Below are 227,110 nucleotides of genomic sequence, written 5' to 3' on the forward strand. Positions count from 1 at the left end.
GGTCGACGCCGTGGTCAGCCCCACGCCGTAGCTGATCGCATGCCCGCGTCGTCTCCGCCCCGGCTGCCCCCGGCCGGGCGGCGGCGCACCGAGCGCGACACCAGCCCGAGAGAAACGGCCGGCACGGGGTAGGGAACCCCGTTGTGGCTGGGGCGGTCGGCTCCACGGCTTTAGCCACCTCCCCGGTTCGGGTCCCGCGTCGAGCAAGACCAGGGGGCCACTCGTTCAAATTCCGGGCAGGATCACAGCCTGCCCGAGTTGCCAGCCAGCGTACGGCCCCCTGATCATGCTCGACCCCAAACCGGGCAGGACACCGGCCAAACCCGTTCCACCGACCTAACGTTGCCGCTCTTACTTTCCTCGTAGCCACCAGAAAAAGCGAGCACAACGACCGCGCCGCAAACGCGTGATTTCCGCTGATTCAAATTGCTTAAGGCGTGTTACAAGTTCAGAACAACCGTGTACAGATTGAAATTCGTTACGCCCTATGAGTCCAACCCAGGCGGGGCGCGTCAGAAGAGAGTGCTTGAGTCCTAGCTGTGCGATCACCTGGATTGCCGCATCCATATCCGCCTTGCCGATCCCCACGGTTCGAAGAGTTGCTACATCGAGCGCGCGGTCGGCCCGGGCCTCGGCTGCGTACTCGCTCTGGCCAGTCACTATTCGAGTCAGGGACTTTTGGACCTCCTCAAGTAGCTCGCCCTCGAAAAGGATCGGCAATGCCGCCTCGCTAAGATGAGTCTCGCCTCGCCCGTGAGCCTTTCCCATCAAAGTTGCAAAGGCGTCAGCTATTCGAGTGTCAGCTTCAATTTGGGCCAGGCGGGCTAGGCGTTTCTCTTCTCTAACTTTGCTCGCATACTGAAAACTGGCAGCGATGGCAGCCCCGGCGATCGACGCACTACCGGCCACCAAAGCCACGGTGACAACTGGTTCCATCATTGGATAATACGGTGCCCGAAGGCTGCACCGAGGGGGATCCCTGACATCCACAGCTGACATCAACGATGGCGCACCACGGCGGCACCGGGCGGACGCCAGCAGCGGCGAAGCCCATGGCGCGAGCAGGATGAACGGCTGCCCGGTCGAACTCCTAGAGAGGCTGTCGAGCAGCCCGGGCCGACACGTGCTGGATGGACTTCATGATTGCGGTCCAGGGGAGGTGTCGATCTGCTGGCCCCTCGCGAGGTTCATGGAGAGCCCAGACGCCAGAACCGTGGATGAGCTCTACGTTTGCGGTCCGTAGGGCCGCGACATGCCCGCCCCATGCGGGGTGCCGAACGTGCGCTGTGTTGACCCGCGGGAACAGCACGACCGGAAGGCCGATGGTGCCCAGTGCCTCGCTCACTTGCGTCAGCGCTTGGTTGTCAGCGATGCCCATCGCAAGCTTGGCCACATAGTTCGCGCTCGCCGGGGCGACGACATAGCAGTCGGCAACAGGGTGTGGGCGAGGCTCAGTCGGCAGGCGAGGCGTATCCCGCACAGGAAGGCCGGTCAGTGTCTCCAGGCGTTCCAGCTCGCCGTTCGCCCTCAGCCATCGGCCGGCATTGGGAGTCAGGGTCACGGCTACCTGCCAGCCGAGGGCGATGGCTGGCTCCACTAGGCCGGTGCGTAGCTGCTCGACTCCATCGGCTGCCGTGCCCACAACTCCCAGCACTCCGCGGCTGCCTGCACTCACGGTTCCACCACCCCGTATTGGTCCATCCCCACGGCCAGCAGTACAGCAGAGAAGTACCGCAACCACAGCGCCTATCAGTAACCGCTGCCAGCCCCCAGCCCCCGCGTGGACAGGCTCACAGCCCTCAGCGACCGTCACGCCGGTAGTTCGCATCGAGAGGGTCAGCTCGTGCCATAACCGTGCCAGAACGAGCGGTCAGCCCACGGTCGGTCGAGGGTCATGCGGGGGCATGCGCCCGTCGGCAGGGGCAGCACCGCCACAGGCATGCTGACCTGGAACGACAAATCGGGGATCGGCGCCAGGCTTACACAGCAGATGTCGGCGGTTCGAAACCGTCCGCGCCCAAAGGCCCCCAACCGATCATGGTTGGGGGCCTTTGACATCCATCCAGTTTTGACATCAACGGGCGCGGTCACCCACGGTCTGTGGCCGCCGCTTCAACATGCGGTCGAGGTGACTCACAGCCTCGCGCTGGGTGTCATGGACGACGTGGGCATAGATGTTCATCGTGACCGCGATCTGACTGTGCCCAAGGAGCTCCATCACGACGCGGGGGGCGACGCCGTCTTCCTCGATGAGGAGCAGGAAGCGGTGGCCGCGCTAGTGGATGATGCGGGACCGCTCGACGCGGGCGCGCGCCGCTTCCGCGCTGTCGTCGACGGGGAGTTCGCGGAAGCGGGCGCTCATGCCGAGTACGGCGGCCGTGTACCCCTCGGTCTGCAGCAGGCCGCGGACGAGGGACGAGGAGTACACGTCACGGTCGTGGAGCTGGCCGGCGGTTGCGGGTGGCACCACGGGAGGACCTCCCGCATCGAGATCGCCCGTGAGTCCTGCCCCCTTCCGCAGGCCCCGCAGCCGTTGGGCAACGACTTCGCGGGCGGCCTGCGCTGATGAGGACGGAGAGATGGTCATGGGCCGGCCGGTGCTTCCTGCTAGCGGATCTTGTACTGGTCGTGCGGTATTGCCCGCTCCCACACTGCTTCGAAGGCGTCCGCGCACAGCTTCACGGCGGCCGTGCTGTCAGTGAGTTCCGGGCCCCGCGATGAGCCGTCGCCGGCGAAGTGGTTCCACTGGACCAACTGCCCGTCGAACAGCCAGTAGTCGTTGCCGGGCAGGGAAAGTTCCGAAGCCTGGCGCCGCGGCAGCCACCGGACCTGTTCCCCGGCGGCGACGTTGGTGAAGGTTCCGGAGTGCTCGTAACGGATGTATTCGCTGACCGGCTCGGACACGATCCGGGCCCGGCGCATTTTTACGCCGCGGCCCACGGTCTCGGTGACGAGGTCGAGCCACGGCCGCCACCAGGACGCCCGGCCTGCTGGGTCGTGGCGGAAGCCGGCGCGCCAGTCGGCGAACGGGCCGGCCTCGTAGTCGACGGCGTAGGCGTCCCGCATCTCCAGGTGAACGGCGCTCCGGGTGCAGTGGGCGAGCAGCTCAGGGAAGCTCGGCACGTTCGACGGCATCGCATGCCTCCCTGATCATGTGCACCATCCTGGCGGGGATACGGATTATGGCCTCGTTCTCCGGGATGCAGCGCCGGTACATCGTCGAGTACCAGCCGACCGCCACGACGCAGGTATCGGACTGCGGACGCACCGCCTCATCGCTCGCGCACAGGGTGCGGTCGCCAGCGGTCCGGGCAATCGTCTTCGACCAGCCTGCGGGCACGTGGCGGCCCTGTATACCTGTGCCCCGTTCCCTGTCTGGCGTCGTCGGAGTGCTCATCGGGCCTCATCTGCCCGGTGCGCGGCGAGTTCCCGGGCGAGGTGGCGCAGCGTCTCCGCGTAGTCGACGAGGACCGCGGCCAAGTCGCTCAGCTCGGCCGGACCGAGGCGGTGGGACATATTCCCCATCTCCACGAAGACTCCGACGTTGCGGTCGTGGCGTTCCGCGAACGGGTCCTGCACGAGCGCGGCGTGCGCGAGCTCGTGTCCTTGATACATCAGGTTGTGCGCGGCCCCGACGTGCCCGGTGTCGCATCGCATTTCTGTCCGGTCGCCGTCGTGGCCGGCACACCATGCCGGTTCGGGCATGACGACCGTGCCGTGGTCGAGGGTCTGCACCGTCACGGTGCGTTCAGTACTCACCAGTGGAGTGAAGCCGATACGTCCTGCAACCACACCGACTATCGGCAATCCGGGCCGATTCCTATAGCCAACATGTAGAGGCCGACGGGCTCAGGCGTTCTACGTGTACTCGGCGAGGAAGCGCGGCTGGTACTGCTGCTGATACCGGTCGAGCGTCTGTCGGAGCATGGCGGCCCCGCGCGGGACGTGGTTGTTCAGGTGGTCCCAGCCCACGATGCGCAGATGCTTCGGGATCTGGACCAGGCCGGTGATCGCATCCCAGAAGGCGGCCCAGTTCATGCCGTAGAAGCCAGGGAAGCGCAGCGCCTGCGCGAGTGCTGCATGTAGTCCGCGCTCGTCGGTCACAGAGCTGACGTCGATGGTGAGCATGCTTACGATCCTTGCATGTGCCAGTCGAGGCCTCAGTGTCGCGGCTCGTGCGCCTCTTGACCCGCTCGAACGAGTGCCTGACTGGCCTTCCAGCGTTTCTCGGGATGCCCGAGCAGCTGCCACTTGCTGCATGTAGCCGCCGATAGAATTCGTAGATCCGTCAGGCTCAAGGAGATCAACGAGTGTCCGATCTGGACTTCTACGCACACGTCGCCACGCGCTGTGACGTCCTCGGAACCGGCATCGGAGCCAGTTCCGACGCATGGGAAGCCGCAGTGGGGCAGGACTACATCGACGATCGGGGCAAGGGAGTGCTACGCCGGGACTACGGGCTGGTGGAGCTCTCATTTTCGGATGTCAAAGGGCCTATGACGTGTTTCGGGATCAGTGTGCAGGTCCACCGATTGATTCACGGCCTCTCCGTGCCAACCACGCTGACAGCGAAGTACGGGGAGTTCGCGCCCCGCGCCCGGTTCGCTGAACTGCAAGCCGCGATTGCGTCTCTGGACTGCACCGTCGAGCCCGACGACCTCTCGGGGTACGTCCATCGCTATCGCGTGGCCGAGTCCGATGTTCGCATCTTCGTCATCAACGATCCTGACCCTTATGGAGATGGTGACCATGATGTCGATGATCAGAAGGTGCACCAAGCGGGCGATGTGTGGGCCATGCACGTGTCTCCGGCCTGGTGAGGGCCGCAGTGGGCAGGGCGAACTGAGCACGTTTCGATCTGGAGTCGACCCCGGCGACCAGGTGAACGAGCGATCCAGGTCGCGCGGCTCCGTCGGTTGGTCGGTGCGGGTGTTGAAGACGCGACCGACGTCCTCGCGCTTGTCGCCGGCGGCTCCCCGAAGAGCATCCGACGACGAGTCAGGAGGACGCTCGAACCGCATGGTTTGCCGTCGTCACTTGATCCAACGGGCAGCGGCCTCGTAGGTAGTGGCTGGGGTGCTGTTGAACGCAATGGCCGCAACCGGGGCGTGTCGCCGGATCAGGTTGACCACCCGTTCAAGGAGTTCGGCTTGATCGTCCGAGTGCCGCAGGCCACCGCCGACGGTGACGCACTCCCACGGATGGGCACGCAGCGCAGTCCCGATGACCGCTTCCACGTCATCACTTCCGTCAAGGCCGATGAGGCAGGTCTCGACGCCCACGCCGTGTTCGGCGAACTCGGCCAGTCCCGCCTCGATCGCCTTGGCTACAGGCTTGGGATCCCACGGCCCCGGCACCCGATACGGATCAAGACCGATGACGAGGACGCGGGGTGACGCAGCGGGCTCCATGTTTGGACGATACGCGTCGACCGACCCGGAAATCAGGAGCGCCCCGGGTCAGCTCGCAGCCCACGGGTCCGGGGACGGCTTCAGGCCGAAGGCGTGGTGGAGGCGGGACTGGGCGGCCTTGAGGCTCTTGGTCCCCTCGTCGAACGTGCGCCACCCCCGCGTCATCTGCCAGGTCTCCTCGGGTGACTGGATCAGGCTGCTCTTCGGCACCGAATCGAGGACCGCGCGTGCACCCTCGTCGAGGTGCTCGATGGCGGCTGCCCAGGCCGTCCGGGTCTTGGGATCGGGGAGGGAGGTGAACAGCCGGGCCGTGTCGAGGGCGTCCATGAGGTCCTCGAAGTCCACGATCACCACGTGCAGGTCGGTACGGGGCCGGCCCGACTGGGCCTTCACCGTTTCCTTGATCAAGCTGACCATCGCCGTCTCGCCTCCGTACGCGTACCACTCCTTGACGGCCTCGGCGATCTCGGCGGCGGTCGTCGGTGAGGGTGTCGGGGTCGGAGACGGGGTTGCCGACGGGGTCGGTGGCGCGGACGGCGTGGCGGTGCCTTTGGCCGCATCGGAGTCGGCTCCCGAGCATGCGGCGAGCAGCAGGGCTGTGACGACCGTGAGCAGCAGCGGTACGCGCATCCGCTCCGGGCGGTTCATCACCGGGCCCTCGCGGTCGGGGCGGCGAGCGGCTGGGCCGGGGGAGTTGTGCTTGCGCCCCCACGCACTCATCGTCCGGCTGTGCTGCTGCGTCGTTCGTAACACGGCACTCCCCCTGGTTCGTTGTGAGGAAATCCGGCCCCCGCGGTGATCGGAACGGCCCGTGCGCGGCCGCCTCGTCGATGCTAGGGCGAGGCGGCCGGGTTCCACCAGCGACGGGGTGTGCATGGGAGCCATGCGGCAGAGGAATGGCTGACCGGATGGATGGATGGCTCGTGTGCGGGTGGCAACGACGGGCTGGGGCACGCGGCTGCCGGTGGCTGGTGATCGTCGCCCGCGCCGGTTGCTGCGGGACGGGGGCTTTCGACCGCGGGTATGTGTCGGACGCCGGGCGTCCGGCCTGGGGAGCAGCAGGTGCCCGGGCCCGTTCGGGTTTCGGGGCGGGTGCTAGCCTCCCGGCTCGTGAACGACAGCGTGTATGTGGGCAAGGCGGGCAAGGATGCGGCACTGGACCGGGGGTGGCTTCTCGGGCATTTCAAGGACGAGGGCGACCCGCGCCACAGCGAGGACGTAGAGATCAAGTGGGGCGTTCACCCTCCGGGTGACGAGCGCCTGGAGTGGGTGAAGGGCGAGCACCGCACCGCTCTGCTCGTTCTGATCAGCGGGCGCTTCCGCGTCGAACTCCCCGGCCGCAGTGTCCTCCTGGAAGAGCAGGGTGACTACGTGGTGTGGGGGCGCGGGGTCGACCACTCCTGGGTCGCGGAGGAGGAGTCGGTGGTGCTCACCGTTCGATGGCCGTCCGTCCCCGGTTATGCCGTGGGGGCGCAGGGCTGAGCGAAGGGGGCCGCGCGGGGGCGGCCCCCTCGTCAGGCCGCCGAGCCCGGGCCCGGCGGTAGGTGGACCGTCATGATCAGGTCGCACGCTTCCGGGCCGGTGCCGCGGTAGGTGTGGGGAGTGTCGGCGTCGAACGTGGCCGTCTGGCCGGCCTCGACGGGGTACTCCGTGCCATCGACGACCAGCGTCATGCGGCCGGACGTGACACTGACGGTTTCCACGACCCCGGCCTGGTGCGGGTGGCTCGGGTACTCCTCGTCCGGCTCCAGGCGCCAGCGCCAGACCTCGACCGGGGCCGCGCCCGAGGTCGTCAGCATGAGCCGGGCCTCGCTGCCCCGCGCCCCGGTCCACAGCGGGGTCACGGCGTCGGCCGTCACCACGCGGACGCGGCCTTCCGCCGGGCCTTCCATCAGCGCGGACACCGAGATGCCGAGCGTGTCGGCCAGGCGGACCAGGGTGGCGAAGTTCGGGTTGCCCTGCGCCCTCTCCAGCCCCACCAGGGCGCCCTTGCTGACCTGGGCGCGCCGGCCCAGTTCGTCCAGCGACAGGCCCGCACGGGTGCGGGCCGCCCTGACGTTCTGCGCGAGCGCCCGCAGTGCCGTGCCCGTCTCGGTCATCCGGTCACCATCCCTCCTGCAAGGACCACTGGAATGCACCATGCGGTCGTTTGGTTGACATAGGCCGGTCGGTTCGTTGTACGGTTAAGTCGTTCCACTGAATGGTAAGGGATGTGCCGTGATCGCTCTGCTGCTGGCCCTGGGCAGCTCACTCGCCTACGGATGCGCCGATTTCCTCGGCGGCCTCGGCGCCCGCAAGGCTCATGTGCTGCGCACCGTGATGATCGCGGCCCCGGCCTCCCTCCTGGTCGAACTCTTGCTGTGGCCGTTCCTCGGCGCTTCGTTCAGCGCCGGAGCCCTGGGCTGGGGCGCGGCATCCGGGGTCGCGTCGGCCGCCGCGTTCGCCCTGCTCTACAAGACCCTGGCGATCGGCCCGATGAACGTCCTGTCGCCCGTGACCGCCCTGGTGTCCGCGATGCTGCCCGTGGGCGTCGGCCTCGTGCAGGGGGAGCGCCTCGGCGTCGCCGGACTGGTGGGCCTGCCCCTCGCCCTGGCCGCAGTGGTGCTGGTGAGCGCCGGGCACGGCTCGGGGGCGCTGCGGCCCTCCCGTACGGCGCTGCTGCTGGCCCTCGGAGCGGGCGCCGCCATCGCGCTCCAGCTGATCTTCCTGCACCAGGCGCCGTCCGACAGCGGGGTCGCCCCGCTGATCATCGGCAGGGCGGTCTCCTCGGCCGTCACCCTGGGCGCGGCCGCGCTGATGTTCCGCAGGCTGGGGACCGAGCGGCCCGCCTACGCGATGTCCGCCGCCGCCGGCGTACTGGACTCGGTGGCCAACCTGCTGTTCCTGCTCGCCGCCCGCAGCGGGGACCTCGCCGTCGTCGCCGTCATCACCGCTCTCTACCCGGCAGGCACCGTTCTGCTCGCCCGCAGCGTGCTGGCCGAGCGCATCCACCGCGGCCAGCTCATCGGACTCGGGACCGCAGCCGCCGCCGTCAGCCTCCTCGCCCTCACCTGAGCCCTCGCTCCGCCCTCGCGCCCGTCCTCTCGCCCGCCCGCAGCATCGGCCACGTACAAGGAGCAGCATGTTCATCCAGCCCTGGGACGCCGCCCTCGACGAAGCCGAATGGCGGGCCTGGATCGCCGACGGTCACGACTTCGGGCAGCTCAGCGTCAACGGCCTGCCCGGCCGCCCGCCCGTCGTCGTCCCCACCCACTTCACCACCGACGGCGGCGACCTGCTGGTCCACCTCGCCCGGCCCAACCCGGTCTGGGAGTCCATCGAGCACGACCCGCACGTCACCTTCACCGTCATCGGCGACTACGCCTTCGTCCCCGGCCCCTGGCGCGCCAAGCCCGACACCCCGCCGGTCGAGGGCGTACCGACCAGCTACTACGCGGCCGTGCAGTTCACCTGCCGCGCCACCGTCGTCGACGACCCCGAGGCCAAGGCCGAGCTGCTGCGCCGTCAGCTCGCCCACTTCCAGCCCGACGGCGACCACGCACCCGTCGCCGTCGACCGGCCCCCGTACGGCCGGATGCTGCCCGGCATCCGCGGGCTGCGCCTGGAGGTCACCGAGGTCATGGCCAAGTTCAAGTACGACGACCAGAAACCGGTCGAGCACCGTACGGCCGTGGCCGACAGCCTCACCCGACGCGGGGAGGGCCTCGACGCCCCCACCGCGGACCAGCAGCGCCGCCGCCTGGACCGCATCGGCCCGTGGCAGGCCTGATCCCCGACCCTGTTGTACGCACGAAGGAACGGAGCCCTCGCCCATGACCGACATCCGCCTCGCCCCCGCCGTCGCCGACGCGTTCCCCGACACCCGCATCGCCGTCGTCACCGCCACCGGCCTGCGCGGCCACGAGGACTGGCCCGACACCGCCGCAGCACTGGCCGGCCTGGAGCGGCAACTCGCGGACGGCGCCTGGCAGCCCGCCGACGAGACCGACCCCCGCATCGAGGCCTGGCACACCGCCTACCGCTCCTTCGGCACCAACCCCCGGCGCATCCGCCCCAGCGTCGACGCGCTCGGCCGGCGCTTCGCCAAGAAGGGCACGCTGCCGCGCATCAACCCGGCGGTCGACTCGTACAACGCCGTCTCCGTCCGTCACGGCCTGCCCGCGGGCGCCTTCGATCTCGACCAGGTCAGCGGGGACATCGACATCCGGTACGCGGACGGCACCGAGGAGTTCACCCCCCTCGGTGAACCCGGCACCGTCGAGAACCCCAGGCCCGGCGAGATCATCTACGCGGACGCAGACGGCGTCCTCACCCGGCACTGGAACCACCGCGACGCCCACCGCACCCGCGTGGGCGAAGACTCCGCGCACGTCGCCTTCGCCCTCGAAACCCTCCACGCAACCCGCGACGGCCACCTCCTGAAGGCCGCGGCGCAGGAACTCCAGGAACTGCTCGCCCCGCACGCCGAGCAGACGGCCGTGCATTACCTGGACCCGGCGCAGTCCGAGCTCACTGTGTGAGGGCTGACGCCGGGTCGCCGAGTACGCCTGGGCCGTCGAGCCCGGGCGGAACAAACGGAAGGTGTCTCCCCAGACGTGCCAGCGGGGAGAACGCCATGAACAGCGGGGACAGGGCGAGGGCGGCCGCGGTCGCCCACAGACTCGTACGCAGGCCCCAGTGGCCCGCCAGGAAGCCGCCCAGCAGGGAGCCGACCGGGGTCAGGCCCATGCCGGCGAAGTTGATCGTCGCCACGACCCGGCCCTGTATGCGCACCGGTGTGATGGCCTGCCGCACGGCCATCATCGTGACGTTGACCAGCTGACCGAAGGTGCCGAAGAGGAAGTTGACGCCGATGAGTACGGGGAGCGCGAGGGCCGCGGAGCCGTGCAGCGCCGGTACGCACAGCATCACGCCGTCCGCGACGACCGCGGACGACACCAGCACCTTGCCGTAACCGAACCGCCCCGGCAGTCTCGCCGCCAACAGCGACCCCACGACCGCGCCCGGGCCGACCGCGGCCAGCGCCAGGCCGATGGCCGTGCTGGACAGTTGCAGCCCGCGCGGGAGATACAGCAGGTACACGGTCATCAGCGCGGCGAACCAGAACTGGAAGAGGGCCGACGCCACACCCACCGCCCGCAGCGAGGCGTTGCCGGCCACGAACCGCAGGCCCTCATGGATCTGCCGCCGGACGCCGACGGGGCCGTCCCCCTGCGCGGGAAGCCGCTCACGCCGGCGGATCCGCCGGATCGACACGGACGACAGCGCGAAGAACAACGCGCCGGTGACGACGGCGACCGGGCCCGAGAACAGCGACACCAGCGCGCCGCCGAGCGCCGGGCCGCCGATCTGCGCCGCCGACCTGCTGCCCTCCAGCGCGCTGTTGCCCTGCAACAGCCGGTCGCGCTCCACCAGTCGTACGAGCGAGGCCTGGTACGCCACGTCGAAGAACACACTCAGTACGCCGACGAGCAGCGCGACCACGAGCAGCACGGGCAGCCCGAGCACGCCCAGCAGATACGCGGCGGGGATCGCCCCCAGCGCGAGTGCCCGGCCGCAGTCCGCCAGCACCATCACCGTACGGGCGCGCCGACGGTCCACCCATGCGCCCGCCAGGAGCGAGAGCAGCAGGATCGGCGCCTGCTCCACCGCGCGCAGGGCGCCGAGTTGACCGGGACCCGCGTGCAGCGACACCACGGCGATGAGCGGCAGAACGATCTGTGTGGCCTGCGCCCCGAACTGGGACGCGGTCTGGCCCGCCCACAGCCGGCGGAAGTCCGCGTCGCGCCACACGCTCGCGGCAGCGCCGGCCCGGTTGCTGTCGGCCGCCTTCATCGTTTGTCCCGTACGAGCGGGCCTTGAGGGCTGTGTTCAGGGGGAGTTGGGGAGCGGCGGGAGATGTGGGCGGATGGCACGGGCTGCACATGGACCCCTTGGGCTGCGGAGCAGAAGGAAACGCTCGCCGCGCCGGGGCACAGGGAAGTGCGCCGGCGGTCGGGCGAGAAGGCTCGCTGCGCCGCGGAACGGGGCGGCGCGCGATGACGGGTCGGTCAGGACCTACGACGTCAGCGCGCGCCCGGACGACCGGGCATCTCCACTCCTGCCTCAAGGATCAGGTACTGCTCGAAGGCTAGCTGCCGGGGTCTTTGCGGGGCAGCGAATTTATGCCCCGCACATGGCTCGCGGGTGGCCCGGGCAGCGGAGGCGCGGGGGAACGTGCCTCGCGGGTGACCCGGACACTCGCGGGTGGCCCGGGCAGCGGAGGCGCGCGGGAACGTGCCTCGCGGCCACCCCGTCCCGCTTCACCCGTTCGGCCGCGTCGGGTAGCCGCCCCCGAGTGCGCCGAGCAGGGTCGGTCTGACGCGCAGTTCCACCGGCCCAGGAGTCCTCATGGCACAGACCGCGCCCCCACCGGGCAGTCCTTCCCAGCCTCCGTCCTATCCCGGGGGCATCAACCCCTGGGCGGCCGGCGGGGTCACGTTCGCCGGTGTTCTGCTGATGGTCGACGGGGTGCTCGGGGCGATCAAGGGCATCGCCGGAATCGCGTCCAACGACGTCTACGCACGGATCGGCGACTACGCCTTCAAGTTCAACGTGACCGCCTGGGGATGGATCCACCTCGTCCTCGGCGTCATCCTCGCCGTCGTCGGCTGGGGCATTCTCAAGGGCGCGGGCTGGGCGCGCGGGGTCGGCGTGGGGCTTGCGGCGCTCAACATGATCGCCAACTTCATGTGGCTCCCCTACCAGCCGATCTGGGCCGTGGTATCCCTCGCCATCGACACCTTCGTGATCTGGGCCCTGTGCACGGACCGCTCCAAGGCGGTCATCTGACGGGCACCGGCGACAGGTGGCGGCAGCCGCTGCCCGCCCGGCCGGTCCACGTTCACGCCACCGCGCACGACCGCTGAAGGGGAGTCTGTCCATGTCCGACGAAGGAACGAACGAGCTCGTGGAGCTGGCCGCCGAGGCATACGTCTACGGCCATCCGCTCGTCTTCGACCTGTCGATGGTCGAGAAGTGCGTGCACGAGGGCTTCGGCCCGGTCGCGGCCGCACCTTTCAACCAGTTCTCCCACTCCGCCCGGCTCGCCGACGCCGATACGCGCTTCGTCTCCGTCAACAACGACACCGCGTACTCCCTCGCGCAGCTCGACCTCTCCAGCGGGCCCCTGCGGCTCCACGTCCCGGACACCCACGGGGCGTACTACGTCCTGCAGTTCATCGACGCCTGGACCAACAACTTCGCCTACGTCGGCCGCAGGGCCACCGGCACGGAGGCGAGCGACTGGCTCATCGTGCCGCCCGGGTGGGCGGGCACCGTCCCGGCCGACGTGCGCGGGGTGATCGACGCCCCCACGACCGTCGTCACCATCGCCGGCCGCAACGCCTGCGACGGCCGGGAGGATCTGGAGCGGCGGGTCCGTCCGTTGCAGGAGCAGTTCACCCTCACCCCCCTCAAGAAGGGCGAGCACGGCACCGGTCTGCCCGCGCCCGACGCCGGTGTGCCGCCGGAGCTCGCCTTCTTCGAGCAGCTGCGGGTGTGGATGGCCGACTTCCCGCCGTCCGCCGCCGACCGTGCCTACCAGGACCGGTTCCAGCCGCTGGGGCTCCTGGAGGAGGGGCCTTCGCCCTACGCAGCAGCCGGCCCCGGCCTCGTCAGCGCCCTGAAGGACGGGCTCGCGCGGGGCAAGGAACGGGTGGAGGCGGCCAGCGTGCCGGGCGCCGGGGGCGGGGGGAGGTGGCTGATGAACCCGCACCTCTTCGACTACAACCTCGACTGGTTCGGGGTGGGGACCATCGACTCGCCGGAATGGAAGATCGCGGATCGGCAGGAGTCCTACCTGGCCAGGGCCGTGGCGGCGCGGGTCGGACTCTGGGGGAACCACGGTTACGAGGCGGTGTACGCGCAGGCCTTCCGCGACTTTGACGGCGAGCGGCTCAGCGGCGCCCACCGCTACGAGCTCCGCTTCGAGGAGCTGCCGCCGGTCGACGCCTTCTGGTCCCTGACCATGTACGACGTCCCCGACTACTACCTGGTCGACAATCCTGCGGGCAGGTACTCGATCGGGGACCGTACCCCGGGGCTCGTGTACGGAGACGACGGTTCGCTGACCATCCACATCAGCAGGGACCGGCCCGCCGACCCGGCCGCCGCCGCGAACTGGCTGCCCGCGCCCGAGGGGAATTTCCGGCCCGGCTTCAGGCTCTACATGCCGAAGCCGCCGATCCTCGACGGGCAGTACGAGCTCCCCGTCATCCGACGGGCCGGGGCGGCCGGCCAGGGGTGATGCCGGGTCGGCGGTGGGGCGGGCCGGTGATGCTGTCGCGGCGGGCGGAAGCGGAAGCGGGACGTTGTCAGTGGGGCGGTCCACACTGGAGACATGTGCCGAAGCATCAAGACCCTTCGCCCGCCGGTCCTCCCCGAAGAGGCCACCGAGGAAGACGTCCGCGCCGCCGCCCTGCAGTTCGTCCGCAAGGTGTCCGGCTTCCGCGCCCCGGCCGCGCACAACAAGGAGGTCTTCGACCGGGCCGTCGACGAGATCGCCGAAGCGACGGCCCGGCTGCTGGACGGACTGGAAGTGCGGGGTGGTGTCAGGACGCCGTAGGGACCGGGGCGGAGGCAGCGGCGGCGGCAGCCGCCGCCGGGCGCTTCATCAGGAACGCGGCGAACGCCCCCGCGACGAACAGGGCCAGGACCGAGAGGGCCGTACCCAGCCAGCTCGCGCCGAGCCAGTGCGCGCCGAAATAGCCGAGCCCCACGCTGTAACCCGCCCAGGCCACGCCCGCCACGACGGACCACGGCAGGAATTCCTTCACGTCGCGGTGCGAGGCGCCCGCGCCCAGCGAGACGACCGAACGGCCCGCCGGCGCGAAGCGTGCGATGACGACGAGAACCCCGCCGCCACGGCTCAGGGCGGCGCCGAGACGTTCCTGCGCCGCGGTGAGACGGCGTGAGCGGGCAATGGCGCGGTCCAGGCGCTCGCCGCCGCGCCAGGCCAGCCGGTACGCGACGAGATCGCCGAGGACCGAGGCGGTGGCGGCGCAGAGGATCAGGGCCAGGACCGAGGGGACCTCGGTCACCTGACGGGCCGCGGCGTCGGCGGCCACGGACGTGGTGCCCGCGGCGGCGGCCGTTGCGGCGGTGATCACGAGGACCCCGCTCGGCAGCACGGGAAGGAAGACGTCCAGCAGCACGGAGAGGGCGACCACGACGTAGATCCATGGGCTGCCGGTCAGCGCACCCACACTCTCGAGCACCTTCTACTCCCCAGTCATTGACAAACAACGCCGCGACGTCGCAGGGGAGCGGCATGGGCGGCAGGGCCAGCTGTACAGCGTACGCCTGCCGTTCATCCGGAGATCCAAATATGGGAACGATGTTGGGCATCTCACGTGCCCCGGTTGCCCCGGTTGCCCCAGGTGTCTCACGTGGCCCTGCCGACCGCTCCCCGTCCCCGACGCTCCCCGTCCCCGACGCTCCCCGTCCTCGACGCTCCCCGTCCCCGACGCGCCTCATCCCCGAAACGCCTCGTGCCCGCCGGGGAGCGGTCCCGGCGGGCACGAGGTCTCGCGGTGGGCCCGGTCGGCGCGGGCCTGTGCGGTGGGTTCGGGGATCGGTCAGGCGGCGACCGGTGTGCTCGGCTCGGGTGCGTGGTCCTGGTCGCCCTTCGCGGCGGTGCGCGAGGTGAACAGCCGGTCCAGGGCCAGGGCGCCGGGGCCGGTGAAGACGATCAGCAGGAAGGCCCAGCAGTAGACGGCCGAGGGCTCGCCGCCGTTTTCCAGGGGGAAGAGCGCCTCGGGCTGGTGGACCTTGAAGTACGCGTACGCCATCGAGCCGGACGAGATGAGAGCCGCGAAACGGGTGCCGAGGCCCAGGACGACGAGGCTGCCGCCGACGAGCTGGATGACCGCCGCGTACCAGCCGGGCCAGGTTCCCGCGGGTATGGACCCGCCGCCCATGGCTCCGCCGAGTACGCCGAAGAGCGAGGCGGCACCGTGGCAGGCGAAGAGCAGGCCTACGACGACGCGGAAGAGCGCCAGGGCATAGGGCTGTGCCTGATTCAAGCGTGTGGACATGTGGGGAGTGCTCCTTCGGTCTGGTGGGGACGGAAACCGACTGAGCGCCAAAGATTAGGTAGACCTCACCAATACTTGCAAGTTCAACGTTTTGTCGACTGGCCGAAACTGAGCGGTGCGTCATCGGCCAACGGACCGGCGAAGACCGGCTCCAGCACGGCGCCGGGCCTGTCGGATTTGGCCTGAACCAGACAGTGCGGCTTTCCGGCCACTCAAGGTGAGCGTCATCAGCTGATTGCCCTGAGCGGGGCGGGGATGGAGTCGTGCACGGGAGAGCAGGTCGGCTGCAAAACGCGGGCGACGGGTGTGCCGCCCGGGGCGGTGGTGGGCCGAGGGGCTCGGCGAGTTCGGCGGGGGAGTGCGGGGCGGTTCCGGGCGGGGGCCTTCTCAGTCGGCGGCGGGCCTCCACCCCTCCGCCTCGCGCGCCGCCGCTCGTGCGCCCAGGAACCCGACGGTCAGGGAGACCGCCGCGCACGCCGAGACGCCGGCGGCCAGGACGGCCCAGGACACGGAGCCCTCCCGCACCAGCGCGATGAAGAACACCGAGTGCCATGCGGTCACCGCCCCGGCGACGACGGTCGTGATGAGCAGGGGCACGGTGAGGTGCCACGCGGTCACGGACCGGAACACGCGGCGCCGGCCGGTCAGGACGGACAGCGGGGCGAGAGCGTGGCGGATCCGGACGAACTCCGCCGCCGCGCTCACCGCTCCGGCCACGAGCACGAAGAGGATGCCCGTGATGCCGAAGAGCTGGACCCAGTTCGACAGGCGGGAACGCGAAGACCCGGCCCAGTCCCCTCCCAACGCGGTTATCTGCACGGCCGGGTTGGGCAGGGTGAAGGCGGCCTGCTTCACCGCGGCGAGCTGCCCGGGGGCGGTGGTCACCACGAGGAGGGACTGGGTGCCGTCCGTCCTCACGCCGGCCAACGGGGCAGGTACGAAGCTGAAGTCGCCGTACCAGCGGCGCATTTCCTCCACCTGCTCGTTCCCACCAGTCGGCTTCTTCCTGCCGTGGCATTCCACGTGCAGTACGCGCAGATCACGGCAGGTTCCCCCGAGCGTGACCCACGGCTCTCTCGACGGTCCGGGATCGTGGAACGTACGCGTCAGCAGCACCGAGCCGGCCGGCAGAGAGGAGCGGAAGCGGTCGGTCAGGGCCGCGGTCATGCCGCTGGGGGTCACCTCGATGACGGTGTCCCCGATCCGCTGATGCGTGGCGACGGCCGCGTGCGAGCGGACGCCCAGCCTGCTGGTCCACACCTGCATCTGGGCGACGACGCCGATGCCGATCACCATCGCCAGGGCGAGGCGCACGATCACGCCGGGATGGGCATGCGTCCAGCGTCCGCCGATCAGACGGCCCGGATGGCCCTTCCGCTTACCGCTGTCGGCGACCCAGGACCCCAGTCGGCGGGTGAGGAGAGCCACGACGGACGACAGGAACGCCCACATCACGACGGTTCCGGAGGTGAAGAGGAACAGCTGCGCCTTGCGGGGCACGTACTGGCTCGCCAGGACCAGGCCGACGCCCACCCCGCACAAAGCCAGGCGCCAGACGGGGACCCGGTCGCCGAAGGAGGTGGGGCGGGTGGACGTGCCGTCCCGGCTGATGCGGTGCGTGCCCACCACCAGGGCGAGGACAACCAGCAGGGACACCACGGCCGCGGCGGCGGCCGTCGGCCAGGCGCCCGCCACATCGCGGTGATCGAGGATGTATCCCGTAGGCGGCAGGCGGGTGCTGTGCAGGGACGCGACGGCGTACGGGACCAGCCCGATCAGCGTGCCCAGCGCGGCCGGGACGGCCCCTTCGCCGATGTTGACGATCATGCGGTGGCGCCAGGTGCCGCCCAGCGCCTGCAGCAGACCGCTGCGCCGGTCGCGCGTACGGGAGCCGACCCGTGCGGCGACGACGGTCAGCGCGAGGGCGGGCAGCCCGGCCAGGGCCCACAGCGCGAGGAGGGGAGAGGTCACGGCCGGCTGATTGGCCATCTCCCCCGTCCCTCCGCCGTTGCTGCCGAAGGCGGCCAGGGGGAACCAGCGGCGATCGTTCGTGGGCGCCGCATCCGGTACGCGGACATAGGCGAACCGCTCGGAGGGGGTGACCAGGCCGTCCGTGCCGATGGTGCCGGCGAACCTTCCGTAGCGGGTCAGGACGCCCTCTCCGGCGCCGGTACGGACGAGTTCGGGAGAGAGCAGAACCTCCCCCGGCTCCGGCCAGCGGTTCACACCGGCGGGCACCGGAGCGTCGGCGGTGAGCGGCCGGACGAACACCAGGGAGACCGGTCGGCCGCCGACGGAGTCGCCCCCGATCCGGTACAGCAGACGGGCATGGGCGTTCTCGCCGAAGGCGGCCACCGGGCCGCGGGCGTCCGCCCTGGTCTCCCGGCCGTCGAAGGTCGCGACCGTGGCCACGGTCGCCAGGACGACGAACGCGACGGCGGCCGCGGCGCCGAGCAGGCCCCACCACCGCAGGCGGTCGCCGGGCGTGGAGCGGCCGGCGGCGAGCCCGATCCGGAGCAGGGTGGCCGCGGTGCGGATCCGCTTCCCCATCAGAAGACCCGCGCGTCGGCGAGGAGTCCGCCACGCAGTTCGTGGCGCCGGTCGGCGCGGTCGGCCACCGAGAGGTCATGGGTGACGACCAGCAGGGCGCAGCCCCGGTCCCGGGCCGCCGTGAACAGGTGCGCGGCGACCGCCTCCTTGGCATCCGGGTCGAGGGCGCCGGTGGGCTCGTCGGCGAGCAGGACGGCGGGTTCGGTGATCAGGGCGCGGGCGACGGCGGTCCGCTGGCGCTCGCCGCCGGAGAGCATGCCGGTGGGGGTGGAGCCGCTGGGAACGCCGAGCTCGCCGAGCAGCTCCTCCGCCCGCTGGTACGCGTCCTTGGGGCGGCCCCCGTCGAGCAGGACGGGCAGGGCGACATTCTCCACCGGGCTGAGTTCGGGGAGGAGTTCACCGAACTGGAACACCATGCTCAGCGTCTCCCGGCGCGCCTGGGCGAGCCGCGCGGATCCGAGCCCCGTGAGGTCCTGGCCCGCTGCGGTGATGGTGCCCGACTGGGGCTTGATCAGTCCGAGGACGCACATGAGGAGGGTCGACTTGCCCGATCCGCTCGGCCCGGTCACCGCGACGGACTCGCCCCGGGACACGGACAGCTCCACGCCGTCGAGCAGAGTCCGCCCGCCGACCTGGTAGCTCAGGCCGCTGACGTGGAGCCCTGAGGGGTCGTTCCGGTCCACGGAATCGTGCCTCTTGTTTCTTGGGGCACGAGGGTGCCCCTCATCGTTTCTTGGAGGACGGGGGCGCCGCACCAGGCCCGGCCGGCCTGGTGCGGCGGTGGTTACGCCGCGCTTCGAGGCGTTCCCGCCTACGGGAACTTCCAGCCCGAGCAGTCGTCCGGTGCGCCGTAGTTCTCGTCGCAGACCTTGAACTGGTAGACGGTTCCCCCGTCGGCCGAGTAAGCGGTGGTACCGGAGCCGCTGTGGTTCCACAGGGTCCTCTTGTATCCCACATTGCTGATCCGGTAGTACTCCGCCTTCACCGGGTCGCCGTCACCGCTGTTGTCCTTGACGGCGATCTTTCCGCTGTCGTTCTGAGCCGGGGACCAGCCGTGCGCACCGCCGGCGTAGGCGTCGACGGCTGCCACCGCCGATGCGGTGGGTACGGCGACGGCAAGGGTCAGCAGTGCGGCCGCGACCATGGTCGTACGGGTCACTCGTTCGTACTCCTTCAGCCGTTGATGTCGAGGGTGCGAGGGGAGTGCCGGCTGCAGGGCATGGCTCTGCCGCCGATACGTCGTGCACCTCTGATGTCTCCGGGCCGGAGCCCCCCGATGAGACGGCTGAGTTATGGCACAACTGGGCCGGGGTTAACAAGAGATGGCCGGAAGCCTCCGGCTCGCCGGCGGTCCGGGGCGGGCCATGGGGCCAAGCGAGAAGCCGCAGCATGTGTGCGAGGTCGTGGCGGCCGGCGGAGGGGATCCGGGGCCGATGCGTGATCTCTGCCGGAAGGTGATCGACCGGAAATTGCCCTGGGAACAAAGGGCTCCGTATAGGCCGGAGCTGTGCACGGAGGCGGCCGGGCCGGGTGTCGGGAGGGGCCCGGCCGCCCGGTGTCAGCAGCCGTTGAGCACGGACTGCAGGGCGGACTTCTCGGCCGAGTCGACGCTCAGGCCGTAGTAGTGCTTCACGTGCACCCAGGCGCGTACGTACGTGCACTTGTACGCCGTGCGCGAGGGGAGCCAGGTCGCGGGGTCCTGGTCGCCCTTGGACTGGTTGACGTTGTCCGTGACGGCGATCAGCTGGGGGCGCGTCAGGTCGTTGGCGTACGACTGCCGTCGGGCCGTGGTCCAGGCGGAGGCGCCCGAGCGCCAGGCCTCGGCGAGCGGGACCATGTGGTCGATGTCCAGGTCGGACGCGGCGGTCCAGGTGGCCCCGTCGTACTCCGAGTACCAACTGCCGCTCACGGCGGCGCAGCTGGAGTCCTGGGTGACGTTCGTGCCGTCCCGCTTCAGGACGACCTCGCGGGTGTTGCAGGCGCCCGACTGGGTGATCCAGTGCGGGAACTTGTCCCTGCTGTATCCGGTGGACGAGCCCTCGGCCTTCACCGTCAGCTCGCTCAGATACGTACGGGCGGTGGCGGCCGAGACCGGAGTGGGCATGGCCGCCTGGGCGCTGGGGGCCGTGAGCAGTCCGGTGGTTGCGGCGAGGGCGGCGGAGGCGGCGAGCACGGCTATGCGACGCGCGTAGATACCTGACATGCGAACTCCCTGGATGTGGGGGGTGGTTGGATGGCCCGCGCGGAGCGGCCCGGCCAGCGTGGCGGCGCCAGGTTTCCGTGGGGTGGGCGCCAGGTAACAGCGTGGCGACATGGGCACGTCACATCAAGAGTTATGACGAAGAGGTTCGGGGCGCGGGGGCGCACCGGAGTGCGTGCGCGGGCGTACGGAACTGAGGGGGCGGGAGTTCCGTGGAGTGGGGCGTGGGTTGGCGGGCTACTCCGACCCGGCGTGGGAGGTGCCGGTTGGTGGCGAGGGGCCGGTGCGGGCAGCCCTAGGGTGGCGGCGTGCTGCTTCCGGTCAACATCACGCTCGGCGTCGTCCTGGGCCTGCTGCTCGCGGCCGCTGCCGCCGTCGCCTCGTTCGCGTCCCTCGGCCGGTCGCGCGAGATCGTGGTGGCCGGGCTGCGGGCCGCGGTCCAGCTCGCCGCGGTCTCCGCGCTCATCGGCTGGGTGGTCCACGCCCTGGCGCCGATGTTCGCGTTCATCGCGCTGATGTACGTGGTGGCCGTGTGGACCGCGGGCCGCCGGATCACGGGAAACCGCACGTGGTGGTGGGTGGCCGTGCCGATCGGGGCGGGGGTGGCGCCGGTCGTCGCCGTGCTGCTGCTCACCGGTCTGGTGCCGGTCCGGGGCATCGCGCTGATCCCCGTGGCGGGCATCCTCATCGGGGGCGCGCTGACCGCGACGGTGCTCGGCGGCCGGCGGGCGCTCGACGAACTGTCCACCCGGCGGGGGGAGGTGGAGGCGGCGATGGCCCTCGGGTTCCTGGACCGGGACGCGCGGCTGGAGATCGCCAGGCCCGCCGCGTCGGACGCGCTGCTGCCGGGGCTCGACCAGACGCGCACGGTGGGGCTCGTCACGCTGCCCGGGGCGTTCGTGGGCATGCTGCTGGGCGGCGCCTCACCGGTGCAGGCGGGTGCCGTACAGCTGTTCGTGCTGGTAGCCCTGATGGCCGTACAGGCCGCGGCCGTCGCGACCGTACTGGAACTGGTGGCGCGGGGGCGGCTGCACCGCGACCCGGCACAGGGCGCGGACGCGGGGCGCCGGGCCCGCCGGGGAGGCGCCCGCTGATGTGCGGGCGGACGCGGGCGCTGTCGCCCTGCGCGTGGTCCGCTAGCGCGCGTCGATGTGCAGCGCGATCGAGCCGTCCGCCGCCGCTTCCACCCGGATCTGCGTCAGGTCGTCGACATGGGCGTCGGGGGCGAGCGCCGCCGCGCGCGGGCCGACGCCCACGACGCGCATGCCCGCCGCCCGGCCGGCCGCGATGCCCGCCTCGGAGTCCTCGAAGACGACGCAGTCCGCCGGTGCGAAGCCGAGTCCGGCCGCGCCCTTGAGGAAGCCCTCGGGGTCCGGCTTGCTGGCGCCGACGCTCTCGGCGGTGACGCGGAGCTCCGGCATCCGCAGCCCGGCCGCGGTCATCCGGGCCCGGGCCAGAGCCAGGTCGGCCGAGGTGACCAGGGCGTGCGGGAGCGCGGCGATCGCGTCTATGAAGGCGGGGGCGCCGCCGATCGGGACGACGCCGTCGGTGTCGGCGGTCTCCTCGGCGAGCATCAGCCGGTTGTCCGCGTAGTTCTCCTCCATCGGGCGGTCCGGGAGGAGGACCGCCATGGTGGCGTAGCCCTGTCGGCCGTGGACCACCTTGAGCGCCGCCTCGGGGTCCAGGCCCTGCCGCAGTGCCCAGCGCCGCCAGCAGCGCTCGACGACGGCGTCGGAGTTCACCAGGGTGCCGTCCATGTCGAGGAGGAGTGCGTGGGCGGTGAGGACGGTGGCCGGCATGGGCGGGCTCCAGAGCGGGGGGTGGGGGGAAGCGAACGTCGCGCGGGGACGTGCGGCGCGGCAAAGAGAACAAGGGGGAAAGAGAACAAGGGGGAAAGAGAGCAAGGGGGGAAGAGAGCAAGCGGGAAGGAGAACAAGTGGCCCCCGCTCGCCGGTCAGGGTGTGCGCGCAGGGGCCACTTTGTTTCTCCACGATACAAAAACGGGGCCGGGAAAGCCAATCCCGGCCCCGAGGCTCGGGGGAAGCCCGGACCTCTCGGTCAGTGGCGTCCCTGCCCGGTCGTGGCCGATTCCAGTACCCGCCGGGTGTTCGGGCCGTAGACCCCCTCCGGATCGCCCTGGATGCCTCTCCATATCTGGTACTGGTGCACGGCGTCCTCGACCCGCTTCGTGTACTCGTCTCCGAGCGGCCCGTTCAGCACCCAGGCCTCCTGGAGCCTGCGCTGCAGTTCGGCCACCTCCGGACCCTCGTCCCCGAGCCGCAGCGTCGCGCCGTCCGCCGGCTCGGCGGGCGGCGCCACCTCCGCGGGCTTGCTGCTTCCCGCCGTCGCCGCGGGGGACGAGGCGGCCGCCGGCCGTGACGCGGACGCCGAAGCCGACGCGGAACGGGACGCCGATGCGGACGGGGACGGCGACGCGGAACGGGACGCCGAGGCCGAGGCGGACGGCGATCCGGACGCCGACCGCGAGGGTGACGAGGAGGCGGACGCCGACGCGGAGCCCGACGGCGCGACGCTCTCCTCGGCGAGGCTCGTCACCGCGGACGGAAGCGCCTGATCCAGGTCCGCCTCCTGGCTCCGGTCCCCGTCGAACAGCCCGCCGACGAAGGCCGCCGTGCCGACCACCGTGACGACGGCCACCCCCGCGACCAGCGCCGCGAAGGGCCGGCGGCGACGTGGCTGCACGGGGTCCGGGCCGTGCACGAGGAGCGCGGCGCCGGACGGGTCCGCCGGGTGGCCGGGCGCGCCCGGGTCGGCCTGGGGGCCGGGCCCCGCCGGGTCCAGGAACAGCGGCATCGTCGTGGCGGCGTCCCCCGGCTGGCCGCCCGGCGCGTGCCCCTGCGGCGGGCCGGAGCGGGTGTCCACCGCCTCATCGCCGCCCAGCGTCACGTACGGCCGGATGCGCAGCGGGTCGAAGTCCTCCGCCGCCGCCAGGTCCGCCGACCGCCCGGCGTGGTGCTGCTCGGTGATGCGCTGTTGCTCGGCGGTCCGCTCCGCGTCGCTGAGGTGACGCTGTGCGTGGGCCGCGTCCTCACCGGCCTGCTGCCCGCCCGACCCATACGGCCCGGCGTCCTGCTGCCGTCCCGCACCGCCGGCGGCCGGGTGCGCCGCGCAGGCGCAGCCCGGACCGGCACCCGGTCTCGTGTCCGTACCGCACTCCGGGCATATATGTCCGGTCATTGGTGGGTCCCCTCCCCTGGAGACCGGCCGGCACACGGGGGCGGCGTCCGCGCCATGTGCCGGCCGGTCCATGAACTGCCTGCGATTATGCAGCCCGTCGCCGGGAAGCCCAATCACGAAGCCCCTCGGCAGGCCATAACGGGGCAGAACAGACAGGATGGGGGGAAGCGGATCCGAGGAGATGTTTTATGGCCCAGCAGTTGAGCCCTCCGGCCCCCGCCCCCGGCGACGAACGCTCCACGCGGTCGGTTCTGGTGGCGATCGGCGCACTGCTTCTCGGCATGCTCCTGGCCGCACTCGACCAGACCATCGTCTCCACCGCGCTGCCGACGATCGTCAGTGATCTCGGCGGTCTGGAGCATCTGTCGTGGGTGGTCACCGCCTATCTGCTGGCGTCGACCGCCGCGACTCCGCTGTGGGGCAAGCTCGGCGACCAGTACGGGCGCAAAAGGCTCTTCCAGATCGCCATCGTCATCTTCCTGATCGGCTCGGCCCTCTGCGGCATCGCCCAGAACATGCCGCAGCTGATCGGCTTCCGGGCCCTCCAGGGACTGGGCGGCGGCGGGTTGATGGTGCTGTCGATGGCGATCGTCGGCGACATCGTCTCGCCGCGTGAACGCGGCAAGTACCAGGGCCTGTTCGGGGCGGTGTTCGGCGCGACGAGCGTCCTCGGACCGCTCCTCGGCGGCTTCTTCACCGAGCACCTCAGCTGGCGCTGGGTCTTCTACATCAACCTCCCCATCGGCGTCGTCGCCCTCGGCGTGATCGCCGCCGTGCTGCACATCCCGGTCCGCCGGACGAAGCACACCATCGACTACCTGGGCACCTTCCTCATCGCCTCGGTGGCCACCTGCCTGGTCCTCGTCGCCTCGCTCGGCGGCACCACCTGGGCCTGGGGATCGGCGCAGATCATCGGCCTGGCCGTCCTCAGCGTGGTCCTGCTGATCGCCTTCGTGTACGTGGAGCGGCGCGCGGCCGAACCCGTCCTGCCGTTGAAGCTGTTCAGGATCAGGACCTTCAGCCTCGTCGCGGTGATCAGTTTCGTCGTCGGCTTCGCGATGTTCGGCGCGATGACCTACCTGCCGACGTTCCTCCAGGTGGTCCACGACATCACGCCGACGATGTCCGGCGTCCACATGCTCCCCATGGTGTTCGGTCTGCTCATCACCTCGACGGCGTCCGGCCAGATCGTCAGCCGTACGGGCCGCTGGAAGGTCTTCCCGGTCGTCGGCACCGGCCTCACCGCGGTCGGCCTGCTCCTCCTGCACCGGCTGACGGAGACCAGCCCCACCTGGGAGATGAGCATCTACTTCTTCGTCTTCGGTGCGGGACTCGGCCTGGTGATGCAGGTGCTGGTCCTGGTGGTGCAGAACGCCGTCTCGTACCAGGACCTGGGCGTCGCCACCTCGGGCGCGACCTTCTTCCGCTCCATCGGTGCCTCGTTCGGCGTCGCCATCTTCGGCACCATCTTCACCAACCGGCTCACCGACAAGCTCGGTTCCGCGCTCTCCGGCCGGCCGCTGCCGCCCGGCGTCAGCGCCGAGGGGCTGGCCGCCGACCCGCGCGCGATCGGCCAGCTGCCGCCGGTGCTCCAGCAGCCCGTGCTCAACGCGTACTCGACATCGATCACCGACGTCTTTCTGTACGCCGCCCCTGTCGTCCTGATCGCCTTCCTCTTCTCCTGGCTGCTCAAGGAGGACAAGCTGCGCGGTTCGGTGACCGCCCCCGAGCCCAGCGAGACCCTGGCGTCGAACCCGGTCGAGCGGTCCTCGTACGACGAGTGCGCACGCGCGCTCTCGGTCCTCGCCACCCGGGAGGGCCGTCGCGAGGTCTACGTGAAGATCACCGAGAAGGCAGGCTACGACCTGCTGCCGGCCGCGAGCTGGATGCTGCTGCGCATCAAACGGCACGGCACGATCGAACCCGCCCGGCTCGCCGAGGTCGCCCCCGTACCGCTGCGGGTGGTCAGCGACGCCGCCCGGCAGCTGGAGGAGCGCGGTCTGGCCCGCAGGGTGGGCGTGCAGATGGTGCTCACCGAGCCGGGCGCCGAGGCCGTGATGAAGCTGTCCCAGGCCCGGGAGGAGTCCCTGGCCGAGCTGCTGGGCGACTGGTGGGGTCCGGACCGGCCGACCGACCTGGTCGCGCTGGTGTCGGAACTGACGACGGAGACGAGCGGGTCGAGCAGGGAGCGCCCCCACAGCCCGGCGCCCAAGCGGGACCACGCGGCAGGCCACCTCCCGCCGCACCACCCGCCGACCTGAGCTCTGCGCGGCGGGGACGGGCCGGTGGCTACAGCTCCTTGGCGAACCAGTGCTCCGCGTACTGGTTGCGGTGGTGGAAGGCCGGGACCTCGCGGTAGCCGTGCTTGGCGTACAGCCCGCGCGCCTCGACGAGGTCGTTACGGGTGTCGAGCCGGATCTGCCGCACGCCCAGCGCCCGCGCCAGGCTCTCGACGGCTCCGAGCAGCCGCCCGCCGCCGCCCGTGCCGCGCGCCTCGGGGCGTACGTAGACCCGGGTCAGCTCCGCGATGCCCGCCTCCATCAGGATCAGCCCGGCGCAGGCCGCCGCAGCGCCTCCCAAGCGCCCGACGACGAACTCGCCGGCCGGCGGGGCGAGCAGCTCGGAGCCGTCGTCGGTGAGCCCGTCGGCGATCTCCTCCACCGTCGCGGGCCGGCCCCAGTAGCGGCTGGCCACCTCGTCGTAGTAGTCCCGGCGCAGCAGGGCGGCGTCGGGGGAGTCGAAGCGTTCGGGGGTCACGGTCCAGGTCATCGGGTCATTCTGGCGTGCACCCGACGGTGGGGAAAAACGATTTGCTGCCGGGAGGCGGACAGAGCGAGGACCCCCGTCCCGCGCTTCACCCCGCGTACGCATGTCCACTTCCCGGCCGCCCGGGCCCCCGCCCTCACCTCAGCGGTGAGGGCACGGTGACCGGCGGCGGCGGTGCCACCGGTCGCCTCCGCCGTGCCCGCAGCACCAGCAGCAGGGCCGCGACCACCACCCCCGCGCCGCCGAGCAGCGTCAGCACCCAGGCCGGGAAGCCGCCCACGGTCAGCAGCTCGTCCCGGTAGCGCGTGATCCGGTACGGGGTGTCCGCCGAGGCCGCCCGCAGCTCGTGGTCGCCGCCTATCAGCTCCGGGCGCGGGAACGTCTGGTCGATCGCCGTGACGAACACCGGCTTCCCGCCCGTCAGCGCACCCAGCGCCGGATACGCGCTCTGCTTCCGCCCGGGGTCGACCCGCCCGGCGTACGTCACCTCCGGCGGCCGCCCGCCGATCGCGCCGCGCGGCTCCATGCGGTGCGCCGCGAGCACGTACAGGCCCAGCGACTGCGGCGTAGCGGCGAGCCGCGACAGGCGCATCGGGTACACGAGGCGGTCGCTGGCGAAACGCAGCCGCAGTGGGTCGAGCGTGCCGCTCAGCGGGCGACCGGACTCGCGGGGAGCCAGGCGCACGGCCACGTACTCCCACTTCTGCTCGACGTAGGGGCGCAGCGCCGTCGCGAGCCGGTCCGGCAGCTCGAAACCGTTCTCCTTCAGCCAGCCCTCCAGCGCGGCGGGGTCGGTCGCCGCCAGGCGGGCGACGTCGAACGGGCCGAGCCGTTCGCGTCCCACGACCTCCACCGGGGCGGCGCCCGCGGGAGCGGCGGCGCCGTCCCCGGACCCGTCGCCCGAGCCGCCGAAGGGCCAGTCCTTCGCACGTGGCCAGAAGTAGTGCCGGGCGGTGGTCACCGGAGCCGTGAGGGTGTGGAGTTCGGAGAAGAGGGAAGCGTCACCGAGCTCGACCGTGGCCCGGTGCGGCACGGGCATGATCCAGGCGGCCGCCGGGGCGTCACCGCGCACCGTGAGCCGCACGACGATCTGCTCGGTGCTGCCGTCCCAGCCGACGACGGACGTCTCCCGGTCGACCGACACCTGGGCGTCGCGGTCCACGACCATCGCGCCGCAGCCGCACGCGTAGGCCGGAGCGATCAGCGATCCCAGCTGAGCCGCGAACACGAGCAGGACCAGGGACAGCGCGCGGAGCGCCCACCCGCCCGGCCGATTCCGCACCGCCGTATTTCTCCCCGCGTACCGCATGATCCGTGTTCCTCCCCGTGGTCACCGATCAGGGGCTCAGACGTGCGGGTGGCCCCGCCGGTTCCGGCCGCCCGGCCCGTCCGCACGGCCCGGCCGGGCATGCTTTCGGACAAAAGAGGGATGACAGTCAGGTGAAGAGGGGGTGATTGTGTCTACGTCATAGGGCAATGCGAAGGTTTCAGAGCATGCCGGGCGCAGATTCGGCACCGAACGTTGGGAGGGTCGGCGCAACGTGGCGAACGCGGAGCACAGTGTGCGCACAGACGCGGCGACGGGGGCGAGGACCGGGGCTGCCCGTGCCGTGCTCTGGTTGGTGGCGGCCGTACTGGCCGTGCGGCAGATGGCGGTGGTGCTCCGGCAGCCGCCAGGCGAACGGCTCACCGACCTGGAGACGTGGATCGGTGAGAACGGTGTGCTTCATGTGACGGGCTCGCTGTACGACACCGACCGGTTCACCGGCACCCCGTTCGCCGGCCTGGTGCTCAAGCCGCTCACCCGCACGGCCGAACAGAGCCTCGGCGTCGCCTGGACCTTCGGCTCGCTGCTCCTCGTCGCCGCCCTCGGCATCATCGCGGCCCGCGCCCTGCCCGCCCCTGTCAGCCGTCGCACGGCCCTGCTCGCCGCCCCCGTCGCCATCAGCCTGCTGATGCTCTCGCTGCCGGTACGCAACGCCCTCCACCTGGGCCAGACCAGCATCCTGCCGGTCCTCCTCGTCCTCGTCGGCTGTTTCGCGGTCCGCGGCGAACGGGCCTCCGGCGTCCTCATGGGGATCGCCGCCGCCCTCCAGCCGACCGTGCTGCTCTTCGCCGTCCTGCTCTGGCTGACCGGAAGACGCTCAGCCGCGCTGACCGGCGGCGCGGCCTTCGCCGGGTGCACGGCACTGGCCTGGGCCGCGATGCCGCACGACTCGTGGACGTACTGGGTGCACCACGTAGCGGGCGCCGGGCTCGGCGACCAGGCGGACAGCCTCGCCAACCAGTCGCTGCACGGTGCGCTGCTGCGCCTGGGCCTCGCGGGTCCGCTGGAGATCGCCCTCTTCCTCGCGCTGGCCGCGGCCGTCTGCTTCGTCGGACTGCGCCGCGCCGCCCGGTACGCGCGCGACGGCCAGCTGCTCCTGGCCGTGGCCGTGACCGGCTGCGTCTGTGTCGCCGTGGCGCCCACCGCCTGGCAGCACCAACTGCTCTGGATACTGCTCGCCGTTGTCGGCCGGGTCGGCAAGCGGGCCTCCGACCGGCTGGTGTGGCCGGCCGTCGTGATCCTCGTCGTCACGCTGCCGGGCAAGATGCTGCTGCCGAACATCGAGGCTATGTTCCCGGTCCGCGACAACGTGCTGCTGATCGCCGCCCTCGCGGCCGCGTGCGTCGCCCCGTTCGTCCCGCGCACCTCGCCGTACTGGCAGGAGCCGGTCCCCACCGACCACGCGTCCCCGGTCGCCGCCCGGTGGAGCAGGGTGCCGCTGCTGCCGTTCTGGCGGCGCGTGCTGAGCCGGCCCAACCTGCTGCTGGAACTCCTGCTGATCAGGGTCGTCTACTCCGCGTACCAGCAGGTCAGGCTGGCCGCGACGGCAGGCCGCGCCACCGCGGAGCACCACGGGCGGCAGATCCACTCGATCGAACAGTGGCTGCACATCGACATCGAGCACTGGGCCAACCACGCGGTGGTGGAAGTCGGCTGGCTGCGGGACTTCTTCGACTACTACTACTCGACGTTCCACTTCATCGTGCCGCTGGCCATCCTGGGTGTGCTGTACGTACGCCGCCCCGCGGACTACCGCTGGGTCCGCAGCTCCATCGGCTTCGCCACGCTGCTGGCGCTGGTCGGCTTCTGGCTCTACCCGCTGGCCCCGCCGCGGCTCATGCCGGGGCTCGGCTTCATCGACACGGTCCACGGCGTCCAGGACTTCGCCAAGCCCGACTACGGCACGCTGACCGGGGTGACCAACCAGTACGCCGCGATGCCCTCGCTGCACTTCGGCTGGTCCCTGTGGTGCGGTGTGGTGATCGTGATGCTCGCCCCGAAGATCTGGATGAAGGCGCTGGGGCTGCTCCACCCGCTGTTCACGGTCTCGGCGATCGTCGCGACGGGCAACCACTGGGTGCTCGACGCGGTGGGCGGGGCAGCGGTGGTGGCCCTCGGCTTCGGCCTCACGTACGCGCTCTGCGGGCCGCGCGGGCTGCGGGAGCCGGGAGACGAGGAGCCGCAGGACGGGATCAGAACGACGACGCTGTCGACACCGCCCGTCGGGCGCGTCACCGAGAGCGCCTGACGGCGGCGCGGGGCCGCCGACGGCCGAAGGGGTGCCGGGCGGCAGAGACCTCCCGGCACCCCTTCGGCATGTGGATCGTCGCCCACCCAGCATCCGCCCGCCGGCCGGTCCCCGCCACTCCAACAGGTCAGCGGGACGATCCCAGCACCCAGGCGGCGAACGAGAGCGTGCCCATCGACACCACCGTGGAGACGACCACGCTGTTGCGGGCCAGGCCGGTGTCCATGCCGTACTCACGGGCGTAGAGGTACGCGTTCTGGGCCGTCGGCAGCGCCGAGCAGAGCACCACGGCCAGCACCTGGTGATCGGGCAGCCGCAGGAGCGGACCGGCGACGAGGAAGGCGACCAGGGGCTGGACCAGCGTCTTGAGCGCCACCGCGACCCCGACCTCCGTACGCCCCGTGACCCGGCCGGTTCCGTCGCCCGCGACCAGGCGCCCCCGGCCGGCCGGGCCGCCGTACAGGGACAGGCCCAGCGTGATCAGCGCCGTCGGCACGGCCGCCGCCCCGAGGACGTCACACGCGTGGGTGACGGCCGTCGGCAGCCGCCACCCGGCCGCGGAGACGGCCACTCCGAGCAGCGAGGCCATGATGATCGGATTGCGCACCGGCATGGTGAGCGCCCGCCGCAGCCCGCCGGCGGCCGGCCCGCGATGAGTGCCCGAGTCCAGCAGGGTCAGGACCACGGGCGAGACCAGCAGCACCTGGAACAGGATGACCTGCGCGACGAACGAGGCGTCGCCGAGCACGTGCACCGCCACCGGGATGCCCAGATTGGCGGAGTTGACGTAGCCGGACGCCATGCCGCTGATCGCCGCCTCGGCCCTCTTGCGGCCGAAGAACCTTCGCCCCACCGCGTACCCCAGCGCGGACACCAGCGCCGTGCCCGCGGCGAACGCCACCATCGACGGATGGGCGAAGGCGGCCGGCCGCGACCCCGACACCATCGTGAACAGGGCGGCGGGCATGGCCACATGGAAGACGAACCGGCCGAGCACCGACTCCGCCTGCTCCCCGAGGAGTCCGGTGCGGCCGGCCGCGTAACCGATGCCGGTCAGGATCCAGATGGGGGCGAAACCGGAGAGCAGGGCGTGCATGGCCGCCATGATCCTCGTAGCCCTGTCCGGCATCCGGACGGGGGTACGAGGACAGGGTTCAGGCGTTCGTCGTGCTCACCTGCAACTGCTTGATCCCGTTGAGCCACGCCGACCGCAGCCGTCGCGGGTCGCCGGTCAGCCGGAGGTCCGGCAGGACGTCCGCGATCGCGTTGAAGATCAGGTTGATCTCCATCACGGCCAGGGACTTGCCCAGGCAGAAGTGCGGGCCGCCGCCGCCGAAACCGAGGTGGGGATTCGGGTCGCGGGAGATGTCGAACCGCTCCGGCTGCTCGAAGACCTCGGGGTCGTTGTTGGCCGAGGAGTAGAAAAGACCGACCCGGTCGCCCTTCTTGATCTGCTGCCCGCCCAGTTCGACGTCCTCGGTGGCGGTCCGCTGGAAGGAGACCACGGGCGTCGCCCAGCGCACGACCTCCTCGGCCGTGGTCTCCGGCCGCTCGCGCTTGTAGAGCTCCCACTGCTCGGGGTGGGTCAGGAAGGCGTGCATGCCGTGGCTGATCGCGTTGCGCGTGGTCTCGTTTCCGGCCACGGCGAGCAGGATCACGAAGAAGCCGAACTCGTCGGAGGAGAGGTTGCCCTCGCCCTCGGCGGCGACCAGTTGGGAGACGATGTCCTTGGCCGGGCACTCCTTGCGCGCCGCCGCGAGGTTCATCGAGTAGGAGACGATCTCCATGGCCGCCTCGGCGCCGATCTCCTCGGTGATCGCGTACTCCGGATCGTCGTACGCGGCCATCTTGTTCGACCAGTCGAAGATCCGCGCCCGGTCTTCCTGCGGTACGCCGATGAGCTCGGCGATGGCCTGGAGCGGCAGCTCCACGGCGATGTTGGTGACGAAGTCGAACGAGCCGTCGTCGTCGGCGCCGGCGAGTGCCGTCTCGACGATCGAGCGCGCCCGGTTGCGCAGCGTCTCCTCCAGGGAGCGGATGGCGCGGGGGGTGAAGCCGCGCTGGACGATCTGGCGGACCCGGGTGTGCTCGGGCGGGTCCATGTTCAGCATGATCAGCTTCTGTACGTCGATCTGGTCCCGGCTGATGGACTCGTTGAAGCGGATCACCGCGGTGTTGGTGTTCGACGAGAACAGCTCGGGATGCGTCGAGACGTACTTGACGTCCGTGTGCCGGGTGACGACCCAGTAGCCCGCGTCGTCGAAGCCGGAGATGCCGGTGGGCTGGGTGCACCACCAGACCGGCGCCGTCTCCCGCATGAGGGCGAACTCCGGGTGCGGGACGCGGGCGTGGAGCAGGTCGGGGTCGGTGAAATCGAACCCTTCGGGCAGATGGGGGCAGGACATCGGCAGCTCCAGGTCGAGAACTCCAGGTCGGTCCGAGAGCCGTCGGGACGTGGTCCGCAGATTGTCTGACGACCCATCAGAAGCTGCCCGCAAGGTAGTAACGAGTTCTACAACTGACAAGGGGCATGGCCTGATCTGTTGCGTGAAGCCTTCGCGGAGACCCGGCCGGTTTGTGGTGGGTGTGGACCGTGTAGGCAGGGCAAGGTGCGTGCAAGACCCTTGCGTACCGCGGGTAAGCCTCACCAGACTGCTGCGTAACTAGAACGCGTACTAGTTGCTTCCGCGGGCGCCGGGACGCCTCTGCGGAAGTGTGAGGAGAGGACGAGCTCATGGCCGCGGAACCCGTCATCGTCGAAGCCGTACGCACTCCCATCGGCAAGCGCCAGGGCGCGCTCGCCAATCTGCACCCCGCCTATCTGCTGGGTGAGACCTACCGTGAACTCCTCGGCCGGACTGGCATCCACGCCGACTGCGTCGAACAGATCGTCGGCGGCACCGTCACCCACGCCGGCGAACAGTCCATGAACCCCGCGCGCAACGCCTGGCTGACCGTGGGACTTCCGTACGAGACCGCCGCGACGACCGTGGACTGCCAGTGCGGCTCCTCGCAGCAGGCCTCCCACATGGTCGCCAACATGGTCGCGGCCGGGGTGATCGACGTCGGCATCAGCTGCGGCGTCGAGGCCATGTCGCGCGTACCGCTGGGCAGCGGATCCAAGCACGGGCCGGGCAAGCCGTGGCCCGACGAGTGGAACGTCGACCTGCCCAACCAGTTCGAGGCCGCCGAACGCATCGCCCGCAAACGCGGCCTCACCCGTGAGGACGTCGACGCGCTCGGCCTCCTCTCGCAGGAACGGGCGGCCGTCGCCTGGGCCGAGGAGCGCTACAAACGGGAGACGTACGCGGTCCAGGTGCCCACCACCGAGGCCGAACAGGCCGCAGGCCAGGGCATGTGGCGGCTCGTCGACCATGACGAGGGGCTGCGCGACACCACGATGGAAGGGCTCGCCCGCCTCAAGCCCGTGATGCCCACCGCCGTCCACACCGCGGGCAACTCCTCGCAGATATCCGACGGCGCCTGCGCGATCATGTGGGCGTCCAAGCGGATGGCGCGGGCCCTCAAGCTCAAGCCGCGGGCCCGGATCGTCGCCCAGGCACTGGTCGGCTCCGACCCCCACTTCCACCTCGACGGCCCCATCGACGCGACCCGTGCGGTGCTCGGCAAGGCCGGGATGTCGCTCAAGGACATCGACCTCGTCGAGATCAACGAGGCCTTCGCGTCCGTCGTGCTGAGCTGGGCGCAGGTCTTCGACCAGGACCTCTCGAAGGTCAACGTCAACGGCGGCGCGATCGCTCTCGGCCACCCGGTCGGTGCCACCGGGGCCCGGCTGATCACCACGGCTCTGCACGAACTCGAGCGGAGCGACAAGGAGTTCGCGCTGATCACCATGTGCGCGGGCGGCGCGCTCGCGACCGGCACGATCATCCAGCGGCTGTAGGGGCCCCCCTCCCCGGGGGTGGGGGTCGCGACGGCGGCCCCCACCGCTCCGGTCAGCCCGTCAGCGACCAGCCGCTGAAGTCGGCCCGGCCGCGCCGGCCGGACCCGCCGTTCGCCGCCGTCATGAAGAACCCGACGTCCTGGACGGCCGCCGCGCCCGGCACCGTCGCCGCGCCCAGGGTCTGCCAGGTGGTCCCGCCGTCCGTCGAGCAGGACGCCGCGTACGCGCCGCCGGCCCGCGTCAGCCGGAGCAGCACCGGCCCGGTGACGCCGGGCAGCGAGAGCCGCTTCTCCAGGGTGCCGTCACCGTTGGCGTCGTACGACAGCACGACCCCGTTGGCCGGGGTCAGGGCCAGATTCAAAAACCCCCTGGACCCGGCCGTCGCCATCGTGTTGCGGACGACGATCCCGGCCCGGGCCCAATTGCCGGTGTTCTCCTGGGAGTCCACGCTCACGGTGGCGCTCCCACCGTCCGCGAAGGCCGCTGCCCGGTACGCCGTCCCGAACTGGGCCGTCGACCCCCACAGGTCGTTGCCCGCCCCGTCGATGGCGAAGCGCCCGCCGGCCTGGCCGAACGAGGCGTCGTTCGCGTTGTGCGTCAGCCAGCCCGCGCCGAGCGGCCCCGCCACATGGATCCGCCCCCGCACCACCGCCGTGACCGGCAGCTCCCCGCTGGGCCCGTACTCCGTCCGCAGCTCGAACGGGTGCGGCTCCAGCGGCTCCTTCAACCCGGCCTGCGGGGCGGTGACCCGCCAGCTCACCCCGGCGCTGCCGCCCGCCGCCACACCGGAGAGCTCGACCGGCCCCAGCGCCTTGCTCTCCAGGCCGGGCAGACTCAGGGCGAAGCGGACGGGCCCTGTCTCGCGCAGCCCGTTGACGTTGCGGAAGCCGGCCTCGATGACCGCCGAACCGCCGGGCGGGAGGGTGGCGCGGTCGGCCGCGACGGTGACCGTGCCCTGGTAGGGGGCGGTCGACAGCGTCTCGTACACCCGGAGCGCGGTGCGGTGCACGGCGCTCGCGCTCAGCTCGCGCAGGGGGTACGCCTTGCGCTCCCGCGTCCACGGCTCCTCGACGGCGTACCAGTCGAAGGTCCGGGGCGCCCGGTCGTGGGCGAGCGCGTCCGCCAGCTCGTCCAGATAGCTCTGCCATTGCGGCAGATGGAAGTCGCCGATCAGCCCCTGCCAGTCACGGTTGGCGTAGTTGGCCAGCCTTCCCCCGTCGGCGGTCGGCCGGTCCGCCCAGGTGGTGATCAACGCGCGGGCGGCGTGCTCGAGTTGACCGGCCTCGTCGGGCGATGAGGCGTACCGGCGCGCCTCGTCCAGCCACGGGCCGAGCATGAACGCCCGGTGCCCGCCCGTCATTTCCTCGCTCAGCCGCATCAGTCTCAGCCACAGTGCCGACAGTGCGTCGAACGTGCCCCGGTCCTTGCGCTCGTACGCGGCGCGCAACTGCGGCAGCAACTGCCGGGAGCGGTTGGCGAGCGCCTGGCGGGCGAAGTCGGTCAGATCGAAGCGGTACGCCTCCGAGCGGCGCAACGGCTCCCGTACCCCCAGCAGCCCGGCGAGGGTCAGATCGAAGCCCGCCGAGTCGAACGAGAGCTGCGTGGTGCCCCAGTAGGTGGCGTTGACCGCCGCGAGGTCGGGGCGGGCCGCGAACAGCGAGTCGTGCGGGCGGCCGTCGCTGCTCTGCACGTCGTACGCGGTCTCACGCAGCGCGGCGAAGGCCGCCGTGGCCCGCCGGTCCCGGCCGCCGTACCGGAATCGCGCGTACCGTGCGAACCAGGCGGCCCGGTCGACGGGCTCCTCGCGCCAGGCCAGTTCGGTGAACAGCTCGAAGGCGGCCGGGTCGCGGTCGGAGGACTCCGGCAGGTAGGCGGTCCCGGTCAGGGTGCTGCCAGGCTTGTCGCGCCAGGCCGGGAACTTCTGCGTCCACGCCGGAGCCATCGCACCCAGCGTGGTCCGGCCGCCGAAGTTCGGGATCGCGCCGAACGCGTACGGGGTGTTCCCCCACTCCTGCTCGCGGTCCGTCGCCTCGTCCAGCTCCGAGCGGCCGTCCACGATCAGGACACGCGTCCTGTCGAGCGCGTCCAGCAGCTCCCGCCGGGGATTGCCGGTCCAGCCCATGATCACCCAGGTGGCGCCGGGACGGGCGGTCTGCAGCGCGCGCTCGATGCCACGCGCCGCCTCGGGAATGTCCACCCCGCCCGCGCTGCCGCCCTCGTGCAGGATGTCCATCTTGTACGCGGGCGCTTCGTCGAACAGCACCCGCTGGTGCCGGTAGAAGGACGCGGCGACCCGGGCGAAGGTGTCGGTGCGCGGGTCCAGCCAGTCCGGGCGCCGGAATCCGGACCACTGGCCCTGCGGGATCACCGAGGCCCCGGGGTTGCGGTCGGCGAACTCGCCCGGGACCGTACCGAAGTAACCCGGCATGACCGGGGCCATGCCGAGCTCGCGCATCCGGTCGGCGGCCCGCCGGCCCAGCGAGGCCCGCCGGGCGATGAGTTCCGGGGTGACCGGGCCCCCGTACCCGCTCATGTTCTGCAGCAGCCACCACGGCTGATGGGTCGGTGCCGGGATCCAGGCCCTGGCCTCCGCGTTGCTGTAGCCGAACTCCTGGAGCATGCCGTGGTACACGGCTTCCTGACCGGCGGTCAGGAACACCTCGTTGCAACCGTGCAGGGCCAGCACGTCGATGGTCCGCTCCCAGCGGGCCCAGTCCGCGTACGGGGCGGTGTAGCCGTCGTACGTGTCGTTGAAGACGAACCGGTGCGGGACCGTCGCCGCGCGCTCCAGCGGCCCGGCGGGCGCGGGCAGCACGGCCGGGAGGTCCAGCTGGCTGCCGCTCCAGGAGATCACCGCGTCGCACACGTACTTCAGGTACCAGTGCGCGCCCGTCAGGAGCACCGCCGGGCTGGTCCCGGCGACCTCTACGTGACCGCGCGAACCACTGACCCGGAAACGCTCGCCGCCGTCCGCCGGATCGAGCAGAGTGAGCCGGAACTGGTCGGCGTGCCCGCCCAGCAGCCGTCCGAGCGCCGCCTGCGCTGCCGCGGTGCCCCCGGCCGCGCGGCCCCGCCCGGCCACCGCCGGGATCTGCGTGCCGAGGGCGGCGGTCACGCCCACCGATCCGGCCGAGGTCAGTAGCGTACGTCTCGACAGCTGTGTCACGAGCACTCCTTGGGCGTCGCCGCGGATGGTGCGTCAGATGTGAACCGGATTCTGCGGGGCGCACGTTAACGGGGGGACGCGGACGCGACAACGGGCCCGCACATCTTTCGGACAGGCGGCCGGATGGCCCAGCGGGGGGCAGATGCACGAAGACCCCCGACCGCAGTGCGGTCGGGGGTCTTCGTCGCTACCGGTTCGAGTCCGGGTGGGCTCAGTACCAGTTGTGGGCCTGCCAGAACGACCAGGCGCCACAGGGGCTGCCGTAACGGGAGTTCATGTAGTCCATGCCCCACTTGATCTGGGTGCCGGGGTTGGTCTGCCAGTCGGAGCCGGCGGACGCCATCTTCGAGCCGGGCAGCGCCTGGACCAGGCCGTAGGCACCGGAGGAGGCGTTGGTCGCGCTCGGGTTCCAGCCGCTCTCGTGGCTGACGATGTTGCTGAAGCACTGGAACTGCGCGTCGTCACCGATCATCTGCTTCGCCGTGTCCTGAGCGCTCGCGGCGGCGGACGTCGGCGCGGCGGAGGTGGCCGCCATGGCCGGGGAGACGCCCAGAGCCACTCCGGAGGCGCCCAGCAGCACTGCTGCACCGGCGACGGCGGACTTACGACGGGCGAGGATGTTACGGGCGAACGACACAGGGAACCTAACGTCGGGTACGGGGGAGTCGCGTGCTCCGGTCCGAATCCTGCGTGGACCGTTGCGCGTTGACCGCGGTCCGATCCGTGGACGCTGCGGTGCTCGGCGACGTCTCCAGTGTTAGCCGCGGCGTTCAACCACCGCAACGACCCCGGGTACGACCCCGCCTCGCACCCGGGGCCGAAGGTCCCGAACCGCCTCAAAACACTTCATAGCAGGTCGCGTGGGGTGGGGCAGGGGCCTGCGGAGGCCGTGCCCGGCTCCTAACCCGCTTCGTACAGGACCAAGGTCCTGTGGGTGCCCTCACTCGCCGGGAGCCCCGAATGTGACCTGGGCCTCGAAGGCCGCACGCCGGGTGGCCCGGCGCAGCGCCTTCAGCAGGGCGGTGCCCGCAGTCAGCGTCAGTACGACGGTGAGCACCGCCCGGCCCAGGTCCCAGCCGAGCGAGGTGGCCGCGCAGTACGCGAGGAACCGCACCAGGTTGTCGCCCAGCGGGTCCCCGGGCCAAAAGGAGATGCCCGAGCCGAGCCCCGGCACGATCGTCCACCCGTAGAGGTTCATGACCGTCCCGTACGCGAACGAGGCCACCGCCCCGTACCCGGCGAGCATCAGCAGCTCGGCGCGCCCGCGCAGCCGGTCCGGGCCCGGCAGCAGCCCGGCGCCCATCGCGAACCAGCCCATCGCCAGCATCTGGAACGGCATCCACGGGCCGACCCCGCCGGTCAGCAGCGCGGACGCGAACATCGTCACCGAGCCCAGCACGAAGCCGAAGCCCGGCCCGAGCACCCGCCCGCTCAGCACCATCAGGAAGAACATCGGCTCCAGACCGGCCGTCCCCGCCCCCAGCGGGCGCAGCGCGGCCCCGACCGCGGCCAGCACCCCCAGCATCGCGACGGCCTTCGCGTCGAGCCCGGCGTCCGCGATCATCGCGACCACCACCCCGACCAGCAGCGGAAGCAGCGCCGCGAACAGCCACGGCGCGTCCTGCGCGTGCGCGAGCCCGGAGTCCGGCCCGGCCAGCAGCGGCCAGCCGAAGGCGGCCACCCCGATCGCGCTGATCAGCACCAGCGCGGCGACGGCCCGCGGCCCGAGCCGCACCGCCCGCGCCCGCCGCTCCCTCGTCCCGGTCACCCGGCACCTCCCAGCGCCTCGCGCACCTGTGACACGGTGAGCCACTCCTGCGGGGCGAGGATCTTGGCGGTCTGCGGGGCGAAGGCGGGCGAGGACACCACGACCCGCGGGGTCGGCCCGTCCGCGACGACCTCCCCGTCGGCGAGGATCACCACCCGGTGGGCCAGCTCGGCGGCCAGCTCCACATCGTGCGTGGCCAGCACGATCGCATGGCCGTCGGCCGCCAGCGTGCGCAGCACCCCGACGAGCCGGGCCTTCGCCGCGTAGTCCAGCCCGCGCGTCGGCTCGTCCAGGAGCAGCAGCGGGGGCCGGGCGGTGAGCACGAGGGCGAGCGCCAGGGCGAGCCGCTGCCCCTCGGACAGATCACGGGGGTGCGTGGCGTCCGCGACCCCGGGCAGCAGCTCGGAGACCAGCGCCCGGCAGCTGCCCGGGGCGGCACCCGCGTCGGCGTCGGCCGCCGCGCACTCGGCGGCGACGGTGTCCGCGTACAGCAGATCGCGCGGCTCCTGCGGTACGAGGCCGACGCGGCGCACCATCTCGTGCGGCGGGGTCCGGTGCGGGGTGCGGCCGCCGACGAGCACGGTGCCGGAGGTGGGCTCGACCATGCCGACGAGGGCGGAGAGCAGGGTGGACTTGCCCGCGCCGTTGCGTCCCATCAGGGCGACGGTCTCGCCGGGGGCGACGGTGAGCGTCACCCGGCGCAGCGCCTCGACTCTTCCGCGCCGCACCGCGAGGCGTTCGACGCGGGTGGTGGCGTCGGTGACGGGTTCCTCGTGCCGCTCCTGCGGGGCGCGGCCGAACAGCCGGGCCAGGGCTGACGGCCGGGGGGCGGGGCGGGGCGGCGGGGACAGAAGCTTCTGGGTCCGGGCACCGCCGACCAGCCCCGGCTCCACGCCCGCCAGCCTCTCCCGCATCCCCGACGCCCGGCGCCGGGCATCGCGGACCGACAGCGGCAGCGGATCCCAGCCGGCCAGCCGGCCCAGCGCCACGACCGGCGGATGCACCGGTGAGACGGCCATCACCTCGGCGGGCGGGCCCATCAGCGGGGCGGCGCCCGGCGACGGCAGCAGGACGACCTGGTCCGCGTACTGCACCACGCGCTCCAGCCGGTGCTCCGCCATCAGGACCGTCGTCCCCAGGTCGTGGACGAGCCGTTGCAGCACCGCGAGCACCTCCTCGGCCGCCGCGGGGTCCAGCGCGGACGTCGGCTCGTCCAGCACCAGGACGCGGGGGTGCGGGGTCAGGACGGAGCCGATCGCGACCCGCTGCTGCTGGCCCCCGGACAGGGTGGCGATCGGCCGGTCGCGCAGCCCGGCCAGACCCAGCAGGTCCAGGGTCTCCTCGACCCGCCGCCGCATCACGTCGGGGGCGAGGCCCAGCGACTCCATGCCGTACGCCAGCTCGTCCTCGACCGTGTCCGTCACGAAGTGGGAGAGCGGGTCCTGGCCCACGGTGCCGACCAGATCGGCGAGCTCACGGGGCTTGTGCGTGCGGGTGTCCCGCCCGTCGACGGTGACGCGCCCGGTCAGCCGGCCGCCGGTGAAATGCGGCACGAGCCCCGACACCGCACCCAGCAAAGTCGACTTGCCGACCCCGGACGGACCGACGAGCAGCACCAGCTCACCCTCGGGAACGGTCAGGTCGACGCCCGACAGGGTAGGGCGGTCCACGCCCTCGTACTGCACCGAAACATCATCGAACCGGATCACGCCTGCTCCTCGAGGCCTGTGGGGGAAGGCGGGACGGGCGAACCAGTGGGGGAGGGCGGCACGGGCGCGACCACCGCCGGCAGTAGCCCGAGCAGCACAGCGGCGGCCGGCCACAACGGCAGCACGGGCGCGGTCAGCGGTACGACACCGGGGTGCAGCGCCGCCGGATCCGCGCCGCCCGCCCAGATCATCGCCACCGCGACCGCCGCACCGGACCCCGCGACCAGCCACGCCCGCGCACCCCACCGGTCGGGCCGGTAGCGGGTCCGCACCGAGCGCGCCCCGCCGAGCCGCAGCCCGGCCATCGCGGCGACGAGCCCGGCGATCAACAGCGGCAGCCCGTACACCGCGCCCTGCGCGGCGAGCAGCCCGTACGTCCCGGCGCAGACGCCCAGCAGCCCGCCGAGCGTGAGGACGTTCGTGGTGTGCCGGACCGCGGCCGGGACGTGTGCGGTGCGGCCGTAGCCGCGCGCGTCCATCGAGGCCGCCACCGCCACCGACCGCTCCAGCGCGCCCTCCAGGACCGGCAGCCCGATCTGGAGGACGGCCCGCACCCCGCCGGCCGGCCGGCCGCGCAGCCGGCGGGCGGTGCGCAGCCGCATCACGTCGGCGACCATGTTCGGGGCGAACGTCATCGCGACGACGACGGCCACCCCGGCCTCGTACAGCGCACCGGGCAGCGACTTCAGCAGCCGGGCCGGATTGGCGAGGGAGTTCGCCGCGCCGACACAGATCAGCAGCGCGGCCAGCTTCGCCCCGTCGTACAGCGCGAACAGCAACTGCTCGGCTGTCACCCGGCCCCCGACGCGGACGCCCTTCGCCCACTCCGGCAGCGGCACCTCGGGCAGCGTGAACACGACATGCGTACCGGGAATCGGGGAGCCGAGGAAGACGGAGAAGAGCAGCCGCACGCCGATGACGAACAGCCCGATCTTGATGAACGCCCCGTAGGACCGGGCCCACGGCGCGTCCGTGCGGCGCGCGGCCACGACGTACCCCGCCACGCCGACCAGCAGCCCGAGCAGCAGCGGGTTGGTCGTCCGGGACGCGGCGGTGGCGAGCCCGAGCGCCCACAGCCACCAGGCCCCGGCGGGCAGCGCGTTGCTCCGGGAGGCGGCCGGGGCGCGCCAGGCACGGATCCGGTCCGCGGAAGCGTCCGTACGGCCGGGCGTCGCGGCGGTCATCCGCGGCGGCGGCGGGCCTGCGCGACGGCGGCGATGCCGAGGAGGAGGACGGCGGCGACCCCGACGAGGACACCGGCGGACGGCCCGCCCCCGTCCGAACCGTCCCCGCCTGCGGCGACGCCCGACGAAGTGGGCGCGGAGGCGTCGGCGGTCCTGCCGGCATCCGCGTCCCCGTTCCCCGCCACCTGTTCGCCGCAGCCGGAGGCCGGATAGCCGGAGATCGCGCAGAGCAGCGCGTCACTGCCGTAACGCAGCGGCTTGGCCACCGAGGCGAGGGCGTCCGCGCTGCTCGCGTCCTTGGGGACCCGCGCGCACGCGGTCCGCAGCGCGGGCGGCGTCGCCCCGTCCGGGGCGTCGGCGGCCGTACCGGGATCGATGACGAGCGCGACCCGCTTGGAGCCGTCCTCGGCAGGCGTGTGCGCGCAGATCCCCGCGAAGTCGGGGGAGCGGCGCGGCTTGGCCGCGTCCTGCGAGTCCGCGCTCACGGCGAACCGGAAGCCCTGCACCGAACCGTCCTCCGGCCGGACCAGGGACGGCCCCTGGGTGGCATACGCCCACCCGCTGCCGGAGCCCTCCCAGAACGACCAGTAGCGGTAGCCGGCAGCCTGGGCCGTGCCCGTACCGAGCACGGCCAGGACCGCGCCCAGGACCGCCAGCAGCACGGCGGCCCGCCCGGCGCGGCGCCTCACGGGCTGCCGGGCGGCCACGCCCTGGCGCGCACTCACAGCTGCTGGCTCTTGCGGCGGCCGCTGATCAGGAATCCGGCGCCGGCGCCGACCGCGAGGCCGATCCCGACGAACCACCAGACACCGCCGATGCCGTCCCCGTCGCCACTGTCCTTCTGCTCCTCCTCGGTGGCGCTCGCGGTCGGCTTCTTGTCGGTGGAGGGCGCGGGCCCGGTCGCGTTCAGCTGGGCGACGAGGTCGGCGCCGCCGAAGTCGTGGACGTCCGTGTCGGTGGAGTGGGCGGCCATGACGAGCTGCGCGTAGGCGGCGGGGCCGTTCTCCTTCGCCCAGGCCGCGGAGTTCTCCGCCAGCCACTTCACGGACGCGGCGGCCTTGTCCTTGTGACCGGACGCGGACAGGGCGACCACGGCGTCGGCGGTGTTGCCGAAGTCGGGCTGCGGGGTGCTGTCCTCGGCACCGGGCATCGGCGGCGAGTCGAGGTGGCCGGTCTTCGCGAGGGCCCCGGCGAGGTAGTAGGCGCCGTTCTGGGCGGCCTGCTCCGGCTTGAGCGCACTGCCCTCGGTGCAGGCGGGGTCCTTCACCGCGGCGTTGTTGCCGACGACGAGCCCCTTGCCGAGCGAGCCGAGCACGGCGGCCGCGGTGGCGTCGCCGTTGGCGACGAGCTTGCCGGCCTTGTCGGGCTGGTACGCGAACGCGCCGCCGTCCTTGCCGCCGCACGGGATGGCGAAGGTGAGCAGGGCGTCGTACGGCGTCCTGCCGGCGTCGTTCGTCACGTCCCCGAGCTTCTCGCCGGCCCGGGCGAGGGCGCCGATCACGATCGAGGTCGAGTTCGCGTCACTCGGGCCGCCGGCGGTGTAACCCCAGCCGCCGTCCTTGTTCTGTACGGACTTCAGCCACGCGACGCCGTTGCGCACGAGTTCCTCGTGCCCCCGGACCTCGTGCAGCGCCTGCACCGCGGCCGCCGTCGCATTGGTGTCGATCATGGTCTTGGCGTCACAGGGCACGGAGGGGTCCGGCCGGTACGCGGGGAACGCCCCGCTGTCGCACTGCTGCCCGATCAGCCAGTCGACGGCCTTGGCGGCGGGCGAGACGCCCACGGCCCGCTGCGAGACGAAGGCCAGCGACTGCCGCCACACCCCGTCGTACGTGGGGTCCTTCGTGCCGTAAAGGCCCGAGGGCAGGGCCACGGACGGCGAGGGGGAGGGGGACGGCGCGGCAACCGCGGCCGGGGTCGCGGCCGCACAGAGCACGGTGGCGGTGGCGGCGAGCGCGGCTGCGCTGCGGCGTACGGTCATGGCGGGCGGTGCCTCTCCTGGAGGAACCGGGCACAGGCACACACAGGCACCAGGCTCCGGCTCCGTATACCTCGACGGTTGCCGGCCACCGGGGATCCCGACGGCGCGAGCCGGTCACGCCACGCACAGGGCATTCCGGCTTCCGCCCGGTGAGGGCGGTCACGGCTGCGGGTCAGCGCCGGATTTCCACCGGCTTCCCCCTGAACGGGCATGATGACGACGCGTTCACTCTACCGGGCGCGTTCCGGGGCTCTCATTCGGCTCGGACCGCGTCAGCGCGAGGCCCCCGGTGCTGCGGCCCGGGGCGCCGAGCAGGGCGCCGGCGCCGGCGTCCGCTCGGGGAACGGGACGATCGCCGGCTCGGGGTCCTGGCCGAGGAAGAGGCGGCGTACGACGCGTTCCGCGGCGTGGCCGTCGTCGTACGGGCAGAAGCGCTCCCGGAAGGCGCTCCGCAGCGCCGTGGCCTCGGGGCCGCACCAGCGGCCGCTGCGGAAGATGTCGATGAGCTCGTCCTCCGTCGTCGCGACCGCCCCGGGGGTGTCGCCCGGCCGGCCGGAGAGGAGGTCGAACGTGACGCCGCGGACCTGGTTGTAGACCTTCCGGTCGGCCGCGTCGATGACGATGGGGCGGTCCAGGTTGGCGTAGTCGAAGGTGAGCGACGAGTAGTCCGAGATGAGCGCGTCCGCCGCCAGGCAGAGGTCCTCGACCGACGGGTGGCCGGACACGTCGATGATGCCGCTCCGCCCCGCGAGGTCGCTCAGCCGCGTGGTCCGCCCGTCGAGGGGGTGGGGCCGGACCAGCAGGACGAAGTCGTCGCCCAGGGCCTCGGCCACGCGGGCCACGTCGAAGGTGGGCGTCCAGTCCTTCCGGTAGTCGCGGTAGGTCGGCGCGTACAGCAGGGCGGTCCTGCCCTCGGGGATGCCGAGCCGCTCCCGGATGGCCGCGACGTCGTCCGCACCGGCGGTGTAGAAGCGGTCGTTGCGGGGGTAGCCCACGTCGAGGGACTCGAACCTGCCCGGGTACACGCGCGCCCACTGCTCCGTGGAGTGCTGGTTGGAGGAGAGGCTGAGGTCCCAGCGGCTCACCTGCTCCAGCAGGCGGTCGAAGCTCATGGTCCGGGCGGCGGGGTACGCCTTCAGGTCAATGCCCATGCGCTTGAGCGGGGTGCCGTGGTGCGTCTGCAGGTGGACCTGGCCCGGGCGCTTGCCGATGCCGTCCGGGAAGCCGTCGTTGCTCACGAAGTACGTGGCGCGCGCCGTGACCTCCCCATGGCGGCGCGAGCCGGGCACCACGTGGTCGACGCCTGCGGGCACCTGTCCGGCGAGCTCCTGGCGCACCACCCAGACGCCGTGCACGTGCGGTGCCAGCTCCTTGGCCTTCTCGTAGACGGCGGCCGGATTGCAGGACGGCAGCGAGTCCTCGTACGAGGTGTACACGGCGAGGTTCGGATCCAGGGCACGCCGGCGCTGGAGGGCGTGCAGATTGGCGGCCGCGTGCTTGCCGACCCTGCTGGTGGCTCCGAGGACCCTCGTCGGCGCCTTCCGCTTGACCCGGGCGGCGAACTCGGTCGTCCGATAGGCACGGAAGGACCGCTTGGCCAGGGCGCGCATGTGCACCCCGAGCGATCCGCCGGGCAGCGTGTAGCCGGCCGGGAGGTGCGCGGCGTAGAAGTCCGCGGTGCGGCCGAAGAACTCCTTGCGATCGGCGGGCCTGACCCGCTCGGGGCGCTTGAGCGTGAACAGCATGTGCTGCACGGCACGCTCGAACATCAGGGACCGGGACCAGGCCAGTTCGGGGCGTCCGTCGAGGAAGGTGAACAGGCCCTCGTACTGCGGGAAGATGTCGAAGTGCTTGCGGCCCGGCGTCTTCGTGATCGCACCGTGGCGGCGCTGGCGGTATTCGACGCCCACCCTGTTCAGGCAGCCGATGCGCTCGGCCGCGACCATCGCCATCTGGCTGACCGGCGCGTCCTCGTACAGTCCGGGCGCGTACTGGAAGCCCTGCTCCAGGAAGAACGCGCGGCGGAACGCCTTGTTCCAGGCGACCAGGAACAGATGGACGTACTCGGGCCGGTCCTGGAGGCGGAAGACATCCGTGCCCGCCCGTTCGAACAGTTCCGTGGACTGGCTGGGGCCGCCCTTGCCGTGCCAGTACGTCCGTATGTGGTCGAAGGCGAGGATGTCCAGGTCCCCGACCGCGTCGAGCCGGCCGGCCATCGCCTGCAGCAGACCGGGGGTGTAGCTGTCGTCACTGTCGAGGAAGAGGACGTAGTCCCCCGTCGCGCGTTCCAGTCCGGCGTTGCGCGCCCGGCCCAGGCCCACGTTCTCCGGCAGGTGCACGGCCTGGACGCGTGCGTCGCGGGCGGCGTACTCGTCGATGATCGCCCCGCAGGAGTCCGGTGAGCAGTCGTCGACGGCGATCACCTCGATGTCCCGGAACGACTGACCGAGGACGGAGTCCAGGCACTCGTGGAGGTATCCCTGCACCTTGAACACGGGGATGACGACACTGAAACGAGGCATGGGGGAAAACTCCAGAGGACGGACAAACAGAGAGGCCGAACAGGAAGACTACCGATCCCGGCGACGTGCCGGGTGTGCGCTTCCCCCGTGACCGGAGTGATCTGTTCCGAGCGGACCGTGATCCTCCGGGGGTGCCGGCGACGCGGCGCGGGCAGCGGTGGCGGAGCGCCACCGGGAGTCTAATCATTCCGGTTTGTCCTGAGAGTCCGGTACCTATAGATTCCGGCCGTGCCGTCCGTAAAGACTGATCGCCGGTGGGTCCTCGCAGTGCACGGAGCGTGGAGGGACGGCAGGCTGTGGCCGTGGTGCCTGGCGGCCGTCGCCGCGGTCTGCGGCTACGGCGTGGCCACCGTCTTCCACCCCGGATACCTGAGCGCGGACAGCAACACGCAGCTGGGGCAGGCGCTGGGGGACGAGCCGGTCAACGACTGGCATCCGCCGGTGATGGCGCTCGCGTGGCGGGTCCTCATCGCGGTCACGGGGAACTTCTCGGTCATGGCCGCCGTCCAGGCCGCCGTGCTGTGGGGGACGCTGTGGGTCCTCGCCCGGCTGGTGTGGACGAAGACGCGCAGCCGCGGACTGTCCCTCGCCGTCCTGGCCGTCGGCCTCGCGCCGCACATCATGAACCTCACGGGAGTGGTGTGGAAGGACGTGCACCTGGCGTACGCGCTCCTCGCGGTCCTCGCGATCGCCCTCACCGTGCGGGAGCTGCCGCAGGACCGGGTCAGGACACGCTGGGCGCTGCTCGTCACGGGTGTGCTGTTCCTCACGTACGCCGCCCTCGTGCGCAAGAACGGCATCCCCGCCGCCGTCCCGGTCTTCGCCCTGCTGGTCCTCGCGGCATGGCCCGTCCCCGGCCGGCGCCGCTGGCAGGCCGCCACCGCCGTCTTCGTCGCCGTCGTGCTCGCCGGTGGCGCCGGGGTCTCCGCGGCGACCCATCCGCTGTCCACCAAGGTGTACGCGGTGATCCCGGTGGACGACCTCGTACACGTCCTCACCCCGGACCAGGTGCGCGCCGCCGCCGAACAGGCGGGCGCGAGCGCGGACCTGCGGGACGGGCTGGTCGCCGCCGCAGTCACCTGCCAGAAGCGGCACCTCGCCTCCGACGCGTACCTCCAGTGCTTCCCGCAGCGCCGCCCGTTCGACGTGACGTATCTGGACCGGCGCGCCGACGTCATCGTCCGGATGTGGACGCAGCAGATGCCGAAGCACTGGAAGGGGTACGCCGAGTACCGGGCCAGGGTCTTCACCAAGCTGCTGTTCCGGAGCAACCAGACCTTCTGGAACGGCACCCGCGTCAACGCCGGAGCCCGGCTGCACCCGGAAGTGCGCGAGCAGCCGCTGAACGACACGCTGAGGTTCGCGCTGCAGAACTACGTGACCGGCTTCGCCCGCGACCTGCCGATGCTCTTCCAGGGCTGGTTCTGGCTGGCCGTCTCGCTGGTGCTCGTGCTGCGCCGCCGGTGGGCCGGCCCGTACAGCAGAGAACTGCGGCTGCTCGGGGCGAGCTCCCTGCTGTACATCCTCGCCTACCTGCCGACTGCGCCCGAGTCCAACTACCGTTACGTGTACTGGCCCGCGCTCTCCGGAACCGTCGCGCTCACGCTCGTCGCGACCGCCTTCGCGGCCCGTCGCCGCGCGGCGTCCGCGGGCGCGCCGGACGCCCGCCCCGCCGCGCTCCCGGCCGGCCGGGCCGAAGCCGCCCCGGCCGGATCACGGGAGGGCGCCGAAGCGGTCGGGTGAGCCGGGGCCCGTTCCGTCACACGGCCACGTACGTCACCGGCTCGCTCCCCGGCACCGCCTCCGCGCGCCCCAGCTTCACCAGACGGCGCAGGTGCGACTCGGCTTCGGACACGGCGATGTTCCGCGATCCGTAGGGGATCTGCTCCCAGGGCCGGTTCCACTCCATCCGCTCGGCCAGCTGCCACGGCGTCAGCGGCGCGGCCAGCAGGGCGAGAAGGCCCGCCAGGCGGTCCTCGTGGTGCACCAGGAGCTCCTGTACGCGGCCTGCCGCGTCCGTGAACGCGTGCTGGTGGGCGGGGAGGACCTCGGCGACGCCGAGGCGGCCGATGCGCTCCAGGGAGTCGAGGTAGTCGCCCAGCGGATCGGTGGCCGTCGCGTCGTCCGGGTCCTCGTAGAGGCCGACGTGCGGGCTGATGCCGGGCAGCAGGTGATCGCCGGAGAAGAGGCGGCCGCGGCCGGGGAGTCGGGCGGGGTGGTCCTCCTCCAGGTGCAGACAGACATGGCCGGGGGTGTGGCCCGGCGTCCAGATCGCGCGCAGGGTGCGGCCCGCCAGGTCGAGGAGCTCCCCCGGCACGATCTCCCGGTCCGGCACCGCGGCCCGCAGCCCGGGCAGGGTACGCATCCGGCCGCCCTTCTCGCGGGCGGCCAGCAGCGGGGCGAGGTGCTCCTCGGGCGCCCCGGCCGCCGCCAGCTTCGTGGCCAGGTAGGCCAGCCAGGTGCCCGGCTCCGACGCGCGGGTGCGGCGGACGATCGCCGTGTCGGCGGCGTGCATCGCGATCCAGGCCCCGGACGCCTCGCGGACCTGACCGGAGAGGCCGTGGTGGTCGGGGTGGTGGTGGGTGATGACCACGCCGTGGACATCGGCGACGTCCACCCCGACGGTGGTGAGCCCCGCCGTGAGGGTGTCCCAGGCCTCGGGGTCGTCCCAGCCGGTGTCGATCAGGACCGGGCCCCGGTCCGTGTCCAGGAGATGCACCAGGGTGTGGCCCAGGGGGTTGTCCGGGATGGGGACCTCGATGCTGTGGACGCCCCCACCGTGGTTGATCACCTGCGTCATGAACGCCCCATCTCTCCGCGGCCTCGGCGGCGTGCGGGGTACGGCCACGACGCGCCCCGACCACTGTAACGAGAACTTGTTCCAGTGGTAGCCCCGGTCGACCATCACCGCGCCCGGGTCCAGGCGCGGGCTCGACGGGCCTTGCCCCATCCGTGGACTCCTGGAACTGGAACTGGTATCAGTTCTGACACAGAGTCAGGTGCCGGTTCAGTCAGTCGGACGGCCCACATGCCGCGTCGCGGGAGGCAGCAGCCATGAGCGAGCTTGTCGAACACGGAAAACTGTTCATCGGCGGGGAGTGGGCCGATCCGCTCGGACGGGACGTCATCGAGGTCGTCTCTCCGCACACCGAGCAGGTCATCGGCCGCGTCCCGCATGCCGCCGAGGGGGACGTGGACCGGGCCGTGGCCGCCGCCCGCGAGGCGTTCGACCACGGGCCGTGGCCACGGTTGCCGTTGGACGAGCGCATCGCCGTCGTCACCCGCATCAAGGACGCGTTCGCCGTGCGGTACGAGGAGATCGCCCGGGTCATCAGCTCGGAGAACGGAACCCCGTACACCTCCAGCGTCATGGTGCAGGCCCTCGCCGCGATGATGGTGTGGGACGCGGCCGTCACCGTCGCCCGCACCTTCCCGTACGAGGAACGCCGGGACGGGGCGCTCGGGCCGCTGCTCGTGCGGCGGGAGCCGGTCGGGGTGGTCGCCGCCGTCGTCCCCTGGAACGTGCCCCAGTTCACCGCCGCCGCCAAACTCGCGCCCGCGCTGCTCGCCGGATGCTCGGCCGTCCTCAAGGTGTCGCCCGAATCGCCGCTCGACGCGTACATCCTGGCCGAGATCGTCGCCGAGGCCGGGCTCCCCGAGGGCGTGCTGTCGATCCTGCCCGCCGACCGTGAGGTGAGCGAGTACCTCGTCGGGCATCCGGGCGTCGACAAGGTCTCGTTCACCGGATCCGTCGCCGCCGGCCGCCGCGTGATGGAGGTCGCTTCGCGGGGCCTCACCCGCGTCACCCTGGAACTCGGCGGGAAGTCCGCCGCCGTGATCCTCCCCGACGCCGACCTGGACGCGGCCGTCGCGGGAATCGTGCCCTTCGCCTGGATGATCAACGGCCAGGCCTGCGTGGCCCAGACCCGGATCCTCGTCCCCCGCTCCCGGTACGAGGAGACCGCCGAGGCCTTCGCCGCAGCCGCCGGAGCGCTGAAGATCGGCGACCCCCTCGACCCCGCCACCGAACTCGGCCCGCTCGTCGCGCAGCGCCAGCAGCAGCGCTCCCTCGACTACATCCGGATCGGCCAGGAGGAGGGTGCGAAGGTCCTGACCGGGGGCGGCCGTCCGGCGTCGCAGGACCGCGGCTGGTACGTGGAGCCGACGCTCTTCGGCGACGTCGACAACTCCATGCGCGTCGCCCGCGAGGAGATCTTCGGCCCGGTCATCTGCCTGCTGCCGTACAGCGACGAGGACGAGGCCGTGAAGATCGCCAACGACTCCGAGTACGGCCTCAGCGGCAGCGTCTGGACCGCCGACACCGAGCGCGGCATCGACATCGCCCGCCGGGTCAGGACCGGCACGTACAGCGTCAACACCTTCAGCCTCGACATGCTCGGCCCGTTCGGCGGCTACAAGAACTCCGGCCTGGGCCGGGAGTTCGGGCCCGAGGGATACGGGGAGTACTTCGAGCACAAGATGATCCACCTGCCCGCCGGGTACGGGGGCGAGGCCTGATGGGAGACCGCTGGAGCGTCGAAGTCGACCGGGGCGTCTGCATCGGATCGGGGATGTGCGTGAACCACGCGCCGGACGGCTTCCGGCTGGACTCCGCCCGCCAGTCCCACCCCGCCGGCCCGGAGACCGACGCCAACGAGCAGATCCTCGCCGCGGCCGAGGGCTGCCCGGTCGAGGCCATCACGCTCGCGCTGGCGGACACGGGAGAGGTGGTGTTCCCGCCGGAGGACTGAGGTGCGGGTGGCGGCTGCTAGGCCCTGCCGCACAGCTGGCCCTCGTCCCTGTCCAGGCTGATCACCGGATCACCGGCGTCCCTGTGGTCTCGTGCCCGCTCGTTGAGGTCGCGGAACCGGGCGCCCTCGTCGGGGAGGGGTGCTGAGCGGGTGTCGGCGGCGATGACGACCGGGTGTCACTCCGCTCCGCCGCCGGACCGTCAATGACCGGCTCGGCCGCCGGAGCGGGATGACAGGAGCAATTGCTGGAGTTCGGCGGTGCACATCATGTAGCCGTCGGGCGTCGGCAGGTGTTCGAGGTAGTGGTCGAGATCCGATGCCAGGGAGAAGACCCGTACCGGAGTGTCTGCGGCGCGGGCGGATTCCACGACACGGCGTACGCCGTCCAGGACGGCGGGGTGGCGGGTGCGATAGGAATCGGCGACCAAGTGGTTGCCCCGGTCCGCGGCGAGATAGAACTGCACCAGGTCCTTGAGGCCGACGAACAGTTCGCTGGCGCCGGCGGCGCACATCGCGGAGGTGGCGTGGACGGCCGAGGGCGTCTCGATGAAGGCCGACAGAGGGGTGTCGCCGGGTAACTCGAGATGGGTTCTGAGCTGTGTGAACTCCGTCTCGTCGCTGACGAACGGCACCGAGAGCCCCACCCGGCCCGCCTCGTCGCCGAGGTGTTTGCGCAGGGTCGCAAGCACGGCGTGCAGGGCCCCACGGTAGCCAACGGAACCGAGAAGCCAACGTGCGCCGTGCATGCCCATCTCCGGGTTCGGCTCGACTGCGACGGGGGCGGTCTCGGTGACCTCGGCCGCGTGGTCGGAGCGCAGGTCGAGCATGCGCAGGACGAGTCGCTGGCCGGGCAGAAGCGCCTCGACGAAGCCGCACAGGCGCTCCCCGATGGCCTGTCCGTAGGCGGTGATGGCGGTGGCGTCGCCTGCCATGGCGTCGAGCGGGCTCAGTCCCAGGGCGAGGCAGAGGAACTCCTCCCGGATGAAGAAGGACTCGACGCGGGCGGCGTTGGGCCCGCAGGAGTTGATGGTAGTGATGTCCTGCAGGTCCGCGATGACCGCACACGCCGAGCCGATGGCGTCCAGCTTGGGGTTGCCGGGCCCGGGTGGCGGGGTCGTCCGGGGCCCGACGACGATGGATGCGCTTTCCAGGTAGAGCGTCACCTCACCGACCAGGTCGGCGAGGTCCGCCTCCTCGACACGGATGACCGGTATCCCCCTGCCGCGGCACAGGGACTGCATGTGGCCGGTGAGCCCGCCGGAGCCGCACACCACAGCACGTGCGGCAACGATGGCGTCGTACAGCCCGGCTTCGAGGGAAGGGGTGATGAGGATGGTCCCCTCGCGCGGCCTCCGCGTTCGGTTGCAGGTGCCGCGAAGTACATTCTCGGTACCACCGGCCAGGAGAGATCCCAGGATCCGTCGCCCGTTCCCGTTCAACTAGCCCTCCGGATGTTCGGCGTTCTCCAACCCCAGTTGCCGACGCAGCTGCCGTGGTGTCACGGAGACGTCGTTGAGCCGTTCCACGGCGACCCGGTTGATGACCGCCCTCGTCAGGCGTTCGTCGCGGGGGACGCCCGCCGGAAGTGCGGGAAGGTCGCCCATGGAGCGAATGCAGGCGTTCAGGCGGGCTTCCAGTGCTTCCCTCCTCCTTCGTTCACGGGTGGCCAGCCTGCGCACTTCCAGTTCCACAGACTCCTCCAGCGCCTCCCGGACCGCTTCCTCCGGGTTGCTGACATAGCTCCGGAAATGGGGATGCCGTGCGGCGATGTCGTCGAAACCGTCCTGTCGCAGCTCAAGTTGTTCGACGACGTGTGCGGCGACGGAGACGGAGTGGTTCTTGATGGCCGCGAGGTTGAACGCGAAGGCGCCCGTCCGGCCGCGCCGGACGATCTCGTCCCCCTCTCTCGGTACGCCGACGGTGGAGATCGGCCCGGCCGGGTTACCGTCCGTGTCCAGCAGCGTTCCGCATTCGTCGACCTCCACTCCGCGTCCGGTGCGCTCGTGGGCGACCGCCATGCCCTTCTGGAGAAGGTTGCGCCAGAGAGGCTGCTCGACCTTGGCGTAGTCGAACTCCCTGCCGAAGTTGGACACCACGAGGTCGGCTTCGACGCTCTGCCGCTCGTGCTGCGTGGCGACGACGACCGTCAGCCGCCCGGACTCGGCAGGGGTGATCTCCTGTACCCGGCCGACGATCAGTTCCACCCGTGCGTCCTGGGGGCGCATCGCTTGCTCGATGATCGCCATCGTGTATTCCAGGGCCCCGACGCGCAGGGCCGCGATGCCGGTGGCGAACTCGTCCAGCAGACAGCGCAGGTCGTCGGTCGGGATGCGGTCGATGGCCTCCGGAATGTATGGCTCCCAGGCCTTGGCGACCCGTTCGGAGACGATCGCGGAGTCGATTTCGGGGTGCTGGTCCCTGACGGTCTCGCAGGCCGCCTGCCAAGCGGTCCTGACGCGGGCGAGGAATTCCTCGCGGTCGCGATAGGGCCACATCAGGGTGTCGGGGCGGGGCAGCCGCAGCACTCCGTGTTCGTGGGTGCCGGGGTAGGTGCGGAAAATCGTCCCGGACCCGGAAATCAGTTGAATGCGTCCCACGTGTCCGTTGCGCAGCAGGAGGCCCGCCGAGTCGTACGCGCTCAGCACTGATCCGACGATGGCCACGGATGCGTCGGGCGGGAGTTGAGCGAGTCTGCGGATGCCGGGGGCGGAGTACGGGTTGCGGACGAAGGAGGGGTGTCCGGCGACGCCGGCCGCGAAAGGCGGCTCCTTGAGTTCGAGGCCGGTGGCGAGAACGACGTGGTCCGCTTCGAGTAGCTGTGTGTCCGCGAGCGGGCCGGGGCGCAGGCCCTCAGTCACGTACGTGGTGAGACCCTTGACGGTCACCTCGAAGCCGCGGTCGCAGGGCTGCGTGTCGAGCGCCTCGCCGTCCGCTTCGACGAGGACGACCCCGGGGCAGGACTCCCGTGCGGCCTCGACCAGCCGGTCGTCGAGGTAGTCCTGGAAGATCCGGCGGGGGGCGGGCCCCTGCTCGGTGAACTTCCACGAGACCCAGCGCTGGGGCCAGTCCCGGCGGTCGGCCTCCTGGTTGGCCCAGTTGATGAAGTCGAGCACATCCTCGCGGAACACCGACATCCGGCCGGCCTGGATGTTGAAGACATGGTCCCAGGGATTGCCGTCACGGTGGTAGGCGACACCCGCCGAGCGGTAGTCGGCGCGCCGCTCCAGCAGGATGACCTCCAGTGGTCTTCTCGCGAAATGGAGCAGTCGTATCGCGGTCGCCGTGCCGGCCAGGCCCGCCCCTACGACGAGCACTCTGGGTCGCACACCCGTCTTGCCCATGAAGCCTCCCCGATGACCCGGGGGCGCCCGTCATGCGCTCCCCGCAGTTGTCTCCGCTGACCGCAAGTGTCTGACTGAGCATCAATCAACTGCCGTGAACCGGGAGTTGCGCCGCGCATCCACTGCCGGGACAGGATCGTGCACGATCGTGGCGCCGACGATACCCGAAGGCGACGGACGACGGCGCCTTTGTCGGTGACCCGCCCCGGAGGCCCGGACGGCTCACCGACGGGGCGCCCGCATGGCCGTCCGGAGCCTGTCCGGGGGCCATGCGGGCGAGGCGGTCAGCTGTCGATGTCAGGGGCGGCGGGCACGTCGATCTCGGTGCGGGCGTAGTGGTTGAAGTAGTTCGTGTAGAGGTTCACGGCCACGTGGACGAAGACCTCGGCCAGCTCGGTGTCCGTCCATCCCTGCGACACGGCGGCGTCCCATGCGGCGTCGGACGCCTCGCCCACCTCGCCGGCGATCTCCCGCGCGATCTGGACCAGGGCTTCGAGCTTCGCGTCGTCTCCGGGCGCTCCCCTGCGTATCGCCACGGTCTCCTCCAGCGTGAAGCCCGACGCCTTCGCCGACACCGTGTGCGCCGCCTGGCAGTACGCGCATGCGTCGACCGCGCCCACGGCGAGGGCGATCGCTTCACGTGTGCGGGCGTCGAAGGTTCCGTGCTCGGCGACGGCCCCGGTCATCGCGGCGTAGGTCTCCAGGACCACGGGGGAATGGGCCATTCCCCCGTGGATGTTGAGCACCCTCCCGAATCGCTTTTCCAGTCGGCGCAGAATCTCTCCGCCGGCTGCGGGTGCGGTGTCGGTGGTGTGGACGGGAATGCGCGGCATGGGAATGCCTCTCCTCGTAGTGGTTGGGAGCTCCTCGTCCTCGCAGTCTGCCCAAGCACCCGGCCCTGTGGCCTGTCTTCGTCGTGCCCCGGTCCCTTCTTGGCAGGTCGCCCGGCGGCCCGACACGGTGACGTTCGGGCCGGGCCGCCGGAGGGGCCGCGGTCGTGAACCGGGTCAGAGGCCGAGCGCCTCCTGGGCCAGGGCGGTGCCCCGTACACGTGCCTCGATCTTGGCGAAGGCCAGTTCGCGCGTGGTGGAGGCGTCGTCGGCGAACGGGGAGAAGCCGCAGTCGTCGCAGGTTCCCAGTTGCTCCACGGGGATGTAGCGGGCGGCGAGGAGGACCCGGTCGCGTACCTGCTCGGGGGTCTCGGCCGTGGGAGCGATCGGGTCGGTCACCCCGACGAAGACGCGGGCGGTCGGGGGCAGGTGGTCGCGCACGATGCTCAGGACCCGCTCCGGGTCCGCTTCACCGGCCAGCTCGAGATAGAAGTTGCCCGCCTTGAGCTGGAAGAGCTTGGGCAGCAGTTCGGCGTAGTCGATGTCGAGACTGTGCGTCGAGTCCAGGTCGCTGCCGGGGCAGGTGTGCACGCCGATACGGGTACGTTCCTCGGAGCTGAATCGCCCCAGAACCTCGTTGTTGAGGGCGATGAAGTCGTCGAGGACGCCCCCGCTGGGATCGAGCTTGAGAGAGAGCCGCCCTTCGGTGAAGTCGAGCTGGACCACGTGTGCCCCCGCGTCCAGGCAGCCGCGGATGTCGGCTTCGGCCTCGTCGGCGAGGTCGCGCAGGAACTCCTCGCGGGGGTAGCCCTCGATGGGCGTGGCGGGATAGAGCAGGCTGAGCGCGGAGGGGGCGACGACCGCCTGCTTCAGGGGGCGGTCCGTGAACTGCCGCGCGGCGCGCAGATAGGTATCGGCCCGCACCTGGTAGCGGAAAGGCCCTTGCGTGATGCAGGGGAGCTGTCGGGTGTGCCCGTCGGTGAAGTGGATGACGACGCCATCCGAGGAGAGGCTGTCGAGGCCGGCTACGGGGTAGGTGGCGAAGCTCGGCTTGGACTGCTCGCCATCCACGAGGACAGGGCTGTCGACCCGTTCCAGCTGGGCCAGGGTGTCCGCGACGGCCTGCTCCTGCTGTTTGGCCAGGTCCGTGTCGTCCAGCGTCCCCTGTGCGTGTGCGGTGAGGGCGTGCCTGAGAGCTGCGGAACGCGGAAGGCTGCCGATCGGCTCAGTGGCGATTGTCATGATCGGAAGAATAGGGAGAGTCCGGACTCCGCACCCCTGAAAGGCCCAAATTGCCGTTAGGGCCTCTCGTCTGGATTATGCCGGGTGCCCGACAGCAGATGGAGCCGCAGAGCCAGTTGCAGCTCCAGCGCCCGGTCCGGCTCGTTCCAGTCCCGGCCCAGCAACACCTGGATCCGGTCCAGTCGTTGCACCACCGTGTTCACGTGCACATGCAGCTCGTCCTTGGCCCGGATCAGGCTGCCGCCCGCGCCGAAGTACGCGCTCAGCGTCCGCACCAGATGGGTGCCGCGCTGCGCGTCGTACTCCAGCAGCGGTCCCAGTGTCGCCGTCACGAAACCGTCGACGTCCTGCGCGTTTCCCAGGACCACGCCCAGGAAACCGAGTTCGTCCACGCAGGCGCCCTCGCCCATGCGGCCCAGTACCCGCATCGCCCGCAGGCAGCGTGCCGCCTCGCCATAGGCCGCGGCCAGTTCGCGGGGGCCCCGGGCGGGGCCGGCGGCGGCCACGGTGACGGGGGACTGGGCCAGCTGGCCGAGCTGGGCCGCCGCCGAGCGGGCCGCGCGCCCCGCGTCCGTGTCGTCACCCTCGATCAACAGCACCACCGCGCCCGCGTGTTCGGCGCTCACCCCGTGGATGTCCCCGCCGAACAGATAGCGCAGCGCGGCCGGGGCCAGCCGCTCCCGGGCCCCCGTCTCCGCCACCAGCAGCAGATGCGGGCGGTCCAGGTCGATGCCCAGGCGGCGCCCGCGCTCGGCCAGCCCCGCCGGGTCGCGGCCCGTGTCCGTCAGCAGGTCGGCGATCAGCTCGCCGCGGATCCGGTTCTCCGTCTCGGCCACCGTGCGCCGCAGCAGCAGGAGCAGCCCGGTCACCACCGCCGACCGCTCGAACAGCCGGCGGTCGGAGTCGTCCAGCGGCCGGCCCCGGTGCAGGACCAGCCCGGCCAGCAGCTCCTGCCCGGCGAGCACCGCGCAGACCACCCGCCCGTCGCGGTGCACGGCACGCGCCCCCGCCCGGGACTCCTCGGCCGCCTCCGCCAGCCATCCCGCGTCCATGCTGTCGGCGGCGAAGCCCGTACCGTCCGGGCGGACCGCGGCCAGCGGGCGGCCGCCCGGGTCGTGAATGGTCAGCGGGGAGTCGAGCAGCCCGGCGACCGCCGCCGCGACGTCCTTGACGTCCCGGCCGCGCAGGACCAGGTCCGTCAGCCGGTCGTGGGACTCCTCGGCCCGCCGCATGGCCGCCGAGTGCGCCCGTACGGAGGCGTTGGCCTCGGCCAGCTCCGCGTTCGCCTCCGCGAGTTCGGCGAGGGCCGCGGTGGTGTCGGCGAGGGCGCGGGCCGTGTCGATGGCGATCGCGGCGTGGGCGGCCAGCGAGCACAGCAGGGCCACCTCGTCGGGGCTGAAGACACGGGGCGCCCGGTCGGCCGCGAACAGGACGCCGATCACCTTCCCCGTACCGCCGCGGCTGGATCCGAGCAGCAGCGGCACGCCCAGAATGGCGACCAGGCCCTCGTCCAGGACCCCGGCGTTGATGTTGCGGGTGTGGCGGAAGCGCTCGTCGGTGCGGTAGTCCGGAGTGGCGTACGGGCTCGCGGTCTGCGCCACGAGGCCGCCGAGACCCTCGCCGAGTTCCAGCCGCAGGCGCTGGAAGAGCAGCGACACCGACCCGTCGGTCACCCGCATGTAGGTGTCGCCCGCCTCCTCGTCCGGAAGCGTGAGGTAGGCCGTGTCCGTACCCAGCAGCATCCTGGCCCGCCGCACGATCGCCTTCAGCACGTCGTCCAGATCGCGCGAGGCCGCCAGGTCGCCCGCCGTGTCGAACAGCGCGGTCAGCTGGAGCTCGCGGCGCCGGTGCTGGCGCAGGGCGCCCCTGATCCGCAGCGCCGTCGCCGTGGCCCGCTCCACCTCGGCGAGCTCCTCGGCGGGCACGCCGTCCCCCCGCGCCTGCGAGGAGACCGCCCCCAGCGCCTCGGCGGGCGCGTCGTCGGCCAGCAGGTCGAACAGGCGCCGCAGGTGGGGCGCGGCGGAGGGGAGCGGCTCAGGCATGGGGCGTCCAGCGTTCGTAGGAGGGCGGTCGGTCAGTTGGCGGTCCAGCCGCCGTCCATGGAGAGCGAGGTGCCGGTGATATGCCCGGTGCGCGGCCCGCACAGCCACAGGACCGCCTCGGCGACGTCCGCCGGCTCGATCAGCCGCTTGATCGCGCTGCGCTCCAGCATCACCCGCCCCACCACGTCCGCCTCCGAGATGCCGTGGCTCCGGGCCTGGTCGGCGATCTGGTTCTCGACGAGGGGGGTGCGTACGTAGCCGGGGCTGACGCAGTTGCTCGTCACCCCGTGCCCCGCCGCTTCGAGCGCGACCACCTTGCTCAGCCCCTCCAGTGCGTGCTTGGCCGTGACATAGGCCGATTTGTAGGGACTCGCGCGCAGCCCGTGCACCGACGAGATGTTGACGACGCGTCCCCAGCCGCGTTCGTACATGCCCGGCAGGGTCCGGCGCAAGACGCGGAACGGGGTCTCCACCATGACGCGCTGGATCAGGGCGAACCGGTCCGGCGGGAACTCGTGCACCGGGGCGACGTGCTGGAGCCCCGCGTTGTTGACCACGACGTCCGCGTCGGCCGGCAGCGCGTCGACGACCTCCGGGTCGGACAGGTCCACCACCCAGGCCGTCCCGCCGATCTCCTCCGCCAGGCTCTTCGCGGCCTCGCCCGACCGGTCCACGACGTGCACATGCGCGCCCGCCGCGGCCAGCGCCAGCGCGCAGGCCCGCCCGATCCCGCTCGCCGCGCCGGTCACCAGCGCGGTGCGCCCGGCCAGGACGGGTACTGCGGGTGCCTGCGGGTTTCCGCCGCCGGGGGAGGGGGCGGTGGGCTCGTGATCCGGTCTGCGGGAAGTCTCCATGGCCGTCACCGTAGGTACGCGGCGGCCCGTGTCACACGGCCCCGGTGCACACACCCTTCCGGCCGGGCATGGTGCCGGCGTACATGGTGCCTGCCCCGGCCCGGGACCGCCGCTGCCGGTCAGGCCAGGACCAGCAGGTCCATCCAGCTGGTGGCGGGCTCGTGCGGAGACTCCGCCGCCGCGCCGCGCAGGCGGGCGAGCCCGTCGGCGTAGGCGTCGTCGGGCAGCGCGCGGAGTTTCGAGTCGGCGTCGCGGCGCAGGCGCTCGGCGTACAGGGCGAGGGTGGGCGCGGACCGCTGGGGCAGGGACCGCAGCAGGACCGTACGGCCGAAGCCGGCGGCGGCGAACGCGATGACGACCTCGTCCGTGGTGGGGTAGTCGTCGATGCCGCGCGCGGTCTCCGGGAAAAAGCGCACGCGCAGGTCGCGCTCGCAGCGCCCCGGGAACGCGTTGCGAATGAGCACCGGGGCGCCGGGCTTGAGGGCGCGGCGCAGCTCGCGGGCTGCCCCCTCCAGGTCGGACAGGTGGTGGATGACGGAACCCAGCCAGGCGGCATCCGCGCTCGCGTCGGGCACGGGCAGCGCCTCGGCCCGTCCGTCGAGCGCCTCGATCCCGTCGCCGGTGGCGATGAGCGCGCGCATCGCGGCGGCCGGTTCGACGGCCAGTACCCGTACGCCGAACCAGTCGCGGAAGGCCGTGGCGAAGCCGCCGGTGCCGGCGCCGACATCGAGGACGGTCATGCCGGGCCGCGGGCGCAGTACCTCCTCGACGGCCTCCCGCCAGGCCGTGAGCCCGTCGAGGGGGATCTCGCGGGCGGCCCGGTAGTCGGCGGCCGCCCGGGCGTCGTACGAGCTGCTCGTCATGAGGTTCTCCGTAAGTGGTGGTGCGGCATTCTCCCTCGCCTGACCCGCCCGCCCGACCCGCCCGCCGGATCTCCCCGGTGCGCGGCCCACGGACCGCGCAAGAGCCCCGCCGCACACAGCCCGCACCCGCCGGTGTCCGCCTGCCACATGGGCGTGACGAGGCGCTGCTCGTAGGTTCCGGCAGCAACCCGATCCCCCACGTACCGACCAGGAGGCAGCCCCCGTGCGCCCATCGATCCTGAGACGCCTCTTCCGCCGCGTCGCGTCCACCGCCGTCCTCGGCCTGCTCGCGGCGACGCTGAGCACCACCACCGCCGTGCAGCCGGCCGCCGCCGCTGCCGGCGGTCTCCAGCAGGTCACCGGCTTCGGCTCCAATCCCGGCAACCTGCAGATGTACGCGTACACGCCCGCCGGCCTCCCGGCGAACGCGCCCCTGGTGGTCGCCCTGCACGGCTGCACCCAGACGGCGAACGCGTACTACACCAACTCCGGCTGGCCGAAGTTCGCCGACGAGTGGGGCTTCGCCGTGGTCTTCCCGCAGACCACGTCGGCGAACAACTCCCTCTCCTGCTTCGGCTGGTTCGATCCGGCCGAGGACACCCGGGGCAGGGGCGAGGCCGCGTCCATCGTGCAGATGGTCGAGTACGCGAAGCAGAGTTACGGCTCCGACGGCCGCCGGGTGTACGTCACCGGGCTCTCCGCCGGCGGCGGCATGACCGCCGACCTGCTGGCCGCCTACCCGGACGTGTTCGCCGGCGGCTCCGTGGCCTCGGGGCTGCCCGCCCAGTGCGCGACGAGCCAGGCAGCCGCGTCGGGCTGCCAGACGGGCCCGCAGAAGCTCAGCCCCGCACAGTGGGGCGACAAGGTGCGCGCCGCCTACCCGGGGTACACCGGCCCCTGGCCCCGGGTGGCGATCTGGCAGGGCACCTCGGACTACACGGTGTACCCGGCGAACGCCACGGCCCTGCGCGACCAGTGGACGGACGTCTGGGGCATCGGCCAGACACCTGCCTCCACGGACACCCTGCCCGGGAACACCACCCGCAGCGTCTACAACGACGCCTCGGGCCGGCCGGCCGTGGAGACGTACTCCGTCTCCGGCATGGGCCACGGCCTGCCCGTGAACCCCGGGACGGGCGACCAGCAGTGCGGGACGACGGCCGCGTACTTCCTGAACGCCATCTGCTCGACGTACTACACGGGCGTCTTCTGGGGCCTGCACGGCGGGACCCCCGGCGGGGGCGGCGACCAGCTCCCGGCCCCCGCGGGCCTGACCGTCACCGGCACCACCGGCACCACCGCGTCCCTGTCCTGGAACGCGGTGCAGGGCGCGTCCTCGTACGGCGTCCACCGCAACGGCACGAAGATCGCCTCGCCCACCGCCACCACGTTCACGGACACCGGTCTCACCGCCGGGACCGCCTACCGCTACACCGTGACGGCGATCGACGCGGCGGGCAAGGCCGGCACCGCCTCGGCCCAGGTGACGGCGACCACCACCGGCGGCAGCACACCGGCCACGTGCTACTCCGCCACCAACTACGCGCACGTGACGGCGGGCAGGGCCCACACGTCCGGCGGATACGTGTACGCCAACGGCTCCAACCAGAACATGGGCCTGTACAACGTCTTCGTCACCCACACCCTGAAGGAGTCACCCGCGGGGTACTTCGTGATCGCGGACAGCGGCTGCACCACCGGCTGACAAGGAGGGGGCGGGTCCGGCCGGACCCGCCCCCTCATGCCTGTGCGAACGCCACCAGCCGGTCGGCGATCTCCTGTCCGCCCCGCTCGCCCGTGAGCACCGTGTAGTGGTTCACGTCCTTCACCGCCACCGGCTCCACCCGCGTCCCGGCCAGATCGGCCGCCGCCAGCCGGCTCTCGTCGTACAGTCCCTGCTCCTCGTCCATCAGACCGCGGGCCGCCCACAGCAGCGTCGCCTCGGCGGGCAGCTTCCGTACCGCCGTCAGGACCTCGTCGTCGAACAGGCCGACGCCGTCCGTGCGGACCGCCTCGATCCGGCACGTCGAGCGCAGGGACGGCTCCTCGCCCGTCAGGTCGCGCTGGATGTACGCGTCCACCTCGTCCGACCACGCGCCCGCGAACGCCGGATGGGCCTGCCAGAAGGCGCGGTAGGCGGCCCGGTCCGCGAACGTCATCGACAGGCGGTCCATCGCAGGACCGATCACCGCCGTCATCAGCTCGTCCGGGGTCAGATGCGTGGGCGCGGGGAAGCCGATGCCGCCGTCGACGAGCAGCAGCGGGCCGAAGCGGTCCGGGTAGCGCACCGCGGCCAGCGCCGCCACGAACGCGCCCATCGAATGGCCCGCCAGCACCACCCGGCCCGGGCCCAGCGCCTCGGTCAGCGCCGCCACGTCGTCCGTGTGCGCGGCGATGCCGTACGGGCCGGGGAGAGCCGAACTCCCCGCCCTCCCCCGCAGATCCGGGGCGATCAGCGTGACGCGTCCGGCCAGCAGCCGGGCCACCGTGCCCCAGGACAGCGCGTTCGCCGTGATGCCGTGCAGGGCCACCACCGTCGGCGCGTCCGGATCGGCGGCCGGCCAGCGCAGCGCGGCCAACGCGCCTCCGTCGACGGGGACTTCGATCTCCTCGTACGGAATCACTGGTCTCCGGTCTCCTTCCGGGACGGGACGGCCCTCAGCCGGGCGGGCAGCCGGGCCAGGCCGCCCGGCAGCAGATGTACCACGGCCACGAACAGCACGCCCAGCAGGAACAACGGCTGGGAGAGCGGCACGCGGAGCACCGCGGGCAGATCGGCGACCGCGCCCGAACCGGCCAGATCGCCGAGCCGGTGGTCCGCCCAGGTGTAGAGGATGCCGCCGGCCATCGGGCCCCAGCGGGTGCCCGAGCCGCCCAGCACCACCATCACCAGCAGCGACAGCGTGAAGTCGGAGGTGGTGGTCTGGGGCGTGGAACCGCCGGTCAGGAGCAGGTGCACGATCCCGCCGAGCGCCGCGAGCGCGCCCGCGACGACGAAGGCCGTCAGCTTGAATCCGTACGGTTTCAGCCCCAGCACCTCCACCCGGCGCTCGTTCTCCTTGACGCCCTCCCACACGCGCCCGGTGGGGGAGCGGACCGCCCACGTCACGACGGCCAGGGTGAGGACGAGGTAGGCGAGGGCGATCCAGTAGAGGTTCGCGGTGTGGTCGATGCCGACGAGCCAGGAGGGCAGCAGGTCCGCCGGTGCAGCCCGCCCCTCCTCGCCGCCGGTGACACCGCCGGGGTTGCGCGACACCAGGATCGAGCCCGCCTGGGCGAAGGCGAGGGTCACCATGGAGAAGCCGATCCCGGTGACGCGCAGGCTCACCGACCCCAGGACCAGGGCCAGCGCGGTCCCGAAGAGCAGACCGAGGGCCGCGGCGAGGGCGAAGGGCAGCCCCGCCTCCAGCAGGAACATGTTGGTGGCGTAACTGCCCGACGCGAAGTACAGGGCGTGGCCGAACGAGAGCAGTCCGGTGCGCCCGAGCAGCAGGTCGTACCCCGTGGCCAGTGCGCCGAACAGCAGGCAGGTCGCGAGAAGTTGGAGGCTGCCCGCGCTGCCGAGCGGCCCGTCCAGCACGCCCGGCACCGGCACGGCGCTGAACGGCGCGACCACCAGGAGCAGCAGGACGGCGGCCGGCCACCAGCGCAGCAGCCGGGGTGCGCGAGCCGCCCGCGTCGGGGCCGCGGGGCCCTCGGTACGGTCATATGTCTCGGTGGCGGTGCTCACGCGAGCCTCCCCGTCAGTCCGCGCGGGCGGATCAGCAGCAGCGCGGCGAGCAGGACGACGACCGCGAGGTCGCCGAGGCCCGCCGCGGTGTAGTAGTTGGCGAACTGCTGGACCAGGCCGATGACGACGGACGCCACGGCGGCGCCCGTCACCGAGCCCATGCCGCCGGTGACCACGACGACGAACGCGAAGATCAGCAGCGAGGTGCCCTGCCGGGGGTCGACCGAGCCGAAGTACAGCCCGCCCAGCGCCCCGCCGAGCGCCGCGGCGCATCCCCCGATCGCGAAGACGAGCGTGAACGCCTTGCGGACGTCGACGCCGAGCGCGGTGACCATCGCCCGGTCCTCGACGCCGGCCCGTACGACGAGGCCGTGCCGGGTCCGGCCCAGGAACAGCCGCAGCGCCACCAGGACGACGACGGCCGCCGCGATCAGGACGAGGCGGTTGACGGGGACCTGCGCGCCCAGCAGCCCGAAGGTGCCCGACAGGGCCTCGGGCCCGGGGAAGGTTCGGGCGTCCGAGCCCCAGATGCCCGCGAGCAGCGCCGGGATGGCGAGCCCCACCCCGACCGTGGCGAGCACCTGTTCCCGCGGCCGGGTGTAGAGCGGGCGGACGACGGCGAGTTCCAGGAGCACGGCGGCCGCGGTGCCCACCGCCGTACCGAACAGGACCGCGAGGACGAAGCCGGCCCCGCCGGGCCCCGCGCCGGGCAGGTTCCCGGACGCCGCCCACCAGGTGCCGTACGCACCGATGGAGAGCAGGGCCCCGTGCGCGAAGTTGAGGACGTCCATCAGGCCGAAGATCAGCGAGAGTCCGGACGCGATGAGGAAGTAGAGGGCTCCCAGACCGAGTCCGGTCAGGGTGAGCAGCACGAGGGTGGACATCAGGAATCCGCCTCCGCGGGGTGTGAGGTCAGCGGCCCGTGGCCCACGCCGAGCAGTCTGCGGGCCGCCTCCGCGTCGCCGAGCAGTTCGGCCGCCGGGCCCCGGTGGGCGGTGCGGCCGTCGGCCAGCACCACACAGTGCGCGGCGAGGCGCCGTACGACGGCGAGGTTCTGCTCCACGAGCAGTACGGGCACGGCCTCGGCGGCCCGCTCCAGCACCTGGGCGACCTCGGTGACCACCTTCGGGGCCAGGCCCTTGGTCGGTTCGTCCGCGATGATCAGCCGGTTGGCGTTGAGCAGGGTGCGGCCGATGGCGACCATCTGCTGCTGGCCGCCGGACAGCGTCCCGGCCAACTGCCGGGCCCGCTGCCTGAGTTCGGGGAAGAGCTCGTGGACGAGCGCGTACGCGGGCTCGCCCGCGCCGCGCCGCTCCGCCAGCCGCAGGTTCTCCGCCACGGTCAGCCCCGCGAAGACGCCGCGGTCCTCGGGGGCGTAGCCGATGCCGCGCCGGACCAGTGCGTGCGTCGGCAGTGTCACGGTCTCCTCGCCGTCGAGGCGGACGCTGCCCTCGCGCGGGACGAGGCCGAGGATGCCCCGTACGGTCGTGGTCTTCCCGGCCCCGTTGCGGCCGAGCAGCGCGGTGACGCCGTGGGCCGCGACGTCCAGGCCGACGCCGTGCAGGATGTGGCGGCCGCCGATCAGGACCCGCAAGTCCCGCACGGCGAGCAGGGGTTGCTCTGTCATCACAGCCCCTCCCCGAGGTAGGCCTGCTGCACGGTGGGGTCGGCGGTCACGGCCTCGGGCGTGTCGAGGGCGAGCAGCCGGCCGTGGTGCATCACGGCGAGCCGGTCCGCGAGGCCCAGCAGTACGTCCATGTGGTGCTCGACCATGAGGACGGTTCGGCCCTCCTCGCGGTGCAGGGTGCGGATCAGTTCGGTGAGCGCCGGGACCTCCTCGGCGCTCACCCCGGCCATCGGCTCGTCGAGCAGCATCAGCCGGGGCTCGCCCACCAGCAGTACGGCGAGCTCCAGCTTCCGCTTCTCGCCGTGCGACAGCTCGGCGGCCGTGGCCCGGGCGCGGTGGCCGAGACCGGTGCGCTCCAGGACGCCGGTCACCTCGGCGGCGAACGGGTCGGCGCGCCGCCAGAGGCGGTACGAGCCGCCCCGGGCGGCCTGCGCGGCCAGCCGTACGTGGTCGGCCACGCTCATCGCGGGCCAGAGGCTGGACGTCTGGAACGTCCGGCCGACGCCGCGCCGGGCCCGGACGTGCGCGGGCCGGTCCGTCAGGTCCGCCCCGTCCAGTTCGATGGTGCCCGCGGTCGGCAGCGTCAGCCCGCTGATCAGGTTGAACAGGGAGGTCTTACCGGCTCCGTTGGGCCCGATGAAGGCGAGGAACTCGCCCTCGCGCACGCTCAGCGTGATGTCCTCGACGATGGTCGCGCCGCCGACGCTCCAGCCGATGCCGTCCAGCCGGAGCACGGGGGCCGCGGCGCCCGCCGGAGCGGCTCCCGGACGCCCGAGGGTGTGGGGTGCGGTCACGGTTCAGCCCGCCGAGGGCTTCACGGGCGGCGCCACGGCGTCCCTCGCCTCGGTGCCCAGCAGCTCCGGCTTCAGGGCGGTGCCCTTGCCGGACAGCCGGGCCACGAACATGGGCTGGAGCAGCGCGTGGTCCTCGGCCCGGACCTGCTGCTCGCCCTTGGGCCCGTCGAAGGTCCAGCCCTCCAGGGCCCGCACCATCGCGGCCGGGTCGGTGGCGCTGCCCTCGGCGACGGCGTGCACGATCATCTGGGCCGCGGTGAAGCCGTCCGGGGTGAACAGATCGGGCGTGCCGCCCGCCTTCGTCACCGAGTCGAGCATCGCCTTCTCCACGGCGCTGCCGCCGCCCGCGCCCGGGAAGTAGTGCGCCAGGAACGACACCTTGGCCCCGGCCGCCCCGAACACCGGGTACGAGGCGGTGCCGGCGAGGCCGGTGACGACCTTGCCCGCGCCCAGCACGCCCTGCTGGTTCAGCGCGGTCCACAGGGCCGGGGCGGTGGACCCGGCCCAGGCGACGAAGACCAGGTCCGGCCCGCCTGCCTTGACCTGCCGGGCGAACGGCGTCAGGTCCGTCGCGCTGGGCGGCGCCAGCACGGAGCCCACCTGCGCGCCCTTCGCCCCGAGCACCGCCTTGACCGCGGCGACGTTGGCCTGGCCGAACGTGGAGTCCTGCGCGAGGACCGTGACCTTCTTGCCCTTCGCGTCGCCGAGCATCGTGCCCGCCGTCAGGATGTCCTGGTAGGACTGGCGGCCCGAGCGGAACGTGTAGTCGTTGATGCCGGTCACCGCGTCGGTGGCCGCCGGGCCGCTGACGTACAGCACCTTGTTCTGCGCGGCCAGCGGCGCCATCTGGAGGGCGACACCGGAGTCGGTGGTGCCGGCCAGCACCTTGTAGCCCTTGCCGATCAGGCTCTTCGCGGCGGAGACCGCCTTGCCCGGGTCGCCCGCGTCGTCCTGTTCGGTGACCTCGATGCGGTGGCCGGCGACCTTGCCGGTGCCCTTCGTCGCGTAGTCCAGGCCGGCCATGAAGCCGTCGCGGTACTGCTTGCCGTAGTCCGCGAGCAGCCCGGTCCGGGAGTAGACCAGGCCGACCTTCACGGCCGAGTCGTCGGCGGACTCGCCGGACCCGCCGGACCCGGAGCCGCCCGCCGTGCCGGCGGCGGTGCAGCCGGTCAGCAGCAGACCGGCGGCGGCCAGGACGGCGACGGTACGGAGGCCGGTGAGGGATCCGCGGGCCCTGCCGGCTGTGCTGGATCTACTGGTTCTACTGGTTCTACTGGTTCTACGACGCATGGCGACCGGCTCCTCGGCGTGTTCCTGTGATGTCGCCGAACCGTATGAAGACCGTGCCGTCGTCGATATGGTGCAGGGCGCCCCACCTGACCGGGGGCTCATGTGGGCGCCGTACATGGGCAGATGCCGGGAGTCGCGGCGCTCGGCCGGAACGGTCCTGCGCGGCCCGCGCGCCTCAGCCGGCCGGTTCCTCCGCCGTCAGGTCGATCAGCCGGCAGACCGTCTCGATGTCTATCTTCACCTGTGCGATCGACGCCCGCCCCGAGAGCCAGGTGATCAGCGCCGAGTGCCAGGTGTGCTCGATGACCCGGACCGCCGAGAGCTGCTCGGGAGTCGGGCGGTCCAGCTCCATCGCGTCCAGGATGATCGCCGTCGTGAGCCGCGAGACCGTGTCCACCTCGGGGCTCACGCTGCGGTCCGCGAAGGTCAGCGCGCGCACCATCGCGTCCGCCAGGTGCGGTTCGCGCTGCATCGCGCGGAACGCCCGCATCAGGGTGTCGGCGACCCGCTCGGCCGCGCTCGTCCCGGCCGGCGGCCGTTTGCGGAGGGTCCCGTGCATGTGCTGGAGCTGGTCCTGCATGGTGGCGACCAGCAGATGGATCTTGGACGGGAAGTAGCGGTACAGGGTGCCCAGGGCCACCCCGGCGGCCTCAGCCACCTCACGCATCTGGACGGCCTCGAAACCGCCCCTGCTGGCGAGCTGCGCGCTGGCGTGCAGGATGCGGCGGCGACGGGCCTCCTGGCGTTCCGTCAGGGGCGGCGATGCCGGTCCGGCTTCCGCTGTCATGTGTCCCCATCCCCAGGCTTCTGGCCGCGACCGCGAGCTGCGGCGGCCGGTCCGGCGGCGCACAGCATGCCAGGGTGTGTGTCGTGGCGCGAATCACCTGATCCGGCCGTTGCGCGGTTGCTACCTGCCGGTAGATTCGTAGCTCGTTGAACGATGTGGTCCGAGATCGACGCCGCCCTCCAAGTGCCGGTCGACCTGTAACTTGTTCTAGATTAGCGTGAGCGGTTACGCTCCGGCGAACACGCAGTGAGAAGGGGGCCGAGTGTGACCGCTGAGGCCATAGATTCGGGCCCCCGTGCGGGCGTCGGCACGTCGGACACGGGCACCGTCCCCCTTGATGACCGGCCCCTGCGCATCGCGCTCCTCACGTACAAGGGCAACCCCTTCTGCGGCGGCCAGGGCGTCTACGTACGCCACCTCGCCCGGGAGCTCGCCCGCCTCGGCCACAGCGTCGAGGTGATCGGCGCCCAGCCCTATCCCGTGCTCGACGAGGGCGTCCCGCTCACCGAGCTGCCGAGCCTGGACCTCTACCGGCAGCCCGACCCGTTCCGCACCCCGAAGGCGGGCGAGTTCCGGGACTGGATCGACGCCGCCGAGGTCGCCACCATGTGGACCGGCGGCTTCCCCGAACCGCTCACCTTCAGTCTGCGTGCCCGCCGCCATCTCGCGGCCAGGCGCGGCGAGTTCGACGTCATCCACGACAACCAGACCCTCGGCTACGGGCTCCTGGGCGACCTCGGGGCCCCGCTCGTCACCACGATCCACCACCCCATCACCGTCGACCGGGAGCTCGACCTGGCCGCCGCCCCGACCCGGCGCCGGCGCGCCTCCGTACGCCGCTGGTACGCGTTCACCCGGATGCAGAAGCGGGTCGCGCGCAAGCTGCCGTCCGTGCTCACCGTCTCCGGCTCCTCCCGGCAGGAGATCGTCGACCACCTGGGCGTGCGCCCGGACCGCGTCCGCGTCGTGCACATCGGCGCCGACACCGACCTGTGGTCGCCCGACCCCGCCGTCGCCGAGGTGCCCGGCCGCATCGTGACCACCTCCAGCGCCGACGTCCCGCTCAAGGGCCTCGTCCATCTCGTCGACGCGCTGGCCAAGCTCCGTACGGAGAACCCTGCCGCGCACCTCGTGGTCGTCGGCCGCCGCGCCGAGGACGGACCGGTCGCCCGGGCCATCGAACGGCACGGGCTCGCGGACGCCGTCGAGTTCGTCAAGGGCATCAGCGACACCGAACTCGTCGACCTGGTGCGCAGCGCCCAGATCGCCTGCGTCCCCTCGCTGTACGAGGGCTTCTCGCTGCCCGCAGCCGAGGCCATGGCCACCGGGACCCCGCTCGTCGCCACCACCGGCGGCGCGATCCCCGAGGTCGCGGGACCCGACGGTGAGACCTGTCTGGCCGTCCCGCCCGCCGACGCAGGGGCCCTGGCCGACGCGCTCGGCCGGCTGCTCGGCGACCCGGAGCTGCGCGCGCGGCTCGGGGCCGCGGGACGCGAACGGGTCCTCGCCCGGTTCACCTGGAAGCAGGCGGCGATCGGCACGGCCGCGCTCTACCGGGAGGCGATCGCGGCCCGCGCCGCCACCGGCCCCGGCGGCCGACGGTGACACCGCCCCTCACCCGCACCCTCCCCCTCCGACCCCTCGACCGCGAAAGCAGGCCTTCGTGCTGACCGTGGACTTCACCCGCTTCCCGCTCGCCGCAGGCGACCGAGTGCTCGACCTGGGCTGCGGCGCCGGACGCCACGCCTTCGAGTGCTACCGGCGCGGCGCCCAGGTCGTGGCACTCGACCAGAACGGCGAGGAGATCCGCGAGGTCGCGAAGTGGTTCGCCGCGATGAAGGAGGCCGGGGAGGCGCCCGAGGGCGCCACCGCCACCGCGATGGAGGGCGACGCGCTCAACCTGCCGTTCCCCGACGCGTCCTTCGACGTCGTGATCATCTCCGAGGTCATGGAGCACATCCCGGACGACAAGGGCGTGCTCGCCGAGATGGTCCGGGTCCTGAAGCCCGGCGGCCGCATCGCGATCACCGTGCCGCGCTACGGCCCCGAGAAGGTCTGCTGGACGCTCTCCGACGCGTACCACGAGGTCGAGGGCGGCCACATCCGCATCTACAAGGCCGACGAACTGCTGGGCAAGATCCGCGGCGCCGGCCTCAAGCCGTACGGCACGCACCACGCGCACGCGCTGCACTCCCCGTACTGGTGGCTGAAGTGCGCGTTCGGCGTCGACAACGACAAGGCGCTGCCGGTGCGGGCGTACCACAAGCTGCTCGTCTGGGACATCATGAAGAAGCCGATGGCCACCCGGGTCGCCGAACAGCTGCTCAACCCCGTCGTCGGCAAGAGCTTCGTGGCGTACGCGACCAAGCCGCACCTGCCCGCCACCGTGACCGCCGAGGCCCCCGTGCGCGCCCGCGACTCCGCGAAGGCCGAGGCGTGAGTCTTCCCGAGCGGACCGAACACCTCGTCCTGCCCGGAGTCCTCACCGCCGAGGAGGCCGCGGAGACCGTCGCCGCCCTCCTCGCCGTGCAGTGCGACGACGGAGCGATCCCGTGGTTCCGCGGCCACCACCTGGACCCGTGGGACCACACCGAGGCCGCCATGGCCCTGGACGCGGCCGGTGAGCACGCCGCCGCGGAACGCGCGTACGAGTGGCTCGCCCGCCACCAGAACGAGGACGGCTCCTGGTACGCCGCCTACCACGACGGCGACCCGCAGCGGCCGACCGACCGGGGCCTGGAGACCAACTTCTGCGCGTACGTGGCCGTCGGCGTCTGGCACCACTACCTCGCCACCGGCGACGACGCGTTCGTCGACCGGATGTGGCCGACGGTCTTCGCCGCCGTCGAGTTCGTCCTGCGGCTCCAGCAGCCCGGCGGGCAGATCGGATGGAAGCGGGAGGCCGACGGCACCCCGGTGACGGACGCGCTGCTGACCGGCTCCTCCTCCATCCACCAGGCCCTGCGCTGCGCGCTCGCCATCGCCGAGCGCCGCGAGGAGCCGCAGCCCGACTGGGAGTTGGCGACCGGGGCGCTGGGCCACGCGATCCGCAGCCACCCGGAGCGCTTCCTCGACAAGAGCCACTACTCGATGGACTGGTACTACCCGGTCCTCGGCGGTGCGATCGAGGGACCGGCGGCCCAGCAGCGGATCGACGAGGGCTGGGCCCGCTTCGTCGTTCCCGGTCTCGGCGTGCGCTGTGTGCTGCCCAACCCCTGGGTGACCGGCGGCGAGAGCTGCGAACTCGCCCTGGCGCTCTGGATGATGGGCGAGTCCGACCGGGCCCTGGAGATCCTCCAGTCCATCCAGCATCTGCGGGCCGAGGGCGGGATGTACTGGACGGGGTACGTCTTCGAGGGCAACCGGGCGTTCTGGCCGGAGGAGCACACGGCGTGGACCGCCGGATCGCTCCTGCTGGCGGTGGCCGCGCTCGGCGGGGACGAGGCGACCACCGCGGTCTTCAGCGGGGAACGGCTGCCGAAGGGACTGGAACCGGACTGCTGCGGCTGAGCCCGTTCGGGTTCTACGGTGTGCTCAGTGCCGGATGCGGCCGGCCACCGCGTGACCGACGAACAGGTACACGACGGCGGCGAGGCCGTATCCGGCGACGACCCTGGCCCACGCCTCGTCGAACGTGAACAGGTCGTACGACCAGCCGGCCAGCCACCTGGCGGTGTGCCGGACGAACTCGACCAGGTCGTTGCCCCGGTTGGCGTCGAGCAGGTACATCAGAATCCACAGGCCGATGATGAAGGCCATGACGTCCGCCACCACGGCTATGACGCGTGCAGCGGTGCTGCTTCCCTTGCCTCTGCTGTAGGACATGGATTCCGGATTGCCGTTTTCGGCCCGGTGAAACCCGGACGGCGGTCCCGGGGTGGCGGGGCCGGGCCGCCGCGGCCAGCCTGACGGGGGAGTGCCGGGCCCCGGCACCCGCCGTGATGTCCCCGGTCAGGGAGGCCCGCCGTGCCCCGTTCCGTACCGCTCCGCCGACTCCTCGTCGCGCTGCTGCTGACCTGCTCCGTGCTGGTGGGCACCACCGCGTGCGGGGGCGACGACGACAACAGCAGTGCGAGCAGTTCGGCATCGCCCACCGGCACGTCGTCGGCCGAGGCGCAGAAGTTCGCCAAGACGCGGTTCGTCGCCAACGCGGGCCTGGCGGCGGGCGCGACGTACCAATGGATCGTCAAGCCGTACCGCGCGGGGAAGTTCAAGAAGGGCGCGGACGGGCGGACCTTCGCGCTCGTCAAGGCCGGGCTCGCCGGCGGCTTCGCCTACAACCGGCTCAAGGCCGCGACCGTCAACGCCAAGGGCGACCCGCTGCTGTCGAAGGCCGTCGCCCCGCTGACCGCGGGCATCGAGTCCCTCAAGGGCATGGCCACCAAGCTCCGCAAGGGCGAGGCGGGCGAAGGGGACGTCGGCGCGTTCGAGAACGTCATCAACAGCATCAAGGACGCCGGCAAGAGCGCGGGCGCCGAGGTGAAGGAAAAGGTGCCGTCCACCTCACAGCTCGGCGGATGACCGCATGTGAGAAGGGATGTGGCCGCATGGGGGTGCGGGCACCCCGCCGTGCTCGACGCCTGGCCGGCCGACGGGGCGGCCGGGACCGCGGCGATTGCCCGTCGGCGCCCACGCCCAGGCCGAGGGCGACCCGGAGGCCGCGGAGCTGCGCGGCGGAGGCCGCTCCCTCCACCTGCACGCCACCGACGTACCGGACGCCGAGTGGCTCATCGAGTTCTGCGAGGACGGCTTCACCTGGCGCCGCGCGCACGGGAAGGCGACCGTGGCGCCGCGCGGCCCGCTCACGGACCTGATGCCGGTCTTCAACCGCCGCCTGGGCCCCGGACAGCGACCGCGTCGAGGTACTGGGCGACGCGAAGCTCCTGGACTTCTGGCTGGACCGGTCCTCCTTCGGCTGACCGGCGGCGGGGCCGCGCGGCCGGTGTGCGGGGCGGGCGGGGCTGCGCCAAGCTGGAGGGGATGTCCGTCCCGTTCTGCCAGGAGGTGCCGATGGACCCGGTCCGGGCCCTGGAACGGATCGCCTTCCTGCTGGAGCGGGGCAGGGCCGAGACCTACCGGGTCCAGGCCTTCCGCACCGCCGCCCACGCCGTGGCGGCGATGGCCGACGGCGAGGCCGTGGAGCGGGTGACGAACGGCTCCCTGGAACAGGTGAAGGGCATCGGCCCCCGCACCGCCCAGGTGATCCGCGAGGCGGTCGCCGGAGGGACCCCCGCCTACCTTGAGCGACTGGAGACGGAGACCGAGGAGCGCGGCCCGCTCGCCGAGGGCGGTGAACGCCTGCGGGCGCTGCTGCGCGGCGACTGCCACCTGCACTCCGACTGGTCGGACGGCGGCAGCCCGGTCGACGAGATGGGCCGCGCGGCGGCGGAGCTCGGCCACGACTGGGCGGTGCTCACCGACCACTCGCCCCGGCTGACGGTCGCGAACGGGCTCTCGGCCGAGCGGCTGCGGCAACAGCTCGATCTGGTCGCCGAACTCAACGAACAGTGGGCGCCGTTCCGGCTGCTGACCGGCATCGAGTGCGACATCCACCTCGACGGCACCCTCGACCAGGAGGAGGAGCTGCTGGAACGGCTGGACCTCGTCGTGGTCTCCGTCCACTCCAAGCTGCGGATGGACCCCGCCCCGATGACCCGGCGCATGGTCGCCGCCGTCCGCCACCCCCGGGCGAACATCCTCGGCCACTGCACCGGCCGCCTGGTCACCGGCCGGGGCCGGCCGGAATCCCGATTCGACGCGGACGAGGTCTTCGCCGCCTGCGCGGAGTCGGGCACCGCCGTCGAGATCAACAGCAGGCCCGAACGACTGGACCCGCCCCGTCGCCTGCTGCGCCAAGCCGTGGACGCGGGCACGCTGTTCGCCGTCGACACGGACGCGCACGCCCCCGGACAGCTCGACTGGCAGATCTACGGCTGCGCCCGCGCAGAGGAGTGCGGGGTCCCGCCGGAGCGGGTCGTCACGACGTGGACGGCGGACGAACTGCTGGGCTGGACCCGCGAGGGCCGGGTGCCGGGCGGCACGTAGTACGTGTGCCGGCCGGGGGCGCTGCTAGCTGAAACTTCGATGGCCAGGCGCCGATTGACAGCCGTTCCGCGTCGGTGTCCGTGCATGTGTACTGAAGCCGGCCGGCCGGTGTTGCCGTAACTACTGCCTTCGACCGTGCTGCGGATCTACGCGTAGGGCCATTCGTTTGGATCATGCCAAGGCTGGTGCGGACGATGCTCGTGAGGAAGCATGGGGCGTGCGCGGTACGGGGGGTCTTCCGCGCGACCGATGTGCGACTTGAAGAGGGCCGATGACTGACGAGCAGGGCACCCCGACGCCGGTGGACGGGATCGACACGGGGACGCCGCATTCGGCGCGGGTGTGGAACTACTGGCTGGGCGGCAAGGACAACTACGAGGCGGACCGCCGGCTCGGGGCGACCATGGAGGAGCTGTACCCGCAGATCATCGACATAGCGCGCGCCTCCCGGGCGTTCCAGGCGCGGGCGGTGCGCTATCTGGCCGGTGAGGCGGGGATACGGCAGTTCCTGGACCTCGGCACCGGACTGCCGACGGCGAACGCGACGCACGAGGTCGCCCAGGGCGTCGATCCGACGGCACGGATCGTGTACGTGGACAACGACCCGATCGTCCTGGCGCACGCGCGGGCCCTGCTCACCAGCCGCCCCGAAGGAGCGACGGACTATGTGCACGCGGACCTGAGGGACGCGGAGACGGTCCTGCGCGAGGCCGCGCGGACGCTGGATCTCGACAAGCCGGTTGCCGTGATGGTGCTTTCGACGCTGGGGCACGTCGCCGACTCGGGAGAGGCCGCGGCGCTGCTGCGCAGCTACCTGGACGCGCTGCCTGTGGGTAGTTATCTGATGCAGTGCGACACGATCGGGACCCCCGAGACCGAGGCCGCATCCGAGGAGTACGCCACGGGCGGTGCCATGCCGTACATCTCGCGGCCCAAGGAGAGCATGGCGACCTTCGCGGACGGACTCGAGCTGGTGGAGCCGGGCTTCGGCTCGATCAGCCTGTGGCGCCCCGAGGAGCCCGTCGTCGGTGAGCCGGTCGACCAGTGGGGATTCGTCGCCGCCAAGCGGTAGCGGCCGTGGTGGCTACTGGTTGAGCTCCGCCAGCACCCGCAGGGTGTGTGGGTCCGGCGCCGTCACCAGGAGGTCGGTGACCGGGCCCTTGCGCCACAACTCCAGGCGTTCCGCGATGCGTTCGCGGGGGCCGACGAGGGAGATCTCGTCGGCGAACGCGTCCGGGACGGCCAGCACCGCCTCCCGTTTGCGGCCCTGGAGGAACAGTCGCTGGATGTGCCGCGCCTCCTCCTCGTACCCCATCCGCGCCATCAGGTCGGCGTGGAAGTTGCGGGACGCGGCGCCCATGCCGCCGATGTAGAAGCCGAGCATCGCCTTCACGGGGAGCAGGCCCTCCGCGACGTCGTCGCAGACCTGGGCGCGGGCCATCGGGGCGATCACGAAGCCCTCGGGGAGGCCGGTCAGCGCGGCCTCGTACACATCGGTGCGCAGCGGTGACCAGTACAGCGGCAGCCAGCCGTCCGCGATCCGGGTGGTCTGGGCGATGTTCTTCGGGCCCTCCGCTCCCAGCAGCACCGGGAGCCCGGCGCGCAGCGGATGCGTGATCGGCTTCAGCGGCTTGCCGAGGCCGGTGGCGTCCGGGCCGTTGTACGGATGGGAGTGGAACCGGCCGTCCAGGGCGACGGGCGCCTCGCGGCGCAGGACCTGGCGCACCACGTCGACGTACTCGCGAGTCGCGGTGAGCGGGCTGCGGGGGAACGGGCGTCCGTACCAGCCCTCCACCACCTGCGGGCCGGACAGTCCGAGGCCGAGCATCATCCGGCCGCCGGAGAGGTGGTCCAGGGTCAGGGCGTGCATCGCGGTCGCGGTCGGGGTGCGGGCCGCCATCTGCGCGAGGGCGGTGCCCAGCCGGATACGGGAGGTGTGGGCGGCGATCCAGGTCAGTGGCGTGAAGGCGTCCGAGCCCCAGGCCTCCGCCGTCCACACCGACGCATAGCCCAGTTCCTCCGCCTCACGGGCGAGATCCAGATGGGCCGGGTTCGGGCCGCGGCCCCAGTAGCCGAGTGCGAGTCCTAGCCGCATTGCGTTGCCTCCAAGCTCTCTGACGGAGCGTCAGGGACAGTCGGAGGGTACGACAGCGACCCCTCGCCCGGAAGGGGCGAGGGGCCGCTGTCGGTGGTGCGTGCGCTGTGGCGTCAGCCGCTCAGCCGCGCTGGATGCCCGTGGTGTCCTGGAGCACACCACGACGGCCGTCCTGGGTCTGGGCGATGAGGACCGGACCGCGCTGCTCGACCGCGAGATACCAGGTGCCCGGCGCCAGTTCGGCGATCGGGGACGGCGAACCGTCCTCGCCGTACAGCGGACGGGCCACCGGCACCGCGAACCAGAACGGGGTGAAGTCACCGGCGGGCGCCGCCTGCTGGGCGGGCGCCTGGGCCTGCTGCGGGTCGGGCTGGCCGGGCTGCGGCTGACCGCCGAAGGCCGGGGCCTGGCCCTGCGGCTGACCGCCGTAGGACGGCTGCTGGGCACCCGGGTAGCCATAGCCCTGGCCCGGCTGACCACCGTACGGCGGCTGCACGGCCTGCGGCTTCGGGGCGCCCGCCAGCGGGGCCTTGAGGGCCGGCAGCAGCGGGGAGGCCACCGCGCCCCCGGCCAGGGCCAGGGAGGCGATCAGGCCGAGGATCAGGCCGGCGCCGGCGTCGATCTGGCCGAGGTCGATGATGGTCCAGAACAGGCTCCACGCGGTGAACACCGTGGCGGCGACACCGAACTGGGCGAGATCGAGACCGGCGACCTTGCGCGGCTGGGGCTGCGAACGGGACAGCACGATCAGTGCGGCACCGATCACCCCGACCATGTAGACGCCGATCGCGTTGCCCAGGGAGTCCCAGGAGTTGGGCGCGTCGAGGCTGTTGCTTCCGTAGTCGAAGTAGTCGAGGAAAGAGGCGATGAACAGCACGACCGCTGCTCCGATCACCACGCCATCGCCTCGAGTGAGGGAGCGGATATTCACGTGAAGGTCCTTAGTCGGTCGTCTCGTCGGGGCGGTCGTCGCTGCCACCGGTACGGCGGGTACGGCGCGAAGCTCGGGAGCGGCCCCCCATCGTACGGATGAATCTATCGTCTGCCCGGGCGGGTTGTGCTCCTGCCCGGTCCTTGGGCGGGCATCCTCCCGAATTCACCGCAGAAGCACCTGTTACTACCCGTTGGAACAGTCACTGATGCCGTCGGCCGGCTACCCCTTGAGGTAGCTGCTGATGCCGTCCGCGATGCCCTGGGCGGCCTTCTGGCGCCAGCCCGCACTCGTCAGCAGGGCGGCGTCCTTCGGATCACGCATATTGCCGCATTCGATGAAGACTTTGGGGACGGTCGACAAATTCAGTCCGCCGAGATCCTTGCGGATGTCCAGACCGCTATGGCCGCCGACGTAATTGGAAGGCGCGCTTCCGGTAGCGCGTACGAAAAGTCCGGCGATGCGGGTCCCCAGATCGCGCGAAGGACCCACGATCTCCGAGGTGTCCGCCGCGCCGCCGCGCACCAGTGCGGGAAGGATCACATGGAAGCCGCGGTTCCCCACGGCCGAACCGTCGGCGTGGACCGAGACGACCGCGTCCGCGCCGGCCTTGTTGCCGATCCGGGCCCGCTCGTCGACGCACGGCCCGAACGCCCGGTCGCCGTCGTACGTCAGGATCACCTTCGCGCCCTGCGCGCGCAGCAGCGTCCGCAGCCGGTGCGAGACGTCGAGGGTGAAACGGGCCTCCGCGTATCCGGCGTCGGTGGAGGTGCCGGTGGTGTCGCACTCCTTGTGCGCGGTGCCGATGTCGACCTGGCGGTTGATCTCGGCGGTGTGCAGGTGGTTGTCCGGATTGTGGCCCGGGTCGATGACGACCGTCTTCCCGGACAGCGGCCCGGACGGAGCGGGGGAGGCGGGCGCCTTCGACGGGGGCGCGCTCGTACGCGCCGGTGACGGCGTCGCCGGGGAGGCCGGAGCGGGCGCGGCCGTCGAGGACCCAGCCGCGTCGCCGCCCTTCCCGGGCTGCGCCTGCGCGGCGCCGCCACCGCCGCAGCCGGCCGCGCCCAGGCAGAGCAGGGTCAGACCCGCGGCGGCCGCCAGGGCGGGGCGGCGGGCGGTGGGGGGAGCACTCTCGTCGTGACGCACCCGGCGATGCTATCCGGGAGGTCGCGCGGTGTCCGGAGAGCTCGCGGTCCGGCCTCGGCGACCGCCCGGGAGCCCTCGCGGTGTCCGTGCGGACCGGGGTCCGGCGCGGACGAAGCCGCCCGGGAGCCGTCGCGGCGTCGTCGGGGCTCAGATTCCCGTTCCCGTACGCCGCAGCACCCGCAGCGAGTCCGTGACGGAGATCTCGGTGAACGCCCCCGACGCCAACGCCCGCAGATACACCCGGTACGGGGCCTGGCCGCCGTGCGCCGGGTCCGGGAACACGTCGTGGATCACCAGCAGCCCGCCCTCGGCGAGATGCGGGGCCCAGCCCTCGTAGTCGCCGTTCGCGTGCTCGTCGGTGTGGCCGCCGTCGATGAAGACGAGGCCCAGGCAGCCGCCCCAGACGGCCGCGACCTGCGGGGACCGCCCCACGAGCGCCACCACGTGCTCCTCCAGACCGGCGGCGTGCAGCGTGCGGCGGAAGGTGGGCAGCGTGTCCATCCGGCCCACCTCGGGGTCCACCACCGTCGGGTCGTGGTACTCCCAGCCGGGCTGCTGCTCCTCGCTGCCCCGGTGGTGGTCGACGGTGAGCGCCGTCACGCCGGCCCCACGCGCCGCGTCGGCGAGCAGGATGGTGGAGCGCCCGCAGTACGTGCCCACCTCCAGCAGCGGCAGACCGAGGGCGGCGGCCTCGGTGGCGGCGGCGTACAGCGCGAGTCCCTCGCCCACCGGCATGAAGCCCTTGGCGGCCTGGAACGCGGCGAGAATCTCCGGCTTGGGCTCGGCGGCCATGGGTTCCTCCTGGTGGGACGGGTCGTGTCGACGGCGCCCCATCGTGCCGCACACCCCCGTCGACCTGGTCGGCGGGGGTGTGCGGCTGCGGGAGACGTGTCAGCAGCTCTGCCAGAGCCGGGTCATGACGCGGACGCCGAAGCGCAGTCCCTCCAGCGGGACGCGCTCGTCCACGCCGTGGAAGAGCCGGCCGTAGTCCAGGTCGTGCGGGAGCTTGAGGCCCTTGAAGCCGAAGCAGCGGATGCCCAGGTGGGTGAAGGCCTTTGCGTCCGTGCCGCCGGGGTTGCAGTACGGAACGGGGTGGCCGTCCGGGTCCTCGGCGCGCACCGCCTCGCACATGGCGTCGACGAGGGGGCCGTCGAACGTGGTCTCCATAGCGATGTCGTGGTTGACCCACTCACGGGTGACCGAGGGCAGCAGCAGCCGGTCGATCGTGTCGATCAGCTCCTGCTCGTGGCCCGGCAGGAAGCGGCCGTCGACACGCGCGGTCGCTTTCCCGGGGATCACGTTCGTCTGGTAGCCGGCGTCGAACATGGTCGGGTTCGCCGAGTTGCGGAGCACCACCTGCATGAAGTCGGCGACCGGGCCCAGCTTCGCGAGGCTGCCCTCGATGTCGCTCTCGTCGAACTCCACGCCGTAGAGGCGGGCGGCCTCCTCCAGCAGGGCGCGGACCGGTTCGATCAGCCGGATCGGGAAGGTCTCGCGGCCGATCCGGGTCAGCGACTCGGCGAGGTCGGTGACCGCGTTCTCATCGTTGGGGGACGATCCGTGGCCGGCCCGGCCGGTCGCGGTGAGCTCCATCCAGGCCATGCCGCGCTGGGCGTTCTCGATCGGGTAGAGGCGACGGGTGTCGTCGAGGGCGAAGGAGAACCCGCCGCCCTCCCCGATCGCCTCGGTCACTCCGGCGAACAGCTCCGGGCGGTGCTCGACCAGCCAGTGGGCGCCGAAGTTGCCGCCCGCCTCCTCGTCGGCGAGGAAGGCGAGGACCAGGTCCCGCGAGGGCTGCGTACCGGTGCGGGCGAAGTGGCGGGCGGTGGCCAGCATGACGGCCACCGTGTCCTTCATGTCGATCGCGCCGCGGCCCCAGAGGTAGCCGTCCCTGATCTCGCCGGAGAACGGCGGCACCTGCCACTCGGAGGCGTCGGCGGGGACCACGTCCAGGTGGCCGTGGACCAGCAGGGCGCCGCGTGCGGGATCGCGGCCCGCGATCCGGGCGATGACGCTGGCCCGCCCGGGGGCGGACTCGATCAGCTCGGACTCGATGCCCACCTCGGCGAGGCGGCCCACCACCCACTCGGCGCTCGGGCGCTCGTCGCTCGTGGGGTTGGAGGTGTCGAAGCGGATCAGCTCGGCGCAGAGGTCGACGACCTCGGCCTGGGCCTCGTCGGAGGCCGGGACCAGGGGGGAGGCGGGTTCGGGGACGGTGCTCATGCTGCTCCCACGGAGGTGGTGGTGCGGGCGGCGGGGACAGCGCTGTCCCCGGAGCCCTCGTCGTCCAGGGCGGAGGTGCCGTACGGCTTCACCCAGCCCAGCAGGCCGAGGACGACGTACAGGACGAAGGCGGTGGCCAGCGAGTTCAGGGCCGGGATGCCGCCGTCGTAGAACTTGCCGACGCAGAACGCCACGATCCAGATGACGATCGACATCGGGACCCAGGTCGGCGAGGACTTCGGCAGCGTCTCGGACTCCCGGGTGTCGTCCAGCGGCTCGCGCATCTTCTTCACGACCCAGTACTCGGCCACGATGATGCCGCCGATCGGCGGGATCGCGACGCCGAGGATCGTGAGGAACTCGGTGAAGTGGGTCATGATCCCGACCGCGGACAGGAGCGTGCCCGCGATGCCGAGGACGATCGTGACCGCGCCTCGGTGGACGCGCTTGCCGAAGACGACCTGGAAGAAGTTGACGACGCCGAGCGAGGAGCCGTACAGGTTCCAGTCGTTGATCTTGGCGGTCGACATCAGGACCACGATCACGCCGAAGGCGCCGGAGGTGGAGAGCACGATGTGCGAGACCTCGTTGCTCTTCACCAGGTGGCCGAGCAGCACACCGGTCAGTCCGACGATGTATTCGGAGAGGATCATCGAGGAGGCGCTCTGCAGGAAGACGTGCGAGCCGCGCTTGTTGTAGCGGGTCATCTCCGGGGAGACGATCGCGCCGGTCATGTAGCCGCCCGCGATGGCGGTGGCGGCGACGGCCAGTGGGATCGTGTCGCCCGGCGGCGGCGAGTGGATCAGGTCGCTGAACGAGTGGTCGTTCAGGGTGCGGATGACGGACCAGGCGACCATCGCGAAGAAGAGCGGGGTGACGATCTTCGCGAAGTTCGCCATGTACTTGAAGCCGAAGATCACCAGGGCGGTGATGGCGATGCCCGCGAAGACGCACCACATCCAGGACGGTCCGCCGACCAGCGCCGAGACGCTGTTGCCGAAGATCGTGTTCTGGACGCCGAACCAGCCGACGAGGCTGACCGCGATGACGAAGCTGACCAGGGCCGAGCCGTTGCGCCCGAAGCCCACCCAGCGGGTCAGCATCGGGGTCGCGAGACCCTCGCGCATGCCGGCCAGGCCGATCGCGAAGATCACGATCTCCAGGATCACCGCGCCGAGCGTGAAGGCGAGGAAGGCGTCGCCGAAGGTCATGCCGACGCCGATGGTGGCGCCGAGCGTGAACTGCGAGATCGAACCGGACTGGGCCAGCCACTGGAGCAGCATCGACCAGAAACCGAACCGCTTGTCGCGCGGGACGCGCGAGAGCGAGTAGTCGTCGCTGCCGATGCTCTTGGTCCCGTGGACCACGGCGTCGGCCTGCGGGGCGGCTGCCATCAGGACTCCTGGGGGGTGCGGCCGAAGGTCTGCAGGTGAGCCAGCGACCCGTAGCGGTTGACGAGGTTGTCGAACTCCATCGCGTCGTGGAAGTCCAGGTGGCCGCCGCCGTAGGCCTTGGCGACCTCCACGGCGTAGCGGGCGGCGGACGCGATGTCGCCCTCGTGACTCGCGCCGGTGCCGCAGCCCGGCACCGCGGAGGCCGACGTGATGGCCAGGCCGACGACGGGGGCGGCCGTCGCGGTGGAGGGCTGGAGGATCGAATTGATGTGGTGTGCACCGTTACCGTACGGCGTGATGTCCTGCGTGGTCACGGGGTACGTGACCAACGGCTCACCGGTCACCACGGCCAGCAGTTCGCCCAGCTGCTCGCTGACCCGGAGGACCCAGCCCTCCTTGACGGTGGGCGACAGGGCGAGGCCCTTGTGGTTGATGATCCGGTTGCCCTTGGTGGTGTCGATGGAGAGCACGGCCTCCATCTCGCCGGTCACCTCGTGCCGGTTCATGGTGGCGATGTCCACGGGCGAGCCCATGAACGGCACCGGGTCGTGCGGCTCGGTCGGCGCGTTCGGGCAGATGTGCGTGGCGACGATCACATCGCCGGGCAGCACGTCGCCGCGGCGGCGCATGTCGAGCAGCTTGGCGGCGGTGGCGACGGCCGAGACCGCGCCGTCGGCGTCGGAGACCATGCCGGTCACCTCCGGCCGGGCGCCGATACCGCCGAGCCGGCCGACGACGCCGAGCGTGCGGGCACCGCCCCCGGCCGTGCGTCCCCGGGAGCCGGGGATGCGGACCATCACGAAGTCCGTCGAACCGCGCTCGCCGGCGACCGTGGTGACCTCCGCGGACGAGCCCTCGGCCCCCGCTACGGAGTCGAGGTACTCGACGACCGTCTTGCCATTGACCTGGGGATCGTCGAGGAGATCGACGACGTCCAGTACGTACTTCAACATGGGGGCCTTTCTCGCGCATCCGTCACACCCGTCCGGCGCCCGGCAGGGAGTGGGACGCCGGACGGGGTGCTGAGAGCAGACTCGGGATCGGATAGCGTTGAACGCAACTGTTTCCCGTTATTTGCAATTCACGTCTGAATGGTGAGATAGACGATGACGGACTTCGATCTCGACCGGCGCACCCCCGCGGGGGCCCTGCAAACCGTCGACCGGGCGCTCCTCGTGCTGCTCGCGTTCGAGCGGACCAGACCGGACTGGGGCGTCACCGAGGTCGCCGAGGAGTTCGGCTGGGACACCTCGGTGGCCCAGCGGCTGCTCGCCACCCTCGCCGGGCGCGGCTTCCTGGTCTCCGACCCCGTCACCCGCCGCTACCGCATCGGCCCCGCCGTGCTGCGCCTGGGCAGGCTCTGGGAGCGCTCCGGATCGCTGGAGCTGCTGGCCGGACCGGTCCTGGAGGAGTTGCGCCGGGTCACCGGTGACACGGTGCTGTTCTGTCTGCCGGACAGCTTCCACATGCGGTGCGTGGCCGCCGAGGAGGGCGAGACCGGGCCGCTGCGCTACTACCCGCTGGTCGGTGAGCTCTACCCGGCGCACGCCGGGGCGACCAGCAAGTCGTTCTACGCCTACCTGCCGGACGAGCAGCGCCACCGGCTCTTCCGCGGGCGCCCGATGGCCCGGTTCACCGACCGGACCGTCACCGATCCGGACCTGCTGGAGCAGGAGTTCCTGAAGGTCCGCGCCCAGGGTTACGCCTGGACGGTCGGCGAGTACGACACCGGCGTCGCGACCGTCGCCGTGCCGGTCTTCCTCGGGCGTGAGCCGTACGGCAGCCTCAGCCTGGGCGGCGCGAAGGAACGGTTCGACGGGGCGCCGGAGAACCGTCTCGACGCGCTGCGGCACGCCGCCGACCTGCTGGAGAAGCGCCTCACCCATCCGCCCCAGCGCCCGAAGCCGAGGGCCCGCCGGACGGGGACCGCCTGACCCGGGACAGGCCCCGCAGGCCCGTACCACCGACCCGCGAAGAACCCTGGAGGAACCCCGTGAATCTGCTTCTGCTCTCCAACTCCACCCAGCACGGCTGCGGTTACCTGGAACACGCCCTCGACACGGTCGCCGCCTTCCTGCCGGCCGGCGCCCGGCTCGCCTTCGTGCCCTACGCGCTCGCCGACTACGCCACGTACACCGCGCGCGTCCGGGGCGCCCTGGAACCGGCCGGCATCAGCGTCCGCGGCGTCCACGAGAACGCCGACCCGGTCGCCGAACTCGCCGCGTCGGACGCCGTGTTCATCGGCGGCGGCAACTCCTTCCGGCTGCTGAGCGCCCTCTACCGCACCGGGCTGCGTGACGCCGTGACGGAGTCGGTGCGCGCGGGACTCCCGTACATGGGGGCCAGTGCGGGGACGAACATGGCGGCGCCCACCCTCCGTACCACCAACGACATGCCCATCGTGCAGCCGCCGTCCTTCGAGACGCTCGGCCTCGTCCCGTTCCAGATCAACCCGCACTATCTGGACCCGGACCCGGCCAGCACCCACAAGGGCGAGACCCGCGAGGAGCGGCTCGGCGAGTTCCTGGAGGAGAACGACGTGCCGGTGCTCGGTCTGCGCGAGGGCTCATGGCTGCGGGTGAACGGGCGCCAGGCCCGGGTCCAGGGCGCCCGCCCCGCCCGGCTGTTCACCCGCGGCGCGCAGCCGCAGGAACTCCCGGTGGGGACGGACGTCTCTCATCTGCTCACGACCGTGCCGCGGTTCGACGCTCCGGTGCGCTGACCGTCAGCACCAGATCGGTCTCGCCCCGCGATCCCCGAGTTCCCCGAGAGCCGTGCGGCCCGTCCGCCGGGTGCGACACGGGGCGGGCCCTCGGCGCGTACCCGGCGGCCGACCCGGCCAGGACGAAGCTGCCGTGGCCGGGCGCGGCGAGCGCGTAGCGGCCCTGCGCGTCCGTCGTGGTGAGCCCGGCCTGCCGGCCGTGCCGGTCGATCAGGGTCACATTGGCGCCCGCCACCGGCGTCCCGTCCGCCTCCAGCACGCGGCCACGGAAGCCGTCGGAGCCGAGATACGGATGCGGGACGGCGGGCAGCGGGTCGCCGGCCTCGCGCGCGGCGGCGTCGGCGGCGCTGCTCGCAAGGAGCACCGGCGCGGCGGCCTTCCGCGGCGACGGCAGGAACGCGGCCAGGACGAGACCGACCAGCACCGCACCCGTCGCGATCATGAACGAGGTCCGGAAGCCCTCCATGCTGGGCACCTCGACCGGCCCCATCCGCACCGAGGTGTTCGCCAGCACCATGCCGATCACGGCGCTCGACACCGAGGTGCCGATCGAGCGCATCAGGGTGTTGAGTCCGTTGGCCGCGCCCGTCTCCGAGGCGTCGACGGCGCCGATGATCAGCGCGGGCAGCGAGGAGTACGCGAGCCCGATGCCGGCCCCGAGCAGCACCGCGATCACGATGGTCTGCCAGGCGGCGCTCATCAGGCCGAGCCCGGCCCCGTAACCGATCGCGATGACCAGCATGCCGAGCATCAGCGACACCTTGGGGCCGTACCGGGCCGAGATGCGGGCGTACAGCGGGGCCACGAACATCATCGTCAGGCCGAGCGGGGCCACGCACAGGCCGGCGACGACCATGGACTGGCCGAGGCCGTAACCGGTGGACGTCGGCAGCTGGAGCAGCTGCGGAAGGACCAGCGAGACGGCGTAGAAGGCGACGCCGACCATGATCGAGGCGAGGTTGGTGAGCAGCACCTCGCGCCGGGCCGTGGTCCGCAGATCGACCAGCGGCGCGTCACTGCGCAGCTCGAACACGCCCCAGAGCACGAGGACGACCAGGGCGGCGGCGATCAGGCCGAGCGTGGTGCCCGAGGTCCAGCCCCAGTCGCTGCCCTTGGTGATCGGCAGCAGCAGGAGAACCAGACCGAGCGAGAGGCCGAGCGCGCCCGTGACGTCGAACCGCCCGGGAGCGCGCAGCGAGGTCTCCGGCACCACCAGCACGGTCAGCGCCATGGCCAGCACGCCGAGACCGGCCGAGCCGAAGAAGAGGGTGTGCCAGTCGGCGTGCTGGGCGACCAGCGCGGCGGCGGGCAGGGCGAGTCCGCCGCCCACCCCGATCGAGGAACTCATCAGGGCCATCGCCGAACCGAGCTTCTCGCGCGGCAGCTCGTCGCGCATGATGCCGATGCCCAGCGGGATGGCGCCCATCGCGAAGCCCTGGAGCGCACGGCCCACGATCATGATCACGAGGTCGTCGGTGAACGCGCAGATCAGCGAGCCGATCACCATCACGGCGAGGCTGGCCAGCAGCATCTTCCGCTTGCCGTTGAGGTCGCCGAGCCGTCCCATGATCGGCGTGGCGACGGCTCCGGCGAGCAGGGTCGCCGTCATCACCCACGTCGCGTTGGACGGGTCGGTGTGCAGAAGCGCGGGCAGGTCCTTGATGACGGGGACGAGCAGGGTCTGCATCACCGCGACGGTGATGCCCGCGAAGGCGAGCACGGGAACGATCCCGCGGCCCCCCTTCGATGCCCCCGGATCAGGAAGCTCGGCGGCGGTCTGTTCGTGCGTCGTCTGTGGCATGCGTGCGGCCTCCGGGCAGCGGAAGAGGGGTGGAGATGAGGTGCGGGGTCAGGACTGCGTCCCTGCGGCGGACAGCACTGACCGCCAAGTACGTGCAGAGTGAAACCTTTCGGATGCCCGAGCTATTCCGGTGAATAAGCCAAGAACAGGTCAAGTCGCACGGGCCGGCCCGACCGGGAGCGCATCTGACCTTCCGTCAGATTGGAACGTGTTCTACTCTTGCGCCGTTCCAGTGGCAGCGACCGGCGAGGATCCGCATGGGCATCGGAATCACCGAAGAGCACAGGGAGCTCGCCCAGGCCGTGCGGGGCTGGCTGGCACGGGCCGTATCGCCCGGAGAAATCCGCAAACTCCTCGACGCGAACGCCCCCGCCGGCCCCGGCGCACGCCCCGCGTACTGGGACGGCCTCGCGGAGCAGGGGCTGCTCGCCCTCCATCTGCCCGAGGCGTACGGGGGCGGGGGCGGCGACCTCCTCGATCTCGCCGTCGCCCTCGAGGAGGCGGGCCGCGCCGCACTCCCGGGCCCCTACCTGGCGAGCGCCCTCGCCTCCGCGGTTCTGCATGAGGCCGTCCTGCGCGAGGCCGTCCCGGATGAGGCCGTCCTGCGCGAGGCCGTCTCGCACGCCTCGGGCGCCGGTGAGCTGGTACGCGACCTGGCGGCCGGGACGCGCATCGGGGCCGTCGCGCTTGGCCCCGGCACCCTCACCGCCGTCGAGCGCGAGGGCGGCCACCTCCTGGAGGGCGCGCTGCCGCCGGTCCTCTCCGGTGCCGAGGCCGACCTGCTCCTGCTGCCCGCCGCCTCCACCACCGGCATCCGCTGGTTCGCCGTCGACACCGCGACGCAGGGCCTCACCGTGCGCCCGCACCGCAGCGCCGACCCCACCCGGCCCACCGCCGCGGTCCGCGCCGACCGGGTCCTGGTTCCCGCCGGACGCGCCCTGCCCACCGACTCCCGCCTCGTCCGCGACCTCGCCGCCGTCCTCCTCGCCGCCGAGGCCTGCGGCACCGCGGCCCGCTCCCTGGACACCGCGGCCGAACACGCCAAGGTCCGCGAACAGTTCGGCCGCCCCATCGGGCAGTTCCAGGGCGTCAAGCACCTGTGTGCCGACATGCTCGTCCGCGTCGAACAGGCCCGCGCCCTGGTCTGGGACGCCGCCCGCGCGGCCGGTGAGCCCGAGGCCGTACGCGGTCTGACGGCCGCTCTCGCCGCGGCGACCGCCCTGGACGCCGCGTACAGCTGCGCCAAGGACGCCATCCAGATCCTCGGCGGCATCGGCTTCACCTGGGAACACGACGCCCATCTGTATCTGCGCCGCGCCCTGGTGGCCCGGCAACTGCTGGGCCCCGGCGACGACCACCGGCAACGCGCCGTCCGCCTGGCCGCAGGCGGAGCTCGCCGCGAACTCATTCTGGAACTACCGGAGCCGGCGGCCGCGTACCGCTCGGCGGCCCGCGACGCCGTCGCCGCCGCCCGCGGCCTCGACCCGGGAGCCGCCCGCCGCGCGCTCGCCCCCACCGGCTACGCGGCCCCGCATCTGCCGGCGCCGTACGGGCTGGGTGCCGGTCCCGTGCAACAACTGGCCGTGCAGCAGGAGTTGAGTGACCAGGGCGTGAAGCTGAGCGGCCTGGGGATCGCCACCTGGGTGGTGCCCTCCCTCCTCGCGCACGGGACCGCCGCGCAACAGGAGCGCTACCTCCTGCCCACCCTGCGCGGTGAACTCCAGTGGTGCCAGCTGTTCTCCGAACCCGGCGCCGGCTCCGACCTCGCCTCGCTGCGCACCCGTGCCGAACGGACCCCCGAGGGCTGGCGGATCAACGGCCAGAAGGTGTGGACGAGCGCCGCCCAGTGGGCCGACCACGGCATCCTGCTCGCCAGGACGGACCCGGACGCCCCCAAGCACCAAGGGCTCGGCTACTTCCTCGTGGACATGAAGAACACCCAGGGCATCGACATCCGCCCCCTGAAGGAGATCACCGGCGACTCCCTCTTCAACGAGGTGTACTTCGACGACGTCCTGCTGCCCGAGGACGCCCTGGTCGGTGAGGCGGGCGGCGGATGGCAGGTCGCGCGCAACACTCTGGGCAACGAACGCGTCCACATGGCCGACCAGGTGGCCTTCGACACCGGCCTGGAGGCCCTGATCGAGCGCGCCGCCGGGCTCGATGGCGCCGCCGGGCTCGACGGCGCCTGCCGGGCCAGGATCGGGGCGCTGGCCGTCGAGGCCCACGCACTGGCCTGCATCGGACTGCGCACCACGCTCCAGCAGGTCTCGGGCCTCGAGCCGGGCGCCGGAGCCTCCGTACGCAAGCTCGTCCAGACCGTCCACCAGCAGAGGGTCGCCGAACTGACCCTCGAACTCCTCGGTCCGGACGGGGCGGTGTGCGAAGGGGCGGGGGAGCGGGCGGTGCACGGCTTCCTGATGTCCCGCTGCCTCACCATCGCGGGCGGCACCACCCAGGTTCAGCTCAATGTCGTCGCCGAGCGCATCCTCGGCCTCCCGCGGGACTGAAGGGACAGCAGATGAAGGCGTACATCGTCGGCGTCGGGATGACGAAGTTCGAGAAGCCCGAGACCCGCGACTGGCAGTACTGGGACATGGCGAAGGAGGCCGGGACCGCCGCGCTCGCCGATGCCTCGGTCACGTACGAGGACATCGAGCAGGCAGCCGTCGGCTACTGCTTCCAGGCCTCCACCGCCGGGCAGCGCGCCGTCTACGGACTCGGGCTGACCGGCATACCCGTCTACAACGTCAACAACAACTGCGCCACCGGCTCCACCGCCCTGATGATGGCCCGCCAGTTCGTCGAGGGCGGCGGCAGCGACTGCGTCCTCGCGCTCGGCTTCGAGAAGATGGCGCGCGGATCGCTCGGCGGCGACGGGTCCGACGGCGGCGCGGGCGACTTCAGGACATCACCGGTGGCCCGGCACTACGGCATCATGGCCGCCGCCCACGGCTTCGAGATGACCCCGCCCACCGCGCAGATCTTCGGCAACGCGGCCCGGGAGCACATGGAGCGCTACGGCACCACGGAAGCGCAGCTCGCCGCGGTCGCCGCCAAGAACCACCGCCACTCGGCCGGGAACCCGTACGCGCAGTTCCAGGACCCGTACACGGTCGACGAGGTCCTCACCGCCAAGCCCATCCACCGCCCCCTCACCCGGCTCCAGTGCTCCCCGACATCCGACGGGGCGGCGGCGGCCGTCGTCGTCTCGGAGCGCTTCGTCGACCGGCAGGGGCTCGGCGACCGGGCCGTCGAGATCGCCGCCCAGGCCATGACGACCGACACCGAGGACTCCTTCGCCTCCGGCACCTGCATCGACGCCGTCGGCCTGCCGATGTCGCGCGAGGCGGCACGCCAGGTGTACGAGAGAGCCGGCATCGGCGCCGAGGACCTCGATGTCATCGAGCTCCACGACTGCTTCTCCATCAACGAACTCCTCACCTACGAGGCGCTCGGGCTGTGCGGCGAGGGCGAGTCCGGCGCGCTCGTCGAGTCCGGCGCCACCACCCACGGCGGCCGGTGGGTGGTCAACCCCTCGGGTGGCCTCATCTCCAAGGGCCATCCGCTCGGCGCCACCGGGATCGCCCAGGCCGCCGAACTCACCTGGCAGCTCAGGGGCGAGGCCGGGCCCCGGCAGGTGCCGGACGCCCGGACCGGACTCGCCCACAACATCGGGCTGGGCGGGGCGGCGGTGGTGACCCTGCTGCGGAGGTGAACCTCGGGAGTCCCGGTCCTACGCCGCTGAGGCCCGGTCGGCTCCCGGTCCTACGCCGATGGACCAGGCCGGTCCGGTCCGGAAACCGATGTACGGGGTCCGGGGCGGCTGCGAGTATGACGCCTATGGTTGACGTCTCGACGCCCACACGCCGTACCGGCGGCACCCGGACCCGCACCTGGGCGGTCGTGCTCGCCGCCTGCACCGGCCAGTTCCTCGTCGTCCTCGACGTGTCCGTCGTCAATGTGGCGCTCCCTTCCATGCGCACCGACCTGGGGCTGAGTGCCGCAGGCCTGCAGTGGGTGCTCAACGCGTACTCCATCGCCTTCGCCGGATTCATGCTGCTCGGCGGGCGGGCCGCCGACCTGTACGGCCGCAAGCGGATGTTCCTCGTCGGTCTCGGCCTGTTCACCGCGGCCTCCCTCGCCGGTGGACTCGCCCAGGAGGGCTGGCAGTTGCTCGCCGCCCGGGCCGCCCAGGGACTCGGTGCGGCCGTGCTCGCCCCCGCGACCCTCACCCTGCTCACGGCGGCCGTCCCCGAGGGGCCCGCCAGGGCCAGGGCCATCGGCACCTGGATGGCCGTCGGCGCGGGCGGCGGTGCGGCCGGCGGACTGATCGGCGGGGCGCTCACCGACGCCCTGTCCTGGCGGTGGGTCCTGCTCATCAACGTGCCCATCGGGGTGCTCGTCCTGATCGGCGCCGCGCTGTGGCTCGCCGAGGGCCGGGCCGGTGACCGCGGCCGGATCGACCTCCTGGGCGCCCTGCTCGTCACGGCGGGCCTGGCCTCGGTCGCGTACGGCATCGTGCAGACCGAGGAGTCGGGCTGGACCGCCGCCGCAACCCTGGTGCCGCTGCTGGGCGGTGTGGCGCTGCTCGCGCTGTTCGCCGTGGTGGAGGCCCGGACGGCGAAGCCGCTGATGCCCCTGCGGGTGCTCGGGGCGCGGGCGGTGGCGTCGGCGAACGTGGCGATGCTGGTGATCGGCTCGGCCACGTTCTCGATGTGGTACTTCATGACCGTGTACGCGCAGAACGTGCTGGACTATTCCCCGCTGAGGGCCGGACTCGCCCTGATGCCCACCTCCGTGGCCATCGTGGTCGGCTCGAAGTGCGCGCCGCGGCTGATGGCCCGTACCGGCGCGAAGAACCTGGCGCTGATCGGCACGGTGATGGCCGCCGCGGGCTTCGGCTGGCAGTCCACGATGACTGCCGACGGCTCGTACCTCACGGCGGTCTGCCTGCCCGGCGTCCTGATGATGGCCGGCACCGGCCTCGCGGCCACCCCGCTCGCCTCCCTCGCCATCTCGGGCGCGGCCCCCGGCGAGGCGGGCCTGGTCTCAGGCCTGGTCAACACCTCCCGCACGATGGGCGGCGCGCTCGGCCTGGCCGTGCTCTCCACGGTCGCCGCGGCCCGCACGAACGGCTCAACGGACCCGGTGGAACTCACCGCCGGCTACGCCCTGGCCTTCCGGACGGCGGGCGGTGTCCTGCTCGGCGGACTGCTCCTCATGGTCTTCTGGCTGCCGCGCCACGGATCGGCGAAGCGCTGAGGGCCACCTTCGGGCTCAGAGCCACCCCTGCTGCCGGGCCGCCCGGACCGCCTCCATGCGGTTGCGGGTGCCCGTCTTCCCGATCGCCGAGGACAGGTAGTTGCGGACCGTCGACTCCGACAGGTGCAGCTTCAGCGCGATGTCGGCGACCGTCGCCCCGTCCACCGAGGCGACCAGCGCATCGCGCTCCCGCGCGGTCAGCGGGCTCGGGCCGGCGCTCAGCGCGGCGGCGGCCAGGGCCGGGTCGATGACGGTCTCCCCGCTCAGCACCCGGCGGATCGCCTCCGCGAGCTCCTCGACCGGGCCGTCCTTCACCAGGAAGCCCGCAGCCCCGGCCTCCATCGCGCGCCGCAGATAGCCGGGCCGGCCGAACGTGGTGAGGATCAGCACCCGGCAGTCCGGCACCTCCTCCCGCAGATCGGCGGCCGCGTCCAGTCCGCTGCGGCCCGGGAGCTCGATGTCGAGGAGCGCCACATCGGGCCGCGACGTGAGCGCGGCGGCCACGATCTCGTCGCCCGCACCCACCTGGGCGACCACCTCGATGTCCGGCTCCAGACCGAGCAGCAGCGCGAGCGCGCCGCGCATCATGCCCTGGTCCTCGGCGAGCAGCACCCGTACGGACTTGGCCGGCCGGTGATCCTGCGGCATCTCGTTCACGGGAACAGGGTAGGGCGGGCGGGGGTGGTGGGGGGCCCGGCACGGCCGGCCGGGGCGACGCCGGCCGGCGTCCACGTCACGCGCCAGGTGATGACGCCGAATTCGCACAGCCGGGCCCCGCCCCGTCCGGCCGGTCGACGGCGTACCGGCGTCGGTCCGCCGTGCCCTGGCCCATCCGGCCCGGCATGGCGGGCTGCGCTGCGGTGCGAGTCCCGCCACCGTTCAGCCGTCACCGGCCGCACCGCCCCCCGCCGCGTCCGCCGGAAGTTCCGCCGTCACCACGAAGCCGCCCGCCGGTCCGGGGCCCGCCTCCAGGGAGCCGCCGGCCAACGTGAGGCGCTCGGTGAGGCCCTTCAGGCCGGTGCCGCCGATGCCCGGGGTGGGCGGGACGGGCGGGGTCCGGCCGTCGTCGGTGACCGTGAGGTGGACGCGGTCCGGAGTGCCCTCGACGACGAACGCGCAGGTGGTCGCCGTGGAGTGGCGGACGACGTTGGTGACGGCCTCCCGCACCACCCAGCCCAGCAGCGCCTCCGTCTGCGGTGCGAGCGGGGGACCCGAGCGGAGGACGGAGGGTTCGATCCCGGCGGCGGTCAGCGCGGACCTCGCCCGGTCCAGCTCGGTGGCCAGGCTGCCCTCGCGGTAGCCCGTGACCGCCTCGCGGATCTCGGTGAGCGCCTGGCGGCCGACGGACTCGATGTCGGCGACCTGCGAGAGCGCCGCGTCCATGTCGCGCGGCGCGAGCCGGCGTGCGGCCTCCGACTTGACGACGATCACCGAGAGCGTGTGGCCGAGCAGGTCGTGCAGGTCGCGGGAGAAGCGCAGCCGTTCCTTCTCGACGGCGGTACGGGCCAGTTCCTGCCGGGTGGAGCGCAGTTCCATCACCGTCTCCGAGAGAGTGAGGATCGCGGCTGTCACCGCACCCGAGATGAACGTCCCGTACCCCAGCGTCCACGGTGTCGACGCGCTGTCGTCGCGCCACACCGCGATCAGGCAGGCCGCCACGGCGAGGCCGAGCAGCCCGGCGGCGAGCCAGCGGTGGCGCAGGATCGTTCCGCACGCCAGGGAGAGCAGCGGGAAGAAGAGCAGCCAGCTGCCGCCGTACCCGATCGCCAGACCGAAGGTGATGGCTGCCATCGCGCCCAGCAGGACGTACGACACCGGGCTCTCGCGCCTCTCCTTGACGAAGCCCCGGAACACCACCGAGATGTAGAGGGAGTTGAAGGCGAGCAGCCCGATCCCGCCGATCCACGGGTTGGGGGTCTCGCCCTGGAAGAGGTTGGAGAAGGAACCCAGACCCATCAGCAGCCAGGGCAACAGGGCGTACGGGCCCGGCGGGCCGGGGCGGCGCCCCTCCTTGCGCAGCCGGCGCCGTTCCTTCCGGGCCGCTCTTCCGTTCCTGCACATGGCCACTCCCGTCACACGGTCCTCGCGGACCGACGGTACGAGATCACGGCGTACGTGCCGAACAGCATCAGCCAGGCGGCGAGTACACCGACTGTCGTGACGCCGGGCGCATGGCCGTCCGTGGCCGCCCAGCCCAGGTCGGCGAACCGGTTGGCCGGGGTGAACCTGCCGACGGAACGCAGCCACTCGGGCAGCAGCTCCAGCGGGAACCACAGCCCGCCGACGACCCCGAAGCCCATCAGGCACGCGACGTTGACGACTCCGGTGCCCTGCGGAGTGAGGCGGAAGCCGTTGCCCAGGCCGAGCAGGGTGAAGGGCAGGGCGCCGATCCACAGCAGCAGGACGAGGGCGGCCCACTGCCAGGCGGCCAGCCGTACGCCGTTCAGCAGACCGCCAGCCAGGAGCACCGTCAGGATCGTCGGCAGGACGGTCACCGAGCCGCTGATCGCCCGGCCCACGACCGCGTGCGTGGGGGACAGCGGAGTGATCCGCAGCTGCTGGAGCCAGCCCAGCGACTTGTCGGAGGCGACACCCGTACCGATCGACATGGCGGAGCCGAGTGCTCCGTACGCGGCCATGCCGACCATCGACGCGGTCTTCCAGCCGTCGACCCCGTCACCGCCGCCGATGTTCGTGAAGATCAGGTACATCATCACGGGCATTCCGGTGCCGAAGATCAGGAACGTGCCGTCGCGCAGGGTGCGGCGCATCTCGAGCACGATGTAGCGGTACATCAGACAGTCTCCTTCGCGGACCGGGGGGCGTCGGCGGCCGGCGCGGTGAGGGAGAGGAAGGCGGCCTCCAGCGTCGCCAGGGACACCTGGAGGCCGCGGACCAGGCCGAGCCGGGCGAGTTCCACCACGGTGGCGTCGGAGTCGTCCGTGTGCAGCACCGCACGGTCGCCGGTCACCTCGACCGTCACGACGCCGGGCAGCAGTTCCAGGCCCTCGGTGGAGCGGCCCGCCAGATCGAAGGAGACCTGGCTGTGGCCCGCCGCGGCCTTGATGGCCTCACCGCTGCCGTCCGCGACGATCCGTCCGCGGTCGACGACGACGATCCGGTCGGCGTTCTCGTCGGCCTCCTCCAGGTAGTGGGTGGAGAACAGCACCGTGTTGCCGCGCCCGGCGTAGGCCCGCATGGACTCCCAGAACGCGTGCCGCCCCTCCACGTCCAGGGCGGCGGTCGGCTCGTCCAGCACGATCAGCTCCGGATTCCCGGCCAGCGCGACGGCGAACCGGACCCGCTGGATCTGACCGCCGGAGAGCTTGTCGATCCGTCGGTTTGCGTACTCCGCGACACCCGCCAGGGCCAGCGCCTCGGCGACCGGCAGCGGCTTCGGGTAGATGGCGGCGACGAACGTGACGAGCTCGCGGACGGTGACCCGCTGGATGGGCCGCCCGTCCTGGAGCATGGCGCCGACCAGGCCCGCCCGTACGGCCTGTTCGGGCGCGCGGCCCAGCACCTGCACGGTGCCGGCGTCCGGCTCGTTCAGCCCGAGCAGGAGGCTGATCGCCGTGGACTTGCCCGCGCCGTTCCGCCCGAGCAGGGCGACGGTCTCGCCCCGCCCGACGGTCAGCCCGATCCCGTCCACGGCCCGCACCTGCTGTCCGGCCCTGCCGAAGGTCTTCACCGCGCCGGTGAGGACCACCGCGGCCCCGCTCCCCGTTGTCTGCGTCATGCATACGACGCTACGGAGCCCGGACCCGCCGCGGCAGAGGCTCATGTACGCACTCCGCGATGACAAATGTCATTGCCGCGGCAGAGCGCGAAGGACTGCCACCGAGTGGATCTGACGAGACGTCAGCAGTCTTCACAAGTGCTGAGTGCTGCGTTATACATAGGGCCAACCGGCTAGAACGCGTTCTAGAACGGGCGTGGTCGCCGGTCCCCGCACGACCTCGGTGCGGCCGACGGTGCGGACGGCCGCACCGAGGTCTTTCACCGTCGAGGAGCAGCTTCCCCATGCCCATTGATGCCGAGAAAGCTCTCGCCGCCGAACCCCGGACCAGCCACATCAGCTGGGACCACAAGGACGTCCAGCTCTACCACCTGGGGATCGGGGCGGGCGCCCGCCCCGATCTGGCCGACCCCTCCGTCGACCCCGGCGAGCTGCGCTACACCCTGGAGTCGCGGCTCCAGGTCCTGCCCTCCTTCGCCACGGTCGCGGGCGCCGGCACGGCCATGGCCGGAGGCCTCTCCGCACCCGGAGTCGACATCGACCTCGCGGCCGTCCTGCACGGCGGGCAGAGCGTACGCGTGCACCGGCCCGTCCCGGTGAAGGGCAGCGCCGTGACCACCACGAAGGTCGCCGCGGTGTACGACAAGGTCAAGGCGGCCGTGCTGGTGCTGCGTACCGAGGCCGCCGACGAGGACGGTCCGCTGTGGACCAGCGACTCCCAGATCTTCGTGCGCGGCGAGGGCGGATTCGGCGGCGAGCGCGGTCCGTCCGAGCGCATGGTGTACCCCGCCATCGCCGGCAACCACGTGGTGGAACGGCCTGTGCGCCCCGACCAGGCGCTGCTGTACCGCCTCTCCGGGGACTGGAACCCGCTTCACGCCGACCCCGAGTTCGCCGCGCTGGCCGGCTTCGACCGGCCGATCCTGCACGGCCTGTGCACGTACGGCATGACGCTCAAGGCCGTCACCGACACGGTGCTCGGCGGCGATGCGAGCCGTATCCGCTCCTACCGCGCCCGGTTCATCGGGGTCGTCTTCCCCGGCGAGACCCTCCGCATCGAGATGTGGACCTCCCCGGACCAGGTGCGCGTCGAGGTGCGAGCCGTGGAGCGGGACAAAGCCCCGGTTCTCGGCGACACCTTCGTGGAGCACTCCTGAACCCGCATCCGAACCCACTCGACAGACACCGCAGGCCCGTGAGGGGAGCCGCACCATGCGCGCAGCCGTACTGCACGAGATCGGCCAGGACAAACTCGAAGTACTCGACGACGTCGAGGCGGTGGGCTTCGGCCCCGGCAAGGTGAGGCTTCGCATCCGCGCCACCGGGCTGTGCCACTCGGACGTCTCCGCGATGAGCGGGGTGCTGCCGCAGCCCGCCCCCTTCATCCCCGGCCACGAGGGCGCCGGCGAGGTCGTCGACGTCGGTGACGGGGTGACCGGGCTGAGCGCGGGGGACCGGGTGCTGGTCTGCTGGCTGCCCGCCTGCGGCACCTGTCCGGCCTGCAGGCGCGGCCAGACCCACCTGTGCCTGGCCGGTTTCATGAACGCGGGCACCCCCAACTTCAAGCGCCCGGGCGGAGACGTCTTCGGCTTCGCGGGAACCGGTACCTTCACCGAGGAGGTCGTCGTCGGCGCGGGCTGCGCGGTGCCGATCCCCGACGACGTGCCGTTCGAGATCGCCGCGCTGATCGGCTGCGGGGTCACCACCGGCCTCGGCGCCGCCATCAATACCGCGCAGGTGCAAGCCGGTTCGTCGGTCGCCGTGATCGGCTGCGGCGGCGTGGGCATCTCCACCATCCAGGGCGCCCGGGTGCAGGGCGCCGCCCAGATCGTCGCCGTCGACCCGGTGGCCTCCAGGCGCGAGGCGGCGCTGCGGTTCGGCGCGACCGAGGCCGTCTCGCCCGACGAGTTCGCCGACGCCAAGCAGCGGATCACCGCGGGCGAGGGCTTCGACTACGTCTTCGAGGTCGTCGGCAAGTCCGCCACGGCCCGCACCGCCTACGAACAGACCCGGCGCGGCGGCACCCTCTGCATCGTCGGCGCGGGCGCCATGGACGACAACTTCCAGGTCAACATGTTCGAGCTGTTCTTCGACGAGAAGCGGATCCTGCCCTCCATGTACGGAGGCGGGGACGTGCTCCGGTCGTACGAGCGGGCCATCGCGCTCTGGCGGGCCGGCCGCATCGACCTCGAGTCGATGATCACCCACCGGGTCCGGCTCGACGGCATCAACGACGCCCTCGACCAGATGCGGACCGGTGAGTCGCTGCGTACCTGCATCGAACTCTGAACCACCGCCCGCCTACCCGAGAGGACCCCGAGAACCGATGTCACTTCCCCTGGACGGACTCTCCGCGATCGTCACCGGAGCGGGCCGCGGACTGGGACGGGCCGAAGCGCTGGAACTGGCGCGGCTCGGCGCTGCCGTCGTCGTCAACGACTACGGGCAGACCGGCCGCGACGGTTCGGGCGAGGCGTCCGCCGCTCCCGCCGAGGAGGTCGCGGAGGAGATCCGCGCCGCCGGCGGCCGGGCGGTCGCCCATCTCGGCGACGTCTCCGACCATGAGCAGGCCCGCGCGCTGGTAGCGCTGGCTGTCGAGACATATGGCCGGCTCGACATCCTGGTCAACAACGCGGGCATCCTGCGCGACCGGATGATCTTCTCGATGACCGAGGACGAGTGGGACTCGGTCCTACGGGTCCATCTCAAGGGCCACTTCAACACCACGCGCTTCGCCGCCGCCCACTGGCGGTCGAGGTCCAAGGAGTCCGGCGGCCCGGTCTACGGCCGGATCGTCAACACCTCGTCGGAGGCCTTTCTGGCCGGCTCCGCGGGCCAGCCCAACTATGCGGCGGCCAAGGGCGGCATCGTCGGGCTGACCACGTCCACCGCGCTGGCCCTGGCCAAGTACGGCGTCACCGCCAACGTCATCTGCCCGCGCGCCCGGACCCGGATGACCGAGGACGTCTTCGCGGGCTTCCAGGAACCGCAGGACGGGCGGCTCGACGCGCTCGCACCGGAGCACGTCTCGCCGCTCGTCGGCTATCTGGCCTCACCGGCGGCCGCCAGGGTCAACGGACAACTGCTCGTGGTACACGGCGGCATGGTCGCGATCGTCGAACGCCCCAGGGTGGCGGCGAAGTTCGACGCGGCGAAGGAGACGTTCTCCTTCGACGAGCTGGACGAGCTGCTGTCCCCGTACTACGAGGACCGCCCGCCGAACGAGACGTTCGCGGCGGCGGAGGTGCTGGGTCTCAAGCGCGGCTGACGACTGCCCCGGCGCGCATTTCTGCTGGAGACAGAGGAGGGCCCCCGCAGCCGGCCGGCTGCGGGGGCCCTCCTCTCCCTCGTATCTCGGTCGTCGGACTTCCCGGGCGGTCAGGCCGCCCTGCTGCCACTTTCCAAGGGGCGGCGGTGGCGTCCCTGCGGCTGTGCCGCCGAGTCGTCCGTTGCCACACCCCCTCGGTGCTTTCCGGAGCCGCCGGCTTCGGCCCGTTGCGCGTCCGCCCCCGGCGGACGCGTCTGGGTCGTGTCGGATCGCGCCTCAGACATCTGGGTATTCACCCCGTTGTGATCGCTTGCGTGTGGTCTCCGGGGTCCCCGCACCGCCGCTCGGGATCGTTCACCTACGGCGACCGCGGTGCGCGATTGCGTGAGGTCCCCGGCTCAACTCTAGTCAGGTGCCGTACGTCCCACGAGAGGCGCCTGCCCCAGGGGAACGGGTTTGCACACAGAAGGAGGTGCGACGGTGGCGGAAGGTTGCGTACTGCTTTCGGAGCAGCTCGACGGGGCCGCGTCCACGGCCGGTTCCGCGTCGGCGGGGGCCGTCAGGAACGCCACCGCGCAGGCCGTGTCCCCGTTCGCGTACGGCAGTTTGAGCACGCCGTCGTGCGACCAGACCCCGCTGCCGGCCAGCCAGCCCTCGGGCACGGCGAGCTGGTGCAGCCGACGGCCCGAAGGGCGCCAGATCCCCACCCAGCTGCCCGCGGCCCCGTCGATCCGCAGGGCCACCGCGCAGCTCTCCGGCATCAGCATCTGCCCCGGCTGCACCGCGAACGGCGTCAGCGCCGCATCCGGCAGCCGCAGGCACTCCGGGAAACGGACCGGCAGACAGCTGCCCAGCACCCCCCAGCCGAGCCGGTCGTGCCCCGGCGCGTCGGAACGGATCAGCAGCAGACCGCTGTCCGGATCGGCGAGCAGCAGCCGGTCGTTGCTCTCCGGTGCGATCTGGAGCAGGGGGGTCATCTCGGCCCCGCGCCCCAGGTCCACCGCGACCGCCTTCACCGGGCCGCCGCCCGCGGGCTCCCGGTCCAGGGCCAGCAGCCGGCCGGCCCGGTCCAGCCAGACCCCGCCGGAACAGCGCCCCGGCAGGTCCGCGAGGTGTTCCGGGCCGAACGCGCCCCCCGACACCATCCAGAGTCCGGTGGAGTACGCGCCGGCCGACAGGGCGTACACGCTGACGCCGTCCGGTGACGGCGGCAGCAGCGTCATGCCGGCGCATTCGACGGCGCCCAGCGGGAGTTCACCGGTGCCGGGACCGGTCGGGTAGAGCAGCGAGAAGGCGTACCGGCCGGCGACCCGCCGCCCGATCAGCACCCGGCCGTCGGCGAGCGGCAGCACCTGCGAGCCGGGCTCCTCGGGCTGGTCCAGCGGGAGCGGTACCGCATACGGCTCGGGGCCGTCCAGCGTCCAGCGCTCCGCGTACCAGGCGGCGGGGGACCCCGCTTCCGTCGCGCCGGTGTGGTCACGGGCGGCGGTGAGCCGGGCCGCGTAGGCGCCGTCGGCGGTGAGCGTGAAGGGCGGCAGGACCGTTTCTCCCAGGGCCAGGGCCGGGGCCGGGGCCGGGGGCGGGGCCGGGGGCGGGGCCGGGGGCGGGACCGGGGCCGGGCCCACCGGCTCCGGCGGACCGGCGCCTCCGGCCGGGTCCGGTACCTCGGCGGCCCCGTCCGTCTCGTCGGCCTCCGGCTCCGTGGCCTCCTCGGCCCCGTCCGTCTCGTCGGCCTCCGGCTCCGTGGCCTCCTCGGCCCCCTCCGGCTCGTCGGACTCCGGCTCCACCGCTCCGCCGGTTCCGGCCGCCGCCTCGGCGGCCCCGTCCTCGATCGCACAGGCAGTCATCGCCTCGTCACCTCCGGCAACCGAAGCTAGTTTTCGTACGGGCTGCCGAACAATACGAGCCGCACCACTTCACACATAAGGGTGGCGATGCCCGGATTCGCCTGAGCGTGCGGGGGTGGTTGTGCTCTGCTGAGCGAAGGTGGCTAAGGTAAGGCATTCCTAAGTGTTACCTGTGTGACCCTCGACTGGAGCAAGTGATGTCCCTTCGTCGCCGCGGCACCGCCGCAGTCGGCCTGGCCGTAGTGGCCGCCCTGTCCCTTTCCGCCTGCGGGAGCGACGACGGAGCGTCCGGCAAGTCCGAGGCGGGCGGCGACAAGAAGGCCGCGGTCGCCACGGGCGGCAAGGACTTCGGCGACGCGGCGAAGAAGACCGCGGAGTACGGCACCGACGCCCCGGCGGGCACGTACCCCCGCACCCTCACGCACGCCATGGGCAAGACGGAGCTCAAGGCCGCCCCGAAGCGGGTCGTCGTGCTCGACGTCGGCGAGTTCGACAACGTCGTCTCGCTGGGCGTGAAGCCGGTGGGCTACGCCCCCTCGGAGGGCGACGCGGCGATCCCGTCCTACCTGGAGAAGGAAGCGGGCGAGCCCAAGAACGTCGGCACGATCAACAACCTCAACCTCGAGGCGATCGCCGCGCTCAAGCCGGACCTGATCCTCGGCAGCCAGCTGCGCGCCGCGGACAAGTACGACGAGCTGTCCAAGATCGCGCCGACGGTGTTCTCCATCCGCCCGGGCTTCACCTGGAAGGAGAACTACCTCCTGAACGCCGCAGCGCTCGACAAGACCGCCAAGGCGAAGTCGGCGCTGGGTGCCTATGAGGCGAACGCCAAGAAGCTCGGCGAGGACATCGGTCCGAAGAAGCCGACCATCTCGATGGTCCGTTACCTGCCGGACAAGATCCGCCTCTACGCCAAGGCCTCGTTCATCGGCACGATCCTCGACGACGCCGGCCTGCCGCGGCCCAAGAACCAGCAGATCAACGACCTGGCCGCGGAGATCAGCCCGGAGAAGATCGACGAGGCGGACGCCGACTGGATCTTCACGGGTGTGTACGGCGACGTGAAGGCCACCAAGCGCGACACCACCCAGGCCAACCCGCTGTGGAAGAACCTGAAGGCCGTCAAGGAGGGCCGGGCCAAGAACGTCTCCGACGAGACCTGGTACCTCGGCCTCGGCGTCACGGCCGCGAACCTGGTCCTCGACGACCTGCGGGCGGACCTCGTGAAGTAGTTCCCCGGCCCCGACGGCGCCGCCGCGCGGGCGGGAACGCGTCCGGGCGTAACGATTGATGACCGGCAGGCGGCCCAGGACCACGGGTCCGACCGGCCATGGGATGCGGGGCACGGAGGCCAGGTAGCCTTTCCTTCGTGCCCCGTCTGTCTGAAGTCATCGCCGAGCTCGACGCCCTGTGGCCGCCCGCGCGGGCCGAGGGATGGGACGCGGTCGGCACCGTCTGCGGTGATCCGGACGCCGAGGTCGGCCGGGTGCTCTTCGCCGTCGACCCCGTACAGGAGATCGCGGACGAGGCGGTCAGGCTCGGCGCCCAGCTGATCGTCACCCACCACCCGCTCTATCTGCGCGGTACGACGACGGTGGCGGCCGGCACCTTCAAGGGCCGGGTCGTGCACACCCTCATCAAGCACGACGTCGCGCTGCACGTCGCCCACACCAACGCGGACTCCGCGGACCCCGGCGTCTCCGACGCCCTGGCCGGCGCCCTCGACCTGCGCGTCGAGCGGCCCCTCGTCCCGGACCCCACGGACCCCGCGGGCCGCCGCGGCCTCGGCAGGATCTGCGCACTCGACCACCCCGAGACCCTCCGCGCGTTCGCCGCCCGCGCCGCCGCCCGGCTGCCCGCCACCGCACAGGGCATCCGCCTCGCCGGCGACCCGGAGTCCCTCGTGCGGACCGTCGCGGTGAGCGGCGGATCGGGCGACAGCCTCTTCGACGCCGTACGCGCCGCGGGGGTGGACGCCTTCCTCACCGCGGACCTGCGCCACCACCCGGCCTCCGAGGCCGTCCAGCACTCGTCGCTCGGCCTCGTCGATGCCGCACACTGGGCCACCGAGTGGCCGTGGTGCGAGCAGGCCGCGGCACAGCTCGACGCGATTTCCGACCGCCACGGATGGGACCTGCGGGTCCACGTCTCGAAGCAGGTCACCGACCCCTGGACCACCCACCACTCTTCTGGAGCCCCCAACTGAACGCCGCGCCCGCCGACCAGATCCGACTCCTCGACGTCCAGGCCCTCGACCAGCGTCTCTCGCAGCTTGCGCACCGGCGCAACTCCCTGCCCGAGCACGCCGAGATCGAGTCGCTCACGGCCGACCTCGCCCAGCTCCGTGACCTCCTCGTCGCCTCGACGACCGAGGAGAGCGACACCGCCCGCGAGCAGACCAAGGCGGAGCACGACGTCGACCAGGTGCGCCAGCGCGCCGCCCGCGACCAGCAGCGCCTGGACTCCGGCGCGGTCACCTCGCCCAAGGACCTGGAGAGCCTCCAGCGCGAGATCGTCTCCCTCGCCAAGCGCCAGGGCGACCTGGAGGACGTCGTCCTCGAGGTCATGGAGCGCCGCGAGTCCGCCCAGGAGCGGGTCACCGAGCTGACCGACCGGGTCTCCGCCGTGCAGGCCAAAGTCGACGACGCCACCGCCCGCCGGGACGCCGCGACCCAGGAGATCGACGCGGAGACCGCGACGGTCACCAAGGAGCGCGAGGTCGTCGCCGGTTCCGTCCCCGCGGACCTGCTCAAGCTGTACGACAAGCTCCGCGCCCAGCAGGGCGGGGTGGGCGCCGCCCGCCTCTACCAGCGCCGCTGCGAGGGCTGCCGTCTCGAGCTCAACATCACCGAGGTCAACGACGTGAAGGCCGCGTCCCCCGACACGGTGCTGCGCTGCGAGAACTGCCACCGCATCCTGGTCCGCACCGCGGACTCGGGCCTGTAATGACGCGGCCGCGCCGGTTCGTCGTCGAGGCCGACGGCGGCTCCCGGGGCAACCCGGGGCCCGCCGGCTACGGCGCGGTCGTCATCGACCCGGCGACGGGGGAGACCCTGGCCGAGGCCGCCGAGTACATCGGCGTCGCGACGAACAACGTCGCCGAGTACAAGGGCCTCATCGCCGGGCTCCGCGCCGTGCGCGCGCTGATGCCGGACGGACCGGCGGACGACGGACCCCAAGTCCGCGTCCGGATGGACTCCAAGCTGGTCGTGGAACAGATGTCGGGCCGCTGGAAGATCAAGCATCCCGGGATGAAGCCGCTCGCGGCCGAGGCGGCGGGCATCCTGCCGGCCTCCGCCGTCACGTACGAGTGGATCCCGCGCGAGCAGAACAAGCACGCGGACCGGCTCGCCAACGAGGCGATGGACGCGGGCAGGCGCGGCAGGCAGTGGGAACCGTCGTCCTCGGCGGCGGACCTCGACACGCCGCGATCCTCGGCGGCGGACCTCGACACGCCGCGATCCTCGGCGGCGGACCTCGATACCCCTCGCTCATCGGTGGCGGATCCCGGCGCCCCGCGACCCTCGGCGGCGGGCCCCCGTACCCCGCGATCCTCCGTGGCCGCCGCCCTGCCGCCGGTCTCCGGACCACCCGGTGACGCGGCCGCCGGTGCGGCCAGGGCCAGGGCGGCGCTGAACCGCCCCGCTCCGGCCACCCCGTCCGCCACGGCAGCCCCGGCCACCCCGCAGGTCGGCTGGGGCGCCGCCCCGGACCTCGGCGAACCCGCCACGTTCCTGCTGCTCCGCCACGGCGAGACCGCCCTCACCCCGGAGAAGCGGTTCTCCGGCAGCGGGGGCACCGACCCCGAGCTCTCGGCCGTCGGCCGCGGGCAGGCCCAGCGCGCCGCCGAGGCCTTCGCCGCCCGGGGGACGGTGCAGGAGATCGTCAGCTCGCCGCTGCGCCGCTGCCGCGAGACGGCTGCCGCGGTCGCGGCCCGGCTGGGCCTGGAGGTCCGGATCGAGGAAGGGCTGCGCGAGACGGACTTCGGCGCCTGGGAAGGGCTGACGTTCGGCGAGGTCAGGGAGCGCTACGGCGCCGATCTGGACGCCTGGCTCGCCTCCGCGAAGGCGGCCCCCACCGGAGGCGGCGAGAGCTTCGCCGAGGTCGCCCGCCGCGTTGCCGCCGCCCGCGACCGCCTCGTCACCCGCTACGCCGGCCGAACGGTCCTCGTCGTCACGCACGTCACGCCCATCAAGACCCTGGTCCGGCTGGCCCTGGGCGCACCCCCGGAGTCGCTGTTCCGGATGGAACTCTCGGCGGCCTCCGTATCGACCGTGGCCTATTACGCGGACGGCAACGCCTCCGTACGGCTGCTCAACGACACGTCCCACCTGCGGTAAGGCGCCAAGGCCCTTCGCCGGGACAGCACTCGGCCCCATCGGCGGGGGGAGTCCGATGGGGCCGAGGCGATTCCGGCAGGCCGGGGGATTGCCTGCCGGAACCCGGGGATCCCGGAGTCCGGGTCACGTACCTCAGGTCTCGTGCCCAGGTCGCCGGGTCACGTACCTACAGGTCTCGTGCCCCGCTTGCCGGGGAGTATGCAGAGGAAAGCGGGACGGTTCGCCGCCACGCCTTCTCAGCCGCTGCCTTCTCAGCCGCGCAGGGCCGCGGCCTCGGCGGCCAGCCGCTCCACCCGGGGCCAGTCCCGGTCCGCCACCGCGTCGCCGGGGAGCATCCAACTGCCGCCCACGCAGCCGACGTTCGGCAGGGCCAGGTAGGAGGGTGCCGAGGCGAGCGAGATGCCGCCGGTCGGGCAGAACCTGGCCTGGGGGAGCGGGGCGGAGAGGGCCTTCAGATACGCCGTGCCGCCCGCCGCCTCGGCCGGGAAGAACTTCATCTCGGTGACCCCGCGCTCCAGCAGCGCGACCACCTCGGACGTCGTCGAGACGCCCGGCAGGAAGGGCAACCCGGACGCCTTCATCGCGTCCAGGAGCGTGTCCGTCCAGCCGGGACTCACCAGGAACCGGGCGCCGGCGGCCACCGTGTCGGAGACGTTCCGCGCCGAGATCACCGTGCCGGCGCCGACCACCGCGTCCGGAACCTCCGCCGCGATCGCCTTGATCGCGTCCAGCGCGGCGGCCGTCCGCAGCGTCACCTCGATCGCCGGGAGCCCGCCCGCGACCAGGGCCCGGGCGAGCGGCACCGCGTCACCGGCGTCCTCCAGGACGACGACGGGCACGACGGGCGCAAGGTCCAGCACGGAAGGGGAGGTCATGTCCTCATCCTGCCCCGCAAGCCGCACCCCACGCAATGAGCGTTGCGCAGGGCGCAACGACCTATGGCCGGCTCAGTGGATCTCGGTCACCACCACATCGAGCTCCCACGTCCGCCCGGGCCGTGCGGGCGCCTCGGCCTCCACCACGTACCCCAGATCCCGCAAAGCCGTCACCAGCTCCGCCGGACCCTTCGGCCGGGCCCCCGCCCGCAGCAGATCGCGGACCATCCGCCCCTTCGTCGCCTTGTTGAAGTGGCTGACCACCGACCGCTTCTCCACGCCGTCCACCAGCTGGGAGTGCAGCACGCGCACGCTCGCCGTGCGCTCCGCCACCTCGCCCTTCGGCTTCCACGCCGCGGTGTACGCGGACGACCGCAGGTCCAGTACCAGCCCGTCACCCGCCGCCTCCGGCATGACCTCCGCCATTGGCGCGCGCCAGAACGCGCCCAGGGCGCCTAGCCCCGGCAGCTTCACCCCCATCGAGCAGCGGTACGGCGGAATGCGGTCGCCCACCCGCACCGCGCCCCACAGCCCGGAGAAGACCAGCAGCGACTTCCCGGCCCGGCGGCGGGCGGCCGTGTCCAGGGAGGCCAGGTCCAGCGCGTCGTACAGCACCCCGGTGTAGAGCTCACCGGCCGGACGCGCACCCGCGGTCCGCAGCTCGACGTTCTTCGCGACCTCGCCGCGCAGCCCCTCGCTGAGCCCCAGCACCACGCGGGCCTTCTCCTCGTCCGCCGCGCACAGCTCCACCAGCCCGTCCAGCACGGCGGCCCGCGCCCCCGCCAGCCCCGGCAGCGAAAGCGACTCGGGCTTCAGGGGTGCTCCGCGCCCCGAGGCGGCCTTTCCTTCGGAGGGCGGCAACAGCACGAGCACGGCGGTTCTCCTTCGTACGTACGGAAAAAGGGGGGCCGCTCTCGGCACGGCAGCGGCTCACCACCCTCTCGCCAGCGTACGGGTCACCGCCGGCCGCCCTCCCCGCCACCTGGGATGCCACCCGCCCCGCCCCGCCATACGCTCGGTCCATGCCCCGCCGCCATCTCCGCATGACCGGCCCAGCCGACACCCCGCTGCGGGCGGCCCTGAGCGCGCTGCGCACCGAGCTCGCGCTCCCCGACGACTTCCCGGCCGACGTGCTCGCCGAGGCGGCCGACGCGGCGCGGAACCCGGTGCTCTCCGGCCATGAGGACGCCACGGATCTGCCGTTCCTCACCATTGACCCGCCCGCCTCCACGGACCTCGACCAGGCGATGCACCTGGAACGCCGGCCCGGCGGCTACCGCGTGCACTACGCGATCGCCGACGTCGCCGCCTTCGTCCGCCCCGGCGGCGCGCTCGACACCGCGGCCCACCGGCGGGTGAACACCCTCTACTTCCCCGACGGCAAGGTGCCGCTCCACCCCGCGTCGCTCTCCGAGGGCGCCGCCAGCCTCCTGCCGGGCGAGACCCGCCCCGCCGTGCTCTGGCAGATCGACCTCGATGCCGAAGGCCGCGCCGTCTCCACCCGGGTGCGCCGGGCCCTCGTCCGCAGCCGCGCCAAACTCGACTACGCGACCGTGCAGCGGCAGATCGACGCCGGCACCGCCGAGACGTCCCTCGCCCTGCTCAAGGACATCGGCACCCTGCGCGAGCAGCAGGAGATCGCCCGCGGCGGCATCTCCCTCGACGTGCCCGAGCAGGAGATCATCGCGCGCGACGGCACGTACGGCCTCGAATACCGCGCCCCGCTCCCCGCCGACGGCTGGAACGCCCAGATCTCACTGCTCACCGGCATGGCCGCGGCCCGGCTGATGAAGGAATCCGGCACCGGCATCCTGCGTACGCTCCCGGTCGCCCCCGACGGCGCGGTGGCCCGCCTGCGCCGCTCGGCCGAGGCCCTGCACATCGACTGGCCGCACCACGTCCCGTACGCACAGGTCGTCCGCTCCCTCGACTCGAAGCGGACCAACCACGCGGCGTTCCTCCAGGAGTGCACCACGCTGCTGCGCGGCGCCGGCTACACGGTCTTCGAGAACGGCGAGCTGCCCACCCCGGCCGTGCACGCCGCGGTCGCCGACCTCTACACGCACTGCACCGCACCGCTGCGCCGCCTCGTCGACCGGTACGCCTGCGAACTCTGCGTCGCGGCCGCCGCGGACCGCGACCCGCCCGAGTGGGCCCTGACCGCACTCCCCGCCCTGCCCAAGGAGATGGCGGACGGGTCCCGGCGCGCCAACACGGTGGAGCGCGAGTGCGTCGACCTCGTGGAGGCCGCGCTGCTCAAGGACCGGGTCGGTACGGTCTTCGACGCGTACGTGGTGGACGTGAAGGAGCAGAACCCGACCACCGGCACCATCCACATCGACGACCCGGCCATCGTCGCCCGCATCGAGGGCGGCACCACCGCACTCCCCTTGGGGCAGCGGCTACGCGTCCGGCTCACCCAAGCGGACCCGGGGTCATCGAAGGTGCTGTTCGCCCCGGCGTGAGCGCGGCCACGACGGCGCGCGGATCATCGGCGTGAAACCGGACGGCGAGCGTCTGCCCGCGCCCACCGAGCGGCCGCACGAAGCCCAGCGGCGCGGTCAGCCGGACGGTCACCGTCGTCTGTCCGCCGACTGCGAGATCGAGCACCCCGTCCGCGCCGAGCTGGAGCAACCGGCCCTGGGGAAGCCGCCGTTCGACCCGCACGGCGGCGATCGCGGCAGCCGGTATCCGTAGATCGAACAAAGCCCCGTAACGAACGCGCAGCGACCCGTCCGGACCCACGACGTGCGGGCGGGTCACGCAGGCGGCGTGCAGGGCGAGCACCAGCAGGACCCCGTACACGTCCAGCACGAGCAGAAGCCCGTGCACGACCGGCCACGGGATCAGCAGGGCCAGCATCACCGTCTCCACCACCGAGACGAAGACCAGGCCGTACATCATGGCCGTCTGCGGTCCGGTGTACGGGACGGACAGCGCGCCCTCCGGCACGCCGTGGCGCCGCCGCAGTATCCACAGCGCCAGGCTGTGCAGGGCCCGCAGCTCGTGCACGACCAGCCGCCGCGCCGCCACCGGCACCACGGTCCGCAGTGCCGCAGCCGTCGCCGCCCGCCGCCTCGCACCCTCCCGGCGCGCTGTGCGCCAGAGCCGCCCCAGGACGACGGCCTCCAGGAAGAACGCCAGCAGGACCGCCGCCTCGGCGCCGGCCAGCACCGTGCCAGGTATGCGTACGCCGGCCACCAGGCACACCACCACGGCCAACTCGGCAGGCAGCACGGCCGCGGCCACTAACCGCGCACCCCTCACCCCTGTCATCACCGCGCCCTCCCCCTCATCCGTTCCGTCAGCGCCACCATCACCCGGCGCACCACCTCGGCCTGTGCGGGCGGATAGTCGGCGAGCAGAGCCTCCCCGAACCCCACCCTCGCCGGCCCGTCCTCAGGGATCGCGGCCAGCACCTCGTGGGGCACGAGGGCAGCCATCCGGACGGCCAGTGGCGCGATACGCGGATCGTCCACAGGCGCCGCCTCCAGCGCGTCCAGCTCCTCGTACAGCACGAGCACCGCCGGATCACCGGCCAGCTTCTGCAGCACGGCGTAGACCTCGCTGCCGCCGCCCGCCGTGTCCAGCAGTGCCAGATGTTCCCGGTCCTTGGCGGCGGCGGGGGAGCCGCCGACGGGCGCGGCGGCCAGCAGCTCGGCCAGGGCGGGCGACACGGGCCCGGCATCGGTGAGCGGCACCTCGAGCAATTGCGCCAGCCGCAGCCGCCGCTCCCGGACCTCCCGCTCCTGCCGCGCCAGATCGGCGTCCAGCTCACGCAGTACGTCCCCGAGCGGACGCCCGGCATCAGCGGCGAGCACCTTCCGCACCCCGTCGAGGCCGATCCCCAACTCGGTCAGCCGACGGATCCGGGCCAGCAGTACGGCGTCGCGCACGCTGTAGGAGCGGTAACCGTTGGCCCGGCGGGCGGGCTCGGCCAGCAGGCCGATCTGGTGGTAGTGCCGCACGGCCCTGGGGGTGAGCCCGACGAGCGCGGCGATCTCTCCGATGCGCATGAGGCCAGTAGAAACCCTGACGCTGCGGCAAGGTCAAGACGAGGCGCGACGTGCCCCCGGTCCCCGCCGCTTCCTCTCATCTCGTACGATCGCGCCTTCGGCCCCACACCCCGAGCTGGCAGGAAGAGGTGGACCGGGATGACCGATCCCGCGGCCCGGCCGGCAACCGACCGCGCCCGCCAGATCCTTGGCGCGGCGCGCACCCTGCTGGAGCGGGAGGGCCCGGACGCCCTCACGATGCGCCGCCTCGCCGGGGCCGTGGGCATCACGGCGCCCTCGCTCTACAAGCACTTCCCGGACAAGTCGTCCGTGGTCAACGCACTGGCGGACGCGATGCTCAGGGAGACCGCCGGAGTGCTCCGCGCGGCCGAGTCCGCGGACCCCGGCTCCTTCTCCGCCCTGGCCACCGCCTACCGCACCCACGCCCTGGCTCACCCCCACCTCTACCGCCTCACCACCGGCCGGCCCCTTCCGCAGGACCTGGAGGAGCATGCCGCGGCCCCACTCCTCCGCGCCCTGGCCGGCGACGAGGGGCGCGCCAGGGCGGCCTGGGCCTTCGCCCACGGCATGGTCGTGATGGAGCTCAACGGCCGCTTCCCCACGGACTCCGACGTCGCGGAGGCGTGGGCGGCGGGCATCGCGGCCTTCGCCCCGGTCGGCCTCTGACAACGGCGAGCGGTCCTGTGCCACGATCGGAGAAACATCCCCATCTCACGGACGGCGGATTCCCCGATGTCCCACGCTGGCGAGCGACCGAGGAAGGGGCGTGACATGTCTGCCATGCCGCACGAACCGCTCTCGCAGGGAGAAGTCCTGCTTGAGGGCTTCCTGGCGCTGGACACGCCGGAGGGCTTCCGGGCCGAGCTGATCGAGGGGGAGATCGTCGTGACGCCGCCGCCGGACGGAGATCATGAGGACTACATCAGTGTGATCATGAAACAGGTGATCAGGCAGGCGCGGACCGATATGGATTTTTCCGGGAACAAGGGCCTGAAACTACGCAGCGGCGGGGGGTGTCCCAAGAACCACGTCATCCCCGACGGCACCTTCGCCCCCACCGAACTGCGTCTGTACCGCGGAGCGGATCCCTGGATGCCGTGCGAGGGAGTGGCCCTGGTCGTCGAGGTCGCCTCGTCCAAGCCGGCCGCCGACCGCACGAGCAAGCGGCCCCGCTACGCCCGGGGACCCGTCCCCCTCTACCTTCTGGTCGACCGAGAGCAGTCATCGGTGACGTTGTTCAGCGATCCGCAGGGGGATGACTACCGCCAGCACTGCACGATTCCGTTCGGCAAGCCGATCCGCCTCCCGGCCCCCTTCGCGTTCGATCTGGAGACCGCGGCGTTCCTCTGAGCCGTCCACCCGCCCTGTCGGGCCCGCCGAGCCCGGGCGGGTAGCATGGGCCTACGGCAGACGAGCCGGGCGGACGGCCGCGTGAGGATCTTCGGACCCTCCCGAGGAACGTCCGGGCTCCACAGGGCAGGGTGATGGCTAACGGCCACCCGGGGTGACTCGCGGGACAGTGCCACAGAAAACAGACCGCCTGGGACTTCGGTCCCCGGTAAGGGTGAAACGGTGGTGTAAGAGACCACCAGCGCCTGAGGCGACTCAGGCGGCTAGGTAAACCCCACCCGGAGCAAGGTCAAGAGGGGCCGTCGCAAGACGGCTCTGCGCGAACGTTCGAGGGCGGCCCGCCCGAGTTCGCGGGTAGACCGCACGAGACCGGCAGCAATGCCGGTCCTAGATGGATGGCCGTCTCCCCGGCCGCCGCGAGGCGACCGGGCGACAGAACCCGGCGTACAGCCCGACTCGTCTGCCGCCACCTGCGGTTATGCCTGGGAAAGGGCCTCCGACCTGCGTCGGAGGCCCTTTCCGTTCGTTGCGGAGGGGGCCGGGCTATCCTCCGCACATGGGCGGACAGTTCGGCGGCTGGCCGGAGCAGGCCATGGATGTGCTGGCGCGGCTCCAGGGTGAACCGGCCAGGGAGACCAGGGAGCGGTGCCGGGCGGATCGTGAACGGCTGGTGCGGCAGCCGATGATCGATCTGCTCAATGACGTCGCGGACGCCGACGCCCGGTACGAGGACTTCTCAGTCTGGCACTACCGGACCAACTCGTGGTGGTGGCAGAACCAGGGCGCGGTGATCCGGCTCGGGCGCAAGGTCGAGATCGGACTCCGGTTCTCCCTGGAGGGCCTGCGGATCCAGGGGGCCTGGTGGTATCCCGACCGGGGCCAGGTCGACGCGTACCGCAGAGCCGTTGCCGCCGAGGGCAGCGGCCGGGAGCTCTCCGCCCTCGTCGACGCCGTGCGGAACAAGGGCTACGAGATCTCCGGGGACCTGATGAAACGCCCTCCGCGCGGCTACCCGGCGGACCACGCTCGCGCGGACCTGCTCGGCCACCGCTCGCTGATCGCCGCCCGCTCCTTCGGTGACGGGGAGTGGCTGCACACCCCCGAAGCGGTCGAGCGGGTCCTCGCGGCCGCCGCCGACCTGGACCCCCTGCTGACGTGGCTCGCCCGCCATGTCACGCGTACTCCGTGATCGGACAGGGCGGACGCGGTCGGGCCCATCGGCAGCGATGCGTCCGATTTCGGCCGTTGATCGCTGCTCCCCGGAGTTGGCTCCCGGCCTTGTGATCCCCGTCACCGGTTGCCGACGGTGCAGACGGTGTGTCACTTCGGTGCTGTACAAACGTTCCGCGTGCCCGACCGGGGTCGTGGCGGCGGGGGTGCCTGCTGGGTGTGTCGCGCCGCTGCACCTCGGCGCGTTCCTGGGACTGGCGGCGTTCTCCGGCCGCTACCAGCGACAACGGCCCGTACCGACCGCCGATGCCGTCGGATCCTTGCAACTGACGTTTCCAGGGGGAGCCTTGAACACCCGTACCGCAATCGCCGTCCTCACCGCCGCCGCCGCGCTTGTGCTCACCGGCTGCTCCGAAGACACCCCGGCGCTGTCCTACGGCGACACGGCGAAGAAGGACAACCTCGAGGTCAGCGTGGAGCGCGTGGACACCGGGACCTCCGGCGACCTGTCCTTGCTCCAGGATGCCTCCCGTTACCAGGGCCGCACGCCGTACTACGTCCACTACCGGGTGGCCAAGACCGGGACCGGGAGCGTGGATGGACCCTCCTTCGATCTCACGGCGGACGGCGACCTGCTGACGCGGCTGGACATCATGAGCGCCTTCCCGGAGCCGGTCGTGGGCGACGACGGGCAGCTCACCTACAAGGACGGGCCCAAGTTCGACAAGTGCCTCGACGAGCACGACTCCAAGAAGTTCGAGGAGGCAGCGGCGGGCGAGAGCTACGAAGCGTGCTCCGTCTACCTCTCCGAGGCGGGCTCCGGCGCTGCGCCCGAAAAGGTCGAGTGGGTCAAGGGCGGCCTGCTGCGACGCAGCGACGACAAGGCGTTCGCCGTATGGAAGTAGCTCGCCGGCCCTTGCGCCTCGCGGTGCTGTCGCGCGAGCCGTAGCCGGCACGGGCGAGGCGGGCGGCAGGCAGAAGCGTGGCCGGGCGGACGTAGTTGACTGTGCGGGCGCGGGCGTCGAAAAATGTCCCGCCCCGCACCCAGACACCAGGACGGCAGACATGCGGATCAACGACGACGACACCCTTCTGTTCATCGGTGACTCCATCACCGACGCGGGCCGCGACCGGGCCGACCCCGCCTCGCTCGGTCACGGATACGTCCACGAGATCGCGCGGACCCTGCGCGAGCGGGCGCACGACGGACCGGGGCCCCGGGTCATCAACCGGGGGATCGGCGGCGATCGCATCTACGATCTGGAATCCCGCTGGGCCGCCGATGTCATCGGCCACCGGCCCACCGTGGTCACCGTCAAGATCGGCATCAACGACACCTGGCGGTACCACGACAGCGGACTCCCCAGCCCGGTCCGGGAGTTCGAGGCCTGCCTCGACCGGCTGCTCGCGGACACGGCCCGGCGGCTCTCCGCACGGCTGGTCGTCATCACGCCCTTCCTGCTCCCGGTCACCCCGCACCAGGAAGGCTGGTTCGACGACCTGTCGCCCCGTACCGACGCCGTCCTGCGGGTCGCCGCGGACCACGGGGCCCAGCTCGTCCGCGCCGATCTCCTCCTGCCCCGCGCGGCGCAGGACCGGCCGGCGGCAGAGCTGGCCCCGGACGGCGTCCACCCGACGCCGCTCGGCCACCGGCTGATCGCCGACGCCTGGCTCGCCGCGGTCGGTGTCGGTGCCTCCGCGCCGCAGCCGAAGCGGTAGCCGCCCGTAGGACCCGGGTCAGGCATGGCTCAGGACGTGCCGCCCGGGTCAGGCATGGCTCAGGACGTTGACGACCCGCCCGTTCGGATCGCGTACGAAGAAGCGGCGCACGCCCCACTCCTCGTCGGCCGGGCCGTACACGATCTCCGCGCCGCTGCGGACCACCGCCGCGTGGACCGCGTCCACGTCCTCCACCTCCACGCTCAGGTCCGGGGTGACGGGGCCGGTCCGGTCGGTGGTCATGATGCTGACCTGGGCCGTGGGATGGGAGGGCGAGGCGAGCGTCATGATCCAGCCCTGGTTCATGACCTCCTCGAAGCCCAGGAGCCCGTAGAAGGCGGCGTTGGCCCGCATCGCTGCGGGGGCGGCCCCGGATTCGTCGACCGTGCCGGTGGGAATGTTCGGGACTACGCGGCGGACGGACATCGGCGGGCTCCTGTCGGTGAGGGACGCTGAGCCATCGAGCGTACGAGGCGGGTCATCTCTCACGTACGGACGCCGCCGAACGCGGACCGTACGGTCTGGTTCTGGGGGTCGCGAGGCGGCCGCGGGAGGTCAGTCGGACGTTCCGGCCTGGCTCGGTACGGTTTCGAGGCCGCGGAGCAGACGCTCACCGCGATCTTCGGCCATATCCAGCGTGGCCAGAACGGCCGGCGTCGAGATGCTCGGCAGCACGTAATGCAGCAGGACCGAGATGCGCCGGCCGAGGTCCTCGCGGTTGGACAGGACCTGGGACATCACCTGGATGCCCGAGAAGGAACCCGCCAGCATCTCGGCGGCCTCGCCCGGATCGACGTGGGGCAGCAGCTCGCCCTGGCCCTTGGCGGCCACCAGGATGCTCTCGAGCCGGTCTATCCAGCCGCGGAAGGGCGTGCCGCGGTCGAGGCCCTCCACGGCCTGGTCCATGGCCAGGCCCACGCTGGCCCGCACCAGCGGCTCATGGCGCAGCCGGTGGGCGAGGAGCATGCCCTGGTCCACCAGTTCCTGGAGCTTCGTCAGCTGGGGCGGCAGCGGATCGCTGTCCAGCTGTATGTCCATCACCCCGAGCGCGAGGTCTTCCTTCGAGGCGAAGTGGAAGTACAGCGCGCCCTTGGTGGCCCCCGCGCGCGCCAGGATCTCGCTGATGGTGGCGCTGCTGTAGCCGCGCTCGTCGAACACGTCGGCGGCCGCCACCAGGATCGACCGGCGGGTCTGGATCGCGCGCGCCTGCTGTGCCATCAGCTTCTCTCTAAAGGTGGCGTGGTTGGCGCCACAGGGGGTTGGCTGGAAAGGAAAACCGGGCTGTCAGTATCTTACTGCGGGGCAGCTCGGCCCATTCACTCGGATCCTCCTGGGGGAACTTCATGGTTCAGCTCACCTCACGCAGTGCTTCGAAGTCGGCGGAGAGCGTCGAGCAGGCCGGACACTCCGCGGGTGCCGAACGCGCCGAGGACTCCTCCGGCGGCCCGGAAGCGGCCGCCGCCTCCGCCGGCGAGGAGCCCGCCCGCAGAGAAGGACCGCCCGACCGGCTGAGACAGCTGGTCCACCGGACCGACCCGCTCGACGTCTTCCCCACCGGGCTCACCCGGCTCACCGACACCCAGTTCTCGGTGCCGGCCCACTGGCCGCGGTCCCATCGCTTCTTCGCCCCCGTCGACGGCCGCCACCAGGACCCCCTGCTCATAGCGGAGACCATGCGGCAGACGACGATGCTGATCGCCCACGCCCAGTTCGGGGTGCCGGTCGGCGACGCGTTCGTGATGTGGGAGCTGAGGTACACCACCGCGTCCGAACGGCTCGAACTGGGCGAGGACCTCTGGGACATCACGGTGGACGTTTCCTGCTCCCGGATCCGCCGCCGGGGCCGGAGCCTGGGCTCCATGCATCTCGAACTCCTCCTGCACCGCCGCGGCACCGTGCTCGCCACCGGGGGCGGCCGGATCAGCTGCACCTCCGCCGGGGCGTACCAGCGGCTGCGCGGTCACCGCAGTGCCGTGTTCGACACCCCGATACCCCTCCTGCCCGCCGTCGCACCGCGCACGGTCGGCAGGACCTCCGAGAACGACGTCGTCCTTTCGCCCGGCACGGCCCCGGGCACGTGGCTGCTGCGGCTCGACACCCGGCACACGACACTCTTCGGCCGCCCCAACGACCACGTTCCGGGCATCCTGCTGCTGGAAGCGGCCCGGCAGGCCGCGCACGCCGCCACCGGTTCGGTGTTCCTGCCGACGGAGATGCAGGCCGACTTCCTCCAGTACGTGGAGCTGGACCGCCCCTGCCACATCGAGGCCACCGTGCTCCCGGCCGGCGCCGGCTCGCCCGCCGGAGTGTTCGTACGTGCCGTTCAGGACGGCGAACCGGCCTTCACCTGCACCCTCCGCTCGCCGGGCCCGGCCGGGCCCGGCGAAGTCAGAACGGACGTCTCATGACCCCCCGCATCCTCGTCACGGGCGCGACCGGCTTCATCGGCAGCCGGGTGGCCGCCGCCGCCCGCGCGACGCCGGGGGTCCGGCTGCGGCTGATGACCCACCGCACCGCGCTCGACGCACCGGCGGACGGGCCCGGCCACGAGAGCGTCCACGGGGATCTCGCCGACCCGGAGTCGCTGCGCGGCAGTTGCGAGGGCGTCGACGCCGTCATCCACTGCGCCTCCCTGATCGGCTCCGACGAGCAGACCGCCCGAATCGTCAACGACCACGGAACCCGTGCGCTGGTCGACGAGGCCGTACGCAGCGGAGTCGGCCGGATCGTCCAGCTGAGCACCGCCTCCGTCTACGGCCGCGGCCCCTTCACCGGACTGCTGCCGGGCACGGCCGAGCCCGCACCCGCCTCCGCCACCAGCCTGACCCGGGTCGCCGCCGAGCAGCACGTCCTGGCGGCCGGCGGGGCCGTCCTGCGCCCGCACATCGTGCACGGCCCGGGGGACCGGTGGGCGATCCCCGGCCTGGTCGCCCTGCTGCGGTACCTGTCGGCGGCGCCGGCCGGCTGCGACGCCCGTCATTCACTGATCGACGTGGAGACGCTGGGCCGCGCCCTGCTCGGGGCGGCGCTCGCCCCGAAGCCGCCGTCCGGCGTCTACCACGTCAACCACCCCGAACCGGTGACCTGTTCGGACTTGCTCTCCGCGGTGCTCGGCGAACTCCGGCTGCCCTGGGCCGGAACGGAGATCGGCCTGGACGAGGCCCGCAGCCGGCTGGCCGGAGTCCCGTACGCCACACACCACTTCGAGATGCTGACCCTCGACCACTGGTTCGCCGACGACCGCGTCGAGCGGGAATTCGGCTGCGCCCCGGGCCCGGACTTCCGGACGTCATTCGCGGCGCACGCCCCCTGGTACCGGGAGTTCCTCAGCCGCTGAGGCCGGCCCTCACGCGCCCGCCGGGTCCGGGTCCGGGATGCGCGTCCCCGTCCCGCTGACCCGCACCCGCGGGTCCCCCGCCCGCAGGGTGACGGTCAGCGTGCCGGGGCGGCCCATGTCCTCACCCTGGTGCAGGGTCAGCGCGGCGGTCTCCGGGACCAGGGACAGGGTGCGCAGGTACGCACCGAAGGCGGCCGCCGCCGCGCCCGTCGCCGGGTCCTCGACCACTCCGCCGACAGGGAACGGGTCGCGGACGTGGAAGACGGTGTCCGAGGCGCGCCACACCAGCTGGAGCGTGGTGAGGTCCAGCCGGTGCATCAGCGCTTCGAGACGCGCGAAGTCGTAGGAGAGCCCGGCCAGTCGCTCCCGGGTCGCGGCGGCCAGCACCAGGTGCCGGGCGCCCGCGTAGGCGATCCTGGGCGGCAGGGCCGGGTCGAGGTCGGCGGCCGGCCAGTCCAGGGCGGCCAGCGCTTCGGCGACGTCCTCGGGAGCGATGTCCGCGAGGTGCGGCTCCACGCTGGTGAGGGTCGCCCGCAGTTCGGCCCCCTCGCGGACGACGGTGACCGGCACCGCGCCCGCCGCGGTCGCGAACTCCAGGTCCCCGGGGCCGTCCCGGTGGGCGAGGGCCAGCGCCGTGGCGACGGTGGCGTGACCGCAGAACGGGACCTCGGCCTTCGGGCTGAAGTAGCGGATCGCGTAACCGCGCGTACCGGGCTCCGAGGCCTCGGTCCGGCCGGTCAGGAACGCCGACTCGCTGTAGCCGAGTTCGGCCGCGACGGCGAGCATGTCCGCCTCGTCCATACCGGAGGCGTCCAGCACGACGCCGGCCGGATTCCCGCCCGCCGGGTCGGCGGAGAAGGCTGTGTAGCGCAGGACAGCGGTCCCGGAAAGATCAGTCATGCCCAGCACAACTCCGCCGCGGCCCGGGCCATTCCCCGATGATCCCGCCCGCTCCGGCGGCTGCCAGGCCCGGCCGCCCAGCCCCCTCCGGCCGCCGTCAGCCCCGGCCCACGTACGGCATCGCCGTCGCCATCACCGTGGCGAACTGGACGTTCGCCTCCAGCGGCAGCTCCGCCATGTGGACCACCGTCCGCCCCACGTCCGCGGCCGCCATCACCGGCTCCACGGCCAGTTCACCGTTGGCCTGCGGGGTGCCCGTTCGCATCCGTTCGGTCATCTCGGTCGCGGCGTTGCCGATGTCGATCTGCCCGCAGGCGATCCGGTACGGGCGGCCGTCCAGCGACAGCGACTTCGTCAGACCGGTCATCGCGTGCTTGGTCGCCGTGTAGGCGATGGAGTGCGGGCGCGGCGCATGGGCGGAGACCGAGCCGTTGTTGATGATGCGCCCGCCCTGCGGGTCCTGCTCCTTCATCTGCCGGTACGCCGCCTGCGCGCACAGGAACGCCCCCGTCAGGTTCACGTCGACCACCGCGCGCCAGTCGTCGTAGGCCAGATCCTCGACGGGTACGGCGGGCGGCCCGAACGTGCCCGCGTTGTTGAAGAGCAGATCGAGGCGGCCGAAGCACTCCCGTACGGAGGAGAACAGGGCGTTCACGTCGTCCGGGCGCGACACATCGGCGGGGACGGTGATCACCCGGGCGTCCGGCCCGGCCAGCGCCGCGGTCTCGGTGAGCGGCTCGGGGCGGCGGCCCGCGAGCGCCACCGACCAGCCGGCACCGGTCAGTGCCAGAGCCACCGCGCGGCCGATACCCGAGCCCGCGCCCGTGACCACGGCCGTCCTCGTCGCGGAATTCAACAGTTTGTTGCTCATGGTGCGGCAGCGTACGCCCCGGAGGTCCTCGCCGTCCTCGTCGGCCGGTTCGCGTCCCCGAGGGGGTGATTCCCGGTGCGGCACCGGCGATTCCCCGCGGATCGCGCCGGAAGTTGATGATCATGATTTTGCCGCGTACGCGGAGTTTGCCCCTGGGGATCCATTCCTGCCGCATTCCTCATCCAGGCGACGCCCGTGCGACGTGAGCACGCCAACCCCTGGATGCGCCGGCCCGGTGGACTTCCCCCGACATCACCAGTCACCAGTCACCAGTCAGGGGAGGGACAGATGACGCACTCAGCGCACCAGCAGGAGCTGCGCGAGGCGGCCCGGAACACCGGCCGCCGCCGCTTTCTCACCGTCACCGGAGCCGCCGCCGCACTCGCGTTCTCCGTAGGCCTGCCGGCCGCGGGAGCGGCGAGCGCCGCCGAGCTCGACGCCCGGCGCATCGGCGAGGACCCGTTCACCCTCGGCGTCGCCTCCGGTGACCCGCTGCCCGAATCCGTCCTCCTGTGGACGAGGCTCGCGCCCCGCCCGTTCGAGCCCGACAGCGGACTGCCCGCCGCCCGGATCCAGGTGGGCTGGGAGCTGGCCCGCGACGAGCGCTTCCAGCGCGTCGTGCGCCGGGGCACCGCCACCGCGCACCCGGAGTTCCACCACAGCGTCCACGTGGAGGTCAAGGGCCTCGCCCCGGACCGCGTCCTGTACTACCGCTTCCGCACCGGACAGTGGACCAGCCCCGTCGGCCGCACCCGCACCGCGCCCGCCCCCGGCGCCCACAAGCGCGAACTGAGCCTGGCGGCCGTCTCCTGCCAGGCGTACCACGACGGCTACTTCACCGCGTACAAGCACCTCGCGCAGGAGGACGTCGACGTCGTCTTCCACCTCGGCGACTACCTCTACGAGTACGCCGTCACCGCGACCGGCGGAGCCCGCAACTACACCGACCGCACCCTGCCCGCCCTCTTCAACCGGGAGACGACCACCCTCGAGGACTACCGGCTGCGGTACGCCCTCTACAAGTCCGACCCCGATCTGCGCGCCGCCCACGCCGCGCACCCCTTCGTCGTCACCTGGGACGACCACGAGACCGAGAACAACTACGCGGGCGACACCCCCGAGAACAGCGTGCCGCCCGAGGAGTTCCTGATCCGCCGGGCCGCCGCCTACCGCGCGTACTGGGAGAACCAGCCGCTGCGCACCCCGCAGCGGCCCGAGGGCCCGGACATGAAGCTCTACCGGCGCCTGCAGTTCGGCCGGCTCGCCCAGTTCGACATCCTGGACACCCGCCAGTACCGCAGCGACCAGGCGTACGGCGACGGCTGGCAGACCCCCGGCCCCGAGTCCGAGGACCCCTCGCGCACCCTGACGGGCGCCGCCCAGGAACGCTGGCTGATCGACGGCTGGCGCCACTCGAAGGCCACCTGGAACGTCGTCCCGCAGCAGGTCACCTTCGCCCGGCGGCGCGACGTCCCCACCGACGCGTACAAGCTGTCCATGGACTCCTGGGACGGCTACCCGGCCTCCCGGGACCGCGTCCTGAAGGGCGCCGAGGCCACCGGGGTGGACAACCTCATGGTGCTGACCGGTGACGTGCACGTCGGCTACGCCTTCGACCTGAAGCGGGACTTCGACGACCCCGCCTCCCGTACCGTCGGCACCGAGATCGTCGCCACCTCCATCGCGAGCGGCAAGAACGGCTCCGAGAAGCCGGCCAACTGGGCCACCGTCACGACCGCCAACCCGCACATGAAGTTCTACAACGGGCGTCGCGGATACGCCCTCGTCACGCTCCAGGAGCGCCAGGCCCGCGCCGACTACCGCACGGTGCCGGCCGTCACCACGCCCGGCGCCCCCGTGACGACGGCCGCCTCGTTCGTCACGGAGGTGGGCAACCAGGGCCTGACCCCGGCCTGATCCCGCCCGGACGTCAAGGCCTCAGGACGCCAGGCCGTCCACGGGATAGCGGACGCCGATGCGCTCACGTACCGCGTCGAGCGTCCGCATCACCGCGAGCGAACCGTCCAGCGGCACCAGCGGCGACTCCGTCTCGCCCGCCAGGACCGCGCGCATCACCTCGGCCGCCTCGAACTGCATCCCCGTCAGACCCTGCGGCCCCGGACCGGAGCTGATCTCCTCCGGCTCCTCGCCCGCCCGGTGCAGCACGAAGCTCTGCGGAGAGAAGAAGCCCTGCGGGAAGTCGATCCGGCCGGCCGTTCCGATGATCGTGGCGGCCGTCGGGTGGTGCCCGACGAGCGAGCAGGACAGCAGGGCGTTCGCGCCCGACTCCCAGCTCAGCAGCATGCCGGTGTTCAGGTCGACGCCCTCCGGCGACAGCAGCGCGTCGGCCAGCACCCGGTCCGGCTCGCCCAGCACCAGGTGCGCGAACGACACCGGGTAGACCCCGAGGTCCAGCAGCGCCCCGCCGCCCAGCGCGGGGTCGCGCAGCCGGTGCCCGGCGTCCAGGTCACCCGCGAAACCGAAGTCGGCCTGCACGGTACGGACTTCGCCGATCGCCCCGTCCCGTACCAGCTCCGTCATCCGCCGGATGACCGGGTTGAGGTACGTCCACATCGCTTCCATCAGGAAGAGACCGCGGTCCCGGGCGAGCTTCACGAGCTCCCGGGCCTCGCGCTCGTTGATCGTGAACGCCTTCTCGCACAGCACGTGCTTCCCGGCCTCCAGGGCGAGGGCGGTGGCCTCCCGGTGCGCGGAGTGCGGAGTGGCCACGTACACCACGTCGACCTCCTCGTCGGCGACGAGCGCCGCCCAGCTCCCGTACGCCCGCGGTATCCCGAACCGATCGGCGAACGCCTGCGCCGACGCGTCCGTACGGGAGGCCACGGCCACCACCTCCGCACCGGGCATCGCCTGCAGGTCAGCGGTGAAAGTCGCCGCGATCCCACCAGTCGCCAGCACGCCCCAACGGACAGTCCTGCTCATGCACGCTCCCACAAAAGGTGTCGACCATTCCGGCTGAGCTGAGAGCATAGAGGCGGATTCAACAATAATGGAGATGAGAATGCCGGAGAGCGGCGTCAGCCGAGCCCAGCAGATACCCACGCCCGACACCGGGGCCGGACTTCCCGTCAAGCCCGCCCCCCTTGCCCCCGGCCCCGCCGTCACCGCCCGGCGCACCGGACTCCTCGTCACCCTGGTCCTCGGCGGACTGACCGCGGTGCCGCCGCTGTCCATGGACATGTACCTCCCGGCGCTCCCCGCCGTCACCGACTCGCTGCACGCGTCCGCGACCACGGTCCAGCTCACCCTGACCGCCTGCCTCACCGGCATGGCGCTCGGCCAGGTCGTCGTCGGCCCGATGAGCGACCGCTGGGGCAGGCGCCGCCCGCTGCTCCTCGGGATGATCGTCTACGTACTCGCCACCGCGATCTGCGTCTTCGCCCCGACCGCCGAACTCCTCATCGGCTTCCGGCTCCTGCAGGGCCTCGCGGGCGCCGCCGGCATCGTCATCGCCCGGGCCGTCGTGCGCGACCTGTACGACGGCGACAACATGGCCAGGTTCTTCTCGACGCTGATGCTGATCTCCGGCGTCGCCCCCGTCGTCGCCCCCGTCATCGGCGGACAGGTCCTGCGGATCACCGACTGGCGGGGCATCTTCGCCGTCCTCACCGTCATCGGCGTCCTGCTCACCCTCGTCGTCTGGAAGTGGCTGCACGAGACGCTGCCGCCCGAGGAGCGCCACACCGGCGGCATCGGCGACGCGCTGCGCACCATGCGCGGACTGCTCGCCGACCGGGTCTTCAGCGGCTACATGATCTCGGGCAGCCTCGCCTTCGCCGCGCTCTTCGCGTACGTGAGCGCCTCTCCGTTCGTCGTCCAGGAGATTTACGGCGCCTCGCCGCAGACGTTCAGCCTGCTCTTCGGCATCAACTCGGTCGGGCTGATCACCGTCGGCCAGATCAACGGCAAGATCCTCGTCGGCCGGGTCAGCCTCGACAAGGCGCTCGGCTTCGGGCTCGCCGTCATCGTGCTGGCCGCGACGGCGCTGCTGCTGATGACGTCCGGTGTCTTCGGAGACGTCGGGCTCGTGCCGGTGGCGACCGGCCTGTTCGTGCTGATGTCGGCGATGGGCCTGGCGATGCCGAACACGAACACGCAGGCGCTGATGCGTACCAAGCACGCCGCCGGTTCCGCCTCCGCACTGCTCGGCACCTCGCAGTTCATGATCGGCGCCGTGGCCTCGCCGCTCGTCGGGATCGCCGGGGAGGCGACGGCCGTGCCGATGGCCGTGGTGCAGCTGGTGTGCGCGGCCGGCGCGATGGTGTGCTTCCTGGGGATGTGCCGGCCCTGGCAGCAGGCCGGTGACCGGTCGGCCGGTCCGTCCCCGTCCGCAGGTCAGTCCGCCCGCGGGTAGCCGATCAGGTGCAGCCGGTCCTTGTCGTCGGACCAGCGGAACAGTCCGACCCCCTCGGCGGCCTCCGCGCCGGGCATCCGCACATTCGGCGACAGCATCTGCGTCGACCCCGTCGAGACGTCGGCCTCGACGGGGAAGCCGCCCCCGGCCAGCGCGTCCGCCGCGTTGCGCACGCTCGTCGCCCCGTACGCCGTTCCGCTGTCGGTCACGGATGCCAGGGCGAGGGTCCTGGACCCCTCGGTGTCCTCGAAGCAGAAGCCCTTGCCGGCCTCCAGATCGAACGCGAGGTTCCCGGCCACCAGATAGCCGCCGGACGGTGAGACCACCGCCTGCGGGTACTGGCCCGGGGCGATCGCCGGCTTGTGGCACTGGACGGAGACGAGGGCCTTGCCCGTCTCCGTGTCGTGCACGGTCCACAGATCGTGGGTCGCGGCAAGCTTCGAGCCCTTGGCGAGCTGCCACTTCGCCAGCAGCACGCCGGGGGCCACGGACGTCGGGACGCCGCTCTGCCGGTCGGCGCCCCTGGGCGCCACGTTCCGGCTGAACCAGCCGCCCTGCACCCAGAACTCCCGTACCCCGCTCACCAGCAGGCCCTTCGACGTCAGCCCGCGCACCTCCGTGAACTGCTTGCAGGACCCGCAGCCCTTGGGGTACTTCAGCGCCTTGGCGGGGACCTTGGTGATCCTGCCGGTCGCCGGGTCCACCACCACGCTCGTCGTCCCGCCGTCGCCGATCACGATGCCGGGGCCGGTGGCGGTGACGGCCGGCGCCGTGGCCCACGGCACCTCGACGCGCTGCCGGCCGCCGTCCTCCACGGTGTACACGTCGAGGGAGACGATCCGGTCGGCGGGCGCCGGGGCGTTCTCGCCGACCTTCCCGTACGACCAGGTCACGAAGTACTCCTGGTCGTCCGTGGAGACGGTGAGCAGCCTCGGGAAGTGCATCGCGGCCGGCGGGCGCCAGGCGTCCCCGCTCCAGCCGGCCCGCCCGGTCTCGGAGTCGATGGTCCGCAGCCGGTACTCGCCCTCGGCCGTCCGCACCAGATAGGCGAGCCGCCCCGTCGTCCGGGAGAGCGCGTAGTCGGGAGAGGTGTCGACGAGCTCCCAGCCGCGCCGGGTCGTGTACGCGGGCGGGACGGTCAGCTGAGTCGCCGGGCCCGTGCTCTTCCTCACCGGCTTCTTCGGCGGGGCGGCGTCCTTCTTGCCGCCGCCGCAGGTCGCGAGCAGGAGCAGCAGGGCCAGTACCAGCACCCCGCCGACCAGAGCCAGGCGCACGATCCTCTGCCGCGTGGACCCGCCGCCGGCCGGAGCCAGGCGCGCGAACTTCAGTCTCATGGTCCCCCCGGTGAGCCGTGCCCCGTCCCCGCGCCGGTCAGCGTAGCAACTGGTGCGGGTGGCTTCGCCGTTCGGTTCCGTCGCCGTTCTGTCCCGGTTCCGCACGGAGCCCGGCCGTGCCCGTGAGGGAGCCCGGGCCGTGCGCGTCCGCCTACAATTCCTCGGTGAACGCCACCCTCCCCACCGCGGAAGCCCTGCGCGCGGCCCTGGCCGGACTCCTCGACGGGCTGCCGCCCAAGCAGGCCGCCCAGGCCGTCGACCGGCTCATCGCCAACTACCGGGGAACCACTCCCACCGACACCCCGCTGCTCCGCGACCGCTCGGACGTCGCCGCGTACGCCGCGTACCGGATGCCCGCGACCTTCGAGGCGGTACGATCCGCCCTCGACGCCCTGCGCGACGCCGCCCCCGACTGGGCGCCGGCCAAGCACACCGACGTCGGCGGCGGCACCGGCGCGGCGAGCTGGGCGGTCGCCGGGGCCTGGGACGGGCCGCGGACCACCGTCCTGGACTGGGCCGAGCCGGCCCTGGAGCTGGGCCGTGAACTGGCCGGGCTCTCCAGCCTGCCGGGACTGCGCGCCGCCCAGTGGCAGCGCGCCCGGATCGGCAAGGACCTCGCTCTGGACGCCACCGACCTGGTGACCGTCTCGTATGTGCTGGGCGAGCTCACGCCCGAGGCCCGCACCGCTCTCGTCGACACCGCGGCCGGTGCGGCGCAGGCCGTCGTGGTCGTCGAGCCCGGTACGCCCGACGGCTACGCGCGCGTCATCGATGCCCGGGACCGGCTGATCGCCGCCGGCCTCACCGTCGCCGCGCCCTGCCCGCACAGCGACGCGTGCCCCATCGAGCCGGGCACGGACTGGTGCCACTTCTCGGCCCGGGTCAGCCGCTCCTCGCTGCACCGGAAGGTGAAGGGCGGCTCACTGGCGTACGAGGACGAGAAATTCAGCTACGTCGTCGCCACCCGCTTCACCCCCCGGCCCGTGGAGGCGCGGGTCACGCGCCGGCCGCAGATCCGCAAGGGCCAGGTGCTGCTGGAGCTGTGCACCCGGGACGAGGCGCTGCGGCGCGCCACGGTCACCAAGCGGCACGGCGAGCTGTACCGCGCCGCCCGGGACACCGACTGGGGCGACGCCTGGCCGCCGCCCCCGCAGGACGACGCGCCCTAAGCCCGCAGCTCCTGCGTGCAGCACTTCACGCTGCCGCCGCCCTTGAGCAGCTCGCCGAGGTCCATCGGCACCGGTTCGAAGCCGCGCTCGTGCAGTGGATCGAACAGGCCCGTGGCGGCCTGCGGCAGCAGGACGTGGAGCCCGTCGCTCACCGCGTTCAGCCCGAGCGCGGCGGCGTCCGCCTCGTCGGCGATCAGCGCGTCCGGGAAGAGCCGCGCCAGCACGGCCCGGCTGCCCGGTGAGAAGGCGCCCGGGTAGTACATGATCTCGCCGGCCGCTTCGTCGAGGACGGTCAGCGCCGTGTCCAGGTGGTAGTAGCGCGGATCGACCAGATCCAGGCCGATCACCGGGCGCCCGAAGAACTCCTGCGCCTCGCCGTGCGAGAGCGGGCTGGACCGGAAGCCGCGCCCCGCCAGGACGTACGAGGAAGTGACCGCGAAGTCGCCCTCGCCCTCGTTGACGTGGACGGGCTCCTGGATCTCGGTGAAGCCGTGGCCGCGGAACCAGTCGCGGTGGGCGGCCGCCTCCGGGAACCGTTCCTGGTACGCGAACCTGGCCCCCAGGACCCGGCCGTCGACGACGGTGGCTCCGTTGGCGGCGAAGACCATGTCCGGCAGGTCGGGGTCGGGTGTGAGCAGCTCGACGGTGTGGCCGAAGGCACGGTAGCGGCCCAGCAGGTCCTCCCACTGGGTCTGCGCCAGCGGGAGGTCGACGGGTTTGGTGGGATCCATCCACGGGTTGATGGAATACGTCACCTTGAAGTGCGTCGGGGCGCACATCAGGTAGCGGCGAGGTGTGGCTTCACGAGGCAACGAGGGCTCCTCACGAATCGTCGCGGCGGTGTTGGTGGCCGCTGCGGCCGGTGCGTCGCACGGGTGTGTGCGTGAGCCCATGGTGCGCCGCTCGGGGCTCCGGGCACAGTGGACCGATCGGGTGGTTCCGTACAGCTGTGTGACGTAGGGCCGGCCCGTCGCCCCTGAGGGTGGCGGACACCCCCTTCCGGGCCTCCGATCACCTCACATTCATCCGCCATTTCCTGGCAATCAGTGTGATAACGGACACGACGGGTCATCGGTCACCGTACCCCGCTTCAGGACTCTGGCCACCCGAAGCGCAGGATGGTGGGACCATGGGCAGGGGCAACGCTTGAGGTAAGGGGATAGATGGGCACCGATTTCAGCCGTGCTCGCGGCTCAGAGAGCAGGTTTTCCCACTGGCTGCGCCGACGGCCCAAACCGCAGCAGGGCGATGCCGGCACCGCGCGAGTGGAGCTGCTCGTGGCCGTCGCCGAGGCCGGGATGCCGATCGCGCCCGCCGCCCACCCGGTCGGCTACCGATGTTCGTGCGAACGCGTCGGCTGTCCCACCCCCGCCCGGCATCCCCTCTCCTTCGCCTGGCAGACGCAGTCCACGACCGACCGCGCCCAGATCGAGCGCTGGGCCCGCAGCCAGCCGCAGGCCAACTTCATCACGGCGACCGGACTGATCCACGACGTCCTCGACGTCCCGCTGTCGGCCGGCACGCAGGCGCTGGAGCGGCTCCTCGCCGCCGGGATCGACGTCGGCCCGGTGGCCACGTCCGGCGACGACCGGATGCTCTTCTTCACCGCGACGCGCGGTACGCCGGAGGACGAGGACGAATGGTGGCCGTGCGAGCTGGACTGCCACCCCGAGACGATGGACGAGCACCCGGGGCTGCGGTGGCACTGCCGGGGCAGCTATGTGCTGCTGCCGCCGGCCAAGCTCCCCGGTGAGCTGGACGTCAGCTGGGTGCGCGGCCCGGAGAATCCGCTGCCCGACCCGCTGACCCTGCTGGAGACCCTGACGGACGCGTGTGCGCGGTTCGTGGGCTCCGCGGAGCAGAGCGACGTCGACCACGAGTCGGTGGCCTGGCCGCTGAGCAGGTAACCGGGGCCAGGGCCCCGGACCGGCCGCCCTCGGCCGGGAGACCGCCGGACGGCCCCGCAGGGCGGACCGAAGCCCTCAGGAGCCCTTCGCCGCTATCAGCCCCGGCACGCGGTTCAGCATGATCACCTTGCCTGTGCCGGCGCCCTTCTTCGGCACGTACACCAGCTGGCCGGAGACCCGCTCCTTCGTGAGCGTGCTCCGCACCTCGCCCGTCATCAGCGCCGCGACGTCCTGGGAAACCGTCGGTCGCAGCCCCTCCGCCGCGGTCTGCTGCTCGAAGTGCTTGCTGCTGAAGAAGACGAGCGCGCCGCCGTCGGCCGTCTCCAGTCCGAGCGGGCCGAACGCCCCGCTGTTCAGCGGCTGGTCGATGTACTGGTACGAGAACCCGGCCCGCCGGGTGTTCAGGCGCGTGTTGCGCCAGAGCGAGGTGGACGTTCCGGGGGCGAACACGTCCGGCGTGCCCTTCTGCAGGTACTGCGTGTACCGGGTGCCCAAGTCCTGCGGAGCCACCGCCAGTCCGGCGCTGTCCGCGGCCACCGGTGCGGCCCGCCCCTCGCCGTCCTTCGCGAAGTCGGGGAGCTGGGCCGGGGCCACGACCGACAGATAGGCGGCCTTCCACCCCGCGTCGGGACCCGGCTTGACGAACGCGAACAGCCAGCGGGTGTCCTGCTTCCCACTGTCCTGATCACGGTTGGAGTCCGTGTCCGCGACGAACCACCGCGGCCAGCCGGCCTTCTTCGGGATGACGTAGTGCGTGTCGGTCAGTTCCAGCGGCTGGTGGTTCGCGTTGCCGTTCGGATTGTTCTTCTGCCGGGCCCGTAGACCCGCCTGGTTGATCGCGCCCAGCGCACCGGTGACCCGGTCCGCGTCCAGCGCGGGATCGTAGGCCTTGTCCGCCGCGTTGTACGCGGCGGCGAAGTCCGCCAGGGCCCGCGCGGCCTCAGCCCGCGTCGCCGCCGGGACGACTTCCAGCTCGCCGTGCACCGTCACGCACCCGCTCGCCGTCATGCTCAGCATCGTCACTGCCGCGAGCACCGTCGCCGGCCGAACCGGCCTCAGGCTTCTCATCCGTTGCTTTCCGCGCCTTCTGATCCGTCGCCCCCACCGCAGGGCCCTCTGACCGTCCGAACCCTACCGGGGCGAGGAACAGCGCGAGGGTGGGGATCAGATACAGCGCCCACACCGTGATCTGCAGAACGGTCGGATCGGGCTGGAAGTTGAACGTCCCCTTCAGCAGCGTGCCGTACCAGCTGTCCGGCGGAATCGTGTCGCTGATGTCGAACGCCCGGTTCCGCAGGCCGCCGAGGAACTCTGCCTCCTGCAGGTCATGGACGCCGTACGCGAGCACACCCGCCGCGACGACCACCAGCATGCCGCCGGTCCAGGTGAAGAACTTCGCCAGGTTGATCCTCAACGCGCCCCGGTAGAACAGCCAGCCCAGCACCACGGCCGTGAGGATGCCGAGCAGGGCGCCGATCATCGGGTGCCAGCCGTCGTCCGCCGCGTGCACCGCGCGCCAGACGAACAGTGAGGTCTCCAGACCCTCACGGCCCACCGCCAGCAGCGCCGTGGCGACCAGGGCGCCGGTGCCCATCGCGAGCGCCGCGTCGAGCTTGCCGTGCAGCTCCGCCTTGAGATGCCGCGCGGTGCGCCGCATCCAGAAGACCATCCAGGTCACCAGACCGACCGAGAGGATCGACAGCGAACCGCCCAGAGCCTCCTGGGCCTTGAACGTCATCTCCTGTGAACCGAATTCGAGACCGGCGCCGAAGGCCAGGCTGACGACGACCGCGATGGAGACCCCGGTCCAGATCGGCAGCAGCTTGTGCCGGTTGCCGGTCTTCACCAGGTACGCGATGAGAATGCAGACGACCAGGCTGGCCTCGAGGCCCTCGCGCAGGCCGATCAGGAAGTTGCTGAACACGTTTCGGTTCCCTTTCCGCTTCGAGTCCCGTTACGAGAACAGCGCCCGGCCCCACCAGTCGTCCTTGTCACGGACGCCCGGCGGGACGGCGAAATGCGCCGAACCCACGTGCTGGATGTACTCGTTGAGTGCGTCGTGTGCCGCCAGGCGCCGCTGCAGCGGAATGAACGCCTTGCGGGTGTCGCGCTGGTACGCGAGGAAGAACAGCCCGGCGTCGAGCCGGCCCAGGCCGTCCGTCCCGTCGGTGAAGGAGTAGCCGCGCCGCAGGATCGTAGCCCCGTCGTTGGTGTCGGGGTGCGCGAGCCGTACGTGCGCGGTCGGCAGCATCGCCTTCAGGAACGGCTCGTCCCGCTCCTTGGCCTTGCCGACCGGGGCGCCCTCGCCCTTGTCGCGGCCGAAGACGTCCTCCTGCTCCTGGAGTCCGGTCCGGTCCCAGGTCTCGATGTGCATCCGGATGCGCCGGGCCACCAGGTACGACCCCCCGGCCATCCAGCCGGGACCGTCCTTCGCGCCGGCCCACACATGCTGGTCGAGGGCGGTGGTGTCGGTGCCGGAGATGTTCCGGGTGCCGTCCTTGAAGCCCATCATGTTGCGCGGGGTCTGGGCGTCGGGCGTCGTCGAGGAGGTCTTGCCGAAGCCCAGCTGCGACCAGCGGATCGCGGTGCGGCCCATGCCGATCCTGGCGAGGTTGCGGATGGCGTGCACCGCCACCTGCGGGTCGTCCGCACACGCCTGGACGCACAGGTCGCCGCCGCTGCGGGCCTTGTCGAGGTTGTCGCCCGGGAACTTCGGCAGGTCGACGAGCGCCTCGGGGCGCCGGTCCTCCAGACCGAACCGCCCCTTGGCGAACAGCGAGGGGCCGAAGCCGATCGTCAGCGTCAGCCGGGACGGCTTGAGGCCCAGGGCCTCGCCGGTGTCGTCCGGCGGGGCCTCGGGCAGGCCCCCGTAGGCGCCGTCGCCGACCGCGTGACCGGCCGTCATCCGTTCGGCCGCCCGGGTCCACTCCTTGAGCAGCGCGATCAGCTCCGCCCGGTCCTTCGTCGTCACGTCGAACGCCGCGAAGTGCAGCCGGTCCTGGACCGCGGTGGCGATGCCGGCCTGGTGCGCACCGTGGAACGGCACCGCCGCACCGCTGTCCGCGGCCGTCACGGCGGTGTCCCCGGGACGCACCGCGGCCACGGCACCGCCGGCCGCCACCGCGCCGAGCGCGAGCCCGGCGCCGCCCCAGCCGAGCAGAGCCCGCCTCGAGGGGGCGCCGCCCGGGCTCCCGGCGTCGTCGTCGGACGTCTGGCGGTTCTGCTCGGACATGACAGGAGTCCCTTTCCGGCCGGTTACTTCGTCACCGCGGCGGCGAGCCGCGACAGGGGCTCGGCCAGCGCGTTGACCGCGTCCGACAGCTCCTTGCGGTCCGCCTTGCCGACCTTCTCGTACGACGTGAACACGTAGGAGCTCTTGTCCGTGCGGTACTTGTCCAGCAGCGTGTTCAGCGCCGCGAACTGCTTGTCCAGGGTGGAGGTCAGCGCCGCGTCGTTCTTCGTGGCGATCGGCTTGAGCAGCGCGTAGGACTTCTCCGCCCCCTCGACGTTGGCCTTGAAGTCGACCAGGTCGGTGTGGCTGTAGCGCTCCTCCTCACCGGTGACCTTGCCGGTCGCGACCTCGTCGAGGAGCTCCTTGGCGCCGTTGGCCATCGAGGTCGGGGTGATGTCCGCCGTACCGACCCGCTTCTGCCAGTCGAGCAGGTCCTTGTACAGGGTGGGCGCCAGCGCCTTCTCCTCGGCGCCCAGCTTCTTGTCCTGCCACAGCGCCTTCTCCAGACGGTGCCAGCCGGTCCACTTCTGGCCGTCCTCCAGGCCGTCCTCGCGGACGTCGACCTTCGGGTCGATGTCGCCGAAGGACTCCGCGACCGGCTCGGTGCGCTCCCAGCCGATACGGGAGTCGGCGTAGGCCTTCTTCGCGGCCTCGATGTCACCGGCGGCGACGGCGTCCGTGAAGACCTTGACCTTCGGCAGCGTCTCGTCGGCCTGAGCCTGGACGTAGGTGCGGTAGGCGGCGACGGCCTTGTCCATCTCCGGGCTGCGCTTGGCCGCCTTGCCGCCGCTGACCTCGATCTTCTGCCGGATGCCGTGGCCCTTCATGCCGGGCTTGCAGGCGATCTCGTACGAACCGGCCTTGATCTCGGCGGTGATGGTGGCCTTGGTGCCCGGGCCGATGTTCTCGCGCTCGGCGACGATGCGGTCGTCCGGGAACAGGACGTAGACCTCGGTGACCTTGGAGCCCTTGTTCTCCACGGCCAGCTCGACGTGCCCGGCCGGCAGCTTCGTCTTCGAGACGTCACAGGAGTCGTCCTTGGCGACGACCTGAACGGCCCCCTCGCCCTTGCCGTCGCTCTTCTCGGCGCAGCCCGTGACAGCGGTCAGGGCGGCCACGGTGGCGGCAGCGGTGACGACGGAGAAACGAACGGCTCGCATGCGGGCTCCACTTGAGAACGAAGGATGAAGAGAGAAAGGGCCGGGCAAAGCCGGGTGAGGCGGACCTAACTTAACCGAGGCTTACCTAGCTCGTACCCACCCATGCAGTGATTCAGCTCTCACTGCGGACGCACAGGAACGGAAGGATCACAGCCGACCCATGAGCGAGCCCGTAACAGGTCAAGCGATGGTCAAGAGAGCCTGCCGGCCGGTCCCGGTGCTTGAATGCGCTCGTGAACGACTACGAAGACGTACCCGCCGGCGTCGATGTCCTGCGCGTGTTCTGCGGCCCCGACGGCCGTCACGGCAACGCCCTCGGCGTCGTACGCGAAGGGCATCACTACCCCGACGAGGACTCCCGGCAGGCGCTCGCCCGGAAGCTCGGCTTCAGCGAGACCGTGTTCGTGGACGACCCCGAGCGCGGCCATCTGGACATCTACACCCCGGGTCTCCGCCTGCCGTTCGCCGGGCATCCCGTGGTCGGCGCCGCCTGGCTGCTCGATCTGGAGATCCTGCAACTGGGGGTGGGGGAGGTCTTCGCCCGTCAGGACGGGGAGTTCAGCTGGATCGCGGCCCGCCCCGAGTGGGCGCCGCCGCGCACGCTTCAGCAGTACGGCACGGCCGCCGAGGTCGAGGCGCTGCCCGCCCCGCCGCCCGGTGAGGGCTGGCTCTACGCCTGGGCGTGGGAGGACGAGGCCGCGGGGCGGGTGCGGGCGCGGGCGTTTCCGCGCAGGGACGATGGCATCGCGGAGGACGAGGCGACCGGGGCGGCGGCGCTGCTGCTCAGTGCTCAGCTGGGCCGGGCGCTGAACATCACGCAGGGCTGCGGCTCCCAGATCCTCACGGCGCCCGCGCCGGACGGCTCGGTGGAGATCGGCGGCCGGGTGGTGCTGGCCTTCCACGGGTAGCCCGAACGGCCGCCTCTTCCCGGGGCGGCCGTTTTCCCGTCGGACGGGGCGGCGGGACTACGGAAGCGTCAGGATGTCCGCGCCCGTCTCCGTCACCACGAGCGTGTGCTCGAACTGCGCGGTGCGCTTGCGGTCCTTCGTGACCACGGTCCAGCCGTCGTCCCACATGTCGTAGTCGTGGGACCCGAGCGTCAGCATCGGCTCGATCGTGAACGTCATCCCGGGCTGCATCACGGTGGTGGCGTGCGGGCTGTCGTAGTGGGGGATGATCAGCCCGGAGTGGAACGAGGAGTTGATCCCGTGCCCCGTGAAGTCCCGCACCACCCCGTACCCGAAGCGCTTCGCGTACGACTCGATGACCCGGCCGATGACGTTGACCTGGCGGCCCGGCCGCACCGCCTTGATCGCCCGGTTCAGCGACTCCTCGGTGCGCTCGACGAGCAGCCGCGACTCCTCGTCCACGTCACCGCAGAGGTAGGTGGCGTTGTTGTCGCCGTGCACCCCGTTGATGTACGCGGTCACGTCGAGGTTCACGATGTCGCCGTCGCGCAGCACGGTGGAGTCCGGGATGCCGTGGCAGATCACCTCGTTGAGCGAGGTGCACAGCGACTTGGGGAAGCCCCGGTACCCCAGCGTCGACGGGTACGCGCCGTGGTCGCACATGAACTCATGGGCGACCCGGTCGAGTTCGTCCGTCGTGACACCCGGGGCGATGTGCTTCGCGGCCTCGGCCATGGCCTGGGCGGCGATGCGTCCCGCGATGCGCATGCGCTCGACGGTGTCGGCGTCCTGGACCTCCGGGCCGCTGTACGGCGTCGGGGCGGGCTTGCCCACATACTCGGGGCGCCGGATGCTTCCGGGCACGGAACGGACGGGAGTGAGCTCCCCTGGTACAAGCAGCGACTGGCCAGACATGCCAGCGAGTCTAACCAGCCTGTCTGGGGCAGCATGGCCGAGAGGAAAGGAGCCGGTGATGGCCCTGTTCAAGAAGCGCACGGTCGGCAAGCCGGGCGAGTGGTTCTACTGCCTGGAGCACAAGAAGGTCGAGGAGGGCCCCGAGTGCCCGGCCAAGGACCGCTTCGGTCCGTACGCCTCCCGCCAGGAGGCGCAGCACGCCATGGAGACCGCGCAGGAGCGGAATCTGGAGTGGGAGACCGACCCCAAGTGGCACGACCGCCCGGACCCGGACGAGAACACGGGCGGCTGAGGGCGGCTGAGGGCGGCCGAGGGCGGGGGTCCGGGGCCGCGCGCCCCGGACTCGGCCCGTCTCCCCGGCTCAGCCCGCCGGAGCGACCGCCCGCAGAGCCTCCTCGCTCTGCGCCCGCCTGCGCAGCGCGTCCTCGTCCGTGTCGGAGTCGTACGTGAGGAGCTTCGGCAGCGCCGCGGCCAGCAGCGCCACCGAGGCGACACAGGCCACACCCCCGGTCCAGACCGCCGACCGGGTCCCCGTCCACCCCGCCATGCCGCCGGCCCGCACCTGGCCCAGCTGCGGGCCGACGCTGTACGACAGCACCTCGATGCCCGCCAGCCGGCCCCGCAGCTCCTCCGGGATCGTCTGGTTCCAGATGGTGGAGCGGCCGAGGCCACTGAGCATGTCGCCCGCTCCGGCGACCGCCAGGCAGACCAGCACCAGCCACACGTTGCCGAACCAGCCGGCCGCCGCGATGGCCAGCCCCCAGACGGCCGCACCGCACACCACGAACAGCCCGTGCCGGCGCACCCGCGAGGTCCAGCCGCTGGTCAGCCCGAGGACGAGCGACCCGACCGACCCGGCCGCATACATCAGTCCCAGCGACCATTCGGCGTCGAGCTCGTCGGCGAGGAACGGGAAGATCGTGTTCGGGAACGCGAAGAACATCGCCGCCATGTCGATCGCGTACGTCCCGAGCAGCACCGGGCGGCTCCACGCGTAATGCGCGCCTTCCGCGATGCCCCGCAGTGACGGCTTCGTCCCCTTCTCCGCGGGCGGCGCCGGCGCGAGCCTGCGGCAGAGCAGGACGGAGACGGCGAACGTGACCACCGTGACCGCGTACGCGGTGGTGTGACCGGCGTACGCCACCACCAGGCCCGCCAGCGCCGGGCCCATGATGGCGCCGGCCTGCCAGCGCAGTGAGTTCAGCGCGGCGGCGGCGCCCAGCTGCTCGTGCGGCACGATGCGGGCCATCAGCGAGTCCAGCGCGGGCCGCTGGAGCCCCGCGAGCGCGGACACGCCGCCGGCCACCGCATAGAGCGGCCACAGCATCGGATCGGGCAGGGCCGCGTTCACCAGGAGGACGAGCGCGAGCAGGCCCAGCCCCGCCTCGGTGCCCAGGATGACCTTGCGGCGGTCCACGGCGTCGGCGAGCGCACCGCCGTACAGCCCGAACACGACCAGGGGCACCAGCTCGACCGCGCCCATCGCCCCGACGGCGAGCGGGGACCCGGTGAGGTCCTTGATCTGGAGGGGCAGTGCGACGAGCGCCATGAAACTGCCGAAGTAGGTGACGATCCCCTGCACCCACAGCAGGCGGAAGTCCGCCGAGGAGCGCCATGGCGAGAGATCGGGGAGCAGCGCGGCCAGCCTGGCGGCGAGGGAGGGGCGAGAGGTCACGAGGAGACATGGTCTGTTCCGGTGCACGCCCGGTGCAAACAGATTTCGGACAGGGGCGCTGTGCCGACCGCGCCGCCGCTCACCACCGCGCCGGCGGCGGCGCGGTCAGCTGGTCGGCGAGCCGGGACAGCCGGTCCCGGAACCGCCGCCGACCGCGCCGCACCGGCGCGCCGTTCTCCCCCGCCGCCGCGCTGACCAGGTGCTGGACCGTGTCCAGGTCCACATCGTCGCCACCCGTCACGGACAGCGCCTCATGGGCGAGACCTCGCACCTCCGGATCACCGTTGTCCAGGGAGAGGACCGTCGCCCCGGCCCGGCGGGCGTCGTGCACCCGCTCCAGCAGCCCCTCGCCCGGCTGCTCCGGCACCACCACGAGCAGCGTCTCGCCCCGCCCGGCCGCCTCGATCCGGCCGAGCCCCACCGCCAGGTGTGCCGGGTCGCCCGGCTCCACCCGGTGGCGCACCAGGGTCGGCGTCAGCTCCGGCAGCCCCGACCAGGCGGACTCGTCGACCAGATGGGCCGCCAGGTGCCAGGGCTCGTACACCTCGGTCCCCACCAGCAGCAGCCCGCCGCCGTGCGGCACGACGGACGAGCGCAGCGTCCCGGCGAACTGCCGGGCGGCCGTCGGCCACCGGGTCCCGGCCAGCACCTCACGCAGCAGCGCCACTCGTACGGCATCCATGGCCCGGCATCATGCACGACACCGGGAACCCGCACCGGCGAACGGGGCAGAACCATCCGTACGAGGCCCCGCGTGCGGCCCCGTCCCCTCCCCGTACCTGGCAGTAGTGTCGGGGCCATGACTACGAATGACAGCGGCAGCGCCCCCAAGCCCCCCGCCAAGGACCCCTGGGACCTCCCCGACGTGTCCGGGCTGACCATCGGCGTCCTCGGCGGCACCGGGCCGCAGGGCCGCGGACTCGCCTACCGGTTCGCCCGCGCCGGACAGTCCGTGATCATCGGCTCCCGTGCGGCGGACCGCGCACAGACCGCCGCCGACGAGCTGGGACACGGCGTGCGCGGGGCGGACAACGCCGCCTGCGCGCGCGACAGCGACGTCGTGATCGTCGCCGTGCCGTGGGAGGGGCACGCCAAGACCCTGGAGTCCCTGCGCGACGAACTCGCCGGCAAGCTCGTCATCGACTGCGTCAACCCGCTCGGCTTCGACAAGAAGGGCGCCTACGCCCTGAAGCCCGAGGAGGGCAGCGCCGCCGAGCAGGCCGCCGCCCTGCTGCCGGAGTCCCGCGTCACCGCGGCCTTCCACCACCTCTCGGCGGTCCTGCTCCAGGACGAGTCGATCGAGGAGATCGACACCGACGTCCTGGTGCTGGGCGAGGCCCGCGCCGACACGGACACCGTCCAGGCGCTGGCCGGCCGCATCCCGGGGATGCGCGGCATCTTCGCGGGCCGGCTGCGCAACGCCCACCAGGTCGAGTCGCTCGTCGCCAACCTGATCTCGGTCAACCGCCGCTACAAGGCACACGCCGGATTGCGTACCACCGACGTCTGAGCCGTCGCCTCGGCCGACGTCCGAGCCGACGGCTGCCGTCGGCGCACGGCACACCCTGATCCCGGCCGGCGGGGTCATGGGGGACACTGGACGGGACCGCGCACCATCCCCCGACAGGAGCCACCCCCATGCCCCGCCTCGCTCTCTACGCCATCGCCCTCTGCGTCCTCGCCGTCGCAGCGGCCGTGATCTCCTTCGTACAGGGCAGCTGGCTCCTCGGCGTCGTCTGGGTGCTGCTCGTAGGGCTCTCGTCGAACATGGCCTGGTACTACGTACGCCGTCAGCGCATCGCGAACACCCAGGCGTAGGCGCCGGGCCCCTACCCGTTCACCGCACAGACCGGATTCGGCGTCTGCCAGAACCGGTAGGCGTCCAGACCGCAGTACGTGTCGAACTCGCTGACGCCCAGCGACCGCAGCAGCGCGTCGACCGCGTCGAAGAACGCCGCGTTCACCTCGGGAACCCACAGCAGCCCGAAGACCGCGATCAGCCCGAACGGTGCGAACGGCTCCACCGAGCGCCGGAACGAGTGCGAGAGCCACGGCTCGATCACCCCGTAACCGTCCAGCCCCGGCACCGGTACGGAGTTCAGGATCGCGGCCGTCACCTGGAGCAGCGCCAGGAAGCCCAGCGCATACCGGAAGGCGGCCGGGACGCCGTCCAGCGCGTCCAGCCAGAACGGCGCGGTGCACACGAGCGCGAACAGGACGTTGGTCAGCGGGCCCGCCGCCGAGATCAGGCTGTGCCGCCAGCGGCCCCGGATCCGGCCCCGCTCGATGAAGACCGCGCCACCGGGCAGGCCGATGCCGCCCATGATCACGAAGAGCACCGGCAGCACGATGCTCAGCAGCGCATGGGTGTATTTCAGCGGGTTCAGCGTCAGATAGCCCTTGGCGCCGATCGAGATGTCACCGCTGTGCAGCGCGGTGCGCGCGTGCGCGTACTCGTGGAGACAGAGCGAGACGATCCACGCCGCGGTGACGAACAGGAACGTGGCGAAACCCGGCTGCTCGGCGAAGTCCGTCCACACCGCCCAGCCGGACACCGCCGTCACGGCGGCGATGCCGAGGAAGACCGGGCTGATCCGCCGGTCGCTACGGTCTGTTGCGGAGGTCATCGGCGGGCTCCTGGTGACTGCGGTGGCTGATGGGAACTCCGAGAGCGGGCGGGCGGCGAGCCCCGACCGTACAGGCGGCACGGGGAAAACGTCTCGCGCCGGGTCGGTGGTTCCGTGAGGGTGGAGCCATGACGGGCAGGGAGACGGGCGGGACGAGCGGGTACGGCCGGGCGGCTGTGGATGACCCCCGCCCCGTCACGGACAATGGGCGCGTGCGCTACGGCATCCTCGGTACCACCCAGGCACTTCGCGACGACGGCACGGCCGTCGCCCTCGGCGGGGCGCGGCTGCGCGCCCTGCTCGCCGTGCTCGCGCTGCGCGCCGGCCGGACGGTGCCCGTCGCGGTGCTCGTCGACGAGGTCTGGGACGGCGACCCGCCCGCCGACGCGCCCGGAGCCCTGCAGGCACTCGTGGGCCGGCTCCGGCGGGCGCTCGGCCATGCGGCGGTCGCCTCGGCGGACAGCGGCTACCGGCTGGCCGCCGAACCGGACAGCGTCGACCTGTACCGCTTCGAACGCCTCGCGGCGGACGGGGCGCGCGCCCTGGAGGCCGGCGATCCGGCGAAGGCCCTGAGCGTCCTCGACGACGCGCTCGGCCTCTGGCGGGGACCGGCGCTGGCCGACCTCCCCGACCGGCACGCCGTCGCCGCCCGCTGGAGCGCCCGCCGCCTCGACGCCCGCCGGACCCGGCTCACCGCGGCGCTCGCGCTCGGCCGGGCCGACGAGGTGCTGCCGGAGCTCGCGGCCCTCTGCGACGAGCACCCCATCGACGAACCGCTGCAGGCGCTGCGGCTGCGGGCCCTGCGCGACGCCGGACGCGCGGCGCAGGCGCTGGCCGCGTACGACGAGGTGCGCACCGTGCTCGCCGACCGGCTCGGCACCGACCCGGGGCCCGAGCTGGCCGCGCTGCACGCCGAGCTGCTCCGCCAGGAACCGGCCCGGCCGGCTTCCCGCCCTTCTGCCCCGGCCCTCCCGGCCGCCCCGCAGGGCAACCTCCGGGCCAGGCTCACCAGTTTCGTCGGACGCGAACACGACATCGACGCCCTGCGCGGCGACCTCTCCCGGGCCCGGCTCGTCACCCTGCTCGGGCCCGGCGGGGCAGGCAAGACCCGCCTCTCGCAGGAGGCCGCGGAGTCCTTCGACCCCGCGTCCTGGCCGGACGGCGTCTGGCTGGCCGAACTCGCGCCGGTCGACGACCCCGAGACGGTGCCCGAAGCGGTCCTCGGCGCACTCGGCGCCCGCGAGACAGTGCTGCGCGGCGCCGGTGCCGAGGAGCTCCGCGCCGCCGAGCGCAGTGCGGGCGACCGGGGCGCGGGTGAACCGCTCTCCCGGCTCACCGAACACTGCTCCCGGCGCCGCATGCTTCTGCTCCTGGACAACTGCGAGCATGTGATCGAGGCCGCCGCGGCCCTCGCCGACCATCTGCTGGCCCGCTGCCCCGGCCTCACCGTCCTCGCGACCAGCCGCGAACCCCTCGGCGTACCCGGCGAGTTCGTCCGGCCCGTCGAGCCGCTGCCGGATCCCACGGCACTGCGCCTGCTGGCCGAGCGCGGCGCCGCCGCCCTGCCGGGGTTCCGCGTCGACGCGGACGAGGCGACGGCGGCCGCCGCCGCCGAGATCTGCCGTCGTCTGGACGGTCTGCCGCTCGCCATCGAACTCGCCGCCGCCCGGCTGCGGATGCTCGGCCCGCAGCAGATCGCCGACCGGCTCGACGACCGGTTCCGGTTGCTGACCAGCGGCAGCCGCACCGTCCTCCCGCGCCAGCAGACCCTGCGGGCCGTCGTCGACTGGTCCTGGGACCTCCTCGCCGAGGACGAACGCACCACCCTGCGCCGGCTGTCCGTGTTCGCGGGCGGCTGCACCCTCGAAGCGGCCGAGGCGGTCTGCGCGGACGGGCCGCGCCACGCGCGGGACGTGGCCGGGCTGCTCGGCTCCCTCGTCGACAAGTCCCTGGTCGTCGCCGCACCGGCGGCGGACGGCCAGATGCGCTACCGCCTCCTGGAGACCGTCGGTGAGTACGCGACGCAGCGGCTCGACGAGGCGGGGGAGCGGGACGCCGTCGAACGCCGGCATCTTGTGCACTTCCGGGAGCTGGCCCGTACCACCGACCCCCTGCTCCGCGGCGCCGGACAGCGCGCCGCCATCGAGCTCTTCCAGCGCGAGTACGAGAACCTGCGCACCGCGCTGCGGCATGCCGTCGCCGCCCGCGACGAGCAGGAGTCCCTGTGCCTGGTGATCTCGCTCTCCTGGTACTGGCAGATCCGCAACCTGCGCGGCGACGCCCTGCACTGGGCCGACGCCGCGGCGGCCCTCGGGCCCGACCCGTTCGCCCCGCCCGTGCAACCCGCGCCCTCGATCCACGAACGCTGCACCGACGCGCCCCCGCCCATGGGACCCGAACTGCTCCAGGAGGCGCGGCGCCAAGTGGGACTCGTCCAACTGGTCAGCATGGACCACGCGATGGACGAGTGGACGAACGAGGCCAGCATGGTGCGGCTTCGGGGGGTCGCCTCCGTCTACCGGGCCGGCCAGCCGCAGACCTGCCGGAGTCCCGCGTCGCTCTGGTTCTTCGCCGTCATGCTGACCGGGGGTGTCGCGGACCTGCGGCACCTGCTGGACGAAACGGTGCGCGCCGCAAGGGATTTCGGCTTCGAGTGGGAGCTCGCCGCGGCGCTCCAGATGCGTGCCAACGTGCTGGCCAACCGCCCCGACTGGGCGGGCGGCGCCTATGTGGACGCAGTCGAGAGCCTGGAGATCTTCAGCCGTCTCGGTGACGACTGGGGCATGGCCGAGGCGCTGTCCTCACGCGGCGAGGCGAGCGAGAAGAGGGGCGACTACCGCCAGGCGGCCGAGGACTACCAGGCCGCGATCGGCTGCGCGGAGAAGCTCGGCGCCCTGGCCCAGGTATCGGTGCTCCGCACTCGGTACGCCTCCGCTCTCACCGAACTCGGCCGTGGAGCCGAGGCCGAGGTGATTTTGCGCCAGGTGATCGCCGACGAGCGGCATGCGGGGCACGAGGCGCGGCCGGCGGCCCGGCTCTTCCTGGCCCTGTGGCTGGGCCGCTGCGGCCGGACCGCGGAGGCGCGCGAGCAGTTCTCCGAACTGCTCGAAGAGTTCAGGTCGCAGACCATGGCGATCTTCGAGGGCTTCGTCCTGGGCGGCCTGGCCTGGCTGGACAACCAGGACGAGAACTACGCGGACGCCCTGGACCGCGGCCGGCAGGCCCTGCTGCGCCTGGGCGATCCGTTGACGCAGATGGTGGCGCCGCAGATGCCGGTGATCCATCTGGTCACCCTGGCCTGGGCGCTGGGCGGGCTCGGCGCGGCGCCCGGCGCGCAGCTCGGCGCCCGGCTGCTGGCCGCAGGCCGGGCGCTGCTGCCGGAGGGGCACTTCCTGACGTCGATGGAGCGGGACAACTTCGCCCGTGCCGAGGAGCTGGTGCGTGCGGCGCTCGGGGACGCCGCCTACGAGGCCGCGTACGCCGAGGGCGGCGGCCTCTGTCTGGAGGAGGCCACCGCCCTCGTGGACGCGTACCGGAACTGAGCAGGACCGAACCGCCGCTCCCGTCAGGACTTCTTGCGGAACTTCGACACCGCGAGCGGGGCCATGACCGCGGTGATGACCACGGTCCACCCCAGCGTCACCCAGACCGAGTGGGCGAGCGGGCCGCCCATCATCAGGGCGCGCGCGGCGTCGGCCAGGTTGGACAGCGGGTTGTAGTCAGTGAAGGTCTGGAGCCAGCCGGGCATCGTCTGCGTCGGGGCGAAGATCGAGGAGCCGAACTGGAGAGGCATCAGCACGAGCATCCCCATTCCCTGGACCGCCTGGGCGGTCTTCATGGTGAGTCCGAGCAGGATGAAGATCCACATGATCGCGGCGCCGAACGCGGCCGACAGGGCGATCGCCCCGATCAGCCCCAGCACCGACTCCTGCAGCTCCATGCCGAGGGCGAAGCCCATGGCCAGCAGGATGAGCGTGGCGACCATCATCCGCCCGAGCTCGACCACGATCTTCGCGATGAGCACAGAGGAACGGGCGATCGGCATCGTACGGAACCGGTCCATGACTCCCTTGCGGAAGTCGTCGTTGACACCGGAGCCGACCGCCATGGCGATGTTCATGCCCATCATCGCCATCAGGCCGGGAATCAGGTAGTTGAGGTACTCCTGCCGGCCGCCGCCCATGCTGCCGCCGACCGAGCCGCCGAAGACGTAGACGAACAGCAGGGTGAAGATCACGGGCATCAGGAGCGCGTCGAACATCGACTCCGGATCCTTCTTGATCTGGAGCAGATTGCGCCGCACCAGCGCCCCGATGTGGCGCAGGTTGTTCCGCAGCCCGATCCGGCCCTCGTCGTGGACCTTCGCGGCCGGGGCGGCCGCGGCCGCGTCGGTGGGGGTGGGCGTCAGAGTCGTCGTGCTCATGCCGCGACCTCCTCGGGGATCGTGTCGGTGACGGTGGCCTTGTCGCCGGTGATGGCGAGGAACACCTCGTCGAGGCTGGGCAGCGCGGTGGCGACGTGCGCCAGCGAGAAGCCCCGGGTGCCGAGCAGGCCGATGACGGCGGTGAGCTGCTCGTCGCTGAGGATCGGTACGTACAGCAGTCCCTCGTCCGGGACCGCCTGCGCGCCCGCCACGCCGTCGAGACCTGCCTCGCGGATCGCCTGGGCCATGGCGGCCAGCTCGGCGGGGTCGGAGGGGCGGATCTGCAGGGTGCGGCCGCCGACCTTGGCCTTCAGCTCGTCGACACCGCCGCGGGCGATGATCCTGCCCTTGTCGATGACGGTCAGCTCGTTGGCGAGCTGTTCGGCCTCTTCCATGTACTGGGTGGTGAGCAGCACGGTCGCCCCCTCCGCGACCATCCTCTGTACCTCGTCCCAGACCTCGTTGCGGGTACGGGGGTCGAGCCCCGTCGTCGGCTCGTCCAGATAGAGGACGGCCGGGCTGCCGATCATGGAGGCGGCGAGATCCAGCCGGCGGCGCATACCGCCCGAGTACTCCATCGCGGCCTTCTTCGCCGCTTCCGTGAGCGAGAAGCGCTCCAGCAGCTCGTCGGCGCGCGAGCGGGCCTTCTTGCGCGGCAGGTCGAGTAGCCGCCCGATCATGTAGAGGTTCTCCCAGCCGGAGAGCTTCTCGTCGACCGAGGCGTACTGCCCGGTCAGGCCGATGGTGCGGCGCAGCGCGCGGGGCTGCCTCACCACGTCGTAGCCCGCCACCATGGCGTGTCCGGCGTCGGGCTGGATCAGGGTGGACAGGACCCGTACGAGGGTCGTCTTGCCGGCGCCGTTGGGGCCGAGTACGCCGAGGACGGTGCCCTCGCGCACATCGAGGTCCACGCCGTCCAGAGCCTTGGTCGAGCCATAGTGCTTGACCAGCCCCCGTACCTCGACGGCGTTCGTGCCGTTCCTGGGGTTCTTGTCGATTCGCGTCATGCCCACCATCAGACCAGCCGCCACCGACAACGCACCGACAGTCCGCCGACAGCGGGCCCACATCGGAGCGACAGCCCGCCGATGGGGGAAGTCGGCGGGCTGTCGGTGGTGCGACAGTGGTCGGTCGGGTCCGGTGGCCGGCGTACCGGCGGGCTGCCTAGTGGAAGGTGTGCTCCGGCGCCGGGAAGGTGCCGCCGACGACCTCGTCCGCGTACGCCTTCGCGGCGTCGCCGAGGATCTGCCGCAGGTCGGCGTACTGCTTGGTGAAGCGCGGCACCTTGCCGCCGGTCAGACCGACCATGTCGGTGTAGACCAGCACCTGCGCGTCGGTGTCGGGACCGGCCCCGATGCCCACGGTCGGGATGTGCAGGGTGCGGGTGACCTCGGCGGCCAGTTCGGCCGGTACGAGTTCGAGGACGACGGCGAACGCGCCGGCGTCCTGCACCGCCTTGGCGTCGCGCAGCATCTGCTGGGCGGCCTCCTCGCCGCGGCCCTGCACGCGGTAGCCCATGGCGTTGACGGACTGCGGGGTCAGGCCGATGTGGGCCATCACCGGGATGCCGGCGTCGACCAGGAGCTTGATCTGCTCGTGGCTGCGCTCGCCGCCCTCCAGCTTGACGGCACCGACCCCGGACTCCTTGATCAGCCGGGTGGCGTTGCGCAGGGCCTGGACGGGGCTCTCCTGGTAGGACCCGAACGGCAGGTCGGCGACGATCAGCGCCCGCTTGGTGCCCCGGACGACAGCGGCGGACAGCATGGCGATCTCGTCCATCGTGACGGGCACGGTGGTCTCGTAGCCGAGGTGACAGTTGCCCATGGAGTCCCCGACGAGCATCACCGGGATGCCCGCCTCGTCGAAGACGGACGCGGTCATCGCGTCGTAGGCGGTGAGCATGGGCCACTTCTCGCCGCGCGCGGTGGCGGCGGCGATGTCGTGGACGGTGACGCGGCGGTTGCTCTTTCCTCCGTACAGCGCCTTGCTGCTGTCGGCGGGGGCTCCCGCGGGCGGGGTGGGGGACTGGTTGTGCGCAGCCTGAAGCGACATTGCCAACGGCTCCTTCGTCATCTCGAGGCGCCCTGACGGCGTCCCCGGACCGCTTCCATGGTGGCACCCCGGAGCCGTTCCCGGGAAGTGGGCCCGCCCACAACCGGCACCGAATCCGGTGAAACCGGGTCAGGACCGACGGAAACCTGGCCATGACTGACGCGCCCGGGCCCGGGGCGCGTGTGCCTGTTCTGTCACAGGCCGCCACAGACCCCCTGTGGCCGGAACCCGACGCACCGTTTGCGGCGTCCCCGTGGCAGAACGGCCGTCACCGACGGCAGGAAAGGCGGCGCGCATCCCCTAGGGTCGTGGGGCGCGGCGATGTGTACGGCAAGGCAGTGAGGACAGCGCAATGGTGCAGGCGTACAGGACGGACACCGGGAACGGCGGCGCGGGACCGCAGCGCACCGGATCCCGCTTCCGGGACCTGCGCTCCAGACTGACCAGGGACCCCGGCATCTGGCGGCGGGGCATCGTCCTGGCCGGCTGCTCGGTCCTGCTGACTCTCGTGATGCTCCTCCACGCACAGATCCCGAACACCATCGGCAACCTGGGCAGCCTCACCGAGACGTTCCTGCCGTGGTGCGCCGTCTTCGTCCCGCTGCTGCTGGTCCTCGGCCTGGTGCGCCGCTCGGCGACCGCGCTGGTCGCCCTGCTGCTGCCGGTCCTGGTCTGGTTCAACGTCTTCGGCGGGCTGCTCACCGACAAGTCGGGCACCGGTGGCGACCTCACCGTGGCCACCCACAACGTCAACGCGGACAACCCCGATCCCGCCGGCACCGCCCAGCAGGTCGCCGGTTCGGGCGCCGACGTCGTCGCCCTGCAGGAGCTCCCCAGCGGCAAGGTCGCGGCGTACGAGTCCGCGCTCGCCGGCCGCTTCCGGTACCACTCCGTCCAGGGGACCGTCGGCGTGTGGAGCAAGTACCCGCTCAGCGACACCCGCCCGGTGGACATCAAGATGGGCTGGGTCCGCGCCATGCGGACCACCGTCGCCACTCCCAAGGGCCCGCTCGCCGTCTACGTCGCGCACCTGCCCTCCGTACGCGTCAAGCTGCACGCCGGGTTCACCGCCAACCAGCGGGACCAGAGCGCGGACGCCCTCGGCGAGGCCATCTCCGACGAGCCGCTGGAACGGGTCGCGCTGCTCGGCGATCTCAACGGGACCATGAACGACCGCTCGCTCAACATGGTCACCTCCCAGATGCGCTCCACCCAGGGCGCGGCCGGTGACGGCTTCGGATTCAGCTGGCCCGCCTCGTTCCCCATGGCCCGGATCGACCAGATCATGGTGAAGGGCGTCGAGCCCATGTCGTCGTGGACACTTCCGGCCACGGACAGCGACCATCTCCCGATCGCCGCCCGCGTCAAACTCTGACGCAACGGCCCGTTTACCTCGAAGCACCAAACGTCTGAGAGACTTTGTTCCGAACGGGAACAAGGCCGCCGGCGAGGAAGCCGGTCCGTCACCGTGCGATCCGGCCCCGGCCGGCCGCGCCGGCGCACGTACGGCCGCGTTCCCCCCTGCCCCTCCCGCTCCCCGCAGGCCCTCCGGGCCCGGCAAGGCGCACGGGGCCCACTTCGGAAAGGTCTCTCCTCATGCCACTGGCTCTGCTCGCACTCGCTGTGAGCGCCTTCGGCATCGGTACTACGGAATTCGTGATGATGGGCCTGCTGCCCGACGTCGCGGACGATCTGGGCACCTCCGTCCCCACCGCGGGCTACCTTGTGTCGGCGTACGCGATCGGTGTGGTGGTCGGCGCCCCGCTGCTCACGGCCTTCGGCTCCCGCATCCCGCGCAAGCGGATGCTCCTGCTGCTGATGGCGCTCTTCACCCTCGGCAACCTCGCCTCCGCACTCGCCCCCACCTTCGGCTGGCTGATCGCCGGACGGCTGCTGGCCGGACTGCCTCACGGCGCGTTCTTCGGAGTCGGCGCGGTCGTCGCCACCCGGCTGGTCGCCGAGGGGCGCCGGGCGCGGGCGGTGGCGACGATGTTCCTCGGCCTGACCATCGCCAACGTCGTCGGCGTCCCCGCCGCCACCCTGCTCGGCCAGCACCTCGGCTGGCGTGCCACCTTCCTCGTGGTCGCCGCCATCGGCCTCTGCGCGATGGCCGCCCTCGCCCGCCTCGTCCCGCAGATCCCGGCCGAGGCACACCGCCACGTCCGCCACGAACTGCGGGCCCTGGGCAACCGCCAGGTCCTGCTCGGCCTGCTCACCGCGGTCTTCGGCTTCGCCGGGGTCTTCGCCGTGTACTCCTACCTCTCGGCCATGACGACCGAGGCGATGGGCTTCGGTGAATCCTCCGTGACGCTGGTCCTCGCGCTCTTCGGCATCGGCATGACCCTCGGCGCACTCGCCGCGGGCCCGCTCACGGACCGCGCGCTGCGCCCCACGCTGTACGGCTCCCTGAGCGCCCTCGCCGTCGTCCTGCTGGTCTTCCCCTTCGTCGCCCATGTGCAGTGGGCGGCCCTGGTGATGGTGGTGCTGCTGGGCGGGGTCGGCTTCATGACGACCACGCCGCTGCAGATGCTCGTCATGAACAAGGCCAAGGACGCCCCGACCCTGGCGTCCGCCTCCAACCACTCCGCCTTCAACCTGGCCAACGCGGGCGGCGCCTGGCTGGGCGGCATGTCCATCGCGGCAGGCTGGGGCTGGACCTCCCCGGCCCTGGTCGGCGCGGCCCTGACCCTCGCGGGCCTCGCGATCGCGGTCACGGCAGGCGTCCTGGACCGCGACCGCACCCCGTCGAGGATCGTCGCGCGCGCGGCGACGCCGGCCCCGCGGAGGTCCGAAGCGGACGTGCACTGAACTACGAAGCTCCGCCCGGCACGGTGGGGCCCGTGCCGGGCGCTTCGAGCCCGTCCGGCGATTGAGGACGAACCCCAGGCCGGAAGGCCCGCACAACCAAGCCCGTCCGGTGATTGAGGACAAGTGCCCTCGGCCGGACGGGCCAGAAACGCGGCGGGCCGGTACCCGGGGGAACCGCCCCCCCCGGCGTCAGCCGGACTCGCGCCAGCGGTTCGTGATCGGCAGGCGCCGGTCCTTGCCGAAGCCCTTGGGCGAGATCTTCGTGCCCGGCGGGTACTGCCGCCGCTTGTACTCCGCCGTGTCCACCATCCGCAGTGTCTTCGCCACCAGCGCCGCGTCGAACCCGGCCGCGACGATCGCGTCGAGGCCCTGGTCCCGGTCGACGTACATCTCCAGGATCCGGTCCAGTACGTCGTAGTCCGGCAGCGAGTCCGTGTCGACCTGACCGGGCCGAAGCTCCGCGCTCGGCGGCTTGGTGATGGAGGCCTCCGGGATCGGCGGCGTCTGCCCGCGTTCCTCGGCGGCCCGGTTGCGCCACTTCGCCAGGCGGAAGACCGACGACTTGTAGACGTCCTTGATCGGCCCGTACGCGCCCACGGAGTCCCCGTACAGCGTCGAGTAACCGACCGCCAGCTCCGACTTGTTGCCCGGGGCCAGGACGATCTGGCCCTCCTGGTTGGACACGGCCATCAGCATCGTGCCGCGCAGCCGCGACTGCAGGTTCTCCTCGGCGAGGCCGGTGAGCCCCAGTGACCCCATGTACGCGTCGAACATCGGCTCGATCGGTACGGTCCGGAAGTTCAGCCCGGTACGCCGCGCCAGCTCGGCCGCGTCGCCTTTGGAGTGGTCCGAGGAGTACTTCGACGGCATCGAGATGCCGTACACGTGCTGCGCGCCCAGCGCGTCGCAGGCGATCGCGGCGACCAGCGCCGAGTCGATCCCGCCGGAGAGTCCGATCAGCACACTGCTGAAGCCGTTCTTCGCCGCGTACGCCCGCAGGCCCACGACCAGCGCCGAGTACAGCTCCTCGTCGTCGTCGAGCCGGTCGGCGTAGCCTCCGGCCAGCTCCGCCTCGTACGCCGGCAGCGGCTCCTCGGAGAGGACCACGTGGTCGATCCGCAGCCCGTCGTTCACCACACCGGACGGCGCCTCGGGCGAGGCGGCCGGCAGGTCGAGGTCCAGGATCACGCTTCCCTCGGCGAACTGCGGGGCACGGGCGATCACTTCGCCGTTCGGGTCGACGACGATCGAGTCACCGTCGAAGACCAGCTCGTCCTGTCCGCCGATCATCGCGAGGTACGCGGTCGTGCAGCCTGCCTCCTGGGCCCGCTTGCGGACCAGCTCCAGCCGGGTGTCGTCCTTGTCACGCTCGTACGGAGAGGCGTTGATCGACAGCAGCAGCCCGGCCCCGGCGGCGCGTGCGGCCGGCACCCGGCCGCCGTCCTGCCAGAGGTCCTCGCAGATCGCGAGCGCCACATCGACGCCGTGCACCCGCACGACGGGCATCGAGTCGCCCGGCACGAAGTACCGGAACTCGTCGAAGACGCCGTAGTTGGGCAGGTGGTGCTTGGCGAAGTTCAGAGCGATCCCCCCGCGGTGCAGGACCGCGGCGGCGTTCCGCGGCGACCCGGCGGGCTGCCCGTACCGGGACGCGGCGGACTCGGAGCGGTCGAGGTAGCCGACGACGACCGGGAGTTCCCCGAAGCCCTCCGCGTCCAGGCGGGCGGCGAGCGCACGCAGCGCGTCCCGCGACGCCTCGACGAAGGATGACCGCAGGGCCAGGTCCTCGACGGGGTAGCCGGTCAGCGCCATCTCGGGGAACGCCACCAGGTGGGCGCCCTGTTCGGCGGAGTGCCGGGTCCAGTGGAGGATCGACTCGGTGTTCCCGGCGAGATCGCCGACGGTCGAGTCGATCTGATTCAGAGCGAGGCGTAGTTGAGGCACGCCGCCCAGTGTAATCGTCTGACTGACGCGATGTCCTGGCGGGCCGCCCGAAAAGTGGGGCGGTCCGCCAGGAGGCCGGTCAGCGGCGGTAGCCGAGGACCGTCATCATGCCCGCCTCCGCGTGGTACAGGTTGTGGCAGTGGAGCATCCACAGACCCGGGTTGTCCGCGTCGAGGTCGACGGTCAGCGTCTGCCGGGGCAGCACGATCGCGGTGTCCTTACGGGCCCCGGCCGCGCCGCCGGCCAGCGCGAAGGTGTGTCCGTGCAGATGGATGGGGTGCCACATCGCGGTCGGATTGCGGAACTCCAGCCGGACCCGCTCTCCGGCCTTCACCGGATGGCGCTGGTCGGCGGTGTACGGCTTCCGGTCGAAGGCCCAGTCGTACGCCTCCATGGACCCGGTCAGCCGCATGAGTACCGTCCGGTCGGGCTCGCGGGCGGACAGGGCCACGGAGGGGTCCGGGGACAGCCGGTCGGCCGTGACCAGTTCGCCGTCCAGCTCCTTCGGCCGTACGGAAGCGCCGGGTGCCGCGCCGCCCCCGGTCCGCAGCAGGGCCATCGCCGAGGCGTTCTTGCCTTCGGCGAGCGCGGTCAGCGGGAACACCCCGTCCCCGGCCGTGACCAGCACGTCGTACCGCTCGCCCATCGCGATCAGCAGGGCGTCCGTCGTGGTGTGCCGGACCGGGAAGCCGTCGGTGTGCGTCACCGTCATCCGGTGGCCGCCGAGTGCCACGCGGAAGGCGGTGTCGCCGCCCGCGTTGATGATCCGCAACCGGATCCGGTCGCCCGGCCGTGCGACGAAGGCGCACGGATCCTCCGGCACGCGGCCGTTGACCAGGTAGTACGGATAGTCCACATCCCCGGGGTCGCCGCCCAGCAGCTCACTGGTCGCGCCCCTCAGCATCCGAGAGGGCCCGTCGCCCTCGTCCGCCGCGGGCGACGCGGCCATCCCGTGCCCGCCGTGGCCGCCTCGGCCACCGGTGAGCTCCCGGAGCACCGAGTCGGGGGTGGAGCCGTCCACCCCGTCGACCCAGTCGTCCAGGACGAGGACCCACTCCTTGTCGTACGACAGGGGCTCCTTCGGGTCCTCCACGATCAGCGGGGCGTAGAGCCCGCGGTCCAGCTGGACGCCCGAGTGCGGGTGGAGCCAGTACGTGCCGGGGTCGGGCACCGCGAACCGGTACGCGAAGTCCGTTCCCGCCCCGATGGCCCGCTGGGTCAGCCCCGGCACCCCGTCCATGTCGTTGCGCAGGGCGAGTCCGTGCCAGTGCAGGGAGGTGGGGTCCGGCAGGTGGTTGGCGAGGGTGAGCGCGAGCGTGTCGCCCGCGGTGACCCGGATCTCCCGTCCGGGGAGCCGGTCCCCGTACGCCCACGAGCTGACGGTGAGTCCGCCGCCCAGGTCGAGCCGGGACGGGGTCGCGGTCAGGGCGACCCTGCGCTCGGGACCGGCGCCCCGCCGCTGCTCGGCCGCGGCGACCTCGGGCCCGTCGGGGGAGACGTACCCCTCCGGGACGGTGGTGGCGGAGGCGGCCGGATGATGCGCGGCGGAGGGGGACGCGGCGGCGCGGTCGGCGAGAACTCCCGTACCGGCAAGGGCGATCGAGGCGCCGAGCATGGCACGGCGAGAAAACTGAGCGGACATACCGGACAGATTACTCATGCCGGGCATGGGGGCGGTGATGGTCCGCCCCCTCCGCGCGGCGGACAGGGCGGGCCATCCGGGCCCGCCCGCGCGGCGGGGTGGCCTGCCGACTCCGCCGACGGCCGACGGCATCGTCATCCGGGCGCGTCCGCGCGGCGGGGGTGCCCGGCCGTCCGCGCGGCGGAGACGGCGGACCGTCCGCGCGGCTGGGGTGCCCGGCCGTCCGGCTGGGCAGAGAAGGTGGGCCGTCCGGTCGTACGGCGTGCCGGTCAGTGGCGGGAGTAGACCATCTCCGCCCAGCCGGCGATCTGGTCGTCCGACAGGTGCTGGGCCAGGTCGGCCTCACTGATCATGCCGATCAGCTTCTTGTTCTCGATCACGGGCAGCCGGCGGATCCGGTGGGTCTGCATCTCCTCCAGCACCTGGTCCACCCCGGCCTGCGCGTCGATCCAGCGCGGGGTGCCCTGCGCCAGGTCGCCGGCGGTCACCTTCGACGGGTCCCGGCCCGCCGCCACACACGCGACGACGATGTCGCGGTCCGTGAGGATGCCGACCATCCGGTCCTGGCCGCCGTTCTCCGAGATGGGCAGCGCCCCGACTTCGTGGTCGCGCATCATCTGGGCGGCGCGGTCGAGGGTCTCGTGCGCCGGGATCCAGGTGGCGCCGCTGTGCATGATGTCCTTGGCGGTGGTCATGAGGGATTCCTCCTGCGTGCCGATGGGCACTTCCGTACGACCCCGAGCAGCCAACCCATCGTCATGGGCCCGGTAGGGGCCCGCGACCGCTATCACCCATTCGGGTGAGGCGGTCCCGAGCCCCCGGAGCCGCAGGCAGTCGCCTCAGGGCACCTTCACGGGCCTGGGCGCGGCGCCCCGTTCCGACAGCATCGCGGCCATGGCCTGCAGCTCGGACTGCTGGCCCTCGACCATGCCCCGGGCCAGCCGCTTCTCCGCCTTCACGCTGCACAGGTCCGCGCAGCCGCGGGCCATGTCGACACCGCCCCTGTGGTGGTCGGTCATCAGCTGGAGGTACAGGATCTCGGCCTGCTTGCCGCCGGCCCTGCGGAGCTGTCCGAGCTCGGTCCGGGTCGCCATGCCGGGCATGAGGGACCCGTCATGGGCCTCGTAACCGCCGTCCATGCCCGGCATCCCGGCCATGTCGTGGCCCGCGTGGTGTCCGCCGGCCATCCAGGCCATCGGCTCCTGCCCGGCGGCCGCCTTCGGCAGCTCCCACAGGTCCAGCCAGCCGAGCAGCATGCCCCGCTGGTTGGCCTGCGTGTTGGCGATGTCGTACGCGAACCGGCGTACGTCCTCGTCGTCCGTGCGGTCGCGCACGATGAACGACATCTCCACGGCCTGCTGGTGGTGGACGGCCATGTCACGGGCGAAGCCGGCGTCCGCGGAATCCGTCCCCGGGACCTGCGCGGCGGAGGCGGCCGCGTGATGGTCCGCCCCGTCGCCCCGCGCGGAGGCGACGGTCGCCGCGCCCGCGAAGAGCAGCGCGAGCGCGACGGCGGAACCGGCGGTCCACCGGACGCGCCGCGTGCGACGGGCGGAGTCCGCGTCCTGCCCCACCTCCGTCACCTCGGTCGTGTCCATCACCTCCGTCGTCTCCGTCACGGAGCCGCCCGTCCGCCGGTGCACGCCGCGCCCGGCTCGGGCGTCTGCGGCCCCTGCACGTACTTGGCGAAGAACTGCGCGACCCGGCGGTCATCGGCACTGTCCACCGTGACCTGCTTGCCCCAGGCGCTCAGCATGATCGTGCCGGCCTGGTCCTTGTACGGGCTCATCAGCGAGTACGGCGTCTTCCCGACCCGCTCGGCGAGCTTGTCCACGTCGGCGGCCGGGGCCTTGTCCGTGTACGTCACCCACACCGACCCGTGCTCAAGCGCGTGCACGGCGTTCATGTCAGGAATCGCCGTCTTGTATACGTCGCCGTCGCAGTTCATCCAGACGGGGCTGTGGTCACCGCCGACCGGCGGCTTCATCGGGTACGTGACGTTCTCGGTGACGTGGTTGCGGGTCAGCTTCTTCGCGTCCCACGTCCTCTCGCCCTTGATCGGACCGTCGGCGAGTTCCTTCTTCTCCGCCTCGGACTGTTCGGCGTTCTTGGCGTCGGCCGCCTTCTGGTCGGCCGAAGCCTGCGACTTGTCGACCAGCGTGTAGGCGCCGAAGCTGACGAGACCTGCGACGACGACGGCGCTGATGCTTATGACCAGCACGCGGCTGCGGCGGTCACGCGCCCGGTCCGCCTTGCGCATCTGCTCTATGCGGGTCCTGCGGTCGAAGCTCATGTCGTGAGTCCTTCTGCGAAGGGGCGATGAGAGGACGGAACGGGGTCGGGAACCGGTGCGCGCGGGGCAGTCGTGAAGCCTCCGCACCCCGTACGCACCATGGCCGACGATCGTAGTGGGTGGCCGAGTGCTCCATCTCACGCCGGGTGCGTAATCTGGGTGAAATCCGGGGTCGTGATACTGGACTCTCCCCCTTACCCCGGGCGGTGGTGCACGGACCGTCTGAACTGCAAGGATGTGGCTATGGACAAGCAGCAGGAATTCGTCCTCAGGACGCTTGAGGAGCGCGACATCCGGTTCGTACGGCTGTGGTTCACCGACGTGCTCGGTTACCTCAAGTCCGTGGCCGTGGCCCCCGCCGAGCTGGAACAGGCGTTTGACGAGGGCATCGGCTTCGATGGCTCTGCCATCGAGGGCTTCGCCCGGGTGTACGAGTCCGACATGATCGCCAAGCCGGACCCGGGCACGTTCCAGATCCTGCCCTGGCGAGCGGAGGCCCCCGGCACGGCCCGGATGTTCTGCGACATCCTCATGCCCGACGGCTCGCCCTCCTTCGCCGACCCGCGCTACGTGCTCAAGCGCATCCTGGCCAAGACCTCGGACCTGGGCTTCACCTTCTACACCCACCCGGAGATCGAGTTCTTCCTGCTGAAGAACAAGCCGGTCGACGGCACCCGCCCCACCCCCGCCGACAGCTCCGGCTACTTCGACCACACCCCGCAGAACGTCGGCATGGACTTCCGCCGCCAGGCGATCACCATGCTCGAGTCCATGGGTATCTCGGTCGAGTTCAGCCACCACGAGGGCGCCCCCGGCCAGCAGGAGATCGACCTGCGGTACGCGGACGCGCTCTCCACCGCCGACAACATCATGACGTTCCGCCTGGTCATGAAGCAGGTCGCGCTGGAGCAGGGCGTGCAGGCGACCTTCATGCCGAAGCCGTTCTCGGAGTACCCCGGCTCGGGCATGCACACCCACCTCTCCCTCTTCGAGGGCGACCGCAACGCGTTCTACGAGTCCGGCGCCGAATACCAGCTCTCAAAGGTGGGGCGCTCCTTCATCGCGGGCCTGCTCAAGCACGCCGCGGAGATCTCCGCCGTCACCAACCAGTGGGTCAACTCCTACAAGCGCATCTGGGGCGGCTCCTCCCGCGCAGCGGGCGCCGGCGGCGAGGCCCCCTCGTACATCTGCTGGGGCCACAACAACCGCTCGGCGCTCATCCGCGTCCCGATGTACAAGCCCGGCAAGACCGGCTCGGCCCGCGTCGAGGTCCGCTCCATCGACTCCGGCGCCAACCCCTACCTGACGTACGCGGTGCTCCTGGCCGCGGGCCTCAAGGGCATCGAGGAGGGCTACGAACTCCCGGCCGGCGCCGACGACGACGTCTGGGCCCTCTCCGACGCGGAGCGCCGCGCGATGGGCATCGAGCCGCTGCCGCAGAACCTGGGCGAGGCGATCGCGCTGATGGAGAAGAGCGAACTGGTCGCCGAGACACTCGGCGAGCACGTCTTCGACTTCTTCTTGCGCAACAAGAAGCAGGAGTGGGAGGAGTACCGCAGCGAGGTCACCGCCTTCGAGCTGAAGGCGCTGCTGCCGGTGCTGTAGGCGCCGCTCGCGCCTGTGGGTATACGGATGGCATCGGGCCGACGGTTTCGTACCGTCGGCCCGAAGCTGTGTCAGGAGTGCTGGGCCCCTCGACGGTTCGGTGAGCGCCGAACCGTCCCGCCGGTAGCGTGCGAAGCCCTGTGCGGGAGATGCCCGCGCTCGTAAGCACCGGAGGCGCCCGATGCCGGACGCAGGCCTGGAGCAGCAGGTGGCCGAGCGGTTTCGTGAGGTCAACGGCGACCATCCGATGAGCGAAGCCGATGACGCCTATGTCAGCGCGCAGTTCATCACCCTGGAACGGCTGTGCGCAGTCCACGGCCGCGATGCCGATGCCGTCCGCCGGCTGATGCTGGAGCAGCGTCTGCCGCTCCCTGGGTATCTGCGCTCCGACGGTGCGGAGATGGTGCCGGCCGACTTGTTCGCTCTCGCCGACGAAGCGGGCGGTGTACATCTGCTCGAAGCGTGGTTCACCGCTCAGTGGGCCGACCCGGGCACCGGGAATTCGGAGTGGAACGCGTATCTCAGCGGTCAGTACGTGTGCCTGCACTCGGTGACCCCGGCCGCCATTCAGCGCAAGGAGCATCTGACGACCGCGATCGGTGTCTCGGAGGACGATCCGGATGCCGGGTCGGCCCAGTGGGTTGAGCGGCTGCACGCAATGGTTGACGACCTCGATGCGCTGGAACCGGACTTCACGGCTTACGACCGGCTTCGGTTCGGCGGACCCACGTCACGGGACATCTGCATCGACGCCGTGCGCGCTCGCTTCCCACGTCCTTGCCCCGGACAGGTGGGCGGCGTTCTGAGGGCCGGTTGCGATCCCTCGTGCCGCACGGGCTTCGGGAAGCTCGACGAGGTGGCCGCGCTCACCGCACGCTACCGCTGCTGGGCGGATTCGAACGGGCCGTTGCCTGCCGCGGCCGGGCGTCCTCGTCTTCTGCCCGTAGCCACGCCGACTGGGCGTCACTCAGTGGCGGATCGAATCCTTCGGGGAACATCAGCATGACCGGCTGGGGCCACATTTTCTCCAGTCCGTGCTCCTGGCAGTCCAAGGCGACGAGGTGCGGACCTTCCCCGCAGGAGTCGTGCAGGTAGGGGCGGTCATGCGACCGGCAGAAGTAGCCGAACACCTCGCAGTTGTCATCGCCCCTCGGTTCGTGGAAACCGGGATCACTGAGGATCACGGTCACCGGTTCCTGCCGGTTCAGCCGAGGGATGGGCCTGGGGTCACGCCAGAGCAGTCGAGGGGGAAGCACGCGTTCATTCTCTGCCGAGGCGTAAGCGCATGAGCGCTGCGATTGATCGAGGTTGGGCAGATCCGTTGGGCCTGCCGGAGCAGTAGCGGCAATCGAAACACTCGTCTCGACTGCGGCAGGAGCCGAGAAGGCGGCAAAATATTCCTTCATGGCAGCCTCCCGTGATCCAGCCGACCTGTATCCCGACATCGCAGTTGAAGGCAGTCTCGCTGCCGCGCTCCAGGCCGCAGCGGACGAGGAAGACCTCGACGTGCGGTTCGAGGCTTCCGATTCGCTGCGCCATGCCTCGGTCATGAGTGTGGTTCCGCATCGGACGGCTCTGGATATCGGTGCCTGGGCGGTGGAACGTCGTTGGTCGATCCGCGGCTGCGAGACGTTTCAGAACATGGCGCTCATAGAGGGCAACACGCATGATATCGCTCAGCTTGCTCGGGCCGCGTGTGCCTGGCACAACGGGGCAGAGCTGGCCGAGATTCGCCGCGTTGCGCCGTTTGTTCATCTCACGGGGCGGTTCGAGGTGCCTGACCACGATCCGGTGCACCTGACCGAGTCCGAGTGGCAGCACCTGCGTACAGAGGCCAGTGAGATGGACGGGCCGGAGTACCGCGCACTCATCGAGGCCGCGTACGCGGAACCGGCACTGCGGAGGCTCTACCCGTTCACCAGCCACTGGACACTGCGATTCTCCACCAGTACGCGCCCGCGCCTCACTACCGTCCCGCTGTGCCTGGACGCGCACCGGCAGAAGCCCTACTCCGTCAGCGCCCACTACATGGGCGAGGTCCTCGCCGAGGCCGCAACAGCGGAGGCAGCCGTGTCTATGGCCCTGCGTCATCTGCCCTCCGACCTGGTTGCGATGACACCCGGGGTGGATTGAGCGAGGAACCGTTCGGCCTGGGAGTGGGCGCCGCCGTCGACGAGCTGCCTTCCGCTGGATGGATCGGTGATCAGGAGATGCGCAGCGCGTCCTCTTCGGGGAGCGCTTCTTCCCAGGTGTGCTGGTGTGGGTGGCCGGCGAACAAGCAGCAACCGTCTCCATCGAGCCCTGGTGCGACGGCCGGGCAGTCCGGGAGCACCGTCAGCTCAACATCCGTCCCCTGCCACCGGAGCCACAGGGCGGCGGTGGGCCGCGTGTCTTCGAGAAGGCCGTAGTGCGGGCCCGCTTCGTGCCGGGGCAGCTGACACTGGACGGCGCTGTCGACGCACCCCGAGGCCGACGTCTGACGGGCGTCCTGTGCCAGGGCAGGCGGCAGACGGCGCCAGAGCGCACACCGCATTACGACACCGTCCGGACGAATTCGGCGGAGTTCCGTTCGCGGCCTGTGCAGCGTGGGCATGCGCAGGGCGGGAAGGCGCAAAGGCTGACCGGGACCACCGGGCCCGTTCCGATCCGCACTTCTGTGCGGAGCCCCCAGGTTCGTCCGGAGTCGCGGGAGACTCTGAGCGTCATGGCCACCCGCTCTCCCGTGCTGTCGACTTGCGTTCTCGTGACATGGCCCAGTTCTTGTGCCAGCTTTTTGCTTTTCGTGGTCACGACCGGACTCCTCCATGTGTCACTGCCTGCTGATCTCGATCAACACCTAGAAAAGCGCGTGGAGTTTCAGACCTCCACGGCATCGATGCGGCACTCTTGACGCAGAAATGGGCAGGGGTACCGCAGCGGCCGGAGCTACGGAAAGGCACGGCATGGGACTGGCGGAGCGACGCAAGGCCCTGGGCTACAGTCAGGAGGAATTGGCACAGCTGGTCGGCGTGGACCGCACGACGATCGGACGTTGGGAAAGCGGCCGGACCCGTCCTCAGCCGACCCAGCGGCGAGGCTTGGCTCTTGCGCTGGAAATCAGTCTCCAAGAGCTGGATGTCCTCGCGTCACCACCGTGTACCGCAGCAGGCCTGGAAGCTGCCGGACAGCAGCAGCCCAACGAGCTCCAGAACGCGGGAGACCCCGACGAGATGATCCGCCGCGAATTTCTGCGCATACTGACCATCAGCGGAGCCCTGGCCGCCCTGCCGGTGGAGGACGCCGAGGTGCTCGTCGAGGGCGTGAACAGGGGGACTCCTGCTGACTTCGCACTCATGAACGGGCACCTCTGGCAGGTCTACCAACTGGCGCGCTCCAAAGGTGCCGTCTACCCCGTCATTCAGGACCAACTGACAGCTCTGAGTGACGCACTTGCGGAAGGCCGGGGCAGCAACCGCCCTCTGTTGAGCGCGGCGGCGGACCTCTTCCAGTTGGCAGGCGAGGTTGCGTTCGACGGCAGCAGATACTCCGACGCCGCAGCTTCATACTCACTGGCGGCATCAGTCAGCAAGGACGCCGGAGCGTACGACCTCTGGGCGTGCGCGCTCGTCCGGCACGCCTACGTGGACCTGTCCGAGCGTCGCTACCGGCAAGCCGTGCAGATCCTCGGTGTCGCCGCACGGCTGGCCGGCAAGGGTGACACCAACCTCTCCACGCGCCATTGGGTGGCATCCGTCCAAGCTGAAGCATACGCAGGCCTCGGAGACCTGGATGCGTGCGAACGCGCAATGGATCAGGCAGAGAGCGTCGTCGATCTCGCCGCCGGAAGCGTCAAAGGCGGTTGGCTCAGGTTCGACGGAGCACGTCTGGTGGAGGAGCGGGGCTCCCGCTACGTACAGCTGGGCCGACTCGACCTGGCGGAGCGTGCCCTGCAGGATGCTCTGCATCAGCCAGCCCTGGCGTCCGGACAGTCGTACCGGCGACGTGGCGCGGTGCTCACCGACCTTGCGGCCATCGGCGCGAAGCGGCGGGACGCCGAACAAGTCGTCGCGTACGGAAATGAGGCCATCAGCCTGGCCCGCGCTTCGGGGTCGGGGTATGTCGCCCGTAGACTCCTGTCCCTGCGTGACGAGTTCGGTCCCTTGAGCCGAGATCATCGAGTGGCCGAGCTGGGGGCGGAGATTGCCGCGCTGAGCGCGCCATGACGAGGGAGAGAGACATGTCGCAGAGCGACGGTGCACGGCTGTTCCGGGAAACCTGGATTGCCGGAGTGCGCCGGCACTTCCCCGGCGAGCCGAAGGCGGGATACGTCACCCCGTGGGGCGACACACCCAAGTGGGAGCGCGAGGCAGCGGGATCGGTCTACGAACAGGTCCGGCAGTTCGTCGAGCTCAGCGACGGCCATGCGTCGAGGCTCTCCCGCGAGCAGAAGAGCCGCTTCGTCGCGACGTGTTGGACGGCCCAGATGTTCAAGCACTTCGAGGATCCGAAGCCCGGGTACGTGGCGGACTGGCGTGATCTGCCGACCTGGCAGCAGGAGACCGACGCCGATATCTTCGAGGCCATCGAGGCAATGTCGGTGTGACCGGCGTGTCTTCTTTCAGTCCGCTTCCGCAGGGAGCAGAGCCGATGGTTTTGCTCCGCGGGGTGGCTGCGGGGCGTCGAGCTGCTCGCCGCCTCCAGTGAGGGTGGCGGGGGAACACCGTCGTAGTCCGCGCGGCCCGGATCATCCGGCGCGATCCGGTGGCACTTGGGTGTATTCCCCGTTGCGGAAGACGAACACGACCGGTTCCGTGTCGAATTCGTGGCGCAGATGGCCGCCGTACCCGGGGAACGCGATGTGCGGCGCCAGCACTTCGAGCAGGGTGTCGACGTACAGCAGATTGTCGTCGACCCAGTAGTTCCGGGCGAAGAGTTCCCACAGGGGAAGACCCTGCTCGTCCAGCCTCTCCGATTCCCGCAGGACCGCCGCGTCGCCTCCGGGCAACCGGGATTGCGGGGACGGGATGAGCAACTGCCAAGGGTGGTCGTCCTCGTCGAGGTCTTCCGGGCAGTCGCGGGCCAGGCCCAGATGCCAGCGCAGCGTGGACAGGGCGGACTCCGGCGAGTCGTTGCGCATGAAGCAGGACAGGATCATCTCGTAGCGATCACTCATGGCGGGCAGTATGAAGGGGAAACAGACGCCGGCCGACACAGGTGCCTCGGGGACTGCCCGTCGCCACACGGAGGAGCACTACGGTAGGCCGATGCCACCGACCCCGCACCGTGCCGCGCTCCTCGTCATCGACATGCAGCGCGATATGAGGCCGATCATGCACCGCGCCGACCACGCCGTCGGAACCATCGCGGGGCTCAGCTCCCGGGCGCGCGCCGCGAGCGTTCCCGTCGTCACGGTCCAGCAGCAAGGGTGCGGCGATGTCTTGCCGGGACTGACACCGCGGAAGGGAGAGGCGGTGGTGACGAAGACCTGCGCCGACGCCTTCCTGAACACTGATCTCGACGAGACGCTCGTCCGGCTCGGCGTGACAGAGGTCCTGGTCACCGGCTTCGCCACCGAGAACTGCGTGGAGACCACGGCCCGCCAGGCCCTCAGCCACGGCTACGACCTGGTGCTGGTGGCGGACGGGCACACCACATCGCTCCGCCCCCAGCCGACGGACTTCGTCCCTCCGGACCAGTCGATCGCCCATCACAACGAGATCTACCGGCACATCGACTTCCCTGACCGCAGCGTTCGGGTCCTGGCCGCAGCAGAGATCGACTTCCTGGCGCCGAAGGTGAACGCGCCCGAGGGGTGAGGCCGGGGCGGGGCTGCACGGCTCAGGCGAAGCTCCGCCCCATCTCGTCCAGGATCTCGTCGATCACGTCGATGGGCTCCCGGGCCAGGTCCTCCTCGATCCACATGCGCATCGCGATCCGCAGCGAGGAGAGGAACGCCGCCGCGAGGACCAGAGGGCGGACCGGGTGTGACGAGTGGGTCGTGCGGCCGGCCACGGCCTCGGCCAAGTCGCGCTCCAGCGCCGCGTGGTTGGCGAGCTGACGGGCCAGGAGGGAGGGGTGCTGCATGGCGAGTCGGGTACGGACGGCCCATTCGCGTTCCGGGGGTGCGACGCGCTCCGCGAACTGGGTCATGGCCGCCCGCAGCGCCGCCCAGGCCCCCTCCTCGGCGGGGCGCTCGCGTACGGCCCGGACCAGCTCCCTGATCTGCTGCTCCTCGCCGTGGAGGAGGGCGTCCTCCTTGCCGGCGAAGTAGTTGGAGAACGTTCTGCGGGAGATCCCGGCCGCGTCCGCCACGGCCTCCACCGTGAGCTGCTCGAAGCCGTGCTCGACGGTCAGCCGCAAGGCCGCTTCGTGCACGGCCTGGCGGGTGGCTTCCTTCTTGCGTTCCCGTAGTCCCACAGCGCGCTCCATGCGGGCCATTATCCGCAGCCGGAACTTCCCGGGGGCAACGGCCGTACGGACTGGACCGGACCTGCGGGTCCCAGTGACAATGGCCGTACGGCTGCGGCGTCACCGTCGGCCGCGGACGGGGGGATGGGCGATGACCGAGGTCTTCGTGGTGTTCGGACTGCTGCTTTCAACGATCATCGCTCTGGTCGTGAAGCTGATGCTGAAGGAACGGCGGCGCCGTACGGAGAACTTCGACGGCCAGCAGATCGAGCGCCACCACAGCTCCGAGATCCGCAACATCAGGGCGGCGAACACGTCGGTCGCCGTCCACAACCGCCTCTTCGACGGGGGTAACGACCACGGGCCCAGGCGGCGCTGAGCCCTGGTCGGATCCGGCCCGGGGCTGGCTGCGGTAATGTTTCGCATCCCCGCACGGGGACGTACCGAAGGAGGTGGGACCCATTACCGCTGTATCAGGCTGGGTGCCCGCCTCACATGATCGCGTGGCCGACCGGACGTAGCCGGTCGCGGAGCACCCATCGGCGTTTCCCGAAAGGCTCCGCTCCATGTCCGTCCCGCTGTCACCGCTCGCCCTCTCCTCCCTCGTCACCACTCTCCGCTCCGCCGGCTGTGTCTTCGCCGAGGACGAGGCGGACCTGATCGCCGCCACCGCGGCCGGTCCCGTCGAACTGGCCGCCATGGTGGAACGGCGTGTCGTCGGCCACCCCCTGGAACACGTCCTCGGCTGGGCCGAGTTCAGCGGCCTGCGCATTGCCGTGGACCCCGGCGTCTTCGTTCCCCGTCGCCGCACCGAGTTCCTGATCCGCCAGGCCGCTCGACTGGCCCCCAGCCCGGCCGTCGTGGTCGACCTCTGCTGCGGTTCCGGCGCGCTCGGCGCCGCGCTTGCCGCGGCGCTGGAGGGGGTGGAGCTCCACGCCGCCGACGTCGAGCCCGCCGCGGTCCGCTGTGCCCGGCGGAACGTGGGTGACCTGGGCCGGGTTTACGAGGGTGACCTCTTCGCCCCTCTGCCCGGGGCCCTGTGCGGGCGGGTCGACGTGCTCCTCGCCAATGTGCCGTACGTACCGACCGACGATGTCGCCCTGCTGCCCGCCGAGGCGCGCGTCCATGAACCCCTCGTCGCCCTCGACGGGGGCGGCGACGGCCTCGACGTCATGCGCCGGGTGGCCGCCGAGGCGCCGCGGTGGCTCGCCCCGGGCGGCAGCCTGCTGGTCGAGACGAGCGAACGTCAGGCGGAACGGGCCGCGGAGGTGGTGGGTGGCAGCGGGCTCGTGGCGCGGGTGGTCACGTCCGACACGCTGTACGCCACGGTTGTCATTGGGACGCGGCCCTTTCCGGGGCGGGGGGTTTTGTCCTCAAGCGCCGGACGGGCTTGATGGGGCGGGGCCCTCGCGGAGTGCGGGTTCCCCTTGGCCCGGGTCTCTGTCCTCAATCGCCGGACGGGCTTGAAGTGGTGCGGGTGCTCCGCGTTGCGGAGGCGCGGTACGCCCCTGGGTGGGGGTCCGGGGTCCCTCCGGGGCGTCTCCTCGGACGACGAACGTTCGGCGGGTACGTGATGGACCCGGGTCGGTGTTCGTCGTCCTGCGGGGACTCCCCTGCACGCCCCCGGCCCCGGCCGTCTGGCGTCTGCGGCAGTCGATCCACCGGGCGTTCACACGCAAGACGGCTGGGTGGGGGCGTGCAGGGGAGTCCCCGCAGGAAATGGCGTACGACTCGGGTCGTTTCCGCACCCGGCCGCACATGCCATTTCTGAGGAGTCTCCCCGGAGGGACCCCACCCCCCACCCACCGGCGTGGCGCCCCGCACCCGGCGGGGGCACCCGCACAAACCAAGCCCGTCCGGCGATTGAGGACGGAACCCGCGCCCCCCAGCTAGGCTCGGAAGGCTGGATAGCTGATCGGCGGCGGGCAGGAGCGCGGAATGACGACGGTGCCGGGGCGCAGGAGCAGCACGTTCACCCGATTGCTGCGGCACGGCTTCACCGATCCGTCGGCCGCCGAGCGGCTGCTCGACCTGGACGATCTGTCCTCCGTACGGTCGGACCCCGTGCTCCTCGAAGCCCTCGGGGCCACCGCCGACCCCGATCTGGCGCTGCGCGGCCTGGTCCGGGTCGTCGAGGCCGAGGAGGCCGACGAGCGGCAGATCCTGCTGGACACCCTCGTCACCGCCAAGCCCCTGCGGGACCGGCTCCTCGGGGTGCTCGGGGCGTCCGAGGCGCTCGGCGACCACTTGGCCCGGCATCCGCGCGACTGGCAGGCCCTCGTCACGTACGAGGCGGCCGACCTGCACCCCGGGGTGCCGGAGTTCGAACGGGAGCTGGCCGGGGCCGATGATCCGGACGCCCTGCGGGTCGCCTACCGCCGGTGCCTGCTGTCGATAGCGGCCCGCGACGTGTGCGGCACGACGGACGTCGCCGAGGCCGCCGCCGAGCTGGCCGACCTGGCCACCGCCACCCTCCGGTCCGCGCTCGACATCGCCCGTGAGGCCGCGCCCGCCGACGCCGCGCAGTGCCGGCTCGCCGTCATCGCCATGGGCAAATGCGGCGGCCACGAGCTGAACTACGTCTCCGACGTCGACGTCATCTTCGTCGCGGAAGCCGTCGACGGCGCCGAGGAGAGCGCGGCCATGCAGGCCGCCACCCGACTGGCCGCGCACATGATGCGGGTCTGTTCCGACAACACCGTCGAGGGCACCATCTGGCCCGTCGACGCCAACCTCCGGCCCGAAGGCCGCAACGGGCCGCTGGTGCGCACGCTCAGCTCGCACCTCGCCTACTACCAGCGCTGGGCCAAGACCTGGGAGTTCCAGGCGCTGCTCAAGGCCCGCCCGGTGGCCGGCGACGAGGAGCTGGGCGCCGAGTACGTCGAGGCAGTCTCGCCGCTCGTCTGGCAGGCCGCAGACCGCGAGAACTTCGTGCCCGACGTGCAGAAGATGCGCCGCCGCGTCGTCGACACCATCCCGGCCGACCGGGTCGACCGCGAGATCAAGCTCGGTCCGGGCGGACTGCGGGACGTCGAGTTCGCCGTGCAGCTGCTCCAGCTCGTGCACGGCCGCAACGACCCCGCCCTGCGCAGCGGATCCACCCTGGAGGCCCTGGGCGCGCTCGCCCGGGGCGGATACGTGGGGCGGGTGGACGCCGCCCAGCTGGACGACGCCTACCGCTTCCTGCGCACCATGGAGCACCGCATCCAGCTCTACCGACTGCGCCGCACCCACCTCGTCCCGGTGGACGAGCCGGACCTGCGGCGGCTCGGCCGCTCCCTGGGGATGCGCACCGACCCCGTCGCCGAACTGAACCAGGCGTGGAAGCGGCACGCCTCCGTGGTGCGGCGGCTGCACGAGAAGCTGTTCTACCGGCCACTCCTCGACGCCGTCGCCCAGCTCGCCCCCGGCGAGTCCCGGCTCAGCACGAGGGCTGCCGCGTACCGTCTCGGCGCCCTCGGGTACGAGGACCCGGCGGCCGCCCTGCGGCATCTGGAGGCGCTGTCCTCCGGGGTGTCGCGCAAGGCCGCCATCCAGCGCACGCTGCTGCCGGTGCTCCTCGGCTGGTTCGCCGACTCCGCCGACCCGGACGCCGGACTCCTCGGCTTCCGCAAGGTGTCCGACGCGCTCGGCAAGACCCCGTGGTACCTGCGCCTCCTGCGCGACGAGGGCGCGGCCGCGGAGAACCTCGCCCGGGTCCTGTCCGCCGGGCGGCTCGCCCCCGACCTGCTGCTGCGCGCCCCCGAGGCCGTCGCGATCCTCGGTGACCCGCAGGGGCTGAAGCCTCGCAGCCGGGAGCACCTGGAGCAGGAGGTGCTGGCCGCGGTGGGACGCGCGGAGGACGCGGAGTCGGCGGTGGCGGTGGTGCGCGGGGTGCGGCGGCGGGAGCTGTTCCGTACGACGGCCGCGGACCTCATCGGCTCGTACGGCACCGAGGAGAACCCGGCCGAATCCGACCCGGGGGCGCTCGTGGACCGGGTCGGCTCCGCCGTCACCGATCTGAACGCCGTCACGATCGCCGGCGCCCTGCGCGCCGCCGTCCGCGCGGAGTGGGGCGACACCCTGCCCACCCGGTTCGCGGTGATCGGCATGGGGCGCTTCGGCGGCCACGAGCTCGGATACGGCTCCGACGCGGACGTCCTGTTCGTGCACGCGCCCCGGGAGGGCGTCGGCGACCAGGAGGCGAGCCGCGCCGCGAACCGGGTGGTCGCGGAGATGCGCCGGCTGCTCCAGCTGCCCACCGCCGACCCGCCGCTCCTCATCGACGCCGACCTGCGCCCCGAGGGCAAGAGCGGGCCGCTGGTGCGCACGCTGAAGTCGTACGAGGCGTACTACCGGCGCTGGTCGCTGGTCTGGGAGAGCCAGGCGTTGCTGCGGGCCCAGCCGATGGCCGGTGACATGGACCTGGGCCACGACTTCATCGAGCTCATCGATCCCCTGCGGTATCCGGAGGAAGGGCTGGGGGAGGACGCGGTCCGGGAGATCCGGCGGCTCAAGGCCCGGATGGAGTCCGAGCGGCTGCCGCGCGGCGCGGACCCGACGCTCCACGCGAAGCTCGGGCGCGGCGGGCTGAGCGACGTCGAGTGGACGGTCCAGCTGATGCAGATGCAGCACGGCTCGGCGGTGCCGGGGCTGCGCACGACGCGGACGCGGCAGGCGCTGGTCGCGGCGCGCGAGGCGGAGCTGATCTCGGGCGAGGACGCGCAGACGCTGGACGAGGCGTGGGTCCTGGCGACGCGGGTCCGCAACGCGGTGATGCTGGTGCGCGGGCGGCCGGGCGACACGTTCCCCTCCGGGCCGCGGGAGCTGACCGCCGTGGGGCGGTATCTGGGGTACGAGCCCGGGCATGTCGGGGACATGTTGGACGACTACCGGAGGATTACGCGGCGGGCCCGGGCGGTGGTGGAGGAGCGGTTCTATTCGGCGGGGGGTTAGGGCCTGTCCCTGCCGCAGGGCCAGGTGCGTCCCGCCGCTGCCTTCTCGCTCTTTGGGCGTCGCGTCACCGCGGTCAGGCGGGTGCGGGCGGCCGGCTTCGGGGGGATGCGTTTGGGGAGGTGATGCGGCAGCGCTCCGTACCAGGCGTACGACACCGCGTAACCGAAGGCCAGGCAGGCCATGCCGCCCACCGCGTCCAGCCAGAAGTGGTTCGCGGTCGCCACGATCACGATCAGGGTGGCCGTCGGGTAGAGCAGGCCCAGGATGCGCGCCCACGGGGCGGAGGCCAGGGCGAAGAGGGTGAGGCCGCACCAGAGGGACCAGCCGATGTGCATCGAGGGCATCGCCGCGTACTGGTTCGACATCTGTTTGAAGTTGCCCGAGGCCATCGAACCCCAGGTCTCATGGATCATGACCGTGTCGATGAAGTGGCCGCCGTTCATCAGGCGGGGCGGCGCCAACGGGTAGAGGTAGTAGCCGAGCAGGGCCACGGCCGTGGTCGCGAACAGGGCCAGGCGGGCCGGTGCGTAGCGGCCGGGGTGGCGGCGGAACAGCCAGATGAGCACACCGATGGTGACCACGAAGTGCAGGGTCGCGTAGTAGTAGTTCATCGACACGATCAGCCATGTCACCGAGTTGACCGTGTGGTTGACGGACCGCTCCACGGCGATGCCCATGAACCGCTCGACCGACCAAAGCCAGTCGGCGTTGGAGAGGGCCGCTGCCTTCTGTTCGGGGACGGCGTTGCGCACCAGCGAGTACAGCCAGTAACTGACCGCGATCAGCAGGATTTCGAACCAGAGGCGCGGCCGCCGGGGCGACCGTGGGGAACGGAGGCCTGCCACGCCGTGACCGAGCAGTGTGCCGATCCGGCCGGAGCCGCCGTCCTGCTTCGTATTCGCCTCGGGGGCCGCCTCGTTCACGATGGGTGACGGGGTGGCCTCCGTGCGGCCTTCCTGTGGTTTCACGCTCAATTCACCCATAGAACAGAGTCTGCCAGATTTGCACCCTCTGCCCGATGATCCTCCGGTGGAAAGCCGGTTGCACGTCCTGCGAGCTACGAGCGCGCGTGGGACGCTGGGACGGCTGGGGCGGTGGCCGTCGCGCCGGGGCCGGGGCCGGCGGCTGTCGAGCCGCGTACGACCAGTTCCGGCATGAAGACGAACTCGCTGTGCGGGGCGGGTGTGCCGCCGATCTCCTCGAGCAGCGTGCGGACCGCGGCCTGGCCCATCGCCGTCACCGGCTGCCGGATCGTCGTCAGCGGCGGATCGGTGAACGCTATGAGCGGCGAGTCGTCGTAGCCGACCACCGAAAGGTCGCGCGGCACCTCCCGGGAGAGCCGGCGGGCGGCGCGGATCGCGCCCAGCGCCATCATGTCGCTCGCGCACACCACCGCCGTGCAGCCGCGCTCCATGAGCGCCGAGGCGGCGGCCTGCCCGCCCTCCAGTGTGTACAGGGAGTGCTGGATCAGCTCTTCCACCTCGTCAGCGGTCAGGTTCAACTGCTCGCGCATCGTGGCGTGGAAGCCCTCGATCTTGCGGAGTACGGGGACGAAGCGCTTCGGGCCGACCGCGAGGCCGATCCGGGTGTGGCCGAGGGAGACCAGGTGGGTCACCGCGAGCCGCATGGCGGCCCGGTCGTCCGGCGAGATGAACGGCGCCTGCACCTTGGGAGAGAAACCGTTGACGAGGACGAAGGGAACGCCCTGGGCTCGCAGTTGTTCGTAGCGCTGCATGTCGGCCGAGGTGTCGGCGTGCAGTCCGGAGACGAAGATGATGCCGGAGACGCCCCGGTCGACCAGCATCTCCGTGAGCTCGTCCTCGGTGGACCCGCCCGGCGTCTGGGTTGCCAGCACCGGGGTGTAGCCCTGGCGCGTCAGAGCCTGGCCGATGACCTGGGCGAGCGCCGGGAAGATGGGGTTCTCCAGCTCGGGCGTGATCAGGCCGACCAGGCCCGCGCTGCGCCGGCGCAGCCGTACGGGACGTTCGTAGCCGAGCACGTCGAGCGCCGCGAGGACGGATTCGCGGGTGGTCGCGGCAACACCGGGTTTGCCGTTCAGTACGCGGCTGACCGTCGCTTCGCTGACCCCCGCCTGAGCTGCGATATCGGCAAGCCGTGCGGTCATGGGACTGGACTGTACCGGGCGGGGGTCGGATTGCCCACCATGCGCAGGAATCGGGCGAGAGCGCCCCCTGACGGCCGTGCGGACGGGTCCGCAGAGGGCCGGGGGAGCGGTCCGGCAGCAACGTCTTGCAAGGTCTTGCGGGACGGGTTTGCGGGGTGCGGTCAGATCGTCGCACTGCGGAATCGCACGTGGTTGCCCGGCCCTGCCAGGGATCAGGCGCTCCCGTCAAGAGGCTTGACGGCAACCGTGAGGACACGCGAATGTAACGATCGCCGGAGCTTGCAGAAATCTTCCGCAAACTCTTTCGGCCGTCTTTCATCCTTGTTACGTTCACGTCGACCCGGCGCCGCGACGGAGCGGTACGGCAGTTGAAGGAGTTCAGATGCGACGTGGCATAACGGCCACCGCCCTGGTCGCGGCCCTGGCGCTCGCGGCGACCGCCTGCGGCAGCGATGAAGACAGTTCCGGCAGCAACGGCACCTCCAAGGGCTCCGGCGAGCTCTCCGGCACCGTGACGTGGTGGGACACCTCCACCGCGGGCAGTGAGGACAAGGTCTTCAAGAAGATCGCCGAGGGCTTCGAGAAGGAGCACCCGAAGGTCGACGTCAAGTACGTCAACGTGCCCTTCGGTGAGGCCCAGAACAAGTTCAAGAACGCGGCCCAGTCCGGTTCCGGCGCCCCCGACGTGATCCGCTCCGAGGTCGCCTGGACGCCCGAGTTCGCGGACCTCGGCTACCTCGCCCCGCTGGACGGCACCCCGGCCCTGGTCAAGCAGGACGACTTCCTGAAGCAGGCCGCCGCGTCCACCAAGTACAAGGACAAGACGTACGCGGTGCCGCAGGTCATCGACTCCATGGGCATCTTCTACAACAAGAAGATGTTCAAGGAGGCCGGCGTCGAGGTTCCGAAGTCGATCGACGAGCTGAAGACCGTCTCGAAGAAGATCAAGGAAAAGACCGGCAAGACCGGCTTCTACCTGCGCGGCGACGACGCGTACTGGTTCCTGTCCTTCCTGTACGGCGAGGGCGGCGACATGGTCAACGCCGCCGACAAGTCCGTCACGATCGACAACGAGGCCGGCGTCAAGGCCATGAAGGTCGTCAAGGACCTGGTCGACTCCGGTGCCGCGAAGACCGACGCGACGGACGGCTGGGAGAACATGCAGTCGTCCTTCAAGGACGGCAATGTGGCGATGATGATCAACGGCCCGTGGGCCGTCGCCGACACGTTCGCCGGCAAGGAGTTCAAGGACAAGACGAACCTCGGCGTCGCCCCGGTCCCGGCCGGCTCCGCCGCGCAGGGCGCCCCGCAGGGCGGTCACAACCTGGCCGTCTACGCCGGTTCGAAGAACCTCGACGCCTCCTACGCCTTCGTCGACTACATGACCTCCGTCAAGACGCAGGCCCAGGTCACCAAGGAGCTCAACCTCCTGCCGACCCGCACCTCCGCCTACGCCCAGGAGGCCGTCGTCGACAACGAGATCGTCGGCTTCTTCAAGCCGGTCGTCGAGAGCGCCGTCGAGCGCCCCTGGATCCCGGAGACCGGCAGCCTCTTCGCCCCGCTCGTCACCGAGTACACCAAGGTCCTCACCGGCCAGACCTCCCCGGAGAAGGCCGTCAAGACGACCGGCGATTCCTACCGCAAGCTCCTCAAGGGCTGGAAGTAACTCAGGAAGGCAGGCCGACTGATGGCTGTCCACACCAGCCAGTCGGTGGCGAAGGCCGCGGGCGACGTCGTCGCCCGCGGCCGGAGCCGCGGTACTGGTAACCCCCCGCCTCCGAGCAGGCTCCGGCGGGCCCTGTCGACGCACTGGTACGCCTGGACGATGGTGGCCCCGGTCGTCGTCGTGATCGGCGTGATCATCGGTTATCCGCTGGTCCGCGGCATCTACCTGTCGCTGACCGACGCCAACGAGCGCAACGTCGCGCGGTCCATCGGTGTCAACCACATGCCCGCCACGTACGAGTTCGTGGGCCTGGACAACTACACCGACGCGCTCACCGGCGACCAGTTCCTCGGCACGCTCGGGTGGACCCTGGTGTGGACGGTCTCCTGTGTGGCCATCACCTTCGCCCTCGGCATGGCGCTCGCGAACATCCTCAACCGCAGGATCGCCGGGCGCTCCGCCTACCGCATGGCCCTCATCCTGCCCTGGGCCATCCCCGGTTTCGTCTCCGTCTTCGCCTGGCGCTTCCTCTACAACGAGGACCGCGGGCTGCTCAACAAGATCCTCTCCGGCGGCGGCTTCGACGGCATCGCCTGGCTCAACGACCCCACCTGGGCGAAGGTCTCCGTCATCGCCGTCAACGTGTGGCTCGGTGTGCCGTTCATGATGGTCGCCCTCCTCGGCGGCCTGCAGTCCATCCCCAGCGAGCACTACGAGGCCGCCGAGATGGACGGCGCCACCGCCTGGCAGCGCTTCCGTCACATCACGCTGCCCGGACTGCGGCCGGTCTCCACGACCGTGATCCTGCTCTCCACCATCTGGACCTTCAACATGTTCCCGGTGATCTTCCTGCTGACCCGCGGCGGACCCGGTGACGCCACCCAGATCCTGGTGACGCAGGCGTACAAGTTCTCCTTCGAGATCAGCCCGCGCGACTTCGCGCAGTCCTCCACGTGGGGCGTCCTGATCCTCGTACTCCTGCTGCTCTTCGCCGCCGTCTACCGGCGAGTCCTCCGCACCCAGGGAGACGACTGGTGACCACCGCACCCACCCCCACCGCGCGGCACTCCGCGACCAAGGTCCGGCTGCGCGGCGAGCGTTCCCCGCTGGCGTCCACCGCACTGCACCTGACGCTGATCCTCGCGTCCGTGATCGCGGTCTTCCCCGTGCTGTGGGTCCTGCTCACCTCGCTGAAGCCCGCCGAGTTCGCGACCACCACGGACTTCTTCAAAGAGACGACCTTCGAGAACTACACGAACCTGCTCCAGAACACGAAGTTCCTGACCTGGTTCGGCAACTCGGTGGTCGTCGCCGGGCTCACCACGCTCCTCGGAGTGATCGTCTCCGCCTCCACCGGCTACGCCGTCAGCCGCTTCCGCTTCCCCGGCAAGCGCGGACTGATGTGGACGCTGCTGATCACCCAGATGTTCCCGGTCGCCGTCCTCATCGTGCCGATCTACAACATCATGGCCGGTATGGGGCTGCTGAATAAGCCGGCCGGTCTCGTCATCACCTACCTCACCATCTCGGTGCCGTTCTGCGCCTGGATGATGAAGGGCTTCTTCGACACCATCCCGCGCGAGATCGACGAGTCGGGCCAGGTCGACGGCCTCACCCCGTTCGGCACGTTCTGGCGGCTCATCCTGCCGCTGGCCAAGCCCGGCCTTGCCGTGACCGCGTTCTACTCCTTCATCACCGCCTGGGGCGAGGTGGCGTACGCCTCCGCGTTCATGGTCGGCGAGGACAACCTGACGCTCGCGGGCGGACTCCAGCTGTTCGTCAACCAGTACGGGGCCCAGTGGGGTCCGATGACCGCCGCGTCCGTGCTCATCGCGATACCCGCGGCCCTGGTCTTCCTGTTCGCGCAGAAGCACCTCGTCACCGGCATGTCCGCCGGAGCCGTCAAGGGCTGAGCCGGGAGGCACGGCCGTACGACCCGCACGCACCAGTCACGGTGGCGCCGGCATCCCGACCCGGTCCCGGCGCCACTCCCCACCAGACACCCAGGGACGACATGACCCAGCACCTCGCTGCCCCCTCCACCGGCACGTCCGACGACGCCCCGGGCCACCGCACCGGCTGGTGGCAGGACGCGGTGATCTACCAGGTCTATCCGCGCAGCTTCGCCGACGGCAACGGCGACGGCATGGGCGACCTCGCAGGCGTCACCGCCCGGCTCCCGTACCTCAAGGACCTCGGCGTCGACGCGGTGTGGCTCAGCCCCTTCTACGCCTCCCCGCAGGCCGACGCGGGCTACGACGTCGCCGACTACCGGGCCATCGACCCCATGTTCGGCACCCTGCTGGACGCCGACGCCCTGATCCGGGACGCCCACGCGCTGGGCCTCCGCATCATCGTCGACCTGGTGCCCAACCACTCCTCCGACCAGCACGAGTGGTTCAAGCGCGCCCTGGCCGAGGGCCCCGGCTCCGCACTGCGCGAGCGCTACCATTTCCGCCCCGGCAAGGGCGCGAACGGCGAACTCCCGCCCAACGACTGGGAGTCCATCTTCGGCGGCCCGGCCTGGACCCGGACCACCGACGCGGACGGCACGCCCGGCGAGTGGTACCTCCACCTCTTCGCGCCCGAGCAGCCCGACTTCAACTGGGAACACCCGGCCGTCGCCGACGAGTTCCGCTCGATCCTGCGCTTCTGGCTCGACATGGGCGTCGACGGCTTCCGGGTCGACGTCGCGCACGGTCTCGTCAAGGCCGAGGGGCTGCCCGACCTGGGCGCGCACGACCAGCTGAAGCTGCTCGGAAACGATGTCATGCCGTTCTTCGACCAGGACGGTGTGCACGAGATCTACCGCAGCTGGCGCACCATCCTCGACGAGTACCCGGATGCGATGGGGCCCGAAGGGCCTTCCTCGGAAGGGCGGCGGCGGGTGACGGGTGGGCGCATCGCGGTGGCCGAGGCATGGACCCCGACCGTCGAGCGCACCGCGAACTACGTGCGTCCCGACGAGATGCACCAGGCCTTCAACTTCCAGTACCTGGCGACCGCCTGGGACGCCGCCGAGCTGCGCGCCGTCATCGACACCTCGCTGAACGCCATGCGTCCGGTCGGCGCCCCCACCACCTGGGTGCTCTCCAACCACGACGTGACCCGGCACGCCACCCGCTTCGCCAACCCGGCGGGCCTCGGCACCCAGATCCGGACCGCGGGCGACCGCGAGCTGGGCCTGCGCCGGGCCCGCGCGGCCAGCCTGCTCATGCTGGCGCTGCCCGGCTCCGCCTACGTCTACCAGGGCGAGGAGCTCGGCCTGCCCGACGTCACCGACCTGCCCGACGAGGCCCGCCAGGACCCGTCGTTCTTCCGCGCCGAGGGCCAGGACGGCTTCCGCGACGGCTGCCGGGTCCCGATCCCGTGGACCCGCGAGGGCAGCAGTTACGGCTTCGGCGACGGCGGAAGCTGGCTGCCGCAGCCCGCCGGCTGGGGCGAGCTGAGCATCGAGGCCCAGAACGGCACGGCCGGCTCCACCCTGGAGCTGTACCGGGCCGCGATCGCCGCCCGCCGGGCGCACCCCGGGCTCGGCGCCGGCACCGAGGTGGAGTGGCTGGACGCCCCTGAGGGACTCCTGGTCTTCGCCCGCCCCGGCTTCGTCTGCACCGTCAACACGACGGGCGCCCCGGTCCGCATCCCCGTACGCGGCACCGTCCTGCTGTCCAGCACCCCGGTCGTCGCCGACGGCGCCGAGATCGAGCTGCCCGCGGACACCACGGTGTGGTGGACGGTGTGACCGTCCCCCCGCCCAGGACCGGCAGCGCGCTGAGGCTCTCGGACATCGCCGGGCAGGCCGCGGTCAGCGAGGCGACCGTCAGCCGGGTGCTCAACGGCAAGCCGGGCGTCGCGGACACCACGCGTCAGCGGGTGCTCGCGGCGCTCGACATCCTCGGCTACGAACGCCCCGTGCGGCTGCGGCAGCGCAGCGCCGGGCTGATCGGACTGGTGACGCCCGAGCTCACCAACCCGATCTTCCCGGCGTTCGCGCAGTCCGTCGAGCAGGTCCTGGCGGGCCATGGCTACACCCCGGTGCTCTGCACCCAGCTGCCCGGCGGCGCCACCGAGGACGAGCTCGTCGAGCAGCTCGTCGAACGGGGCGTCGGCGGCATCGTGTTCCTCTCCGGACTGCACGCCGACACCTCGGCCGACCCCGCGCGCTATGCCGCGCTGACCGACCGCGGCGTGCCGTTCGTGCTGATCAACGGCTACAACGAGCGGATCAGCGCCCCGTTCGTCTCGCCCGATGACAACGCTGCCGTGCGGATGGCCGTGGGCCACCTCGCCGAACTCGGCCACCGCCGGGTCGGTCTGGCCATCGGACCGCAGCGCTATGTGCCCTCCCGCCGCAAGCGGGACGGGTTCGTGGACGCCGCGGTCTCGTTGCTGGGTCTGGGCCGCGCCGACGCCGAGAGTCTGGTCTGCTCCACGCTGTTCAGCGTCGAGGGCGGACAGGTGGCGGCCGGCGCGCTGCTGGACCAGGGATGCACGGGCATCGTCTGCGGCAGCGACCTGATGGCGCTGGGCGTGGTGCGCGCCGCCCGGGACCGCGGCCTTCACGTGCCGCGTGACGTGTCCGTGGTCGGCTTCGACGACTCGCAGCTCATCGCCTTCACCGACCCGCCGCTGACGACGGTGCGCCAGCCCGTGCAGGCCATGGCGGCGGCGGCGGTGGGCGCGCTGCTGGAGGAGATCGGCGGCAGTCCCGTACAGCGCACGGAGTACGTGTTCCAGCCGGAGCTGGTCGTACGGGGATCCACGGCGGCGCTCCGCGGCGCCTGAACGAGCCGGGGAATGAACGAGCCGGGGAGCGGGGCCGCGTCCGGAGGGGGACGCGGCCCCGTTGTTCCGTACCCTCAGCCCTGCCCGTCGCCCTCCTTGAAGAGCCGCACGGTGCTGAGGATCTTGCGGATGGTGGTGTCGGGCACCTCGTCCGGCACCCCGTGCGCCCCGATGTACGTCCACGACACGAACTTGCCGTCCGCGTTCTTGAAGGCGAACGTCACCGCCTTGCCGGCGCTGTCGCACTTGCCCGTCTTCGGCGTCCCGGAAGAGGTGACCGTCACCAGACTGCCCTGGATCCCCGACTTCGTGCGGTACGACTCCGGCTCACCGATCGTCAGACGGGTGCTGTCGGGCTGCGTGTAGGCACCGTAGACCCAGGTCCTCGCCGTCTCCTCGGCGGCCTCGGCGGCGCTCGTCGCGCCCTTCTCCCCGGTGGTGCCCGTGGAGGCGAGCGAGGTGTTCTCCTTGTTGCCGTCCTTGTCGTCGTCGGACGTGCACCACTTCTCCTTGAGGACCGCGGGCGCCATCATCGCGACCAGCGGCTTCTCCTCGGGGTCGCCGTCCTTCGCGACGTAGCTGACCCAGCTCGCGGACTGCCGTGCCCAGGAGGCGGGCACGTCGAACGTGATGCCGCGCTTGGCGTTGACCACCGTGTTCCAGCCGGGGACGAGCGGGCCCGAGCCGCCGGCCGCCGACCGGGCGGTGCCGCCGGGGCTCGCCGCCGCGGTGGCCGAGGACTTCGCGCCGGCCCGGTCCTTCCCGTCGTCGGCGCCGCCGTCGTCGCGGAGCACGAGGAAGCCCGTCACCCCGCAGGCCACGACCACGGCCGCGGAAGCGGCCACGGCGGTGAGCGCGGTCCGGTTGCGAGGGCGGCGGGGCGGTTCGGGAGCCGAACTGACGTAGGTGTCCTGCTGGTTCGGCTGTCCGGGGGGCGACTGCTGTCCTTGCCACATGGGTGATCACTCTAATCGGCCCCGTCGGGCCGTAGGCGGAGCCCGCCGTGTACGTCAGTCCAGCAGCGCGGAGGCCTGCTCACGAGCCTCGCGCAGCCAGGACGCGCGGGTCTCGTCGGAGGAGTCGGAGACCGTACGGAAGACGAACCGGCGCACGTCGCTCACTCCCACGTACGGCAGGACGCATGCCGACCAGATCCTGTCCAGGGGGTCGCCGAACTCGCTCGTCTCCCGCGTGGCGGGGGTGTCGGAGGTGTTCAGGACGAGGGCCCGGCCGGCCTTCAGCAGCGCCTGCGGCTCTCCGTCCGAGGTGCCCAGCTTGTAGGCGACTCCCGGCACCATCACGCGCTGCACCCATCCCGTGAGGACGGCGGGCGGCATGCCCCACCAGTTGGGGTGGATGAACACCATGGCGTCGAGGGTCGCCACCTCCGCCCGGTGCGCGGCCAGTTGCCCGTCCGGGGTGTCCGCGGCGGACCGGACCGTCTCCGTCTCGCCGGCGGTCAGCCCGGGGGTGAACCCCTCCGCGCAGAGGTCGTGCGCCAGCACCTCGGAACCCCGGTCGCGGAGCTCCCGCACCACTGCGTCGAACAACGCGTGGTTGAAGCTTCCGGGCCGCGGATGGGCGAGGTAGACCCCGGTACGTGCCATGCCGATTCCCCCAAGGACGTCAAACGTGTCGTCAGCCGCGGGGAGTTGTCGAGCAACCCCCGCCCTGTGCCCATCATGACGGGTGAGGCCGCGGGCCGGGGGAGCGGCCCTCGGGCGCGCACATGAGGGGCACCGGGAGTCGACCCAGGGCGGGTCGGCGGGGAGTGTGACTCCCGGGTGCCCCTCTTGTACGTGACCGGCCCGGCCGGCCGGGCGCGTGGGGCCCGGGGTAACGGGACCCCCGGCCGGCCGGACCGGAGTCGGGAGAAACGTAACAGCGCTGCAATGTCTTGCGTAAGGCCTTGCAGGAAGAAATCTCCAGTATTTCGAGGATGTGAGCAGCTGATGTCCAAAGGGTTGACCGGAACCTGACGGGCTCGTACGGTCTCCCCGCGGCAAGGTTTGCATTCTTGCAGCAAGAACCTTCAGAAGCCTTCAGGGCAGGGCGCGTTGCCGTATGAGGCTGTGAGGCCTGCGGGATTCCTCCGAGAACCGGGCAGCCGCGCCCGGCCGGAGGGGACCCGCGAGTCTCTGCACCGTCACCCGCGTTTCCCCCACCGCAGGAGGAAAAGATGGTCCGCAGACCCCTGTCTGCCGCGCTCGCCCTCATGGCGGGCGCCGCCGCCCTCGTGGTCCCCGCCACGCACGCGCAGGCCTCCGCCCCGGGCACCAAGGACGTCACCGCCGTCCTCTTCGAGTGGAAGTTCGACTCCGTCGCCAAGGCGTGTACGGACTCCCTCGGCCCGGCCGGCTACGGCTTCGTACAGGTCTCGCCGCCCCAGGAGCACATCCAGGGCGGGCAGTGGTGGACCTCGTACCAGCCGGTCAGCTACAAGATCGCCGGACGGCTCGGCGACCGCGCCTCGTTCGCCCGCATGGTCAGCACCTGCCACAGCGCGGGCGTCAAGGTCGTGGCCGACTCCGTCATCAACCACATGTCGTCCGGCTCCGGTACGGGCACGGGCGGGTCCTCGTACAGCAAGTACGACTACCCGGGCCTCTACTCGGTCAACGACATGAACGACTGCCAGGCCAACATCACCAACTACGGTGACCGCGCCAACGTCCAGAACTGCGAACTCGTCGGGCTGGCCGACCTCGACACCGGTGAGGAGTACGTCCGCGGCAAGATCGCCGGATACCTCAACGACCTGCTGTCGCTGGGTGTCGACGGCTTCCGCGTCGACGCGGCCAAGCACATGCCCGCCGGCGACCTCGCCAACATCAAGTCCCGGCTGAGCAACTCCGGCGTCTACTGGAAGCAGGAGGCGATCTACGGCGCCGGCGAGGCCGTCTCGCCCGACGAGTACGCCGGCACCGGTGACGTCCAGGAGTTCCGCTACGCCCGCAGCCTCAAGCAGGTCTTCACAGGCGAGAACCTCGCCAATCTGAAGAACTTCGGCGAGGGCTGGGGCTTCATGTCCTCCTCGAAGGCCGCGGTCTTCGTCGACAACCACGACACCGAGCGCAACGGGGAGACGCTCAACTACAAGAACGGCGCCTCCTACACGCTCGCCAACGTCTTCATGCTGGCCTGGCCCTACGGCTCGCCCGACGTCCACTCCGGATACGAGTGGTCCGACAAGGACGCCGGTCCGCCCAGCGGCGGCACGGTGAACGCCTGCTACAGCGACGGCTGGAAGTGCCAGCACGCCTGGCGCGAGATCTCCTCCATGGTCGGCTTCCGCAACACCGCGCGCGGCGAGTCCGTCACCAACTGGTGGGACGACGGCGGCAACCGGATCGCCTTCGGCCGAGGCTCCAAGGCGTACGTCGCCATCAACCACGCGAGCTCGTCGCTGACCCGTACGTTCCAGACCTCGCTGCCCGCCGGCGACTACTGCGACATCCAGTCCGGCAAGGGCGTCACGGTCAACGGCTCCGGCCAGTTCACCGCCACACTCGCCGCCGACACCGCCCTCGCCCTCCAGACCGGCGCCCGCACCTGCACCGGCGGCGGCACCGTCCCGGCCGATCCCGGTACGGGCACCTCCGGCGCCTCCTTCGGCGTCAACGCCACCACCCAGCTCGGCCAGAACATCTACGTCACCGGCGACCAGGCCGTCCTCGGCAACTGGAACCCGGCGTCCGCGCCGAAGCTGGACCCGGCCACGTACCCCGTCTGGAAGCTCGACGTGAGCCTGCCCGCCGGTACGACGTTCGCGTACAAGTACGTCCGCAAGGACGGATACGGCAACGTCACCTGGGAGAGCGGCGCCAACCGCACCGCCACGGTGCCGTCCTCCGGCAAGGTCGCGCTGACGGCCGATGTCTGGCGGAACTGAGGTCGCTCCGTGGGCCGCGCGGTCTCCGGCCGCGCCGTGTCCTCAATCGCCGGACGGGCTGCGTCTCGCCCGTCCGGCCCCGTACCCGTACCCCTTCGAGGAGAACCCGAGTGATACGTCCGTCCCCGCGCGTGCCCGCGAGAAGAACGGCCACGGCCGTCGTCGCGGCCGCCCTGTGCGCGGCTCTCGTGCCCGCTCTGCCCGCCGGCGCCGCGGTAAGGCCGCCCGCCGCGCCGTCGGACGCGAAGCTGGCCGCGCAGCCGGCCCGCCACGACCTGACCCGCGAGCAGTTCTACTTCGTCATGCCCGACCGCTTCGCCAACGGCGACACCGGCAACGACCGGGGCGGGCTGACCGGTTCGCGGCTGGAGACCGGGTACGACCCCACCGACAAGGGGTTCTACCAGGGCGGCGACCTCAAGGGGATGACCGACCGGCTCGACTACATCAAGGATCTCGGCACCACCGCCATCTGGCTCGCCCCGATCTTCAAGAACCGCCCCGTCCAGGGCACCGGCAAGGACGCGTCGGCCGGCTACCACGGCTACTGGATCACCGACTTCACCCAGGTCGACCCGCACTTCGGCACCAACGCCGACCTGACGAAGCTGATCGCTCAGGCCCACCGCAAGGGCATGAAGGTCTTCTTCGACGTCATCACCAACCACACGGCCGACACAGTCGACTACGCCGAGAAGACCTACGGCTACAAGCCCAAGGGCGCCTACCCCTACCTCGACCGGAACGGCCGCCCCTTCGACGACGCCGCCGGCATGGCGAACACGGACGCCGGCTCGTTCCCGTACAAGCCGGTCACCACCGGCGGCAAGACGCCGTCCTGGCTCAACGACCCCACGATGTACCACAACCGCGGTGACTCGACCTACGCCGGCGAGTCCACCACGTACGGCGACTTCTCCGGGCTCGACGACCTGTGGACCGAGCGGCCCGAGGTCGTCTCCGGCATGGAGAAGATCTACGAGAAGTGGGTCCGCGACTTCGACATCGACGGCTTCCGGATCGACACCGTCAAACACGTCGACCTGGACTTCTGGACCCAGTGGGCCACCGCGCTCGACACCTACGCGGCCCGGCACGGCCGCAAGGACTTCTTCATGTTCGGCGAGGTCTACTCCGCCGACACCGCGATCACCTCGCCCTACGTCACCCAGGGGCGGCTCGACGCGACGCTCGACTTCCCTTTCCAGGAAGCGGCCCGCCAGTACGCCTCGCAGGGCGCCCCGGCCTCGAAGCTCGCCGCCGTCTTCGGCGACGACTACCGGTACACCACCGACAAGGCCAACGCCTACGAGCAGGTGACCTTCCTCGGCAACCACGACATGGGCCGCATCGGCACCTTCCTCAAGCAGGACAACCCGAAGGCCGATGACGCCGAGCTGGTCAAGCGCGCCGAACTCGCCAACGAGCTGATGTTCCTCAGCCGCGGCAACCCCGTCGTCTACTACGGCGACGAGCAGGGCTTCACGGGCGCCGGCGGCGACAAGGACGCACGGCAGACCATGTTCGCCTCCAGGACCGCGGACTACCTGGACGACGACGAGCTGGGCACGGACCGCACGCACGCCTCCGACGCGTACGACACGAGCCACCCGCTCTACCGGAACATCGCCGCCCTCTCCGAGCTGACCGCGAAGAACCCGGCGCTGCGCGACGGCGTCCAGACCGAGCGGTACGCCGAGGGCTCCGTCTACGCCTTCTCCCGTACGGACCCCGAGCGCGGCAACGAGTACGTCGTCGCCACGAACAACGGCACCGGGGCGAAGACCGTCGAGCTGGCCACCGAGTCCGCCGGCATGGACTTCCGTACGCTGTACGGCGGTTCCGGCACCGTCCGCAGTGGCGCCGACAAGAAGATCACCGTCACCGTCCCGGCGCTCTCCAGCATCGTGCTGCGCGCCGCGAAGACCCTGGCCGCCCCCGCCGCCAAGCCCTCGATCACGCTGAAGGCACCGGCCGCCGGCGCCACCGGCACCGTCGAGCTCACCGCCGACGTCGACGGCGGATCCCTCAACCGGGTCGTCTTCGCCGCCCAGACCGGCAACGGCACCTGGACCACCCTCGGCACCGCCGACCACGCCCCGTACAAGGTCACCCAGACCATCGGCTCCGCCACAGCCGCCGGAACACCGCTGCGCTACAAGGCCGTCGTCGTCGACCGCGCCGGCCGCACCGCGAGCGCGCTCGCCACCTCGGCCGCCGGACACGCGCCCGCCCCGGCGAAGCCCGTCGCCGTCGAACGCGACTACGCCGTCGTCCACTACCGGCGTGCCGACGGCGACTACGACGGCTGGCAGGCCCGCTCCGGCGACACCACCGCCGCGTTCGCCGGGCGGGACGCCTACGGCGCCTTCGCCTGGATCAAGGTGCCCGAGGGCGCGTCCGCCGTCCCGTACACCGTCGAGAAGTCCGGCACCGCCGACGGGCCGGAGCGCACCGTCGACCTCGCGAGGACCGGACAGGTCTGGATCGAACAGGGCAAGGACGGCCAGTCCGACACCGCCCCCGACGGCGCCTACCCCGCCCCGGACACCACCAAGGCCGTCCTGCACTACTACCGGGCCGACGGCGACTACGACGGCTGGGGACTGCACACCTGGACCGGCGCCAAGGAGCCCACCGACTGGTCCAAGCCGCTCCAGCCCGTGAAGGAGGACGCCACCGGCCTCACCTTCGAGGTGCCGCTCGCCGACGGGGCCACCGCGCTCAGCTACATCCTGCACCGCGGCGACGAGAAGGACCTGCCCAGCGACCAGTCGCTGGACCTGGCCACCTACGGCCACGAGGTCTGGATGCTCGGCGGCACGGCCGGCTACCTGCTCCCGCAGACCGGCGGCGTCCCCACCCCCGACCTCACCAAGGCCGAGGCGCAGTGGATCGACTCCGACACCGTCGTCTGGAAGGTCAAGGCCACCGGCGCCACCAGCCAGCAGCTCGTGTACGCACCGGGCGGCGGGATCTCCGTCGTCGACGGCGCACTGACCGACGAGGGCCAGTGGCTGCGGCTCACCCCGTCCGCGCTGACCGACGCGCAGAAGGCGAAGTACCCGCACCTGCGGGACTACCCGGCCTTCACCGTCGACGCCCGTGACCGGGACAGGGTCCGCGAGGCCCTGCGCGGCCAGCTGATCGCCACCCAGCGCGCCGCCAACGGCGCCCTGCTCGCCGCCACCGGCGTACAGAGCGCCGGTGTGCTCGACGACCTCTACGGGACGAAGGCGAGCAGCGCCTCGCTCGGCCCCGTCTTCCGTAACGGCCGCCCCACGCTGTCCGTCTGGGCGCCCACCGCCAGGACCGTCTCCCTCGAACTCGACGGGAGGACCGTCCCGATGCGGCGCGACGACCGCACCGGCCTCTGGTCCGTCACCGGAAACAGAAGCTGGAACGGCAAGCCCTACCGGTACGCCGTGAACGTCTGGGCGCCCACCGTCCAAAAGCTCGTCACCAACAAGGTCACCGACCCCTACTCCACCGCCCTGACCACCGACTCCGCCCGCAGCCTCGTAGTCGACCTCGACGACCGGGGGCTCGCGCCCAAGGGCTGGAGCTCCCTGGCCAAGCCGCCCGCCGTGCCGCTGCGCGACGCACAGATCCAGGAACTCCAGATCCGCGACTTCTCCATCGCGGACCCCACGTCCAAGCACCCCGGTGAGTACCTCGCCTTCACCGACACCCGCTCGGACGGGATGAAGCACCTCAAGGAACTCGCCGGCTCCGGCACCAACTACGTCCACCTGCTGCCCGCCTTCGACATCGGCACCATCCCCGAGAAGAAGTCCGACCAGCACAAGCCGGCCTGCGACCTGTCCGTCTACGCCCCCGACTCCGAGGAGCAGCAGGCCTGCGTGGCCAAGGCCGCCGCGAAGGACGCCTTCAACTGGGGCTACGACCCGCTGCACTACACCGTCCCCGAGGGCAGCTACGCCTCCGACCCCGACGGCACCAAGCGCACGGTCGAGTTCCGGCAGATGGTGCAGGGACTCAACGGCGCCGGACTGCGGACCGTCATGGACGTCGTCTACAACCACACCGTCGCCTCCGGCCAGGACGACAAGTCCGTCCTCGACAGGATCGTGCCCGGCTACTACCAGCGGCTCCTGGAGGACGGCACCGTCGCCACCTCCACCTGCTGCGCCAACACCGCGCCCGAGAACACCATGATGGGCAAGCTCGTCGTGGACTCCGTGGTCACCTGGGCCAAGGAGTACAAGGTCGACGGCTTCCGCTTCGACCTCATGGGACACCACCCCAAGGCCAACATCCTGGCCGTCCGCAAGGCACTCGACGCGCTGACGATCGCCAAGGACGGCGTCGACGGCAAGAACGTCATCCTGTACGGGGAGGGCTGGAACTTCGGCGAGATCGCCGACGACGCCCGCTTCGTCCAGGCCACCCAGAAGAACATGGCCGGCACCGGCATCGCCACCTTCTCCGACCGGGCCCGCGACGCCGTGCGCGGCGGCGGCCCGTTCGACGAGGACCCCGGCGTGCAGGGCTTCGCCACCGGCCTCTACACCGACCCCAACACCTCCGCCCACAACGGCACCGAGGCCGAGCAGAAGGCCCGGCTGCTCCACTACCAGGACCTGATCAAGGTCGGACTCACCGGCAACCTCGCCGACTACACCTTCACCGACAGCTCCGGCGCCACGGTCAAGGGCTCGGGCGTCGACTACAACGGAGCCCCGGCCGGCTACGCCGCCGCCCCCGGTGACGCGCTGGCCTACGCCGACGCCCACGACAACGAGACCCTGTACGACGCCCTCGCCTTCAAGCTCCCGGCAGGCACCTCGGCGGCCGACCGGGCCCGCATGCAGGTCCTCGCCATGGCGACGGCCACCCTCTCCCAGGGCCCCTCGCTCTCCCAGGCCGGCACCGACCTGCTGCGCTCCAAGTCGCTGGACCGCAACTCCTTCGACAGCGGCGACTGGTTCAACGCCCTGCACTGGGACTGCCGTGCCGGCAACGGCTTCGGCCGCGGACTGCCGCCCGCCGCGGACAACAAGGCCAAGTGGTCCTACGCCAGGCCGCTGCTCGCCAACGCGGCGATCAGCCCCGGCTGCGCGCAGATCGACGGCGCCTCGGCCGCGTACCAGGACCTGCTCACCATCCGTGCCACGGAGAAGGACTTCGACCTCTCCACCGCGGGACAGGTGCAGTCCACGCTCTCCTTCCCGCTCTCCGGCAGGGACGAGACGCCCGGTGTGATCACGATGCGGCTCGGCAAGCTGGTGGTCGTCCTCAACGCGGCCCCCGGCGCCACCACCCAGAAGATCGCCGCCCTGGCCGGAAAGGACTACGCCCTGCACCCTGTCCAGGCGGCGGGCGGGGACCTCACCGTCAAGCGGTCGGCGTACGAGAGGGAATCCGGAAGCTTCACCGTTCCGGGACGCACGGTGGCGGTGTTCTCGCTGCGCTGACCCGCAAGGGCCACCTGGGTCCCGGCCCCCGCGTGCGCGCGGGGGCCGGGACCGGCCCACATAGTGAATCGCTGTTGTGCGCTCTCACCGGTCCGGGGAAAGCTGGGCGGCGTCCGTCGCCCGTACCCCCTCCTGGAGGCCACCATGCCGCAGATCACCGTCGACTACTCCGCCGAACTCGACGACGTCTTCGACCGTCCCGCCTTCGCCCTGGCGCTGCACCCACTGGTCGCCGAGGCCGTCAACACCAAGATCGCCGCCTGCAAGACCCGCTTCCGGCGGGCCGAGGAGACCGTGGTGGCGGACGCCCCGGGCGGGGACGCGCTCGTGCACGTGGACATCTCGCTGCTGGCCGGCCGCACCCCGGAGGCAAAGGCCGGGCTCGCCGAGTCCGTCCTGGAACTGCTGACCGGCCATCTCCGCACGGTCACCGGGACGGCCCTGCACCTCTCCGTCGAGACACGGGACCTCGACGCCTCCTACCGCAAGGCCTGAAGGAAACACGCCGCGCTGCAACCTGCCGGCCGGACCAACGCACTTACGGGGTGAGACCGCCTCCGGAAGGAATCCCCGTGCCGAAGTCCAGCCGTCGTCGCACACTGCTCCGGGCCGCCGTGGCCACGGCCGCTCTGTCCGTCGCCGCGTCCACTCCCTTGCCCGCGTCCGCCCTCGACGGGGCCACCGCGCCCGCACCCGGCTGGGCGAGCGAGGCGGCGCCGTTCAGCGACGCCAACCTCGTCGACGTCGTCAACATGGGAGGGGGGAAAACCTGGGCGGCCGGATTCACCCTGCGTTATGAAGGCAAACTGATGCGGTTCCGGCCGGTGGTCGCCGAGCGTTCCGAGCCCGGGGCCGCCTGGACGCCCGTGGCCTCAGCCACCGCGGCCGCGGGAGAGGTCAACAGCCGGATCAACGCCGTGGACGCGAACGGCTCCCGCGACGTGTGGCTGGTGGGTGATGACGCCTCCGCCCTCGATGGGCGGATCTACACCCAGCACTTCGACGGAACCCGATGGCAGGTCGTGCCGGTGGATCCGCCGGAGAAGGCGGAGACGGCGTCCCTGTTGGACGTGGACGCACGCCCGGGAGGCGCCTGGGCCGTCGGCTTCACGCAGATCGAAGTTTCGCGGACCTGGAACGAGGTTAAGGGCGGCTGGATCATCGAGTCCCGGGACGCCGGAATCGCCCGGCACTTCGACGGGACCGCATGGCGCGACGTACCGCTCCCGGAACTGGACAGCGACTACTGGTACCTGAACGGAGTGCAGGCGGTCGCCGACGACGACGTCTGGGCGGCCGGTTACGACGGCGCAAGTGGCAGCCCGCTGCTGATGCACTACGACGGCTCCTCCTGGCAGCGCGTCGACGCCCCCGGCGTCACGGACATCCCCGGCCAGGCCCAGAAGCTCGCCGTGACCGAGGACGGCGAAGCGTGGCTGGTGGGTGAGGACTGGTCCCCCGAGGACGGGTCCACCCGCGCCCTGGTCGCCCGCCACGACGGCGCGGGGTGGCACAAGGTCGCCGTACCGGACGTGCCCGCCCGGCTCTACGGCCTGACCCCGCGTCCGGGAGGCGGGATCGCCGTCGTGGGCCAGACGCTCGGCGAGCAGCGGAAGGCGCTGGCCTGGGCGTGGAGGCCGGACCACACGGGCAGCGGGACCGCGCGGGGACGCTGGCAGGACCTGGGACTCCCGCAGCCCACGGCGACACTCCCCACGGATAACTCGGCGAGCGGAGTGGTCGGCGGACGGGGCGGGCTGACGGTGGTGGGAACCTCGGCCGCCGAAGACGCGTGGCCCCAGCCGTTCGTGGCCGTGCGGCCCGGCAACCACTGAGGCCGCGGGGGCCTGCGTCGCGGCCGCCCGTCCGGGCGGGAAGCCGCACCGCAGGCCCCCGTGCCTTACCGCATCCGCTGCGCAGGCACGGCCGGCACGGCGGGCGCCAGGGAGGAGAGGCGTGCCAGCAGGTCTCCGAACGGCCCGTCCACCGGCTCCTGCGCGAGGACCCGGAGCACCACGCCCGCCATCTCCTCGTTGTACGCGGCACTCACGGCGGCAAGCGCGGCGAAGTCGTGCACCAGCTGCAACTCCAGCTCCGCACGCGGGATGCGCCGCCCGTCCAGCCACATCAGGGCCGTCGACTCGGCGAGCGACACCCACGACCGTACGACCAGCTCCAGCCGCGCCGGAGGTTCCTCGACGCCCAGATGGGCCAGGATCTGCTCGCAGGCCGCCCGGCGCACCTCGTCGATCATCGCGTTCGCCGTCGAGGAACCCACCGCGGGACCGCCCCGCATCAGCGCGGCGAACCCGGGTCCGTGGTCGTCGACGAAGTCGAAGAACCGCCCCATCACCCGCAACAGGCGGGCTCCCAGGGGGCCTTCGCGCGGCTCCAGGAACCGGGCCGCCAGCTCGTCCGCCGCCCGCCGCAGCGCCGCCTCGTACAGGCTCTGCTTGCCCGGGAAGTAGTGGTAGACGAGCGGCCGGGAGATCCCCGCGGCAGCGGCGATCTCATCGATCGACACCTCGTCCGGAGACCGGTGACCGAACAACTCCAGCGCGACACCGATCAACTGCTGCCTGCGCTCCTCGACGCCCATCCTGCGCCGCACCACGGTCGTCATGAGGAACAGCGTACCGACCACCGGCGCGGCGCGGCCGGTGCCGCGGGCACAACGGCCTCTCGCGTTCCGCTGCCAGGACCCGGCCCGAAGCGGCACGATGGCCGGATGGTGAAGCGGAACGGTAAGCGAAGGGCGTCGGTGGACGCGTGGCGCGCGGCTGCCGGACTGGTCTGCTGCGCCGGCCTGGTCCTGCTCACCGCATGCAGCGGTGGCGGGGACGGGGACGACACCCCGCCGACCGCCACCGGCACGCTGGAGGAACTCGCCGCGAAGGCGCACTGCGAGCCGAAGCTCCAGACCGACGCGCAGGAGCTGCGCCAGGCCAACTGCACCACGGAGGACGGACATTATGTGCTGGCCACCTTCGCCACCGACCGGGGTCAGCGCGAGTGGATCAACGAGGCCAACGACTACGGCGGCTCGTATCTGATCGGCCGCAGGTGGGTCGCCGTCTCGGACGCCACGGTGATCGCGGCACTGCGCGGCCGGCTCGGGGGGACGGTGGAGGACGCCTCGCCGCACCAGGGGCATGAGGGGAACGAGGCAAAGGACTCCGGTCACCACGGGAGCTGACCGCGCAGCGTGCGCGGGGCGGTGTGCCTTCAGCGGCACTTGCGCCCGTCGTTGATGCAGCTCACCACCCTCCGCATCAGCTTGGCGTCGAAGACGTTGATGAAGTCACCGTGGTCGGTGACGGGCTTGTGCAGCTGCTCAGGAAAGGAGTCGACGGCGAACCCGGGGCCCGGCGGCACGTCGTACACGATCCGCTGGACCAGCTGCGGAATGGCCCGGAACCCGTTGGGGCACCGTCCGTCGTCCTGCGCGAAGGCCACATGCGTGCGGTGGTTCGCGCTGTCGGTGTTCCGCCCGTCCCAGCAGCTCTGGAAGGCGAAGGAGCGGACGACCTGACTGCCCTCGGGACAGATCGGGTACTTGTCCTCGAGCTGCCGGTCCTCGAACCCGGTGCAGCTCCAGGAGGCGTTGGCGTTGGCGTCGCCGTTGGTCAGCGCCTTGGCGTCACCGGTGATGATGCGCAGGAAGCGCGGCATGGCCGTCACCTTCCCGGTGGGGTTCCCGACGAACTTCAGCGTGACCTGGGACGGGGTCTGGATCTCGCCGATGTTCTGGTCCTTGCCCCCGCCGTCGGCGTCGGCGTCGTTCTCCGCCTCCCCGTTCTGCAGGCGGAGCACGGGCCAGTAGTACGTGGACCGGTCCCCCTGGTTGCGGCAGGTGGTGTCGCCGGCCGCCAGGTCGTCGTCGCCCGAGAAGGCGTCCGTGGCCTGGTTGCCGACGTAGTCGTGCATGTGGTGGGCGCCGTTGCCGACTCCGGGCGCGGCGATGACGTTGTCCGGGTTGAACTTCCCGTTCTGGTTGCGCCCGCACTCGGTGGTGAAGGTGCCGCGCGAGGCGCCGCGGAGCCGGGCCGGCTTGTCGACGTTCGGCTGGACGGACTGGATGTCGACGAAGTCGGAATCCTCGGGACCGTTGCCGACCTGTTCCTGTCCGTCCTGGTCCTGGCCGTCCTGGTCCTGACCCTGGTCCTCTCCGCCGGCGTCCTGGCCTTGATCCTGGCCGTCTCCACCGTCGTCCTGGCCGGGGTCTCCGCTCGGGCCTCCGCTCGGGTCTTCGCTCGGGTCTTCGCTCGGGCCCCGGCCCTCCGCTTCGTCGTCCGCGCGCAGGCTGCACGGGGCCAGTGAACCGAGCCCCTCCGGGCGCCGCGCACTGCGCCCGATCGCGGTCGCGATGCGGTCGATGCTGGCGGTGCGCCGGGCCTTCAGCGGATCGAGTACGGCGTTCTGCGCGAGCTGCGGATCGCGGGCCATCCTGTCCCGGCGGTCGGCGAACTCCCGGTAGGCGTCAGTGATCTGGGTATCCATGGCGGCCAGTTCACGATCGACCTCCGCCCGCGCCGGGTCGGGCACCTCGGGGATCTCGTTGACCACTTCGGGGCAGTCGATGGTGGACGCCTGGCGGACCGGCTGCCAGGTCCGGCCCCGGGCCGGGCCGGACGACGAGCCCTCGCCCGCAGAGGCGTAGACGTTGACCGCGGCCAGCCCACCCCCGCCCAGTATCAGTGCGGCCGAGGCGATGATCGCCCGGTTGGCCAGGGTGGAGCGTTTCTTGCGCGATGTGCGTCCCATGGAACTCCTCGGACTCCTCAGGCTTCGCGGGGGAGAAGCGTGACGTTCCATACGGGGCCGGCGCGCGCCCCGTTCAATGGGACGCGGAATTCCTGAGGCGGATGCGAGGCAAGTGTCAGACGAACTCGGCCAGTTGGGGATCGACCGGAGCGCCCGTGAGCCGGTTGGCCAGGGTGGAGAGGGTGTAGGCGCCGATGCCCAGGACCACCTCCAGCGCGTTGCGGGCGCTGTACCCGTGCCCCAGGAACGACTGGAGCGTGCCGTCGTCGACCGCCCCGCTCGTCGTGATGACGGCCAGGGTGAACTCCCGTACCGCCTCCAGCCGTTCGTCCGGCAGTGGGCTCCCGTCGCGCAGTGCGGCGATGACTTCGGCGTCGGCCCCGAGGGCGGTGAGCTTCGCGGTGTGCATGGCCACGCAGAGATGGCAGCCGTTGCGGGCGGCCACCGTCATGATGAGGGTCTCCCGGGAGAGCGGGTCCAGGGTCGTCGACTCGAAGAGCGCGCTCATCTTCAGGAAGCCGCCGAGAAGCTCCGGGGACGAGGCGAGCCGGGCGACGGCGGCCGGCAGGTATCCCTGCTTCTGCGCCACGGCCGCCATGGCGGTGCGGGCGGCGGGGGGAGCGGATTCGAGGGTGTGGTCGGGGAAAGCGGTGGCGGTCATGGAGGGCCTCTCGCGATAAACTCGACAACGTGATTGACGAAAAGGTAAACCAGGTTGTCGAGTTTCGCAATGGCTGAGCGTGCGGAGGGTGCCCCCGGTGAGGCCGGAGCGGGCTTCGAGCTGCCCGTTCTGCTCTTCGCCGGATTCCGTTCGATCGTCGACGCGCTGCACCGCGAACTGGCCGAGCAGGGCCACCCCGACCTGGGCCCCGCCTACGGGTACGCACTCCAGTCGGTGGGCCGGGACGGCTCGACCGCCAGTGAGATCGGCCGACGGCTGGGTGTCTCCAAGCAGGCCGCCGGGAAGACCGTCGAGAAGCTCGAAGCCCTCGGGTACGTCGAGCGCGTCGACGATCCGCAGGACGGCCGGCGCAAGCTGGTCCGGCTGTCCCCCCGCGGGATCGACATGCTGGTGCGCTCCGCCGAGGGCTTCGACCGGCTGCGCGCCGAGTGGGTGCGGGTGCTCGGGGCCGACCGCGTCCGCGCCATGGAGGCCGACCTGCGCACCATGGCCGCCCCGGACGCCTTCAGGCTCGATATGGCCGCCTGGTTCAACGGCTGAACCGGCCGGGCCGGGCCGGGCCGCCTGGTTCAGCCCCTAAGGGCTGTCCCGCAATTCCTGGCGGGCGCACGACGACAGCTACGGCACCTCGCCGCGTTGTCGAAACACCCGAATACATCCAGTATGCGGGCGCCTCTCCGCCTTGCGATGCACCGCATCTGACGCCGCGCGCTGATCCACCAGGAATTGCGGGACAGCCCTTAGGGCCTTTCGCTTGGATCAGACCCCGCGAGCCCGGCATGATCCAAACGAGAGGCCCTAGCCCCGGTCCAGATAGGCCAGCACCGCGAGAACACGGCGGTTGTCGTCGTCGGAGGGCGGCAGGCCGAGCTTCCCGAAGATGTTCGACGTGTGCTTGGCCACCGCCCGCTCCGTGATCACCATCTGCGAGGCGATCGCCGCGTTCGAACGGCCCTGCGCCATCAGCTCCATGACCTCCCGCTCCCTGGGTGTGAGCCCGCCCATCGGCTTGTCCTGGGCCCGCCGCGACAGCAGTTGCGAGATCACCTGCGGGTCCATCGCCGTGCCGCCCGCCGCGACCCGGCGCACCGCGTCGATGAACTGGTCGGCGTCGAAGACCCGGTCCTTGAGCAGATAGCCGATCGCCCCGTTGCCGTCCGCCAGCAGCTCGCGCGCGTACAACTGCTCGACGTGCTGGGAGAGTACGAGCACCGGCAAGCCGGGCCTGACCCGCCGTGCCGCCAGGGCGCACTGCAGCCCCTCGTCCGTGTGGGACGGCGGAAGCCGGACGTCGACCACGGCGACGTCCGGCTCCAGCTCGGCGAGGGCCCGGGTGAGTTCGGGCCCCGTCTCGACGGCGGCCGCGATCTCGAAGTCGTAAGCCTCCAGCATGCGCACCAGGCCGTCGCGCAACAGGAAGAGATCTTCGGCTAGGACAACTCGCAAGGGATCTCCATGGTCACCATGGTGGGACCGCCCGCGGGGCTGCTGACGGCCATGATGCCGTCGAATGTACCGAGTCGGCGTTCGATACCGCTCAGGCCCGAGCCCCTTCCGGTCACCGCACCGCCCTTCCCGTTGTCCGTGACCGAGATCCGCAGCATGCCGGCGGCGTGGTGCAGATCCACCCAGATCCGGTCCGCGCCCGAGTGCTTCGCCGCGTTCGTCAGGGTCTCGCTGACTGCGAAGTACGCCGCCGACTCGACCGGCGCCTCGGCCCGGCCGTCCAGCTCCACGTCCACCTCCGACTGGATCGGCATCCGCAGCGCCAGCGCCCTGACCGCGTCCCCGAGACCGCGCTCCGCGAGGACCGGCGGGTGGATGCCCCGTACGAGATCGCGCAGTTCCGTCAGCGCCTCGGCCGAGGACGCGCGGGCCATCGCCAGGAGCTGCTTGGCCTGCGCCGGGTCCTTCTCGATCAGCGCCTCGATCGTGCCGAGATTCATGCCCATGGCGACCAGCCGGGCCTGCGCCCCGTCGTGCAGATCCCGCTCGATGCGCCGCAGCTCGGACGCGGCGGTGTCCACCGCCTCGTGCCGGGTCTCCGTGAGCCGGTCGACGCGCAGGGCCAGTTCCTGCTCCTGGGTGGGGGCCAGCACCGAGCGGGCGAGCAGGAAGTGGGCCCGCAGCAGCCGCTCGCTCAGGGCCACACCCGCCGCGAAGAACATCACGCCGACCGCGGCGGCGACCAGTGCCGTCGCCTGGCTGTCGACGGGGACGAACGCGTACCAGTACCGGTCGTCCGTGAACACCCGCCACAGACCCGCCGCCAGGACGACACCCTCCACCGGATAGATCATCAGCGCCGCCGCCAGGGTCGCCACCACATAGCCGGCGGTCATGTCGACCAGCATCCACCGGATGTCCCGCCAGGTCGCCGGGTCCTTCAGCATCAGCGTGGTCCGTTCCACCTGACCGGTGAACCCGCTGCGCACATCCTTCGGCAGTGGCCGGTACGGAACAGGGATGCGGACGTCCGACCAGGTGACCGCCAGCAACCGGCGCTGATTGGCGTGCTGGCGGACCGCCGTCAAAATCAGGGGGGTGGTGACGAGGCCGAGGCCCAGCGGGATGAAGGCGATGGAGAGCACCGTCAGCACGAACAGCGTGACCGAACCTGCGATCGAGGCCAACGACAGCAGCAGCCCGCGTCCCGCGGCCAGCAATGCGGCCCTTATCCGTCCGGTCGGCCTGTTCATAACGGTCCCTCTTTCTTCGCCGGGCACTCGTGGCAGCCCCCGTTTCCCGCCCCAGTCTGACCTTCCGCCGACCGCGGCGTCAGCCGTTCCGCCACCCGGTGGGGGTGTACCTACCACCACCCCGTGACCTCGCCCTATGTCACGGGAAGAGGGGGGTTCGGCGGCTGGGGTGACGGGCCGGGAATTCCTAGATTCAGCGGTGTCAGGTCCGACATCTATCCCAGGGGGCGAACACGCCATGAGGCGTAATCTCGCGGCACGTATCGGTGTGTGGAGCGCACACCATCGCAAGACGGCCATTCTCGGCTGGCTGCTCTTCGTCGTTCTTGCCGCGGGCATCGGCGGCGCGTCGGGCATGGTCGAGATGACGAACGCGGAGAACGGCGCCGGTGACTCGGCCCGCGCCGAGCAGATCCTCTCCGACGCCGGCCTCAGCCACCGGGCGGGCGAACTCGTCATGGTGTCGTCGGCGGAGCCCGACGGCTGGCGGACGGCGGCGGACGAGCTCTCCGCGGCCCTCGCGAAGACCGGCGAGGTGACGGACCTCGCGGCGCCGGTCCCGTCCAAGGACGGCAAGGACGCGCTGATCACCTTCGGGATGAAGGGCGACCCGGCCACCTCCGCCGACCGGGTCCAGCCCGTCCTGGACGCCGTGGCCCGGGTCCAGGGCGACCGGACGGACGTCACGGTCCACCAGTTCGGCGAGGCCAGCGCCGGCAAGTGGCTCGGCGACCTGCTCTCCGAGGACTTCAAGAAGGCCGAGTTCACCGCCGTGCCCCTGGCACTCGGCATCCTGCTGGTCGCCTTCGGGGCCGTCGTCGCGGCCCTGCTGCCCGTCGGACTCGCCCTGACCGCGTGCATGGCCGCCTTCGGACTGCTCTCGCTCGCCAGCCACCAGCTGCACCTCTTCCAGACCACGTACTCCGTGATGTTCCTGATGGGCTTCGCCGTCGGCGTCGACTACTGCCTCTTCTACCTGCGCCGCGAACGCGACGAGCGGGCCGCCGGGCGCGACGCCGAGACCGCGCTGCGGATCGCGTCGGCGACCAGCGGCCGCTCCGTGCTCGTGTCCGGGCTGACCGTCATGGTCGCGATGGCCGGCATGTTCCTGTCCGGACTGATGCTGTTCAAGGGCTTCGCCCTCGCCACGATCATCGTCGTCTTCATCGCCATGATGGGCTCCGTGACGGTCCTGCCCGCGCTGCTGTCCTGGCTGGGCGACCGGATCGACGCCGGACGCGTGCCGCTGCTGAACCGGCGCAACAAGCGCGGCAAGAAGGAGAGCGGCCGGATCGCCGGCAAGCTGCTGCGGCCCGTCCTGGCCGCGCCGAAGTTCTTCGCCGCCGCCTCGGTCGTCGTCCTGCTCGTGCTCGCCGCACCGGCTGTCGGCATGAAGACCGAATCGCTCGGCCTGGAGAAGCAGTTCGGCTCCGAATCCGCGCTGTCCGTCGCCTACCGGCACATCCACGACACCTTCCCCGGCGGCCCCGCCCCCGCCCAGGTCGTCGTCGAAGCGGACGACATCCAGGCGCCCGCCGTACGCAAGGCACTCGCCGGCTTCGACAAGGTGACCGTCCACCGGGCACAGAACATCGCGGAGATCGAGGTACCGCTGCCCGGCGGCAAGGCCGCCCTGAGCGAGCTGAGGGAGGACCGGCTGCCCGCCGCGTTCGACGGCACCGGCGCCCGTACCTACGTCACCGGTGAGGTGGCCGGGTCCGTGGACTTCAACGACCAGCTCAAGCGCGGCATCGTGCCCGTCTTCCTCTTCATCACGGCGGTGACCTTCCTGCTCATGCTGTTCTGCTTCCGCAGTTACGTCATCGCCGTGACGTCCATCGTGCTCAACCTGCTCTCCGTGGCCGCCGCCTACGGCGTCATGACCGCCGTCTTCCAGCACGGCTGGGGTGCCTCGCTGATCGGCTCCGAGGGGGTCGGGGCGATCGAGTCCTGGATGCCGCTGTTCGTCCTCGTCGTCCTGTTCGGACTCTCGATGGACTACCACGTCTTCGTGGTCTCCCGGATCCGCGAGGCACATGGCCGCGGTCTCTCCACCCGCGCCGCGATCGACGAGGGCATCCGGCGCACGGCCGGCGCGGTGACCGGCGCTGCCGTGATCATGGTCGCGGTGTTCTCGGTCTTCGGAACGCTGTCCATGCAGGACATGCAGCAGATGGGCGTCGGCCTGGCCGTCGCGGTGCTGCTGGACGCCACGATCGTACGGATGGTGCTGCTGCCCTCCGCCATGTTGCTGCTGGGCGAGCGGAACTGGCGCACCCCGCGCGGGCTCTCCCGCCTGCCGGAACCGGACCACGGCGAACCGGAGCCCGCTCCCGTGGCGGCCCCGGTGATGCACGGCTGACCCGGAACGAACGAGGTGGGCCCCGGCCGCGGTACGTACCGCCGCCGGGGCCCACCTGTGCGCTCAGGGCGTGTACTTGTAACCGACGCGCCGCACCGTCTGGATCGAACGGCGGTGCTCGGCGCCCAGCTTGCGGCGCAGCCGGGCGACATGGACGTCGACGGTGCGGCCGTCGCCCACGTGCCCGTAACCCCAGACCGTCGTCACCAACTGGTCGCGGGTGTGCACCCGGTGGGGATGCGCCACCAGATGGGCGAGGAGCTCGAACTCCAGGTAGGTGAGGTCGAGCGTGTTCCCGTTCACCGCCGCCGTGCGCCGGACGGAGTCGATCCGCACCGGACCCGGCCCCGGCGCCGTGTCCTCCAGGATTTCGGGCACCACGTACTGGGCCGTCGCGGCCGCGATGGCGGGCTGCTGGTCCGCGGGGACGAGCACCAGGTAGCCGACCATCGGCGGCCGGCCCGGCAGCGACGGCAGGGTGTGCTGGGGCGCGGGCAGCCAGGTGGCGCCCGGTGTCAGGAACGCGGAGACATCGGCCGGCCGGACGACCTCGTCCGGGGCCACGGCTCGCAGCCGGTGACGGTTGGGGGAGGGGGGACGGGCGGAAGCGGTCGCAGCGGTCGCCGTCGGCGCTGCGGTGGCAGCGGCTGCGGCGGAGAAGGTACGGGCGTTCGCCATGAGGGTCAGCTCTTTCGCGCGAGGGAGTCGTCTGTGGACGGACTTGCTTCGTGCGCGCGGACCGAAGACCGGGGTGAGCGGTGTTAGAGGGCCTGCGCGTTCGTCGCGCGGCAACACACCCGGTCGAAGTCGTGATGCTGACGGGAAGGCCAGAACGGCTCGAGGTCGCTGCGACCCGTCGAGGTGTGCTGGATGCTGGCCATACCCCCATTGAACCAGAGAACAGGGCGCCTGCGCAGACCCCTCTCACCCGTCGATACGGACCCTTTGCCTTGGACGGCGCCCCTTCCTCAGCCCACCAGCCTCTTGCGCCAGTCCAGGGCCGGCAGTCCGATCGCCTGATCCGGTGAGCCGTCCCATTCCACCGTCAGTCCGGCTTCCGCCAGCACGGCCACGACCTCGCGGCCCACCGCGGCCGTCGTCTCCGCGGACTCGTCGAACCCGCCGTAGTACAACGTCAGTCCGTGCCCGGCCGCAGCACTCTCCGTACCCTGAAGGTGGAAGAAGACGAAGCCCCGTGCGTCGTCCCGCCCCTCCGCGTGGATCTCGCCGACTCCGCACGACCGGCAGCACGTGAAGTGCTCCCGGGCGGTGATTCCCCGCCCGTCCAGCACGGCGAACGCCCGCTCCAGCCGGTCCGGATCGGTCACGTCCGACCACAGCCGCTGCTCCTCGACACGCTCCAGCCACAGCCGCTCCACCAACTGCCGCGCCTGCGCGAGGGTCACCGGATGCACGCCGTCCTTCACCAGGTAGTCCTCGGCCGACTCGGCGAGCTCCTCCACACTCCCGTACCCGCCGCGGAGCAACTCTCGCACCCGCGCCTCGAGTTGCTCATGGATGTCCGCCGCGATCTCCGGTACGGGCTCCGGCTCCGGCAGGCCCAGGCCCTCCCAGCTGATACCGGCGTCCCACCCGGACTCCTGGCGGGCCCAGCGGACCATCAGCGCGGCGACCTGCTCGGGCGCCTCGACGACAGCGCGGACGTGGGTGGCGGCCCCGCCGACGCGGTGCTCCACGTCGTACGCCCCGCCGGCCTCGTGCCACACCTGGATGAACGTGCCCGGGATGTCCGGTATCCGTTGCACGACCAGGAATCGGTCCCCGGTCGTGCCGATCCGGTGCACCAGGTCGCCGAACTCCTGGTCCGGGACGCGGGTGTGTGTCTGCTGGTTCTCGGTCACGATCTTGATGTCGAGCATGCGACCAGCCTGGCACACCGCACCGACAGTCTCCCGGGCACGCGTAAGGGGCGCCCACCGAACCTGCCGGTGGGCGCCCCTTACGAGCGGTGCGGCCGGATCAGATCTGGCCGGCCTTCTCCAGCGCGGTGCAGCAGGTGTCGACGATCAGCCGCGTGACGAGGTACGGGTCGACGTTGGCGTTCGGACGGCGGTCCTCGATGTAGCCCTTCTGGTCCTGCTCGACCTGCCACGGGATGCGGACCGAGGCGCCGCGGTTGGAGACGCCGTAGCTGTACTCGTTCCACGGGGCGGTCTCGTGCAGGCCCGTCAGGCGGTCGTCGATGCCGGCGCCGTAGTTCTTGACGTGGTCCATCGGCTTCGAGCCCTCGCCCAGCGACTCGCACGCGGTGATGATCGCGTCGTAACCCTCGCGCATCGCCTTGGTGGAGAAGTTGGTGTGCGCGCCCGCGCCGTTCCAGTCGCCCTTGACCGGCTTCGGGTCGAGGGTCGCGGAGACGTTGAAGTCCTCGGCGGTGCGGTAGAGCAGCCAGCGGGCGATCCACAGCTGGTCGGAGACCTCCAGCGGGGAGACCGGACCGACCTGGAACTCCCACTGTCCGGGCATGACCTCGGCGTTGATGCCCGAGATGGCCAGGCCCGCCTTCAGGCAGTTGTCGAGGTGCTTCTCGACGATCTCGCGGCCGAAGATCTCGTCCGCCCCGACGCCGCAGTAGTAGCCGCCCTGCGCGGCCGGGAAGCCGCCCACGGGGAAGCCCAGCGGCCGGCTGCCGTCGAAGAAGGTGTACTCCTGCTCGATACCGAAGATCGGCTCCTGGGCGCCGAACTGCTCGGCGACCGGGCGCAGCGCGGCCCGCGTGTTGGACTCGTGCGGGGTCATGTCGATGTTGAAGACCTCGCACAGGACCAGGACGTCGTCACCGCCGCGGATCGGGTCCGGGCAGGTGAAGACCGGCTTCAGCACCCGGTCGGAGGCGTGGCCCTCGGCCTGGTTGGTGCTCGACCCGTCGAAGCCCCAGATGGGCAGCTCGGCCACGTCGGACGACGGGGAACCGGGCATGATCTTGGTCTTGGAACGGAGCTTGGCGGTCGGCTCGGTGCCGTCGATCCAGATGTACTCAGCCTTGAACGTCACGGAAGCCCATCCTTTGCGGGTGCTGCGGTCTATGCAGCGCAGCTTCGCAAGACGCGATTTCCCGACCGTTGCCCTTATGTGAACCCCGTGTTACCGACGTTTCCCGCGTGAGACGGCCCGGCGGTGGGGTGGGGCGGGGCGGGGCGGGGTGAGGTGAGGGGGATGAGGTGCGGGTCATGGGGTGCGGGTCATCCGCTCGGGTCCCGGAGCAGGGACTCGAAGCCGGCGGCCCGGATTCGGCGCATCAGCTCGGCCTGGCTGGCGGGCAGCGACGCGGCCGCCCGCGAGAGGAGCCAGTCCGCGTCGGCGAGCAGCCGCAGCAGGTGCCCGCGGCGGATCTGCGTCTCGGACAGCCGGAACGTCTTGAGATAGGCGACCTGCCCCTTGTGGTCGGTGATCGTCTCGCCGATGTGCTGCCCGCCCCGGTTGCGCAGGAACGGCGGCAGGAACCGCCACAGGTTGAACGAACCCATCCGGTACACCCGGTCGAAGCCGTACGAGGTCTCCAGCAGGTCCCGCGCGAAGAGGGTGTCGTGCGCCTCGCTCCACTTCCGCCCCTGCCGCAGCGCGGCCGCCCGGAGATCCGCGAGCGTCCGCAGTTGCGGCCCGTCCGGGATCCGCGCCCCGAAGTCCGCCACCGGAGCGCCGTACATCGCGTACTGGTGGACCAGCTCCCCGTACAGGTCCTGGACGAGCGACGGGTGGAGCAGGCGGTAGTCGTCGGGGTGAGGCACCACGAAGGCGGCGGCGAGCACGTCGGCCGCGTACACCATCACGCCGCACTGGCCGGGATGGATCTCGAACGCCCGCAGCGCGTCACCGAGCCCGCGCACCGACCACCCCAGATACGCGTCCTCCGCACGCGGCGACAGCCCGTCCCGCAGCGCCTGGCGCGACCACTCCTCCCAGGCGGTCGAGGGACCGCCGAAGTGCAGCGCGAGATAGCCCTCCATCGCGAGATGCAGCGGCAGGAAGCGCAGCCGGTTCCCGGGCTGCCGTTTGGCCAGGCGGTGGTGCCGGTGACGCGGCAGCGTGAGCGTCCTCGGCGGATCGCCCCCCGAGCCGCTTCCGAACTGCGTGCCGTACGCCGCCGTGTTCGCGCCCTCGCCCGTCCAGTCCGCGACGAAGCCGTGCGGGATGTACGAGGTGTAGTGCGCGCCCGGACCCACCTCCACCGTGCCGGTCATGCCGTACCCCTCGTACACCTCCCGGTGCAGGCGCAGCCCCTCGACGGGCTTCTCCCGCACCAGCGGCACCAGCCGGATGCCGCCCCAGACCTGCGACGGGCGGGCGGTCAGCCCGGTCAGTTCGAGCCTGGTCACCGCGGTCCTCCCAACGGGTCATCGACGAACCGGGCGACCTGCCGGTCCAGATACGCGTACAGCTCCGCAAGGCCGGTGCGCCCCTCGGAGAACTGCGCGATCTCCACCAGCGCGGCCAGGTCCTCCGCGTCCCGGATCCCGGCCGTCGGCACGCTCGGCGACAGCCGCCGGACGTCGAAACCGTCCGCGTCGTATACAGGGTTCACATGGATTGCTGCCGTGCGCCGCTCCGGATCGAGACGCGTCCGCCACACCCGCAACACCTCACCCGCCAGCCCCGGTGGCGCGTTGTCCCAGCCGTCCGAGACGATGACCAGCCGCTCCGGACCGTGCTCCAGCGCGTCCAGGACGCGGATGCCGAGCGGCGTCGGCCCCCACGGCCTGACCAGCAGCGGATCCCTCGCACCGGTGGTCCACAGCGCGGTGTACGCGCCGGGTGCGGCGAGCGCCTCCAGCAGGAAGTGGCAGGCCAGCGCCACCGCGAGCGGACGACGCCGCTTCTCGCCCGAACCGGACGACGAGTAGCTGTCGTCGAGTACGGCGGCGACCCGCCCCCAGCTCCCCTCGTGCGGCCCCACCGCCCGGCGGGCAGCGGCGCGCAGGGCCGCGGTCAGCTCCGCACGGTGACGCACGCGCAGCTCCGTGCCGAACGTCAGGACGTACAGCGCGAGCCGGGTCAGTGGCATCACGGTCAGATCGACATCCGCCGGAAGCTCCGAAGGGGCGGCCTTGCCGCGCTGCCCCTGGGTGCGCAGCCGCTCCAGCCGAGTCATCCGGGGAACCATCCGCTCCAGGAACGCCTCGCGCTTCATGCCGTGCCGGGCGGCGAAGCCCTCGGCGACGGTGAACGGCAGCTCGTCGACGGCGCCCTGCTCGTAGTGGGCGCGGCGCCAGGCGTCGAGCAGCCGGTGCCGGTAGCGCGGCAGCCGCCCCGGCCGGAAGAGGAAGGCGCCCAGTTCGGTGTCGCGCGGGCCGCCCGCCGCCCCGCCCGGCGCCGCGTCACCGTCGTTCAGCCGGAGATGGGCGTGGCGGACCGCGGTCTTCAGCCCCGCGCGGTACTTCACCGCGTCATGCGCCGGATCCGGCCGCCCGGCCACCCAGTCCCTCATGATCGCCCGGGTGCGCCGGTTGTTGACCTTCGCGGCGCGCAGCCCCCGGAACAGCCGGTAGACCCGCTGCGGCGGCAGCTTCGACAGCCGTGCCGCGATCAGGCGGCCCTCGGTGGCCTTCTCCTCGGCCGAGGCGTCGGCGGCGTACTCCAGCAGACCGTGCACGATGCGCACGGCATTGTGGTCGTTGATGTCCAGGGCGAGCGAAGCGGCGTACACCCGGCGGTAGTTGACCCGTACGTACGCGTGCAGGAAGTCCAGCGAGAGCTGCTGCCGGTACGCCCCCGAGTGGAATTCGCGCTGCCCGGTCGCGGTGATCGCCGCGTTGACGAACAGCAGCACGTCCTCGGCGGCGACGAGGCCGGCCCGGGTCTCGGTCGTCATGATGCACCCCCCCCGTGGTGTTCCGCGCGGCGGTACGCGCATGCGGAAGCCGGCCGGGGAATGAGGGGGCGAACAGCGAAATGTTTGCTTTAGAGGCAAGTCCCGGAAGTCGCCCCGGAGTCCCGCGGCCGGCTCGGTCAACATAACGGCCTCCTCCCGCGCCCCGCCATCGGATTCGAATGCCCAGGACGACGCACCGGGCACACTGGTCCCATGACGACACCCGAGGCACCCCTGCGTATCGGCCTGGCCGGTACGGGCCCCTGGGCCCGCATCACCCAGGCCCCCGCCCTCGCCGCCCACCCCGGCGCCGTGCTGAGCGGGGTGTGGGGCCGCAGGGCCGAGGCGGCCCAGGAGCTGGCCGCCGCACACGGCACCACGGCATACACCGGCGACGCGGGGCTGGACGAGCTGTTCGCCGCGAGCGACGCCATCGCCTTCGCCCTGCCGCCCGACATCCAGGCGCCGCTGGCCGCCCGGGCCGCGGCCGCCGGCTGCCATCTGCTGATGGACAAGCCGGTGGCCACGACCGTCCAGGGCGCCCGCGAGGTGGCCGAGGCGGCGGAGCGGGCCCGGGTCGCCTCGATCGTCTTCTGCACGCTGCGGTTCGCGCCGGAGACCGCGGCATGGATCGCCGAGCAGCAGGCGACGGGCGACTGGTTCACCGCGCACGCCGAGTGGATCGGCGCCCTGTGGGCCCCGGGCGCGGACAGCGAGTACGCCGCGTCCCCCTGGCGCCGCGAGAAGGGCGGCCTGTGGGACGTCGGCCCGCACGCCCTCTCGGTCCTCATCCCGGTGCTCGGCGACGTCACCGCCCTGACCGCGGCCCGCGGCCCCGTCGGCACCCACCACCTGATCCTGCGCCACACCTCCGGCGCCTCCAGCACGGTGACGCTCACCCTGGCGGCGCCGCTCGCGGCGGCCGGGGTGGGCATCGAGCTCAGGGGTGAACACGGCATCGTCGGCCTGCCCCGCTGGGACGGCGCCGTCGGAGCGTTCGCCGCGGCGGTGGACGCGCTGATCGCATCGGTGCGTACGGGCGAGGCGCACCCCTGCGACGTACGGTTCGGGCTGCGCCTGACGGAACTCCTCGCGGAGGCCGAGGCACAGGCGGGGCAGTAGCGGTCAGCCGCCGGTCTCCTTCGCATCGCCCGGGGCGCCGGCCGCCGCCCCGGGCTCCGGCGCCCCGGGCTCCGCCGAGAGCGCGGCGAGGAAGCCGTGCAGGAACCGCCGGACGGCGGCGGTCTCCGCCTCGTCGAACTCCCGCAGCAGCGCCACGGCACCTCCGATCGCCGCCCCGAACGCCGCCCACCCCAGCTCCACCGCGTGCGGGGTCACGCTCAGCAGCACCCGCCGCCGGTCCCGCTCGTCGCGGGTGCGCGTCAGATGCCCCAGCCGCTCCAGCCGGTCGATGAGCGACGACGTGCCCGCCGAATTGAGCCCGAGCTCCGCGCCCAGCCGCCCGGCGGTGACGTCGGTACGGCTCCGCTCCGCGTCGAGCAGACAGATCAGAGCCCGTACATCGGTGGGATGCATCCCGTTCCGGGTCGCGAACTCCGCCTGCCGCAGGCCGAACACGACCGTGACCTGACGCAGCAGATGGACGATCTCCAGTCCGGGCTCCTGCTCGCTCATCTCCGACTCCTCGCTATTATCTCGCTCAGCGAGATAATATTCCACGCGTATGGATCCCAGGGAGCGCGCCCCATGACCTCCACCCCGCCCGCTACCGGCAGCACGGCCTTCCTCGCCGCCTACGACCAGGTCCTCGCGGCCAACTGGCCCGCCGGAACCACCTCCACGCAGGTCCCCACCCCGTGGGGCAGCACCTGCCTCAACAGCTACGGCCCCCAGGACGCCCCGCCCCTGCTCCTGCTGCCCGGCGGCGGTGCGACGTCCACCGTCTGGTACGCCCAGGCCGCCGAGCTGGGCCGCACCCACCGGGTCCACGCCGTCGACCTCGTGGGCGAGCCGGGCCGCAGCACGGCGGGGGAGCGGCCGGTCCGTACCGTGGACGACCTGAACGGCTGGCTCGACGCGTTGCTGGACGGTCTGGGTGCCGGGCCGGTCGCGCTCGGCGGCCATTCGTACGGCGGCTGGATCGCCCTGCACTACGCCCTGCACGCACCCCGCCGGGTCCGCAAGCTGATCCTCCTCGACCCGACCGGCTGCTTCGCCGGATTCCGTCCCGGCTATCTGCTGCACGCGCTGCCGATGCTGCTCCGCCCCAACGCCGCACGGACGCGCGCCTTCCTGGAGTGGGAGACGGGCCGTGCCCCGCTCGACGCGGACTGGCTGAGGCTGCGCGAAGCGGCGGCCGGCTTCCCCTCCGCCCGCCCGGTCACCAGCCCCCGCCCGTCACCCGGGGCCCTGCGCGGACTCGACGTACCGGCCCTGGTCCTCCTCGCCGGACGGGGGCGCGCCCAGGACGCGACCCGGGTGGCCGCGGCCGTGAACCGGCTGCTGCCGCACGCGGAGACGGCCGTGCTGCCCGGCGTCTCCCACCACGCGCTCCCCGCGAACGGCCCGGCGGTGCCCGAACTCAACCGCAGAATGGGGGAGTTCCTCGGCGCCGACGCGAGGTCCTAGGGTCTCCCGCGCCGCTCAGCGCCCCAGCGCGTCCCGGACCGCCTCGTCCGTGCGCCCGACCACGGCCGTGCCGTCCTCCGCCGTGATGATCGGCCGCTGGATGAGCCTCGGGTGCCCGGCGAGGGCCGTGATCCAGCGCTCCCGCGCATCCGCGTCCCGCGGCCACTCCTCGAGCCCCAGCTCCTTCGCCTCCGCCTCCTGCGTCCGCGTGATGTCCCACGGCTCCAGGCCCAGCCGGCCGAGCACGGCCCGGATCTCGTCCGGCGACGGCACGTCCTCCAGGTACCGGCGGACGGTGTAGTCGGCACCCTCCGCGTCGAGCAGCGTCAGCGCGCTACGGCACTTGGAACAGGCGGGATTGATCCAGATCTCCATGGGGTCAAAGGTACGCGATGGACCGCCCGAAAAGCCCTCTGGCCAGGGCCGATTGTCAGTGGGGGGCAGTAAAATGGGGGGAGTTCGTGAGGGTTCCACCACCGCGCCCGGGAGGTTGCCAATGGCCGTAGCCGCAGTCACGACCAAGCCGCTCCACATACCCCTGAAGAAGAAGCCGCTCCCCGCCGGACGGCCCCGTGAGTGGTACGTCTCCCACAATCGCCGGCTGAAGGCGATGCGCCTGGCGATCGCCCTGCTCGACACGGGCGTCTACCACCCGTCGAGCGCGAGCAACGCCCGGATACGTACGACCGCCGAGCGCCTCGCCATCCACCCGCCGTCCGACACCACCTGCCGCATGGTCCGCGCGCTCATCCGCTACGGCCGCTGACCGACAGCCGGCCCTAGGACCGCGCCCCCGGATTCAGCAGGAATCCGGGGGCGCGGTCGCGTCGTCAGAACCCGCCGCACGTGGCGGTGGCGAAGGCGCCCGAGGCGCTGGCGGTGCGGTGCGTGCCGTCGTCCACCGTCACCGAACAGGCCACGTCCCCGCCCGACTTGCCGAGGCTGACGACGAACGTACCCCCGTTCATGAAGCCCTTGGTGTCCAGCTCCCCGGTCCACGGCAGACTCCGCAGGGTCAGCCGCGCGGTCGACAGCTCCTCGCCCTTCCACGTGCTGTAGGTGAGCGTCACGTCCCGGGCGGCGCCGGTGACCTCGTACCGGATGTGCACCGTGCGCGCACGCTCCGCCGAGACCTCGCGGGCCAGCACCGCGGAGACCGCGCCGGCACCGAGGGCGAGCACCACGGCGATCAGCAGCAGCACCCAGGGCCACAGCCGTCGCCGCCTCGGGGGCGGCGGGACCGGTGGGCCGGGGGCGGTCTGCTCGCTCATCCCCCCAGCCTCGGCCGTCCGCGCCCGGCCCGCGACCCCACCGCCTCCGCCCCCTCACCCGTCCGGCCGACGCCACGTGCGCACCGGTCTGCCGCCGCCTTGACTTGAGCCGGCGGGCGAGTGCTGGGAGGCACGATGACGAGGCAAGGCGTACGCGGCGTGGGCGCGGTACTGGTGGCGATGACCGTGGCGTTCACGGCATCGGCGTGCTCCGACGACGGGGACGGCGCGTCCAGCACCGTATCCAAGGCGGCATCGGCGGCGTCCTCCGTCGCCTCCGAGGGGTCCGACGCGGTCGCCTCGGCAACGGCCGCCGCCGAGGACAAGCTGAACAGCGTCAAGGACGGTGTGAACGCGGGCGGAGACGTCAAGGCGGGAGCCCCCACCACCGACAAGGACGGCCATGCCACCTCGAAGATCACCGTGGAGAACGGCACCGGATCGAAACAGTCCTACGTCGTGCAGATCAACTTCGATGATCCGGACGGCAACCTGCTCGACACGGTCGTGGTGACGGTCGACGACGTGGCTTCCAAGAAGACCAAGGACGCCACGGCCCGCAGCAACCGCAAGCTCGAAGGCGACGTCAAGGCCGAGGTGGGCAAGGCGCTGCGGCACTGATCACGAGGGGGCGGCCGCGGATCTCTTTGATCGGGGCCGACCCGGCCGCGTACCGTGCGCGCCATGAACGACACCCACGCACCGGACACGGCGAGACGGCTGAGGGCGATCACCGGTGAGCTGTCGGAACTGTTCTACGAACGGGACGAGGTCGTACGGACGCTGACGCCGGCGATGCCGGCCGGTCAGCACGCACTCGTACTCGGCCCTCCCGGCACCGCGAAGTCGGAACTGGCACGCGAGCTGACGGGCCGGATCGTGCACGCGAGCTACTGGGAGATCCTGCTCAGCAAGTTCACCGCTCCGACCCGGATGTTCGGCCCGGTCGACGTGGGCGCCCTGAGCCGGGGCGAGTACCGGCAGATCTTCGACGGCCGGGCCACAACAGCGAACATCGCGTTCATCGACGAGATCTTCAAATGCTCCACGGCGGCCCTGGACGAGACCCTCGGTCTGCTCAATGAGCGCGTCTACCACCCGGAGAACCGAGCACTTCTTCGGCGGCGGCACCGAGTTCCGCACCCCGCTCGCGGCGGCCGTCCGGCTGCTGGACGAGGAGTTCGACACCGACGGACGCCGGCGCGGTGACATCGTGATGATCACCGACGGGGAGTGCGGCATCGGCGAGCAGTGGATGCGCAGCTGGAACGAGGCCAGGCACACACTCGGGCTCCGCACCTTCGGTGTGGCCGTCGGCGCCCCGGAGGCCACCGGACCAGGCACCGTCCTCGACGCCCTGTGCGACAACCTCCGCAGCATCGGCGATCTGACCGGCACGCACGCGGCCGGCGACCTCTTCCGGCTCATCTGAACAGCCCCCGCGCCCGGCCCGGGTGCCGGTGGCTGTCGCGGCAATGCATGATCGGAGCACCGGCCCCGCCCGGGCCGGACGCAGACCGAACGCTTGGGCCGACACACCGGAGAGCACCATGAGGATCCACCTGACCAGCGTCTTCGTCGACGACCAGGACAAGGCCCTGCGCTTCTACACGGAGGTGCTCGGCTTCGTGAAGAAGGCCGAGGTGCCGATCGGCAAGGACCGCTGGCTGACGGTCGTCTCGCCGGAGGACCCCGACGGGACCGAACTCCTGCTGGAGCCCGACGGCCATCCGGCGGTGAAGCCGTACAAGACGGCCCTGGTCAGGGACGGCATCCCGGCCGCCTCCTTCGCCGTGGACGACGTCCACGCCGAGTTCGCCCGGCTGCGCGGACTGGGCGTCCGCTTCACCCAGGAGCCGATGGAGGCCGGTCCGGTGACCGTCGCTGTCCTGGATGACACCTGCGGCAATCTGATCCAGATCGTGCACAGCGCGTAGACCCCGGAGCCCGGGACAAGGGCCGGGATCCCGGAAGCACCGACCACCCCCGACGGCAGCCGCGCCCTCAGGCTTCGGCCTGAAGGCGGAGGCCCGCCAGAGTCAGCTCCAGCCCGGCGAGGAACTGCTCCTTGTCGTCGTGCCCGTCGAACTCGTCGACGATGTCGTGCACGAACGGAAACGCCGCAGGGTCGAGCGCACGCCATGTCTCGGCGTACCGGCCCAGGAATTCGTAGCGGTCCACGGAGCCGTCGAGCACCTCACGGGGCGGCTCCTGCCCCAGGTCGGCGGCGTTGCCGATCACCACGGCCACGATCGCCGACACGGCGTGGAACCGCTGCCGTGGCGTGAGACCGAGCCGGAGCGTCTGCTGCCCCAGTTCCTCATAGAGCCGCAACGAGTTGCCCTGGTCGTTGATGTTCTGCATGAAGTGCGACCCCAGCCACGGGCGGTCCACGATCGCGTCGAACAGGGTGACGGCCATCATGCGCAGGTCATCGATCGGGTCCTCGCTGCGGGCCTGCCCCTCGATGGCGGTCAGCACCCCGCCGAGCACGTGGTCGATGGCCCGGTCGAGCAGGTCGTCCTTGCCGGAGACGTACCAGTAGATGCTGCCGACGCCGGTGCCGAGCCGGGCCGCGAGGGCGCGGAGTGTCAGCGCCTGCTCGCCCGCCTCGTCGAGCAGGGCCACGGCCGCGGTGAGTACGGCCTCGATGGAGTGCGAGGCGCGCCGTCGTCCCCGGGACGGACGATCGGCGGGTCGGGGCCGCGGCTCTGTCATGGTCCCCATCCAATCACAGCTTGCATGCGCATCGAACTCGGTTCTATTATCGAACCTCGTTCTATGCGTCGGCGACGTTCCGGCGTGCCCAAGAGGAGGCCCGCAGTGACCACAACTGCCCCCGCACCCGCTGCGCCGCGCACCTATCCATCCCTGCGCGCCGCATGGATTCCCCTGGCCGCGCTCTGCCTGGCCTTCTTCGTCGAGATGGTCGACAACACGCTGCTCTCGATCGCGCTGCCCACGATCGGCCGGGACCTCGACGGCAGCACCACCGCGCTGCAATGGGTCACCGGCGCGTACTCGCTGACGTTCGGCGGCCTGTTGCTGACGGCGGGATCGATGGCCGACCGGCTAGGGCGACGGCGGGTGCTGCTGGTGGGCCTGGCGGTGTTCGGGCTGCTGAGCCTGGCCGTCGTCGCGGTCTCCACCGCGGGTCAGCTCATCACCCTGCGGGCCGGCCTCGGCATTGCCGCGGCGGCGATGGCACCCATCACCAACTCGCTGGTCTTCCGGCTGTTCGACGACAAGGCGCTGCGCATGCGCGCCATGACCCTGATGATCGTCGTCGGCATGTCCGGCTTCGTCCTCGGCCCCCTGCTGGGCGGCACCGCCCTGGCCCACGTGCGCTGGCAGTGGCTTCTGATCGTCAACGCCCCGATCGCCCTGATCGCGGCCATCGGCGTCCGCCTCGGCGTGCCGGCCGACCGGCCGCAGGACCTGACCCGCGACAGGCTCGATCTGCCGGGCGCCGCGCTGAGCGTCGCCACCATCGGCCTCGCCTGCTACGCGCTGACCAGCGGTGTCGAGCACGGCTGGCTCTCCGCGATCACGCTCGCCTCGCTCCTCGGCGCCATCGCCGCCGGCGCGGCGTTCGTACGGCACGAGCGCCGCACCCCCGCTCCCATGCTGGACCTGCGCCTCTTCTCCGACGGCACCGTCCGCGGCGCCGCCCTCGCGCAGATCGGCACGGCGATAGCGATGGCCGCCGTGATGTTCGGCCTGATCCTCCACTTCCAGTACGCCTACGGGTGGAGCCCCGTACGGGCCGGTCTGGCGAACCTGCCGATCATCGTGACCATGATCGCCGCGACCCCCCTGTCCGAGTGGCTCGCGGGCAGGTTCGGCCACCGCGTCGCCTGCCTGGTCGGCGCGGCCTGCCTGGCCGGCTCACTGGCAGGACTGTCCTGGGGCGTCGACCACGGGTATGGAGCCATCGCCGCCTGCATGGTCGTGATGACCGTGGGACTGCGCACCGTCATGACGATCTGCGCCATCGCACTCGTCGAAGCGATGCCCGCCAACCGCACGTCGATCGGCACGGCGCTCAACGACACAGCCCAGGAGGTCGGAACCAGCATCGGCACCGCGGTGGTCGGCACGCTGATCGCCGTGCTGGTCACCACACAGCTGCCCGCGGGCACCTGGAGCGACGCGCTCGTGGCGTCGTTCTTCCACGGCGAGCGGATCACCTACGCCGTGCTGGCGGTCGTCGTCGGTCTGGTCGCGGCAGGCGGCGCCCTCACCCTCACCGACTCCCGCGCCACCGAAGAGTCCCACTGAGCCTCGCCGCGGCCGCCGGACCGAACGGACGGGCACACGAACGAGGGCCGCCACCCCGGCCAGGGGTGGCGGCCCTCGTTCATGGTGCCGACGTCGCGTCAGCGCATCGCTGTCTAGAGGTCGAAGTACAGCTCGAACTCGTGCGGGTGCGGGCGCAGCTGGATCGGGGCGATCTCGTGGGTCCGCTTGAAGTCGATCCACGTCTCGATGAGGTCGGACGTGAAGACGCCGCCCGCCAGCAGGTACTCGTGATCGGCCTCGAGGGCGTCGAGGACGGCCGGGAGGGAGGTCGGGACCTGCTGGACGTTGGCGTGCTCCTCGGGAGCCAGCTCGTACAGGTCCTTGTCGATCGGCTCCGGCGGCTCGATCTTGTTCTTCACGCCGTCCAGGCCGGCCATCAGGAGGGCCGAGAAGGCGAGGTAGGGGTTGGACGACGGGTCCGGGGCGCGGAACTCGACGCGCTTGGCCTTCGGGTTGGAGCCCGTGATCGGGATCCGCATCGCGGCGGAGCGGTTGCGCTGCGAGTACACCATGTTGACCGGGGCCTCGAAGCCGGGGACCAGGCGGTGGTAGGAGTTCACCGTCGGGTTGGTGAAGGCCAGCAGCGACGGGGCGTGCTTGAGGATGCCGCCGATGTAGTAGCGCGCCATGTCCGACAGGCCCGCGTAGCCCTGCTCGTCGTAGAACAGCGGGTCGCCACCGGCCCACAGGGACTGGTGGACGTGCATGCCCGAGCCGTTGTCACCGAAGATCGGCTTCGGCATGAACGTCGCGGTCTTGCCGTTGCGCCAGGCGACGTTCTTCACGATGTACTTGAAGAGCATCAGGTCGTCGGCCGCGGCGAGCAGCGTGTTGAACTTGTAGTTGATCTCGGCCTGGCCGGCGGTGCCGACCTCGTGGTGCTGGCGCTCGACCTGGAGGCCGTTCTTGTCCAGCTCCATGGAGATCTCGGCACGCAGGTCGGCGAAGTGGTCGACCGGCGGGGTCGGGAAGTAGCCGCCCTTGTAGCGGACCTTGTAGCCGCGGTTGTTCTCCTCCGACCCGGTGTTCCAGGCGCCCGCCTCGGAGTCGATGTGGTAGAAGGACTCGTTCGCCGAGGTCTGGAAGCGGACGTTGTCGAACACGTAGAACTCGGCCTCGGGGCCGAAGTACGCGGTGTCGGCGAAGCCGGTGGAGGCGAGGTACGCCTCGGCCTTCTTGGCCACGTTCCGCGGGTCACGACTGTACTGCTCGCCCGTGATCGGGTCGTGGATGAAGAAGTTGATGTTGACGGTCTTGTCGCGGCGGAACGGGTCGACACGGGCCGTCGACAGGTCGGCGCGCAGCGCCATGTCGGACTCGTGGATGGCCTGGAAGCCGCGGATCGAGGAACCGTCGAAGGCGAGCTCCTCGGTCGGGTCGAAGACCGCCGCCGGGATGGTGAAGTGCTGCATCACACCGGGCAGGTCGCAGAACCGGACGTCGATGAACTTGACGTCTTCGTCGGCGATGTACTTCTTCACGTCGTCGGCGTTCTGGAACATCCAACTCCTCCTACTCCCGGCCCGGGAGGGACGGGGTTGCAGCTCGTTGTGTGGCCAGTGCGGTGGCACACGCTGGACCCGACCATAGGCAGACCGGATTTCTCAAGCATGACCCATTTGTTTCGCGGAAGTTAACCGGGCCGGGCGCGGTGAGCGCCTCAGGACCGTGGGAACGGCTCGTTCCGCGCGCGTTCCGGCCCGGTTTCGGTGCGGTGTCCCGGTCCGTCCCCGCCCCGCCCGCCAGGGGCCGGAGGCGGGCGCAGTACCGTGGTCGGGTGGACAACAGGCAAGCAATCGGATCGTGGCTCTCAGGGCCGCGCGCGGCCGCCGAGGCCATGGGCGCCGACTTCGGGTACCGGGGCAAGCGGCTCGGGCTTCCCGAGCAGGGACCCGGGGCCATTGCGCCGCTCGGGCGGCGCTTCGGCGCGATCTTCATCGACTGGGCCCTGTGCATGCTGATCGCATACGGGCTGTTCGCTCGCGGTGACCAGCAGGCGACGGGCAACTGGGCGCTCGGCGTCTTCCTCGTACTGAGTGTGCTCACCGTCGGCACCATCGGCTGCACGCCCGGCAAGCGCCTGATGGGCATCAGGGTCGTCGCCGAGGACGGCGGGCGTCTGGGCTTCGGCCGTGTGCTCGTGCGCAGCGTGCTGCTGTGCCTGGTGATCCCCGCCCTGGTCTGGGACCGGGACGGCCGCGGACTCCACGACCGGCTGGCCCGCGCCGTGCAGGTCCGTATCTGAGCCGTACACGCAGAAAGAGGGCGGGCCGTGAACCACGTGGTTCACGGCCCGCCCTCTTCGTACGTTCTCCGCCTCAGCGCATCTTTCCGCCGCGTGGCATCCGCGCGCCCTTGGGCATAGGTCCCTTCGGCAAGGGCATATTGCTCATGAGGTCCCCCATGGCGCGCAGCCGGTCGTTGGCGGCCGTCACCTGCGGGCCGGTCAGGACGCGCGGCAGCTTCAGCATCGTGGTGCGCACCTTCTTGAGCGGCACCTGACCCTCGCCGTTGCCGACCATGATGTCGTGCACGGGTACGTCGACCACGATGCGGGCCATCTTCTTCTTCTCGGCCGCGAGCAGGGACTTCACCCGGTTCGGGTTCCCCTCGGCCACCAGCACGATGCCCGCCTTGCCCACGGCACGGTGGACGACGTCCTGGCTGCGGTTCATCGCGACCGCCGGCGTCGTGGTCCAGCCACGGCCCACCCGGTCCAGCACGGCCGCCGCGGCGCCGGGCTGTCCCTCCATCTGCCCGAAGGCCGCCCGCTCGGCGCGCCGCCCGAAGACGATCGCCATCGCGAGGAGGGCGAGCACGAAGCCCAGGATGCCCAGGTAGATCGGGTGGTCGATCAAGAAACCGATCGCGAGGAGGACACCGAAGGTGACGATTCCCACACCCGCGACGACAAGACCGATCTTGGAGTCGGTCCGCCTGGTCATCTTGTAGGTCAGGGCGATCTGCTTGAGTCGCCCCGCGTTCTCGGCGCTGTCCGCGCCTTCAGTGGATTCTGCCTTCCTCGCCATGCAATGAAGTTTACGTGGCCTAGGAACGGTGGTCGGCCACGGCCTCCAGTACGTACTCGGACTCGACCCGGTCCTTGGCCCGGCGGCGGTCCTCGAGGACGGCGGTCCAGGCGTTACGGCGGGCGGTGCGCTGGCCGCTGCTCAGCAGCAGCGACTCGACGGCGCGGAGGGCATCGGTGACGGACGGGAGGGCGGTGGCGCGTACCTGCACGGCCTGCATCGTGGAAGTCCCCTCGGAACGGATGCGCTCACCGGTCGGTGCCCGGCGGGCGGTGTGTGCTGCGCGGACTGGATACGGGACGCGGGGCGACAGCGGCCCGCGAGAGCCACCGCGCCGCGTGTATCCAGGGTCACTGCTTGGTGTTACCAGCGCATGACCTGGCGGTCAAACACCAATGAAACCTTGAAATCGGTGCCGCGCACGCCGACGCGGCCCATCCGCGCCTCGGACCTGCGAGGAGGGGATGGGCCGCGCCGATTCAGCCATTACTGTTCAGTAGCTTCTTGTGCCCGGATTCACACGGAGCCTGTTACGCGGTCGGTGCCTGGGCTGCCGCGCCGCGCCGCTCCATCGCCTGCTGGAACAGCCGGCCCGCGCGGTACGAGGAGCGGACCAGCGGTCCGGACATCACACCGGAGTAGCCGATCGCCTCGGCCTCCTCCTGGAGCTCCACGAACTCGTGCGGCTTCACCCAGCGCTCGACCGGGTGGTGGCGCGGGGTCGGCCGGAGGTACTGGGTGATCGTGATGAGCTCGCAGCCCGCGTCGTGCAGGTCCCTCAGTGCCTGGCTGACTTCCTCGCGGGTCTCGCCCATGCCGAGGATCAGGTTGGACTTGGTGATCAGACCGGCCTCACGGGCGCGGGTGATGACCTCCAGGGAGCGCTCGTAACGGAAGCCGGGGCGGATCCGCTTGAAGATCCGCGGCACCGTCTCGACGTTGTGGCCGAGCACCTCGGGGCGCGAGGCGAAGACCTCGGCGAGCTGCTCGGGCTCCGCGTTGAAGTCGGGGATCAGCAGCTCGACCTTGGTGTGGCCGCCCTCCCGCCCCGCCGTCTGCGCGTGGATCTGGCGCACGGTCTCGGCGTACAGCCAGGCGCCGCCGTCCTCCAGGTCGTCGCGCGCGACGCCCGTGATGGTGGCGTAGTTCAGGTCCATCGTGACGACCGACTCGCCGACGCGGCGGGGCTCGTCCCGGTCCAGCGCCTGCGGCTTGCCCGTATCGATCTGACAGAAGTCACAGCGCCGGGTGCACTGGTCGCCACCGATGAGGAACGTGGCCTCCCGGTCCTCCCAGCACTCGAAGATGTTGGGGCAGCCGGCCTCCTGGCACACCGTGTGCAGACCCTCGCTCTTCACGAGTTTCTGCAGCTGGTTGTACTCGGGGCCCATCTTCGCCCGGGTTTTGATCCACTCGGGCTTGCGCTCGATGGGGGTCTGGCTGTTCCGGACCTCGAGGCGCAGCATCTTGCGCCCGTCGGGTGCGACAGCGGACACTCCGGCACTCCCCTTTGCTTTCGCTGCATTGGATTCTTCGGCGAACACCAGGGTACGCCCGTTGTTCAAACGGCTTTACGTCTGCCCAACCTCTGGCCGACAGGGCCTATTCCCGGAGGGCTGCTCCGAGAGTCAGGCCGTGGCCACGGCCTCGTCCTTGCGCTCGATCGTGCGGGGCGCGAGCTCGGCGTTCTCCAGGATGTCCCTCAGGTGCTTCTCGATGACCGGGAGCACCTCGGCGATGGTGAGGTCGCGGCCCAGTTCGTACGCGAGCGAGGTGACGCCCGCGTCGCGGATGCCGCACGGCACGATCCGGTCGAACGAGGTGTTGTCCGGGTTCACGTTGAGGGCGAAGCCGTGCATGGTGACGCCCTTGGCGACCCGGATGCCGATCGCGGCGAGCTTGCGGTCCTCGCGGCGCTGGCCGGCGTTGGACGGGGCGTACTCGGGGCCGTTGAGGCGGGCGTCGAACTCCTCGTCCTGCAGCCGCGGGTCGAAGTCGAGCGAGAGCCCGCCGATCGCCGGGCGCTGCTCGACCGGGTCGCCCAGGACCCAGACGCCGCTGCGGCCCTCGACCCGGCTGGTCTCCACGCCGAACTCGGCGGCCGTACGGATCAGCGCCTCCTCCAGCCGGCGGACGTGCGCGACGACGTCCACGGGGCGTGGCAGCTTCTGGATCGGGTAGCCGACCAGCTGGCCCGGACCGTGCCAGGTGATCTTGCCGCCGCGGTCCACGTCGATGACCGGGGTGCCGTCCAGCGGACGCTCACTGTCGGCGGTGCGCCGGCCGGCCGTGTAGACGGGCGGGTGCTCCAACAGCAGGCAGGTGTCGGGGACGGTGTCCTCGAACCGTGCCGCGTGCACCTCGCGCTGCTTCTGCCATGCCTCCTGGTAGTCGACGGCGTTCTCGCCGAATCCCAGACGGACGAACCGAAGCTCAGTCACGACAGCAGCCTCTCTCCTCATGGTGCCGGGGGCCGGGGGTGTCCCGTCATCGCGTCGCCATGCACCGAATCGCGCCTCCCGCCACTGTACGACCGGTGCCGGAGTGCGGGCCGGGCAGGTGGGTCCCGTCAGCGCCGCCCTCAATCCTCACACGATCGGATGAATGTGAAGCGAGAGTGGCCGGGGCTGTCCCGGAGGCGGCTAAATTCGCGCCGTTCCCCCGGCCACGGTGACCTCGCGGGGAATCCTCAGAGCAGGCCCTCAGGGCTGCCCGCCCGGCCCCGAAGGCAGGAGACCGTACAGCTGATGTCGGAACGACCTCCGCAGCGCACCCCCAACCGCCGACTCGCCTCGCTCATCACCGAGGCCGGGTTCTCCAACGCCGGCCTCGCCCGCCGCGTGGACCAGCTCGGTCTCGAGCACGGCCTCGACCTGCGGTACGACAAGACCTCCGTGACCCGCTGGCTGCGCGGCCAGCAGCCCAGAGGCACCACACCCGCGCTGATCGCCGAGGTCTTCACCAGACGGCTCGGCCGCCGGCTCTCCGCACAGGACCTCGGCCTGGACGCCTGCGCGCCCGTCTACGCCGGGCTGGAGTTCGCGGCCACGCCCGCCGAGGCGGTCGACATCGTCAGCGGACTGTGGCGCAAGGACTCCGGCAGCCATGCCGAGCTGCGGAAGATCGCCTTCACCCCGGCGGGCCTGGTCGTCCCCAGCCGGGACTGGCTGATCGGGCGGGCCGACGAGTGGGTGGGCCGGACCGGCGAGGCCGCCGCGGTCACCGGCGGGCGGGTGCACGGGGCCGCCCCGGCGCACGCCGGGCCGCGAACGGTGCCCGCCGCCCCCGGGACGTACGGCAGCGCGGCGCACGGGCAGCACGGCGGCGGCAGTGCCCTCACCGGGCCCGGCGGCGGGCTCGTCGCCGGGGTGCCGGAGCAGGCCGGCGTCCCTGGGCCGGGCACCCGCCACGGCCTGCGCGGCCCCACACCGTCCCGGCCCGCCGGGCCGCACGTGCCGGGCGGATCCCCGGCCGCCCTCGGGCCCGGGGCCCCCGGCGTCCCCCGGCAGCGGCAGTCGGAACGGGGCTCCGGGCAGAAGGTCGGCAGCGGGGACGTCGCCGCCCTGCGCTCGGTCGCCGAGCTCTTCCGCACCCTGGACAACGCCTACGGCGGCGGTCACGCCAGGCAGGCACTCGTCCGGTACCTGGAACACGAGGCGGAGCCGATGCTCCGCGGGACGTACGGGGAGGCCACCGGGCGGCGGCTCTTCGCGGCCGCCGCCGATCTGACCCGGCTCGCCGGCTGGACATCGTACGACATCGCGGCCCACGGGCTCGCCCAGCGCTATTTCGTCCAGGCCCTGCGGCTGGCGCAGGCCGCCGGCGACCGGGCCTACGGCAGCTTCGTCCTGATCACCATGAGCCGGCAGGCCGTCTACCTCGCGCACGGCCGGGAGGCGGTGCAACTGGCGCGGGTGGCGCAGCAGGGCGTCGGCTCCGCCGCGCCCCACGCCGTCCTGGCCCTGCTGCACGCGGTCGAGGCACGCGGACACGGGGTCCTCGGCGAGTCCAAGGCCTGCGCCGCCTCGCTGGCGCGGGCCGAACGCGCGCTGGAGGCCTCCCGCCCCGGCGACGAGGTGCCGCACTGGGCGCGCTCCTTCGACGAGGCCCAGCTCGCCGACGAGTCCGCCCACTGCCACCGCGACCTCCAGCAGTACCGGGCCGCCGCCCAGCACGCGGAGCGCTCGCTCCAGCTGCGCGCCCCCGCCTACGTCCGCAGCCGGCTGTTCTGCCGGGTGGTCCTCGCCTCCGCCCGGCTCGGGCTCGGTGAGCTCGACCAGGCCTGCCGGCTGGGCGCCGAGGCCGCGCAGCAGGCCGCCGAGATGCGGTCGGTACGCGCCACGGAGTACGTAGGGGACTTCGAGCGGCGCCTCGAGCCCTTCCGTGACGCGGCAGCGGTCCGCGGCTACCGCGAGCGGGTGGCCGCGCTGGGGTGACGAGTGCCCTCAGGCCGCCTCCGGGAGGACCGCGGTGTTCGCGGACGCCGGTCGCACGCCGAGGTCGGTGAGGATCGCCCCGGCCGCGCGCCGGCCGGAGGACAGGGCTCCCCGCACCGAGCCGGTGTCGCGGTGGTCGCCGCACACGTACAAGCCGGCGAGGAGCCGCACCGGGCGCCGCGGGTCGTGCGGGGGCGGCATCGCGGGCACCGCCTCCGGGTCGTGGTGGGCGGCCAGCAGCTCCCAGTCGCCGGTGGGCGTCCCGTAGAGCGCCGCGAGGTGTGCGCGGACCGTGCGGTCCAGATCGGGCGGCGGGGTGCCGAGCACCGTCGAGCTGATCAGGACCCGGCCGTGCGGGGCGCGGGCCGGGTCGACCTCGCTCATCACCGCGGTGTGCGCGACCGGACCCGAGCGGTCGGCGTCCAGCAGCAGCGAGGCGCCGGCCGGCGGGGGAGCGGGGGCGGTGTGGTGGAGCACCGTCACCGAGTGGAAGGGCGGTACGCGCAGACCGGGCAGCAGCTCGGCCGCGGCGCTCGCGCCGGTCGCCAGCAGCAGGGAGCGGCAGCCCAGTTCGCCGTGTTCCTTGGTGCGCACCGAGGTGATGTCGGCCGCCGTGACGTGCACGCCGGTTCTCACGGTGCCGGGGGGCAGCGCGGCGGCGAGCAGGTCGGGCAGCGTCGCCGAACCCCCCGACGGTACGCAGAGCCTGCCGCTCGCGTAGTCGTGCAGCGCGAGATCGGCGCACCGGCTCGACGTGGTGAGCGCCGGGTCGCTGAGCAGTGCCGTGAGCAGGGGGCGTACGAATCCGTTGAGCGTCCGGGTGGACAGGCCGCGGCCGGACAGGGCGTCGAGCGCGGCCCGTTCGGGCCGGGCCAGGATGCGGTCCCGCGGGGTGGCCGCGAGCCGGGCCAGGGCCACGCCGAGCCGCGCCTGGTCGATCGCCCCGCCCATGGCCCCGGTGAGGCTTCCGGCCAGAGGCGCCCGGGGGGCGCTCGCGAGGGCGCGCGCTGCCTTGAATGCGCCCCGTGCGCTACGTGAGCCCCGGGGGCCGCGTACCCCACCGTTCCGGTGCCGGCGGATCTCCCCCGTCCGGTAGCGGCGGCCCTCGCTGTGGACGAGGACGCCGGGATCGAAGTCCCGCAGGACGAGCCCGTCGAGTCCGGGCGTCGTGGACAGCTCCTGGTACGAGGTGTTGAGAAGCGGCCCTATGCGGTCGAGCCGGAACCCGTCCACCTCGTCGGTCATCATCCGGCCGCCGGCCCGGGGGCCGGCTTCCAGGACGCTGACGCTCACTCCCGCACTGATCAGCCGGTGGGCCGCTGACAGGCCGGCGATCCCGGCCCCGATGATGACGACGTCCGCGTGGTGTGCCGTGCTGAGCACGTGCCCCTCCCCGAGTCGGCGCAACTGGTGGGAGGCTCTTGCCCTCAACAGGCCACCGGAATGCGCGAGTTCGGCATGAGGCTAGGAGGGAGGCGGGATCGCGTGCAGTCGCGCGCGGACCGGGGCACCGGTGCACGGGGTCGCACGCCCGTCCGAACGGGGCGGCCGCCGGCGGTACTTGGAGCGAGGTCAGCGCAGAGCGGCCCGGATGGCGGCGTCGATTCCGGGGAAGGCGAAGGCGAACCCCGAGTCCATTAGCCGTCCGGGCAGCACCCGCTGACTGCCGAGCACGTCCTCGGAGAAGTCGCCCAGGGCGATCCGCAGCGCCGGCGCCGGAACGGTGAGCAGGGTGGGCCGGCGCAGCACCCGGCCCATCGCCGCCGTCACCTCGCCGTTGGTGACCGGGGCCGGCCCGGTCAGATTCACCGGCCCCGACAGCTCCGGGGTGTCCAGGATGTGCCGCAGTGCCGCGATCTCGTCGTGCAGCGCGATGAAGCTCCAGTACTGCCGGCCGTGGCCGAGCCGCCCGCCGAGCCCCGCGCGGAACAGCGGGAAGAGGCGGCCCCAGGCACCGCCCTGACGGGCGACGACCAGTCCGGTGCGCGCGTGCACGGTCCGTACACCGGCCTCCTCCGCGGCGGCCGTGGCTTCCTCCCACTCCACGCACACCGAGGGCAGGAACCCGTCGCCGGGCGGCGCGTCCTCGTCGACCGCGCGGTCCCCGGTGTCACCGTAGAAACCGATCGCGGACCCGGACAGCAGCACCTTCGGCGGTACGTCCAGCGAGGCGACGGCCTCGGCGATCGCCGCGGTGCCGAGCACCCGGCTCTCCCTGATCTCCCGCTTGTACGCCTCGGTCCAGCGGTGGTCGCCGACGCCCGCCCCGGCGAGATGGACGACGGCGTCGCAGCCCACAAGACCGGCCACGTCCACGTAACCCCGCTTGGGGTCCCACTCCACCTCGTCGCCGGTCCGCGCCGGGCGCCGGACCAGCCGGACCACCTCGTGCCCGTCGGCGCGCAGCGAGCGCACCAGCGCCGCTCCGATGAGTCCGGTCGATCCGGTGACGGCGATACGGGAGTGCGGCATGGGCCCCATCCTGCCCCATGGGCCGCCGACGGCGCGTGGCACAGTGACGCCCATGGCCGAGTCCTTCACCCAGCCCGCCCCGTCCGTCCGACCTGCCGCCCTCGACGACGGCCCCGCTCTCGCGGAGCTCGACCGGAGCACCTGGTCGACGCTGCACGCCGTGACGGCTCCTCCGCAGCCGCCGTACGGGCCGTTCTTCGACGACCGGCACCAGCCCCAGGGCGTCCTGGTGGCCGAGGCGGTGAACCCGGCGGGCGAGACGGTCGTCGCCGGCTACATCCGCATCGTGCCGCCCACCCCGCTCGCCTGCAACGCACACGTCCGGCAGATACAGGGCCTCGCCGTGGCCGGCTGGGCCCGGGGCCGCGGCATGGGCCGCACACTGATCCGCGCGGCCTGCACGGCGGCACGCGGCCAGGGGGCGAACCGGATCACCCTGCGGGTGCTGGGCCACAACGCGCCCGCCCGTGCGCTGTACGAGGCGGAGGGGTTCACCGTCGAGGGCGTGCTGCCCGGCGAGTTCTTCCTGGGCGGGCGTTACGTGGACGACGTGCTGATGGGCCGGCCGCTCAGCCCGTGACCGGGCGCGGCCCGGCCCGCACCTCACTCGGCGCCGAACCGCTCCCACAGGGCGGGCAGCCGCGCCGCGAGTGCCGCGTCGTCCTCGAAGTCCAACGGGGTGCCCTCCGGCTCGGCGGCCTGGGGCGGCAGCCCGAGATCCGGCGCGACGACGCCGGTGAGCTGCTCGTACGCCTCGTCGGCGGCGTAACCCAGCTCCTCGGCGTCCCCGTCGAGCTCCTCGTCGAAGTCCTCGAGGAGTTCGGCCAGACTGTCCGGATCGTGCACCGAGCCCTCGAAGATCTCCCGGCCCTGGCCGATCAGCCAGCAGCGGAAGTAGTCGAAGGCGTCGTCGCTCGCCCCGCCGAGCAGCACGCTCGCGGCACCCCACAGGTCCCAGCGGTACGCCCGGTTGTAGCGGGCCTCGAAGTGCCGGGCGAAGTCCAGCACGGAATCGGGATCGAGCTGCACCAGCCGTTCGACGAGCAGGTCGGCATGGTCCTCGGGGTCGCCGTCGGCGTCCTCGCGGGTACGGTCGATGAGCTCCCAGAATTCCGTCTCGTCCATCACCGCTCCAGCATCTGCCCTGGCAGCGGGCGATGCACGCTCAGACACCGAAAAGAAGCCTTACGGCCTCACATAAAGCGCGTGCAGCGCTTGGGCGGCCGCCGCGAACCTGTCGCGCAGGGCGGCCGGTGCGAGGACCTCCAACTCCGGTCCCAGGGCGAGCAGCTGACCGTATGCGACGTCCAGGGACTCCACGGGCAGGGTGACCGTGACCCACCCGTCGGCGCCGGGCGGTCCGGCGGCCTCCAGGGCGTTCCGGGCGGCGACGCGGTCCACGGCGTGCGGCAGCCGGCGCACGGCCGTCTCCGAGAGCCGCAGCGTCACCTCCGTCCGCAGGATCGACCGGGCGAACTGGGCGGCGCGCTCGTCCCAGAAGGCGGGCAGGTCGAAGCTCTCGTCCCGGACGAACCGGGTGTCGGACACGGTCACCGCCGTGAAGCGGTCGAGCCGGTACACCCGGAAGTCGTCCTCGGCGCGTGCGCAGAGGTACCAGACCCCGGCCTTCAGCACGAGTCCGTACGGTGCCAGCTCGCGCTCCGCCTCGGCGTCCTGGCCGGCCCGGCGGTAGCGGGCGTGGACGGTTCGGTCATCCCACACCGCCTCGGCCACGGCGGGCAGGAGCGGAGGGGTGGCGGGTTCCTGGTACCAGCCGGGCGCGTCCAGATGGAAGCGCCGGGAAGCGCTGGCGGAGGCGTTCCGGAGGGAGGGGAGCAGAGCCGCCGACACCTTCAGCCGGGCGGCGGAGGCGGCGTCCTCCAGGCCCATCTCGCGCAGCGCGGAGGGGAGGCCGGAGAGGAAGAGGGCCTCGGCCTCGTCACGGGCGAGCCCGGTGAGCCCGGTGCGGTAACCCCCGACGAGCCGATACCCACCGGCCCGCCCCCGCTCCGCGTAGACGGGGACCCCGGCCTCGGACAAGGCCTGGGCATCCCGGGTGACGGTCCGCTCGGACACCTCCAGCTCGCGGGCGAGCTCGGCGGCGGTCATGGCGGGCCGGGACTGCAGGAGCAGCACCATTCTGATGAGCCGGGCAGCACGCATGCGGCCATTGTGGCCGCGGTCGCCCCGCCCCGGGGGCCGGTGGCCCCCCGCCTGCCGGGTGAGGCCTCAATCGCCGGCCGGGCTGGGGTGTGGCCTCAATCGCCGGCCGTGCTGGGGCGTGGCCTCAATCGCCGGCCGTGCTGGGGCGTGGCCTCAAACGCCGGCCGGGCTCGAAAGGTGGCCTCAAACGCTGGCCGGGCTCAAAGATGTCCTCAATCGCCGGACGGGCTTGAATTGCCCGCCCGCCGGCATTGAACAGTGCGCCCGCACCGGGCTGGGAATGTCCGCCGGACCGGACCGGCTGTCGGCAAGCAGCCGCAAACGACAGCGCTTGGGCAGGCAAAACCAAGCCCGTCCGGCGATTGAGGACAAAGCCTGAGTCGGAGCGGGCCGGGAATTACGTGACCGGGGCAGTGGGCAAGCAGCCGCACACGACAGCGCTCGGGCAGGCAAAACCAAGCCCGTCCGGCGATTGAGGACAAGAACCCCGCACCGGACCGGCCCGGAGGCCCTCCGGGCCGGGGCGCAAGCAGCCGTACCGCAGCGCGCGCCGGCGGGCAAATCAAGCCCGTCCGGCGATTGAGGACAAAAGGCCTCCGCCCGGACCGGGGCAGACGCGCGGAGGACGGGGCGCGGGCGGTCTGCCCCGCGCCCCGTCCTCCGCGGCTGTCAGAGCCCGTACCGCTCGCGGGCCTCCTTGACCACGGACGCCGGCACCTCGCCGCGCCGCGCCAGCTGGGCCAGGGCCGCGACCGTGACCGACTGCGCGTCGACGCCGAAGTGGCGGCGGGCCGCCTCACGGGTGTCGGAGATGCCGAAGCCGTCCGTGCCGAGCGAGGACCAGTCCTGCTCCACCCACTGGCTGATCTGGTCCGGCACCGCGCGCATCCAGTCGCTGACCGCGAGGACCGGACCCGGTGCGCCTTCCAGCGCCTGGGTCACGTACGGCACCCGCAGCTCACCGCGGAGCAGCGCCTCGTCGCACTCCAGCGCGTCGCGGCGCAGCTCGCCCCACGAGGTCGCGGACCAGACGTCGGCCGTGACACCCCAGTCCGCGGCCAGCAGCTCCTGGGCCTCCAGGGCCCAGTGGATCGCCGTACCGGAGGCCATCAGCTGCATGCGGGGGGCGTCCGCCTTCGCGGGCGTGCCCTCCTTGAAGCGGTAGAGGCCCTTGAGGATGCCCTCCTCGACGCCTTCCGGCATCGCGGGCTGCGGCTTCGGCTCGTTGTAGACCGTCAGGTAGTAGAAGACGTTCTCGGCGTCGGGGCCGTACATCCGGCGCAGACCGTCCTGGACGATCACCGCGATCTCGTACGCGAACGCCGGGTCGTAGTTGAGCGACGCCGGGTTCGTGGACGCGATCAGGTGCGAGTGGCCGTCCGCGTGCTGGAGGCCCTCGCCCGTCAGCGTCGTACGGCCCGCCGTGGCGCCGACCACGAAGCCGCGGCCGAGCTGGTCGCCGAGCTGCCAGAACTGGTCGCCCGTGCGCTGCCAGCCGAACATCGAGTAGAAGATGTAGAACGGGATCATCGGCTCGCCGTGCGTCGCGTACGACGTGGACGCGGCGATGAAGTCGGCCATCGCGCCGGCCTCGGTGATGCCCTCGTTGAGGACCTGGCCGTCCTTGGCTTCCTTGTAGTACATCAGCTGGTCGCGGTCGACCGGGTCGTACGTCTGCCCCAGCGGCGAGTAGATGCCGGCCGACGGGAACAGCGCCTCCATGCCGAAGGTGCGGGCCTCGTCGGGGACGATCGGGACCCAGCGCTTGCCGGTCTCCTTGTCCCGCATCAGGTCCTTGGCCAGGCGGACGAACGCCATCGTGGTGGCCAGTTCCTGTTTGCCGGAGCCCTTCTTCAGCGCGGCGAACGCGCGCTCCTCGGGCTGCGGCAGCGCCACCGCGTGCACCCGACGGGCCGGGGCGGGGCCGCCGAGGGCGGCACGGCGCTCCTGGAGGTAGCGGACCTCGGGGGAGTCGGCGCCCGGGTGACCGTACGGCACCAGGCCCTCGTCCAGCTTCGAGTCCGGGATCGGCAGCTCCAGCAGGTCGCGCATGGCGCGGAACTGCTTGCCGTCCAGCTTCTTCATCTGGTGGTTGGCGTTGCGCGACTCGAAGCCCGGGCCGAGCGTGTAGCCCTTCACCGTCTGCGCCAGGATCACCGTCGGCGCACCCTTGTGCGCGAGCGCCGCCCGGTAGGCCGCGTACACCTTGCGTGCCTCGTGGCCGCCGCGCGAGGAGTGGAAGCACTCGGCGATCTTCGCGTCGGTGAGCAGCTTCGCCAGCTCGGCGAGCGCGGGCTCGGCGCCGAAGAAGTGCTGGCGGATGTAGGCGACGTCGCGGGTGGCGTACGTCTGGAACTGCGCGTCCGGGACCTCGCGGAGCCGGCGCACCAGCGCACCCGTGGTGTCGAGCTGGAAGAGCTCGTCCCAGGCGGTGCCCCAGAGCGTCTTGACGACGTTCCAGCCGGCGCCGCGGAAGGCGCCCTCCAGCTCCTGCACGACGCGGAAGTTGGCGCGGACCGGACCGTCGAGGCGCTGCAGGTTGCAGTTGATGACGAAGGTCAGGTTGTCGAGCTGCTCACGCGCCGCGAGGGCGAGGGCGGCGGTCGACTCGGGCTCGTCCATCTCGCCGTCGCCCAGGAAGGCCCAGACGTGCGAGTTCGACGTGTCCTTGATGCTGCGGTTGGTCAGGTAGCGGTTGAAGCGCGCCTGGTAGATCGCCGAGAGCGGGCCGAGGCCCATCGACACGGTGGGGAACTCCCACAGCCAGGGCAGCCGCCGCGGGTGCGGGTAGGACGGCAGACCGTCGCCGCCCGCCTCCTGGCGGAAGTTGTCGAGCTGCTGCTCGCTGAGCCGGCCGTCCAGGAAGGCGCGGGCGTAGATGCCGGGGGAGGCGTGGCCCTGGATGTAGAGCTGGTCGCCGGAGCCGTCCCCCTCCTTGCCGCGGAAGAAGTGGTTGAAGCCGGTCTCGTACAGCCAGGCCGCCGAGGCGAAGGTGGCGATGTGGCCGCCGACGCCGAAGCGGGAGCCACGGGTCACCATCGCGGCCGCGTTCCAGCGGTTCCACGCGGTGATCTTCGATTCCATCTCCAGGTCGCCGTCGAAGGCGGGCTCCGCGGCGGTGGGGATGGAGTTGACGTAATCGGTCTCCAGCAGCTTGGGCAGCGCGAGACCGGCGCCCTCGGCGTGCTGGAGCGAGCGGCGCATCAGATACGCGGCACGGTGCGGGCCCGCGGCCTTGGTGGCGGCATCCAGGGAGGCCGCCCATTCAGCGGTCTCCTCCGGGTCGCGGTCCGGGAGCTGGTCGAGCTCGCTCGGAAGCTTTCCTACGGGGTCGGTCATGATCGCCGCCTTCCGGTGAGGAGGGGGGTGGAGAAGTCCCTGACTGGCAGGACAGGGCGATGGGGCCGGTGGGCCCGCGGAGTGAACTGTAAGGCTCCGATCGATGATCGATCAAAGGATGAAAGGCAAAACTTCTCGATATGAAGAAAGTGGCATGGGGTGCCGCGAAACGGGGCACGGAGTGACGGGATTTAATGGGTGAAAAGGGGCGCTCGCCTGCGCAGTCGAGCGCCACATGCGACACATGCGCACCGCGGTCCGCGACGACCTCAAGCGCGTCTGCGTCCGGTGGGCGGTGCGCGCCTCGCTCAGGCAGCCCGCGTACTCGCCTTCACGCGCGCGGAGCGCAGCCGAGGACGTGGGCCTTGACCAGTACCCCGATGTCCGGGTCCTTCCGCAGGAACGCCTCGATGAGCGCCTCGTGCTCCTCGGCGTACGACTTCTGCACCGTGCCCAGCCAGCGGATCGAGAGCGCCGTGAACACCTCGATGCCCAGCCCCTCCCAGGTGTGCAGCAGGACCGCGTTGCCGGCCGCCCGGACCATCTCCCGGTGGAACCCGACCGTGTGGCGCACCTGCGCCTCGCCGTCGGCCAGCCGGTCCGCCTCGTACAGCGCCGCCACGTGCGGGGCGAGCAGCGAGCAGTCCTCGCCGAGCCCGGGGGCCGCCAGCTCGGCGGCGATCTGCTCCAGGCCCGCCCGTACCGGGTAGCTCTCCTCCAGGTCGGCGGCGGTGAGGTTGCGGACCCGTACGCCCTTGTTGGGGGCCGACTCGATCAGCCGGAGCGTCTCCAGCTCACGCAGCGCCTCGCGCACGGGGGTCTGGCTGACCTCCAGCTCGGTGGCGATGCGCCGCTCCACGATCCGCTCACCCGGCTTCCAGCGCCCGCTGACGATCCCGTCCACGATGTGCTCGCGGATCTGTTCGCGCAGCGAGTGGACGACGGGCGGGGTCATGAGGGGCTCCTTCGGGGCAAACCGGTGCTGCCTGCACCAACACGGCTGCCGTGGGCGACCGGTGGTGTCTAGACAATACGGCGGCGCCCCCGCCCGGGAGTGGTCCGGACGGGGGCGCCGCTGGTGAGGCTGGTTACAACCGTGGTGCTCAGAGGCCGAGCTCGACCTCGAACTCACCGGCCTCCAGGATCGCCTTGACCGCGGTCAGGTAGCGGGCGGCGTCGGCGCCGTCCACCAGACGGTGGTCGTAGGAGAGCGAGAGGTACGTCATGTCGCGGACGCCGATGACGGTGCCCTCGGCGGTCTCGATGACCGCCGGACGCTTGACGGTGGCACCGATGCCCAGGATGGCTGCCTGGTTCGGCGGCACGATGACGGTGTCGAACAGCGCACCGCGCGAACCGGTGTTGCTGATGGTGAAGGTGGCGCCGGACATGTCGTCCGGCGTCAGGCCGCCACCGCGGGCCTTGCCGGCCAGCTCGGCGGTCTTCTTCGAGATGCCGGCGAGGTTGAGGTCGCCCGCGCCCTTGATGACCGGGGTCATCAGGCCCTTCTCGGCGTCCACGGCGATGCCGATGTTCTCCGAGTCGAAGTACGTGATCGTGCCCTCGTCCTCGTTGATCCGGGCGTTGACGACCGGGTGGGCCTTCAGCGCCTGGGCGGCGGCCTTCACGTAGAACGGCATCGGCGAGAGCTTGACGCCCTCACGGGCCGCGAACGCGTCCTTCGCCTTGTTGCGCAGCTTCATCAGCTTCGTGACGTCGACCTCGACGACCGAGGTCAGCTGGGCCTGCGAGTGCAGCGCCTTCATCATGTTGTCGCCGATGACCTTGCGCATGCGGGTCATCTTGACCGTCTGACCGCGCAGCGGGGACACCTCGAGCTTCGGCGCCTTGGAGGCGGCGGCCGGAGCAGCGGCGGCCGGAGCCGGGGCGGCAGCGGCGGCCTTGGCGGCCTCCGCGGCGGCGACGACGTCCTGCTTGCGGATACGGCCACCGACGCCGGTGCCCTTGACCGCGCCCAGGTCGACGCCGTTCTCGGCGGCGAGCTTGCGGACCAGCGGCGTGACGTACGCGCCGTCGTCACCGGAGGTCGCGGCCGGAGCGGCCGGGGCCGGGGTGACCGGAGCGGGAGCCGGAGCAGCCGGAGCGGCAGCCACGGGCGCCGGAGCGGCGGGCGCGGCCGGAGCCGGAGCAGCCGGGGCGGCGGCGGGAGCCGGGGCAGCAGCAGGGGCCGGAGCCGGAGCGGCCGGGGCAGCGGCCGGAGCGGCCGGGGCAGCAGCCGGAGCCGGAGCCGGAGCAGCAGCCGGAGCCGGGGCAGCGGCGGGGGCGGCAGCGGCCGGGGCGGCGCCGGGAGCACCGATGACGGCCAGCTTGGCGCCGACCTCCGCGGTCTCGTCCTCGCCGACGACGATCTCCAGCAGCACGCCGGAGACCGGGGCCGGGATCTCGGTGTCGACCTTGTCCGTGGAGACCTCGAGGAGGGGCTCGTCCTCCGTGACCTCCTCGCCGACCTCCTTCAGCCAGCGGGTGACGGTGCCCTCGGTGACGCTCTCGCCGAGCGCCGGAAGGGTGACGTCGGTGCCGGCGGCAGAGGAGGCGCCGGTCGTGGCCTCGGCGGTCGGGGCCTCGGCCGGGGCCGCGGTCTCGGTCGACGGGGCGGTCGGCGCCTCGGTGGCGGCCGGGGCCGGCACGGCGGCGGGCTC

General features: G+C 71.6%; 200 protein-coding genes, 1 other RNA gene, 6 pseudogenes and 1 riboswitch (1 of these 208 cut by a window edge). Of the genes and pseudogenes, 87 read left to right on the forward strand and 120 right to left on the reverse strand.

The window, feature by feature from the left end:
* Positions 1–351: 351 nt before the first annotated feature.
* The 8 genes and pseudogenes from ABTX18_RS06530 to ABTX18_RS06565 all read right to left on the reverse strand — a co-directional run bounded on the left by ABTX18_RS06530 (position 352) and on the right by ABTX18_RS06565 (position 4,128).
* Positions 352–936, reverse strand: coding sequence for a hypothetical protein (locus tag ABTX18_RS06530; RefSeq protein ID WP_352121607.1), 585 nt, complete (start codon positions 934–936; stop codon positions 352–354).
* 154 nt (positions 937–1,090) lie between these two features.
* Positions 1,091–1,828, reverse strand: coding sequence for a flavoprotein (locus ABTX18_RS06535; protein ID WP_352121608.1), 738 nt, complete (start codon positions 1,826–1,828; stop codon positions 1,091–1,093).
* Positions 1,829–2,074: 246 nt separating this feature from the next.
* A pseudogene (locus tag ABTX18_RS06540) lies at positions 2,075–2,245 on the reverse strand (tyrosine-type recombinase/integrase); the annotation flags it as partial.
* Positions 2,246–2,278: 33 nt separating this feature from the next.
* Positions 2,279–2,587, reverse strand: a pseudogene (locus tag ABTX18_RS06545) (Scr1 family TA system antitoxin-like transcriptional regulator); the annotation flags it as partial.
* A 20-nt stretch (positions 2,588–2,607) separates the two neighbouring features.
* Positions 2,608–3,135 carry a DUF6879 family protein gene (locus ABTX18_RS06550; RefSeq protein WP_352121609.1) on the reverse strand — a complete coding sequence of 176 codons (528 nt, stop codon included), beginning with the start codon at positions 3,133–3,135 and terminating at the stop codon, positions 2,608–2,610.
* Positions 3,107–3,397, reverse strand: a complete 291-nt coding sequence (locus ABTX18_RS06555) for a hypothetical protein (RefSeq protein WP_352121610.1) — start codon at positions 3,395–3,397, stop codon at positions 3,107–3,109. The genes ABTX18_RS06550 and ABTX18_RS06555 overlap by 29 nt, the downstream gene beginning before the upstream one ends.
* Positions 3,394–3,759, reverse strand: a complete 366-nt coding sequence (locus tag ABTX18_RS06560) for a DUF6907 domain-containing protein (RefSeq protein ID WP_352121611.1) — start codon at positions 3,757–3,759, stop codon at positions 3,394–3,396. The genes ABTX18_RS06555 and ABTX18_RS06560 overlap by 4 nt, the downstream gene beginning before the upstream one ends.
* 99 nt (positions 3,760–3,858) lie before the next feature.
* Entirely contained in the window at positions 3,859–4,128 is a 270-nt protein-coding gene (locus ABTX18_RS06565) for a barstar family protein (RefSeq protein ID WP_352121612.1), read from the reverse strand.
* 182 nt (positions 4,129–4,310) lie between these two features.
* On the opposite strand from ABTX18_RS06565, the gene ABTX18_RS06570 reads away from it, so the two are divergent.
* Positions 4,311–4,820 (forward strand): hypothetical protein, encoded by a 510-nt coding sequence (locus ABTX18_RS06570; protein ID WP_352121613.1) that lies wholly within the window; start codon positions 4,311–4,313, stop codon positions 4,818–4,820.
* A gap of 213 nt (positions 4,821–5,033) precedes the next feature.
* Here ABTX18_RS06570 and ABTX18_RS06575 read toward each other — a convergent pair whose 3' ends face one another.
* Together ABTX18_RS06575 and ABTX18_RS06580 are read right to left on the reverse strand one after the other, a co-directional pair.
* Positions 5,034–5,411, reverse strand: a complete 378-nt coding sequence (locus ABTX18_RS06575; RefSeq protein ID WP_352121614.1) for a hypothetical protein — start codon at positions 5,409–5,411, stop codon at positions 5,034–5,036.
* A gap of 48 nt (positions 5,412–5,459) precedes the next feature.
* Positions 5,460–6,131: a hypothetical protein gene (locus ABTX18_RS06580; RefSeq protein ID WP_352121615.1), complete on the reverse strand. Its 672-nt coding sequence runs from the start codon at positions 6,129–6,131 to the stop codon at positions 5,460–5,462.
* 390 nt (positions 6,132–6,521) lie between these two features.
* Here ABTX18_RS06580 and ABTX18_RS06585 point away from each other — a divergent pair, with 390 nt between their 5' ends.
* Positions 6,522–6,893, forward strand: coding sequence for a cupin domain-containing protein (locus tag ABTX18_RS06585; RefSeq protein ID WP_352121616.1), 372 nt, complete (start codon positions 6,522–6,524; stop codon positions 6,891–6,893).
* A gap of 32 nt (positions 6,894–6,925) precedes the next feature.
* On the opposite strand, the gene ABTX18_RS06590 is transcribed toward ABTX18_RS06585, so the two are convergent.
* Positions 6,926–7,510, reverse strand: a complete 585-nt coding sequence (locus ABTX18_RS06590; protein ID WP_352121617.1) for a helix-turn-helix domain-containing protein — start codon at positions 7,508–7,510, stop codon at positions 6,926–6,928.
* A gap of 118 nt (positions 7,511–7,628) precedes the next feature.
* On the opposite strand from ABTX18_RS06590, the gene ABTX18_RS06595 reads away from it, so the two are divergent.
* From ABTX18_RS06595 to ABTX18_RS06605, 3 genes are all read left to right on the forward strand, one after another.
* A complete protein-coding gene (locus tag ABTX18_RS06595; protein ID WP_352121618.1) occupies positions 7,629–8,465 on the forward strand; it encodes an EamA family transporter in 837 nt (278 codons plus the stop codon).
* A 67-nt stretch (positions 8,466–8,532) separates the two neighbouring features.
* Positions 8,533–9,180: an FMN-binding negative transcriptional regulator gene (locus ABTX18_RS06600; protein WP_352121619.1), complete on the forward strand. Its 648-nt coding sequence runs from the start codon at positions 8,533–8,535 to the stop codon at positions 9,178–9,180.
* A gap of 43 nt (positions 9,181–9,223) precedes the next feature.
* Positions 9,224–9,931, forward strand: a complete 708-nt coding sequence (locus ABTX18_RS06605) for a B3/B4 domain-containing protein (RefSeq protein WP_352121620.1) — start codon at positions 9,224–9,226, stop codon at positions 9,929–9,931.
* Here the strand turns inward: ABTX18_RS06605 and ABTX18_RS06610 are convergent.
* Entirely contained in the window at positions 9,921–11,246 is a 1,326-nt protein-coding gene (locus ABTX18_RS06610) for an MFS transporter (RefSeq protein WP_352121621.1), read from the reverse strand. The two genes, ABTX18_RS06605 and ABTX18_RS06610, sit on opposite strands and share 11 nt — an antisense overlap.
* 555 nt (positions 11,247–11,801) lie before the next feature.
* Between ABTX18_RS06610 and ABTX18_RS06615 the strand changes: the two genes are divergently transcribed.
* The 3 genes from ABTX18_RS06615 (at position 11,802) to ABTX18_RS06625 (ending at position 14,016) form a co-directional block, all read left to right on the forward strand.
* The gene (locus tag ABTX18_RS06615) at positions 11,802–12,242 is read left to right on the forward strand and encodes a DUF7144 family membrane protein (protein WP_352121622.1); all 441 of its coding nucleotides are present in this window, start codon (positions 11,802–11,804) and stop codon (positions 12,240–12,242) included.
* Positions 12,243–12,333: 91 nt separating this feature from the next.
* Entirely contained in the window at positions 12,334–13,698 is a 1,365-nt protein-coding gene (locus ABTX18_RS06620) for a DUF1254 domain-containing protein (RefSeq protein ID WP_352121623.1), read from the forward strand.
* Between the two features lie 93 nt (positions 13,699–13,791).
* A complete protein-coding gene (locus ABTX18_RS06625; RefSeq protein WP_352121624.1) occupies positions 13,792–14,016 on the forward strand; it encodes a DUF2277 domain-containing protein in 225 nt (74 codons plus the stop codon).
* On the opposite strand, the gene ABTX18_RS06630 is transcribed toward ABTX18_RS06625, so the two are convergent.
* From ABTX18_RS06630 to ABTX18_RS06660, 6 genes are all read right to left on the reverse strand, one after another.
* The gene (locus tag ABTX18_RS06630; RefSeq protein ID WP_352121625.1) at positions 14,003–14,668 is read right to left on the reverse strand and encodes a DedA family protein; all 666 of its coding nucleotides are present in this window, start codon (positions 14,666–14,668) and stop codon (positions 14,003–14,005) included. The two genes, ABTX18_RS06625 and ABTX18_RS06630, sit on opposite strands and share 14 nt — an antisense overlap.
* Positions 14,669–15,028: 360 nt before the next feature.
* Entirely contained in the window at positions 15,029–15,487 is a 459-nt protein-coding gene (locus tag ABTX18_RS06635; RefSeq protein ID WP_352121626.1) for a DoxX family protein, read from the reverse strand.
* A 387-nt stretch (positions 15,488–15,874) separates the two neighbouring features.
* Entirely contained in the window at positions 15,875–18,037 is a 2,163-nt protein-coding gene (locus tag ABTX18_RS06645) for a permease (protein WP_352121627.1), read from the reverse strand.
* A complete protein-coding gene (locus tag ABTX18_RS06650; protein WP_352121628.1) occupies positions 18,037–18,720 on the reverse strand; it encodes an ABC transporter ATP-binding protein in 684 nt (227 codons plus the stop codon). The genes ABTX18_RS06645 and ABTX18_RS06650 overlap by 1 nt, the downstream gene beginning before the upstream one ends.
* Before the next feature lie 128 nt (positions 18,721–18,848).
* Entirely contained in the window at positions 18,849–19,196 is a 348-nt protein-coding gene (locus ABTX18_RS06655; protein ID WP_352121629.1) for a hypothetical protein, read from the reverse strand.
* A 399-nt stretch (positions 19,197–19,595) separates the two neighbouring features.
* Positions 19,596–20,240, reverse strand: coding sequence for an HNH endonuclease family protein (locus tag ABTX18_RS06660; protein ID WP_352121630.1), 645 nt, complete (start codon positions 20,238–20,240; stop codon positions 19,596–19,598).
* Positions 20,241–20,545: 305 nt separating this feature from the next.
* Between ABTX18_RS06660 and ABTX18_RS06665 the strand changes: the two genes are divergently transcribed.
* Positions 20,546–21,331 (forward strand): ABC transporter permease, encoded by a 786-nt coding sequence (locus ABTX18_RS06665; RefSeq protein ID WP_352121631.1) that lies wholly within the window; start codon positions 20,546–20,548, stop codon positions 21,329–21,331.
* A gap of 42 nt (positions 21,332–21,373) precedes the next feature.
* Here ABTX18_RS06665 and ABTX18_RS06670 read toward each other — a convergent pair whose 3' ends face one another.
* Positions 21,374–22,036 (reverse strand): HAD-IA family hydrolase, encoded by a 663-nt coding sequence (locus ABTX18_RS06670; RefSeq protein WP_352121632.1) that lies wholly within the window; start codon positions 22,034–22,036, stop codon positions 21,374–21,376.
* Positions 22,037–22,295: 259 nt separating this feature from the next.
* Positions 22,296–23,435: a peptidoglycan-binding domain-containing protein gene (locus ABTX18_RS06675; protein WP_352121633.1), complete on the reverse strand. Its 1,140-nt coding sequence runs from the start codon at positions 23,433–23,435 to the stop codon at positions 22,296–22,298.
* 188 nt (positions 23,436–23,623) lie between these two features.
* Here ABTX18_RS06675 and ABTX18_RS06680 point away from each other — a divergent pair, with 188 nt between their 5' ends.
* Complete coding sequence (locus ABTX18_RS06680) at positions 23,624–25,696, forward strand: MDR family MFS transporter (protein ID WP_352121634.1); 2,073 nt, start codon at positions 23,624–23,626, stop codon at positions 25,694–25,696.
* Between the two features lie 28 nt (positions 25,697–25,724).
* On the opposite strand, the gene ABTX18_RS06685 is transcribed toward ABTX18_RS06680, so the two are convergent.
* Both ABTX18_RS06685 and ABTX18_RS06690 read right to left on the reverse strand, forming a co-directional pair.
* Entirely contained in the window at positions 25,725–26,204 is a 480-nt protein-coding gene (locus ABTX18_RS06685; protein WP_352121635.1) for a GNAT family N-acetyltransferase, read from the reverse strand.
* A 133-nt stretch (positions 26,205–26,337) separates the two neighbouring features.
* Positions 26,338–27,441, reverse strand: a complete 1,104-nt coding sequence (locus tag ABTX18_RS06690) for a DUF2330 domain-containing protein (protein WP_503061109.1) — start codon at positions 27,439–27,441, stop codon at positions 26,338–26,340.
* 370 nt (positions 27,442–27,811) lie between these two features.
* Between ABTX18_RS06690 and ABTX18_RS06695 the strand changes: the two genes are divergently transcribed.
* Entirely contained in the window at positions 27,812–29,776 is a 1,965-nt protein-coding gene (locus ABTX18_RS06695; RefSeq protein ID WP_503061110.1) for a bifunctional glycosyltransferase 87/phosphatase PAP2 family protein, read from the forward strand.
* Between the two features lie 127 nt (positions 29,777–29,903).
* Here ABTX18_RS06695 and ABTX18_RS06700 read toward each other — a convergent pair whose 3' ends face one another.
* Positions 29,904–30,905, reverse strand: a complete 1,002-nt coding sequence (locus ABTX18_RS06700) for an AEC family transporter (protein WP_352121638.1) — start codon at positions 30,903–30,905, stop codon at positions 29,904–29,906.
* A gap of 25 nt (positions 30,906–30,930) precedes the next feature.
* Entirely contained in the window at positions 30,931–32,181 is a 1,251-nt protein-coding gene (locus ABTX18_RS06705) for a cytochrome P450 (protein ID WP_352121639.1), read from the reverse strand.
* 329 nt (positions 32,182–32,510) lie between these two features.
* On the opposite strand from ABTX18_RS06705, the gene ABTX18_RS06710 reads away from it, so the two are divergent.
* Positions 32,511–33,680, forward strand: coding sequence for a steroid 3-ketoacyl-CoA thiolase (locus ABTX18_RS06710; RefSeq protein ID WP_352121640.1), 1,170 nt, complete (start codon positions 32,511–32,513; stop codon positions 33,678–33,680).
* A gap of 52 nt (positions 33,681–33,732) precedes the next feature.
* On the opposite strand, the gene ABTX18_RS06715 is transcribed toward ABTX18_RS06710, so the two are convergent.
* The 8 genes from ABTX18_RS06715 to ABTX18_RS06750 form a co-directional block, all read right to left on the reverse strand.
* Positions 33,733–36,846 (reverse strand): alpha-N-acetylglucosaminidase, encoded by a 3,114-nt coding sequence (locus tag ABTX18_RS06715; RefSeq protein WP_352121641.1) that lies wholly within the window; start codon positions 36,844–36,846, stop codon positions 33,733–33,735.
* A 211-nt stretch (positions 36,847–37,057) separates the two neighbouring features.
* Complete coding sequence (locus tag ABTX18_RS06720; protein ID WP_352121642.1) at positions 37,058–37,483, reverse strand: aggregation-promoting factor C-terminal-like domain-containing protein; 426 nt, start codon at positions 37,481–37,483, stop codon at positions 37,058–37,060.
* Positions 37,484–37,786: 303 nt separating this feature from the next.
* A complete protein-coding gene (locus ABTX18_RS06725; RefSeq protein ID WP_352121643.1) occupies positions 37,787–38,614 on the reverse strand; it encodes an ECF transporter S component in 828 nt (275 codons plus the stop codon).
* The gene (locus ABTX18_RS06730) at positions 38,611–40,323 is read right to left on the reverse strand and encodes an ABC transporter ATP-binding protein (protein ID WP_352121644.1); all 1,713 of its coding nucleotides are present in this window, start codon (positions 40,321–40,323) and stop codon (positions 38,611–38,613) included. Before ABTX18_RS06730 ends, ABTX18_RS06725 begins: the two co-directional genes overlap by 4 nt.
* Positions 40,320–41,507: an energy-coupling factor transporter transmembrane component T gene (locus tag ABTX18_RS06735; protein WP_352121645.1), complete on the reverse strand. Its 1,188-nt coding sequence runs from the start codon at positions 41,505–41,507 to the stop codon at positions 40,320–40,322. The genes ABTX18_RS06730 and ABTX18_RS06735 overlap by 4 nt, the downstream gene beginning before the upstream one ends.
* Positions 41,504–42,232 (reverse strand): SCO2322 family protein, encoded by a 729-nt coding sequence (locus tag ABTX18_RS06740; RefSeq protein WP_352121646.1) that lies wholly within the window; start codon positions 42,230–42,232, stop codon positions 41,504–41,506. Before ABTX18_RS06740 ends, ABTX18_RS06735 begins: the two co-directional genes overlap by 4 nt.
* Positions 42,229–43,488 (reverse strand): SCO2321 family membrane protein, encoded by a 1,260-nt coding sequence (locus ABTX18_RS06745; protein WP_352121647.1) that lies wholly within the window; start codon positions 43,486–43,488, stop codon positions 42,229–42,231. The genes ABTX18_RS06740 and ABTX18_RS06745 overlap by 4 nt, the downstream gene beginning before the upstream one ends.
* Positions 43,489–43,596: 108 nt before the next feature.
* Positions 43,597–43,745: riboswitch (cobalamin riboswitch) on the reverse strand.
* Between the two features lie 15 nt (positions 43,746–43,760).
* Positions 43,761–46,010: a bifunctional glycosyltransferase/CDP-glycerol:glycerophosphate glycerophosphotransferase gene (locus ABTX18_RS06750; protein ID WP_352121648.1), complete on the reverse strand. Its 2,250-nt coding sequence runs from the start codon at positions 46,008–46,010 to the stop codon at positions 43,761–43,763.
* Positions 46,011–46,238: 228 nt separating this feature from the next.
* On the opposite strand from ABTX18_RS06750, the gene ABTX18_RS06755 reads away from it, so the two are divergent.
* The gene (locus tag ABTX18_RS06755; protein WP_352121649.1) at positions 46,239–47,753 is read left to right on the forward strand and encodes a hypothetical protein; all 1,515 of its coding nucleotides are present in this window, start codon (positions 46,239–46,241) and stop codon (positions 47,751–47,753) included.
* Between the two features lie 16 nt (positions 47,754–47,769).
* On the opposite strand, the gene ABTX18_RS06760 is transcribed toward ABTX18_RS06755, so the two are convergent.
* The gene (locus ABTX18_RS06760; RefSeq protein WP_352121650.1) at positions 47,770–48,810 is read right to left on the reverse strand and encodes a Strvi_7410 family MBL fold metallo-hydrolase; all 1,041 of its coding nucleotides are present in this window, start codon (positions 48,808–48,810) and stop codon (positions 47,770–47,772) included.
* 254 nt (positions 48,811–49,064) lie between these two features.
* Between ABTX18_RS06760 and ABTX18_RS06765 the strand changes: the two genes are divergently transcribed.
* Positions 49,065–50,528 carry an aldehyde dehydrogenase gene (locus tag ABTX18_RS06765; protein WP_352121651.1) on the forward strand — a complete coding sequence of 488 codons (1,464 nt, stop codon included), beginning with the start codon at positions 49,065–49,067 and terminating at the stop codon, positions 50,526–50,528.
* On the forward strand, positions 50,528–50,761 hold the full coding sequence (locus ABTX18_RS06770) for a ferredoxin (protein WP_352121652.1): 234 nt from the start codon (positions 50,528–50,530) through the stop codon (positions 50,759–50,761). The genes ABTX18_RS06765 and ABTX18_RS06770 overlap by 1 nt, the downstream gene beginning before the upstream one ends.
* Before the next feature lie 200 nt (positions 50,762–50,961).
* Here ABTX18_RS06770 and ABTX18_RS06775 read toward each other — a convergent pair whose 3' ends face one another.
* The 7 genes from ABTX18_RS06775 to ABTX18_RS06805 form a co-directional block, all read right to left on the reverse strand.
* Positions 50,962–52,200, reverse strand: a complete 1,239-nt coding sequence (locus ABTX18_RS06775; protein ID WP_352121653.1) for a putative PEP-binding protein — start codon at positions 52,198–52,200, stop codon at positions 50,962–50,964.
* Complete coding sequence (locus tag ABTX18_RS06780) at positions 52,201–54,102, reverse strand: FAD/NAD(P)-binding protein (RefSeq protein WP_352121654.1); 1,902 nt, start codon at positions 54,100–54,102, stop codon at positions 52,201–52,203.
* Positions 54,103–54,386: 284 nt separating this feature from the next.
* On the reverse strand, positions 54,387–54,935 hold the full coding sequence (locus ABTX18_RS06785; RefSeq protein ID WP_352121655.1) for a carboxymuconolactone decarboxylase family protein: 549 nt from the start codon (positions 54,933–54,935) through the stop codon (positions 54,387–54,389).
* 174 nt (positions 54,936–55,109) lie between these two features.
* Entirely contained in the window at positions 55,110–56,174 is a 1,065-nt protein-coding gene (locus ABTX18_RS06790; protein ID WP_352121656.1) for a cobalamin-independent methionine synthase II family protein, read from the reverse strand.
* A 56-nt stretch (positions 56,175–56,230) separates the two neighbouring features.
* Complete coding sequence (locus ABTX18_RS06795) at positions 56,231–58,216, reverse strand: helix-turn-helix domain-containing protein (RefSeq protein ID WP_352121657.1); 1,986 nt, start codon at positions 58,214–58,216, stop codon at positions 56,231–56,233.
* A gap of 32 nt (positions 58,217–58,248) precedes the next feature.
* On the reverse strand, positions 58,249–59,070 hold the full coding sequence (locus ABTX18_RS06800; RefSeq protein WP_352121658.1) for a 3-hydroxybutyrate dehydrogenase: 822 nt from the start codon (positions 59,068–59,070) through the stop codon (positions 58,249–58,251).
* Positions 59,071–59,189: 119 nt separating this feature from the next.
* Positions 59,190–59,933, reverse strand: a complete 744-nt coding sequence (locus tag ABTX18_RS06805) for a class I SAM-dependent methyltransferase (RefSeq protein ID WP_352121659.1) — start codon at positions 59,931–59,933, stop codon at positions 59,190–59,192.
* 223 nt (positions 59,934–60,156) lie between these two features.
* Here ABTX18_RS06805 and ABTX18_RS06810 point away from each other — a divergent pair, with 223 nt between their 5' ends.
* On the forward strand, positions 60,157–61,638 hold the full coding sequence (locus ABTX18_RS06810) for an extracellular catalytic domain type 1 short-chain-length polyhydroxyalkanoate depolymerase (protein WP_352121660.1): 1,482 nt from the start codon (positions 60,157–60,159) through the stop codon (positions 61,636–61,638).
* A 34-nt stretch (positions 61,639–61,672) separates the two neighbouring features.
* Here ABTX18_RS06810 and ABTX18_RS06815 read toward each other — a convergent pair whose 3' ends face one another.
* The 7 genes from ABTX18_RS06815 to ABTX18_RS06845 all read right to left on the reverse strand — a co-directional run bounded on the left by ABTX18_RS06815 (position 61,673) and on the right by ABTX18_RS06845 (position 68,161).
* Positions 61,673–62,557: an alpha/beta fold hydrolase gene (locus ABTX18_RS06815; protein WP_352121661.1), complete on the reverse strand. Its 885-nt coding sequence runs from the start codon at positions 62,555–62,557 to the stop codon at positions 61,673–61,675.
* On the reverse strand, positions 62,554–63,663 hold the full coding sequence (locus ABTX18_RS06820; protein WP_352121662.1) for a branched-chain amino acid ABC transporter permease: 1,110 nt from the start codon (positions 63,661–63,663) through the stop codon (positions 62,554–62,556). Before ABTX18_RS06820 ends, ABTX18_RS06815 begins: the two co-directional genes overlap by 4 nt.
* A complete protein-coding gene (locus ABTX18_RS06825) occupies positions 63,660–64,547 on the reverse strand; it encodes a branched-chain amino acid ABC transporter permease (protein WP_352121663.1) in 888 nt (295 codons plus the stop codon). The genes ABTX18_RS06820 and ABTX18_RS06825 overlap by 4 nt, the downstream gene beginning before the upstream one ends.
* Entirely contained in the window at positions 64,547–65,290 is a 744-nt protein-coding gene (locus ABTX18_RS06830) for an ABC transporter ATP-binding protein (RefSeq protein ID WP_352121664.1), read from the reverse strand. Before ABTX18_RS06830 ends, ABTX18_RS06825 begins: the two co-directional genes overlap by 1 nt.
* Positions 65,290–66,084, reverse strand: coding sequence for an ABC transporter ATP-binding protein (locus tag ABTX18_RS06835; RefSeq protein WP_352121665.1), 795 nt, complete (start codon positions 66,082–66,084; stop codon positions 65,290–65,292). The genes ABTX18_RS06830 and ABTX18_RS06835 overlap by 1 nt, the downstream gene beginning before the upstream one ends.
* A 3-nt stretch (positions 66,085–66,087) precedes the next feature.
* Positions 66,088–67,374, reverse strand: coding sequence for a substrate-binding domain-containing protein (locus tag ABTX18_RS06840; RefSeq protein ID WP_352121666.1), 1,287 nt, complete (start codon positions 67,372–67,374; stop codon positions 66,088–66,090).
* Between the two features lie 175 nt (positions 67,375–67,549).
* Positions 67,550–68,161 carry a TetR family transcriptional regulator gene (locus tag ABTX18_RS06845; protein WP_352121667.1) on the reverse strand — a complete coding sequence of 204 codons (612 nt, stop codon included), beginning with the start codon at positions 68,159–68,161 and terminating at the stop codon, positions 67,550–67,552.
* Positions 68,162–68,425: 264 nt separating this feature from the next.
* Between ABTX18_RS06845 and ABTX18_RS06850 the strand changes: the two genes are divergently transcribed.
* The 3 genes from ABTX18_RS06850 to ABTX18_RS06860 are packed head-to-tail and all read left to right on the forward strand — an operon-like array spanning position 68,426 to position 71,671.
* Positions 68,426–69,766: a glycosyltransferase family 4 protein gene (locus ABTX18_RS06850; RefSeq protein ID WP_352121668.1), complete on the forward strand. Its 1,341-nt coding sequence runs from the start codon at positions 68,426–68,428 to the stop codon at positions 69,764–69,766.
* A 58-nt stretch (positions 69,767–69,824) separates the two neighbouring features.
* Positions 69,825–70,601, forward strand: a complete 777-nt coding sequence (locus ABTX18_RS06855; protein ID WP_352121669.1) for a class I SAM-dependent methyltransferase — start codon at positions 69,825–69,827, stop codon at positions 70,599–70,601.
* Positions 70,598–71,671, forward strand: a complete 1,074-nt coding sequence (locus ABTX18_RS06860; protein WP_352121670.1) for a prenyltransferase/squalene oxidase repeat-containing protein — start codon at positions 70,598–70,600, stop codon at positions 71,669–71,671. Before ABTX18_RS06855 ends, ABTX18_RS06860 begins: the two co-directional genes overlap by 4 nt.
* Positions 71,672–71,695: 24 nt before the next feature.
* Here the strand turns inward: ABTX18_RS06860 and ABTX18_RS06865 are convergent, their stop codons facing one another.
* A complete protein-coding gene (locus ABTX18_RS06865) occupies positions 71,696–71,986 on the reverse strand; it encodes a hypothetical protein (protein ID WP_352121671.1) in 291 nt (96 codons plus the stop codon).
* Between the two features lie 141 nt (positions 71,987–72,127).
* On the opposite strand from ABTX18_RS06865, the gene ABTX18_RS06870 reads away from it, so the two are divergent.
* The 4 genes and pseudogenes from ABTX18_RS06870 to ABTX18_RS06885 all read left to right on the forward strand — a co-directional run bounded on the left by ABTX18_RS06870 (position 72,128) and on the right by ABTX18_RS06885 (position 75,278).
* Complete coding sequence (locus tag ABTX18_RS06870) at positions 72,128–72,682, forward strand: hypothetical protein (RefSeq protein WP_352121672.1); 555 nt, start codon at positions 72,128–72,130, stop codon at positions 72,680–72,682.
* 115 nt (positions 72,683–72,797) lie between these two features.
* Positions 72,798–73,080, forward strand: a pseudogene (locus ABTX18_RS06875) (hypothetical protein); the annotation flags it as partial.
* Between the two features lie 91 nt (positions 73,081–73,171).
* Positions 73,172–74,206 (forward strand): PHP domain-containing protein, encoded by a 1,035-nt coding sequence (locus ABTX18_RS06880; RefSeq protein ID WP_352121861.1) that lies wholly within the window; start codon positions 73,172–73,174, stop codon positions 74,204–74,206.
* Between the two features lie 271 nt (positions 74,207–74,477).
* Positions 74,478–75,278 carry an SAM-dependent methyltransferase gene (locus tag ABTX18_RS06885; protein ID WP_352121673.1) on the forward strand — a complete coding sequence of 267 codons (801 nt, stop codon included), beginning with the start codon at positions 74,478–74,480 and terminating at the stop codon, positions 75,276–75,278.
* Positions 75,279–75,290: 12 nt separating this feature from the next.
* Here ABTX18_RS06885 and ABTX18_RS06890 read toward each other — a convergent pair whose 3' ends face one another.
* The 7 genes from ABTX18_RS06890 to ABTX18_RS06920 all read right to left on the reverse strand — a co-directional run bounded on the left by ABTX18_RS06890 (position 75,291) and on the right by ABTX18_RS06920 (position 82,948).
* Complete coding sequence (locus ABTX18_RS06890; RefSeq protein WP_352121674.1) at positions 75,291–76,301, reverse strand: LLM class F420-dependent oxidoreductase; 1,011 nt, start codon at positions 76,299–76,301, stop codon at positions 75,291–75,293.
* 121 nt (positions 76,302–76,422) lie between these two features.
* A complete protein-coding gene (locus ABTX18_RS06895; RefSeq protein ID WP_352121675.1) occupies positions 76,423–77,199 on the reverse strand; it encodes a hypothetical protein in 777 nt (258 codons plus the stop codon).
* Between the two features lie 255 nt (positions 77,200–77,454).
* Complete coding sequence (locus tag ABTX18_RS06900) at positions 77,455–78,378, reverse strand: N-acetylmuramoyl-L-alanine amidase (RefSeq protein WP_352121676.1); 924 nt, start codon at positions 78,376–78,378, stop codon at positions 77,455–77,457.
* A 147-nt stretch (positions 78,379–78,525) separates the two neighbouring features.
* Positions 78,526–79,170 (reverse strand): class I SAM-dependent methyltransferase, encoded by a 645-nt coding sequence (locus tag ABTX18_RS06905; protein ID WP_352121677.1) that lies wholly within the window; start codon positions 79,168–79,170, stop codon positions 78,526–78,528.
* A gap of 99 nt (positions 79,171–79,269) precedes the next feature.
* Positions 79,270–80,601 (reverse strand): M20/M25/M40 family metallo-hydrolase, encoded by a 1,332-nt coding sequence (locus ABTX18_RS06910; RefSeq protein ID WP_352121678.1) that lies wholly within the window; start codon positions 80,599–80,601, stop codon positions 79,270–79,272.
* Positions 80,598–81,995 carry a cytosine permease gene (locus tag ABTX18_RS06915; RefSeq protein WP_352121679.1) on the reverse strand — a complete coding sequence of 466 codons (1,398 nt, stop codon included), beginning with the start codon at positions 81,993–81,995 and terminating at the stop codon, positions 80,598–80,600. The genes ABTX18_RS06910 and ABTX18_RS06915 overlap by 4 nt, the downstream gene beginning before the upstream one ends.
* Entirely contained in the window at positions 81,995–82,948 is a 954-nt protein-coding gene (locus tag ABTX18_RS06920) for a DUF1177 domain-containing protein (protein ID WP_352121680.1), read from the reverse strand. The genes ABTX18_RS06915 and ABTX18_RS06920 overlap by 1 nt, the downstream gene beginning before the upstream one ends.
* Before the next feature lie 153 nt (positions 82,949–83,101).
* Here ABTX18_RS06920 and ABTX18_RS06925 point away from each other — a divergent pair, with 153 nt between their 5' ends.
* Together ABTX18_RS06925 and pepE are read left to right on the forward strand one after the other, a co-directional pair.
* Complete coding sequence (locus ABTX18_RS06925) at positions 83,102–83,929, forward strand: IclR family transcriptional regulator (RefSeq protein WP_352121681.1); 828 nt, start codon at positions 83,102–83,104, stop codon at positions 83,927–83,929.
* Positions 83,930–83,988: 59 nt separating this feature from the next.
* Positions 83,989–84,717, forward strand: a complete 729-nt coding sequence (gene pepE / locus ABTX18_RS06930) for a dipeptidase PepE (protein ID WP_352121682.1) — start codon at positions 83,989–83,991, stop codon at positions 84,715–84,717.
* On the opposite strand, the gene ABTX18_RS06935 is transcribed toward pepE, so the two are convergent.
* Positions 84,680–86,518: an MFS transporter gene (locus ABTX18_RS06935; protein WP_352121683.1), complete on the reverse strand. Its 1,839-nt coding sequence runs from the start codon at positions 86,516–86,518 to the stop codon at positions 84,680–84,682. The two genes, pepE and ABTX18_RS06935, sit on opposite strands and share 38 nt — an antisense overlap.
* Positions 86,519–86,775: 257 nt before the next feature.
* Here ABTX18_RS06935 and ABTX18_RS06940 point away from each other — a divergent pair, with 257 nt between their 5' ends.
* From ABTX18_RS06940 to ABTX18_RS06950, 3 genes are all read left to right on the forward strand, one after another.
* Entirely contained in the window at positions 86,776–89,028 is a 2,253-nt protein-coding gene (locus tag ABTX18_RS06940) for an acyl-CoA dehydrogenase family protein (RefSeq protein ID WP_352121684.1), read from the forward strand.
* An 11-nt stretch (positions 89,029–89,039) separates the two neighbouring features.
* Positions 89,040–90,236: a lipid-transfer protein gene (locus ABTX18_RS06945; RefSeq protein WP_352121685.1), complete on the forward strand. Its 1,197-nt coding sequence runs from the start codon at positions 89,040–89,042 to the stop codon at positions 90,234–90,236.
* A 116-nt stretch (positions 90,237–90,352) separates the two neighbouring features.
* A complete protein-coding gene (locus ABTX18_RS06950) occupies positions 90,353–91,783 on the forward strand; it encodes an MFS transporter (protein WP_503061101.1) in 1,431 nt (476 codons plus the stop codon).
* 15 nt (positions 91,784–91,798) lie between these two features.
* On the opposite strand, the gene ABTX18_RS06955 is transcribed toward ABTX18_RS06950, so the two are convergent.
* The 4 genes from ABTX18_RS06955 to ABTX18_RS06970 form a co-directional block, all read right to left on the reverse strand.
* Positions 91,799–92,431 carry a response regulator gene (locus tag ABTX18_RS06955; RefSeq protein ID WP_352121862.1) on the reverse strand — a complete coding sequence of 211 codons (633 nt, stop codon included), beginning with the start codon at positions 92,429–92,431 and terminating at the stop codon, positions 91,799–91,801.
* A 231-nt stretch (positions 92,432–92,662) separates the two neighbouring features.
* Positions 92,663–93,844, reverse strand: a complete 1,182-nt coding sequence (locus ABTX18_RS06960) for a sensor histidine kinase (protein ID WP_352121687.1) — start codon at positions 93,842–93,844, stop codon at positions 92,663–92,665.
* An 11-nt stretch (positions 93,845–93,855) separates the two neighbouring features.
* A complete protein-coding gene (locus ABTX18_RS06965; protein WP_352121688.1) occupies positions 93,856–94,578 on the reverse strand; it encodes an ABC transporter permease in 723 nt (240 codons plus the stop codon).
* On the reverse strand, positions 94,578–95,522 hold the full coding sequence (locus ABTX18_RS06970; RefSeq protein ID WP_503061102.1) for an ABC transporter ATP-binding protein: 945 nt from the start codon (positions 95,520–95,522) through the stop codon (positions 94,578–94,580). The genes ABTX18_RS06965 and ABTX18_RS06970 overlap by 1 nt, the downstream gene beginning before the upstream one ends.
* A gap of 284 nt (positions 95,523–95,806) precedes the next feature.
* On the opposite strand from ABTX18_RS06970, the gene chsH3 reads away from it, so the two are divergent.
* From chsH3 to ABTX18_RS06985, 3 genes are read left to right on the forward strand one after another with little or no spacing between them, the layout of a single operon-like run.
* Entirely contained in the window at positions 95,807–96,679 is an 873-nt protein-coding gene (gene chsH3 / locus ABTX18_RS06975) for an enoyl-CoA hydratase ChsH3 (RefSeq protein ID WP_352121689.1), read from the forward strand.
* A gap of 55 nt (positions 96,680–96,734) precedes the next feature.
* The gene (locus tag ABTX18_RS06980) at positions 96,735–97,811 is read left to right on the forward strand and encodes a Zn-dependent alcohol dehydrogenase (protein ID WP_352121690.1); all 1,077 of its coding nucleotides are present in this window, start codon (positions 96,735–96,737) and stop codon (positions 97,809–97,811) included.
* 37 nt (positions 97,812–97,848) lie between these two features.
* Positions 97,849–98,790, forward strand: a complete 942-nt coding sequence (locus tag ABTX18_RS06985) for a 3-oxoacyl-ACP reductase (protein ID WP_352121691.1) — start codon at positions 97,849–97,851, stop codon at positions 98,788–98,790.
* A 404-nt stretch (positions 98,791–99,194) separates the two neighbouring features.
* Here the strand turns inward: ABTX18_RS06985 and ABTX18_RS06990 are convergent, their stop codons facing one another.
* A complete protein-coding gene (locus ABTX18_RS06990; protein WP_352121692.1) occupies positions 99,195–100,637 on the reverse strand; it encodes a hypothetical protein in 1,443 nt (480 codons plus the stop codon).
* A 197-nt stretch (positions 100,638–100,834) separates the two neighbouring features.
* Between ABTX18_RS06990 and ABTX18_RS06995 the strand changes: the two genes are divergently transcribed.
* The 4 genes from ABTX18_RS06995 to ABTX18_RS07010 all read left to right on the forward strand — a co-directional run bounded on the left by ABTX18_RS06995 (position 100,835) and on the right by ABTX18_RS07010 (position 104,977).
* Entirely contained in the window at positions 100,835–101,869 is a 1,035-nt protein-coding gene (locus tag ABTX18_RS06995) for an ABC transporter substrate-binding protein (protein ID WP_352121693.1), read from the forward strand.
* A 137-nt stretch (positions 101,870–102,006) separates the two neighbouring features.
* On the forward strand, positions 102,007–102,843 hold the full coding sequence (locus ABTX18_RS07000) for a Nif3-like dinuclear metal center hexameric protein (RefSeq protein ID WP_352121694.1): 837 nt from the start codon (positions 102,007–102,009) through the stop codon (positions 102,841–102,843).
* Positions 102,840–103,583: a zinc ribbon domain-containing protein gene (locus ABTX18_RS07005; protein WP_352121864.1), complete on the forward strand. Its 744-nt coding sequence runs from the start codon at positions 102,840–102,842 to the stop codon at positions 103,581–103,583. The genes ABTX18_RS07000 and ABTX18_RS07005 overlap by 4 nt, the downstream gene beginning before the upstream one ends.
* Positions 103,583–104,977, forward strand: a complete 1,395-nt coding sequence (locus ABTX18_RS07010; protein ID WP_352121695.1) for a bifunctional RNase H/acid phosphatase — start codon at positions 103,583–103,585, stop codon at positions 104,975–104,977. The genes ABTX18_RS07005 and ABTX18_RS07010 overlap by 1 nt, the downstream gene beginning before the upstream one ends.
* A gap of 251 nt (positions 104,978–105,228) precedes the next feature.
* On the opposite strand, the gene eda is transcribed toward ABTX18_RS07010, so the two are convergent.
* Together eda and yaaA are read right to left on the reverse strand one after the other, a co-directional pair.
* A complete protein-coding gene (gene eda / locus ABTX18_RS07015; protein WP_352121696.1) occupies positions 105,229–105,852 on the reverse strand; it encodes a bifunctional 4-hydroxy-2-oxoglutarate aldolase/2-dehydro-3-deoxy-phosphogluconate aldolase in 624 nt (207 codons plus the stop codon).
* Positions 105,853–105,924: 72 nt separating this feature from the next.
* On the reverse strand, positions 105,925–106,725 hold the full coding sequence (yaaA, locus tag ABTX18_RS07020; protein ID WP_352121697.1) for a peroxide stress protein YaaA: 801 nt from the start codon (positions 106,723–106,725) through the stop codon (positions 105,925–105,927).
* A gap of 170 nt (positions 106,726–106,895) precedes the next feature.
* Between yaaA and ABTX18_RS07025 the strand changes: the two genes are divergently transcribed.
* Positions 106,896–108,317 carry an RNB domain-containing ribonuclease gene (locus ABTX18_RS07025; RefSeq protein WP_352121698.1) on the forward strand — a complete coding sequence of 474 codons (1,422 nt, stop codon included), beginning with the start codon at positions 106,896–106,898 and terminating at the stop codon, positions 108,315–108,317.
* On the opposite strand, the gene ABTX18_RS07030 is transcribed toward ABTX18_RS07025, so the two are convergent.
* Both ABTX18_RS07030 and ABTX18_RS07035 read right to left on the reverse strand, forming a co-directional pair.
* Complete coding sequence (locus ABTX18_RS07030) at positions 108,268–109,128, reverse strand: hypothetical protein (RefSeq protein WP_352121699.1); 861 nt, start codon at positions 109,126–109,128, stop codon at positions 108,268–108,270. The genes ABTX18_RS07025 and ABTX18_RS07030 overlap by 50 nt on opposite strands.
* Positions 109,128–109,868: a MerR family transcriptional regulator gene (locus ABTX18_RS07035; RefSeq protein ID WP_352121700.1), complete on the reverse strand. Its 741-nt coding sequence runs from the start codon at positions 109,866–109,868 to the stop codon at positions 109,128–109,130. Before ABTX18_RS07035 ends, ABTX18_RS07030 begins: the two co-directional genes overlap by 1 nt.
* Positions 109,869–110,006: 138 nt before the next feature.
* Here ABTX18_RS07035 and ABTX18_RS07040 point away from each other — a divergent pair, with 138 nt between their 5' ends.
* The 6 genes from ABTX18_RS07040 to ABTX18_RS07065 all read left to right on the forward strand — a co-directional run bounded on the left by ABTX18_RS07040 (position 110,007) and on the right by ABTX18_RS07065 (position 114,107).
* A complete protein-coding gene (locus tag ABTX18_RS07040; RefSeq protein WP_352121701.1) occupies positions 110,007–110,534 on the forward strand; it encodes a TetR/AcrR family transcriptional regulator in 528 nt (175 codons plus the stop codon).
* Positions 110,535–110,648: 114 nt separating this feature from the next.
* Positions 110,649–111,218 carry a Uma2 family endonuclease gene (locus tag ABTX18_RS07045; RefSeq protein WP_352121865.1) on the forward strand — a complete coding sequence of 190 codons (570 nt, stop codon included), beginning with the start codon at positions 110,649–110,651 and terminating at the stop codon, positions 111,216–111,218.
* Between the two features lie 61 nt (positions 111,219–111,279).
* Positions 111,280–111,681: RNase P RNA component class A (gene rnpB, locus ABTX18_RS07050), an RNA gene on the forward strand.
* Between the two features lie 93 nt (positions 111,682–111,774).
* Positions 111,775–112,407 carry a DUF2461 family protein gene (locus ABTX18_RS07055; RefSeq protein ID WP_352121702.1) on the forward strand — a complete coding sequence of 211 codons (633 nt, stop codon included), beginning with the start codon at positions 111,775–111,777 and terminating at the stop codon, positions 112,405–112,407.
* A gap of 328 nt (positions 112,408–112,735) precedes the next feature.
* Positions 112,736–113,293, forward strand: a complete 558-nt coding sequence (locus ABTX18_RS07060) for a hypothetical protein (RefSeq protein ID WP_352121703.1) — start codon at positions 112,736–112,738, stop codon at positions 113,291–113,293.
* A gap of 160 nt (positions 113,294–113,453) precedes the next feature.
* On the forward strand, positions 113,454–114,107 hold the full coding sequence (locus ABTX18_RS07065; protein WP_352121704.1) for an SGNH/GDSL hydrolase family protein: 654 nt from the start codon (positions 113,454–113,456) through the stop codon (positions 114,105–114,107).
* Positions 114,108–114,155: 48 nt separating this feature from the next.
* Here the strand turns inward: ABTX18_RS07065 and ABTX18_RS07070 are convergent, their stop codons facing one another.
* Together ABTX18_RS07070 and ABTX18_RS07075 are read right to left on the reverse strand one after the other, a co-directional pair.
* On the reverse strand, positions 114,156–114,533 hold the full coding sequence (locus tag ABTX18_RS07070; protein WP_352121705.1) for a VOC family protein: 378 nt from the start codon (positions 114,531–114,533) through the stop codon (positions 114,156–114,158).
* A 129-nt stretch (positions 114,534–114,662) separates the two neighbouring features.
* On the reverse strand, positions 114,663–115,325 hold the full coding sequence (locus tag ABTX18_RS07075; RefSeq protein WP_352121706.1) for a ScbR family autoregulator-binding transcription factor: 663 nt from the start codon (positions 115,323–115,325) through the stop codon (positions 114,663–114,665).
* Positions 115,326–115,450: 125 nt separating this feature from the next.
* Here ABTX18_RS07075 and ABTX18_RS07080 point away from each other — a divergent pair, with 125 nt between their 5' ends.
* Both ABTX18_RS07080 and ABTX18_RS07085 read left to right on the forward strand, forming a co-directional pair.
* Entirely contained in the window at positions 115,451–116,515 is a 1,065-nt protein-coding gene (locus ABTX18_RS07080; RefSeq protein WP_352121707.1) for a ScbA/BarX family gamma-butyrolactone biosynthesis protein, read from the forward strand.
* Complete coding sequence (locus tag ABTX18_RS07085) at positions 116,512–117,444, forward strand: NAD-dependent epimerase/dehydratase family protein (RefSeq protein WP_352121708.1); 933 nt, start codon at positions 116,512–116,514, stop codon at positions 117,442–117,444. Before ABTX18_RS07080 ends, ABTX18_RS07085 begins: the two co-directional genes overlap by 4 nt.
* Before the next feature lie 9 nt (positions 117,445–117,453).
* Here the strand turns inward: ABTX18_RS07085 and ABTX18_RS07090 are convergent, their stop codons facing one another.
* Positions 117,454–118,344: a PhzF family phenazine biosynthesis protein gene (locus ABTX18_RS07090; protein ID WP_352121709.1), complete on the reverse strand. Its 891-nt coding sequence runs from the start codon at positions 118,342–118,344 to the stop codon at positions 117,454–117,456.
* Between the two features lie 97 nt (positions 118,345–118,441).
* On the reverse strand, positions 118,442–119,215 hold the full coding sequence (locus ABTX18_RS07095) for an SDR family oxidoreductase (protein WP_352121710.1): 774 nt from the start codon (positions 119,213–119,215) through the stop codon (positions 118,442–118,444).
* Between the two features lie 288 nt (positions 119,216–119,503).
* Between ABTX18_RS07095 and ABTX18_RS07100 the strand changes: the two genes are divergently transcribed.
* On the forward strand, positions 119,504–121,132 hold the full coding sequence (locus tag ABTX18_RS07100) for an alkaline phosphatase D family protein (RefSeq protein ID WP_352121711.1): 1,629 nt from the start codon (positions 119,504–119,506) through the stop codon (positions 121,130–121,132).
* Positions 121,133–121,153: 21 nt separating this feature from the next.
* Here the strand turns inward: ABTX18_RS07100 and ABTX18_RS07105 are convergent, their stop codons facing one another.
* Positions 121,154–122,158, reverse strand: coding sequence for a Gfo/Idh/MocA family protein (locus ABTX18_RS07105; protein WP_352121712.1), 1,005 nt, complete (start codon positions 122,156–122,158; stop codon positions 121,154–121,156).
* Between the two features lie 79 nt (positions 122,159–122,237).
* Between ABTX18_RS07105 and ABTX18_RS07110 the strand changes: the two genes are divergently transcribed.
* A complete protein-coding gene (locus tag ABTX18_RS07110) occupies positions 122,238–123,590 on the forward strand; it encodes a multidrug effflux MFS transporter (RefSeq protein ID WP_352121866.1) in 1,353 nt (450 codons plus the stop codon).
* On the opposite strand, the gene ABTX18_RS07115 is transcribed toward ABTX18_RS07110, so the two are convergent.
* Positions 123,572–124,924, reverse strand: coding sequence for a hypothetical protein (locus tag ABTX18_RS07115; protein ID WP_352121713.1), 1,353 nt, complete (start codon positions 124,922–124,924; stop codon positions 123,572–123,574). The genes ABTX18_RS07110 and ABTX18_RS07115 overlap by 19 nt on opposite strands.
* Before the next feature lie 164 nt (positions 124,925–125,088).
* Here ABTX18_RS07115 and ABTX18_RS07120 point away from each other — a divergent pair, with 164 nt between their 5' ends.
* Positions 125,089–126,093, forward strand: coding sequence for a small ribosomal subunit Rsm22 family protein (locus tag ABTX18_RS07120; protein ID WP_352121714.1), 1,005 nt, complete (start codon positions 125,089–125,091; stop codon positions 126,091–126,093).
* Here ABTX18_RS07120 and ddaH read toward each other — a convergent pair.
* Positions 126,090–126,986 carry a dimethylargininase gene (ddaH, locus tag ABTX18_RS07125; RefSeq protein ID WP_503061103.1) on the reverse strand — a complete coding sequence of 299 codons (897 nt, stop codon included), beginning with the start codon at positions 126,984–126,986 and terminating at the stop codon, positions 126,090–126,092. The genes ABTX18_RS07120 and ddaH overlap by 4 nt on opposite strands.
* A gap of 270 nt (positions 126,987–127,256) precedes the next feature.
* Between ddaH and ABTX18_RS07130 the strand changes: the two genes are divergently transcribed.
* The gene (locus tag ABTX18_RS07130; protein WP_352121715.1) at positions 127,257–128,000 is read left to right on the forward strand and encodes a bifunctional DNA primase/polymerase; all 744 of its coding nucleotides are present in this window, start codon (positions 127,257–127,259) and stop codon (positions 127,998–128,000) included.
* Between the two features lie 75 nt (positions 128,001–128,075).
* On the opposite strand, the gene ABTX18_RS07135 is transcribed toward ABTX18_RS07130, so the two are convergent.
* From ABTX18_RS07135 to efeO, 4 genes are read right to left on the reverse strand one after another with little or no spacing between them, the layout of a single operon-like run.
* A complete protein-coding gene (locus tag ABTX18_RS07135; protein ID WP_352121716.1) occupies positions 128,076–129,008 on the reverse strand; it encodes an SCO2278 family lipoprotein in 933 nt (310 codons plus the stop codon).
* Complete coding sequence (gene efeU / locus ABTX18_RS07140; protein ID WP_352121717.1) at positions 128,941–129,924, reverse strand: iron uptake transporter permease EfeU; 984 nt, start codon at positions 129,922–129,924, stop codon at positions 128,941–128,943. Before efeU ends, ABTX18_RS07135 begins: the two co-directional genes overlap by 68 nt.
* Positions 129,925–129,954: 30 nt before the next feature.
* Positions 129,955–131,232, reverse strand: coding sequence for an iron uptake transporter deferrochelatase/peroxidase subunit (gene efeB / locus ABTX18_RS07145; protein ID WP_352121718.1), 1,278 nt, complete (start codon positions 131,230–131,232; stop codon positions 129,955–129,957).
* Between the two features lie 23 nt (positions 131,233–131,255).
* Positions 131,256–132,392 (reverse strand): iron uptake system protein EfeO, encoded by a 1,137-nt coding sequence (gene efeO / locus ABTX18_RS07150; RefSeq protein WP_352121719.1) that lies wholly within the window; start codon positions 132,390–132,392, stop codon positions 131,256–131,258.
* A 233-nt stretch (positions 132,393–132,625) separates the two neighbouring features.
* Between efeO and ABTX18_RS07155 the strand changes: the two genes are divergently transcribed.
* Positions 132,626–133,300 carry a PhzF family phenazine biosynthesis protein gene (locus tag ABTX18_RS07155; protein ID WP_352121720.1) on the forward strand — a complete coding sequence of 225 codons (675 nt, stop codon included), beginning with the start codon at positions 132,626–132,628 and terminating at the stop codon, positions 133,298–133,300.
* Between the two features lie 57 nt (positions 133,301–133,357).
* Here the strand turns inward: ABTX18_RS07155 and map are convergent, their stop codons facing one another.
* A complete protein-coding gene (gene map / locus ABTX18_RS07160; protein ID WP_352121721.1) occupies positions 133,358–134,215 on the reverse strand; it encodes a type I methionyl aminopeptidase in 858 nt (285 codons plus the stop codon).
* Between the two features lie 58 nt (positions 134,216–134,273).
* Between map and ABTX18_RS07165 the strand changes: the two genes are divergently transcribed.
* Positions 134,274–134,507, forward strand: a complete 234-nt coding sequence (locus ABTX18_RS07165; protein WP_352121722.1) for a hypothetical protein — start codon at positions 134,274–134,276, stop codon at positions 134,505–134,507.
* Between the two features lie 69 nt (positions 134,508–134,576).
* On the opposite strand, the gene ABTX18_RS07170 is transcribed toward ABTX18_RS07165, so the two are convergent.
* Together ABTX18_RS07170 and ABTX18_RS07175 are read right to left on the reverse strand one after the other, a co-directional pair.
* Positions 134,577–135,890 carry an MFS transporter gene (locus ABTX18_RS07170; RefSeq protein WP_352121723.1) on the reverse strand — a complete coding sequence of 438 codons (1,314 nt, stop codon included), beginning with the start codon at positions 135,888–135,890 and terminating at the stop codon, positions 134,577–134,579.
* 79 nt (positions 135,891–135,969) lie between these two features.
* A complete protein-coding gene (locus ABTX18_RS07175) occupies positions 135,970–136,572 on the reverse strand; it encodes a hypothetical protein (RefSeq protein ID WP_352121724.1) in 603 nt (200 codons plus the stop codon).
* Positions 136,573–136,689: 117 nt separating this feature from the next.
* Between ABTX18_RS07175 and npdG the strand changes: the two genes are divergently transcribed.
* Together npdG and ABTX18_RS07185 are read left to right on the forward strand one after the other, a co-directional pair.
* Complete coding sequence (gene npdG / locus ABTX18_RS07180; protein WP_352121725.1) at positions 136,690–137,400, forward strand: NADPH-dependent F420 reductase; 711 nt, start codon at positions 136,690–136,692, stop codon at positions 137,398–137,400.
* A 128-nt stretch (positions 137,401–137,528) separates the two neighbouring features.
* Positions 137,529–137,708, forward strand: a complete 180-nt coding sequence (locus ABTX18_RS07185) for a hypothetical protein (protein ID WP_352121726.1) — start codon at positions 137,529–137,531, stop codon at positions 137,706–137,708.
* 11 nt (positions 137,709–137,719) lie between these two features.
* Here the strand turns inward: ABTX18_RS07185 and ABTX18_RS07190 are convergent, their stop codons facing one another.
* Positions 137,720–138,517, reverse strand: coding sequence for a site-2 protease family protein (locus tag ABTX18_RS07190; protein WP_352121727.1), 798 nt, complete (start codon positions 138,515–138,517; stop codon positions 137,720–137,722).
* Positions 138,518–138,729: 212 nt separating this feature from the next.
* On the opposite strand from ABTX18_RS07190, the gene ABTX18_RS07195 reads away from it, so the two are divergent.
* On the forward strand, positions 138,730–142,059 hold the full coding sequence (locus ABTX18_RS07195; RefSeq protein ID WP_352121728.1) for an ATP-binding protein: 3,330 nt from the start codon (positions 138,730–138,732) through the stop codon (positions 142,057–142,059).
* 23 nt (positions 142,060–142,082) lie between these two features.
* Here the strand turns inward: ABTX18_RS07195 and ABTX18_RS07200 are convergent, their stop codons facing one another.
* The 3 genes from ABTX18_RS07200 to panB form a co-directional block, all read right to left on the reverse strand.
* Positions 142,083–142,940, reverse strand: coding sequence for an ABC transporter permease (locus tag ABTX18_RS07200; protein WP_352121729.1), 858 nt, complete (start codon positions 142,938–142,940; stop codon positions 142,083–142,085).
* Complete coding sequence (locus ABTX18_RS07205) at positions 142,937–143,956, reverse strand: ATP-binding cassette domain-containing protein (RefSeq protein WP_352121868.1); 1,020 nt, start codon at positions 143,954–143,956, stop codon at positions 142,937–142,939. The genes ABTX18_RS07200 and ABTX18_RS07205 overlap by 4 nt, the downstream gene beginning before the upstream one ends.
* Positions 143,957–144,104: 148 nt before the next feature.
* The gene (panB, locus tag ABTX18_RS07210) at positions 144,105–144,992 is read right to left on the reverse strand and encodes a 3-methyl-2-oxobutanoate hydroxymethyltransferase (protein ID WP_352121730.1); all 888 of its coding nucleotides are present in this window, start codon (positions 144,990–144,992) and stop codon (positions 144,105–144,107) included.
* 352 nt (positions 144,993–145,344) lie between these two features.
* Between panB and ABTX18_RS07215 the strand changes: the two genes are divergently transcribed.
* A complete protein-coding gene (locus ABTX18_RS07215; protein WP_352121731.1) occupies positions 145,345–146,367 on the forward strand; it encodes an endonuclease/exonuclease/phosphatase family protein in 1,023 nt (340 codons plus the stop codon).
* Positions 146,368–146,588: 221 nt separating this feature from the next.
* Complete coding sequence (locus tag ABTX18_RS07220) at positions 146,589–147,800, forward strand: MFS transporter (protein ID WP_352121732.1); 1,212 nt, start codon at positions 146,589–146,591, stop codon at positions 147,798–147,800.
* Positions 147,801–147,989: 189 nt separating this feature from the next.
* On the opposite strand, the gene ABTX18_RS07225 is transcribed toward ABTX18_RS07220, so the two are convergent.
* The 5 genes from ABTX18_RS07225 to ABTX18_RS07245 form a co-directional block, all read right to left on the reverse strand.
* Entirely contained in the window at positions 147,990–149,744 is a 1,755-nt protein-coding gene (locus ABTX18_RS07225) for an NAD+ synthase (protein WP_352121733.1), read from the reverse strand.
* Between the two features lie 79 nt (positions 149,745–149,823).
* The gene (locus ABTX18_RS07230; protein WP_352121734.1) at positions 149,824–151,386 is read right to left on the reverse strand and encodes a multicopper oxidase family protein; all 1,563 of its coding nucleotides are present in this window, start codon (positions 151,384–151,386) and stop codon (positions 149,824–149,826) included.
* A gap of 269 nt (positions 151,387–151,655) precedes the next feature.
* Positions 151,656–152,081, reverse strand: a complete 426-nt coding sequence (locus tag ABTX18_RS07235) for a CBS domain-containing protein (protein WP_352121735.1) — start codon at positions 152,079–152,081, stop codon at positions 151,656–151,658.
* Positions 152,082–152,225: 144 nt separating this feature from the next.
* Positions 152,226–152,984: a DUF305 domain-containing protein gene (locus tag ABTX18_RS07240; RefSeq protein WP_352121869.1), complete on the reverse strand. Its 759-nt coding sequence runs from the start codon at positions 152,982–152,984 to the stop codon at positions 152,226–152,228.
* A gap of 17 nt (positions 152,985–153,001) precedes the next feature.
* On the reverse strand, positions 153,002–153,679 hold the full coding sequence (locus ABTX18_RS07245) for a thioredoxin-like domain-containing protein (RefSeq protein WP_352121736.1): 678 nt from the start codon (positions 153,677–153,679) through the stop codon (positions 153,002–153,004).
* Positions 153,680–153,922: 243 nt separating this feature from the next.
* On the opposite strand from ABTX18_RS07245, the gene glnA2 reads away from it, so the two are divergent.
* The 5 genes and pseudogenes from glnA2 (at position 153,923) to ABTX18_RS07270 (ending at position 159,866) form a co-directional block, all read left to right on the forward strand.
* Positions 153,923–155,284, forward strand: coding sequence for a gamma-glutamylpolyamine synthetase GlnA2 (gene glnA2 / locus ABTX18_RS07250; protein WP_136324925.1), 1,362 nt, complete (start codon positions 153,923–153,925; stop codon positions 155,282–155,284).
* Positions 155,285–155,465: 181 nt separating this feature from the next.
* Positions 155,466–156,062, forward strand: a pseudogene (locus ABTX18_RS07255) (DUF6058 family natural product biosynthesis protein); the annotation flags it as partial.
* A gap of 626 nt (positions 156,063–156,688) precedes the next feature.
* Complete coding sequence (locus ABTX18_RS07260; protein WP_352121737.1) at positions 156,689–157,417, forward strand: DUF6193 family natural product biosynthesis protein; 729 nt, start codon at positions 156,689–156,691, stop codon at positions 157,415–157,417.
* An 809-nt stretch (positions 157,418–158,226) separates the two neighbouring features.
* A complete protein-coding gene (locus tag ABTX18_RS07265; RefSeq protein WP_352121738.1) occupies positions 158,227–159,486 on the forward strand; it encodes an NsdA family TPR-like regulatory protein in 1,260 nt (419 codons plus the stop codon).
* A 14-nt stretch (positions 159,487–159,500) separates the two neighbouring features.
* Entirely contained in the window at positions 159,501–159,866 is a 366-nt protein-coding gene (locus ABTX18_RS07270; RefSeq protein ID WP_352121739.1) for a hypothetical protein, read from the forward strand.
* A gap of 141 nt (positions 159,867–160,007) precedes the next feature.
* Here the strand turns inward: ABTX18_RS07270 and ABTX18_RS07275 are convergent, their stop codons facing one another.
* Positions 160,008–160,436 (reverse strand): hypothetical protein, encoded by a 429-nt coding sequence (locus tag ABTX18_RS07275; protein ID WP_352121740.1) that lies wholly within the window; start codon positions 160,434–160,436, stop codon positions 160,008–160,010.
* 91 nt (positions 160,437–160,527) lie between these two features.
* Between ABTX18_RS07275 and ABTX18_RS07280 the strand changes: the two genes are divergently transcribed.
* The gene (locus ABTX18_RS07280) at positions 160,528–161,079 is read left to right on the forward strand and encodes an isochorismatase family protein (RefSeq protein WP_352121741.1); all 552 of its coding nucleotides are present in this window, start codon (positions 160,528–160,530) and stop codon (positions 161,077–161,079) included.
* A gap of 22 nt (positions 161,080–161,101) precedes the next feature.
* Here ABTX18_RS07280 and ABTX18_RS07285 read toward each other — a convergent pair whose 3' ends face one another.
* The gene (locus ABTX18_RS07285; RefSeq protein WP_352121742.1) at positions 161,102–161,692 is read right to left on the reverse strand and encodes a TetR/AcrR family transcriptional regulator; all 591 of its coding nucleotides are present in this window, start codon (positions 161,690–161,692) and stop codon (positions 161,102–161,104) included.
* A 130-nt stretch (positions 161,693–161,822) separates the two neighbouring features.
* Here ABTX18_RS07285 and ABTX18_RS07290 point away from each other — a divergent pair, with 130 nt between their 5' ends.
* From ABTX18_RS07290 to ABTX18_RS07300, 3 genes are all read left to right on the forward strand, one after another.
* Complete coding sequence (locus tag ABTX18_RS07290; RefSeq protein WP_352121743.1) at positions 161,823–162,050, forward strand: hypothetical protein; 228 nt, start codon at positions 161,823–161,825, stop codon at positions 162,048–162,050.
* 187 nt (positions 162,051–162,237) lie between these two features.
* Positions 162,238–163,065, forward strand: coding sequence for a putative protein N(5)-glutamine methyltransferase (locus ABTX18_RS07295; RefSeq protein ID WP_352121744.1), 828 nt, complete (start codon positions 162,238–162,240; stop codon positions 163,063–163,065).
* A 544-nt stretch (positions 163,066–163,609) separates the two neighbouring features.
* Positions 163,610–166,606 (forward strand): bifunctional [glutamine synthetase] adenylyltransferase/[glutamine synthetase]-adenylyl-L-tyrosine phosphorylase, encoded by a 2,997-nt coding sequence (locus ABTX18_RS07300; RefSeq protein WP_352121745.1) that lies wholly within the window; start codon positions 163,610–163,612, stop codon positions 166,604–166,606.
* On the opposite strand, the gene ABTX18_RS07305 is transcribed toward ABTX18_RS07300, so the two are convergent.
* Positions 166,603–167,529, reverse strand: coding sequence for a phosphatase PAP2 family protein (locus ABTX18_RS07305; RefSeq protein ID WP_503061111.1), 927 nt, complete (start codon positions 167,527–167,529; stop codon positions 166,603–166,605). The two genes, ABTX18_RS07300 and ABTX18_RS07305, sit on opposite strands and share 4 nt — an antisense overlap.
* 134 nt (positions 167,530–167,663) lie before the next feature.
* Positions 167,664–168,731 (reverse strand): LacI family DNA-binding transcriptional regulator, encoded by a 1,068-nt coding sequence (locus tag ABTX18_RS07310; RefSeq protein ID WP_352121747.1) that lies wholly within the window; start codon positions 168,729–168,731, stop codon positions 167,664–167,666.
* A 382-nt stretch (positions 168,732–169,113) separates the two neighbouring features.
* Here ABTX18_RS07310 and ABTX18_RS07315 point away from each other — a divergent pair, with 382 nt between their 5' ends.
* The 5 genes from ABTX18_RS07315 (at position 169,114) to ABTX18_RS07335 (ending at position 175,182) form a co-directional block, all read left to right on the forward strand.
* Positions 169,114–170,397 carry an extracellular solute-binding protein gene (locus tag ABTX18_RS07315; protein WP_352121748.1) on the forward strand — a complete coding sequence of 428 codons (1,284 nt, stop codon included), beginning with the start codon at positions 169,114–169,116 and terminating at the stop codon, positions 170,395–170,397.
* A gap of 21 nt (positions 170,398–170,418) precedes the next feature.
* A complete protein-coding gene (locus ABTX18_RS07320) occupies positions 170,419–171,435 on the forward strand; it encodes a carbohydrate ABC transporter permease (protein WP_352121749.1) in 1,017 nt (338 codons plus the stop codon).
* Positions 171,432–172,310 (forward strand): sugar ABC transporter permease, encoded by an 879-nt coding sequence (locus ABTX18_RS07325; RefSeq protein WP_352121750.1) that lies wholly within the window; start codon positions 171,432–171,434, stop codon positions 172,308–172,310. Before ABTX18_RS07320 ends, ABTX18_RS07325 begins: the two co-directional genes overlap by 4 nt.
* 101 nt (positions 172,311–172,411) lie before the next feature.
* Positions 172,412–174,139, forward strand: a complete 1,728-nt coding sequence (locus ABTX18_RS07330; RefSeq protein WP_352121751.1) for a glycoside hydrolase family 13 protein — start codon at positions 172,412–172,414, stop codon at positions 174,137–174,139.
* Positions 174,124–175,182 (forward strand): LacI family DNA-binding transcriptional regulator, encoded by a 1,059-nt coding sequence (locus ABTX18_RS07335; protein ID WP_352121752.1) that lies wholly within the window; start codon positions 174,124–174,126, stop codon positions 175,180–175,182. The genes ABTX18_RS07330 and ABTX18_RS07335 overlap by 16 nt, the downstream gene beginning before the upstream one ends.
* Positions 175,183–175,256: 74 nt before the next feature.
* Here ABTX18_RS07335 and ABTX18_RS07340 read toward each other — a convergent pair whose 3' ends face one another.
* Positions 175,257–176,138, reverse strand: coding sequence for a DUF8017 domain-containing protein (locus ABTX18_RS07340; protein ID WP_352121753.1), 882 nt, complete (start codon positions 176,136–176,138; stop codon positions 175,257–175,259).
* A 54-nt stretch (positions 176,139–176,192) separates the two neighbouring features.
* Positions 176,193–176,789 (reverse strand): NAD(P)H-dependent oxidoreductase, encoded by a 597-nt coding sequence (locus ABTX18_RS07345; RefSeq protein WP_352121754.1) that lies wholly within the window; start codon positions 176,787–176,789, stop codon positions 176,193–176,195.
* Positions 176,790–177,361: 572 nt separating this feature from the next.
* Between ABTX18_RS07345 and ABTX18_RS07350 the strand changes: the two genes are divergently transcribed.
* The 4 genes from ABTX18_RS07350 (at position 177,362) to ABTX18_RS07365 (ending at position 186,347) form a co-directional block, all read left to right on the forward strand.
* Positions 177,362–179,074, forward strand: coding sequence for a carbohydrate-binding module family 20 domain-containing protein (locus ABTX18_RS07350; RefSeq protein WP_352121755.1), 1,713 nt, complete (start codon positions 177,362–177,364; stop codon positions 179,072–179,074).
* A gap of 110 nt (positions 179,075–179,184) precedes the next feature.
* Entirely contained in the window at positions 179,185–184,512 is a 5,328-nt protein-coding gene (gene pulA / locus ABTX18_RS07355; protein WP_352121756.1) for a pullulanase-type alpha-1,6-glucosidase, read from the forward strand.
* A 144-nt stretch (positions 184,513–184,656) separates the two neighbouring features.
* Positions 184,657–185,007: a 5-carboxymethyl-2-hydroxymuconate Delta-isomerase gene (locus ABTX18_RS07360; protein ID WP_352121757.1), complete on the forward strand. Its 351-nt coding sequence runs from the start codon at positions 184,657–184,659 to the stop codon at positions 185,005–185,007.
* Positions 185,008–185,084: 77 nt separating this feature from the next.
* Positions 185,085–186,347 (forward strand): hypothetical protein, encoded by a 1,263-nt coding sequence (locus ABTX18_RS07365; protein ID WP_352121758.1) that lies wholly within the window; start codon positions 185,085–185,087, stop codon positions 186,345–186,347.
* Positions 186,348–186,412: 65 nt separating this feature from the next.
* Here ABTX18_RS07365 and ABTX18_RS07370 read toward each other — a convergent pair whose 3' ends face one another.
* Positions 186,413–187,135: a TetR/AcrR family transcriptional regulator gene (locus ABTX18_RS07370; protein ID WP_352121759.1), complete on the reverse strand. Its 723-nt coding sequence runs from the start codon at positions 187,133–187,135 to the stop codon at positions 186,413–186,415.
* Between the two features lie 105 nt (positions 187,136–187,240).
* Here ABTX18_RS07370 and ABTX18_RS07375 point away from each other — a divergent pair, with 105 nt between their 5' ends.
* On the forward strand, positions 187,241–187,708 hold the full coding sequence (locus ABTX18_RS07375; protein WP_352121760.1) for a hypothetical protein: 468 nt from the start codon (positions 187,241–187,243) through the stop codon (positions 187,706–187,708).
* A 29-nt stretch (positions 187,709–187,737) separates the two neighbouring features.
* On the opposite strand, the gene ABTX18_RS07380 is transcribed toward ABTX18_RS07375, so the two are convergent.
* Complete coding sequence (locus ABTX18_RS07380) at positions 187,738–189,276, reverse strand: DUF1996 domain-containing protein (protein WP_352121761.1); 1,539 nt, start codon at positions 189,274–189,276, stop codon at positions 187,738–187,740.
* Between the two features lie 115 nt (positions 189,277–189,391).
* Positions 189,392–189,937, reverse strand: coding sequence for a carboxymuconolactone decarboxylase family protein (locus ABTX18_RS07385; RefSeq protein ID WP_352121762.1), 546 nt, complete (start codon positions 189,935–189,937; stop codon positions 189,392–189,394).
* 69 nt (positions 189,938–190,006) lie between these two features.
* On the opposite strand from ABTX18_RS07385, the gene ABTX18_RS07390 reads away from it, so the two are divergent.
* Positions 190,007–190,498 carry a MarR family winged helix-turn-helix transcriptional regulator gene (locus ABTX18_RS07390; RefSeq protein ID WP_352121763.1) on the forward strand — a complete coding sequence of 164 codons (492 nt, stop codon included), beginning with the start codon at positions 190,007–190,009 and terminating at the stop codon, positions 190,496–190,498.
* A 258-nt stretch (positions 190,499–190,756) separates the two neighbouring features.
* Here the strand turns inward: ABTX18_RS07390 and ABTX18_RS07395 are convergent, their stop codons facing one another.
* On the reverse strand, positions 190,757–191,404 hold the full coding sequence (locus tag ABTX18_RS07395; protein WP_352121764.1) for a LuxR C-terminal-related transcriptional regulator: 648 nt from the start codon (positions 191,402–191,404) through the stop codon (positions 190,757–190,759).
* Entirely contained in the window at positions 191,389–192,657 is a 1,269-nt protein-coding gene (locus ABTX18_RS07400) for a sensor histidine kinase (RefSeq protein WP_352121765.1), read from the reverse strand. Before ABTX18_RS07400 ends, ABTX18_RS07395 begins: the two co-directional genes overlap by 16 nt.
* Positions 192,658–192,895: 238 nt before the next feature.
* Between ABTX18_RS07400 and ABTX18_RS07405 the strand changes: the two genes are divergently transcribed.
* Positions 192,896–195,019: an MMPL family transporter gene (locus tag ABTX18_RS07405; RefSeq protein WP_352121766.1), complete on the forward strand. Its 2,124-nt coding sequence runs from the start codon at positions 192,896–192,898 to the stop codon at positions 195,017–195,019.
* A 63-nt stretch (positions 195,020–195,082) separates the two neighbouring features.
* On the opposite strand, the gene ABTX18_RS07410 is transcribed toward ABTX18_RS07405, so the two are convergent.
* The 5 genes from ABTX18_RS07410 to ABTX18_RS07430 all read right to left on the reverse strand — a co-directional run bounded on the left by ABTX18_RS07410 (position 195,083) and on the right by ABTX18_RS07430 (position 200,891).
* Complete coding sequence (locus tag ABTX18_RS07410) at positions 195,083–195,697, reverse strand: winged helix-turn-helix domain-containing protein (RefSeq protein WP_352121767.1); 615 nt, start codon at positions 195,695–195,697, stop codon at positions 195,083–195,085.
* 290 nt (positions 195,698–195,987) lie between these two features.
* Positions 195,988–196,899, reverse strand: coding sequence for a DUF6891 domain-containing protein (locus ABTX18_RS07415; protein ID WP_352121768.1), 912 nt, complete (start codon positions 196,897–196,899; stop codon positions 195,988–195,990).
* A 100-nt stretch (positions 196,900–196,999) separates the two neighbouring features.
* The gene (gene glnII / locus ABTX18_RS07420) at positions 197,000–198,034 is read right to left on the reverse strand and encodes a glutamine synthetase (protein ID WP_352121769.1); all 1,035 of its coding nucleotides are present in this window, start codon (positions 198,032–198,034) and stop codon (positions 197,000–197,002) included.
* A 188-nt stretch (positions 198,035–198,222) separates the two neighbouring features.
* Complete coding sequence (locus tag ABTX18_RS07425; protein WP_352121770.1) at positions 198,223–199,356, reverse strand: ARPP-2 domain-containing protein; 1,134 nt, start codon at positions 199,354–199,356, stop codon at positions 198,223–198,225.
* Positions 199,353–200,891 carry a hypothetical protein gene (locus ABTX18_RS07430; RefSeq protein ID WP_503061104.1) on the reverse strand — a complete coding sequence of 513 codons (1,539 nt, stop codon included), beginning with the start codon at positions 200,889–200,891 and terminating at the stop codon, positions 199,353–199,355. The genes ABTX18_RS07425 and ABTX18_RS07430 overlap by 4 nt, the downstream gene beginning before the upstream one ends.
* Before the next feature lie 171 nt (positions 200,892–201,062).
* On the opposite strand from ABTX18_RS07430, the gene ABTX18_RS07435 reads away from it, so the two are divergent.
* Positions 201,063–201,971 (forward strand): Gfo/Idh/MocA family protein, encoded by a 909-nt coding sequence (locus tag ABTX18_RS07435; RefSeq protein ID WP_352121772.1) that lies wholly within the window; start codon positions 201,063–201,065, stop codon positions 201,969–201,971.
* Between the two features lie 3 nt (positions 201,972–201,974).
* Here the strand turns inward: ABTX18_RS07435 and ABTX18_RS07440 are convergent, their stop codons facing one another.
* Complete coding sequence (locus ABTX18_RS07440; RefSeq protein ID WP_352121773.1) at positions 201,975–202,484, reverse strand: MarR family transcriptional regulator; 510 nt, start codon at positions 202,482–202,484, stop codon at positions 201,975–201,977.
* Positions 202,485–202,556: 72 nt separating this feature from the next.
* On the opposite strand from ABTX18_RS07440, the gene ABTX18_RS07445 reads away from it, so the two are divergent.
* Positions 202,557–203,438, forward strand: coding sequence for an alpha/beta fold hydrolase (locus ABTX18_RS07445; RefSeq protein ID WP_352121774.1), 882 nt, complete (start codon positions 202,557–202,559; stop codon positions 203,436–203,438).
* Between the two features lie 15 nt (positions 203,439–203,453).
* Here ABTX18_RS07445 and ABTX18_RS07450 read toward each other — a convergent pair whose 3' ends face one another.
* Positions 203,454–203,813 carry an arsenate reductase family protein gene (locus ABTX18_RS07450; RefSeq protein WP_352121775.1) on the reverse strand — a complete coding sequence of 120 codons (360 nt, stop codon included), beginning with the start codon at positions 203,811–203,813 and terminating at the stop codon, positions 203,454–203,456.
* Positions 203,814–203,934: 121 nt separating this feature from the next.
* Between ABTX18_RS07450 and ABTX18_RS07455 the strand changes: the two genes are divergently transcribed.
* On the forward strand, positions 203,935–204,204 hold the full coding sequence (locus tag ABTX18_RS07455; RefSeq protein WP_352121776.1) for a hypothetical protein: 270 nt from the start codon (positions 203,935–203,937) through the stop codon (positions 204,202–204,204).
* Positions 204,205–204,268: 64 nt separating this feature from the next.
* On the opposite strand, the gene ABTX18_RS07460 is transcribed toward ABTX18_RS07455, so the two are convergent.
* A complete protein-coding gene (locus ABTX18_RS07460) occupies positions 204,269–204,709 on the reverse strand; it encodes a hypothetical protein (RefSeq protein ID WP_352121777.1) in 441 nt (146 codons plus the stop codon).
* A 135-nt stretch (positions 204,710–204,844) separates the two neighbouring features.
* Between ABTX18_RS07460 and ABTX18_RS07465 the strand changes: the two genes are divergently transcribed.
* The 4 genes and pseudogenes from ABTX18_RS07465 to ABTX18_RS07480 all read left to right on the forward strand — a co-directional run bounded on the left by ABTX18_RS07465 (position 204,845) and on the right by ABTX18_RS07480 (position 206,646).
* Complete coding sequence (locus ABTX18_RS07465) at positions 204,845–205,330, forward strand: hypothetical protein (RefSeq protein WP_352121778.1); 486 nt, start codon at positions 204,845–204,847, stop codon at positions 205,328–205,330.
* Positions 205,331–205,393: 63 nt separating this feature from the next.
* Positions 205,394–205,816, forward strand: a pseudogene (locus ABTX18_RS07470) (AAA family ATPase); the annotation flags it as partial.
* 1 nt (position 205,817) lies between these two features.
* A pseudogene (locus ABTX18_RS07475) lies at positions 205,818–206,141 on the forward strand (vWA domain-containing protein); the annotation flags it as partial.
* 118 nt (positions 206,142–206,259) lie between these two features.
* Entirely contained in the window at positions 206,260–206,646 is a 387-nt protein-coding gene (locus ABTX18_RS07480) for a VOC family protein (RefSeq protein WP_352121779.1), read from the forward strand.
* Between the two features lie 67 nt (positions 206,647–206,713).
* Here the strand turns inward: ABTX18_RS07480 and ABTX18_RS07485 are convergent, their stop codons facing one another.
* Positions 206,714–207,361, reverse strand: a complete 648-nt coding sequence (locus tag ABTX18_RS07485) for a TetR/AcrR family transcriptional regulator (RefSeq protein WP_352121870.1) — start codon at positions 207,359–207,361, stop codon at positions 206,714–206,716.
* A 171-nt stretch (positions 207,362–207,532) separates the two neighbouring features.
* Here ABTX18_RS07485 and ABTX18_RS07490 point away from each other — a divergent pair, with 171 nt between their 5' ends.
* Positions 207,533–208,990, forward strand: a complete 1,458-nt coding sequence (locus ABTX18_RS07490; RefSeq protein ID WP_352121780.1) for an MFS transporter — start codon at positions 207,533–207,535, stop codon at positions 208,988–208,990.
* A gap of 113 nt (positions 208,991–209,103) precedes the next feature.
* On the opposite strand, the gene glnA is transcribed toward ABTX18_RS07490, so the two are convergent.
* Positions 209,104–210,513 carry a type I glutamate--ammonia ligase gene (gene glnA, locus ABTX18_RS07495; RefSeq protein WP_352121781.1) on the reverse strand — a complete coding sequence of 470 codons (1,410 nt, stop codon included), beginning with the start codon at positions 210,511–210,513 and terminating at the stop codon, positions 209,104–209,106.
* A gap of 275 nt (positions 210,514–210,788) precedes the next feature.
* On the opposite strand from glnA, the gene ABTX18_RS07500 reads away from it, so the two are divergent.
* On the forward strand, positions 210,789–211,256 hold the full coding sequence (locus ABTX18_RS07500) for an RDD family protein (RefSeq protein ID WP_352121782.1): 468 nt from the start codon (positions 210,789–210,791) through the stop codon (positions 211,254–211,256).
* A gap of 73 nt (positions 211,257–211,329) precedes the next feature.
* Here the strand turns inward: ABTX18_RS07500 and ABTX18_RS07505 are convergent, their stop codons facing one another.
* From ABTX18_RS07505 to lipB, 4 genes are all read right to left on the reverse strand, one after another.
* Positions 211,330–212,040: a DUF4191 domain-containing protein gene (locus ABTX18_RS07505; RefSeq protein WP_352121783.1), complete on the reverse strand. Its 711-nt coding sequence runs from the start codon at positions 212,038–212,040 to the stop codon at positions 211,330–211,332.
* Between the two features lie 19 nt (positions 212,041–212,059).
* The gene (locus ABTX18_RS07510; RefSeq protein WP_352121784.1) at positions 212,060–212,260 is read right to left on the reverse strand and encodes an SCO2195 family GlnR-regulated protein; all 201 of its coding nucleotides are present in this window, start codon (positions 212,258–212,260) and stop codon (positions 212,060–212,062) included.
* Between the two features lie 310 nt (positions 212,261–212,570).
* Positions 212,571–213,536: a lipoyl synthase gene (gene lipA, locus ABTX18_RS07515; RefSeq protein WP_352121785.1), complete on the reverse strand. Its 966-nt coding sequence runs from the start codon at positions 213,534–213,536 to the stop codon at positions 212,571–212,573.
* 132 nt (positions 213,537–213,668) lie between these two features.
* On the reverse strand, positions 213,669–214,481 hold the full coding sequence (gene lipB, locus ABTX18_RS07520; RefSeq protein WP_352121786.1) for a lipoyl(octanoyl) transferase LipB: 813 nt from the start codon (positions 214,479–214,481) through the stop codon (positions 213,669–213,671).
* A 306-nt stretch (positions 214,482–214,787) separates the two neighbouring features.
* On the opposite strand from lipB, the gene ABTX18_RS07525 reads away from it, so the two are divergent.
* On the forward strand, positions 214,788–216,476 hold the full coding sequence (locus ABTX18_RS07525; protein WP_352121787.1) for an NsdA family TPR-like regulatory protein: 1,689 nt from the start codon (positions 214,788–214,790) through the stop codon (positions 216,474–216,476).
* A 9-nt stretch (positions 216,477–216,485) separates the two neighbouring features.
* Here ABTX18_RS07525 and ABTX18_RS07530 read toward each other — a convergent pair whose 3' ends face one another.
* On the reverse strand, positions 216,486–217,859 hold the full coding sequence (locus ABTX18_RS07530) for an NAD(P)/FAD-dependent oxidoreductase (RefSeq protein ID WP_352121788.1): 1,374 nt from the start codon (positions 217,857–217,859) through the stop codon (positions 216,486–216,488).
* A gap of 189 nt (positions 217,860–218,048) precedes the next feature.
* Complete coding sequence (locus ABTX18_RS07535) at positions 218,049–218,948, reverse strand: TIGR01777 family oxidoreductase (RefSeq protein WP_352121789.1); 900 nt, start codon at positions 218,946–218,948, stop codon at positions 218,049–218,051.
* A 52-nt stretch (positions 218,949–219,000) separates the two neighbouring features.
* On the opposite strand from ABTX18_RS07535, the gene ABTX18_RS07540 reads away from it, so the two are divergent.
* The gene (locus ABTX18_RS07540; RefSeq protein WP_352121790.1) at positions 219,001–219,528 is read left to right on the forward strand and encodes a GNAT family N-acetyltransferase; all 528 of its coding nucleotides are present in this window, start codon (positions 219,001–219,003) and stop codon (positions 219,526–219,528) included.
* 23 nt (positions 219,529–219,551) lie between these two features.
* Here the strand turns inward: ABTX18_RS07540 and ABTX18_RS07545 are convergent, their stop codons facing one another.
* From ABTX18_RS07545 to sucB, 5 genes are all read right to left on the reverse strand, one after another.
* Entirely contained in the window at positions 219,552–220,073 is a 522-nt protein-coding gene (locus ABTX18_RS07545) for a DUF4240 domain-containing protein (RefSeq protein ID WP_352121791.1), read from the reverse strand.
* Between the two features lie 60 nt (positions 220,074–220,133).
* Complete coding sequence (locus ABTX18_RS07550) at positions 220,134–221,111, reverse strand: helix-turn-helix transcriptional regulator (protein WP_352121792.1); 978 nt, start codon at positions 221,109–221,111, stop codon at positions 220,134–220,136.
* 669 nt (positions 221,112–221,780) lie between these two features.
* A complete protein-coding gene (gene aceE / locus ABTX18_RS07555) occupies positions 221,781–224,450 on the reverse strand; it encodes a pyruvate dehydrogenase (acetyl-transferring), homodimeric type (protein ID WP_352121793.1) in 2,670 nt (889 codons plus the stop codon).
* Positions 224,451–224,781: 331 nt separating this feature from the next.
* Positions 224,782–225,405: a GntR family transcriptional regulator gene (locus tag ABTX18_RS07560; protein ID WP_136330089.1), complete on the reverse strand. Its 624-nt coding sequence runs from the start codon at positions 225,403–225,405 to the stop codon at positions 224,782–224,784.
* A 148-nt stretch (positions 225,406–225,553) separates the two neighbouring features.
* Positions 225,554–227,110: the 3' portion of a 2-oxoglutarate dehydrogenase, E2 component, dihydrolipoamide succinyltransferase gene (sucB, locus tag ABTX18_RS07565; protein ID WP_352121794.1), read on the reverse strand. The gene runs 273 nt beyond the window's last position; 1,557 of the gene's 1,830 nt are visible here — the last part of the coding sequence; its start codon lies beyond the right edge, outside the window — the gene reads right to left on this strand; its stop codon occupies positions 225,554–225,556.

This window comes from Streptomyces sp. NPDC096323 (genome assembly GCF_040302845.1).
Taxonomy (GTDB): domain Bacteria; phylum Actinomycetota; class Actinomycetes; order Streptomycetales; family Streptomycetaceae; genus Streptomyces.

Excerpts from the sequence above, each read along its gene's own strand:
- ABTX18_RS06530 (WP_352121607.1), bottom strand. The coding sequence starts at position 936 with ATGGAACCAGTTGTCACCGTGGCTTTGGTGGCCGGTAGTGCGTCGATC.
- ABTX18_RS06535 (WP_352121608.1), bottom strand. The coding sequence starts at position 1,828 with ATGCGAACTACCGGCGTGACGGTCGCTGAGGGCTGTGAGCCTGTCCAC.
- ABTX18_RS06550 (WP_352121609.1), bottom strand. The coding sequence starts at position 3,135 with ATGCCGTCGAACGTGCCGAGCTTCCCTGAGCTGCTCGCCCACTGCACC.
- ABTX18_RS06555 (WP_352121610.1), bottom strand. The coding sequence starts at position 3,397 with ATGAGCACTCCGACGACGCCAGACAGGGAACGGGGCACAGGTATACAG.
- ABTX18_RS06565 (WP_352121612.1), bottom strand. The coding sequence starts at position 4,128 with ATGCTCACCATCGACGTCAGCTCTGTGACCGACGAGCGCGGACTACAT.
- ABTX18_RS06575 (WP_352121614.1), bottom strand. The coding sequence starts at position 5,411 with ATGGAGCCCGCTGCGTCACCCCGCGTCCTCGTCATCGGTCTTGATCCG.
- ABTX18_RS06580 (WP_352121615.1), bottom strand. The coding sequence starts at position 6,131 with ATGAGTGCGTGGGGGCGCAAGCACAACTCCCCCGGCCCAGCCGCTCGC.
- ABTX18_RS06590 (WP_352121617.1), bottom strand. The coding sequence starts at position 7,510 with ATGACCGAGACGGGCACGGCACTGCGGGCGCTCGCGCAGAACGTCAGG.
- ABTX18_RS06600 (WP_352121619.1), top strand. The coding sequence starts at position 8,533 with ATGTTCATCCAGCCCTGGGACGCCGCCCTCGACGAAGCCGAATGGCGG.
- ABTX18_RS06605 (WP_352121620.1), top strand. The coding sequence starts at position 9,224 with ATGACCGACATCCGCCTCGCCCCCGCCGTCGCCGACGCGTTCCCCGAC.
- ABTX18_RS06610 (WP_352121621.1), bottom strand. The coding sequence starts at position 11,246 with ATGAAGGCGGCCGACAGCAACCGGGCCGGCGCTGCCGCGAGCGTGTGG.
- ABTX18_RS06615 (WP_352121622.1), top strand. The coding sequence starts at position 11,802 with ATGGCACAGACCGCGCCCCCACCGGGCAGTCCTTCCCAGCCTCCGTCC.
- ABTX18_RS06620 (WP_352121623.1), top strand. The coding sequence starts at position 12,334 with ATGTCCGACGAAGGAACGAACGAGCTCGTGGAGCTGGCCGCCGAGGCA.
- ABTX18_RS06625 (WP_352121624.1), top strand. The coding sequence starts at position 13,792 with ATGTGCCGAAGCATCAAGACCCTTCGCCCGCCGGTCCTCCCCGAAGAG.
- ABTX18_RS06635 (WP_352121626.1), bottom strand. The coding sequence starts at position 15,487 with ATGTCCACACGCTTGAATCAGGCACAGCCCTATGCCCTGGCGCTCTTC.
- ABTX18_RS06645 (WP_352121627.1), bottom strand. The coding sequence starts at position 18,037 with ATGGGGAAGCGGATCCGCACCGCGGCCACCCTGCTCCGGATCGGGCTC.
- ABTX18_RS06660 (WP_352121630.1), bottom strand. The coding sequence starts at position 20,240 with ATGTCAGGTATCTACGCGCGTCGCATAGCCGTGCTCGCCGCCTCCGCC.
- ABTX18_RS06670 (WP_352121632.1), bottom strand. The coding sequence starts at position 22,036 with ATGCCGGCCACCGTCCTCACCGCCCACGCACTCCTCCTCGACATGGAC.
- ABTX18_RS06675 (WP_352121633.1), bottom strand. The coding sequence starts at position 23,435 with ATGACCGGACATATATGCCCGGAGTGCGGTACGGACACGAGACCGGGT.
- ABTX18_RS06680 (WP_352121634.1), top strand. The coding sequence starts at position 23,624 with ATGGCCCAGCAGTTGAGCCCTCCGGCCCCCGCCCCCGGCGACGAACGC.
- ABTX18_RS06685 (WP_352121635.1), bottom strand. The coding sequence starts at position 26,204 with ATGACCTGGACCGTGACCCCCGAACGCTTCGACTCCCCCGACGCCGCC.
- ABTX18_RS06700 (WP_352121638.1), bottom strand. The coding sequence starts at position 30,905 with ATGCCGGACAGGGCTACGAGGATCATGGCGGCCATGCACGCCCTGCTC.
- ABTX18_RS06705 (WP_352121639.1), bottom strand. The coding sequence starts at position 32,181 with ATGTCCTGCCCCCATCTGCCCGAAGGGTTCGATTTCACCGACCCCGAC.
- ABTX18_RS06710 (WP_352121640.1), top strand. The coding sequence starts at position 32,511 with ATGGCCGCGGAACCCGTCATCGTCGAAGCCGTACGCACTCCCATCGGC.
- ABTX18_RS06735 (WP_352121645.1), bottom strand. The coding sequence starts at position 41,507 with ATGACCGCCGCGACGCCCGGCCGTACGGACGCTTCCGCGGACCGGATC.
- ABTX18_RS06745 (WP_352121647.1), bottom strand. The coding sequence starts at position 43,488 with ATGACCGTACGCCGCAGCGCAGCCGCGCTCGCCGCCACCGCCACCGTG.
- ABTX18_RS06750 (WP_352121648.1), bottom strand. The coding sequence starts at position 46,010 with ATGCCTCGTTTCAGTGTCGTCATCCCCGTGTTCAAGGTGCAGGGATAC.
- ABTX18_RS06760 (WP_352121650.1), bottom strand. The coding sequence starts at position 48,810 with ATGACGCAGGTGATCAACCACGGTGGGGGCGTCCACAGCATCGAGGTC.
- ABTX18_RS06765 (WP_352121651.1), top strand. The coding sequence starts at position 49,065 with ATGAGCGAGCTTGTCGAACACGGAAAACTGTTCATCGGCGGGGAGTGG.
- ABTX18_RS06770 (WP_352121652.1), top strand. The coding sequence starts at position 50,528 with ATGGGAGACCGCTGGAGCGTCGAAGTCGACCGGGGCGTCTGCATCGGA.
- ABTX18_RS06780 (WP_352121654.1), bottom strand. The coding sequence starts at position 54,102 with ATGGGCAAGACGGGTGTGCGACCCAGAGTGCTCGTCGTAGGGGCGGGC.
- ABTX18_RS06785 (WP_352121655.1), bottom strand. The coding sequence starts at position 54,935 with ATGCCGCGCATTCCCGTCCACACCACCGACACCGCACCCGCAGCCGGC.
- ABTX18_RS06790 (WP_352121656.1), bottom strand. The coding sequence starts at position 56,174 with ATGACAATCGCCACTGAGCCGATCGGCAGCCTTCCGCGTTCCGCAGCT.
- ABTX18_RS06795 (WP_352121657.1), bottom strand. The coding sequence starts at position 58,216 with ATGCCTGAGCCGCTCCCCTCCGCCGCGCCCCACCTGCGGCGCCTGTTC.
- ABTX18_RS06800 (WP_352121658.1), bottom strand. The coding sequence starts at position 59,070 with ATGGAGACTTCCCGCAGACCGGATCACGAGCCCACCGCCCCCTCCCCC.
- ABTX18_RS06805 (WP_352121659.1), bottom strand. The coding sequence starts at position 59,933 with ATGACGAGCAGCTCGTACGACGCCCGGGCGGCCGCCGACTACCGGGCC.
- ABTX18_RS06825 (WP_352121663.1), bottom strand. The coding sequence starts at position 64,547 with ATGTCCACCCTCGTGCTGCTCACCCTGACCGGACTCGGTCTGGGAGCC.
- ABTX18_RS06830 (WP_352121664.1), bottom strand. The coding sequence starts at position 65,290 with ATGACAGAGCAACCCCTGCTCGCCGTGCGGGACTTGCGGGTCCTGATC.
- ABTX18_RS06840 (WP_352121666.1), bottom strand. The coding sequence starts at position 67,374 with ATGCGTCGTAGAACCAGTAGAACCAGTAGAACCAGTAGATCCAGCACA.
- ABTX18_RS06845 (WP_352121667.1), bottom strand. The coding sequence starts at position 68,161 with ATGACAGCGGAAGCCGGACCGGCATCGCCGCCCCTGACGGAACGCCAG.
- ABTX18_RS06865 (WP_352121671.1), bottom strand. The coding sequence starts at position 71,986 with ATGTCCTACAGCAGAGGCAAGGGAAGCAGCACCGCTGCACGCGTCATA.
- ABTX18_RS06880 (WP_352121861.1), top strand. The coding sequence starts at position 73,172 with ATGGACCCGGTCCGGGCCCTGGAACGGATCGCCTTCCTGCTGGAGCGG.
- ABTX18_RS06885 (WP_352121673.1), top strand. The coding sequence starts at position 74,478 with ATGACTGACGAGCAGGGCACCCCGACGCCGGTGGACGGGATCGACACG.
- ABTX18_RS06890 (WP_352121674.1), bottom strand. The coding sequence starts at position 76,301 with ATGCGGCTAGGACTCGCACTCGGCTACTGGGGCCGCGGCCCGAACCCG.
- ABTX18_RS06905 (WP_352121677.1), bottom strand. The coding sequence starts at position 79,170 with ATGGCCGCCGAGCCCAAGCCGGAGATTCTCGCCGCGTTCCAGGCCGCC.
- ABTX18_RS06910 (WP_352121678.1), bottom strand. The coding sequence starts at position 80,601 with ATGAGCACCGTCCCCGAACCCGCCTCCCCCCTGGTCCCGGCCTCCGAC.
- ABTX18_RS06915 (WP_352121679.1), bottom strand. The coding sequence starts at position 81,995 with ATGGCAGCCGCCCCGCAGGCCGACGCCGTGGTCCACGGGACCAAGAGC.
- ABTX18_RS06920 (WP_352121680.1), bottom strand. The coding sequence starts at position 82,948 with ATGTTGAAGTACGTACTGGACGTCGTCGATCTCCTCGACGATCCCCAG.
- ABTX18_RS06925 (WP_352121681.1), top strand. The coding sequence starts at position 83,102 with ATGACGGACTTCGATCTCGACCGGCGCACCCCCGCGGGGGCCCTGCAA.
- ABTX18_RS06935 (WP_352121683.1), bottom strand. The coding sequence starts at position 86,518 with ATGCCACAGACGACGCACGAACAGACCGCCGCCGAGCTTCCTGATCCG.
- ABTX18_RS06940 (WP_352121684.1), top strand. The coding sequence starts at position 86,776 with ATGGGCATCGGAATCACCGAAGAGCACAGGGAGCTCGCCCAGGCCGTG.
- ABTX18_RS06945 (WP_352121685.1), top strand. The coding sequence starts at position 89,040 with ATGAAGGCGTACATCGTCGGCGTCGGGATGACGAAGTTCGAGAAGCCC.
- ABTX18_RS06950 (WP_503061101.1), top strand. The coding sequence starts at position 90,353 with ATGACGCCTATGGTTGACGTCTCGACGCCCACACGCCGTACCGGCGGC.
- ABTX18_RS06955 (WP_352121862.1), bottom strand. The coding sequence starts at position 92,431 with ATGCCGCAGGATCACCGGCCGGCCAAGTCCGTACGGGTGCTGCTCGCC.
- ABTX18_RS06960 (WP_352121687.1), bottom strand. The coding sequence starts at position 93,844 with ATGTGCAGGAACGGAAGAGCGGCCCGGAAGGAACGGCGCCGGCTGCGC.
- ABTX18_RS06965 (WP_352121688.1), bottom strand. The coding sequence starts at position 94,578 with ATGTACCGCTACATCGTGCTCGAGATGCGCCGCACCCTGCGCGACGGC.
- ABTX18_RS06970 (WP_503061102.1), bottom strand. The coding sequence starts at position 95,522 with ATGACGCAGACAACGGGGAGCGGGGCCGCGGTGGTCCTCACCGGCGCG.
- chsH3 (WP_352121689.1), top strand. The coding sequence starts at position 95,807 with ATGCCCATTGATGCCGAGAAAGCTCTCGCCGCCGAACCCCGGACCAGC.
- ABTX18_RS06980 (WP_352121690.1), top strand. The coding sequence starts at position 96,735 with ATGCGCGCAGCCGTACTGCACGAGATCGGCCAGGACAAACTCGAAGTA.
- ABTX18_RS06985 (WP_352121691.1), top strand. The coding sequence starts at position 97,849 with ATGTCACTTCCCCTGGACGGACTCTCCGCGATCGTCACCGGAGCGGGC.
- ABTX18_RS06990 (WP_352121692.1), bottom strand. The coding sequence starts at position 100,637 with ATGACTGCCTGTGCGATCGAGGACGGGGCCGCCGAGGCGGCGGCCGGA.
- ABTX18_RS06995 (WP_352121693.1), top strand. The coding sequence starts at position 100,835 with ATGTCCCTTCGTCGCCGCGGCACCGCCGCAGTCGGCCTGGCCGTAGTG.
- ABTX18_RS07010 (WP_352121695.1), top strand. The coding sequence starts at position 103,583 with ATGACGCGGCCGCGCCGGTTCGTCGTCGAGGCCGACGGCGGCTCCCGG.
- eda (WP_352121696.1), bottom strand. The coding sequence starts at position 105,852 with ATGACCTCCCCTTCCGTGCTGGACCTTGCGCCCGTCGTGCCCGTCGTC.
- ABTX18_RS07025 (WP_352121698.1), top strand. The coding sequence starts at position 106,896 with ATGACCGGCCCAGCCGACACCCCGCTGCGGGCGGCCCTGAGCGCGCTG.
- ABTX18_RS07030 (WP_352121699.1), bottom strand. The coding sequence starts at position 109,128 with ATGACAGGGGTGAGGGGTGCGCGGTTAGTGGCCGCGGCCGTGCTGCCT.
- ABTX18_RS07035 (WP_352121700.1), bottom strand. The coding sequence starts at position 109,868 with ATGCGCATCGGAGAGATCGCCGCGCTCGTCGGGCTCACCCCCAGGGCC.
- ABTX18_RS07040 (WP_352121701.1), top strand. The coding sequence starts at position 110,007 with ATGACCGATCCCGCGGCCCGGCCGGCAACCGACCGCGCCCGCCAGATC.
- ABTX18_RS07045 (WP_352121865.1), top strand. The coding sequence starts at position 110,649 with ATGCCGCACGAACCGCTCTCGCAGGGAGAAGTCCTGCTTGAGGGCTTC.
- ABTX18_RS07055 (WP_352121702.1), top strand. The coding sequence starts at position 111,775 with ATGGGCGGACAGTTCGGCGGCTGGCCGGAGCAGGCCATGGATGTGCTG.
- ABTX18_RS07065 (WP_352121704.1), top strand. The coding sequence starts at position 113,454 with ATGCGGATCAACGACGACGACACCCTTCTGTTCATCGGTGACTCCATC.
- ABTX18_RS07070 (WP_352121705.1), bottom strand. The coding sequence starts at position 114,533 with ATGTCCGTCCGCCGCGTAGTCCCGAACATTCCCACCGGCACGGTCGAC.
- ABTX18_RS07075 (WP_352121706.1), bottom strand. The coding sequence starts at position 115,325 with ATGGCACAGCAGGCGCGCGCGATCCAGACCCGCCGGTCGATCCTGGTG.
- ABTX18_RS07080 (WP_352121707.1), top strand. The coding sequence starts at position 115,451 with ATGGTTCAGCTCACCTCACGCAGTGCTTCGAAGTCGGCGGAGAGCGTC.
- ABTX18_RS07085 (WP_352121708.1), top strand. The coding sequence starts at position 116,512 with ATGACCCCCCGCATCCTCGTCACGGGCGCGACCGGCTTCATCGGCAGC.
- ABTX18_RS07090 (WP_352121709.1), bottom strand. The coding sequence starts at position 118,344 with ATGACTGATCTTTCCGGGACCGCTGTCCTGCGCTACACAGCCTTCTCC.
- ABTX18_RS07095 (WP_352121710.1), bottom strand. The coding sequence starts at position 119,215 with ATGAGCAACAAACTGTTGAATTCCGCGACGAGGACGGCCGTGGTCACG.
- ABTX18_RS07100 (WP_352121711.1), top strand. The coding sequence starts at position 119,504 with ATGACGCACTCAGCGCACCAGCAGGAGCTGCGCGAGGCGGCCCGGAAC.
- ABTX18_RS07105 (WP_352121712.1), bottom strand. The coding sequence starts at position 122,158 with ATGAGCAGGACTGTCCGTTGGGGCGTGCTGGCGACTGGTGGGATCGCG.
- ABTX18_RS07110 (WP_352121866.1), top strand. The coding sequence starts at position 122,238 with ATGCCGGAGAGCGGCGTCAGCCGAGCCCAGCAGATACCCACGCCCGAC.
- ABTX18_RS07115 (WP_352121713.1), bottom strand. The coding sequence starts at position 124,924 with ATGAGACTGAAGTTCGCGCGCCTGGCTCCGGCCGGCGGCGGGTCCACG.
- ddaH (WP_503061103.1), bottom strand. The coding sequence starts at position 126,986 with ATGGGCTCACGCACACACCCGTGCGACGCACCGGCCGCAGCGGCCACC.
- ABTX18_RS07130 (WP_352121715.1), top strand. The coding sequence starts at position 127,257 with ATGGGCACCGATTTCAGCCGTGCTCGCGGCTCAGAGAGCAGGTTTTCC.
- ABTX18_RS07135 (WP_352121716.1), bottom strand. The coding sequence starts at position 129,008 with ATGACGGCGAGCGGGTGCGTGACGGTGCACGGCGAGCTGGAAGTCGTC.
- efeB (WP_352121718.1), bottom strand. The coding sequence starts at position 131,232 with ATGTCCGAGCAGAACCGCCAGACGTCCGACGACGACGCCGGGAGCCCG.
- efeO (WP_352121719.1), bottom strand. The coding sequence starts at position 132,392 with ATGCGAGCCGTTCGTTTCTCCGTCGTCACCGCTGCCGCCACCGTGGCC.
- map (WP_352121721.1), bottom strand. The coding sequence starts at position 134,215 with ATGTCTGGCCAGTCGCTGCTTGTACCAGGGGAGCTCACTCCCGTCCGT.
- ABTX18_RS07165 (WP_352121722.1), top strand. The coding sequence starts at position 134,274 with ATGGCCCTGTTCAAGAAGCGCACGGTCGGCAAGCCGGGCGAGTGGTTC.
- ABTX18_RS07175 (WP_352121724.1), bottom strand. The coding sequence starts at position 136,572 with ATGGATGCCGTACGAGTGGCGCTGCTGCGTGAGGTGCTGGCCGGGACC.
- npdG (WP_352121725.1), top strand. The coding sequence starts at position 136,690 with ATGACTACGAATGACAGCGGCAGCGCCCCCAAGCCCCCCGCCAAGGAC.
- ABTX18_RS07185 (WP_352121726.1), top strand. The coding sequence starts at position 137,529 with ATGCCCCGCCTCGCTCTCTACGCCATCGCCCTCTGCGTCCTCGCCGTC.
- ABTX18_RS07190 (WP_352121727.1), bottom strand. The coding sequence starts at position 138,517 with ATGACCTCCGCAACAGACCGTAGCGACCGGCGGATCAGCCCGGTCTTC.
- ABTX18_RS07200 (WP_352121729.1), bottom strand. The coding sequence starts at position 142,940 with ATGAGCACGACGACTCTGACGCCCACCCCCACCGACGCGGCCGCGGCC.
- ABTX18_RS07205 (WP_352121868.1), bottom strand. The coding sequence starts at position 143,956 with ATGGTGGGCATGACGCGAATCGACAAGAACCCCAGGAACGGCACGAAC.
- panB (WP_352121730.1), bottom strand. The coding sequence starts at position 144,992 with ATGTCGCTTCAGGCTGCGCACAACCAGTCCCCCACCCCGCCCGCGGGA.
- ABTX18_RS07215 (WP_352121731.1), top strand. The coding sequence starts at position 145,345 with ATGGTGCAGGCGTACAGGACGGACACCGGGAACGGCGGCGCGGGACCG.
- ABTX18_RS07220 (WP_352121732.1), top strand. The coding sequence starts at position 146,589 with ATGCCACTGGCTCTGCTCGCACTCGCTGTGAGCGCCTTCGGCATCGGT.
- ABTX18_RS07230 (WP_352121734.1), bottom strand. The coding sequence starts at position 151,386 with ATGTCCGCTCAGTTTTCTCGCCGTGCCATGCTCGGCGCCTCGATCGCC.
- ABTX18_RS07235 (WP_352121735.1), bottom strand. The coding sequence starts at position 152,081 with ATGACCACCGCCAAGGACATCATGCACAGCGGCGCCACCTGGATCCCG.
- ABTX18_RS07240 (WP_352121869.1), bottom strand. The coding sequence starts at position 152,984 with ATGGACACGACCGAGGTGACGGAGGTGGGGCAGGACGCGGACTCCGCC.
- ABTX18_RS07245 (WP_352121736.1), bottom strand. The coding sequence starts at position 153,679 with ATGAGCTTCGACCGCAGGACCCGCATAGAGCAGATGCGCAAGGCGGAC.
- glnA2 (WP_136324925.1), top strand. The coding sequence starts at position 153,923 with ATGGACAAGCAGCAGGAATTCGTCCTCAGGACGCTTGAGGAGCGCGAC.
- ABTX18_RS07260 (WP_352121737.1), top strand. The coding sequence starts at position 156,689 with ATGGCAGCCTCCCGTGATCCAGCCGACCTGTATCCCGACATCGCAGTT.
- ABTX18_RS07265 (WP_352121738.1), top strand. The coding sequence starts at position 158,227 with ATGGGACTGGCGGAGCGACGCAAGGCCCTGGGCTACAGTCAGGAGGAA.
- ABTX18_RS07270 (WP_352121739.1), top strand. The coding sequence starts at position 159,501 with ATGTCGCAGAGCGACGGTGCACGGCTGTTCCGGGAAACCTGGATTGCC.
- ABTX18_RS07275 (WP_352121740.1), bottom strand. The coding sequence starts at position 160,436 with ATGAGTGATCGCTACGAGATGATCCTGTCCTGCTTCATGCGCAACGAC.
- ABTX18_RS07280 (WP_352121741.1), top strand. The coding sequence starts at position 160,528 with ATGCCACCGACCCCGCACCGTGCCGCGCTCCTCGTCATCGACATGCAG.
- ABTX18_RS07285 (WP_352121742.1), bottom strand. The coding sequence starts at position 161,692 with ATGGAGCGCGCTGTGGGACTACGGGAACGCAAGAAGGAAGCCACCCGC.
- ABTX18_RS07290 (WP_352121743.1), top strand. The coding sequence starts at position 161,823 with ATGACCGAGGTCTTCGTGGTGTTCGGACTGCTGCTTTCAACGATCATC.
- ABTX18_RS07295 (WP_352121744.1), top strand. The coding sequence starts at position 162,238 with ATGTCCGTCCCGCTGTCACCGCTCGCCCTCTCCTCCCTCGTCACCACT.
- ABTX18_RS07300 (WP_352121745.1), top strand. The coding sequence starts at position 163,610 with ATGACGACGGTGCCGGGGCGCAGGAGCAGCACGTTCACCCGATTGCTG.
- ABTX18_RS07310 (WP_352121747.1), bottom strand. The coding sequence starts at position 168,731 with ATGACCGCACGGCTTGCCGATATCGCAGCTCAGGCGGGGGTCAGCGAA.
- ABTX18_RS07315 (WP_352121748.1), top strand. The coding sequence starts at position 169,114 with ATGCGACGTGGCATAACGGCCACCGCCCTGGTCGCGGCCCTGGCGCTC.
- ABTX18_RS07320 (WP_352121749.1), top strand. The coding sequence starts at position 170,419 with ATGGCTGTCCACACCAGCCAGTCGGTGGCGAAGGCCGCGGGCGACGTC.
- ABTX18_RS07330 (WP_352121751.1), top strand. The coding sequence starts at position 172,412 with ATGACCCAGCACCTCGCTGCCCCCTCCACCGGCACGTCCGACGACGCC.
- ABTX18_RS07340 (WP_352121753.1), bottom strand. The coding sequence starts at position 176,138 with ATGTGGCAAGGACAGCAGTCGCCCCCCGGACAGCCGAACCAGCAGGAC.
- ABTX18_RS07345 (WP_352121754.1), bottom strand. The coding sequence starts at position 176,789 with ATGGCACGTACCGGGGTCTACCTCGCCCATCCGCGGCCCGGAAGCTTC.
- ABTX18_RS07350 (WP_352121755.1), top strand. The coding sequence starts at position 177,362 with ATGGTCCGCAGACCCCTGTCTGCCGCGCTCGCCCTCATGGCGGGCGCC.
- ABTX18_RS07360 (WP_352121757.1), top strand. The coding sequence starts at position 184,657 with ATGCCGCAGATCACCGTCGACTACTCCGCCGAACTCGACGACGTCTTC.
- ABTX18_RS07370 (WP_352121759.1), bottom strand. The coding sequence starts at position 187,135 with ATGACGACCGTGGTGCGGCGCAGGATGGGCGTCGAGGAGCGCAGGCAG.
- ABTX18_RS07375 (WP_352121760.1), top strand. The coding sequence starts at position 187,241 with ATGGTGAAGCGGAACGGTAAGCGAAGGGCGTCGGTGGACGCGTGGCGC.
- ABTX18_RS07380 (WP_352121761.1), bottom strand. The coding sequence starts at position 189,276 with ATGGGACGCACATCGCGCAAGAAACGCTCCACCCTGGCCAACCGGGCG.
- ABTX18_RS07385 (WP_352121762.1), bottom strand. The coding sequence starts at position 189,937 with ATGACCGCCACCGCTTTCCCCGACCACACCCTCGAATCCGCTCCCCCC.
- ABTX18_RS07390 (WP_352121763.1), top strand. The coding sequence starts at position 190,007 with ATGGCTGAGCGTGCGGAGGGTGCCCCCGGTGAGGCCGGAGCGGGCTTC.
- ABTX18_RS07400 (WP_352121765.1), bottom strand. The coding sequence starts at position 192,657 with ATGAACAGGCCGACCGGACGGATAAGGGCCGCATTGCTGGCCGCGGGA.
- ABTX18_RS07405 (WP_352121766.1), top strand. The coding sequence starts at position 192,896 with ATGAGGCGTAATCTCGCGGCACGTATCGGTGTGTGGAGCGCACACCAT.
- ABTX18_RS07410 (WP_352121767.1), bottom strand. The coding sequence starts at position 195,697 with ATGGCGAACGCCCGTACCTTCTCCGCCGCAGCCGCTGCCACCGCAGCG.
- ABTX18_RS07415 (WP_352121768.1), bottom strand. The coding sequence starts at position 196,899 with ATGCTCGACATCAAGATCGTGACCGAGAACCAGCAGACACACACCCGC.
- ABTX18_RS07430 (WP_503061104.1), bottom strand. The coding sequence starts at position 200,891 with ATGCGCGTACCGCCGCGCGGAACACCACGGGGGGGGTGCATCATGACG.
- ABTX18_RS07435 (WP_352121772.1), top strand. The coding sequence starts at position 201,063 with ATGACGACACCCGAGGCACCCCTGCGTATCGGCCTGGCCGGTACGGGC.
- ABTX18_RS07440 (WP_352121773.1), bottom strand. The coding sequence starts at position 202,484 with ATGAGCGAGCAGGAGCCCGGACTGGAGATCGTCCATCTGCTGCGTCAG.
- ABTX18_RS07445 (WP_352121774.1), top strand. The coding sequence starts at position 202,557 with ATGACCTCCACCCCGCCCGCTACCGGCAGCACGGCCTTCCTCGCCGCC.
- ABTX18_RS07450 (WP_352121775.1), bottom strand. The coding sequence starts at position 203,813 with ATGGAGATCTGGATCAATCCCGCCTGTTCCAAGTGCCGTAGCGCGCTG.
- ABTX18_RS07455 (WP_352121776.1), top strand. The coding sequence starts at position 203,935 with ATGGCCGTAGCCGCAGTCACGACCAAGCCGCTCCACATACCCCTGAAG.
- ABTX18_RS07460 (WP_352121777.1), bottom strand. The coding sequence starts at position 204,709 with ATGAGCGAGCAGACCGCCCCCGGCCCACCGGTCCCGCCGCCCCCGAGG.
- ABTX18_RS07465 (WP_352121778.1), top strand. The coding sequence starts at position 204,845 with ATGACGAGGCAAGGCGTACGCGGCGTGGGCGCGGTACTGGTGGCGATG.
- ABTX18_RS07480 (WP_352121779.1), top strand. The coding sequence starts at position 206,260 with ATGAGGATCCACCTGACCAGCGTCTTCGTCGACGACCAGGACAAGGCC.
- glnA (WP_352121781.1), bottom strand. The coding sequence starts at position 210,513 with ATGTTCCAGAACGCCGACGACGTGAAGAAGTACATCGCCGACGAAGAC.
- ABTX18_RS07505 (WP_352121783.1), bottom strand. The coding sequence starts at position 212,040 with ATGGCGAGGAAGGCAGAATCCACTGAAGGCGCGGACAGCGCCGAGAAC.
- ABTX18_RS07510 (WP_352121784.1), bottom strand. The coding sequence starts at position 212,260 with ATGCAGGCCGTGCAGGTACGCGCCACCGCCCTCCCGTCCGTCACCGAT.
- ABTX18_RS07525 (WP_352121787.1), top strand. The coding sequence starts at position 214,788 with ATGTCGGAACGACCTCCGCAGCGCACCCCCAACCGCCGACTCGCCTCG.
- ABTX18_RS07535 (WP_352121789.1), bottom strand. The coding sequence starts at position 218,948 with ATGCCGCACTCCCGTATCGCCGTCACCGGATCGACCGGACTCATCGGA.
- ABTX18_RS07540 (WP_352121790.1), top strand. The coding sequence starts at position 219,001 with ATGGCCGAGTCCTTCACCCAGCCCGCCCCGTCCGTCCGACCTGCCGCC.
- ABTX18_RS07545 (WP_352121791.1), bottom strand. The coding sequence starts at position 220,073 with ATGGACGAGACGGAATTCTGGGAGCTCATCGACCGTACCCGCGAGGAC.
- ABTX18_RS07550 (WP_352121792.1), bottom strand. The coding sequence starts at position 221,111 with ATGCGTGCTGCCCGGCTCATCAGAATGGTGCTGCTCCTGCAGTCCCGG.
- aceE (WP_352121793.1), bottom strand. The coding sequence starts at position 224,450 with ATGACCGACCCCGTAGGAAAGCTTCCGAGCGAGCTCGACCAGCTCCCG.
- ABTX18_RS07560 (WP_136330089.1), bottom strand. The coding sequence starts at position 225,405 with ATGACCCCGCCCGTCGTCCACTCGCTGCGCGAACAGATCCGCGAGCAC.